The organism is Herbiconiux moechotypicola (genome assembly GCF_024979255.1).
GTDB lineage: Bacteria > Actinomycetota > Actinomycetes > Actinomycetales > Microbacteriaceae > Herbiconiux > Herbiconiux moechotypicola.
This window is the reverse complement of sequence record NZ_JANLCN010000001.1, coordinates 227,212-453,064: the sequence shown is the minus strand read 5'-3', so window position 1 is coordinate 453,064 and position 225,853 is coordinate 227,212. Positions and strand designations below refer to the sequence as shown.

The following is a 225,853-nucleotide window of genomic DNA, read 5'->3' as shown; positions in this document are numbered from 1 at the left end:
GACCTGGACGCCGCCTCGGGCGGCGAGCTGACCGAGATCGTCGAGGGCGCGGGGCTCGGTTCGTACCGGTACACGAAGAGACGCGGGGCCGGCTCGGCCACCGACGAGTCCGGTGCCGGACGGCGGGTGGCCGTGGTGTCCGGTCGGGTGGACGGCGAGACGGCCCGCGCGGTCTTCGACCGTGCGGTCGAGGCCGTGACCGCGGTGGAGAGCGTACGCGACCTCGTGAACCTGCCGGCGCTCGACCTCTCCCCCGAGGCGCTCGCCGACCAGGCCGTCGCGCTGGCGCAGGGACTCCCCCTCGCGGTCGAGGTGTGGGACGCGGAGAAGCTCGAGCAAGACGGCTTCGGCGGCATCCTCGGCGTGGGTCGAGGGTCGTCCAGGCCACCCCGGCTGGTGAAGCTCTCGTATCGGCCGGAGGGTGCCGCATCCCACCTCGCCCTCGTGGGCAAGGGCATCACCTTCGATTCCGGTGGCCTCTCGCTCAAGCCGCCACTGTCGATGGTGGGGATGAAGGACGACATGGCGGGAGCCGCCACCGTGCTCGCCACCGTGGTCGCGGCCGCCCGGCTCGCACTGCCGGTTCGGATCACCTCGTGGCTGTGCCTCGCCGAGAACATGCCGTCCGGCGACGCCATCCGGCCGGGCGACGTGCTCACCGCCCACGGCGGACGCACCATCGAGGTGCTCAACACCGACGCCGAGGGGCGGCTGGTGCTCGCCGACGGCCTGGTGGCCGCGTGCGCCGAGAACCCCGACGTCGTCGTCGATGTGGCGACCCTCACGGGTGCCGCCGTGGTGGCGCTCGGCACGCGGTACACCGCTGCGATGGGCGACGACGACCAGGTCGACCGGATGCGCGAGGCCGCCCGCGACGCCGGCGAACCGCTCTGGCCCATGCCGCTGCCCCACGAGATGCGGGCGCTGCTCGACTCCGACGTGGCCGATATCGCGAACGTGAAACCGGGCAACACCGCGGGCGGGATGCTCGTGGCCGGCGTGTTCCTGCGCGAGTTCGTCGGCGACCGGCCCGACGGCACGCCGGTGCCGTGGGTGCACCTGGACGTGGCCGGCCCCGCATACAACAAGGAGTCCGCCTACGGCTACACGCCGAAGGGCGGCACGGGCGCGATGGTGCGCACTCTGCTGCGATTTGCCGAGATGTATACACGGGCGTAGTAAGGTCGTATGGGCGAAAAAATCTCGCCGATACGCACGAGGGAGTTGCTTGGTGTCGGAACAGAATTTTGACATTGTGGTTCTCGGCGGCGGCAGTGGCGGCTACGCAGCCGCGTTGCGCGCCAGCCAGCTGGGATTCAGCGTCGCCATGATCGAGAAAGACAAGGTCGGCGGCACCTGTCTGCACCGGGGCTGCATCCCCACCAAGGCGCTCCTGCACTCGGCCGAGGTGGCCGACGTCTCGCGCGAGTCGGCGAAGTACGGTGTGAACACCAGCTTCGGCGGCATCGACATCGCCGCGGTCACCGCCTACCGCGAGGGCATCGTCTCGTCGAAGTACAAGGGCCTCGAGGGCCTCGTGAAGGCGCGCGGCATCACCACGATCCCCGGCGAGGGTCGTCTCACCTCCCCCACCACGGTGCAGGTCGGCGACGACGTCATCCGCGGGTCGAAGGTCATCCTCGCCACCGGTTCCTACTCCCGCACGCTGCCCGGCCTCGAGATCGGCGGCCGGGTCATCACCTCGGAGCAGGCTCTGAGCCTCGACTTCGTGCCCAACAAGGTCGTCATCCTGGGCGGCGGCGTCATCGGCGTCGAGTTCGCGAGCGTCTGGAAGTCGTTCGGCGCCGACGTCACCATCGTCGAGGCGCTCCCGCATCTCGTGCCGAACGAAGACGAGGCGATCTCGAAGCAGTTCGAGCGCGCCTTCCGCAAGCGCGGCATCGCCTTCAACCTCGGTGTGCGCTTCTCGGGCGTCACGCAGAACGAGCACGGCGTGGTGGTCACGCTCGAAGACGGCAAGACCTTCGACGGCGAGCTGCTGCTCGTCGCCGTCGGCCGCGGACCGGCCACGCAGGGCCTCGGCTTCGAGGAGGCCGGCGTCACCATCGACCGCGGTTTCGTCATCACCAACGACCGCCTCGAGACCAGCGTGCCCGGCGTCTACGCCGTCGGCGACATCGTCCCCGGTCTGCAGCTGGCGCACCGCGGGTTCCAGCAGGGCATCTTCGTGGCCGAGGAGATCGCGGGACTGAACCCGCAGGTCGTCGAGGACGTGAACATCCCGAAGGTCACCTACTCCGACCCCGAGGTCGCCTCCGTCGGCCTCACCGAGGCGAAGGCCGCCGAGAAGTACGGCGCCGACAAGATCTCGTCGTACGACTACAACCTCGCCGGCAACGGCAAGAGCCACATCATCGGCACGAGCGGCTCGGTGAAGGTCGTGCGCGTCGCCGACGGCCCGGTCGTGGGCGTGCACATGATCGGCGCCCGCGTCGGTGAGCTCATCGGCGAGGCCCAGCTGATCGTGAACTGGGAGGCCTACCCCGAAGACGTGGCGTCGCTCATCCACGCCCACCCCACCCAGAACGAAGCGCTCGGCGAGGCCCACCTCGCCCTCGCGGGCAAGCCGCTGCACGCGATCTGATCGCGGGCACGGCGGCGGCCGCCGAGCGCACGACACCACCGGCCACTAGGCTTGTAAACGAACGGTTCCATAAGGAGACAAAAGTCATGAGCGAATCCGTCAACCTCCCCGCACTCGGTGAGAGTGTCACGGAGGGCACGGTCACCCGGTGGCTCAAGAACGTCGGCGATCGTGTCGAGGTCGACGAGCCCCTTCTCGAGGTATCGACCGACAAGGTCGACACCGAGATCCCCTCGCCCGTCGCGGGCGTCATCGAGGCGATCCTGGTGCAGGAGGACGAGACCGTCGAGGTGGGCACCGCGCTGGTGACCATCGGCGACGGGTCTGCTGCTGCTGCTGCGCCGGCCGCTGAGCCCGAGCCCGAGCCGGCCGCAGCTCCCGAGCCGGCCGCAGCTCCTGAGCCCGCCGCAGCCCCTGAGCCTGCCCCGGCCCCTGAGCCCACCCCAGCCCCTGAGCCCGTGGCGGCTCCGGAGCCCGTCGCCGCAGCGCCGGCACCGGCTCGTGAAGCTCCGGCTCCCGCGCCTGCCGCTCCGGCTCCCGCACCCGCCGCCCCGGCACCTGCGGCCCCGGCCCCGTCTGCGGCTGCTGCCCCGGCTGCCTCAACGGCTCCCACTGCTCCGGCCGGTGCTAACGCGGGGTACGTCACCCCTCTGGTGCGCAAGCTCGCGCACGACCGCGGTGTCGACCTCGCGTCGGTCGTCGGTACGGGTGTGGGCGGACGCATCCGCAAGGAAGACGTGATCGCCGCCGCCGAGAAGCCCGCTGCGGCCGCTGCTCCGGTGGCCGCGAAGCGCGCACCGCTCGAGGTCTCGCCGCTGCGTGGAACCACCCAGCCCATGTCGCGTCTGCGCAAGGTCGTGGCCGAGCGGGCCGTGGCCTCGATGCAGGCTTCCGCACAGCTCACCACGGTCGTCGAGGTCGACGTCACCAAGGTCGCGCAGCTGCGCGACAAGGTGAAAGGCGTCTTCGTCGAGAAGACGGGCAACAAGCTCTCGTTCATGCCGTTCTTCGCCATCGCGGCGGCCGAGGCGCTGAAGGCCTACCCGGTCATCAACGCGACGGTCGACGGCGACTCGATCGTCTACCCCGACCACGAGAGCATCAGCATCGCGGTCGACACGGAGCGCGGCCTGCTCACCCCCGTGGTGAAGAACGCGGGCGAGCTCGACATCGCCGGCTTCGCCGCGCAGATCGCCGACCTCGCCGCCCGCACGCGCGACAACAAGCTCAAGCCCGACGAGCTGGCCGGCGGCACCTTCACGCTCACCAACACCGGTTCGCGTGGTGCGCTGTTCGACACGCCGCTGGTGTTCCTGCCGCAGGTCGCCATCCTCGGTACCGGCGCGGTCGTGAAGAAGCCCGCCGTGGTGACGGTCGACGGCGCAGACGCCATTGCCGTGCGCTCGATGGTGTACCTGGCTCTCAGCTACGACCACCGCATCGTCGACGGAGCGGACGCAGCGCGCTTCCTCACCGCGATCAAGAACCGCCTCGAGGACGGTGACTTCGAGGGCGACCTCGGCATCTAATCCCATCCCTCAGAAGTGCCCCGCACCCCACGGTGCGGGGCACTTCTGCGTTCGAGCCCGTTCCCGCAGCCCGGCACGGCGAAAGAAGCGAGCCCGACCCTTCGGCCTACGGCAGGATCACGCTCGCCACGACGACCACCAGCACAACCACGACCGCCGCGACGACGATTCGCTTGCGCCGAGGCGGGGTGAACCACCGCCTCCGGCGCCGCCCGAGGGCATCCCGCGCCCACTCGCCCACCACGCGCACGGCCTCAAGCGCCGGATCGATCGCCTCGCCGATTCTGGGCGCCACCACGACCGCCTCCCTCACCTCACGTTGTTCGAACTCGGCCCACTCGTCCCCCGCGTCTCCCTTCCATTCGGCGGAGGCCACCGAGATGCCGCGCGCTCCTGCCACCGCGGCATCGCCTTCACCCGAACGCGAGGCTTCGGCTTCCCCGATCGACACGGTCGCGACCTCACCTCTCGACGCGGCGTCTCCGTGCGGGAGACCGGCCAGGTAGTGCAGGTCGCGGAGCGACGCCCGCGCGAAACCCGGGTCGCCGCGGCACCGAGCCCTGGAGAACCCGATCAGCGACACGGAACCATCGTCGTCGATCAGCACACCGCTCTCGCCCAATCCGCCGTGCGCCCAGCCTGCGGCGTGCAGCTCCCCGACGACCTGTCGCAGGCGATCGGCCGCACGCCCGCCCGCGAGCGGAACGACCATGCCAGGGCACTCCGACATGACCAGATAATCCTGCCCCCGCGCGAAGCCCTTCGCCCACAGCCGGGGCATCGCGCCGATCGGATGCGCCTCCAGCGCTCGGGACTCCCGCGCCTCCCCCGCAACCGGCTCCGAGTGCGCCCGGTTGTCGCCCCGCGCCCGCAGCTTGACCACGACCCGTGCGCCGGCCGCGCCCCAGGCACCGGATCTCGTGCTGACACCCACGAACACGTTGGCCGTGGGCCCCACACTCAGCAGCTCCACCAGCCGCACACCGTCGATGATCGTCGTTCCGCGCATCCGCATGGCCCGATCCTGCACTCTGTCGTCTCGGCTTCGGGCTACGAGTTCCTAGGCCGTGGACAACCAGCTCCCGCCACGTGATTGTGCAGGAGAAGTGGCGCGAGACGGTCGACGCGACGAAGTATCCTGGTAGGCATGGCACGCTCGACCGACCGCACCCCCAAGGCCCCGAAAGAACCGGGCCGCATCAAGCAGATGTGGCAGGTCTTCAAGATGACCCGCCGCTACGACTCCCGCGCGGTCTGGCTGATGGCGCTCGGCTTCGTGCTCCCCGTCGCTGCCGGTGTCACGTTCGCGCTGATCTTCTCGCGCGAGAACGTGTTCGGTCTGGTCATGTGGATCCTCGCCGGCGTGCTGGCGGGCCTGCTCGCCGCCCTCATCATCCTCGGCCGCCGTGCCGAGCGCGCCGCGTACAAGCAGATCGAAGGACAGCCCGGCGCCGTGGGCGCGGTGCTCAAGAGCTCACTGCGCCGCAGCTGGACCGGCAGCGAGATGCCCGTCGCCGTCAATGGCCGCACCCAGGACGCCGTCTACCGTGCGGTCGGCCGCGGAGGTGTCGTTCTCATCGGCGAGGGCCCGAAGTCGCGCACCACGAAGATGCTCGAAGACGAGCGCCGCAAGGTGCTGCGCATCCTGCCCAACGTTCCGGTCACGTTCCTCTCGGTCGGCGCCGACGACGACTCCGTGCCGCTGCACCGCGTCGCCGCCAAGCTCGCGCGCATCAAGCCGAGCCTCACCAAGCCCGAGGTGCTCGCCGTGAGCAACCGCCTCACCTCGCTGTCGAACTCGCCGCTGCCGATCCCGAAGGGCATCGACCCTCTGCGCGTGCGCCCGCAGCGCGGCCGCTGATCCGCGGCGCGGCCCTGACCCGTCGCGCCGGCGTCACATGGGCGCAGCTCAGCGACGCACCAGCACGGTGCCCGAGAACACGTCGTGCAGCCCGCGCTGGTCCGAGTCCCAGATGACGGCGGGCACCACCAGCATGAGCAGCACGGTGCGCACGATGGGGCGCCACCACCCGGCGTACCCGCCGTTGATGCGCACCACGCGCATCCCGAGCAGCAGGTGACCGAGGCCTCCGCCCAGTGTCACCATGAGCACCACCTGCTCGACGAAGAAGATGATGCTCGACGCCCAGGGGTTCTGGAAGAAGAACGCGAAGTAGATCACGTAGCAGAACGCGAAGTCGATGAGGAGAGCGGCGATGCGGCGGCCGGGCCGGGCGACCGAGCCGTGCCCTTCGCGCCGGAGACCCAGTCGCTCCCCCGGCCATTCGCTGGGGGCGGCGCCGCGATTCGGCGAGGATCCGTCGGCGCTCTTCGTCACCTCACAAGCCTACGGCACGACCCTTCTGTAACATGCCGGAAACAATTGCGACACCGCCGAGTAATGGCCTGCCAATAGCATGACGAGTGGCTGCACCACGCAGTCTTCTCAGTTCCAAGCCATTGGAGATCTCTCACATGTTCAGTGATTCTTCCGAGGTGCTCAAGTTCATCAAGGACACGGACGTCAAGTTCCTCGACATCCGGTTCACCGACCTCCCCGGTGTCCAGCAGCACTTCAACATTCCCGCCTCCACCGTCGATGAGGACTTCTTCGCCGTGGGCCAGTTGTTCGACGGTTCGTCGATCCGCGGCTTCGCGTCGATCCACGAGTCGGACATGCAGCTCATCCCCGATGTCTCCACGGCTTACATCGACCCCTTCCGCGCCGAGCGCACCCTGATCGTCGTCTTCGACATCTACAACCCGCGCAACGGCGAGATCTACTCGCGCGACCCGCGTCAGGTGGCCAAGAAGGCCGAGAAGTACCTCGCCTCCACCGGCATCGCCGACACCGCGTTCTTCGCCCCCGAGGCCGAGTTCTACATCTTCGACGACGTGCGCTACGAAGTGAAGCAGAACAGCTCGTTCTACTCCGTCGACTCGTCCGAGGCCGCCTGGAACACCGGCCGTGTCGAAGAGGGCGGCAACCTCGCCAACAAGACCCCCTACAAGGGCGGCTACTTCCCCGTCTCCCCCGTCGACCAGCACGCAGACCTCCGCGACGACATCTCGCTGAAGCTCATCGACGCCGGCCTCATCCTCGAGCGCGCTCACCACGAGGTGGGCACCGCCGGCCAGGGCGAGATCAACTACCGCTTCGACACCATGGTGCACGCGGCCGACGACATCCTGAAGTTCAAGTACATCGTCAAGAACACCGCCAACCTGTGGGGCAAGACGGCCACCTTCATGCCGAAGCCGCTCTTCGGCGACAACGGATCGGGCATGCACACCCACCAGTCGCTGTGGAACGAGGGCTCGCCCCTGTTCTACGACGAGGCGGGCTACGGCGGCCTCTCCGACATCGCGCGCTGGTACATCGGCGGTCTGCTGAAGCACGCCCCCGCGGTGCTCGCCTTCACCAACCCCACCGTGAACTCGTACCACCGTCTGGTCCCCGGCTTCGAGGCTCCGGTCAACCTGGTCTACTCGGCGGGTAACCGCTCGGCGTCCATCCGCATCCCGATCACGGGCACCAACCCCAAGGCCAAGCGCATCGAGTTCCGCGCTCCGGATGCCTCGGGCAACCCGTACCTCGCCTTCGCGGCGCAGCTCATGGCGGGCCTCGACGGCATCCAGAACCGCATCGAGCCTCACGAGCCGGTCGACAAGGACCTCTACGAGCTGCCGCCCGAGGAGGCCAAGAACATCCCCCAGGTGCCGGCGTCGCTCGGCGAGGCGCTCGACGCGCTCGAGGCCGACCACGAGTTCCTCACCAAGGGCAACGTGTTCACCCCCGACCTGATCGAGACCTGGATCAACTACAAGCGCGAGAACGAGATCAAGCCGATCGCACAGCGCCCGCACCCCTTCGAGTACGAGCTCTACTACGGGGTCTGATCGCACCGCGCTCTGCGCACGCACGAAGGGCCGCATCCCCACGGGGGTGCGGCCCTTCCGCGTGTGTGGTCACGCAGTAGCGGACGTCAGCAGACACGCGCATTCACGGTCCTCGCGGATTAGAATAACGTTATGGACACGACTGCGCCGCAACTCGCCAAGGAGCTCGGATTGAGCCTTCCTGCGGTCCATCGCGCACTCGATGCAGAGGGAGTGGCGCGCACGGGCCGCGGTCATGCTCGCCGTGTGCCGGAGGGTGTTCTCGATCGGCTCCTTGCTGAGCGCGGCTCCACACCGACACAAGTCGCCCCGGGGTCGGAGCTCCGCGTGCTCGCCGCGCTCAGCCGGGCTCCTCTCGGATTGCCGAGCGCGCGAAGCGTCGCCACCCAGGCAGGATTGAGCCCGACCACGGCATCCAAGACGCTCCACACTCTTCGTGATCGTCGGTTGATCTCTCGGGTCTCTTCCGAATTCGCGCGCGGTCGGGCCAAGAAGGAATCGCGCTGGACGGCGGCGACACACTCCTGGCCGGAGCCGCTCCGCTCGGCGGTCCGCCGCACGCGGCTGCCTCGCGCACAGAACACCCGCACCGAGACCACGACACTGCCTCGTTCGCTCCACCATCTGTTCTGGAACGCCGACGTCAAAGAGCTCTCGCCCGAGACCGACGGAAGCTACATGGCGGGGCGTTTGCTCGAATCACCAGACATCCGCGCGTGGCGATGGGCACTCGACAACATCTCACTCACGGATATCGACAAGGCGATGTCGCGTCGAGGCGTGAATCCTCGCACCAGAGCGCTCGTCGCGAACTGGATGCATCGTGACTGACGACCTGAGCTCACTGGCGCACGTCCTCCCCGAAGGCACGTTAGCCGCATGGCGCGGGCTTGCTCCGGTGGTACCCGAAGTCGCATACCTGTCCGGCGGTACCGCACTCACCGCGCACCTCCGGCATCGCGTGAGCCGCGATCTCGATTTCTTCACCGAGGCCCCGTTCGACGTGCGGTCCTTGAACGAGGCATTGAGTTCCGTCGGAGCTTTCGCGCCGACACTCGCCGACGTGGGCACACTCAATGGAGTCTTCGAAGACACCAAAGTGCAGTTTCTCGACGCATCATCCCAGCGCCTCCTCGAGCCGACCACGCAGTTCGGAGGTGTCCGACTGGCGAGCCTGGGTGACGTGCTCGCCACGAAGCTCAAGGTCATTCAGGATCGCGGAGCGCTCCGCGACTACTTCGACCTCATGATCCTCGACGACCACATCTCTCTCGAAGAGGGCCTCACACTGCTTGTCGAGAAGTACCAGCCGATAGCTCCCGCCGGCCTCATCGCGAATGTCGTCCGCGGACTCGGTTACCTCGAGGATGTCGAGGACGACCCCTCGCTCCCCTTGCCCCGGAAGACCATCGAAGCCTTCTGGATGGGGCGGCAGCCCGAGATCGTGAGGAATCTGGCACTCTGAGGAGGACGACCGGAGCTGGCCGCGGCGGCCGATCATCCCGCTTGGATGGCTGGGCGGAGGCACGCTCAGCGGGTGCGGCGCAGGCGGAGCTGGGTGACGACGAGGGCGGCGCTGGAGGCGACGAGGAGCATGCCGGCGAAGATGGCCATGAAGACGAGCCAGAAACCGGGGGCGATGAAGGTCTGCTCCGAGACCGAGTCGGCGTCGACGGTGACCGGACCGCCGGACTCCCCCGCGCCGGAACCACCGTCGGCCCCCGACCCGGATGCCGCCCCGGTCGACGCGGGTGCCGGAGCCGCTATGGGAGCGGGCTGCGGCGCCACCGGCGGCGCAATCGCTCCTCCCGCGGAATCGGTCGCGGGAGATACCGACACGATGGCCGTGCCGCTCGTGGAAGCGGCGAACACCGCGTCGCCCGAGTAGACGGCCACGAGCGAGCGATCCCCCGCTCCTCCGAGCGTGATGTCGCTGAGCGCGTAGGCCCGTGCATCGCCGGGGACGCTGAAGACCGTCGCGGTGGAGACGAGCGCACCGTCGTAGTAGAACTCGACCGTTCCGGTGGCGTCGGCCATGCCGTCCAGCCCAGAGGATCCCGCCGAGCGGGTGACGATCGCGGTGGCCGAGATCGACCTGCCCGCCTGGAGCGACCGGTCGGAGGTGAACTCCACCGCGGTCGAGGTCGACCCCTGACGGATCGCGACGGTGGTCTCGGCCGACGACGGCGCGAACTCCGACTCGTCGGCGGGAAGGAACTCGGCGCGCACGGTCACGCCCGGCGCAGTCGGCAGGCCTCCACCCGAGGTGCGCAGCGCCGCGGGGTCGAGCACCGCCTGCCCGTCGACCACAATGACGGGATCGCCGAGAGCGCGCCCGCCGCTGTCGCTGAACTGTACGGTGCCCGACACGGGGGCGACCGGAGCGACCGTTGCTACAGGGTCTGCGGGATCGGCGGACGAGTCTGCGTCTTCGACGGCCGCCACGACACGCGCGCTGACCGCGATCGACGCGCCGTACGCCACCTCGCCGGGCGCGCTGAGCGACACTGCGGTCTCGAGACCCTGAGGCGCTTCAGGCGTCGCGGAAACAGAAGGATTCGGGGTCGGCGAGGGGGAGGGACCAGGCGTCGCCGTGCTCGAGCCGACCACGACGGCCGCATCACCGGCGCTGACCACAGCAGCAGCAGCAGCAGGACCAGCGGCACCGAGCAGCACGACAGACGCGACCGCACCGGCCGTCAGCGCTCCCGTCAGGGCCCCCGCGCGCATCCGCTTCGTCATCTCACCCCGCTCCGCTCTCATCGGTGCCTCGATCGCGGGCGAACCCACAGCGACGCAGCTCGTCTCCCGACAGTCTCCCCGACCGTCACCACGATGCTATCCCGCCGTGCCGCACGAGAGGCTGAGCACCTCATCACAGCTGGGTAACAGCGAGTCACTGCCCGTAGAACAGCCTCTCGAACACGGCGCGCGCCCGCCGAGTGACCCCGAGATAGTCCTCCTCGAGCCGCGTCGCCGAACCCGGTGGGTATTCGAGCAATCGCGCAACCCCCTCCAGCTGACGCCGGTCGGCCGGCAGCACATCCGAGGTCTTGTTGCTCCAGAGGGTCATCGCCGAGCGCGCCCGTGAGGCGAACAACCACGCGTCGCGCAGCTTCTGGGCATCCGGATGCGCGATGAGCCCGGCCGCCTCCTCGGCCGCCAGCGCCTCGAGAGTGGAGGTGGTGCGCAGCGCCGGCAGCGCGGCCGCGTGCTGCAGCTGCAGCAGCTGCACGTACCACTCCACGTCGCTCAGCGATCCGCGCCCGAGCTTGAGGTGCCGCGCCGGGTCGGCGGCCTGGGGCAGCCGCTCCTTCTCCACCCTCGCCTTGATGCGCTTCACCTCGCGCGCCTCGGTCTCCGACAGCGACGGCGGGTAGCGCACGGTGTCGGCCAGGGCGTGGAAGTCCTCGATGAGCGCCCGGTCGCCCGCGACGCCGTTGGCCCGCAGCAGCGCCTGCGCCTCCCAGGTGAGCGACCACCGCTCGTAGTAGGCCGCGTACGAGTCGAGCGACCGCACGGGCGGTCCGTTCTTGCCCTCGGGCCGCAGGTCGATGTCGAGGTCGAGCGGCAGGCGGTGGTCCTCGGTGAGCCGGTTGAGCTCGTTCACGATGAACTGGGCCACCGACTGGGCCGTCTGAGCGTCGACGCGCACGGCACGGTAGACGTAGAGCACGTCGGCGTCGGAGCCGAAGCCGAGCTCGCCTCCACCGTTGCGCCCCATGCCGATGATGGCGAACTCGATCCCGTCACCCGACGACGGCGCCGCCGACTGCCTGATGACCGCGAGGGTGCCCTGCAGGTGTACCGCGGTGATGTCGGTGAGCGCCACCCCGAGCTCCTCCACGGTCACCATGCCGAGGATCGACGCGATCGCCATGCGCAGCACCTCGCGCCGCCGCGCGGTGCGCAGGGCCATCGCCGCGGCATCCGGCGATTCGTGCCGCGCCACCGTGGCGCGCATCTCGTCGTCGAGCACCGCGAACGGGCGCGGGCGCAGCTCGGCGTCGTTCTCGAGCCAGGCCGCGGCCTCCGGGATACGCTCCAGCAGCTCGCCGACGAATCTCGAGCCGGAGAGCACCTGGGTGAGCCGCGCGGCGGCGCCCGAGGAGTCGCGCAGCATGCGCAGGAACCAGTAGGTCTCCCCCAGCGAATCGGAGAGACGCCGGAAGGCGAGCAGTCCATAGTCGGGGTCGGCCCCGTTCGCGAACCACTGCAGCATGACCGGCAGGAGGGTGCGCTGGATCGCCGCCCGCCGCGACACCCCGGCCGTCATCGCGGCGATGTGGGCGAGTGCGCCCGCCGGGTTGAGGAAGCCGATGGCGGCGAGCCGCGCCTCCGCCTGGGCGCTGGTGAGCGCGAGGTCGTCGGGCGAGAGGGCGGCCACGGCGGCCAGCAGGGGGCGGTAGAACAACCGCTCGTGCAGCGTGCGCACCCGCACCTTGATGCCGTTCCATCGCGCCACGAGCTCCGAGGCGCTCGCGGCGAGCCCGCTCCCCCGCGCCAGCACGCGCTGCTCGGCCTCGTCACGTGGCATCATGTGCGTTCGCCGGAGCCGTCGCAGCTGCAGCCGGTGCTCGAGCAGTCTCAGGATGCGGTAGTCGCGCGCGAACTCGACCGCCTCCACCCGGCCGATGTAGCCCGCCTCGGCGAGTGCGGCCAGGGCCGCCAGGGTCGACCGCTGCCGCACCCCGTCGTCGGTGGCCCCGTGCACGAGCTGCAGCAGCTGCACGGTGAACTCGATGTCGCGCAGGCCCCCCGGACCGAGCTTCAACTGATAGTCGACGTCGCCCGGCGCGATGTTCTCGGTGACGCGCTCGCGCATCCGCTGCACCGATTCGACGAAGTTCTCGCGCGACGCGCTCGACCACACCTTCGGCGCCACCAGACGCGTGTACTCGTCGCCGAGTTCGAGGTCACCGGCCAGCGGCCGCGCCTTGAGCAGCGCCTGGAACTCCCAGTTCTTCGCCCAGCGGTCGTAATAGGCGGCGTGCGACTCGAGTGAACGCACCAGCGCCCCCGCCTTGCCCTCGGGGCGGAGGTTCGGGTCGACCTCCCAGAGCGCCGGCTCCAGCCCGGCCTCGCCGATGCCGCGCATCGTCACCATGGCCAGGCGGGTGCCGATCTCGATGGCGGTGCTCGACGGGATGAGCGGCGAACCGTCGTCATCGACGGCGGGCTCCGCCACGAAGATGACATCGACGTCGCTGACGTAGTTGAGCTCGCCCGCGCCCGCTTTGCCCATGCCGATGATCGCCAGCCGCGTGGCCCGCACCTGTTCGGCGGGGAACTGCCAGAGGCCGTGCCCCTTTGTCGACACCTCCGACCGGGCCACCGCCAGCGCGGCCTCGAGCGCACCCGCGGCGAGGTCGGCGAGACTGCGCGCGACCGCGTCGATGCCGGTCACCGGGTCGGACTGCTCCAGGTCGAACGCCGTCACCCCCGCGAGCAGCACTCGGTACCGGATGCGCAGGGCCGTCCAGGCGTTCTCTCCCAGCACCCCCGCGAAACCGTTGTGAGCCTCGACGGCCGCGAGCAGCTCACGCGCCGCCGTCACCGCGTCGGGCAGCCGCAACCGCTCCTCCGAGCCGATCTCGCGCACCCGAGCGGGATGCCGGGTGAAGAAGTCGATGAACCCCTCCGACGCGCCGAACAGCCGCACCACCCGTGGCCCGAGAACCTCGTGGGCCAGCACCTCGGCCGCCACCGCCTCGGAGCGCTGCTGCAGCCGCAGCACGCCCTCCAGCGCGAGGTCGGGGTCGGCGGCCCCCTGGAACGCGGCGATCAGCGCATCCTGGGCCACGCCCGTCGACTCGGCGAGGGCGCGCAGCTGTTCGCCCGCCCAGCTCAGCCGGGAGAACCCGGCACGAGCGAGATCGGTGAGGGTGGCGGTGCGTGGCATGGCGGAGGTCGCCCCGGAGACCGGGGTCAGAGGATCTCGAGGTTGGACTTCAGCTCGTAGGGCGTGACCTGCGCGCGGTAGGCCTTCCAGTCTTGACGCTTGTTGAGCAGCACGTAGTTGAACACCTGCTCACCGAGGGTCTCCGCGACGAGCTCCGACTCCTCCATGAGGCTGATGGCGCGGTCGAGCGAGGCGGGCAGCGGGTCGTAGCCGAGCGCGCGACGCTCGGCGTCGGTGAGGCTCCAGACGTTGTCCTCCGCCTCGGGCGGCAGCTCGTAGTCGCCCTCGATGCCCTTGAGGCCGGCCGCGAGCAGCAGCGAGTAGGCCAGGTAGGGGTTGGCGGCGGAGTCGATGGCGCGGTATTCGATGCGCGAGGACTGACCCTTGTTGGGCTTGTAGAGCGGCACACGCACGAGCGCGGAACGGTTGTTGTGGCCCCAGCACACGAAGCTCGGGGCCTCGTCGCCGCCCCACAGGCGCTTGTAGGAGTTGACGAACTGGTTCGTCACCGCGGTGATCTCGGGGGCGTGGCGCAGCAGGCCCGCGATGAAGTTGCGGCCGATCTTCGACAGCTGGTACTCGGCACCGGCCTCGTAGAACGCGTTCGAGTCGCCCTCGAAGAGGGAGAGGTGGGTGTGCATGCCCGATCCCGGGTGGCCCGAGAGCGGCTTCGGCATGAAGGTGGCGTAGACGCCCTGCTCGATGGCGACCTCTTTGATGACCGTGCGGAAGGTCATGATGTTGTCGGCCGTGGTGAGCGCGTCGGCGTAGCGCAGGTCGATCTCGTTCTGGCCGGGGCCGGCCTCGTGGTGACTGAACTCCACCGAGATGCCGAGGTCTTCGAGCATGCGCACCGAGCGGCGGCGGAAGTCGTGGGCGGTGCCGCCGGGCACGTTGTCGAAGTAGCCCGCCGAGTCGACGGGCTCGGGGCCGTCGGGACCGTACTGCGACGACTTGAGCAGGTAGAACTCGATCTCGGGGTGCGTGTAGAAGGTGAAGCCGCGGTCGGCCGCCTTCGCCAGGGTGCGCTTCAGCACGTTGCGCGGGTCGGCCACGGCGGGCTGCCCGTCGGGCGTGGTGATGTCGCAGAACATGCGTGCCGTGGGGTCGATCTCGCCGCGCCAGGGCAGGATCTGGAAGGTGGTGGGGTCGGGATGCGCGAGCACGTCGGCCTCGAACGAGCGGGTGAGGCCCTCGATGGCCGAGCCGTCGAAACCGAGACCCTCGGCGAACGCGCCCTCCACCTCGGCAGGGGCGATGGCCACCGACTTGAGGGTGCCCACCACGTCGGTGAACCAGAGCCGAACGAACTTGATGCCCCGCTCTTCGATCGTACGAAGAACGAAGTCGCGCTGCTTATCCATCGGCGGAACAGACCCTCTCTCCGGCACAGTCTCATGCCCACTATTAGGCTAGTGGCTATGCCGAGACTTCGCTTAGCGCTGGCCCAGACCAACCCCGTTCTCGGCGATCTGGAGGGCAACTCGCGCTCGGTGGTGCGGCTGGTTCAGGATGCGGTCGCCGCCGGTGCAGACCTGGTCGCGTTCGGCGAGATGGTGGTCTCTGGCTACCCGATCGAAGACCTCGCGCAGCGCCCGAGCTTTCTCGCGGCGGCCCACGCCAGGGTGGAACGGCTCGCCCAGGAACTCGCCGAGGCCGGTCTCGGCGAGGTGCCGGTGATCGTCGGCCACCCCGACGGCCCGTTCGAACCGCGGCTGCTCGGCACGAGCAACGCGCCCACCGCCATCGCGCAGAACGCGGCGAGCGTGCTGCAGGGCGGACGTGTCGTGGCGCGCTACGCCAAGCACCACCTGCCCAACTACTCGGTGTTCGACGAGTACCGCATCTTCATCCCGGGCGACGAACTGCTCGTGCTCCGCCTCAACGGCGTCGACGTCGCGCTCATCATCTGCGAAGACCTCTGGCGTGACGGCGGGCCGGTGGGCCGCGTGCTGCACGCCGACGCCGGGCTCTTGGTGGTCATCAACGGCTCCCCGTACGAGCGCGACAAAGACGAGGTGCGCCTTCCGCTGGTCACCCGTCGCGCCATCGAGACCGACACGATCGTGGCCTACGTCAACCTCGTCGGCGGACAGGACGACCTCGTCTTCGACGGCGACAGCGTCGTCGTCGACCGCGACGGCGCCGTGCTCGCGCGCTCGCCCCAGTTCGTCGAAGACCTGTTGCTCGTCGACCTCGACCCCGAGCCGGCCACCGAAGCCGAGCTGCCCTCCGATGTGGCGCGAGTGGAACTCGATTCCGTCGCAGCATCCGCCCCGAAGCCTCCGCTCGACGCCCGGATCGCCGAGCTGCCCGACGACCGGGAGCAGATCTGGGGCGCACTGGTGCTCGCGCTCCGCGACTACGTGCAGAAGAACGGTTTCCCCTCGGTGGTGCTCGGGCTCTCCGGCGGCATCGACTCGGCGGTCTGCGCGGCCATCGCGGCCGACGCCATCGGCGCCGACCACGTGTTCGGCGTGTCGATGCCGTCGCGCTACTCCTCGGGTCACTCCCGCTCCGATGCCGACGACCTCGCCGAGCGCATCGGGCTGCACTACCGGGTCGAGCCGATCGCCGACCTCGTCATCCCGTTCGAGACCCAGCTCGGCCTCACCGACGTCGCGGCCGAGAACCTCCAGGCCCGGGCTCGCGGCGTCATCCTCATGGGGCTGTCGAACCAGGAGGGTCACCTGGTGCTCACCACGGGCAACAAGAGCGAGCTGGCCGTCGGGTACTCGACCATCTACGGGGATGCGGTCGGCGGCTTCGGTCCGCTGAAAGACGTGCCGAAGATGCTCGTCTGGGAGCTCGCGCGCTGGCGCAACGAGCACGCGGCCGTGCGGGGCGAGACCCCGCCCATCCCCGAGAACTCCATCTCGAAGCCGCCGTCGGCCGAGCTGCGCCCCGACCAGACCGACCAGGACTCCCTGCCCGAGTACGACGTGCTCGACGCCATTCTCGAGGCCTACGTCAACGGCGGCCTCTCCGCGACCGAGATCGTCGACCTCGGTTTCGAGGAGGCTGAGGTGGTGCGCATCACGAAGCTCGTCGACCGGGCGGAGTGGAAGCGCCGGCAGAGCGCGATCGGACCCAAGATCTCGCGCACCGCGTTCGGGCGCGACCGCCGGCTGCCGATCACCTACCGGCCCACCGGGGTCTGACGGGCCGCACCGAGTCAGGCGGGAACGCTCGGAGTCAGAGCACTGCCACCCACACGAACCAGACGATCGCCGCGAGCCACACCAGCGTGGCCGCCGCGGCCAGTGCCGAGGTCGCGCGACCCCCGAGGCGCCACACCGGGATGATGCCGAAGAAGCCCACTCCGAGCAGTGCCAGCCCGATCCACGGCGCCAGCGAGGGCAGGCCGATCATCGTGATCGCCGGGTAGACGACCTGGGCAGTCGACACCAGCACCCAGAGCGAGCCCAGGAAGAGCGCTCCCGTCACCGGGGCGATACCGCTCGCCAGAGTGAGCCCGAACCGCTCGCGGCGCACAGCCTGCACGATCACCGCCACCACCCAGCCGAGGAGCCAGAGCGCGGTGAACCCGCCGAAGATGAGCGGCACGGTGAGCTCGAACCAGTTGCGGTCGTCGACCGCCGCGGTGACCGACCCGAAGCGCGGGTTCGCGTGCACCGCGGAGGCGGGCAGCACCGGGTAGCGGTCGAGCTGGTCGGTGCACTCCGACTGGATCGTGGCGCCCGGCGACGCGAGCCAGACTGCGAGTTGCGAGAGCGCGCAGGGATCGGACGTCGCACCGGCCGCTCCGTTGCCGGCCAGGGAGAGCACCTGGTGGGTGGCGAACGCCGAGCTGCCCGAGTCGGTCGCGCCCCGCGAGACGATCGGGTCGCTCGAACCCGTGATGAGCAGGGTGGGCTGAGACACCCCCGACACCGTTCGGTCGTCGGCCGAGGCCGCGGGGAGCCCGATCGCCCCGCACACCTGATCGTTGGTGGTGAGGTAGGTGAGAACGGGCAGCGGGGTGGGCTCGGAGTCCTCCGCTCCCTCCTCGGCCGGAACGGTGGGATCGACCGACCAGAACGGCTGCTCGGTGCGGCAGCTCTGCAGCCAGGTGAGGGGCAGGTCGCTCTCGTCGAGGAACTGCAGCGCCTGGGCGAGGAACGGCTCGATGGCGCCGGTCTCCCCCGCCACCAGTCGCTGCAGCAGCTCGGGCACGACGGCGGCGGTCGCCGGGTCGGCGAGGGCGGCCTGCACGATGGTGACCACGTCGGAGCCCGTGAGCGAGAAGTACCGTTGGCGGCCGCTCACCGGATTGGTGACGAGGCCGTGCACGGGTTCGTCGCTGAACGCCGCTGCAGCCTCGGCCAGGTCGGCGTTGAGATCGGGGTACTCGCCGCCGGAGCGCGCGGAGAGCGCCGCGAGCGTGTCGGAGAGCGCGAGGTAGGCGTCGCCCTTCACGTCGCGATCGACGGGGCTGAAGCGGTCGAGCACCAGAGCGTCGACGCCTCCGGCGTCGCGGGTGGCGGCCAGTTGCATCGCCTTGCCCGACCAGCCCTCGCCGTAGAGGGTCCAGCTCGGGATCTGCAGTACTGTGCGCAGGTCGACAAGGTCACCCACCACGTCGGCCCGGGTGTACGACGACGGATTGCCGCCGTCCTCGGAGAACGCCGCCTCGCACTCCTGCATGGCGAGCGACACCTCGGTGGCCTCGGCAGCCGGCGAGACGTCGTCGGTGACGGTGTCGAAGTAGGCCGAGGCGGCGGCGGGGCACTCGAACGGGTCGCTCGACCCCGGACCGCCGCGTTCCGCCAGCACGATCACGTCACGGGAGCCGCCGATCCCGTCGTCGGCGGCGAGGGCCAGGGCGGTCGAGGCCTCGCCGAGATCGCGGGCCAGAACCGCCACCGGTGTCCCGGTCGCCGCGCCGGAGGAGGCGGGGATCACGGCGAAGTCGAGCCCGATGCCACGGGACCCTGGATCGGATCGCGTCTCCGGCACGGTGAGCACGCCGCACACCGTGCTCTGCGGGAACGACTCCTCGCAGCTGCGCTCCGAACTCGTCGCCGCGACCGCCGCGGAACCGCCGGAGACGGCGGGCACCACCACGGAGCTGGACACGGCGACCGCGAAGGCGGCCACCAGGAGCGGGGCGAAGGTTCGACGGCGCACGTCTCCCTCTCGATCGGGAACGAATCGGATCAACGCGTTCGGGTCACGTGCGAACCAACCTAACGCATCCAGCCCGACGCATCCGGCCGCCTCGCCCACCGAACTAGACTGGCGACATGCCAGAGCAGACACCGGCGTCGGACGAGGCCCCGCGCAAGCGCGTGAGAACCCGTCACTTTCAGAACGCCAAGGAGAACGGCATCGCCATCACCGGTCTGACGAGCTACGACATGCTCTCGGCCCGCATCTTCGACGAGGCCGGCATCGATTTCCTGCTGGTCGGCGACTCGGCCGGCAACAACGTGCTCGGCTACGACACCACCGTGCCCGTCACGGTCGACGAGCTGATACCGCTGGCGCGCGGGGTGGCGGGTGCCGTGAGCCGTGCATTCGTCGTGGGCGACATGCCGTTCGGCTCCTACGAGAACAGCGCCGAAGAGGCTCTGCACACCGCCGTGCGCTTCATGAAGGAGGCGCAGGTGCACGCCGTGAAGCTCGAGGGAGGCGTGCGCAGCGCCGACAAGATCCGCCGGATCGTCGACGCCGGCATCCCGGTGATGGGGCACGTCGGATTCACTCCCCAGAGCGAGCACGGCCTCGGCGGTCACATCATCCAGGGGCGCGGCGACGCCGAGGCCGCCCTCATCGCCGACGCGCTCGCGGTCGAGGCCGCCGGCGCCTTCTCGGTCGTGCTCGAGATGGTGCCCGCCGCCGCCGCCCAGAAGGTCACCGAGGCCCTGCGCATCCCGACCATCGGAGTCGGCGCAGGCCCCCACGTCGACGGGCAGCTGCTGGTGTGGACCGACTTCGCGGGGTTCACCACCGGCCGCGTACCGAAGTTCGTCAAGCAGTACGCCGATCTGCGGGGTGTGCTGACGGATGCGGTCACCCGCTTCCGCGGCGACGTCGCCGAGCGCCGCTATCCTGGCCCCGAGCACAGCTACGAGTAGAGACACCCGAAGGAGCATCATGAGCGAAGACCCGTCGACCCAGTACTGGTACAACATGAAGACCGGCGAGGTCGAGAAGGGCTACATCTCCTCGGTCGTCGACCGCGTGGGCCCGTTCGCCACCCACGAGGAGGCCGAGCACGCGCTCGAGACCCTTCGTGCCAACAGCGCGAAGTGGGCCGAGGACGACGCGGCCGAGAACCGCTGACGGGCGCGCGATGAGTGACAGCAGCACCGTCACCCCTGGCACCGTCGCCGTCGGGATCGACATCGGCGGCACCGGCATCAAGGGCGCCATCGTCGACGTGACCACCGGCACCCTGCTCACCGACCGCAAGAAGCTCCCCACCCCCGAGGGCGGAAAGCCCGACGCGATCGCCGAGACCGTCCGCGAGCTCGTCGACTCGCTTGGCGAGATCCCGGCCGGCGCCTCGGTGGGCGTGTGCTTCCCGGCCGTCGTGCGCCACGGCGTCACCATGTCGGCCGCCAACGTGTCGAAGAAGTGGATCGGCTTCGAGGCCGAGAAGCTGTTCGAGAAGACTCTCGGCCGCGACATCACCTTCGTCAACGACGCGGATGCGGCCGGTTTCGGCGAGGCGAAGTACGGCGAGGCCAGGGGCAAGGACGGCCTCATCATCGTCACCACCCTCGGCACCGGCATCGGCTCCGCGCTCATCTACGACGGGGTGCTGGTGCCCAACGCCGAGCTGGGACATCTCGAGATCGGCGGTGTCGACTACGAGACCAAGGCCGCCTACTCGGCGAAGGAGCGCGAGGACCTCAGCTGGAAGAAGTGGGCCGAGCGCCTGCAGGTGTACTACGAGACGCTCGAGAAGCTCTTCTCCCCCGACCTGTTCATCGTGGGCGGCGGCGTGTCGAAGAACCACGAGGAGTTCCTGCCGCTGCTGCACCTCGGCACGCCGATCGTGCCGGCCACCCTGCGCAACAACGCCGGCATCCTGGGCGCGGCCCTGCTCTCCACGCAGCGGAGCAACCCTCTCGAGTGAACCTCCGGCGCCGCGAGGGCGTATGCTGGCCTGCGGTGAACGGGCCGGCAGACGGTCGCGTCACCCGCTGCCGGTCTCGTGCCGGCATGCGGGTGCCGAGGAACGTCCGGGCTCCACAGAGCAGGGCGGTGGGTAACACCCACCCGGGGTGACCCGCGAGACAGTGCCACAGAGAACAGACCGCCACGGGCTCCGGCCCGCGGTAAGGGTGAAACGGTGGTGTAAGAGACCACCAGAGGCCGCGGTGACGCGGTCGGCTCGGTAAACCTCGCCCGGAGCAAGGTCAGACAGGAAGCGCCAAGGCTGCTCGCTCAGCTTCCGGGTAGACCGCTCGAGGGCTGCGGTGACGCAGCTCCTAGATAGATGGCCGTCAGGGATCCGTCCCTACAGAACCCGGCGTATCGCCGGCCCGTCCACCGCCCGGCTCAGCCGCGCATCCGCCTCGTCGTCAGAGCCCCGACTCCTCCGTGCGCACCAGGATGCAGCTGCTGTCGGGATCGAGCACCACGTCGTCGGACGCCGCCGCTCGGATGACCGCGAGGTCGGACTCGGTGAGCGCCACGTTGCTGCCGAGCGACACCCCGCGCTGCAGCAGTGCCGCGCCGATGCCGTATCGCGCCCGCTGCTTCTCGTACAGCGCCACCAGCTCCGCCGACTCGATCCCCCCGGCGACCGTCTCCCGATCGGTGCGCGCCGCAGCCAGCTGCTTGCCGATGCGCTCGCGCTGCTCGTCGCGGGCGGCCGCGAGCAGACGCTCCTCGGTGGCGATGTCGTCACGCCGAGCCGTGATGGCGGCCAGCCGCAGCTCGATCTCCTCCACCCGCTCCATCACCTCCAGCTCGGTGTCCTCCAGGTGCGAGCGGCGGGTGCGCAGCGACTCGAGCTCGTGCTCGAGCCCCTGGATGTCCTTCGTCGAGGTGCTCGCCTGCAGCCGCTCGTGGTCGCGCTTCTCGCGTGCCGCCACGGTGGCGATGTCGGCCTCCACCCGCGTGATCTCGGCCTGCGCGTCGTCGAGTTCCCCGTTCACCGCGGCGAACTCCGAGCGTGCGGCGGCGGAGTCGCGCTGCAGCTCGGCGAGCCGCGCCTCCTGCGGCAGGGTGCGCAGCGAGTGCTCGAGCTGCGCGATGCGGGTGTCGGCGCCCTGCAGGTCGAGGAGCTTCTTCTGGTCGGCGGCAGGAGCCTTCATCGCGGGCCTTTCGGTGGGGTCGGATCGTCGGGTCGCACGCTCACTGCGTGACCACGAAATCCCAGGGGTCGGTGTTGAGGTCGCTCACCGCGATCTCGAGTTCGGGCAGGGCCCGGCGCAGTTGGGCGGCCGCGGTGTCGAGCCAGAGCCACTCGCTCGCCCAGTGCGCGATGTCGATGAGGGCCGGGCCGCCGCCGTGCAGGCTCTGCTCGCGCGACTCCGACGCCGGATGATGGCGCAGGTCGGAGGTGATGTAGAGGTCGGATGCACGCACGGCCGGCTCGCCGAGGAGGGAGTCCCCGGCGCCGCCGCAGAGGGTCACGGTGCTCACCGGCTGATCGTAGGCCCCCGCTGCGCGCACGCCGCCCGCGGTCGCCGGCAGCAGGTCGCCGAGCGCCAGCGCCACGCGGCCGAGCGTCGAGGGCTCGGGCAGACGGCCGGAACGGCCGAGGCCCGTGCCGGGTCGCGCGCCCTGGATCAGGGGCTGCACGTCGATCAGCCCCAGGCGGGCGGCGATCACCGCCGAGGTGCCGTCGTCGACGATGTCGGCATTGGTGTGGGCTGCGATCAGAGCGCAGCGAGCCCGGATGAGCGTGGCGAGCAGAGAGCCCTTGTATCCGGTCTCGGCGACGCTGGTGACCCCGCGCAGCAGCAGCGGGTGGTGCACCAGCAGCACGTCGGCGTCGCCGGTGACCGCCTGGTCGACCGTGGCCGCCACTGTGTCGACCGCGAGCAGTACGCGCCGCACCTCGTCGCCGGGCGCACCGCTCAGGAGACCGGGCGCATCCCAGCCCTCCGCGAACTCGGTCGGCCAGAGCGACTCGACCACGGAGTTGAACTCGGAGACGGTGACTGCCACGCCCCCAGCCTAGCCAGTCGATCCCGCACTGGTCGGCCCGATGCCGCGTGCCCTAGCGTGGAGCCATGGACAGCCGGGCGCAGACGCGGGCACTGCTCGACGCCGCCCGGAGCGTGCACGAGTCGCTCGAGCTCTCCCGCACCCTGAGCACCATCGCCCGGGGCGCGGCCGTCGCGAGCGGCTTCACCGTCGCCGCCGTGAACCTGCGCCGCCCCGACGGATCGTTCGAGACCGTCGCGGTCGAAGGCGACGGCAGCGTCGGCGAGGCCCTGCTCGGCCAGATCGGCAGCGCCGAGCTCTGGCACGAACTGCTCACCGGAAGCCGGGCCTGGGGTGAGCTGCGGTTCGTGCACCACGACGACCCGCTCGCCTCGATCGACATGCCCTCGTGGCGGCCCGAGCTCGCCGAGTCTGACGATCCGCGGCGCTGGCACCCCGACGACATCCTGTTCGCCCCGCTGACAGACCGGGAGGGTGGCGTCATCGGCATCCTCAGCGTCGACGTGCCCGGCGACGGGCTGCTCCCCGGTGAGAGCCAGCGCGAGATGCTGGAGTTGTTCGCACACCACGCCGCCACCGCCATCGTGCACGCCACGCTCTTCGAGGCGCTCGCCGCCTCGACCGATGAACTCCGCCGTGCCGCCACGCACGATCGGCTGACCGGGCTCCGCAACCGCTCCGTGTTCGACGACGAGGTGCCGCGGCTGACCGGTGCGCACGGGTCGGAGGTGGCGATGCTGGTGGTCGACCTCGACCGGTTCAAAGAGGTGAACGACACCGACGGCCACCACGTCGGCGACCTGCTGCTGGTCGAGGTCGCCGCACGGATGCGGGCGTGCGTGCGGCACGACGAGCTGCTCGCCCGCACGGGCGGCGACGAGTTCATCGTGGTGCTCGCCGGCCCAGATGCACGACTCAGCGCCGACGGGCTGGCCGCGCGCATCCGCCTGACCATCGCGGAGCCCGTTCTGGTGGAGGGCAAGGCCTGGCAGATCGGGGCGAGCGTCGGCATCGCCGTTGCCCCCGGCCCCGTCGACCACGGTGAGCTGCTGGCAGCTGCCGACGCCGACATGTATCGGCAGAAGCGCTCGGCACGCGGCGTGCCGGCAGCCGACCGTCGCTAAGAACCCGGTTGCGCCGGGGCCGACGCGCACACGAGCGGTCCGGCGTCCGCCGGGGCCGTGGGCAGCTCGCACGCGGGCGTGGTGAGCGTCTGGGCGAGCACCGCCCACAGCACGCTCGCGGCGAGCACCACGGTCGCCACCACGATCGTCGCCCAGAGGGCAGCTCGCTCACGCCACATTTCACACCATCCCGAAGCGCTCGCTGTGCACGGCCGAAGGTCGCACACCACCGTCGACGAGCGCTCGCTCGACCTCGTCCATCATGCGGTCGGGGCCGCAGATGCAGAACGACGAGCCTGTCGGAACCGCACTCAGGTGTGCACGAACGAACTCCGCGTCGACGTGGCCTCGCGCGCCCGGCCAGTCTCCGGTCGGGCGCGACAGCACGTGCACGACGGTGAGGTCGAGCCGCCGCGTGAGCGTGTCGATGTCGTGGAGGCCGGGGATCGAGTCCTCGTCGCGGTTGCCCAGCCACAGCTGCACGGCGCGAGCGTCGCCGCGGTCGGCGAGTGTCTCGAGCATGCTCAGCAGCGGGGTCACGCCCACGCCGGCGCCCACGAGCACCAGCGGGCCGGTCTCGGGCAGCACGAAGGCGCCGAACGGGCCGTCGACATACATGGTGTCGCCCGGCTGCAGGTCGGCGACCTCGCGGCTGAAACGCTGTTTCGCCTTGATCGAGAAGCGGATGCGGTCGGTGTGCTCCGCGCTCGAGGAGATGGAGAACGGGTGGTAGCTGATCGCGAACGGAGAGCGGCGCGCCTGCAGCCAGGCGAACTGGCCCGGGTCGAAGTGGAACGGGGTCATTCCGGGAGCGTGCGGGTCGCGCATCCGGATCGTGATGGTGGTCACGTCTCCTGCGTCGTGCTCGATCGACTCCACCACCCAGGGACTGCGCCGCCGGAGCGCGGGCTTCACCAGACGCACCCAGATGCCGAGGCCGATGAACGCGGCGCTCAGCACGATCCAGAGCAACTGCTCCCACCACTCGCGCACGTAGTAGCCCACCATCAGCACGTGCAGCAGTGCCGTGAGCACAACCGCGACCGCCAGCACCGCGTGAGTGGCCTGCCAGGCCTCGTAGCTCATCCGGAGCCGTTGACGGAAGACGCTCAACACGATTACGGCGAGCAGCAGCACCCATGACGCCACCGCGAACTTGGCCCGCAGTGGCGAGGTGAACACGTCGAGCAGGCCGAGGAACTGCGAGTCGACGAGGAACAGGATGATCGGGTGGGCGAACACGAAGAAGGTCGCGAGGTAGGCCATCTGGCGATGGAATCCGAGCACGAGGTCCATGCCCACCGGATGCACGACCACGAACGAGCGGGCCGCCATCACGAACTGCAGGCCGAACATGGACAGGCCCACGAAGCCGAAGGCGACGGAGAGGTTGATCCAGAACCCGCGGCCCGGGTCGAGGCTGATCAGTGCGAGGGGCAGTGGCAGCACGACCAGGAGGGTGTAGAGCGCCACCCAGATCGCGAAGGCCCCCCGACTCCGCTTGCGCACGAGTCTCCGGATCGGGCTCGTCGTCATCCCGCCCAGCGTAGCGGCTCCCCCGGCGTCGCTGTGTGTCTGGGCCTACGCCCCGTCGGCTGACACCATGCGGACGAGGAGCGCGATCATGAGACTCTTCTCTCTCGGATCGCTCATCGCGACCATCAGTGTGATCGCGGCGAGAGTGTTGTTCGCGATGCGGGGCGTGGAGTCCGGAGCCGTCAGCAGGCCGTTCCGCGCGAGGAATGTCACGAAGAGCGCTGCTGCGCTGCGCTTGTTGCCGTCGGAGAGCGGGTGGTCTTTCACCACGAGGTACAAGAGATTCGCGGCTTTCTCCTCGACGGTCGGATAGAGCTCCTCACCGGCGAATCCCTGGTAGACCGCTCCGATCGTCGCCTCAAGTGAATCCGCACGTTCGCGCCCGAACAGGGTGTCGGTGGGGAATTCTGCAGCGACCTCGGCGATCACCGCGCGCGCCTCCGAGACGGTCAGTTCCCACCCGGGAACTGCCACGGGAGCGGTGGCGATGCGCGCCTCGTCATACTCGCGCAGAAGCGTCAGCCCAGGCAGGTAGTCGGCGACCAGGTCTGCCACGCCGGCGACCAGGTCATCATCGGATCGGGCGAGGATCTGCACGAGTTTGCCGAGCTCTTCGAGGCGGCGCTCATCGATCACATATCCGCGCACCATGAACTCGCGAAGTCTCGCTGTGGCCCAGATTCGGAACTGCGTCGCGATTCTGGTCTTCACCCGGTAGCCAACCGAGATGATCACATCGAGGTTGTAGAACGGAATCTCGCGCTCGACACGGCGCGCCCCTTCGTTGCGAACCTGTCGGAATTTCCGACAGGTTGCTTCTTCATCCAGTTCGCCCTCCGCGAAGACCCGGCCGATATGCTCCACGACATTCGTTCGACTTGTCTGGAACAGATCGGCGATCTGCTGCTGGCTGAGCCAGACGGTCTCGTCATCGAGTCGGACTTCGAGCGCAGGAGCGCCGTCGTCGCGCTGATAGAGAATGACCTCTCCGACGGGCTGATTCGTGATGGCCATCACTCCCTGCTGACGAAGACCGACATGAGCATGACTCATCATACGCCCGAAGGTCTCGAAACGAGGTGGGCCCTACCGGGATCGAACCGATGACATCCACGGTGTAAACGTGGCGCTCTACCAGCTGAGCTAAAGGCCCGCGTCGCGCGGGCGGGGCCCGGCGGTGCGGGGAAAGCCTACAGGCTTAGACTGCGATCGTGAGCGAGTTGGATGCGCCGTCGGCCGGGCAGGAGCGGGCTCAGGCCGAGCATCGGTGGCCCGCCGCGGTCGGGGTGCTCGTCATTCTCGTGAGCTACGCGCTGCTGCCGGCGCACCTGTTCGGCGCCGTACGGTACGGCGTGATCGTGCTGTGCGTGGCGATGCTGGTGCCGGTCATCGTCATCAATCCGCACCGGTTCACGAAGCAGACCACGTGGTCGCGCCGGCTCGGCGTGGCGCTCGCGCTCGTGATCGGACTCACGAACCAGGCGCTGCTGGTGGTGCTGGTGCAGTTGCTGGTGGCGAACACCGAAGACGGGCCGACGGTGCTGCTCGCTGCGCTGCAGCTCTGGCTCACCAACGTGATCGGTTTCGCTCTGCTCTACTGGGAGCTCGACCGCGGCGGCCCTGTGGTGCGCACCCAGCGAGGGCGGGCGAAGCTGCCACCGGCCGACTTCCGATTCCCTCAGGACGAGGACCACGACGCCTCCCCTGAGGTCGCCGCCCACTCCTCGAAGACGAGCAACTGGCGGCCCGGATTCGTCGACTACCTCTACTTCTCTCTCAGCGACGCGATGGCCTTCAGCCCCACGGATGTGATGCCGCTCACCCATCGCGCCAAGCTGCTGATGGGGCTCGAGGCGTTCGCGGGATTCGTGCTGCTGGCGCTCGTGATCGCGCGCGGCGTCAGCCTCCTGGGGTGAGCCTGCTGGGGTGAGCGCAGAGCGTCAGCCCTGGGCCGCCACCCAGAGCAGGGCTGCCGCCGCCAGCGCGATCGCCCAGCTCACGAGACTGCCCACGAGGAAGTACTCCGCCTTCGACCCACGGCCGCCGTCGATCGAGATCTCGGGAAACCGCACGATCCCCTTGGCCGCCAGGATGCCCGCCACGATCGGCAGAGCACCCGCGAGGGTGAGGGCGGTGATGAGCAGCCGCTCGAGCGGACCGATCAGGCGCCCGCCCTTGAGGTCGGTCACCGCGGGGGCGATCGGCACCACGGGCGGTCTCCGCCACCAGCGCAGCCGCGAAGACCCGGCCGCAGGGGCGGTCTTCGCCGTCGCACCCTCGGCCGACGCCGCCGCAGCGGCCACGTCGTCGGCCTCGAGCACGGCGGGCCGGAGCGCGGCCCGCACGACGATGTTCGCACTCTCCACCAGGAACAGCGCGACCCCGGCCCCCAGCACGATCGCCTCGAGCGGCACCGCGCGCACGATCCCGAGCGGCGCGGCGGCGTGGGCCGCCACCAGGAATCCGCCGGGCTCCGGCAGGAACGACGACAGCAGCATCGACGCCGGCACCGCCACGAGCACACCGACCCCCGGCAGGATGCCCGTGGCACGCCTCACATCCGCCTTCGCCGAGGTCGACCACACCCAGCCCACCGCGAGCACCAGCGGCACGAGCACCCACCACGCCGGCACCCCCAGCCCCAGCACGGTGATCACGAGCACGAGCAGCCACACGACGGCGATGGTCGCGGTCTCGAGGCCGCGTCGCGCATCCTGAGCCCTCGCGCCCCGGATGAGGTCTGCCGCGCCGATCAGGATGAGCAGCACCGCCCCGAGCATCACGGCAGCACCACCAGTTGCTCGATGCCCGTCACGAGACCGGCACCGCCCGAACGCCGCAGCGCCTGCGAGACGGCCGACTGCGTGATGCCCTCCTCGACGGCGAGCTCGCTCTGCAGCCTTCCGCACATGACGCCGTAGGTGAGCCGGCGCGCGCGCAGGTTCATCGCGCCCACCACCTGGTCGCGGGCGAGCAGGTAGGCGTTCACGAGTGCCTCCAGCCCGGCGTGCTCCGGTCCTCCGCGGAACCAGCTGCGCGACGACGGCACCCGCCGGTCTTCGCGGTCGTGCGCCATGACGATCGCCTCGCGGGCTCGCCACCAACCCGAACCGTCCTGGATCGCGCCGATCGGACCATCATCGACGTGCTCGACCTCGCCGAGGCCGAGTCCGAAGCGACAGTCCAGACCCTCGGGAAGGGCGAGGCGCGCCAGCAGGATAGCCTCGAGTGCGGGGCCGACGGCCGGATACACGGCTTGGAACTCGTCGCCGACCGTGGCGCGGAGCGGCAGCGACGGCCGGGTACGCGCATCCACCGCGGCGAACACATCGGCCAGTTCGAGCTGCGCGGCCCGCCGGTCGGCGAGGCGGCGCGACTCGACGATGTCCACGATGACGGCGACCTGATTCGCGACCATGGAATGAAGCCTACAGCTTATAAAGCTGAAATATAAGCCCCTGGCTACAGCGATTGAGGCTCAGACACACTCGGGGACGAGCTCTTCGAGAGCGGCGCGGTAGGCCGCGAGCGCACGTGCCTCACCGGGCGCGGTGATGAAGGAGGCGCGGATGATGCGGTTCTCGTCGATGAGGAAGGTCGCCCGGTTGGCGAAGCCCTTCTCCTCGAGGAACACCCCGTAGTCCTTCGCCACATCTCCATGCGGCCAGAAGTCGGCCACGAGGGTGAAGTCGTACCCCTCCTTCTCGGCCCAGGCGCGGAGCGTCGCCTTGGAGTCGACCGAGATGCCGATCAGTTCGACGTTCGCGTCTTTGAAGAGGGCGAGGTTGTCTTCGAGCACGCAGAGCTCGCTCGTGCACACCCCCGAGAAGGCAAGCGGGAAGAACACCAGCGCCACCGGCTTCTTGCCCTGGAACTGGCTGAGTCGCACCCGTTCGCCGTACTGGTTCGGCAGATCGAAGTCGGGTGCCAGGGTGTCGTTCTCCAAAGCCATCTCGGCTTTCCTTCCCTACCGGCTCGTCTCACCGGCAAAACCCGCCCGACTCTACTCCTGTCCCCCGATTCCTCCAAACACCCGGGCGTGTCCTAGGAGGATTCGGGAGGTCGGCCGACGGCGCTAGGCTGGTCGGTGGCGTTCCGGCCATCATCCCGGCGCGGGCGTCCGACACGAACACAGTCTGTCTACAACAGAGGAAGAGGTCGACGGTGACGGTCAACGACCAGGATCCATATTCGGCGGGACACATCGATTCCGATCCCGACGAGACGGCGGAGTGGAACGAGTCGCTCGACGCCCTGGTCGCCGCCCGCGGCCACGGTCGCGCCCGCGACATCATGCTCAGCCTGCTCAAGCGCTCGAAAGAACTGCATCTGGGCGTGCCGATGGTGCCGACCACCGACTACATCAACACCATCGCCCCCGAGAACGAGGCGGAGTTCCCCGGCGACGAGGCGCTCGAACGCAAGTACCGCGCGTGGATCCGCTGGAACGCCGCCATGACCGTGCACCGGGCACAGCGGCCCGGCATCGCGGTCGGCGGCCACATCTCCACCTACGCCTCGAGCGCCGCGCTCTACGAGGTGGGCTTCAACCACTTCTTCCGCGGGCAAGACCACCCCGGTGGCGGAGACCAGATCTTCGTGCAGGGCCACGCCTCCCCCGGCACCTACGCCCGCGCCTTCCTCGAGGGCCGGCTCTCCGCCGACCAGCTCGACGGCTTCCGCCAGGAGAAGTCGCACGCCGGCGGCGGCCTCAGCTCCTACCCGCACCCGCGGCTCATGCCCGAATTCTGGCAGTTCCCGACGGTGTCGATGGGTCTCGGCCCCATCAACGCCATCTACCAGGCGCAGCTCAACAAGTACCTCACCAACCGCGGCATCAAAGACGCCTCCGACCAGCAGGTCTGGGCCTTCCTCGGCGACGGCGAGATGGACGAGGTGGAGAGCCGCGGCCAGCTGCAGGTGGCCGCCAACGAGGGTCTCGACAACCTCAACTTCGTCATCAACTGCAACCTCCAGCGCCTCGACGGCCCGGTGCGCGGCAACGGCAAGATCATCCAGGAGCTCGAGAGCTTCTTCCGCGGCGCCGGCTGGAACGTCATCAAGGTCATCTGGGGCCGCGAGTGGGACGACCTGCTCGCCCGCGATACCGAGGGCGCCCTGCTGAACCTCATGAACACGGTTCCGGATGGCGACTTCCAGACCTACAAGGCCGAGTCTGGCGCCTACGTGCGCGAGAACTTCTTCGGTCGCGACCCGCGGGCGCTCGAGCTCGTGAAGGACTACACCGACGACGACATCTGGAACCTCAAGCGCGGCGGTCACGACTACCGCAAGGTCTACGCCGCCTTCAAGGCCGCGTCGGAGCACAAGGGCCAGCCCACCGTCATCCTGGCGCACACCATCAAGGGCTACGGTCTCGGGCCCGCCTTCGAGGGTCGCAACGCGACGCACCAGATGAAGAAGATGACCCTCGACAACCTCAAGACCTTCCGCGACCAGATGCACATCCCGGTCACGGATGCGCAGCTCGAGGAGAACCCCTACCTCCCGCCCTACTACCACCCGGGCGAGAACGACGAAGCCATCCAGTACCTGCACGAACGTCGCCGCGCGCTCGGCGGCTACGTGCCGGAGCGCCGCACGAAGCACACCGCCTTCACACTGCCCGACGACTCCTCCTACCAGACCCTCAAGAAGGGCTCGGGAACGCAGGAGATCGCCACGACCATGGCCTTCGTGCGCCTGCTGAAAGACCTCACCCGGGCGAAGGACTTCGGCAACCGCGTGGTGCCGATCATCCCCGACGAGGCGCGCACCTTCGGCATGGACGCGTTCTTCCCCTCGAACAAGATCTACAACCCCAAGGGGCAGCACTACACCTCGGTCGACCGCGAACTGCTGCTGGCCTACAAGGAGAGCCCCCAGGGCCAGATCATCCACGTGGGCATCAACGAGGCAGGCGCCCTCGCGGCGTTCACCGCGGTGGGCACCAGCTACTCCACCCAGGGCGAGCCGCTCATCCCGGTCTACGTCTTCTACTCGATGTTCGGGTTCCAGCGCACGGGCGACGCCCTGTGGGCGGCGGGAGACCAGATGGCACGCGGCTTCGTGATCGGCGCCACCGCCGGCCGCACCACGCTCACCGGTGAAGGCCTGCAGCACGCCGACGGGCACTCGCACCTGCTGGCCGCCACGAACCCCGCCGTGGTGTCATACGACCCGGCCTACGGCTACGAGCTCAACCACATCGTGCGCGCCGGCCTCGACCGCATGTACGGCGGCACCCACACCGACCCCAACGTCATGTACTACCTCACTGTGTACAACGAGCCGCACGTTCAGCCCGCCGAGCCCGAGGATCTCGACGTCGACGGCGTGGTGAAGGGTATCTACAAGCTCAAGCAGGGCTGGATCGAGGGCCCCAAGGCCCAGATCCTCTCCTCGGGCGTGGCGGTGCCGTGGGCTCTCGAGGCCCAGCAGCTGCTGGCCGACGACTGGGGCGTGTCGGCCGACGTGTGGTCGGTCACCTCGTGGACCGAGCTCCGCCGCGACGGCCTCCGCGCCGAGGAGCACAACTTCCTGCACCCGAACGAGGAGCGCCACGTGCCCTACCTCACGGCGAAGCTGCGCGACGAGCCGGGCCCCTTCGTGGCGGTGAGCGATTACATGCACGCCGTCACCGACCAGATCCGTCAGTTCGTGCCCGGCGAGTACGCCACACTCGGTGCCGACGACTTCGGCTTCTCCGACACCCGCCCCGCCGCCCGCCGGTTCTTCAAGATCGACGGACCATCCGTGGTGGTGCGCGTGCTGGAGCAGCTGGCCGAGCGCGGCGAGGTCGACCGCAACGCGCCGAGCTGGGCCATCGAGAAGTACCGGCTCTACGACGTGACGGCCGGCACCAGCGGCAGCGCGGGCGGCGAGAGCTGACCACCACGAACACGATGACGACGCGATCGATCGCGGTCGTGGGCGACGACGCCCCGGAGGCCTGATGGCGAAGACCAAGGAGCAGACGCTCGCGTGGCTGCGCACCATCTCCGGGGAGCTCTCGACCGCGACGATCAAGCGTCTCGACGCCACGCTGCCCTGGTACGGCGACATGCCGCCAGGGCGGCGCTCGGCGGTGGGCCTCGTGGCCCAGCAGGGCATCAAGTCGTTCATCCAGTGGTACGACGACCCCACCACCACCACCTGGATCGCGGCCGACGTGTTCGGTTCCGCACCCCGCGAGCTGCTTCGCTCGGTGAGCCTGCAGCAGACGCTGCAGCTCATCCGTGTGGTGGTCGAGGTGGTGGAAGACAGAGTCGCCAACGGCGATCAGACCCTCCGCGAGGCCATCCTGCTCTACTCGCGCGAGATCGCGTTCGCCGCCGCCGACGTGTACGCGCGCGCCGCCGAGGCCCGTGGTCTCTGGGACGCCAGGCTCGAGGCCCTCGTCGTCGACAGCATCCTGAGCGGCGAGTACGACGACGAGCTGCCCTCCCGCATCGCGGCCCTCGGCTGGCACGGGCACGGCGAGGTGAGCGTGCTCGTGGGCACGACACCCCGCCAGCTCGACGTCGACCAGCTGCGACGCACGGCACGTCATGTGAACGCCGACGTGCTCATCGGGGTGCAGGGCGGCAGGCTCGTGCTCGTGATCGGCCGTGCCCAGCCCTCGACCGGGGCGACCGTCGAGGGGGCGAACGGCACCGCGACCGCGCCTCTGCCGACGGGCGAGGTTCAGGATGCGGTGGGTTCGGCTTCAGCGCCGGCTCTCTCGTTCCTCGACATCGCCACGCAGCTCGAACCCGGCTTCGGCCCCGGTCACCTGGTGCTCGGCCACGAGGTTCCGAGCCTCGTCGAGGCCTCCCGGAGCGCGAAGGCCGCCCTGGCCGGCTTCGCGGTCGCCCGGGCCTGGCGCAATGCTCCACGGCCGATGCTCGCCGACGACCTGCTGCCCGAGCGCGCCCTCGCGGGCGATCCGCTCGCGCGCTCGACCCTCGTCAACCGGGTCTACCGGCCGCTGCAAGACCAATCCCCCGAGCTCATGACCACCCTGTGGTGCTACCTCGACAACGGCCGCTCCCTCGAGGCCACGGCCCGCGAGCTCTTCGTGCACCCGAACACCGTGCGCTACCGACTCAAACGCGTCACCCAGGTGATCGGGTGGGATGCCACCGGCGCCCGGGAGGCCCTCATCCTGCAGTCCGCGCTCATCCTGGGCTCGATGAACGACCACGACGGGCCCGGTTCGCGGCGCTGACGCGATCGTTTGTACGCCTTCGACAATGATTTTTCGAAAGTGTTGAGCGCGTTCTCCACACCCCACCCTCGAACTCTTGGGAGACTGAAGCCATGATCGTCGTCGTTTGCCCCGGCCAGGGGTCGCAGACCCCCGGATTCCTCGAGCCCTGGATCGCCGATCCGGCACGCCGCGAGCGTCTCGTCGAGCTGGGTGATGCCGCGGGAGTCGACCTCGTGACCCACGGCACGGCGAGCGACGCCGACACCATCCGCGACACCGCGATCGCCCAGCCGCTCATCGTGGCCGCCGGCATCCTCACACTCGACGCCCTGTTCGCCGAGGGGCGCCGTGAGCGCGTCGGCGGCATCGCGGGCCACTCGGTCGGCGAGATCACCGCCGCCGCGGGAGCCGGCATCCTCAGCGCGACCGACGCGATGCGCGTGGTGGGCGAGCGCGGCCGTGCGATGGCCGACGCCGCGGCCACCACGCAGACCGGCATGAGCGCCGTCGTCGGCGGCGACCAGGGCGAACTGCTCGCGCTGTTCGACCAGGTCGGTGTCATCCCCGCCAACTACAACGGCGGTGGCCAGATCGTGGTCGCGGGGGCTCCGGATGCTCTGGCCGCGCTCGCGGAGGCCGCGCCGCGCGGGGTGCGGGTCATCCCGCTCCAGGTCGCCGGCGCCTTCCACACCCACTACATGACACCCGCCGTGGAGCGCCTCGCCGCGGTGACCGCTGAGCTCTCCCCCGCCGATCCGACGCTGCCCATCTGGACCAACCACGACGGCTCGCTCGTCGCCGGCGGCTCGCGCTTCGTCGAGCTGCTCGTCGGTCAGGTCTCCTCGCCGGTGCGCTGGGACCTCGACATGGAGGCGTTCGCCGAGGCCGGCGTGACCGGCCTCATCGAGGTGGCTCCTGCGGGGGCCCTCACCGGTCTCGCGCGCCGCGGTCTGAAGGGTGTGCCGACGGTCGCCGTCAAGACGCCCGACGACCTCGCCGCCGCCTACGAGCTCATCGACCAGGCCGCCTGAGCGACCATCACCCGACAGATCCGAGGGAACCCCATGACCGCATCCCTGCAGCAGAAGACCGGACCGCAGTTCACCCGCATCCACGCCATCGGCGCGGCGCGCGGCGACCTCTCGGTGGTCAACGACGAACTCGTCGGCCCGATCGACTCCTCCGACGAGTGGATCCGCCAGCGCACGGGCATCATCGAGCGCAAGCGCGCCTCGCACGACGTGTTCGCGGTCGACCTGGCCGAGCGCGCCTCGCTCGAGGCGATCGAGGGTGCGAACATCGTGCCCTCGCAGATCGGCGCCATCATCGTCTCCACCATCAGCAACCCCGTCATCACGCCGTCGCTCGCGACGCACCTGGCCGAGCGGATCGGCGCGCCGTCGGCCGCGGCGTACGACATCAGCGCGGCCTGCGCCGGCTACGCCTACGGCATCGGTCAGGCCGACTCCCTCGTGCGGGCCGGCCTCGCCGACTACGTGCTCGTGGTGGGCGCCGAGAAGCTCTCCGAGTATGTCGACCCGGCCGACCGGTCGATCTCCTTCCTCCTCGGCGACGGCGCCGGCGCCGCCGTCGTGGGGCCGAGCGACACCGCGGGCATCGGCCCGACCGTGTGGGGCTCCGACGCGACCAAGCGCGAGGAGATCTACATGACGGGCACGAGCATCCAGTTCCGCGACCAGGAGGCCGAGTGGCCGACCCTGCGCCAGAACGGCCAGGCCGTGTTCCGCTGGGCGGTGTGGGAGATGGTGAAGGTCGCCAAGGAGGCGCTCGACGCCGCGGGAGTGACCGTCGACGACCTCGCCGCGTTCATCCCGCACCAGGCGAACATGCGCATCATCGACGAGTTCGCCAAGCAGCTCAAGCTGCCCGAGTCGGTGGCCATCGCCCGCGACATCGCGACCACCGGCAACACCTCGGCCGCGAGCATCCCGCTCGCCACCCATCGCCTGCTCGAGGAGAACCCCTCGCTCTCGGGCGGCCTGGCGCTGCAGATCGGCTTCGGTGCCGGCCTCGTGTTCGGCGCCCAGGTCGTCGTGCTGCCCTGACCGACTCGCCGCTCCGGCCCGGCTAAGCTAAGTCCCGGTCACTCAACCCCCTCAAGGAGAAAACAATGGCACTGTCCACCGAAGAAGTCCTCGCCGGACTGGCCGAGCTCATCAACGACGAGACCGGCATCGCGACCGACACTGTCGAGCTGGACAAGTCCTTCACCGACGACCTCGACATCGACTCGATCTCGATGATGACCATCGTCGTGAACGCCGAGGAGAAGTTCGACGTGAAGATCCCCGACGAAGAGGTCAAGAACCTCAAGACCGTCGGCGACGCCGTCACCTTCATCGTCGGCGCCCAGGGCTGAGACCCTCCCGCCGTCGCGGTACGGCGGGGCCGTGACTCCCGAGAGTCCGACCCCGCCGCCGCGCAGCGCCCATCGGGGATCGTCTCGGACTCCCCGCATCCTGTTTCCCTGGACTGACCACCCACAGAAAGTTTCACCATGAGCACGAAGAAGATCGTCGTCACCGGCATCGGCACCACCTCCCCGCTCGGCGGAACCGCCCCGGAGACCTGGGCCAACCTCCTCGCCGGCCAGTCGGGCGCCACCGCGCTCACCCAGGACTGGGTGGCCGAGCGTGAGCTGCCGGTCACCTTCGCTGCTCAGGCCCGGGTGCCCGCCAGCGAGGCACTCGAGCGCATCGAGACCAAGCGCCTCGATCCCGGAAGCCAGTTCGCCCTCATCGCCGCCCGCGAGGCCTGGGCCGACGCGGGTTCGCCCGACGTCGTGCCCGAGCGCTTCGGCGTGGACTGGGCCACCGGCATCGGCGGGGTGTGGACCCTGCTCGACGCCTGGGACACGCTGCGCGAGAAGGGTCCGCGCCGGGTGCTCCCGATGACGGTGCCGATGCTCATGCCGAACGGTCCCGCCGCCGCCATCGAGATGTCGCTCGGCGCGCGAGCCGGCGCACGCACCGTCGTGTCGGCCTGCGCCTCCAGCACCGAGTCGATCGTGAACGCCTACGACCACCTGCAGGCAGGCTACGCCGACATCATCATCGCCGGCGGCTCCGAGGCGGCCATCCACCCGCTGCCGATCGCGGCGTTCGCCTCGATGCAGGCGCTGTCCAAGCGCAACGACGACCCGGCCACCGCATCGCGGCCGTACGACCTCACCCGAGACGGCTTCGTGCTCGGCGAGGGTGGCGCCGCCCTGGTGCTCGAGACCGAGGAGCACGCGCTCGCCCGTGGTGCACGCATCTATGCCGAGCTGCTCGGTGGTGCCATCACGAGCGACGCCTACCACATCACCGCTCCCGACCCCGAGGGCTCGGCGGCCGCACGCGCCATGATCGCCGCGGTCGCGAACGCCGGGTTCTCGCTCGACGACGTCGCCCACATCAACGCGCACGCCACCTCCACCCCCGTCGGCGACATCGCCGAGTACAAGGCGCTGCTGCACGTGTTCGGAGACCGGCTCGCGAGCATCCCGGTGTCGGCCACCAAGGCGGCCACGGGCCACCTGCTCGGTGGAGCCGGGGGCATCGAAGCGATCTTCACGGTGCTCGCCCTGCACGAGCGCACCGCGCCGCCCACCATCAACCTCACCGAGCAAGACCCCGAGATCCCGCTCGACGTGGTGCGCACCCCCCGCGCGCTGCCCGAGGGTGACCTCGTCGCCATCTCGAACTCCTTCGGTTTCGGCGGCCACAACGCCGTCGTCGCGTTCAAGACTGTGTAGGTGCCGTGGAGCCCGTCGCTGCGCGGCGGGCTCCACGGGCGGCGCCGGTCCCTGGCCGGCGCCAGGCGACATGTGGAGGTCCGGTCGCTGGCGCGGCCGGGCCTCCACCTTTGCTCGGGTGAGAAGGGCCTGTTGCCTCCTTGGGGCCGGTGCGGAGTCCTTGAGGCGTCAGCCGACGCCGCGGTGGAGGTAGACGACCGGGGACATGTCGGAGGCGTAGCGGAAGGGCTCGAGCTCGTCGTCCCAGGCCTGGCCGAGGGCGAGGCGCAGTTCGCGGTGGAGTTCCAGGGCGTTGGTGCCGGCGGTCTCCATGGCGCTGCGGATGCGGTCTTCGGGGATGACGGTGTTTCCGGCGGCATCGACCTGGGCATAGAACACCCCGAGGTCGGGCGTGTGCATCCAGCGGCCTCCGTCGAAGCCCTCGCTGGCGTCTTCGGTGACCTCGTAGCGCAGGTGCTCCCAGCCGCGCAGCGCGGAGGCGATGACCGCACCGGTGCCGGGCGCGCCCTCCCAGAAGAAGTCGGCTCGCTGGGAGCCGCGCAGCACGGGCTGCTCGATCCAGTCGAAGTTCACCGCACGACCGATAGCGCGACCTGCGGCCCACTCGACGTGGGGGCAGAGCGCGCGAGGAGCGGAGTGGATGAACACCACTCCGCGTGCAACGGTTGCCGCCATTTCTCTCTCCATTCGCGAGGTACGTCTTCCCCAACGACCTCGAATGGATGAGCGCGGCTCTATGCGGTTGTGCTGCACCAGTATGCCCGACGGCGGGAGCGAATGACAACCGTGTCATCCGGGTGTCGCGAACTCCCAGAACTCTACTGAGGGAGTAATTTCTACAGTGCTGTCGGGAGAGAACGGAGGAGCGATGTCGGTGCGCTCGGGCTTGCTGCTGCTGCTCACCTCCGGCGACGCCTACGGCCTCCAACTGCACGGGGCGCTCGAGGCCCGCACCGACCGTGTGGGCGGCATCAACGTGGGTCAGGTCTACTCGACACTGGAGCGCCTGATGGGCGCCGGTCTGGTCGCGGCAGCGGGGAGCACCGACGACGGTCTCCCTCTCTACGCCCTCACCCCGGCCGGGCGCGACGAGGCCGAGCGCTGGCTCGACGAGGCCGAGGTGCACACCGGCGGCGCCTGGGCGGAGATGGTGTTCAAGGTCCTGCTCACCGCGAGCCTGCGTGGGTCGGGTGCGGCACCCGTGGTCGCCCGCTATCGCGACGCGTGGGCCGCCACCCTTTCCGCGCCCGGTTCGGATGCGCCGACCGCCGGCGAAGCGACCGCAATCGACGCCGTGTCGGCCGGGGCCCGCGAGCTGCTCGCCGGCGCAGCGCTGGACTGGCTCTCACAGCTGGCATCTGTTCCCGGCGGCCTGGCCGCCCTCGAGCGGCCTGCACCCCTCGAGCGACCGCGCCGAGGCCGGCGCCCCACCACGGCCGGCCACTCGGCAGGGTGACATCGTTCAGGATGCTGTCGGCCGCCCCCGCGTCGAGGCAAGGCTCTCCCGTGTCCTCCTCCAGAGCGACAGCGGCAGCAGCCTCGCCCGCGCGCGATCGCCAGCGCTCCCGACGGCGTGCACGGCGGCCAGGAGCGCCTGCAGGTCGGCTCGGAGAGCAGCCCGCGCATCCGTGTCGTCGAGCGCGGGCGGAGCGTACTGCTCGCGTTCGACCGCCGCCGCGAGTCTCTGCAGACTCTGCTCCGGCAGGGGCAGATCGGCGTCCAGACGCCGGCCGAGGGTGTGCACCGTCTCCCCCGCCGACCGTTCGATACGGTGGTCGTCGAGTTCGTCCTCCCACTCCAGCCAGGCGAGCGTCGCCGGCATCGGGTCGGTGGCGAGTCGTTGCAGGCGACGGCGCCGGATGCTCGAACGCACGAACCACGGTGCCAGCACGATCACCGCGACCCCACCGAGCACGGCGGCGAAGCCGCCCCAGCCGCGCAGCTGCGAGAGGGCGAGCTGCTCGGGCGTCTGCACGCCGGCGACCGACCCCGGGTCGACGTCGGCGCGGTCGGGAGCCGCGGTGGAGGTGCTCGACGGCGCGGGGGTCGTGATCCCCTGCCCGGTGCTCGACTGGGCGTAGTCGGGGAGGCTGTAGTCGGGCGGTGTGAAGTCGAGGCCCGGTGTGGGTTCGAACGGCAGCCAGCCCACGCCCTCGAAGTAGAGTTCGGGCCACGAGTGCAGCTGGTCGGTGTAGACCTCGTAGACCGCCCGGCCCTCGGTCGTGGAGTCGGCCGTGCGCCCGGGGGCGTAGCCGACGGCGATCCGGGAGGGGATGCCCAGGGTGCGCGCCATCACGGCCATGCTCGCGGCGTAGTGCACGCAGTAGCCCGACTTGGCCTGGAGGAAGGCCACGATCGCCTCGACGTTGTCACCGTCGAAGCCGCCGTCCACGGGCGCGGTGAGGGAGTACTCGAACTGGTCGGAGCGGAAGTACTCCTGGAGTGCGACGGCGCGGTCGTAGGGGGTCGCCGCTCCCGCCGTGACCGAGGCCGCGGTGCCGGCGATGACGGGATCGAGATCGGTGGGAAGCTCGAGCGAAGCGCGGACGGCATCGGGGACGGTGGCGCCGGCCTGCGCCAACTGATCGGCGGTGGGCTCCACGTCGAGCGCAGTGACCTCGTAGTTCGCGCCCCGGGTGTCGCCCCGGAGGTCGGAGACGGTGAAGGTCGACGGGGCGAGCAGCCAGCCGCCCTCGAGCCCGTCGACACGGCTCGTGGGGTAGGGCAGCGGCAGCCAGTCGCTGCGCAGCGCGGCGATGGAGACGGAGGTCTCGGTCTCGGTCACCGGCACATCCGTCGCCAGACCCGGTGGCGTGCCGAACTCGCCGCCGTCGTAGCCCCGGCCGGAGTACGGCTGCTCAGGCTCCCACGTACCGCCGGAGAAGTCGGCGAGGGTGACCATGCGCAGGTAGAGGCCCTCCTCCGACGTGGTGGAGTACGTGAGCGAGAGTACCGGGTCGCTCCGGCGGAGGTCTCGGCCGAGCTGGATGGTGGGGTCGACCCCGGTCGAGTACACCGAGGGGAACAGCGAGCCGTCCGAGTCGTCGGCGAGGTCATCGGCCATGAGCCCGGGCGTCACCTGCGGCACCACCAGCATGGCCCCGACGGATGCGGCACCGAGCCCGAGAGCCAGCACCCCGTTGCGGCCCCGTGCGAGTCTGCTCGCGCGCTCCCGCCGCGGCGGCACGGACGCGCGCACCGGCGCCGAGAGGTTCAGGCTGCCGACGGCAGGCCCCCGGCCGATGCGGGGCACCCACCACACCAGGAGCAGCATCGACGCGGCGACGATCACGTACACGACCACATCGGGCTCCGAACGCCGCACGATAGGCGCCACCAGCAGCACGGCGAGCGGGCCGGCCCCGCTCAGAACCGGTGCCCTGAGACCGGTGGCGAGAGCATCGCTGATGACCGCGATGAGACCCACCGCCATCACCATGAGCTGGGTGATGGGGCCGTCGGCCACCGCGGGCACCTCCTGCACCGCGATCGAGGTGCCTGCCGCTCCGAGATCGGAGAGGAGGTCGTTCACCGTCGCGAGAGTCGGCACCACCCCCCACAGGGTGCCGCCCGCATAGAGCACGATCACGGTCACGGCCCACACCGACGCCGAGGCACCGACCGCGAGGTTCTCGGGCGCACCGACGGCACGCAGCACCGACGAGACGCCGAGCAGCACGATGACCATCGCCATCACCTGGAACCACCAGTCGACGCCCTGCAGCAGCGGGGCGAGGCCGGCCAGGGCCGCCCCGATCGCCACGGCGACGAGCAAGGTCGAGAACCAGGATCCTCGTCTGTCTCGCCGTCGCCCGGCCGCCGCCGTCACTCGCGCGGAGAGCACGGTCGAGCGCGTGTCGGGGGCCGGCCCGCGCGTCCCCGCCGCCCTCTCGTCGAGCCGGGTCACCGGATCCCCCGCGACTGGCCGAGCGCCCGCCACACGGCCGTGAGGCTGTCGGCCGCGGTGCAGTCGACCGCGCTCCAGCCCGCGCGCCGGAGGGTCGTGGCCGTGGGCGAGACCCGGGCGACACCACCCACCGCTCCCGCAGCCGCCCCGTCGCCGTCGGAGACCACGAGCACCACGGGATGCGACGACAGGCCCGCGAGCTCCCGGATGCGATCGGCGGCACCCGCGGCGTCGGCCACCACGGCGAACAACGGAGGGGCGTCGGGCGAGGTGAGCGACGCCCGGTCGACCGCCTCGCGGAACTCCGCCGCATCGGCCAGGGCTTCCGGTGAGGTGCGGGCGAGGTCTCTCAGCAGCCGGGCGGTGCCGTGGGGTGCGGTCACGACCTCGTCGTCGATCATTGCGGAGTGTCCCACCGCACGCACCCCGTACCCCTCTGACACCAGGTGGAGCGCGATCGACGCCGTCGCCGAGACAGCCCACTCGAATCGGGCATCTGCGCCCTCGTCGCGCGCGCGGGCTCGCACATCGGGGCCGGCCGCGAACGAGGCCGCGTCGAGCAGCACCACAGCGTCCTGATCGTTGCGCTGATCGTCCTGCCGCACCATCAGCTCGCCGTGCTTGGCGGTGGCCGGCCAGTGCACCCGTCGGATGGAGTCTCCCGGCAGGTACTTGCGGGCGATCACGTCCTGCTCCCCCGAGCCCACCAGTCGCCGGGAGACCTGGTCGGATCCGTCTCCCGTGGAGAGCCTAACGTCGATGCGGGAGAGCTCGAACACCGTCGGAGTGACCAGCAGGGTATCGGGCGTGCCGATGCGGTACCGCCGCACCGCGCATCCGAACGGGTCGGTGACGGTGACGACGAGGGGGCCGATCGGATGCTCCCCCCGCACTCCGGTGTCGACCCGATAACGCAGCGCAACGGGCACTGGCTCGTCGAAACGGGAGGCGGTGAAGCCCGGGAGGGGCGGCAGCACCGCCGGGGCCGCCGACCGCAACGGAGGAGGCGCGCCGTCGCTCCACGCCGCGGCCGGTGTGCGCACGGGGCTCCAGTTCTGCACGAAGAGCGTGGTCACGGCCGGCCGGCCCAGCGACGCGGTCTCGGGCTCGAACCTCCGCGCGACCCCGAGGGGGAGACGGCGCAGCCACACCCACGCGAACGAGAGCGCGGGCACGGCCAGCAGCAGCACCGCGAGGTAGGCGAGCTCCTGCCGACGCAGCACCTGGGTGAGCACGAACGCGACCACGGCCGCCGCCACCAGGCCCCAGCCCCGCAGGGTGAGTCGGGGCAGACCCGCGCGGGCGAGAGTCGAGCCCCGGGAGGTTCCGGGCACGGTCACAACGTGCGGGAGCGGGCGAGCGGAACAGGGGTGGCCGCGACGATGCCGCGGAGAGCGGCGGCGATGGCCTGCAGACCGCCGCCGCCGGCCTCGCCCGCCGCGCGCCGGGTGGCGACGATCCGGTGCGCCAGGATGGGGACCACGAGCTGGTCGATGTCGTCGGGCACCACGAACTCCCGGCCGTTGAGCGCTGCGAGCACCTTGGCCGCGCGCACCAAGTGGAGGGTGCCGCGGGGGCTCGCGCCCAGCCGGAACTCGGGATGCGCGCGGGTCGCCTGCACGATGGACACGACGTACGACTCGACGGCGCGGCTGACGTAGATCGCGCGGGCGGTCTCGATCATCGCGGCGAGTCGGGGCTTGTCGACCACAGGCACGAGGCGGTCGAGCGGGCTGCCGGTCTCGCGGTGGTGGAGCATCGACAGTTCGGCCGCGGCGTCGGGGTAGCCCATCGAGATGCGGGCCATGAAGCGGTCGCGCTGGGCCTCGGGGAGGGCGTAGGTGCCCTCCATCTCGATGGGGTTCTGCGTCGCCACGACGATGAACGGGGGTTCGAGGTGGTGGGTGGCGCCGTCGATCGACACCTGGCCCTCCTCCATGCACTCCAGCAGCGCCGACTGCGTCTTCGGAGAGGCGCGGTTGATCTCGTCGGCGATGACGATGTTGGCGAAGACGGCGCCGCGTTTGAACTCGAAGGCGTGGTCGACCTGGTTGTAGATGGAGACGCCGGTGACGTCGGAGGGCAGCAGGTCGGGGGTGAACTGGATGCGGCTCACCGTGCACCCGACGCTGGTGGCCAGGGCCTTGGCGAGCGTGGTCTTGCCGACTCCCGGAACGTCTTCGACGAGCAGGTGGCCCTCGGCGATGAGCACGATCAGCGCCAGCGTGGCCGCCTCGGTCTTGCCGTCGATGACCTGTTCGAGGTTGCCGAGCACGGCCCCGGTGAGTTCGCCGAACTCCTCGAGGGTGAGCGGGGCGGCGGAGGGGTCGGGCCGGCCGTGGGCGCGCGCCGAGGTGGCAGCGGGGGTGGTCATGAGCGGCGCTCCCATCGGGTCGCGAGGAGGAAGACGGTGCCGATCGCGGTGGCGGCACCCAACGCGATGAGGAAGGGTGCCGACAGCGCCAGCATCATGAGCATCACGAAGTTCTGTGTGAGTTCACTGAACATCGAGAGCTCGCTCGACGCCGCCACGAGGCTGATACCCGTGCCGAGCAGGAGCGCCGAGATCACCCAGAGCGCGATCACGAAGCCGTCGACGAGACGGACCGGACCGGCCGTCGCACGGGTTCGCACCGCCATCCCGTCCCCGTCCTCGTCGGAGAAGGGTCTCGCCTGGTCGGGGGAACCGAAGCCCAAGGCGTCGGACAGCTCGTCGTACTCGGGTCGCTCGTCGAAGCCGGGCTGAAACGCGGCATCGAACCGGGAGTCGAGTGCGGCACGCCCCGGAGCACGATCGTGGCGGCCGGGCAGTTCGGTCGGTTCGCGCACGGTGGGCTCCTCGTCGTCGGCGGCGTCCTCCCACGATAGGCACTCCCGCCGACATCGGCCAGCGCGCTGCGGTCAGTCGCCGCTCAGTCCGAATCCGGCGATCTCCCGGGCGAGCTCGTCGTCGTCGACCCCGTCACTCGCCACGACCGCGGTCGGCACGCCATGGCCCACCACCAGGCTGAGCGGCGCCCTCTCCCGCGAACCGGCCACGACACCGTAGACCGTGTGCAGCGCCGTCCGGCGTCGCCGGCACAGCTCCGTGATCCGCGCCGCGAGCAGCGCCGCCTGGGTGGCGTCGACGGCGATCGTCAACTCGCCGTAGTGCACGAGGTGCCCGTGGACGACGCTCTCGGTGGTGGAATCGCGGGTGCGGGCGGATGAGGTGCTCTGCATCCCTCGACGGTAGCCTCACCGCCGGCGGCCCTCGATGGGGACAACTCCCCATGCAATCACCCCGCAATCCTGAACGGCACAATCGCCAGGCGAGCAGCGAGTGATCGGTAGGGCGGACGGGACTTGAACCCGTGACCGACGGATTATGAGTCCGCTGCTCTAACCAGCTGAGCTACCGCCCCACGGCGCACCGGGGCGCGACCGCTCCCCCACGATACCGTGCACGGGCGGGCGCACCGCGCATCCCGAACTCAGGCCTTGCGCGACGACGGCGGCATGACGGCCGGGTCGGTGACCGGCTCGCCGCGGTAGAGGTGCTCGAAGGTGGTGAGGGTGCGCTGGATGTCGTGCGCCGAGACGATGGAGAGCGACTCGCGCTTGAAGGCGTCGAGCTCGTTCTGCGGCAGCCGCAGCACCTTTTCGAGCTTCGCCGCGAGGTCGTGCTCGTCGCCAGGGCGGAAGAGGTAGCCGTTCTCGCCGTCGTGCACGAGGTGCGGCAGCGCCATGGCGTCGGCGGCCACGACGGGCAGCCCGCTGGCGAGGGCCTCCATCGTGGCGATGCTCTGCAGTTCGGCGATCGACGGCATGGCGAACACGGTCGAACGCGTGTAGGCCTTGCGCAACTCCTCCTCGGTGACGTAACCGGTGAAGGTGGCGCGGTCGCCGAGCCCGAGCTGCTCGGCCATGGCCTGCAGGTTCTTCAGCTGGTCGCCGCCGCCCACGATCTCGACCTTGGTGTCGAGGTCGGCGGGGAGCAGAGCGATCGCCTTGAGCAGCACGTCGATCTGCTTCTCGCCCGCCACCCGGCCCACGAAGAGCACCCGGTTCTCGGTGCGCGGCGTGAAGTCGGGCGTGTAGCTGTCGGCGTCGATGCCGCACGAGATGGCATAGATGTCGTGGATACCCGTGGCCTTCTCGAAGAAGTCGGCGGCCTTGCGGGTGGGGGCCGTGACCGCATCGGCGCGGATGAACGACCGGCGGGCCGCGGCCCAGGCCAGACCGATGGCCCAGTTCTGCAGGAACTTCGGGATGAAGCTGAACTGCAGCATGTTCTCGGGCATGACGTGGTTCGTGCCCACGATGCGGATGCCGCGCTTCTTCGCCTCGCCCGAGACACCCCGGCCGACGATGATGTGCGACTGGAAGTGCACCACGTCGGGCTTCACCTCGTCGATGATGCGGGAGCTGTTCTGCTGGATGCGCCACGGGATCGCGAAGCGCAGCCAGTCGTGGGGGTACCAGCGCCAGCTGTGCAGGCGGTGCGCGGTGATGACCTGGCCGTCGTACACCTCTTTCCAGGTGCCGTGCTTACGGCCGGCAGCGGGGGCGACCACGTGCACATCGTGTCCGCGCGAGGCGAGACCGGAGGCGAGGTGCTCGGAGAAGCGCGCAGACCCGTTGACGTCGGGCGCGAAGGTGTCGGCGCCGATCAGGATCCTCAGGGGCCGGGGGTCCGCACCGGGCGCGGTCTGCGCATCCGGAGCGGTGTTCGGTTCTGGGGAGTGGGTCAAGTCGTCGTCTTTCCTGCTCGATGGTGCCCGGTGGCGGGAGGGATTCGGAAGCCCCAGCCTAACGCTTGGCCTGCGGATGGAAGCGGGCCAGGCCGAACACGCCGAGGATCGCCACCAGACCGAACAGCACGTAGGCCACGAGCGCCCACGGCGGAGCCTGCGACGCCTCGCCCAGCACGGTGATGCCGATCGCGACCGCGACGAGCGGGTCGATGACCGTGAGCCCGGCGATGACGAGGTCGGGCGGGCCGGAGGCGTAGGCATTCTGGACGAAGTACCCACCGAGCGCCGCAGCGGCCAGCAGACCGGCCAGCGCGAGGATGGTGAGCCACCCGAAGTCCTCCTGGAAGAGGCGGCTGATGACCACCTTGGCGAGGGTCGCGACGAAGCCGTACAGCACGCCGGCGCCCACGATATAGGCGATGGCCTTGAACTTCTTGCGGAGGAACACGAAGGCGACCGCGAACAGCAGCAGCACCACGCTGAGGATGACCAGGATGACGATGAGGTCGCGGGTGGTGACGGGCTTGTCGCGCGCCGTGAACGCGGCCACCAGCACGAACAGGCCCACACCGCCGACGCAGAGCACGATGGAGATGACGGAGCTGCGGTTGAGCTTGACCTTGCTCACCCGGGAGTTCAGCACCGCCGTGATGACGAGAGCGACCGCGCCGAGCGGCTGCACCACGATGATGGGCGAGAAGCCGAGGCTCGTGAGCTGGAACACGATGGCGAGGCCCAGCATGAGGGTGCCGATGACCCACGACGGCCGGGCGAGCAGCGCGAGCAGCTGCTTCACGTTGAGGCCCTTGTCGGCCTCGCCGGTGTTCGCCTCCACCTTCGCCACACCGCGGTGCTGGAACTGCGCGCCGAGGCTGAGGAACACGGCACCCACGAGCGCGATCGGGATGCCGATGAACTGCTTCGGGTCGAGTGCGATCGGCGCGGTCAGTTCGAGGAGTCCGGAGGGCACCCGTCGACACTACCCCGGAAGGCGCGCCGCTAGGCTGAGCGAATGGCCGTTCTGCCGATCCTGATCTCCGGAGACCCCGTCCTCCACACTCCCGCCTCTCCCGTCGGCGACGTCGACGACACCGTACGCACCCTCGTGGCCGACATGTTCGAGACGATGGACGCTGCCCCGGGCGTCGGCCTCGCCGCACCCCAGGTGGGCGTGCCGCTGCGCCTGTTCGTCTACGGCTGGACCGACGACGCCGACGTGCTGCACCGCGGCGTGGCGGTCAACCCCGAGCTGTTCATCACCCCGACCACCACCGAGCCCGCAGACGACGACCACGACGTCGAAGGCTGCCTGTCGTTCCCGGGTGAGCGGTTCCCGCTCGTGCGCGGCACGTCGGCGATCCTGCGCGCGACCGACCTCGACGGCTCGCCGTTCGTCATCGAGGCGAGCGGGTGGCTGGCGCGCATCTTCCAGCACGAGTTCGACCACCTCGAGGGGCGGCTGTACGTCGACCGGCTCGAGCACGCCTACGCGAAGGTCGCGGCCAAGGTGGAGCGCAAGAGCGGCTGGGGTGTGCCCGGGCTCAGCTGGCTGCCGGGGCGCGACGACCTCGACGCGTGAGGGGTGACGGATGCGCGTCTGCCTCGGCGTGCATCCGATCGGTTCATTCTTCGGCCGGGCGCTGGGCGCTGGGCGTGCATCCGACCCTCAGGTCAGGGCGCGGATGAGGGCGGCGACGCCCGCCGCCACGATCACCACCACCACGAACGGCACCCGCAGGGCGTAGAGGCCGGCGGCGACGATGACGGCCGGCACCCGCGCATCCACCTGGATCGACTGCCCGGCGCCGAGTGTCTGCACCGCGATGAGGCCGGCCAGGAGTGCCACAGTGAGCAGGTTCGCGATGCGGGAGATGGTGGGATGCTCGAAGGCGCGCGGTGGGATGAGGTAGCCGACCGCTTTGAGGCCGACGCAGATGATCGACGCGAGGATGACCACGTTCCAGGTGCTCATGGGCGCCCCTCCCCCGGCTCGGCCGCGTCGCCGCCGCGCGCGCGTGCGAACAGGTTGAGGGCTCCGACGACGATCGCCACCACGGCCGCTACCAGCACCGGAAGCCCCGGCATGAGCACCGGCGTCAGCAGCGTGGCCACGACCGCGGCGCCGACCGCCACCGCCTGGGTCTGCCGCTCCTTGAGTCGTGGCCAGAGCAGGCCGAGAAAGGCGGCCGCAGCCGCCGCATCCAGCCCGTAGGCGCTCACGTCGCCGAGCAGGTCGCCGATCAGGGCGCCCACGAGGGTGGTGAGGTTCCAGCCGAGATAGATCGCGAGGCCGGTCACCCAGAAGCCGAGACGCTGCGCGGACGGGGTGCGCTGGGCGGTCGACACCGCCACCGATTCGTCGATGGTGAGCTGAGCCGCCGCGGCCCTCCTGAAGAAGCCCGGGCCGATGACGGGGGCCATCCTGATGGAGTAGAACACGTTGCGTGTGCCGAGCAGCGCGGCGCTCGTGATGGCCGAGGGGCCGGCCGCGAGTCCGCCCGAGGCGAGCACGCCGATCAGCGCGAACTGCGAGCCGCCGGTGAACATGACCAGGCTAAGGAAGCAGGTCTGCCACACGTCGAGCCCTGAGAGCACCGCGAGGGCACCGAACGACACTCCGTACACCGCCGTCGCGAGCCCCACTGCGAGGCCCGAGCGCACCGCCGCGCGCTCGTCGGGGGTGCGGGTGGTCATCGTTCGATGATGTCACGCGAGCGGCGAGACCCGCGGATGCGCGAGCGGGCCGGTCGAGGACGAGTGGCCTGTTGACGGCGCATGCGGCGCGCGGCGCGGTCGTCACCGGGAACACAAAAGGCCCCGCGGGTGGAGCCGCGAGGCCTTCGCTCCCCGACTTGGACTCGAACCAAGAACCTGCCGGTTAACAGCCGGCTGCTCTGCCAATTGAGCTATCGAGGAATGCTGCCGAAACAGCGTAGAAACTCTATCACTGATCGGCGCGCTGTTTTGACGACGGCGGCGTCAGTAGCCCGCCACCGGGTCGACGAGCCCCGCGAAGTCGCCCTTCCCGAGGAAGGCGGCCACGTTGTGCCGGATGCGCGCGGCCAGCAGCGGCGCGATCATCTCGGGCGTGTCTGCCGAGTGGGGCGTGACGATGGCCGTCGGCAGCGAGTACAGCGGGTGGCCGTCGGGCAGCGGTTCCGGATCGGTGACGTCGACGCCGGCCCCCGCGATCACGCCGCTCTCGAGCGCCTCGACCAGCGCATCCGTGTCGACCAGGCCACCACGGGCGATGTTCACCAGGACCGCCGACGGCTTCATGAGCGCGAAGGCGTCGGCATCGAAGAGCTTGCCGGTGCCCGCCGTGAGGGCGGCGGCGACCACCACCACGTCGGCGCCGGGCAGCACCTCGGCGAGCCGATCGCTGGTCACGGTGCGATCGGCGGCCGGCACGGGATCCGGCGACCGCCGCACGATCGTGGTGCGCACCCCGAACGGCTCGAGCAGCCGCAGCAGTTCGAGCGCGATGCCGCCGGCGCCCACGATCACCACGTCGAGCCCGTACAGCGACGACCCCGTCTTGGCTCCCCACGACGTGGTACGCAGCCGCACCGGGAGCTCACGCAGTAGAGCCAGCGTGAGGGTGAGGGCGTGCTCGGCCACCGGCTGGGCGTAGGCGCCCTTGGCGCTGGTCCAGACGAGGTCGGGCCGGCTCTGCTCGGCGATCGCGCCCGCGAAGGCGTCGACGCCCGCCCACGGCAGTTGCACCCATCCGACCGACGGATGCGCGGCGAGGGCCTCCGCGAAGGCGTCGCCTCCCGAGGAGTCGAGCCAGATCAGCCCGCGCGTCTCGGGCCCGAGCGGTGCGACCTGGCCGCCGGCCGCCTCGACCGCCGCCACGAACAGCTCCTCGGGCTCGGGCAGCACCGCGATCGGGCCGGCTTCGGGGCGCTGCGCCTCCGGCAGCACCTCCACGGGAACGGCGAGCACTTCGCGGTGGCGGCCTTCGTAGCCGGGTGCTGTCATCGGGTGGACCTTTCGTCGTTGGCGCCGTCGTCGGCGGGTGGATCGATCTCGTCGTAGGGGTCGGGATGCGCGGCCGCCTCGGCGAGGCCGGCGACGAACGGGTGATGGGGGTCGGCGAGCACCTCATCGATGGGCCCGAGGCCCACCACCACGCCCTCGTGGATGACGGCGACGCGGTCGACGGAGCGACGGAGCGCATCCAGGTCGTGGCTCACGATGAGCGCTGCGGCACCGCGGGCACGCTGGGCTGCGGCGATGACGTCGACGACCGTGCCCCGCACCGATACGTCGATGCCCGCGGTGGGCTCGTCGGCGATGAGCAGCGGTGGCTGCTGGATGAGTCCTCTGGCGACGGCCACACGCTGCCTCTGCCCGCTGGAGAGCTCGTGCGGCTGCTTCACCATCGTGCCCACCGGCAGCAGCAGGGCGTCGACGAGGGTGGCTGCCCGCAGGCCCGCCTCGTGGCGGTCGAAGCGCTTGTCGCGCAGCAACAGCGGCTCGGCCACGAGTTCGGCGACGGTCATGTTGGAGGTGAGGCGGGTTCCGGCGTCTTGGGGAACGTAGCCCACGCCCAGCGCGAGCTTCGCGGCCTTGGAGCGGCGCAGTCCTCGTAGCTCGACTCCCAGCACCTCGAGGCTGCCGCCGACGATACGGGGTGCGGGCTCGCGGCCCGACAGGAGCGCGGCCTGGCCCGAGATGATCTGCGCGAGAGTCGACTTGCCGGAGCCGCTGGAGCCCACGAGACCGACGATCTCGCCGGGTGCGACCGTGAGCGTGAACCCCTTCACGGCCGTGTGGGAGGCGCTCACGCTGTGGGCCGGGTACTCGATCGTGACATCGGAGGCCGCGATGACATTCGGTTCACTCATCGCATCGAGACTATGCCGCTCACCCTCACTCCGCCTGGAAGGCGCGGCGGTCGGACTCGAGTTGCACCAGCTGAACCTGCAGCTCGCGATACCCCGAAGGGTCGGCGACGGCGTCAGTGCGCTGCAGCCGGGCGATGAGCTCGTCTTTGCGCCGACGGAGGTGGCGCTGCACGAGGTCGCGCACGATGCTGCGCAGATAGGCCTCGATCTGGCGCTCCGGCCGCTCGGGGATCGGCGCGACGGCCAGCTCCTCGACCAGCGAGCGGCACTCCTCCGGCACATCGGCCTGCACCACGGCCACCCAGTCCTGCTGCGCGAGGGCGGAGACGTTGCGGCCGATCGAGTCGCGCACCGCGGCGAGCGGGGCCGAGCTGAAGCCGCACACCACCGCGTGCGCGATGAGCTCGGGGCCGACCACCTGGGGCGCCTGGAGGATCGCCATCAGGGCGTCGCGCTCAGTGCGCACGGCCGTCGTGGCGGGCAGATGGGTGAGCGAGATGCGCGGGCGCTGCTCGGGTGCGGGCGCGAGGTCGGTGAGCGAGGGCACTGCTCCCCCGCCGGTGGCCGGTACGGCGGTGACGACGCCGGACCCCGCCGAAGGGTCGACCCGCTGCGCGGGACCCTGGCGGCCCACACGCTGCAGGTCTCGCCCCTGGCCGCCCCGGTCGACCGAGCGCTGAGCGCCATCGGACGATCCACTCTGCCGCCCGCTCGAGTCAGCACCACGGCCGCGACGGGATGCGCGCTCGACCTCGGCCGTGACCTCGGGCAGGTCGACCGCGAGCATCTTGGCCAGCTCGCGGGTGTAGGCGGGGCGCAGGGCGGAGTCGCGGATGTCGGCCACGACCGGCGCCGCCTCCCGCAGGGCGGCCACTCGCCCTTCGACGCTGTCGAGATCGTAGGCGGACAGCCGCTGCTTGATGACGAACTCGAACATCGGCTTCTTGGACTTCACCATGCGCCGCACGGCGTCGTCGCCCTTCGCGAGACGGAGGTCGCAGGGGTCGAGCCCGTCGGGCGCGATGGCCACGTAGGTCTGCGCCGCGAAACGCTGCTCCTCGCTGAACGCGCGGAGCGCCGCCTTCTGGCCGGCCGCATCCGGGTCGAAAGTGAAGACCACCTCGCCGAGCCCCGAGGTGTCGTCGGAGAGCACCCGGCGCATGATCTTGATGTGGTCGACCCCGAACGAGGTGCCGCAGGTGGCGACGGCGGTGGTGACCCCGGCGAGATGGCAGGCCATCACATCGGTATAGCCCTCCACGACGACCACCTGCCGCGACCGGGCGATGTCGCGCTTGGCCAGGTCGAGCCCGTAGAGCACCTGGGCCTTGTGATAGATGGCGGTCTCGGGGGTGTTGAGGTATTTCGGCCCCTTGTCGTCGTCGTAGAGACGGCGCGCCCCGAAACCCACGGTCTGGCCGGTCTGGTCGCGGATGGGCCAGATGAGTCGGCCGCGGAACCGGTCGTAGCTGCCGCGGTCTCCGGCACTCAGCAGTCCGGCGGCGGTGAGCTCGGCCTCCGTGAAGCCGCGGCCGCGCAGGTGCTTGCCCAGGTTGTCCCAGCCCTGCGGCGCGTAGCCCACGCCGAACCGCGCAGCGGCCGCGGGGTCGAAACCACGTTCTCCGAGGAACGATCGCGCCGCCTCCGCACCCGGGGCGGTGAGCTGCTCGGCGAAGAACTCGCGGGCGGCGTCGTTGGCCGCGAGCAGGCGGGCCCGGTTGCCGTGGTCGGCGCCCGGGGCGCTGCCGTCTTCGTAGTGCAGTTCGAAGCCGATGCTCGCCGCCAGGCGCTCGACCGCCTCGCTGAAGGTGACGTGGTCCATCTTCTGCAGGAAGGTGAAGACGTCTCCGCCCTCACCGCAGCCGAAGCAGTGGTAGTAGCCCACCTGAGGGCGCACGTGGAAGCTGGGCGAGCGCTCGTCGTGGAAGGGGCAGAGGCCCTTCATCGAACCGACCCCGGCGCTCTTCAGCGTGACGAACTGCCCGACCACGTCGGCGATGTTGATGCGGGAGCGCACCTCGTCGATGTCTCCGCGACGGATGAGGCCGGCCACGATTCAGAGCGCGATCCTGGCCGCGAGGGCCTCGGCGGTGGTGGACTGCCGGCACAGCCGGGCGTGGAGGGCCACGGCGGTCTGGTCGGTGAGGCTGGCGACCTGATCGACCACCACGCGCCTCGCAGCCGTCTCGTCGTCTCCGGCACGACGCCAGTCGTCGCGGAACGCGGTGTCGAGAGCCGTTCCGCCCGACTCCCACAGGGCATCGGCCAGCTCGGCCAGCAGCATGCGCTGGTCGACGTAGAGCGGCTGGCGGGCGTCGCTCGACATGACGAACACCGACACGATGCCCTTCAGCGTGGCGATCTCGGCCGACACCTCCGCCGGCACGATGACGTCGGCGCCATAGCGCGTGATGCTCGGCGCGGGGAACGCCTCGCGGGTGGCCCTCGTGGCCGCGCCCGCGAATCGGCCGATCAGCTGACTGGTCAGATTCTTCAGCCGGGCGTGGTCGGCCCGCGAGTCGTCCCACTCCGAGATCCACACCCGGAGCGAGTCGAGACGGTCGAACGCGGCCGCGAGCTCGTCGAGCGAGAAGCCCCCGGCCCTGGCGTGGATGCGGCGCACCAGGGAGTCGTGGTCGACCCGGTCGCCGAGCACCGAGACGTCGATGTAGCCGTTGAGCACGGCGTCTTCGAAGTCGTGCACCGAGTAGGCGATGTCGTCGGACAGGTCCATCACCTGCGCCTCGACGCAGAGTCGACGCTCGGGAGCGCCGATGCGCACCCACTCGAACACCTCGACGTCGTCGTCGTAAACGCCGTACTTGAGCCGGCCGCTGGGGTCGGGAACCGGGTCGAGCGCCGTCCACGGGTACTTGCAGCTCGCGTCGAGACTGGCCCGCGTGAGGTTGAGCCCGAGGCTCCTCCCCGTGTCGTCGACCACCTTGGGCTCGAGCCGGCTGAGGATGCGGAGGCTCTGGGCGTTGCCCTCGAAACCTCCGATGCCCTGGGCCCACTCGTTGAGCGCTTTCTCGCCGTTGTGGCCGAAGGGCGGGTGACCGAGATCGTGGGCCAGGCAGGCGGTGTCGACTACGTCGGGGTCGAGGTCGAGGCTCGCGGCGAGCTCGCGGCCGACCTGCGCGACCTCGAGGGAGTGGGTGAGCCGGTTGCGCGCGAAGTCGGCGACCACCGCCGGACTGAGCACCTGCGTCTTCGCGGCCAGGCGCCGCAGCGACGACGAGTGCAGCACCCGCGCGCGGTCGCGGGCGAAGTCGCTGCGCCGGGTGTAGTGCTCTTCGGGCAGGAACCGCTCCGCGTCGGAGTCGTCGTACCCCTTCGTCGGGGCGTAGGTCGTGAGGTCGAGTGCCGGATCAGCCACCGCTGTGGTCCAGTTCGGCCTCGGCCAGGTCTGCCCGGCCCACTCCGCCGAGTTCGCGCGACTCGAGCCAGTTCTCGGGCAGCGCGGGCTTCTTCGGGCTGCCGGCGCGACCGCGGGGGCCTTCGGCGTCGGCTCCCGGGTAGGGCAGATCGCCGTCGAGGGTGGCGAGGATCTCGTCCATCGCGGCGAGCGACGTCACCGTGCTGAGCGCTGCACGCACCTCGTGACCGGCGGGGTAGCCCTTGAGATACCAGGCGACGTGCTTGCGGATGTCGCGGCACGCCCGCCCTTCGTCGCCGAAGAACTCCGTGAGCAGCTCGGCGTGCCGCCGGAGCGTGCGCGCCACGTCGCCCAGGCTGGGCGCGGCGCGCAACGCCGCCGCCTCCTCGGCGCCGAGCTCACCCGAGCGCACTCGGAACGCCGCGGCGAGGTCGCCGAAGAGCCAGGGCCGACCCAGGCAGCCGCGACCCACCACGACACCGTCGCACCCGGTCTGCTCCACCATCCGCACGGCGTCTTCACCCGACCAGATGTCTCCGTTGCCGAGCACCGGCACCCCGGTGATGGTCTCCTTGAGCGTGGCGATCGCATCCCAGTCGGCCGTGCCGCTGTAGAAGTCGGCCGCCGTGCGGGCGTGCAGCGCGATGGCCGCCACACCGGCGCCCTCGGCGGCCTTCGCCGCCTCGAGATAGGTGAGGTGGTCGCCGTCGATGCCCTTGCGCATCTTGACGGTCACCGGGATGTCGCCGGCCGCCTCCACCACCGACTCCACGATCTCGCGGAACAGGTCGAGCTTCCACGGCAGTGCCGCTCCCCCGCCCTTGCGCGTGACCTTGGGCACGGGACATCCGAAGTTCATGTCGATGTGGTCTGTGCGGTCTTCCTCCACCAGGATGCGTGCCGCCGCCGCCATGGTGGCCGGATCGACGCCGTAGAGCTGGATGGACCGCGGGGTCTCGCTCGGGTGGTGCGTGATGAGCCGCATGGTCTCGGGCGTGCGCTCGACCAGCGCACGGCTCGTGATCATCTCGCTGACGTAGAGCCCCGCGCCGAACTCGCGGCACAACCGGCGGAACGCGGTGTTCGTGATGCCCGCCATCGGAGCGAGCACGACGGGCACGTCGAGTTCGATCGGCCCGATGCTGAGCCGGTCGGCGAGGAGTGTGGTGGGAGTGGACATCGGGTCAATTCTTCCAGACGGATGCGATGAGCGTGTCGTTCACGGGAATCCTGTGGACGCGCATCCGGTTCTCTGCTTCTGTGGAGGACGAGATGGACGAGACGTTGACGGGGATCCAACGGGTGCGCGCCGACGCGTCGGCACGGGGACTGGACGTGGAGATCGTCGAGAGACCGGCGGCCGGATCGCTGGAGGCCGCGGCCGCCCTGCTCGGCCTCGAGCCCGCCGACATCATGAAGAGCCTCGTCGTGAAGCGGCACGACGGAGAATTCCTGTTCGCCCTCATCCCGGGCGACCGCCAGATCAGCTGGCCGAAACTGCGAGCCGTCGTGGGTGTGAACCGCCTCGCCATGCCGCACCAGGACGTCGCCCTCGACGCCACCGGATACGAACGGGGCACCATCACCCCGCTCGGCAGCACCACCGCCTGGCCCGTGTTCCAGGACGCGTCGTTCGCCGGCCGTCGGGTGGCGATGGGAGCGGGGGCCCACGGCCACAGCGCCTTCGTGCTGGCTGACGATCTCGCCGGCGCCCTGGGCGCGACGGTCGCCGACATCAGCGATCCGATCCCGCCTCGCCCCTGACACCGCGAGCACGGGTCGGGGGCGGGACGTGGATCAGAAGCTGCAGGTGTCGCCCTCGCAGGTCGCCGCGTTCGAGTCGCCGACCGCGATGAGCGGCCTCAACGGCACGACAGGCGCCGAGACCTCCGCCTGAGCCGTGGCCGCGGCATCCTGCCCGCTCACGCGCCGACCTCCGTGCGTTCCGCCGCCACCTGGGTGAGGACCTGCTCGAACACCGAGGCGTCCTGGGCGCCCGACACGCCGTAGCGGCCGTCGATCACGAAGAACGGCACGCCCTGGATGCCGTAGGCCACCGCCTGCTGCTGGTCGGCGTGCACGGCGGCGAGGAACTCGTCGGCCTCGAGCGAGCGCACCACGTCATCGCGGTCGAGGCCGATCTCGGCGGCGAGATCGGCCAGATCCTCCACCCGGCCCACGTGGCGCCCCTCGACGAAGTAGGCCTTCAGCAGGCGCTCCTTGGCCTCGAGCTGCTTGCCCTGCGCCTTCGCGTAGTGGATGAGCTGGTGCGCCTTGACCGTGTTGGTGTGCTTCACGGTGTCGAAGTCGTAGTCGAGGCCGACGTCGGAGGCGATACCGGTGACGCGATCGAGCATCTGCTCCACCTGCGCGACGGGCATGCCCTTGCGCTCCGCGAGGTAGGAGGTGGTGCTGCCTTCGAAGTCGACCGGGGTGTCGGGCGAGAGCTCGAAGGAGTGGTACTCGACCACGACCGGCGCGGCATCAGGGTCTTCGGAGTAGGCGGCTATGCCGTTCTCGAGCTTGCGCTTGCCGATGTAGCACCAGGGGCACGCGACGTCCGACCAGATGTCGATCTTGATGGGTTCTGAATCGCTCACGAGAAAGCCAACGCGGATGCGCGCCGACTATTCCACAGGACGCGGGGCGTCGGCCGGTTTGTCCACAGCTCCACCGAAGCGCCTGGTGCGACCCGAGTAATGCTCGATAGCCTCCCAGAGATCGGTCCTGGTGAAGTCGGGCCACAACCGGTCGAGAAAAACCATCTCCGCATAGGCGGACTGCCAGGGAAGGAAATTCGAGGTGCGCTGCTCACCAGAACTGCGAACGAACAGGTCCACATCGGGGAGCTCGGGCACGTACAGCCGACGCTGGATGAGCTTCTCCGAGACGGCGGAGGGCTTGAGGCGACCGGCCGCCACGTCGTCGGCGATGCTCTGCGCCGCGTCGACGATCTCGGTGCGGCCACCGTAGTTCACGCACATCGTGAGGGTGAGCGTCGAGTTCGACGCCGTCAGCTGCTCGGCGAACTGGAGTTCCTTGATCACCGACGCCCACAGCCGCGGCTTGCGGCCGGCCCAGCGGATGCGCACGCCCCACTCGTTCAGCTGGTCACGCCTGCGGTGCAGCACCTCGCGGTTGAAGCCCATGAGGAAGCGCACCTCGTCGGGCGAGCGCTTCCAGTTCTCGGTCGAGAACGCGTACACCGAGACGTGCTTGACGCCGATCTGGATGGCGCCCGCGACGACGTCGAGCAGCGCGGCCTCGCCGGCTCTGTGCCCCTCGATGCGGGTGAGGCCGCGCTGATTGGCCCAGCGCCCGTTTCCGTCCATCACGATGGCGACGTGCTGGGGCACCGCGGAGGCGGGGAGCGTCGGCGGGTGGATCCCCGTCCAGTCGAGGGGCCTGAACGGCTCGGCGAGCGGGGAGGTGGTGCGCACGGGGCTCACGGGCTGGTGACCTTCTTCGTCGTCTGCGACCGTTCGACGTGCTCGAGCGATCGGAGCCCGCGTTCCAGGTGCCATTGGGTGTACGCCGCCACGATACCGCTCGCCCGAGAGCGCACCGGTGTCTCCGAGGCGTCGGCCGTCTGCCAGTCCCCTGTGAGCAGGGCACCGAGGAGCCCGAGGGTCGCGGCGTCGAGCCTCGGAGTCCCCGGAGGGGCGACCTCGTCGCTCACCACGCCGCCGAGCTGCACCACGAACGCCGAGTGCGGGCCGGCCTCACCGGTCACGGCGCAGTCGTGGAAGCTCGGCGCCCAGCCGGCCATCGACAGGGCGCGGAGCAGATACGAGTCGAGCGTCAGCGCCGGCCCGTGCTCGCCGCGGGCGAGCGAGCGAAGCGCGCCCACGAGCAGGAGGTACTGCTGCAGGGAGGGTTCCGACTCGGTGAGCTTGTCGGCCGTCTCGACCATGGCGTTGGCGGCCGTGTAGCTGGCGTAGTCGGAGGTGATCTCGGCTCCGTATGAGCCGAGGGTGACCGCCTGGGTGATGGTGTCGAGGGTGCGGCCCTCGTAGAACTGCACGTCGGCCACCATGAAGGGCTCGAGACGGGCACCGAACTTCGACGCCGTGCGGCGGACTCCCCGGGCAACCGCCCTCACCTTGCCGTGCTGGCGGGTGAGCATCGTCACGATGCGGTCGGCTTCACCCAGCTTGTGGGTGCGCAGCACGACGACTTCATCACGATAGGTGGGCACCCACCGATTATCCCTCCGACCCGGCCCGACGGAGCCGAGGAACGCCGATCAGAACGCCTCGAACGCCCGTCCGAGTTGCAGGGCACCCAGGATGACGAAGAGCACGGCGAGGATCAGGTTGTTGTGCCTGATGAGAGTGGCCTTCGCGGAGTTGAGCGTGTCGATGATCGTGCGCGAGCCCACTCCACCGACGACCGTGATGGTGATCAGACCGAGACAGGAGACCAGAACGAACACCGCAGACACCACGAACACCAGCGACCACTCCAACTGGGCGTTGCCGATCGACGCTCCGGCGGCGATCGCGATCGGGACGTTCTTGACGTTGGCGATGCCGAGAACGATGCCGAGTCCAGCCGACTTGACGGGCCCGAACGAGTCGATCGCCGCGAGCCACTTCGGCTCCACCGGTTCGACTCCCTTCTTGGGACGCTTCTTCCAGCAGCGGTACGCCAGGAAGAAGAACAGCGCGGCGAACGCGAACCCGATCACGATGTGGATGACCTGGGCGAAGAACGAGTCGTTCTGGGTGGTGCCCTTCGAACCCGAAGCCAGACCCAGCACCAGAGCGAAGAACGACAGCGCGAAGGCGACCGTGAAGGCCAACGCGTTCACCCGCCCCTTGGGGCCCAGCATCAGCGAGATCACGGCGACGAGAGGCAGCGGGGAGACGATGACGGCGACCGAGAGAGGGAGGATGTCGCCGAGCACATGCCAGAACATGTGCTCACACTATCGGCACGCGGCAGCCGTTCGCGGGCGGTTTTCCGGGGCGCGCGTGACGCACGCCCCGGAACGCTCAGGCTCCGACGAGCTCGCGGTCGGCGTCGCGCACCCGGATCGCCCGGTTGACGGCGCTCACGACTGCCTTGAGCGACGCGGTCGAGATGTCGGCGTCGATTCCGACACCCCACAGTCGCGTTCCGTCGACCTGCAGCTCCACGTAGGCGGCCGCCAGGGCGTCGCCCGAGGCGCTGAGGGCGTGCTCGACGTAGTCGTACAGCTTGATCTCGATGCCCTGTTCACTCATCAGCTTGAGGAAGGCGTCGATCGGTCCGTTGCCCACGGCGCCCGTCTCGATCACCTCGTCGCCCACCCTCAGCTCCACGTCGAGCGACACCGAGCCACCCAGGTCGCTCGCGGTGCGGGTGCGGGTGAGCTCGAAGCGGCCCCACTTGTCCTCGGCACGGTGCGCGGGTGCCGGCAGGTACTCGTCGTTGAAGATGGCCCAGATCTCGTCGCTCGTGACCTCGCCGCCCTCCTCGTCGGTCTTCGCCTGCACGACACCGGAGAACTCGATCTGGAGCTTCCGCGGCAGGTCGAGCGCGTGATCGGTCTTCAGCAGGTAGGCGACGCCGCCCTTGCCCGACTGCGAGTTCACGCGGATCACCGCTTCGTACGAACGGCCGAGATCTTTCGGGTCGACCGGCAGGTAGGGCACCGCCCAGGTCAGCTCGTCGACAGACACACCCTGCTCGGCGGCATCGGCCGCCATCGCTTCGAAGCCCTTCTTGATCGCATCCTGGTGCGAGCCGCTGAAGGCCGTGTATACCAGGTCGCCGGCCCAGGGGCTGCGCTCGTGCACCTTCAGCTGGTTGCAGTACTCCGCCGTGCGGCGCACGTGGTCGAGGTCGCTGAAGTCGATCTGCGGGTCGATGCCCTGGGTGAACAGGTTGATGCCGAGCGCCACCAGGTCGACGTTGCCGGTGCGCTCGCCGTTGCCGAACAGGCAGCCCTCGATGCGGTCGGCTCCTGCCAGGTAACCGAGCTCGGCGGCGGCGACACCCGTGCCGCGGTCGTTGTGCGGGTGCAGCGAGATGATCACGTTCTCGCGGTGGTCGATGTGCCGCCCCATCCACTCGATCGAGTCGGCGTACACGTTGGGCGTCGCCATCTCGACGGTGGAGGGCAGGTTGATGATGACCTTACGCTCGGGCGTGGGCTCGAACACCTCGAGCACCTGGTTGCAGATGTCGACCGCGAACTCCAGCTCGGTGCCCGTGTAGCTCTCGGGCGAGTACTCGTAGTAGACCGTCGTCTCCGGCACGGTCTTCTCGAACTCCCGGCACAGCCGCGCTCCCTCGAGTGCGATGTCGACGACGCCCTGCTTGTCGGTGCGGAACACCACGTCGCGCTGGAGCACGCTCGTGGAGTTGTAGAGGTGCACGATCGCCTGCTTGGCACCCTTGATCGATTCGTAGGTGCGCTTGATGAGGTGCTCCCGCGCCTGAGTCAGCACCTGGATCGTCACGTCGTCGGGGATGGCGTTCTCCTCGATGAGCGACCGCACGAAGTCGAAGTCGGTCTGCGAGGCGCTCGGGAACCCGACCTCGATCTCCTTATAGCCCATCTGCACGAGCAGGTCGAACATGATGCGCTTGCGCTCGGGGCTCATCGGGTCGATGAGCGCCTGGTTGCCGTCACGCAGGTCGACCGCGCACCACCGGGGTGCCTCGGTGATGCGCTTGGACGGCCAGGTGCGGTCGGGCAGATCGACCGTGATCTGCTCGTGGTACGGGCGGTATTTGTGAACCGGCATGGCCGACGCGGCCTGATTGTTCTTCATGGTGTGCGATTTCCCTCTGCGAGATGTGTGGTCAGCCGACAGCGAACTCCGCGACGAGAGAGGCCTGAAAACTAGGACTCGTCGCGGCAGCTAAGAAGGAGCAGACCGAACAGCACGACACCAGCCTAGCAGGTGCCGCCTAAGGGGCCACCCGCCCGTTGGCGTCGAAAGCGGCGGCCGTGAGAGGCATCAGCTCGGCCCAGAAGCCCTCCATCTTCTCGGCGCACATCTCGATCTCGCGCTGCGGAAAGCTCGGGAAGGTGCTCCCCTCGTGCTTGGTGCGAAGAGACAGGAAGTTCATGAGCGACCGCGCGTTCATGGTGACGTACATCGACGAGTAGATGGTGAGCGGCAGCACGATGCGTGCGACCTCCCGGGCGATGCCCGCCTCGAGCATCCGCTCGTACGACTCGAACGCCGCCGTGCACACCGTGCGCACCTCGTCGGAGACGAGCTGCGACTGCTCGGCAGACCCGGGCAGGAACTCGTAGGCGCCGGGCTTGCCGACCTGCACGAGGTTGCGCTCCGGCGCGGGCACGTAGAACACGGGTCGGAGCTGCCGGTAGCGCCCCGACTCCTCGTTGTAACTCGCGATCCGGTGCCGCATGAACTCGCGGAACACGAAGATGGGCGCCTGCACGTAGAAGGTCATGGAGTTGTGCTCGAACGGCGAGCCGTGTCGGTCGCGCATGAGGTAGTTGATGAGGCCCCGATCGCGCTTCGGATTGGCCTCCGCGCCGGCCTCGGCGGCCTCGAGCGTCTGCTCGCCCTGAGTCGACACCCGGGCGGCGAAGAGCACGTCGGAGTCGTGCGCACTCGCCCGAACGAGCTCCACGGTCACGTCGGAACGGAATTCGATCTCGGCCACCCCCACACGATACCGGCCGGATGCGTCACAAACGTCACAATCCCTCGCCGGTAAGGCTCCCCCCGTTACTGTTCGAGCACCATGGACTGGATCATCCCCGCGGCCGTCATCGTCGGCCTGCTCGCCGTGAGCACCGCGCTCGGGCTGATCTGGCGAGCCCGCCAGGGAGCACCCGCCGTCGTGACACCCGGCAGTTCCGCCCCGCGGCGCGAGAACGACACCGTCGACCTCGACGAGCTCGGCGCCGGCGGCGCACCCCACGCCCCACATCAGGGAACCCGCGCCACCCTCGTGCAGTTCTCCACCGCCTACTGCTCCAGCTGCCCCGCCACCCGGCGGGTGCTGAGCGGCATCTCCGAAGGGAGCGCCGACGTCGCCTACCTCGACGTCGACGTCACCGAGCGCGGCGACCTCATCCGCCGCTTCCGCATCCTGCAGACCCCGACCGTGCTCGTGCTCGACCGGCACGGCGAGGTGCGCACCCGTTTCGGCGGCGCCGTCCGCCCCGCCGCCGTGCGGACCGCCCTGGAGGGAATCCGATGATCGACCCGCGCGCCCCGCGCTTCACCGCCGGCATCACCGCCGTGCTGCTGCTCGTCACGATCGCGCTGAGCTTCGCCGCGACGGTGGCGGCGTGGGTGCTGCTGCTCGCGCTCGCCCTGCTGTTCTTGTGGGGTGCGACAGCCGGTGTCAAGCGCCATCCCTTCGGGCTCTTGTTCCGCGCCGCCATCCGGCCGCGGCTCGCACCGCCGACCGAGCTCGAAGACCCGAAACCGCCGACCTTCGCCCAGCTCGTGGGCTTCATCGTCACGGGCGCCGGCGTGCTCCTCGCACTCCTCGGCGTTCCGTACGCGGTCACCGTGGCCGCCTCGCTCGCCTTCGTGGCCGCCTTCCTCAACTCCGTCTTCGGATACTGCATCGGCTGCCAGCTCTACCTGCTGCTCGCGCGGTTCCGTCGCAGTGCCGGCACGCCCGCCGCCGGCGCCTGATGCCGTGACCCTCCGGACGGCATAGTCTGGGTCCGTCGGACGGAGGACCCATGACCGCCACCAGCGAGGCCACCACGGTGTGGCGCGGCGACCTGCTGAGCGGGTCGGGCACCACCACCCTCGACTCCTCGGGCTCAGGGGTCTTCGCGGTCGACTGGCGCACCCGCACGCACGGCTCCACCGGCGCCACCACACCCGAAGAGCTGCTGGGTGCCGCGCACGCATCCTGCTTCTCGATGGCGTTCGCGCACGCCCTCGCTCAGTTCGGCACTCCCCCGGAGTCGCTGCAGACCACGGCCGCCGTCACCTTCGACCCCGCCGTGGGCATCACCGGCAGCCATCTGCTGGTGAGCGCGGTGGTCCCGGGCATCGACGAAGCCGACTTCGAGCGCCTCGCCGACGAGGCCAAGACCGGGTGCCCCGTGTCGCGTGCTCTCACGGGTATCCCGATCACCCTCGAGGCGAGCCTGGCATGAGCGAGCACGCCACGAGCAAGACGGTCGTCATCGCGGGGGCGTCGGGCTTCATCGGCTCCGAGCTCACCCGTCAGTTGCAGGATGCGGGCCACACGGCGATCGCGCTGGTGCGCCGCCCCGCACGCACACCCTCCGAGCGCACTTGGGACCCGGAGGCGCGCTGGCTGAAGCCCGGCCTCATCGACGGCGTCGACGCCGTGGTGAATCTCTCGGGCGCATCCATCTCGCGTCTGCCGTGGACCTTTTCGTACAAGAAGGAGATCCTGCAGTCGCGGATCGCCGCCACCTCCACTCTGGCCGAGGCGATCCTGCGCAGCGACGATCCACCGGCCGCCTTCGTCAGCGGGTCGGCGGTCGGGTTCTACGGCGACAGGCCGGGCGAGCTGCTCACCGAGGCCGCCCCCGTGGGCGCAGGGTTCCTCGCGCGGGTCGCCGACGCCTGGGAGCGAGCCGCCGCACCCGCGGCCGCCGCCACCCGCCTCGTCACGATCCGCACCGGCATCGTGATCGGCGACGGCGGCGGAGCCCTCAAACCCCTGCGCCTCATCGCGAAGGCGGGCCTCGCCGGTCCGCTCGGCAGCGGCCGCCAGATCTGGCCCTGGATCGGACTGCACGACGAAGCCGCCGCCATCCGTCACCTCGCCCTCGACTCCGAGCTCTCCGGGCCGGTGAACCTCGTCGGACCGCGTCCGGTCTCGGCCTCGGTCGTCGTGCGCCAGTTCGCCGAGGAGCTGCATCGGCCCTTCTGGCTACCCACCCCGGCCTGGGCGCTCAAGGCGGCTCTGGCCGACGCCGGCCGCGACCTCCTCCTCTCCGACCAGGACGTCTCGAGCCAACTCCTCGCCGCCGACGGCTTCACCTTCCGCGACGAGACCGTCACCGCCGCCCTCGCCGCCCTCTGACCACCGGCGCCGCTCGGCCAAACCGCTGCTCAGCCCGAGCGCCGGTCGGCCGTCACCGCGTCACGTGAACGGCGTCGCTGGTGCGGGGCGTGGGCCCGTAGCCGGATGCCGTTCCGGTGACCGTCACCGTCAGGTCGGCACCCACGTCAGCACTCACGACCCGGTAGCTCGGCTTCGTGGCCCCCGGGATGGCGACGCCGTCGCGAGCCCACCGATACGTGAGCGCCACCGGCTCGGGCGCCCATCGGCCCGCTGTCGCGGAGAGCACCGTTCCCGGCCGCGGTGTGCCGCTGACACTGGGCGTCGACGCCACCGGGAGCAGCCGCGTGAGGACGACGTTGCGACCCTTCACCGCGGCTCCGGAGGCGACACTGATCGGGATGGCGGTCGACAGCGAGTACCGGTTCGGATAGAACTCGTCGCGGTAGGCGGTCCCGCCGAGGAGAGTTCCGTCGTCGGTCGGGGTGTCCGTGAATCCGAGCGAGTACTCCCCCGCTTCCAGTCCGAGCACGTGATAGCTGCCATCCAGCCCCGTGCGCGTGCGCGTCACGGGAGCCGACGCGTTCCCGTCCGTCCCGCCCCTCCACACCAGCACCCAGATCCCGCTGAGCGGAGCACCTTCCGGATCGGTGATCCTGCCGCTGATCGCCCCGCCCGTGGCGACCACGACGTTCTTGCCGGTCGCTCGCTGCCCCGCCCTCACGGAGACGGGCCCCGAGGTGCCGGGAGCTCGTCCCGTGCCGGGGTCGAGCACCGTCGCACGTACACGGTAGGTGCCCGCTCGGAGCGAGTCGAACGCGTAGGCACCGCGCGACCCGACCGTCTGCGTCGCGACGACGGCTCCGGATGCGGACAGCACCTCCACGCGCGCCTGGTGGAAACCCGGGGCGGTCGCGGTCTTCACCGTGCCCGAGAGATGTGCTGCAGTGGGCAGAGTCAGATCGCGACCCGTCACCGTGCCGGCCGACGTGAGCCCGATGCGCGACGCGCCGGCCAGCGAGCCGGCGCCCCCCGAATAGACGGGCGCCCAGTCGGGGAGTGATGCGACGAACATCCCTCCGGTGCCTGCCACATTCGCGCCCACCCGATACGTGCCCGAGGCGAGCCTGTCGAGGCTGTAGGCTCCGCGGGCATCGGTTTTCGTCTGTGCCACGAGCGCCCCGGCAGAGTCCCACGCCGCCACCGGGACGCCCGCGAGCCCAGCACCGGCCCCGCGGACGGTGCCCTGGATGCGGGCGCCCGCACGCATGACGACCGTCTTCGCGGTGCTCACCTGATTCTCGCGCACCGTGATGCGGTTGGCTCGAGCGAGGTCGGGCTTTCCGCCGTACCACTGCGGCGCGTACGCGCCCTCTGCGGTGAAGCGGAGGGTGTAAACCCCCGGTTCGACGAAGTCCAATCTGTACGCGCCGTTCCACGCCGTGGTCGCACCCCGGAGCACCCCGGCCTCGTCGTACAACGACACCTCGGCGGCCAAGGGCTTGTGCGATGCACCCCAGGAGACGACCTCGCCCGAGACCGAACCGGTCGCGCGGGACGGGATCGTGAAACTCACGCCTTTCATCGTCTGGCCCGCTGTCAGGGCGAGTCCGCGCCGCTCGACCTCCATCAGGCCGTTGTCCGTCGTGACCGAGACGTCGTAGACGCCGGGCGCGAGTCCGGTCAGGTGGTAGACGCCCGTCTCGTCGGTGAAGACGCGATCGATCTGGGCACGTCCATCGCCCGAGAGCGCGATGGACACGGATGCCAGCCTCGTCGCCTCGCCGGTCGGCGACCGCACGACCCCCGACACCACGCCCCCGACGACCGCCGCCGCATCGATGCCCGCGCGCTTCTCCCCCGCACCGAGCGTGATCACTCCGCCCGTCTGCTCCCGCTCGGCGCGCGGCCACCACTGCGTCAGGTAGCCTCTCGAGACCTGCCACGAGTCACGCTCGAGCGAGAAGTGCACCTTGTAGCTCCCCGCAGCGAGCCCGCCCACGGTGTAGTGCCCACGCGCATCCGTGCTGGCCCATGCCACCTCGTCTCCCCGGGCGTCGATCACGGTGACGCCTACCTCGGCCAGAGCCTTCGAGCCCGCCTTCACCGTGCCCGACACGGATGCCGCGGGACTGAGCACGGCGTCGGGGCCCGCGATCGAACCCGTCGAGCTCCCGATCGACACCGAGGCGGCGCCTGCCAGCGACGGCCCCCCGCCCGAGTACCTCGCGACGTGCGCGGGGTGGCTGAAGCCGAAGCGATAGTCGCCCGGCGCCAGAGGCGAGACCGAGTAGCGGCCGTCGGACCCGGTGGTCGCCCACGTCACCAGCGAGTCCGTGTCGTCGTACACGGAGACCCTCGCTCCCGCCAGCGGTGCCGCAGCACGGCCGGCCACGGGTGCCGAGCGCACGACTCCGGTCACTGCCGCCCGCACCGGCAGAACCGCGTCCACCCCGGTGACCACGGTGGACGCACCCAGCACGAGCTTGGTCGCCCCGGCGCGATCGGCGGATCCGCGCCACCATTGCTCGACGTGACCGGCGTCCCAGACCGGGAACCGCACGCGGTACGTCCCGGGCGTGACCCCGGCGAGCGTGTACTGACCTTCACCGTGGGTCAGGACCGCATACGCCGCCGAGGCCTCCCCCTCGCGCCAGAGTTCGACCTCACTCGTCACGGGGCCGCCCGGTTCGGTGTCGGCGCGGCGCACCGTCCCCGACACGGAGGCGCCGCGGGAGAGCGTCACGTCTTTGCCGGTGAGAGCCGACCCCTCACCGACGGTGACGGGTGTGGCGGTGTCGAGCGATGCGGCGCCCTTGAACCACTGGGGCAGGTAGCCCGAACCGCTGAACGACAGGCGATACGAACCCGGCACCAACCCGGCCAGCGTGTAGCTGCCGGTCTCGTCGGTCGTGGTGTACCGTTCGCTGGCGACACCCGCGGAGTCGTAGGCCCTGACGGTCACCGATTCGGCAGGCGCTCCATCCTGCGATCGCACCCGCCCCGAGACCGAACCCGTCTTGACCAGGCGGACGTCTCGTGTGGTGACCGATGCTCCTGCCACCGTGACGGGCGAGGTGAGCGCGACGAAGGCGGGCGCCTCGTCCCAGCTCTCCCCGTACACCACCCGGTACTCCCCCGCCCGAAGACCCCCGACGGTGTATCGACCACGGGAGTCGGTGACCGCGTCGCCTGCCTGCTCACCGGCGAGGTCGACCACACGCACCGACACCTCCGCTGCGGCCCGCGCAGGAGATCCTCCGGTCACGACGCCGGCGAGCTGCGCGGCGCGTTCGAGCACGACGTCGGCCCCGGTGCGCTGCTCACCGGTGGAGAGCTCGACCGCATCGGTCAGACCCGCCGCGAAGTAGAGTCCCTCCGGTGATTCGAAGCCGACACCGTACTCGCCCTCGTAGAGCCCCGCGAAACCGTATCGGCCGGTGCTGTCGGTCGATGTCTGAGCGGTCACCCGACCGGCGACGGTGAGGCTGACCGAGATGCCGGCGAGCGGCCCGGGAGCGCCGGGGGTCGATCCGGCGCGCGCCGCGGGGGCACCCCGGACCACGCCCGAGACGGAAGCCTTCGGCTGCAGCACGACATCGAGCCCGGAGCGGGTGGATCCGGCCGCCAACGGGATGACGTCGGCGGTCTCACGGCTCGACCGGCCGCTCCACCACTGCGAGAGCAGGCCGAAGTCCTCCGACGCCTGGAAGAACAGCGTCACGGGTCCTGCCGGGAGCCCTGACAGAACGAAGCTGCCGTCGCCCTCTCCGTCGACACCGCCCACCTCGACGCCGCGCGCATCGAAGGCCTTCACCGACGGCGTGTCGACAGCAGCCAGCCCGTTGGGAGTGGTCTGCCGCACCGTCCCGGAGACGGTCGCGGTGCCCTTCGCCGCCGCGGCGGTCACGGAGGGGGTGGGCGCGCCGACTGCGGGAACGGCGACGGCCGGAACGCCCGAGCCGAACAGGAGGGCGACCACCACCCCGGCGATGGCGGCGATGACCGCGGGACTACGGCGCATGAACTTCCTCTGGGCACGTGTGACGACGGGACTCGTCGCCCAGATGTGAACTTTCTATGCGACAGATGACGATAACCTGCCCGAGGTCGTTTCGCCTACCCCTCGAAGGAGGGGCCCGCAGCGCAGGCTACGCGGCGGCGCGGCGCGCGGTGCGCTCGAGGCCGATGGCGGTGCGGAGGGCGGCGCGGGCGCGACGGCGGTCGCCCGAGGCGTCGTAGGCGAGGCCGAGCCGGAACCAGGCGCGCCAATCGGTGTCGTCGGCCTCGACCGCCTCGCGGTAGGTCTCGAAGTCGGCATCGGCGGCGGCGCGCTCGGGGCGGCCGCTCGGGCGCTTCGGCAGGTCGTCGACGGGCAGTTCGTCTTCGGACTCGAGCTGCCGCACCAGCTGCTGGGTCCGCACCCCGAACATCAGTTCCCGGATGAGCGCCCAGGCACCCACGATCGGCAGAGCGATGAGGAACACCCCGATGAGCACCGCGACGGGCTCGCCCGTGAGCACGAACATCACGGCACGCTGACCCATCAGCACGAGGTAGACGGTGAGCAGCACCGCCATGAGGATCGCGGCGGCGCGCCCTTTCACGACGTCACACTCGTGGCGGTGGCCGCCTGGCCGGAGACGTTCTCGGGCTCGGGTGCGCTCTGCGCCGCCGAGCCACTGCCGCCACCGGCACCAGCACCGCCTCCGGAGGCCCCCGTTCCGTCGAGGTCGAGCAGCGCATCCAGCCCCACCACCAGACCGCGCGCGGTGCGCGCCGCGGCCAGCGCCACCCGGATGCCCGCCGCGTACGCGGACGGCGAGATGGTCTCGTGCGTGATCGTGAGCACCTCCCCCGTGCCGCCGAACACCACGTCCTGCTTCGCCACGATGCCCGCCAGGCGCAGGCTGTGCACCGGGATGCTCGCCACCTGCTGCCCGCGCGCCCGCTGATCGCTGTGGGGCGCCGACACCGGGCCTCGGGCCGCCCGCGCGGCCTGCATGAGCTCGGCGGTGCGCACCGCAGTGCCCGACGGCGAGTCGACCTTCGTGGCCGCGTGCGCCTCGATCACCTCGATCGAGTCGTAGAAGCGGGCCGCCATCGCGGCGAACGAGGTGGCGAGCACCGACCCGAGGGAGAAGTTCGGGATCACCACGACACCCGACGACGGCGGGTCTCCGAGAGCGCGACGCAGCCCCGCCAGCCTGTCGGCCGACCAGCCCGAGGTGCCCACGAGCACCTGCTTGCCGTGCTGCACGGCGAACTCCACCACCGACTGCGTGACGCCGGGCACACTCACGTCGACCACCACGTCGGCACCGAGCATCTCGTCGAGCGCGCTCCGCGAATCGAGGCGGGACACCACCTCGTACTCCGCCGAGGCCTCCGCGATCTCGCCGAACAGCCGGCCCATCTTCCCTGTCGCGCCGACGATGGCGAGCGTGGTTGTCATGCCCTCCAATCTACCGGCAGCGTCGCACACGACCGACGTCGCGCATCCCGCTCGGCGTCGTCCGCGCATCGGCCTGCGCCTAGGCTCGAACCATGCGCACCCGCCGAGCCGACCCCTCCGAGCCCGCCGCCCACGCACTCCTGCGCGACTACTTCGAGTACCGCGCGAGCGCGTTTCCGGTCGCCGGCGGCTACACCGTCACCTATCCCGACCCCGCCGCCTTCGTGCCGCCCGCCGGCGTCTTCCTCCTCCTTGAAGACGACGAGGGCCGCGCCGTCGGCTGCGGAGGCATCCGGATGCTGCCCTCACCCGCCGAGGGCGCCGTGCGCTACGAGGTCAAGCACGTCTGGACCGACCCGGCCGCCCGCGGATCGGGTGGCGCGACGCTCCTGCTGACCGAGCTCGAGTCCGAAGCGCGCGCACTCGGCGCGACCGAACTGGTGCTCGACACCCACCACACCCTCGAGTCGGCCCGCCGTCTCTACGCGCGCCTGGGATACCTCCCCACCGAGCCCTACAACACCAACCCGAACGCCACCCGCTGGTACCGCAAGCCGATCTGACGCGCGTGAGTAGTCAACGAGCCTGTGCGAACTCGTGGGCCTTTCGACGCAGCCCCAGAGCCTGAATCACGTCGGCCTCCACATCGATCAGTGCGCCACGAGTGAACCTGATCTGCGTGAGACCCAGGATGTTCGATGGTTCGCTCACCCCGTTCTCGAGGAGCACGATGACGTTCTCAATACCGAGCACTCCCTGGCAGTAGCCAAGCTCATGGATCACGTTCTCACGAGCACGACGCGACCCATCAGGCATCTCGTCCTCCCCGGTGAGAACGACCACCGCGACAACACTCGAGCGGATCATCTTGTCGACCACGACAAGGGTGTGATATCCGGCCCTCTGATCAGACTCGAAGGCCTCTGCTCGCACGCCGTCCTGAGAATCCAGTGCGCGCACAAGATACTTCCACTGCGGGTCTGCACCGTGGCCCACGAACACTTTGAACGCTGAATCGGTAGCCACGAGAGCGGGGTCGATGTAACGCGTCAGCAACTCTGTCACCGCTTCGGTGAGCAAATCGATCTGCTCGGCAGGCGCGTCGATCTCGACCAGACAATCCGGCGCACCGATGCTGCTGGTGAATCGCACTGTGACGGGAATGGACCGGGTGAGGTCACCATTCCCACAATTGAGCACGAGCGAGTACGCATCGCAATCGGCGAGCTCGCGACGGTCAGGGTCACGCAATCGAGCGTCGAATTCCGTGGTGCGCTCGACACCATTTCGCTGACGAGTCCGCCATGTCGACCATCGGACGATTCGGCCCGAGTCGATCAAGTCGGCCCATGACTGCCGGTACCCGGCTGCAAGCGGATCGTCCTCAGGGGTGTTCGCGAGGGAGTCGTCGATCACCGATTGCGCCCACGCGACGGCGAACGGTCGAGCTGTGCTCTCAGCGTCAGCGACGAACCCCGGATTGAGGCGCACACCCTGCACACGGAACGAGATGATCGTCATGCGTCGACCCTACCTGCGCGCTGTCAGTAGGGCTGAGGGTCGTTGACGCCGGTGCGCAGCTCGACCGGCAGGTGGCCGAGGTCGTTGTGCGCCACGAGTTCGGGCAGGCGCCCGGCCTTGAAGCGGATGATGGTGAGCCCGCAGTGCGCCTGGTTGAGGCCCACCCAGCGCCACTCCGGCGCATCCATCGCCTCGCGCACGAACCAGGCGATGACCGAGTTGTGCGTGATGAGCAGCTCGTGGCTCGCCGAGCGGGCCGGCGTGAGGAACTCGGCCACCGCATCCGCCATCTGGGCGCGCCCCGCCTCGACCTCCTCCTCGGTGACCGAGTTGAAGAACGGCTCCATGGTATGCGGCATCTGCGGCGAGTAGCCGGTGGGCACGCAGTCGAACAGGAGCGCGCTCGGGCGCGGGTCGAGGGCGGGCAGGTGCGACGACATGATCTGCGCCGTCTGCTCGGCCCGCTGCAGCGGCGAATGCCAGACGGTGTCGAACGGCACGCCGCCGAGCCGGTCGGCGATGAGCCGGGCCTGGCGGTGGCCCCGCGGCGACAGCGGACCGTCGTCGACGCCGTGCTCGGCGTCGAGCTGCTCGCCGTGCCGCACGAGGTAGAGGGTGTGCGCCATCAGGCCGCGACCACCTCTCGGAACGCGTCGTCGGCGATCGGGCCCACCGCGGCGATGCTGACGGTGCCCGAGGAGATGGTGTCGGCGAGCTCGCGCACGTCGTCGGCGGTGACGCCGTTGAGGCGGCGCACACTCTCGTCGAGATCGACGAACTCGCCCAGGGTGAGCTCCGAGCGGCCGAGGCGCGACATGCGGGTGTCGCTGTCTTCGAGGGCGAGCGCGGCCGAGCCGGAGAGCTGGCCGTGCGCCCGGGCCAGCTCGTCGGCGGTGATGCCGTCCGAGGCGAGCCGGCGCAGTTCGTCGAGCATGAGCTCGGTGACGGCGCCCTCGCGGCCCGGCGTGCAGCCGGCGTACATGGTGAACAGACCCGCATCGGAGTAGCTCGGGGCGTAGGAGTACACCGAGTAGGCGAGGCCCCTGCGTTCGCGGATCTCCTGGAACAGCCGCGACGACATACCTCCACCGAGCACGGAGTTGAGCACCGCCATCGTGGTGCGGCGCTCGTCGGAGGCGACGATGCCGGGCAGGCCCACCATCACGCTCGCTTGCTCGGTGGGCTTCGACACCACACGGACGGCCTCTCCGGGGGCCAGCAGGGTCGGCGCCGACGAGCGACGAGGCGCCGGCGTCGCGGGCGTGGAGAGGTCCCACTCCGAGTGCGCGAGCGAGGCCGTGACCGCGGCCACGAGCTCGTCGTGGTCGACCGCTCCCGCTGCTGCCACGACGAGGTCGTTGGGCCGGTAGGCCGCCTTGAAGTGCCGCCACACTGCGTCGCGGGTGACCTCGCGGATCGCATCCGGGGTTCCCCCCACGGGGCGGCCGAGCGGATGCGCGCCGAGAACGGCCGCGAACAGCTGCTCCCCCACCACGTCGCCCGGGTCGTCCTCGGCCATCGCGAGCTCTTCGAGGATGACGCCGCGCTCGGTCTCGAACTCCTTGGGGTCGATCAGCGAGGAGGTGACCATGTCGGAGAGCACCGTGATCGCCATCGGCAGGTCGGCGTCGCGCACCTTGGCGTAGTAGCAGGTGTACTCCTTGCTGGTCACCGCGTTGTGCTCGCCGCCGACGGAGTCGAACGACACGGCGATGTCGAGCGCGGTGCGCGTGGGGGTGCCCTTGAACAGCAGGTGCTCGAGGAAGTGCGTCGAGCCGTGGCGCGAGGGCACGTCGCCCTCCCGGCCGGGCTCGTCACGCGACCCCGCCGCCACCCAGTACCCGATGGTGGCACTGCGACTGCCCGGGATGTGCTCGCTCAGGATGCGGAGCCCGCTGGGGAGCACGGAGCGCCTCACGATCCCTTCGGCGACGGTGCCGATCGAGAGTTCGGGAAGGTCAAGGGGCAATGACACGGCTCCGCTCATTGAATCAACAATAGCCGTGACCCAGGTGCCGGGCCGTCGAAAAGCCGTGAAACGACGGATGCCCGCCCCACCGAGGTGGAACGGGCATCCGATCAGAGCGACATCAGCCGCGGGCCTTTCAGCCTTCGGCGGGGGCCTCCGGGCCCTCGCTGTGGGCGGCGGAGCCCTCGGTGTCGGCCGGGTCGGCCTCGGCGAGAACCGGCGCGAGCGACAGCTTTCCGCGGTCGTCGATCTTGGTGATCTCGACCAGGATCTTCTGGCCGACGCCGAGCACGTCTTCGACGTTCTCGACTCGCTTGCCGCCGGCGAGCTTGCGCACCTCGGAGATGTGCAGCAGGCCGTCCTTGCCGGGGAGCAGCGACACGAAGGCGCCGAAGGTGGCGATCTTCACGACGGTGCCGAGGAACTGCTCGCCCACCTCGGGGTTCTGCGGGTTCGCGATGGCGTTCACCTGGGCGCGGGCCGCCTCGGCCGAGGGGCCGTCGACGGCGCCGATGTAGACGGTGCCGTCTTCCTCGATCGAGATGTCGGCGCCGGTCTCGTCCTGGATGGCGTTGATGGTCTTGCCCTTCGGGCCGATCAGCTCGCCGATCTTGTCGACGGGGATCTGCACCGAGATGACGCGAGGCGCGGTGGGCGCCATCTCGTCGGGGGCGTCGATCGCGGCGTTCAGCACGTTGAGGATCGCGTCGCGCGCGGCCTTGGCCTGCTTGAGCGCACCGTCGAGCACCGACGAGGGGATGCCGTCGAGCTTGGTGTCGAGCTGGATCGCGGTGACGAACTCCGAGGTGCCGGCGACCTTGAAGTCCATGTCGCCGAGCGCGTCTTCGGCGCCGAGGATGTCGGTGAGCGCCGCGTAGCGGGTCTCACCGTCGACGGTGTCGGAGACGAGACCCATCGCGATGCCAGCCACCGGCGCGCGCAGGGGCACACCGGCGTTGAGCAGCGACAGGGTGCTGGCGCACACCGAACCCATCGAGGTGGAGCCGTTCGACCCGAGGGCCTCGGACACCTGGCGGATGGCGTAGGGGAACTCCTCGCGCGAGGGCAGCACCGGCACGAGGGCGCGCTCGGCCAGGAAGCCGTGCCCGATCTCGCGACGCTTCGGCGACCCCACGCGGCCGGTCTCACCGGTCGAGTAGGGCGGGAAGTTGTAGTGGTGCAGGTAACGCTTGTGCGTCACCGGCGACAGCGAGTCGATCTGCTGCTCCATCTTCAGCATGTTGAGCGTGGTGACACCCAGGATCTGGGTCTCGCCGCGCTGGAAGATGGCGGAGCCGTGCACGCGCGGGATGACCGCGACCTCGGCGTCGAGCGGGCGGATGTCGGCCAGGCCGCGCCCGTCGATGCGGATGCCGTCGCGGAGGATGCGCCCGCGCACCACGAGCTTGGTGACCGACTTGTAGGCGGCCGAGACCATGCCCTGCACCTCGGGCTCGAGCGAGCCCTCCTCGATGCGGGCGGCGATCTTCGCCTTGACGCGCTCCTTGAGCTCGTCGTCGGCGTTCTGGCGCTCGATCTTGTCGGCGATCTGGTAGATGCCCACCAGCTCGTCGTAGGCGAACTCGGCGACCGCGTCGTAGGCGGCGGCGGTGTACGCGAGGAAGATCGGGTACTCCTGCACGGCCTTGGCGGCCTGGTCGGCGAGCGACTTCTGCGCCTCGACCAGCTGACGGATGAACGGCTTGGCCGCCTCGAGCCCCTCGGCCACGACGGCCTCGTTGGGCTTGACGGCGCCGCCCTTGATGAGGTTCCAGCTGCCCTCGGTGGCCTCGGCCTCGACCATCATGATGGCCACGTCGGACGAGCCGTCGGCGTTCTCGACCACGCGGCCGGCGACGACGAGGTCGAACACCGCGTCCTGCAGCTGCGAGTGCTTCGGGAACACGACCCACTGGTCGGGCTCGGTGCCGTAACCGGGCATGAGCGCGAGACGCACGCCGCCGATGGGGCCCGAGAACGGAACACCCGAGATCTGCGACGAGGCGGAGGCGGCGTTGATGGCGAGCGAGTCGTAGAACTCGTCGGGCGCGATGGAGAGGACGGTGATGACGACCTGGACCTCGTTGCGGAGTCCGTTGATGAACGACGGGCGCAGCGGGCGGTCGATGAGGCGGCAGACGAGGATGGCCTCGGTCGAGGGACGGCCCTCACGGCGGAAGAACGAGCCGGGGATCTTGCCCGCGGCGTAGGAACGCTCCTCCACGTCGATGGTCAGGGGGAAGAAGTCGAAGTTGTCTTTCGGGTGCTTCGACACGCTCGTCGCGGAGAGCAGCATGGTCTCCTCGTCGAGGTACGCGGCGACGGCTCCCTGAGCCTGCTGCGCGAGGCGCCCGGTCTCGAAGCGGACCGTGCGGGTGCCGTACTTGCCGTTGTCGAGAACGGCTTCGGCGAATTTGATCTCAGGACCTTCCAAGAGGTCTTTCTCCTTTGTTTAGCGTCGCGGCCCCGTGTGGGCGCGCGACTCCTCGCGTGGGAGCAGGCGGATCGGCAGGGAACTCAATCCCTGGACAAACGGTGTCGAGGGGCTTCGTGCTGGCCACCAGTAGAAGACCTCCGGATGCGCGCACCGCGCGGCCGGAAAACCACCACCGAGGACCAGCTCCCTGCCAGCCTGCTCTCAACGACCACCATCCTACCAGTGTTCCGGCCGGTAACCGAGGATGACTCGCGCCGCGTCAGGCGACGATCTCGACGGCGAACGGCCGCGAGCGCCCAGACAGCGAGACCGGCACCTCCGCGGCACGCCCCTCGGCGGCCAGCGGCGCCACCACCGCGTGGATCGAGGCGTCGACGTCGCGCGGCACGAAACCGGCCCGGTGGATCGCGCCGTCCTCCCCCACCAGGTCGACGGCCACCCGCAGCTCCCTGCCCAGCCAGCGGCTCGCATCCGGAGTCAGCACCGCCCGGAGCGTGGGCGAGGTGGCCTGCGCGGCGTCGATGGAGGTCTGGCGTCGCGCGGTCTCGTCGACACGCAGGCGCCGCGGCGCGACGGCCGACCCCGCCTCGGCGGCCACCCGCGCGTAGGGCACCAGCTCGACCCCGTCGAGCGACCGGCGACTCCCCTCGCTGTCGCGCCCGCCGCGGCGGAACAGCGGCACGATCAGGGCGGCCCCCACGGCCACTGCGGCGAGCAGCAGCACGATCGCGAGCACCGGGCCCACTACCGGCCAGCGGGCCGCGCTCACCCCGCTCGCGGCCATGGCCAGCACGAGCACCACCGCGAACAGGAACAGCTCCCAGCGCCAGAGCGGCTTGCGGCGAACGGGGTGCATGCCTCTAGTCTGCCCTGCTCCGAGGCTCAGACCAGACGCCCGTCGCGGGCCACCACCGCTCCGCCCTTCACCACGACGGTGCGCGCCGCCCTCGTGAGGATCGCCTCCGCGGGCGTGCCGGCATCGAGCAGCACCAGGTCGGCATCGCATCCCACCTCGACCCCGTGGCGCGTCAGCCCGGCGTTGCGGGCGGGGTTGCGGGTGATCATGTCGAACACGGTGACGAGCTGGTCGGGATGCGCGTACTGCAGCACATGGGCGCCGAGCAGCGCCTCCTCGAGCAGATCGGCGTTGCCGTAGGGCCGCCAGCCGTCACGGATGTTGTCGGAGCCGATCGCGGTGTTCACCCCCGCGGCGAGAAAGAGATCGAGGCGGGTCGCACCGCGTCGCCTGGGCGCGCCCTGCTTGCGCCCCATCAGGTACATGTTGCAGGACGGCAGCGAGATGACGTTGCTCTGCGCAGCCCGCGCCTTGGCCACGACCGTGGCCAGCGCATCCGGATCGACCCCCACCGAGTCGAGCGCGGTGAGGTGGCTGCAGCTGAGCCGCTGCCCCACCCCGGCGGCGAGGGCGCGGTCGAGGATGTAGTCGTACTCCGAGAAGTCGGGGTCGTCCTGCTCGTCGACGTGCAGGTCGACCGGGAGTCCCGAGGCTGCGGCGAACTCGAACAGCGCGTCGATCTCGGCGCGATCGGCGCCGTGCGAGTAGTACCCGCCGATGAAGTCGACCAGGCCCTCGGCGGCCAGGCGCGCGAACCCCTCCCGGGTGAGGCTCGTCGGCCCGTCGGGCGCGTCGGCGGCCGGCCACGGCACGATCGCGAGCAGGTCGATCCGGCCCGCGTACCGGCGCTTGAGCAGGGTGATCGCCTCGACACTCACCTCGCCCCAGGTCGTGTGCGACTTGATGGTGCCGGTGCCGTGCGCGATCGCCCACTCGATCACCGTCGACATGCGCGCGGTGAGCTCGGCGACGATCTCGTCGCGCGTAGCGCCCGAGGCGAGCAGGCGGGCCATGTGGGCGTCCTCGGCCGGCCAGGCGGTGGAGGGGCCGTAGTCGTCTCGGGAGGCGGAGGCGTACCAGGCCTCTTCGAAGGCGCGCACGTCGGCCCGGTACCGCTCGTCGTCCCACAGCAGCACCTTGTCGAGATGGGTGTGCGAGTCGACGAAGCTCGGCGCGAGCAGGCGGCCGGCCGCCTCGACGACCACCGCGGCCCGCCGTGCGTCCACCGCGCCGATCTCGACGATGCGGCCGCCGCGCACGGCCACGTCGGCGCGGCGGCCGAGACGGTGCACCGTCGCGTCGGCGATGAGCAGGTCGAGGTCGAGGTCGGGGGCGTCGGGATGCGCGGGAGAGGTCATGCCTCCAGTGTGCCCTGCGCGCCGGGCTCGCCCTCCTTCGCCGCGGCGCTGGCGGCGAAGGTGAGCAGGTTGCGGAACGGGGCCTGCGCCTCCACGTTCCACTCGCGCCGCGCGGCGACCCGGAGCTCGGCCTCGGTGTAACTGCGGCGGATGGAGGTGAGACCGTCCTCGCGCACGAACGAGCCGCGGAAGAGCACCAGCGTGGCCCACCAGTACTCGAGGTAGGCGAGGCGGCTGCGGCGGATGTCGCTGTGGATCGACAGGCCCCGGCACAGCAGCTCGCAGTCGACGAGGAGGTCGGTGAGCTGATCGGCGGTGAGGTGGTGCAGCACGTGGTTGGAGATGACGAAGTCGAAGCGCAGCGCGGCGTCGACGAGCGCGCTGCTGGCGAGGGTGTGGAAGCGCACCCCGTCGGGGTTGGGGGCCGAGTTCGCGGCCTGGATGGCCCGCGGGTCGGGGTCGATGCCGGTGACCTCGAGCAGCAGCCCGTCGTTCTTGGCCCACCGCGCCAGCGCCCGCGCGATGTCGCCCCCACCGCAGCCCACGTCGAGGAGCGTCGACAGCGTCTCGGCCGACAGCAGCGGGCGGATGCGCTCCCGGTACGTGCCCCGCCACCCCGCCACCAGGCGGTTGACCCCGGTGAACTGCTCGAAGGTGCGGGCCAGCAGCACGGGGTCGCAGTCCGGGTCGTCCATCCTCTCCCGGGTCGCCACGGCGCGCTTGCGCAGGTCGGGCAGCATCGGCATCAGCGCACCGCCGCCACCGCGCGGGAGGCGGAGGGGACCACAACCGGTACGAGGGTGAGCAGCGCCGACTCGATCGTGAGGCCCGGCCCGAACGCCATCGCGCACACGCGCTCGCCCTCGGCCGGCAGAGGCCTCGCCCCGGCCGACTCGAGGATGCGCGCCAGCACGAAGAGGACGGTGGCGCTCGACATGTTGCCGAACTCCCTCAGCACCTCACGCGACGGCCCGAGCTGGGCGTCGGAGAGGGCCAGGGTCGCCTGCACCCGGTCGAGGATGCTGCGTCCACCCGGGTGCACCGCCCACTGCGCGATCTCCGCCGCCGCCTCGCCGAGACCCGCCCCCAGACCCGCGCGGAGCAGGAGCGGAGCGATGGCACCCTCGACGTAGTCGTCGATGATGCGCGGCACGGCGGCGCTCAGCACCATGTCGAAGCCGTGGTCGCCGATGGTCCACGCCATCTCCTCCGACCCCACCGGGGCGATCTCGCTGGCGAAGTCGTCGAGCACGAGCGCGGGGGCGCTGAGCGGCGCGGGCGCGGCGGTCACGAGCGCGGCCGCCGCGCCGTCGGCGAACACCGACGAGGCGACGATCTGGTCGCTGTCGTTCGACGAGCGCACGTGCAGGGTGCACAATTCGACAGCCACCACCAGCACCACCGCATCCGGCCTCCCCTCGCAGAGCGACCGCGCAAGCCGCAGAGCGGGGAAGGCCGCGTAGCAGCCCATGAAGCCGATGTGGTATCGCTCGACCGTGGGGTGAAGGCCGAGCGCGCGCACGAGCTGCTGGTCGACACCCGGGGCGGAGAAGCCGGTGCACGAGACGGTCACGACGTGGGTGACGGCGGCCGGCGGGATGTCGGGGGCGGCGGCCAGCGCACGTCGGGCGGCCGAGACGGCCAGCCCGCCCGCCTCGGCGATGTAGAGCTCGTTGCGCTCGCGCGTGGTCGGGCTCAGGAACACGCCGGAGTCGTCGACGAAGGCGCGCGGCGCATCCGGAGCCCCCGGGGTCGACCGGTCGAGGTCGGTCACGACCGTATGCCGGCGCTCGATGCCCGAGGCGTCGAACGCCGCGCCGACGAGACGGCGGCCCAGCCGCGTGAGGTCGGGCTGGGCCGCGAAGAGATCGCGCACCCGGTGCTGCTCGAGGGCGACGCGGGGCACGGCGGTCTGGATGCTTCGCACGCGCACGGCCATACGCCCATGTAAGCACGAACGGCCGTGCGCGGGCCCCTACTGCGCTCCGAACCCGCCCACGGGGCTGAACGAGGAGTCGAGGGCGAACGGGTCCTTCACCTCGGTGGAGCGGGTCGAGGCCGCCACCGCGGTGGCCAGCTCTCCCGCCGAACGGTGGATGCGGTCGGGCAGCGTGGCGAAGCCGTCGCCCGCCGTGCCGCTCCCCCAGTCCTCCGCCGCCGCGAACACCGCGGTCGGCAGCACGGTCGCGCGCAGGTAGCTGAACAGCGGCCGCAGCGCGTGGTCGAGCGCGAGCGAGTGCCGCGGCGTACCGCCGGTCGCAGCTATCGCGACCGGCAACCCGGTGAGCGCGGTGTTGTCGATCACGTCGAAGAACGACTTGAACAGACCGGAGTAGCTCGCCGAGAAGATGGGCGTCACCGCGATGAGCCCGTCGGCACCCGTGACCGCGTCGATGGCCTTCTGGAGCGTGGTGCTCGCGAAGCCGGTGACGAGGTTGTTGGTGATGTCGTGGGCGAGGTCGCGCAGCTCGATCGTCTCGAGCTCCACCTCCACGCCCCGGGCCCGGAGGTCGGCCACGGTGGCCTCGGCCAGCCGGTCGGCGAGGAGCCTCGTCGACGAGGGCTGGCTGAGGCCGGCCGAGACCGCCACCAGCTTGCGGGCGGTCATGCCGACACCTCCTCGAGGGCGGTCGCGTCCGCATCCTGGACCTCGGCGGCCTGCGCCGCCTCGAGGGCACGCATCCGCTCGATCTGCGAGGCGTGGGTGGGGCCGTCGGGCACGTGGGCGGGGCGCTTGGCGTCGAGCTCCTTGCGGAGCACGGGCACCACGAGCTCGCCCAGCATGTCGAGCTGCTCGAGCACCGTCTTCAGCGGGAGGCCGGCGTGGTCCATCAGGAACAGCTGGCGCTGGTAGTCGCCGAAGCTCTCACGGAAGGTGAGGGTGCGGTCGATCACCTGCTGCGGGCTGCCCACGGTGAGCGGGGTCTGCTCGGTGAAGTCCTCGAGGCTCGGGCCGTGGCCGTAGACCGGCGCGTTGTCGAAGTAGGGGCGGAACTGGTTCACCGCATCCTGCGAGTTCTTCGCCATGAACACCTGGCCGCCGAGGCCCACGTAGGCCTGGTCGGCGCGTCCGTGCCCGTAGTGCTCGAAGCGCTGGCGGTAGAAGGCGATGAGGCGCTGGAAGTGCTCCTTGGGCCAGAAGATGTGGTTCGCGAAGAAGCCGTCGCCGTAGTAGGCCGCCTGCTCGGCGATCTCGGGGCTGCGGATGCTGCCGTGCCACACGAAGGGAGCCACGCCGTCGAGCGGGCGCGGGGTGCTCGTGAAGCCCTGGAGCGGGGTGCGGAACTGGCCCTCCCAGTCGACCGTGTGCTCGGTCCAGAGACGGTGCAGCAGGGCGTAGTTCTCGAGGGCGAGCGGGATGCCCTGCCGGATGTCCTTGCCGAACCAGGGGTAGACCGGGCCGGTGTTGCCGCGGCCCATCATGAGGTCGAGGCGGCCGTCGGCGATGTGCTGCAGCATCGCGTAGTCCTCGGCGATCTTCACCGGGTCGTTCGTGGTGATGAGCGTCGTGCTCGTCGAGAGCAGGATGTTCTCGGTCTTGGCCGCGACGTAGCCGAGCATGGTGGTAGGGCTCGACGGGATGAACGGCTCGTTGTGGTGCTCGCCGAGCGCGAAGACGTCGAGGCCCACCTCTTCGGCCTTCTGCGCGATCGTGAGGATCGCCTTGATGCGCTCGTTCTCGGTGGGGGTGACGCCTGTGGTGGGGTCGGTGGTGACGTCGCCCACCGTGAAGATTCCGAACTGCATGTCGACTCCTCGGTCGCTGCTCCCGCTCTCGCGGGTTTCAATGCGTTTGCATGAACATCCACTACAACGCGCCCCGCCGCGATCTATTCCCGGTCAGTCGACGGCTCAGCAGAAGGCTTCGAAGCGCTCCACCTGGGGTTCGACGGTGACCGGTCCTCCCACCACCACGATGTCGATCGGATTGAGGTCGACGATCGTCTCGGCGGCCTTCACGGGGACGCAATCGTGGCGGACGAGCAATGTGGGCGCATCGAGTGCCGCGGCGACCGGGCCCGCGGAGAGCGCATCCGGGAACACCTCTCCTGAGGCGACGAAAACGGTCTCCGAGGAGTCGAAGGCGGTCTTGGCCACGGCCGCGCCCACCTCGAAGCGATCGGCTCCCCCGATGCGGGTGACCGTCGGCACCAGTCGATTCAGCGAGGAGCGGTACGACTCGCCGACCGAGTTCGGCCCGCCCGCGATGTAACCCTGTTCCACCCCCAGCTCGCCCACCAGCGCTGCGGTCTCCGCGTCGACCGAGTCGGAGCGCCCGGGCACGAGGAGGATCGCGCCCTCTTTCTCGGCCGCCGCGGGGCCTGCCGTGAGTGCGTCGGGGAAGTTCTCACCCGTGGCGAAATAGACGGTCTGTGCTTCGCACGTTCCAGTCGCCTGACTGCAGAACGCCTGCTCGACGATCTTGCGGCTCACCTCGTAGCGGTCGGCTCCCCCGATGCGGGAGGTCGGCGCGATTTTCGCGAGACGCGCATACACCGCGGGGCCGACCGACGCGGGCCCGCCGACGACGACGATGCGGTCGGGCCGAAGTCGCTCGAGCTCCGCACGCGTGGAGTCCGGGAGCACGTCGCGCCCGACGAGGAGCAGGCCGGTGCCGTCGCGAGCCGCCGCCGGGCCGGCGCTCAGCGCATCCGGATAGTTCTCTCCGCTCGCCACGTAGACCACGGCCGGGCCCGGCTCGAAGGTGAGTGACGACAACCGGGCGGCGACGGAGTACCGGTCGGGGCCCGAGACGCGGAACACACCGAAGCTCACCGCTTCCAGCTGCGCATCGATGCCCGACGTCACTTCGCCGGCGGTCACGTGCACCAGGGTGGCCTCGGAGGCATAGGGGGTGTCGTCGTAGTACTCCGCCCGCAACGCGGTGGCGCTGGGGTTGTAGCTCTCCGAGAACCGCACCCGATAGTCGCCGGCGGGAAGTCCGTCGATGCTGTATCCGCTGTCGGAATCGGCTCCCCGGTAGTCGACCCAGGTTCCGGTCGCCTCGTCCCATCGGCTCGGGACCGTCGCGAACCAGGCGCCGTCGACCGCTTTCGACGAGACCGTGCCGGTGATCACCCCGCCCCGCTCGACCTCGCCGTCGACTCCGGCGAGCACCTGACCGTCCAGGAGCGTGAAGTCGGGACCGGGCGCACGAACCCAGCTCCCCTCCGCTCCCGGGCCGACCGGTGAGCTGCGGTAGGCCGTGTGGTAACTGCCGGCCGGGATGCGAGCCTCATAGTGACCCTGCTCGTCGGTCTCGACCGCGTAGCGCCCTTCCGAGCCGATGATCTCGGTGTCGATGTCCACGATCACGTGGGCGGCCGGCACCGGTTGCCCGGTCGCCGAGCGGGTCACGACGGTCCCCGACACCCGGGTCACCGCCCTCAACGAGAAGTCCACGCCGGTGCGGTTCTCGCCGGCCTGGAGCACGATTCCCTCCGCGGCGGACTCGGCGCTCACCGACGGCCACCACGTCGACTGCCAGTCGGGATCGAAGGGTCGCACCTGCACCGAGTTCTCATCGGGTGCCAGACCGCTCAGCGTGTAGTCGCCCGTTTCCGGGTCGTACCGGAAGACACCCCTGTTCTGCTGCGTCTCCCGGTCGTAGGCGACACCCGCCATCGATGCAGGCGGAAGCTCGCCGGCCACGATCCGGCCGGAGGGGCTCGCGCTCGGCACCACCGAGAGCGTCACCTCCTCCGTGGTCGCGGATCGGAGATCGAGATCCCGAGGCAGGTCTCGCACGAGGTCGGCCTCGCCGGAGTAGTCGGCCCAGATCTGGTAGCGATCGGGGTCGAGCTCGAAGTCGAACGACTGGTCGGGTGAGTACAGCGTCTGCTGCCCGGTGGTGAAGCCGTAGGTTCCGACGGTCACGTCGATGTAGCCGCCCGTCCAGACCACCCCCTCGGGCAGTGTCACGGTGCCGCTCACGTGGACGGTGCGCGGCTCCACGTCGGCGTGTGCCGCAACCGGAGCCAGCGCGATCGCCGATGACATGACGATCGCCGACACGACCGCCGCGATGCGGGTGACCGCGCGTCGTGGCCTTGCCATTACAGCCATCTTTCCCCCTTGCGGTCATTGTCACACAGGTGGGGAGGGAACGACGAAGGCCGCCACCCGGGTGGGTGGCGGCCTTCGGTGAGACGTGGGCGATCGAACCTAGCGGCGGAGGCCCAGGCGCTCGATCAGCGAGCGGTAGCGCGCGATGTCGATGTCCTGGAGGTAGCCGAGGAGGCGACGGCGCTGACCCACGAGGAGGAGCAGTCCACGACGCGAGTGGTGGTCGTGCTTGTGCTCCTTGAGGTGCTCGGTGAGGTCTTTGATCCGCTTGGTGAGGATCGCGACCTGGACCTCGGGGGATCCGGTGTCACCGGGGTGGGTAGCGTATTCGTCGATGATCGCCTTCTTGACGTCTGCGTCGAGTGCCATAGATGGGATCCCCTTTCTCTCGTTGCGCGGTGCCGTTCAGCCGGATGCTGTGGCTCTCTTGATCCGCGGCCGTTCTCACGGCAACCGGGATAGCTTAGCAGAAACATAGGCGTAACATTCGATTTCGCCGCCCTAGGATCGATGTATGAGCACTGCGACCCTCAGCACCGCTACCCTCCCCGTCCTCGACCTGTCGCGCCTCCGCGAAGGCGACGCCGAGGCCGAGGCCTTCCGCATCGACCTGCGCGAGGCCACCCACGACTACGGCTTCTTCTACCTCACCGGCCACGGCGTGCCGCAGGAGCTGATCGACCGCGTGGTCGCCGTGTCGCGGCGGTTCTTCGCCCTCCCCGAGGCCGACAAGCTCGCCATCGAGAACCTCAAGAGCCCCCACTTCCGCGGCTACACCCGCGTCGGCGGTGAACTCACCCAGGGCAAGGTCGACTGGCGCGAGCAGATCGACATCGGCACCGAACGCGAGCCCGTCACCGCCGAGGGCGCTCCCGACTACATGCGCCTCGAGGGCCCCAACCAGTGGCCGGATGCGCTGCCCGAGCTCCAGCAGACCATCGCCGAGTGGTACGACGAGCTCACCCGCGTGAGCATCACGCTGCTGCGCGCCTGGGCCGTGAGCCTCGGTGCCCCCGAGAACGTGTTCGACGCCGCCTTCGCGGAGAGCCCGTCCACCCTCATCAAGATCGTGCGCTACCCGGGCAAGAGCGACCCCGAGCCCAAGCAGGGCGTGGGTGCCCACAAAGACAGCGGTGTGCTCACCCTCCTCCTCGTCGAGCCCGGGAAGGGCGGCCTGCAGGTGGAGAAGGACGGCGAGTGGATCGACGCTCCCCCGATCGACGGCGCCTTCGTCGTGAACATCGGCGAGTTGCTCGAGGTGGCCACGAACGGCTACCTGAAGGCCACCGTGCACCGCGTGATCTCGCCGCGCATCGGTGACGACCGCGTCTCCATCCCGTTCTTTTACGCCCCGGCGCTCGACTCCACCATCCCGGTGCTGCCCCTGCCCGAGGCTCTCGCGGCCGAGGCCACCGGCATCACGGTCGACCCGACCAACCCCATCTTCAGCACCTACGGCGAGAACGCGTTCAAGAGCCGCCTCCGTGCCCACCCCGACGTGGCGGCCATCCACCACTCCGACCTGGTGGAGAAGATCGCGGCGGCAGCCGCGCAGAACAACCAGGCGTGAGCCACCCGGAGGGCGGGCCTGCCGAGGAGCCGGCCCGCCGCCGGAACCCGCTCGCCGACCTCACACCTCTGAGGGCCAGCCCTGCCTTCGCCCGGCTCTGGGCCGGTCAGGCCATCTCGGGCATCGGCAGCCAGATGACCATCGTGGCCGTGGGCCTCGACATCTACCGGCTCACCGAGTCGACCCTCGCCGTGTCGGGCGTGGCGCTGTTCGCGCTGCTGCCCATGATCGTGGCGGGGCTGTGGGGCGGGATGCTCGCCGACTTCTTCGACCGCCGCCGGGTCGCGCTCATCGCGGCGGTCGTGGCGTGGCTCTCGACGGCGACCCTCGCCGTGCTCGCCTGGACGAGCGCCGACAGCGTGCCCGCGCTCTACGCCCTCGCCACCCTCAACGCGGTCGCCGCCACGGTCATCCAGACCACCCGCGCGGCGATCTACCCGCGCATCCTGCCCCGCGAGCTGCTGCCGGCGGCCGCCGCCCTCAACGGCATCACCATCGGCATCATGGTGACGGTGGGGCCCGCCCTCGCCGGCGTGCTCGTGGCGACGGTCGGCTTCGGCTGGACGTACACCATCGACGTGGTGCTGTTCGTGTCGGCCTTCGTGGGCATCCTCGGTCTCCCGCGCATCCTGCCCGAGGGCGACGTGCGGCGGCCGGGGCTCGACTCGCTGCGACAGGGATTCTCGTTCCTTCGGCACGCCCCGAACATCCGCGCCTCGTTCCTCATCGACATCGGCGCGATGACTTTCGGGCAGCCGCGCGTGCTGTTCCCCGCGATCGGCGTGCTCGTGCTGGGCGGCGGTGCCATCACGGTGGGCCTGCTCACGGCGGCGTTCGCGGTGGGCGCCTTCCTCGCGAGCGTCTTCTCGGGCCGGCTCGGCGGCGTGCGCTGGCAGGGCCGGGCCATCGCCCGGGCCGTGCAGTCGTACGGCGTGTTCGTGGCGCTGTTCGGCCTCGTGGTGCTGATCGCGTCGTTCGCCGGTACGCCGCCGAGCGACCAGCTCTCCGACGCGAACGTGCCCGCCCTGGTGCTCGCGGCGCTGGCCATGACCGGCGCGGGCGCCTCCGACGAGGTGAGCGCCATCTTCCGCTCCACGATGCTGCAGACGGCGGTGCCCGACCACATGCGCGGCCGGCTTCAGGGTGTCTTCACCGTGGTGGTGGCGGGCGGTCCCCGCATCGGCGACCTCTACGTGGGGGCGCTCTCGGTGTTCGTCGCGCTCTGGTTCCCGCCGTTGTTCGGCGGTGTGGTGATCGTCGTGATCGCCGCGCTCATCGCGCGATTCGTCCGCAGCTTCCGCGCCTACGACTCGCTGAACCCGGTGCCCTGACGCGACACCGGGGGCAGGCCCGCCGGCCGCACTTCGCCGGGTGCGAGCGCGAGGGCGAGTCGCTGCGTGGGGCGGGTCATCGCGACGTAGAGGGCGGATGCGCCCCGCGGGCTCTCGGCGACCACGGCGGCGGGCGAGACGATCACGACGGAATCGAACTCGAGGCCCTTCGCTTCAGCGGGGGTGATGACGGCGATCGGCCGGGCCAGCCCCGCGGCACCCACGCCGGAGTCGGCGCCGAATCGCTCGCGCACGACGGCGGCCGCCCGGTCGAACAGCGCCTCCGGTGCGATGACCGCGGTGGTGCCGCCCTCACCGGCCATCTCGTCGACCAGGTCGATGAGCACCGCGGCGAGCTCCTCATCCGACTCGGTCTCGATGGCCTCGACCGGCCACTCGGTGGAGCGCACCGAGCGTGACGGGGTGATGCGGAGACCCGCCGCCTCGGCCACCCACTCGGCGGCCTCGACGATCTGGGTGGGGGTGCGGTAGTTGACGGTCAGCTCCTCAAGCCGCCAGCCCTCGCCGATGAGGGGCGTGAGGGTGGCGCCCCAGTCGGTGGTGGAGGCCGCCGACGACGCCTGCGCCACGTCGCCCACCACGGTGAACGACCGCAGCGGGCAGCGGCGCAGCAGCAGGCGCCACTGCATGGGCGAGAGCTCCTGAGCCTCGTCGACCACGATGTGACCGTAGGTCCAGGTGCGGTCGGAGGCGGCCCGCTCGGCCGTGGTGAGCGACACCGTGCTCTCGGCGAACCCGTCGACCACCGTCTCGGCCGAGACGAGACCCGCCACGCCCATGTTGCGGATAGCGTTCTTGGCGTTCTCGAGGTCGCGCTTGCGCTGGGCCTTCTCGGCGCGGCGCTTGGCCTGGTCGGCCGGGTCGGAGTCGCCGAGCAACTCGGCCGCCTCGTCGAGGAGGGGGATGTCGGAGATGGTCATCGCCGCACCACGCTCCCGGCGGAGCAGCTCGCGCTTGGCCTTCGACCACGACCCGGTGAGCCCCGCCAGCCACTGGGGCCGGGCGTAGAGGTCTTCGAGCAGCTTCTCGGGGGTGAGCGGGATCCACGCCGTGTTCAGCGCCACGCGCACGTCGTAGGCGGTACGGATGTCTTCGCGGAGGTAGGCGAGGTCGGCGTCGTCGACCGTGGTTCCCCGGCGCTTGAGCTGCTCGGCGAGCTGCTTCGTGAGCTGCCCCAGGAGCGTCTTGACGAACTGCACCCGGCCCTCGTTGTACGGCTTGCCCGACTCGCGGGCCCGGTGCATCGCATCCGCGACCGTCTGCGGTTCGAGTACGAGCGTCTCGCCGTTCACGTCGAGCGACTGCGGCTCGGAGGGCACGCGCTGGCGCGAGCGGACCGCGCGCCGGATGAGCCCCGCCATCTCGGCACCGCCCTTCACAGCGGCGACGGCGGGCTCGTCGTCGTGGGTGGCCTCGAGGGCGGGATACAGCCGCCCGAGGCTGGAGAGCACGACGCCGGTCTCGCCGAGGCTCGGCAGCACCGCGTTGATGTACTGGAGGAATGCCGGGCTGGGCCCCACCACGAGCACACCGCTGGAACCGAGACGCTCCCGGTGTGTGTAGAGCAGGTAGGCGGCGCGGTGAAGCGCCACGGCGGTCTTGCCCGTGCCCGGACCACCCTGCACCACGAGCACCCCGGAGAGGTCGGAGCGGATGATCCTGTCCTGCTCGGCCTGGATGGTGGAGACGATGTCGTGCATGCGGCCGGTGCGCTGCGCCGAGAGGGCGGCGAGCAGAGCGCCCTCGCCCTGGAGCCGCGTGCCCTCCTGCTCGAGCAGCCCGGCGTCGAACACCTCGTCTTCGATGCGCACCACCTCGCGACCTTTGGTGGTGAGGTGGCGTCGGGCGCGGGCGCCGAGCGGGGTGGCGGCGGTGGCCTGGTAGAAGGCGCGGGCCTGGGGCGCCCGCCAGTCGAGCAGCAGGGGCTCGAGGTTCTCGTCGCGGAGGCCGAGACGGCCGATGTAGCGCAGCGCCGAGCCGTTCTCGTCGGGCTCGACGAGTTCGAGGCGGCCGAAGGCCAGCCGCTCCCCCACGTCGCGCAGCTGACGGATGCGGTCTTCGTAGACCTGGGCGAAGGCGTCGCGCTCCGAGCGCGACTGATGGTTGCCGCCCACGCTCTCCCGCCGCACCGCGGCGAGCTCGCGCTCCGCCTCGGCCCGCAGCCCGTCGAGCCGCTCGTAGAGCGCCGAGACGTACTCGCGCTCACGCGCCAGTTCGGAATCCGCCACGCCAGGTACCTCCCGTTTGCCGGGAAGCAAGTTTACCGGGTCGGGCGGGCGCGCGTGCCCGACCCGGTGGGGCTCACAGGGTCAGGGGACCGCGATGAGGTCGATGACGAAGATGAGCGTCTTGCCGGCGAGGAAGTGCCCGCTGCCGGCGGGGCCGTAGGCCAGGTGCGGCGGGATGACGAGCTTGCGGCGACCGCCCGCCTTCATGCCGGGGATGCCCTCCTGCCAGCCGGCGATGAGGCCGTTGAGCGGGAACGAGATGGTCTCGCCGCGGTTCCACGAGGAGTCGAACTCCTCGCCGGTCTCGTACTCCACACCGAGGTAGTGCACCTCGACGGTGGCGCCGGGCGTGGCCTCGGCACCGGTGCCCTCGACGATGTCGACGATCTCGAGCGTGGTGGGCGCCGGTCCCTCGGGGAACTCGATCTCGGGCTTGGATCCTGTTGCGTCTGTCATGCCTCAATCCAAGCCCACCTGCACGGGCAGGTCAAAGGCGGGAACCGCTCGCGCGCGCCGCCGCCGCGGCGGCGATCGCGGTGTCGAGGGCCGAGCGTTCGGCCAGCAGCGCCTCCAGCAACTGCCCTTCGTCGCGCCTCGCCCCGATGGCGGAGCGGCCGGTGAGGATGCGCTGACGGGCGAAAGCGAGCCGCGTGGCGGTGCGCGTGAACGCCCTCATCGCGGTGGGGCCCGGCGGCGGCAGCGTGCGCGCCCAGCGCGCGGCCTGCCGGCGGCCGGCCCCGGTGGAGAGCATCTCGACCTCGGGTTCGCTGAACCAGCCCGCGGCCGCGTACTCGCCCAGCCGGGCGCGAGTGAGCTTCGCCTCGGACTTGCGCAGCAGCACCACGAACACGATGGCCAGGGCGAACAGCGGAACCTGCACCACGAAGTAGAGCAGGAAGAACCCGTCCAGACCCTCGACGAGGAAGGTCGAACCGTTCCAGAGGGCGTGCAGGCCGATGGCCAGCAGGAGGCCGAGCACGAAGATGCCCACCCCTGCCGCCCAGTTCTTGCGGCGCACCGCGAAGCCGAGGGCCACACCGGTGCAGGCCGTGAACATCACGTGCGCGAACGGCGACATGATGCCCCTCAGCACGAAGGTGAAACCGAGGCCGATCCCGCCCGACTCCAGCAGGGCCTGCCCGAAGTAGAGAATGTTCTCGGTGAAGGCGAACCCCGCCGCCACGGTGGCGCCGTACACCAGTCCGTCGACCGGCCCGTCGAACTGCTTGCGGAAGAACAGCAGCAGAATGAGGACTCCGGCGGCTTTGGCCCCCTCCTCCACCACGGGCGCCTGGATGACCGAGCTCCACAGCTCGCTCGTCGTGGCCATCCCGTCGCTCGCGGCGTAGACGAGCACCTGCACACCGACGTCGACGATGAGCGCGATGGCGACCGACGCGGCGGCGCCCCAGAGGAACGCGAACCACAGGGCCGGCCGCGGCTCCGGCTCCCACCGGTCGATGAGCGTGATGGCCGTGATGACGACGGCGAGGGGCACGAGGGCCACCACGGCGCAGATGACCGTGGCGACCGGCCCGAGACCGAGCACGAGGTAGGCGAGCACCGCCAGGAAGACGAAACCCAGCACGATGAGGCCGACCGTGGCGAGCACGATCGAACTGGTGGCCGGACCCCTGGCCGGCGCGGCGGCGGGCACGGGCAGGGCAGGAGCCGCGACCGCGGCGGCCGGTGCACTGGGCGCCGGCCCGGCGACGACGGTCTGGACCGGATCGAACACTCCCGGCGCGCTCAAGAGCATTCCTCAGCTACCCGCATGCTCCCAGCGTACTGCACAACGGGCCCGTGCACTCAGTAGACCTTGCCCGGGTTCATGATGCCCTGCGGGTCGAACGCCGCCTTGATGCGGCGCTGGAGCTCGAGACCCTCGCGCCCCAGTTCGTTCTCGATCCACCGCTTCTTGAGCAGTCCCACCCCGTGCTCGCCGGTGAGCGTGCCGCCGAGTTCGACGCTCGCCGCGAACATCTCGTCGGCCGCCTGCCACACCCGCTCGGGCACCACCAGCGGCGCCTCGGGAGACGCACCCTCCTGGCGGGGCAGCACGAAGTTGGGGTGCAGGTTGCCGTCGCCGGCGTGCGAGACGGTGGGGATCGGGATGCCGTATGCCTCCGAGATGCGCTCGATGGCGGCGAACATCTCGGCGAGCTTCGACCGCGGCACGCACACGTCTTCGATGAGCACCTCGCCCTCGAGCTCGAGCGCCGGGTGGAAGCTGCGCCGGAACGCCAGCTCGGCCTCGCCCGCGACCGGATCGTCGGTCGCGGTGAGCGACTGGGCCCCGGCCGACTCGAGCACTGCCACGACGGCGTCGGCCTCAGCTCGCGCGCCCGCGCCGTCGGTCTGCACCAGCACGTACGCGGCGCCGGGCGCCTTGGGGGCCGCACCGAGCATCCGGGCGACCGCCGCGACGGAGTGGGCGTCCATGAGCTCCATCACGGCCGGTCGCAGGCGGTTGGCCGTGACGGCGGCGCAGGCGGCTGCCGCATCGGCCACCGAGGAGAAGAAGGCGCCGATGGTCACCACGTCGCCGACCGCGACGGGACGGATGCGCACGGTCGCGTCGACCACCACGCCCAGCGTGCCCTCCGAGCCGGTGAACAGCGCCGTGAGGTCGTAGCCGGTGACCCCCTTCACCGTGCGCCGGCCGGTGGTGAGCAGCGAGCCGTCGGCGAGCACGACGGTGAGACCCAGCACGGCCTCGCGCGTCACACCGTACTTCGCGCAGAGCAGCCCGCCGGCGTTGGTGGCGATGTTGCCGCCGATGGTGGAGATCGCCTTGCTCGCGGGGTCGGGCGAGTACACGTAGCCGTGCGGCGCGAGCGCGTCGCCGAGCGCCTGGTTGATGACGCCGGCCTCCACCACGGCGAGCTCGTCGTCGAGCGAGACCTCGAGGATGCGGTCCATGCGCTCCAGGCTCAGCACGACGCTGCCCGCCGACGAGGTCGCTCCCCCGGCGAGACCACTGCCGGCGCCGCGCGGCACCACCGGGATGCCGTGCTCGTGCGCGAGACGCATCGTCGCCTGCACGTCGGCGACCGACTCGGCGAGCACCACGCAGATCGCCGCGTCGTCGGACCGCCACCCCGACTTGTCCGATCGCACCCGCTCGAGGAGCGCGGGGTCGGTGCTGACCCGGTCTCCCAGGTCGGCTCGGAGCAGCTGCAGCACCTCGTCGGAGGTGCGGGGATCATGCGTCATCGTCATGCTGCCATCGTATCCAGCGGCCGGATGCGCGCCGGCGTCGCGCGCATCCGTCGCCCCACGCGAGCCCTGGCCGGGCCCGCCTCAGATCGCCGGGTCGCCGTCGACCACGGGGATGGCCGCCGTGATCGCCTCGATGCCCGAGAGCCTGGCCGGGGAGATGAGCTTCATCACGCGCTCCCGCGACATGAGATCGGCCTCCACCACCAGGTCGGCGATGTTGCGATGCGTGAGAAGCGCCGTCTTGGCGAGCGCCGAGGCCGCCGCGTAGCCGATGTACGGCGTGAGCGCCGTGACCACGCCGACGGAGGTCGACACCATGGTGTCGAGCCGGTCGAGGTTCGCCGTGATGCCGTCGACGCAGTTGACCCGCAGGGTGCGGCAGCCGCCGGTCATCCACGCCAGACTCTGCAGCAGCGAGTGCGCGATCACGGGTTCGAAGGCGTTGAGCTGCAGCTGCCCGCCCTCGGCCGCCATGGTGACCGTGGTGTCGGCGCCGGCCACCGAGAAGGCGACCTGGTTGACCACCTCGGGGATGACCGGGTTGACCTTGCCGGGCATGATGCTCGACCCGGCCTGGCGGGCGGGCAGGGTGATCTCACCGAACCCGGCCTGCGGGCCGCTGGAGAGCAGGCGCAGGTCGTTGCAGATCTTGGAGAGCTTGATGGCCGAGCGCTTGAGAACCCCCGAGAGCGTCATGAAGACGCCGGCGTCGCTGGTGGCCTCCACGAGGTCGGCGGCGGTGACGTGGGCGTAGCCGGTGAGCTCGCGCAGGTGCCGGCACACCGTCGCGGCGTAGGCGGGGTCGGCGGTGATGCCGGTGCCGATGGCGGTTGCTCCGAGGTTGATCTCCCAGAGCAGCGGCGCGGTCTCGCGCAGCCGCGAGAGGTCTTCGGTGAGCGTGGTGGCGAAGCCGTGGAACTCCTGCCCCAGTGTCATCGGCACGGCGTCCTGTAGCTGGGTGCGCCCCACCTTGAGGATGTGGGCGAACTCGTGGCCCTTCTCGGCGAAGGAGTCACGCAGCTGCTCGTGCTCGGCCAGCAGCCGGTCGAGCGAGAAGCACAGGGCGAGCTTGACCGCGGTGGGGTACACGTCGTTGGTGCTCTGGCTGCGGTTGACGTCGTCGAGCGGATGCAGCACGGAGTAGTCACCCGGCGCGTGGCCGTTCGCGACGAGGGCCACGTTGGCGATGACCTCGTTCGCGTTCATGTTGGTGGAGGTGCCCGCCCCGCCCTGGATCACGCCCACCACGAACTGGTCGTGGAACTCCCCTGCCCGGATTCGTTCGCAGGCCGCCTCGATCCAGTCGGCCTTGCGGGCGTCGAGCACGCCGAGCTCGCGGTTGGCGCGCGCTGCGGCCTGCTTCACGATGGCGAGGGCGTTGACGAGGTCGGGGTAGACCGAGATGGGCCGGCGCGAGATCGGGAAGTTCTCGAGGGCGCGTGCGGTGTGGATGCCCCAGAGGGCGTCGCGCGGGATGTCGACCGAGCCGAGGCTGTCGGTCTCGGTGCGGGTGGGGGTGTCGGTGTCGGTGCCTGTGGGGGTGTCGGTGAGTGACGGTGATGATGTCACGGTGTGCTCCAGTGCAGATCGTGTCGTGTGCGGATGTGCCGCGGCTCGTGGCTGCGACGCCCCGACTCTAACGCAGGCGCCTCATCAGGCCGCGGATCAACCCGTCTTTCGCGGGGGTGAACGGCGGGTACACGAGCTTCAGCGTGTCGGGCGCCAGCCGTTTGGAGAGCACCGCCTTGCGATGGCTGAAGGTCTCGATGCTGAGCCGGCCGTGGTAGGCCCCCATCCCGCTCTCCCCCACTCCGCCGAACGGCAGCCCCGGCACGGTGAGGTGCGCCACGGGCACCCCGAACCCCACGGCACCCGAGGAGGTTTCGGTGAGGATGCGCTTCGCGGTGGTCTTCGACGAGGTGAAGGCGTACAGCGCGAGGGGCTTCTCGCCGGCGCGGATGAGCGCGATCGCGTCGTCGAGGTCGGCCACCCGCACGATGGGGAGGATCGGGCCGAAGATCTCCTGCTGCATGACGGCGGAGTCGCGCGCGACGTGGTCGAGCACGGTGGGTGCGAAGTAGCGGGTGCCCGGCTCGCGGGTGCCGCCCGCCACGACCAGCTCGCCGTCGAGGAGCCCGTCGAGCCGGCCGAACTGGCGGTCGTTCACGATGCGGCCGTAGCTCGAGCTCGAACGCGGGTCGCCCTCGTAGAGCTCGGCCACCGCGTCGGCGAGGTGCGGCACCAGGGCGTCGGCCACCTCGGCCGTGGCGAGCAGATAGTCGGGCGCCACGCAGGTCTGGCCGGCGTTCATGAACTTGCCCCAGGCGATGCGCCGGGCGGCCGCCGCGAGGTCGACGGTATCGTCGACGTAGACGGGCGACTTGCCGCCGAGCTCGAGGGTGACCGGGGTGAGGTGCTTCGCGGCGGCCGTCATGACGATGCGGCCCACGGTGCCGTTGCCGGTGTAGAAGATGTGGTCGAAGCGCTGCTCGAGCAGCTCGGTGGTCTCCTCCACACCGCCCTCCACCACGGCGACGGCACGGGGGTCGAGGTAGAGCGGAACGAGCTCGGCGAGCAGGGCCGAGGTGGCCGGGGCGAGCTCGCTGGGCTTCAGCACCACGGCGTTGCCGGCGGCGAGGGCCCCCGCCACCGGCGCGAGCAGCAGTTGCACGGGGTAGTTCCACGGGGCGATGACCAGCACGACCCCGAGCGGCTCGAGCAGGGTGGAGGCGGATGCGGGGGCGAGCGCGAGCGGCACCGCCACGCGGCGGGGTCGGAGCCACGAGCGGAGGTGGCCCAGGATGTGCTCGATCTCGGCCTCGACCACGCCGATCTCGGTGAGCTGCGACTCCGCGGGGTTCTTGCCGAGATCGCGGAACAGCGCGTCTTCGAGTTCGGCCGAGCGCTCCTCGAGCAGCTTCTTCAGCGCCCTCAGCTGGCGTTCGCGCCACGCCAGCGAGCGGGTCACGCCCCGGTCGAACGCCGAGCGTGCCACCTCCACCACGGTGGACGGTGCGACGGCGGAGAGGGCGCTCTGCGGTGTCATCTCCCCATCGTAGGAGTGCGGCGCAGCCCGCGGAAGGCCGCTGCCCGCCGGGGGCCGCGGTCAGGCGTGCAGGGCGGGCACGATGAGGTAGATGCCGAAGAGCACCGCGGCGGCGCTGAGGGCGAAGCAGAGGTACGAGAGCACCGTCGCGATGCGCGGGCGCACCGGCTCACCGGTCGCTCCGTCGGGTCGGGTGAGAAAGCGCAGGCGGAGCCCGAGAGAGTACAGGCTCACCACGACGGCCGTGGCGACGAGCGACGCCAGTGCCACCACGAGGAATGCGCCCCAGTCGATCATCGTGCCGCCTTCCGCTTGCGCCGTGTGGCCTTCGGGCTGCGCACGGCGATGGTCGCCGCATCCACCTCGCTGATGGCGTTGGAGGAGTCGACGCGGTTGCGGCGCGAGATCACGAAGATGCCGACGATGATCGCGAGCCCCACGATCGCGTCGATCACGAGACCCGCCGTGCCGATGCCGGCCACGAGGGCCGCCAGCGCGCCGACGAGGGCCGAGGCGGGAAGCGTGACCACCCAGCCGAGACCGATCCGCCCCGCCGTGCGCCAGCGCACCGAGGCGCCCTTCCGGCCGAGGCCGGAGCCGATCACCGATCCGGAGGCCACCTGCGTGGTGGAGAGGGCGAAGCCGAGGTGGCTCGAGGCCAGGATGGTCGCCGCCGTGCTCGTCTCGGCCGCGAAACCCTGGGCGGGCTTGACCTCGGTGAGGCCTGAGCCCAGGGTGCGGATGATGCGCCAGCCGCCCATGTAGGTGCCGAGGGCGATCGCGAGCGCGCAGGTGACGACGATCCAGAGCGACGGCCCGCTCCCGGTCGGCAGCAGGCCCGCCGAGATGAGGGTGAGGGTGATGACACCCATCGTCTTCTGGGCGTCGTTGGTGCCGTGGGCGAGGGCCACGAGCGACGACGAGAAGATCTGCCCGTAGCGGAACCGCCCGCGCACGCCCGACTGCGCACTCGAGGCGGGCATCCGGGTGATGGCGTAGGCGAGCCGGGTGGCGACGAAGGCCACCAGACCCGCCACGACCGGCGCCACGAGCGCGGGCAGCACCACCTTGCTGAGCAGCACGGAGTAATCGACGACGCCGAAGCCCGCACCCACGACGGCGGCGCCGATGAGACCGCCGAACAGGGCGTGCGACGAGCTGGAGGGCAGGCCGAACAGCCAGGTCACGAGGTTCCAGACGATGGCGCCGATGAGCCCCGCGAAGATCATCTCGGGCATGATCTGGATGCCGCCGTCGCCCTCCTTGATGAGGCCGCCGGAGATGGTCTTCGCCACCTCGGTGCTCAGGAAGGCGCCCACCAGGTTGAGCGCTGCGGCGAGCGCCACCGCGACCTTGGGCTTCAGGGCTCCCGTGGCGATGGGGGTGGCCATCGCGTTGGCCGTGTCGTGGAAGCCGTTGGTGAAGTCGAAGAAGAGTGCGAGGGCGATGACCAGCACCACCACGACGGTGAGTTCCACCAGAGCCGACTCCTGAATCTCGTCACCGAACATGCCCCGGGAGTTCACCCTACGTTCACCCCGGGGGTCGCGTCCACTTGGGCCGGTCTACGCTGGGGGCATGGCAGCAGTCCCTCCCCGTGCCCGCAGGAAGCCGTTCGAACGAGTGCACCACGGAGACGTCGTGATCGACGACTACGAATGGCTCCGTGACAAGGAGGATCCCGAGGTGATCGCCTACCTCGACGCCGAGAACGCCTACACCGACGAGGCGACTTCACACCTCGCGGGCCTGCGCGAGAGGCTCTTCGACGAGATCAGGTCGCGCACCCTCGAGACCGACCGCTCCGTGCCCGTGCGCGACGGCGGCCACTGGTACTTCACGCGCACGGCGGAGGGTTCGCAGTACGGCGTGCACTGCCGTGTCGCGGTCTCCTCCGCCGACGAGTGGACCCCTCCCGAGGTGGAGCCGGGCATGCCGCTCGCGGGCGAGGAGGTGGTGCTCGACGATAACGCCGAGGCCGAGGGTCACGAGTTCTACTCTCTGGGCTCGTTCGACGTCAGTCCCGACGGAACTCTCCTGGCCTACGCCGTCGACACCGTCGGCGACGAGCGCTTCACCCTGCGCATCCGCGACCTGCGCACGGGCGCCGACCTCCCCGACGAGGTGACGGGCACCTTCGCCGGGGCGGTGTTCTCGGGCGACGGGTCGAGCATCTACTACCCCACGGTCGACGACGCCTGGCGGCCCGACACCATCTGGCGGCACCGGGTGGGCACGAGCGCCGAGAGCGACGAGACCGTGTTCACCGAGCCCGACGAGCGCTACTGGGTGGGCGTGGGCCTCACCCGCAGCAAGCGCTACCTCGAGATCGCGCTCGGTTCCAAGATCACCAGCGAGGTGCACCTGCTCGACACCACAGATCCGGATGCGGAGCTCACGGTGGTGTGGCCCCGTCGTGAGGGCGTGGAGTACTCGGTGGAGCACGCGGTGGTGGGCGGCGAGGACCGTCTGCTGATCCTGCACAACGACGGTGCGCTCGACTTCGAGCTGATCTCGGTCGCCCCGGACGCCCCGGCCGACCGCGACCGCTGGCAGGTCGTGAAGGCCCACGACCCCGCGGTGCGGCTGGAGGACGTGGACGCCTTCGCCGGGCATCTCACCCTCGACTACCGTCGCGACGGGCTCACCCGTGTGGCCGTGCTGCGGCTCGACCCCTCGGCGACCACTCTCGACGGTGACGCCTTCGTGGAGCTGGAGTTCGACGAGCCGCTGTTCTCGGTGGGCACCTCGGGCAACCCCGAGTGGGGGCAGCCGACCGTGCGCTACGCCTTCGGCTCGTTCGTCACCCCGGCCTCGGTGTTCGACTACGACGTCACCACAGGCGGGTCCACCCTCCTCAAGCAGGCTCCGGTGCTCGGCGGCTACCAGGCAGCCGACTACGAGCAGCGGCGGGAGTGGGCCACCGCTGCCGACGGCACCCGCGTGCCGGTCTCCCTCGTCGCGCGCCGCGGCGTGCTCGGCTCGGGGCCCGCACCGCTGGTGCTCTACGGCTACGGCTCCTACGAGGCCTCGATGGACCCCTCGTTCTCGATCTCGCGGCTGTCGCTGCTCGATCGCGGTGCGGTGTTCGCGATAGCCCACGTGCGGGGTGGCGGCGAGCTCGGGCGCAGCTGGTACGAGCATGGCAAGACGCTCACCAAGAAGAACACCTTCACCGACTTCGTGGCCTGCGCCGAGCACCTCGTGGCGGCGGGGCTGACCTCGCCCGACCGCCTCGTCGCCCAGGGAGGCAGCGCGGGCGGCCTGCTGATGGGAGCCGTGGCGAACCTCGCCCCCGCGCTGTTCGCCGGGGTGCTGGCACAGGTGCCGTTCGTCGACGCCCTCACGAGCATCCTCGACCCCTCGCTGCCGCTCACCGTCATCGAGTGGGACGAGTGGGGCGACCCGCTGCACGACCCCGAGGTGTACGCCTACATGAAGGGCTACACGCCCTACGAGAACGTGTCGGAGCAGCCGTACCCGCGCATCCTGGCCGTCACGAGCCTCAACGACACCCGGGTGCTCTACGTGGAGCCCGCGAAGTGGACGGCGAGGCTCCGCGACGTGGGCGCCCCCGTGCTGCTGAAGACTGAGATGTCGGCCGGGCACGGCGGGGTCTCCGGCCGCTACGAGCGCTGGCGCGAGGTGTCGTACGAGAACGCCTGGATGCTCGACGTGCTCGGGCTCGCCGACGCGGGCGCGCCCACCGCCACTGACGCTACGGTGGACGCGTGATCATCGCCGTGTTCCGCCGCCGTCTCCGCGACGGCGCGACGTTCGAGGAGTTCATCGAGGCCTGGGAAGCCGACAAGGGGTTCGGGGTGCCGGCCCGCGTCTTCAACGCGATCTCGGTCGACGACCCGCGCGAGGTGCTCTCGGTCGGGTTCGTCGACATCCCGGCCGAGGCCCTCGGCGGCCAGTCCGCGCGGGTGAGCGAGCAGGAGGCAGTGCGGCACTCGCGCATCGACGAGGTGATCGAGAGCACGGTGCTTCACGCCTACTACGACCTCCGCACCGAACACGACTTCTCGTCGGTCCCCACGGGAATCCCCCTCGCCTCACCCGCGAGCCTGCTCGCGGGCCTCGGGAGCCTCGCGGACTGAGGCGCTAGCGCTCCAGGGCCGAGCGGAGCAGTGACACGAGGGCGTCGAGCTGCACGCTGTCGGAGGAGCCCGTGGCGTCGTCGGAGCCGTCGAGGGCGCGGGCGGCGAGGCCCTGCTTCGAATCGATGAGCTCGGCGATGCGCGTGTCGATGGTCTGAGCGGCCACGATGCGCCAGGCGGTGACCGGCTCCTCCTGACCGATGCGGTGCACGCGGTCGATCGCCTGCGTCTGCTCGGCGGCCGTCCACGAGAGCTCGGCGAGCACCACGTTCGACGCGGTCTGCAGGTTGAGTCCCACGCCCGCGGCGGTGAGCGAGCACACCGCGACCGACACCTCGGGGTCGTTGTTGAACGCGTCGATCTCGCGCTGCCGGAGCGCCGCTGACTGGTCGCCGCGGATCGACACCGTCTTGAGCTCGCGCTTCGCGAACAGCTCCTCCGCCGCATCCATCACGTCGATGTGCTTGGCGAAGAACACCACCTTGCCCACCGAACGGGCCAGCTGCGCCGCGTAGTCGGCGGCGAGGCCGGCCTTCGCGGTGCCGATGCGCCGCACCATGGTGAACACGTTCAGACCGTCTTCGGTGTCTTTGGTGTCTTCGAGTTCCTGACGGGCCACCAGGCGCATGAGGTCGTCGTCGGGCAGCTCGTCGGGCTCGTCGCCGCGCGAGGCCGCCCGCGCCGCGACCAGCCGGCGGTACCGCGTGACCAGGCGGGCACCGAGCTCGCGCTCGGCCTCGCGGATGGAGCGGCCGAAATCGTCGTCGAGTTCCACCGGCAGGTCGACGATGCGCTTGGAGGGCAGGTCGGCGGCCACGTCGATCTTGCGGCGGCGCACGATGCCCATGTCGATGACGGCCTCGCGAGCCTCGGCGAAGAAGCCGGTGTCGGCGGGGGTGAGACCGGTCTCCTCGAGCCGCTCCATGAGCGCCGGGGTGGGCTTCGCCCCGTCGATCCAGCCGAGGAACTGCCAGATCGCCCGGAAGTCGTCGACGTCGTTGATGAGCGGGGTGCCGGTCAGGGCGAGCATGAGCGGGTTGCCGCCGGGCGCGGTGCGACGGATGCGGTCGGCCAGCGCCAGCACGTTGCGCGAGCGCAGCGACGTCATGTTCTTGATGAAGTGCGCCTCGTCGACCACCATGCCGCGGAAGCCGAGGGTGCCGAGCCACGACAGGTGCCGGTCGAGCACCTCGTAGTTCACCACCACCACGTCGGCGAAGGCGTCGAGGTTCTGGCCGTCGCCATGCACCACGGTGGCCCGGCGGTGCGGGGTCCAGATCTCGACCTCGCGGGCCCAGTTCATCTTCACCACGTTGGGCACGACCGCCAGCAGCGGGTAGGCGTCGGCGACGGATGCGGCCAGCAGCGACTGCGCGGTCTTGCCGAGACCGGGCTCGTCGGCCAGCAGGAAGGTGCGGTGACCCGCCTGCACGCTCTGCAGGAACCGCGACTGGTGCACCATGAGCTCGTGCCCGGGAGGCGACAGGCGGTCGATGGTCGGCGCCTCGGGCAGCTCCATGCTCGCGGCCGTGCCGCCCGCGCCGTACTCGAAGGCGCGGTAGAGCGGGCCGAGCAGCTCCCAGTTGCTCAGGCGGCCGACGCCGTGCGGCCTCGCCGGCGTGAGGTCGGGGGCCATGAAGGGGTTGGCGAGCTGACGCGAGCGCACCGAGGTGGGCACGACCTGGCGTTCGGCCAGCTCGGGCGGCACCACGGTGGCGACCGGCGCCACGGGCTCCGGCTCCTCGTCGGGCACCTCGAGCCCCGCGTCTTCGAGGTATTCGCGCCGGAGCTTGCGGGCCGCCGGCGACAGCGCGGCGTCGTTCTCGAGCAGCGAGATGAGCGAGGTGTCGCGCGCGGCGGTGCGGGCGAGGATCGACGCGATGCCGTCGAGGCGCTTCAGCTGCTCCGACCGCTCGCCGTCGCTGAGCGCGGCATCGGCCTTGATGCTCGCGCGCTCCTCGCGCATGAGGAGCGCGACCACGAGGAACTTGGTGCGCCCCGAGGGCGCCACCTTGCCGCGCTGGGCAGCGGCTTCGACCTCGCGCACCTTGCGGGCGAGGATGGGGATCAGACCGGTGTTGTCTGTTGCACGTGCACGGCGGGTGCCGGACCTTGACATCGTTCTCCTGGGGAGTGAGGCGGTACGCACGGGGAGCCGCGGAGGCCGAGCAACATGGCAGGAGCCACGGTCGGCGCAGAGAGCGGGAGCCCGTGCAGCGCCTAGTCTACGCGATGCACCTTGATGAGCAGGCCACTCACCACGAACACGACGGCGGCGGCGACGTGGGCGGCCTGCCAGGCCACCAGCGGGAGGTCGATCGGGAACGCCGGGTTCCAGAGCACCGCGATCGCCACGAGCGGTGCGATCCACCACCACTGCTTCGCCTGCCCGGCGAACACGCACATGATGAGGGCCAGGATGCTCACCACGTAGCGCGCGATGGTGAACCACTCGGTGTCGACCACGGCGATGAACGCCATCACGGCGATGGCGCCGAGGAGTCCGGGGGCGAGTGCGGGTCGGGTGAATGCCGGCTGGGCCTGTCGCGAGCTCATGTCTCGCCAATCCTAAGGCTCGGTGGCTAGTCTGAACTCATGACATACTCCTCGCCGTCGCCGTCCCCTGTCTTCGCGGGTCCGGAGGGTCTCTGGACGGCCGATCCGGAGGAGCTGGCGGCACGCCTGTTCGTCACCGTCTTCGCCGGTCAGGGCGCCGTTCCGCTGCCCCAGAAAGACGTGTCCGAGGTCTACGCCACCCTCGCCGGACTCGGCGGCTACACCCTCCCCGACGTGCGCTCGGGCAACACCCAGCCGCTCGGTCTCACCGTGCAGCTGGCGCAGGAGAGCATCCTGCTCTGGGAGCGCGCCACCGTCGCGACCCGACTCTCCGCCGGCGCCGGCCCGGTGTCGCACACCATCACCATGCTGCGCTTCGGCCCGGGCATCCTGAGCGCCGGCGACCCGGTGGCCGCCCTGAAGTCCCGACTCCACTGAGCGGCGCCGCGGTGACGACCCCCGGCCCCGACCGGTCCGGCCCTGCCCTGCTCCCCTCCGACGAGGTCGCCGAGGCCCTGCGCGACGGCCGGCCTGTGGTGGCGCTCGAATCGACGATCATCTCGCACGGCCTCCCCCGCCCGCGCAACCACGAGGCCGCTCAGGAGTTCGAGGAGATCCTGCGATCGGCTGGCGTGACCCCGGCCACCATCGCGGTGCTCGACGGCATCCCCCGCATCGGGCTCGACGCCGAGGGGGTGAGGCGCATCGCCGACGACGACATGGTGAAGGCCAGCGTGCGCGACCTGCCGATCCTCGCCGCGAAGGGCGTCAGCGGCGGCACCACGGTCGCCGCCACCGCCTACCTGGCGGGCCGCGCCGGCGTACGGGTGTTCGCCACCGGCGGTCTCGGCGGCGTGCACCGCGGCGCCTCGGAGTCGTTCGACGAGTCGGCCGACCTCAGCACCCTGGCCCGCGCCGGGGTGACCGTGGTGTCGGCGGGGGTGAAGTCGGTGCTCGACATCCCGGCCACGCTCGAGCGCCTGGAGACCCTCAGCGTGCCGGTGCTCGGGTACCGCACCACCGACTTCCCGAGCTTCTGGCTCAGCCGCTCCGGCCACACCCTCGACTGGCGCGTCGACTCCGCGGCCGAGATCGCCCGGGTGATGCAGGCCCAGGATGCGCTCGGCCACGGCCAGGGCATCGTGGTGGCCAACCCGCTCCCCGACGAGCTGCAGTGGAACCCCGAGGAGCACGACCGGGTGCTCGCCACCGCGTTCGCCGCGGCGGCCGAGGCCGGGGTCACCGGCAAGGCGGTCACCCCCTTCCTGCTGGGCTTCATCGTGGAGGCCTCCGGCGGCCGCAGCCTCGAGGTGAACCTCGACATCGCGCGCAACAACGTGCGGCTGGCCGGCGCGATCGCCACGGAGTGGAGCGCGCTGTCGGCAGGGCCGGCCGGGCAGGGCGCCTGACCGCATGACGGGAACCCGCGTGGTGGTGGTCGGCGACGTCTTCGACGACCTGATCGTCACCCCGGCCGGCGAGATCCGTCCCGACACCGACACCTCGGCCCGCATCCAGCGGCGCGACGGCGGCTCGGCCGCCAACGCCGCCGCCTGGTTCGGGTCGCTCGGGCACGAGACGCACTTCTTCGGCCGGGTGGGGCGGGCCGATGCGGCACGCCATTCACTCTCGCTCGCCGCCCACGGCGTCGAACCCCACCTCGTCGCCGACGCCGAGCTCGTCACCGGCACGATCGTGGTGGTGCTCGAGGCCGACCGCACCCGCACGATGCTCACCGATCGAGGCGCCAACGCGCTCGCGTCACCCGACGACGTCGATCGCGGGCTGCTCGTCCCGGGTTCCCATCTCCACCTCACCGCTTACACCCTCTTTCCCGGCCCGGGCGTCGACGAGGAGCGCCGGGCCGCCGCGTTCGCCGCGGTCATCGCCGCGGCCCGCCAGTCCGGCGCGACGGTGTCGGTGAATCCGGGTTCGGCCGGCTTCATCGCCGACCACGGTGCCGCCGGGCTGCTCGCGGCGACCGCCGGGGCCACGATCGCGGTGCCGAACCTCGACGAGGGGCGGCTGCTCACCGGCCGCGACGAGCCCGGTGACGTGCTCGACGCCCTGCTCGAGCACTACGAGGTGGTGGCGCTCACCCTGGGCCGGGCCGGCGCGCTCGGCGGCACACGACGCGGGGCGCGCGCCCGCACCGACGCCGTGCCCGTCGACCCCGTCGACACCACCGGCGCGGGCGACGCGTTCGGAGCGGCGTTCACGAGCGCCCTCGTGCACGCCTCCGTCCCGGTGCCGGAGGCCGGCGAGCAGTCGCTCCACGCGGCGCTCACCGCCGGAGCCCGCACCGCCGCCGTCGCGATCACCCGGGTCGGCGCGAGGCCGCCGCTCGATACCACCACCACGAGGACCCCATGACGCAGCCCACCGAGCATCCCTCTCCCGCCGTCGCGGACGGCTCGCACGACGACGAGGCCTCCCTCGCGCGGTTCCGCGCGCTCCTGCGCATCCCCACGATCTCGCAGTTCGACCCCGCCGCGGTCGACGCCGCCGCCTACGACGACTTCGCCGACACTATCGAGCGGCTCTACCCCGCGGTGCACGCGCACCTCACCCGCGAGCTCGTGGGCGGCCGCACCCTGCTCTACCGCTGGGCGGGCCGGCAGACCGGCGGGCCCGCCTCGATCCTGCTCGCCCACTACGACGTGGTGGCCGCCACCGACGACGGCTGGGTGCATCCGCCGTTCTCGGCCACGGTCACCGGCAGCAGCACCGCCCGAGGCGACGACCGCGTGCTCTGGTCGCGCGGCACGCTCGACGACAAGGGGTCGGTGGTCGCCCTGCTCGAGGCCGCCGAACGCGCGCTCGCCGACGGCGTGGAGCCCGAGCACGATGTGTACCTGCTGTTCGGGCACGACGAGGAGTCGGAGGGCCGGGGTGCCGCTGCGGTCGCCGCGCTGCTCGCCGAGCGCGGCGTCGAGATCGGGCTGGTGCTCGACGAGGGCGGCGCGGTGGTGGAGGGCGTGATCCCCACCGTCGAGCGGCCCATCGCCGTGGTGGGGGTGAGCGAGAAGGGCACCACCACCTTCACCCTCACGGTCGAGCAGGCGGGTGGCCATGCGTCGACCCCGCCGCCGGTCACCGCGTCGGATCGGCTCGCGCGCGCGATCGTGCGCATCAACGCGCATCCCTTCCCCGGCCGCCTGAACCCGGCGACCGAGGCGATGATCACCACGGTGGGCGCCCACGCCCGCAACCCGCTGCGGTTCGTGTTCACCCGCGCCCGCTGGTTCCGGCCGCTGCTCGTGGCGGCGTTCGGGCGCATCGGGGTCGACACCGCCGCGATGGTGCGCACCACCACCGCGGTCACCCGGCTCTCCGGCGGGCTCGCCGTGAACGCGCTGCCCGAGCGGGTGCAGGCCGTGGTGAACGCCCGCATCGCCATCGGCTCCTCGGTGGCGCGCACGAAGGCGCGGCTCGAGCGGGTGATCGGCGATCCCGCGGTGCGGGTCGAGATCCTCAGCGCGAACGAGCCAGCCCGGGTGTCGCAGATGAGCGGGCCGAGGTGGGACCTGCTCGCCGAGACCATCGGTGAGAGCTACCCCACGGCGATCGTCACGCCCTACGTGCAGACCGGCGCCACCGACTCCCGGCGGTTCAGCCCGCGCAGCCGGTCGGTGTACCGCTTCAGCCCCTTCGCCATGTCGGGCGACGAGCGCGGCACCCTGCACGCGAAGAACGAGCGGATGCACGTGGCGACCTGGTTCACCGGCATCGCCTTCTACGAGCGGTTGTTCACCCGGCTCTGATCGTTCCCCACGCGGGGAACGACCCCGTGCGTGCGGCTCAGCCCTCTTCGCGCAACAGCGCGCCGAGCTCGGGCAGCCGGATCGGCCGGCTCGACGGCGGCAGGCCCTGCACCCGCTCGAGGGCGGGCACGAGTTCTGACAGCCAGGCCTCGTAGCCCGCGGCGTTGAGATGCAGCCTGTCCTCGGTGTAGGCCGGGTTGAGCTCGCCGTCGGCCTCGGCCATCACCGGCCAGAGGTCGAGGTAGTGCGCCTTCACGGTGGCCGCGAACTGCCACACGTGCCGGTTGATCTCCTTCACGAACTCCGCGTACTCCCGGCCCCTGGGCAGCACCGACTGCACCAGGATGCGCGCGTCGGGCAGATCGTGGCGGAGCGTGACGAGGATGGTCTCGATGCCGCGCACCACCTGCTCGACGGCGCGCCGGTTGGCCACGTCGTTGGTGCCGATGAGCAGCACCACCGTCTCGGGGTCGTACTCGGCGACCTGGTCGAGGCGCTCGATGAGCCCCTCGGTGGTGTCTCCGCCGACGCCGAGGTTGACAGCCTCGAGGTCGGGGAACCAGCTCTGCCAGTCGCCGCCCTCGGTGAGACTGTCCCCGATGAAGACGGTCGTGGATCGTTCGGTCATGATGGCCTCCCGTGGGTCTCGGCTTCCAGTGTATCGACGGGTGTCAGCGCCGCCTCGGTGATGCGGTTGGCCATGCCCGTGAAGATGACGCCGTGGAACGGCAGGATGGCCAGCCAGTAGAGCCGCCCGCCGAGGCCGCGGGGAAAGAACACGGCCCGCTGGTCGTAGACCGAGCCCCGCGCATCCGGAGTCGCCCGCATCTCGAGCCAGGCCCGGCCAGGCACCTTCATCTCGGCGCGAAGCCGCAGCATCCTGCCCCGCTCGATCTCTTCGACGCGCCAGAAGTCGAGGGCGTCGCCCACCTGCAGGCGGGTGGGGCTGCGGCGGCCACGGCGAAGGCCCACTCCCCCGACGAGCTTGTCCATCCAGCCGCGCACCGCCCAGGCGAGCGGGAAGGAGTACCACCCGTTCTCGCCCCCGATGCCCTCGATCACGGTCCACAGGCGCTCGGGTGACGCGGCCGTGCGGCGTTGCTTCACGTCGGTGTAGACGGTGTGCCCGGCCCAGTCGGGGTCGCTCGGCAGCGGGTCGCTCGCGGCGCCGGCGACCAGCGCATCCTGCCAGCTCGTCTCCACCTCGCCCTGGCGCATCTTCTCCAGCGCGAGCCGCACGGCCCGCCGGTAGGGGGTGAGGCCGCCCTCGGGGTCGGGGATGTGGTCGCGGATGTCGTGCTCGTGCGCCACGCAATCGAACTGCAGCGAGGCGATGATGGGAACGGCGAGGGTGCGCGGGATGGGCGTGACGAGGTTCACCCACTGGGCCGCGAGCCAGGGGGTGAGCACGGGCAGCGCGGCGATGGGCCGCTGACGCAGGCCCGCTTCGAGTGCGTAGCCGTTCATCATCTGGCCGTAGCGCAGCACGTCGGGGCCGCCGATGTCGAAGGTGCGGTTGACCTCGGGCGGCAGTGTGGCGGCGCCGATGAGGTAGTGCAGCACGTCGCGCACGGCGATCGGCTGGATGCGGTTGCGCACCCAGCGCGGCGCGGGCATGTAGGGAAGCACCTCGGTGAGGTGGCGGATCATCTCGAAGCTCGTGGATCCCGAACCGATCACTACCCCGGCCTGGAGCGCGGCGGTGGGCACGCCGGAGGCGAGCAGGATGCGGCCGACCTCGACGCGGGAGCGCAGGTGCGGTGAGAGTCCGGCGCTCTCCTCCGGGGTGGGGTGGAGCCCACCGAGATAGACGATGCGACCGACACCGGCATCGTGAGCCGCTGCGGCCACGTTGTGGGCCGACTCGCGTTCGATCGCCTCGAAGTCCTTGGCACCGCCCATGGAGTGCACGAGGTAGTACACGACGTCGACGCCTTCGAATGCCGAGCGCAGCGAGTCGCGGTCGCCGAGGTCGCCCTGCGCCACGTCGACCTCGGGTGCCCAGGGCACGTCGCGCAGCTTCTCGGGCGAGCGCACCAACACCCGTACCTCGTGCCCGGCCTTGAGAAGGCGGGGCACCAGACGGCCTCCGATGTAGCCGGTCGCGCCGGTGACGAGAGATCTCACCCCCTCCACGCTAGCCCGGCACGCCCGCTCCCGCCCGTGCCCGGGTCGCGCGGCCCACGCATGCCGAGGTCGGTCAGAGCAGCGACTTGGGGTGCCACACGGTCTTGGTCTCGGTGAGGGCGGTGATGCGCGAGAGCGACGGGGCGACCGCGTCGGCACCCGCGAGGGGGCGCAGCACGCGCTTGAGGGTCTGGGCCGCGGCGATCTCGAGGTCGATCCACTCCAGCTCGCCGGCCCCCGTGAGGTCGAGCGCGTTGACGTCGTCGTGCGAGGCGAGCCACGGCGCGATCTCGGCGGGCGACCCGGTGAGCACGTTGACGACGCCCTTGGGGAGGTCGCTCGTCGCGAGCACCTCGCCCAGGGTGATGGCCGAGAGCGGGTGCGCCTCGCTCGCCACCACCACCACCGTGTTACCGGCCACCAGCGCGGGCGCCACCGTGGCGACGAGCCCGAGCAGCGCCGACTGCTGCGGTGCGACGACCGCGACCACCCCCGTGGGCTCGGGCACCGAGATGTTGAAGTACGGCCCCGCCACCGGGTTGGCATTGCCCGCCACCTGGGCGAACTTGTCGGCCCAGCCCGCGTACCAGACCCAGAGGTCGATGGCCTCGTCGACCTGCGCTCGCGCGACGGCGCCCGACACGCCCTGCTGCGCGGCGATCTCCTCCTCGAACTGGGCGCGGCGCCCCTCGAGCACCTCGGCCACCCGGTAGAGCACCTGACCGCGATTGTAGGCCGTGGCACCGGCCCAGCCGGAGACGGCCGCACGGGCCGCGACCACCGCATCCCGGGCGTCTTTGCGCGACGCCTGCGCCGCGTTGGCCAGGAACCCGCCCTTCGGGGTGGTCACCTCGTAGACCCTCCCCGACTCGCTGCGCGGGAAGGCCCCGCCCACGAAGAGCTTGTAGGTCTTCGGCACCGACAGATGCGTGCTCATCGCACTCCTCCCTCGAGGTAGGCGGCGAGGCCGTGTCGACCGCCCTCGCGCCCGAAGCCCGACTCCTTGTAGCCGCCGAACGGCGACGCGGGGTCGAAGCGGTTGAAGGTGTTGGCCCACACCACGCCGGCCCGCAGCTTGTCGGCCACGGCCAGGATGCGCGAGCCCTTCTCGCTCCAGATGCCCGCCGAGAGGCCGTAAGGCGTGTTGTTCGCCTTCGCGATCGCCTCGGCCGGGGTGCGGAAGGTGAGCACCGAGAGCACGGGGCCGAAGATCTCCTCGCGCGCGATGCGGTGCGAGGTGGCGACGTTGGTGAAGATGGTGGGCGCGAACCAGAACCCGTTCTCGGGGAACTCGCACGCGGGGCTCCAGCGCTCGGCGCCCTCGGCCTCGCCGATCTCGGAGAGGGTGCGGATGCGCTCCAGCTGCTCCGCCGAGTTGATGGCCCCCACGTCGGTGTTCTTGTCGAGGGGATCGCCCACCCGGAGGGTCGACAGGCGCGCCTTGAGCCGGTCGACGACCTCGTCGTGGATCGACTCCTGCACGAGCAGCCGCGATCCGGCGCAGCACACATGGCCCTGGTTGAAGAAGATGCCGTTGACGATGCCCTCGATCGCCTGGTCGATGGGTGCGTCGTCGAACACGATGTTCGCCGCCTTGCCGCCGAGCTCGAGGGTGAGGCGCTTGCCCGTGCCGGCGACCGCGCGGGCGATCTCCCGCCCGACGGCGGTCGATCCGGTGAAGGCGACCTTGTTCACATCCGTGTGGTTCACCAGCGCGCGGCCGGTCTCCCCCGCCCCGGTCACGATGTTCACCACACCGGCGGGCAGGCCCGCCTGCTGCACGATCTCGGCGAACAGCAGCGCCGTGAGCGGAGTGGTCTCGGCGGGCTTCAGCACCACCGTGTTGCCGGCGGCCAGGGCGGGAGCGATCTTCCAGGCCAGCATGAGCAGCGGGAAGTTCCAGGGGATGACCTGGCCCGCCACCCCGAGGGCCCGGGGGTTCGCACCGAGCCCGGCGTGGTCCAGTTTGTCGGCCCAACCGGCGTAGTAGAAGAACCAGGCGGCCACGAGCGGCACGTCGACGTCGCGCGACTCCTTGATGGGCTTGCCGTTGTCGAGCGACTCGGCCACGGCGAGCTCGCGCGCGCGCTCCTGCACCAGTCGCGCGATGCGGAAGAGGTACTTGCCGCGGTCTCGCCCCGAGAGGGTCGACCACCGCTTCTCGTAGGCCTTGCGCGCCGCAGCGACGGCACGGTCGATGTCGGAGGCGTCGGCCGAGGCGACCCGGGCAATGGGCTTCTCGGTGGCGGGCGAGATCGTGGCGAACGACTCGCCGTGGCCGTCGGTGAACTCGCCGTCGATGAACAGCCCGTACTCGGGCCGGAGGTTCAGCAGCGCCGTCGACTCGGGAGCCGGAGCGTAGTCGAGGAAGGACATGGTGGATCTCGTCTCGTTCGTCTCAGTCGATGGTCACGTAGTCGGCGCCGGAGTAGTGCCCGGAGCGCAGCTTCTGCCTCTGCAGCAGCACGTCGTTGAGCAGGCTCGACGCACCGAACCGGAACAGGTGCGGCTGCAGCCACTCCTCGCCCACGGTCTCCGCCACGGTCACGAGGTACTTGATGGCGTCTTTCGACGAGCGGATGCCGCCGGCCGGCTTCACCCCGATCCGCTCGCCGGTGAGCCGGTGCCAGTCGCGCACCACCTCGAGCATGAGCAGCGTGACCGGCAGGGTGGCCGCGGGCGACACCTTGCCGGTGGACGTCTTGATGAAGTCGCCCCCGGCGAGGATGGAGAGCCAGGATGCGCGGCGCACGTTGTCGTAGGTGTTCAGCTCTCCGGTCTCGAGGATGACCTTGAGGTGGGCGTAGCTGCCGTCGGCGCGGCGGCAGGCCTCCTTCACCGCGACGATCTCGTCGAACACCGTGCCGTAGCGTCCGGCCAGGAACGCCCCGCGGTCGATGACCATGTCGATCTCGTCGGCGCCCGCGGCCACGGCGTCGGCGGTGTCGGCGAGTTTGACCGCGAGGGATGCCCGGCCCGAGGGGAACGCGGTCGCGACGGCGGCGACGTTGACGAGCCCGTCACCGGGTTCGGTGGCGCGCCCGGCGGCGTGGGCGGCGCCGAGCGCCTCGACGGCGAACGGAACCATGTCGCCGTAGACGCAGACGGCCGCGACCCGCGGGGTCGATCCGTCCGTCGCATCCGGCACCAGCGCCTTCGCGACGAGCGAGCGCACCTTGCCGGGGGTGTCGGCTCCCTCGAGGGTGGTGAGGTCGATCAGCTCGATGATGCGGTCGAGGGCCCAGGCCTTCGAGGCTGCCTTGATCGAGCGGGTGCCGAGGGCGGCCGCCCGCTGCTCGAGCCCCGTGGCGTCGACACCCGGGAGCCCTTCGAGATAGCGCTTCAGGGCGGACTCGGTGACGTCGTCACCGAGCACCGCCAGGGCTCGTTGTGCGGGGCTGACCGCGTTGTCGATGGTCACGACGTCTCCGTGCTTCTCTCGTCGTCGGGTGCGGCGTCGGGGATCACCCGTCGCGCGCATCCGTCAATTGTGCCACTGGTCTTCGAGCATGCGGGGTTTCGCGACGACGAATCCGGCGATCGCCAGCGCGACCGCGACCCCGAGCAGGAACAGCAGCGAGGCGGTCCAGCCGCCGGTCGCGTCGTGGAGCACTCCGAGCAGCAGGGGGCCGAGAGCGCCGACCGCGTAGCCGATGCCCTGCACAAACGAGCTCAGCGCCACCGTCCCCGGCTGCGTACGGGTGCGGAGGTTGATCAGCACGAGGCAGAGAGGGAACAGCAGCGGGCCGAGACCGATGAACACCACCCACAGCACGGTCGCCGCGGTCGGGGCCAGCAGCAGCCCGAGGTAGCCGACGCCGTAGCAGGCCACCCCGATGGCGAGCATCCAGCCGACCGCGTGTCGCCTGCTCGCGAGCAACGGCACGAGCAGTGAGGCCGGCAGCCCCATCACGGAGAACAGCGACAGCAGTGCGCCCGCCGTCGCGGCGTCGACGCCGGCCACGTCGCGGAGGATCTCGGGCAGCCAGGCGAACATGGCGTAGGCGTTGAGGGCGGTGAAGGCGAACACGAGCATGAGCGACCAGGCGAGGCTCGACCGCAGCACGTGCCCACGCCGTGCCGACGGGGCACCGTCGGGGGCGGAACCGGCCGCATCCTGCTCGCCTGCCGCGCGGCCGCGCACCGTGAGCGCCACCAGCGGTGCGAGCGCCAGCACGGTGAACACCGCCCACATGCCCACGGCGGTGCGCCATCCCGCGCCCTCGGCCACCGGCACCACGAGCAGCGGAGGCAGCGTGGCCCCCACAGCCATCACGGTGGCGTAGAGCGAGGTGACGAACCCGATGCGATCGGGGAAGTAGCGGCGCACCAGGGGCGGGATGAGGATGTTCGCCATGCCCATGCCGGCGAAGGTGAGCGTGCTGCCCGCCACGAGCACCGGGTAGTCGCCCGAGAACGCCCGCACGAGATGACCGGCGAGGGTGGCGGCCATGGCGGCCACCATCACCGTCTCCAGACCCAGCCGGCGCTGGAGAGCGGGAGCGGCGAGGCCGAACACGGCGAAGCAGACGGGCGGCAGCAGACCGAGCACGCCGACGCCCACGCTCCCGAGGGCGATGTCGTCGCCCACCTGGTCGAGGATGGGCGAGAGCACCGCGACCGCGGTGCGCAGATTGAGGCCGATCAGCAGGATGGCGGCGAAGGCGAGCAGCCGGCCACGCCACCGCGGTGCCGGCCCGGCGGGCTCCCGCGACGCCGGCTCGGCGTCAGCCGTCACCGAGAATGGCGCGCACGCCCTCCACGTCGGCGTTCATCTGCTCGATGAGCGGGTCGATGCCGGTGAACCGCACCATGCCCCGGATGCGCGCCACGAACGACACCTCGACGATGTGGTCGTAGAGGTCGAGGTCGCGGTCGAGCACGAACGCCTCCACCTGCTTGGGAGGCACCCCGTCGAAGGTGGGGTTGCTGCCCACCGAGATGGCGGCGGGGTACCGCTCGTCGCCGTCGGTGAGCCAGCCGGCGTAGACGCCGTCGGCGGGGATGAGGCCCTCCGACTGCGGCGAGAGGTTGGCGGTGGGGAACCCGAGCTCGCGCCCGCGCTTGGCGCCGTGCACCACCTCGCCGCGCACCGCGGGCGCCCGGCCGAGGAAGTCGGTGGCGCGCTCGACGTCGCCCTCGTTGAGGAGGTCGCGGATCCAGCTGGAGGAGATCTTGCGCTCGCCCTCGGGGCTGACCTCGGGGATGACGTCGACCTCGAAGCCGAACTCGGCGCCGAGTTCGCGCAGCGTGTCGATGGTGCCGGCACCCTCCGTGCCGAAACGGAAGTCGTGCCCCACCATCACCACGGCGGTGCCGCACACGTCGACCAGAACGGTCTTCACGAAGTCGCGTGGCGTCATCGACGCCAGCGCCTTGTCGAAGCGCAGGAACAGCGTGGTGTCGACACCCGACTCGGCGATGAGCTCGAGCTTCTGCTCGTTGCCCACCAGCACCTGGGGCCGCGACAGCGGGTCGAGCTGAGCCAGCGGATGCCGGTCGAAGGTGATGACGATCGAGCGGAGGCCACGCTGCTGCGACACCCCGATGAGTTCGGCGAGCACGGCCTGGTGCCCGAGGTGCACGCCGTCGAACTTGCCGATGGTGACCGCGGAGGGCCCGAGGGGTTCGGTGATCTCAGCGAGGTCGGTGTAGGTGATCATGCGGTGCGCCGCAGCCAGAGCATGCCGAGCACCGGGAGCACGAGCGGGATGAACAGGTAGCCCATGCCGTACCACGACCACACCGAGGCCTTGGCGAAGAGCTCGGGCAGGAAGAGGCTCAGGGTGCCCACCGTGAGCACGCCCACCAGCTCGAAGGTGATGGTGACCCAGGCCACCCGGTACCAGGCGCGGCCCGGCACGATGAGGGCGATCGTGGCCACGATGTACACCACCGCGGCGACCGCGGAGAGGGTGTAGGCGAACGGGGCCTGGTCGAACTTCGCGATGATCTCGTACACCGAGCGGCCGGTGGCGGCCAGCGCGAGGATGCCGTAGACGATGATGAGAACGCGCCCGATGCCCCGCGCGCGGGTGGAGACGGGGCGTGTGAGGGTGTCGTGGGACATGGCAGTACGAGTTTATGGCACGTCGAAGGCGCGGCCGGTCACGCGCCCTGCACGAACCAGATGACGTTCATGCGGTAGACCATCACGGCCACGGCCAGGCACACGGCGCCCAGCACCACCGTGCTCCAGCGCGAGCGTTCGATGAGGGCCCAGAATCCGCCCGCCACGGGCAGCAGCACCGCCGACACGAGGTAGATGTAGAACTCCAGAAGACTGCCCGTGGGCTCGTTGCCGAAGGCGGGAGAGGCGATCGCGATCACGAGCTGCGCGATGAGGAGCACCTCCACGAGCGCGGCCGCGCCCATGGTGAGGTCGCTGGGCTTCCGGCCGGCGAGCCCCAGCACGACGCAGAGCAGTCCGGCCGCCACCGCGACCGACACCTGCACGATGGTGAACCACTCGATCATGATGCGGCTCCGGTCTCGTCGGGCGGGAAGTTCACGATGCTCTTGGCACGGCCGTCGCGCGACTCGACGAGCCCGAGCAGGCGGCCGCCGGGCGTGATCGCGGCGATCGGGCCGTCCGTCTGGGGCGACCAGGGCACCGGGTTCGGCACATCGACCCGCTGACCGTGTCCGAGCGCCGTGGCGCTCGCGGGATCGAGGTTCCAGACCGGGAAGAGCCGGGCGGCCGTCTCGGCGGCGGGGCGCAGCGGCAGGGGGTCTCCGGCCTCGGCGAACCGGCCGAGCGCGTCGAGCTCGTGGGCGTCGCCGACGCCGAACGGTCCGATGCGGGTGCGGCGGAGGGCCGTGAGGTGCCCGCCGACGCCGAGCGCCCGGCCCACGTCGCGCGCGATGGCGCGGATGTAGGTGCCGGAGGAGCAGACGACCCGCACGTCGACGTCGAGAAAGTGCTGCGGCGCATCCGGCCCGCCCGGGTTCGACACCGGGCGCGGCGGGCCGAGCAGCTCGATCTCCGCGATCGTCACGACACGGGCGGCCAGGGCCACCTCCTCGCCCTCGCGCACGCGCGCGTAGGCCCGCTTGCCATCGACCTTGATGGCGCTCACCGAACTGGGAACCTGCTCGATGCGGCCCGTCTGCGCCGCGAAGGCGGCCTCCACGTCGGCGACAGCGAGGTCGGTGGGGTCGAGGGCTCCGGGTACCGGCTCGAGCAGCTCGCCCTCGGCGTCATCGGTGGTGGTGGCGGTGCCGAGCCGCACGGTGGCGAGGTACTCCTTGTCGAGGCCGACCACGTAGGTGAGCAGGCGGGTGGAGCTGTTGAGTCCGAGCACGAGCAGACCCGTCGCCATCGGGTCGAGCGTGCCGGCGTGGCCGACCTTGCGGGTGCCGGCCAGACGGCGGGTGCGCGCGACCACGTCGTGGCTGGTGAGACCCTGGGGCTTGTCGACGAGGAGAATGCCGCTCGCGCCGCTCGGGGATGTCACGACTGCCACTTTAACAGGCGTGATCGCTCTGCCGTGGTCGCCTCGTCGTGCTCAGCACGAGTCGGCGAAGGTGCGGCGCGGATGCGCGGGGTCGGTGACGTCGACGATGGCGGTGGCGCCGAATCGCGGCCCCGCCTCGGACTGGTACAGCGCGTCGGCGCCCCTCACCGCATCCGTCACCCCGTCGAGCCGTGACTCGAGGTAGGCCGTGAACACGAAGCTGCCCCGGAGCCCCGGTCGCTGCAGGAACGGGCCGTCGAGCACGAGCACCGCGTCGGCCGGCGCCGTGAACCAGCGCGACTCGAACGGCACGTCGCGCCCGGCGTCGAAGGCCTGGGTCTGGAACCCCGTGCTGCCCCCGAGCAGGAACGGCTCGAGGAGCACACGGCGGAGCGTGGAGTAGTCGAAGCGGTCGTGGTACCACGCGTCGGCGCTGTCGGCGCCGAGACGGTCGCGCTGGGCCCGGGGCTGCTGGAAATCGTCGAGGCTCGCACGCACCACCTCGGTGCCCGCCCGCTCGAACGCGGCGGAGAGCTCGTCGGCGACGGGGCCGGTGCGCTCCAGACCGTCGACCGCCACGATGCGGCGGCCGCGGGCGTAGTTGTGGGTGATCTCGCGCACGAGGGCGTCGGCGAAGTCGCTGGCGGGAGACGGGGGTGTGACCATGCGTCGATTCTAGGAGCGCTCACCGCCGGTGCTGTCGGACGAGACGCCTAAAGTGGAGGGATGCCCCCGATCGCCCCGGCGGTGAACGCGTGGTTCGCCGAGAACGCCCGCAACCTGCCGTGGCGCCGGCCGGGCTTTCCCGCCTGGGGCACGCTGGTGAGCGAGTTCATGCTGCAGCAGACCCCGGTGGCGCGGGTGGTCCCGCGCCTGGCGGAGTGGCTCGAGCGCTGGCCGACGCCGGCCGATCTCGCCGCCGACGCCCCCGGAGAGGCGGTGCGGGCGTGGCAGTCGCTCGGCTATCCGCGCCGCGCGTTGCGGCTGCACGCCTGCGCCGTGGCGATCGCGGAGCGGTTCGGCGGTGTGGTGCCGCACTCCGTCGACGCGTTGCTCTCGCTTCCCGGCGTGGGCGACTACACCGCGCGGGCGGTCGCCGTGTTCGCCTACGGGCACCGGCACCCGGTGGTCGACACGAACATCCGCCGGGTGATCGCGCGCGCGGTCGACGGGCTGCCGGATGCGCCGGCTCCGAACGCCACACGCGACCTGCCCGCGATGGAGGCGCTCCTCCCCCACGATCTCGCCGAGGCGGCGCGGTTCAACGCCGGCATGATGGAGCTCGGCGCGCTCGTGTGCACGGCGAGGTCGCCGCGCTGCGAGGCGTGCCCGCTCGCCTCCTCGTGCGCGTGGCTCGCGGCCGGCCGGCCGCAGCTCGAGGTGGCCCGCCGGCCGGTGCAGAAGAAATACGAGGGCTCCGACCGCCAGGCCCGCGGCGCGCTGCTGCGGGTGCTGCGCGACACCACCGGGCCCGTGCCTGCCGACCGCCTCGCGGAGGCGGTGCCCGACCCGGCCCGCTACGGCCGGGCCCTCACCGGCCTCCTCACCGACGGCCTCCTCGTGGCCCTCTCCGACGACCTCTTCGCCCTCCCCTGAGGCCCGGGCGGTTCGTCACCGAACGAACGTCAGTCCTCGTCGTCGGCGACGGTGCGCGGCTTGACGTAGGGGTCGGCGTCGCCGGCGTACTGCGCCGATTTCGCGAGGCCCTCCACGACGGCGTCGCGCGACTTCGCCTCGGCGAGCAGGTCTTCGAGCGCCTTGGCGCTCTCGGGCAGGGCGTCGGCGATGAACTCCAGCGACGGCGTCAGGCGTGCCGTGATGTTCTTGCCCACCTCGGAGCGCAGCATCCCCGTCGCCGACTTGAGCGCCGCGGCCGAATCGGCCCGCTCCTTCTCGTCGCCGTACACGGTGTAGAAGATCGACGCGTGCTGCAGATCACCGGTCACGCGCACATCCGTGATCGTCACGAACCCGAGCCGAGGATCCCTGATCCCCTTCTCCAGCCTCCGCGCCACGATCTCCTTGATCCGATCCGCCATCTTCGCAGCCCTCTGCGCATCCACCATGACCTACTCCTCCCTCTCTCTCCCCCACGTCGAACCGGTACCGAACCGCTACCGACTGTAAACCGAAAGGGGCCCGATGAGGGTTTCGCCTCCCCGCCGCCTTTGAGCTTGCTCAACCCTTAGGCGGGGAGGTGAAACCCTCATCGGGCCCCGACCCACAGGTCTACACCCGGGGCTTCTCCTTCATCTCGATCGTCTCGATCTCGTCCCCGACCTGGATGTCGTTGAACTTACCCAGCCCGATACCGGCTTCGAAGTCCGTCCGCACCTCGGTGACGTCGTCCTTGAACCGGCGCAGCGACTCGATCGACAGGTTGTCTCCCACCACGACGCCCTCGCGGATGACGCGGGCCTTGGCGTTGCGCGTGATCGTTCCCGACCGCACGATGACACCGGCGATGTTGCCGAACTTCGAGGAGCGGAAGATCTCGCGGATCTCGGCCACACCCGACTGCACCTCTTCGAACTCGGGCTTGAGCATGCCCTTGAGCGAGTTCTCGATGTCGTCGAGCGCGGTGTAGATGACCGAGTAGAAGCGGATGTCCACACCCTCGCGGGCGGCACGCTCGCGCGCCTTCGTGTCGGGTCGCACGTTGAACCCGATGATGATGGCGTTGTCGACCGTGGCCAGGTTGACGTCGGACTCGGTGACGGCACCCACACCGCGGTGGATGATGCGCAGCTGCACGCTGTCGTCGACCTCGATCTTGAGCAGCGATTCCTCGAGCGCCTCGACGGCACCGGAGACGTCACCCTTGATGATGAGGTTGAGCGCCTCGACCTTGCCCTCTTCGAGTGCACGGGTGAAGTCTTCGAGCGAGATGCGCTTGCGGGCCTTGGCCAGCGACGCGTTGCGCTCGGCGGCCTCGCGCTTCTCGGCGATCTGGCGGGCGGTGCGGTCTTCCTCGGTGACGAGGAAGGTGTCGCCTGCGCGGGGCACGGTCGACAGACCCTGCACCTGCACCGGACGCGACGGCGTGGCCGCTGTGACGGTCTCGCCGTTCTCGTCGACCATCGCCCGCACACGACCGTAGGCGGTGCCCGCCACGATCGCGTCGCCGACCTTGAGGGTTCCCGACTGGATGAGCACGGTCGCGACGGCGCCGCGGCCCTTGTCGAGCTTGGCCTCGATGGCCACACCACGAGCATCCTTGTTGGGGTTCGCCCGCAGGTCGAGACCGGCGTCGGCGGTGAGCAGCACCGCGTCGAGCAGGTCTTGGATGCCGATGTTGTTGCGCGCGGAGACGTCGACGAACATGACGTCGCCGCCGTACTCCTCGGCCACCAGGTTGTACTCGGTGAGCTGCTGGCGCACCTTGGCGGGGTTGGCGTCTTCTTTGTCGATCTTGTTGACCGCGACCACGATCGGCACGTTGGCCGCCTGGGCGTGGTTGAGCGCCTCGATCGTCTGCGGCATGATGCCGTCGTCGGCGGCGACCACGAGGATGGCGATGTCGGTCACCTGGGCACCACGGGCACGCATGGCGGTGAACGCCTCGTGACCCGGGGTGTCGATGAAGGTGATCGGGCGCTCGATGCCCTCGTGCTCGGTGACCACCTGGTAGGCACCGATGTGCTGGGTGATGCCGCCGGCCTCGCCCGCCACCACGTTGGCGTTGCGGATGGCGTCGAGCAGTCGCGTCTTACCGTGGTCGACGTGACCCATGACGGTGACGACCGGGGGACGGATCTCGAGGTCGTCGTCGGTCTCGTCTTCCAGCTCCTGGTCGAGGTCGATGTCGAAGCCCTCGAGCAGCTCGCGGTCCTCGTCCTCCGGCGACACCATCTGGATCTTGTAGCCGAGCTCCTCGCCGAGCACCTGGAAGGTGGCCTCGTCGAGCGACTCCGTGGCCGTCGCCATCTCACCGAGGTGGAACAGCACGGTCACCAGGTTACCCGGGCTCGCGTCGATCTTGTCGGCGAAATCGGTGATGGAGGCGCCACGGCGCAGACGGATGACGGTCGAGCCGTCGCCGCGGGGAACGCTCACGCCGCCCAGCGACGGGGCTTCCCTCAGCTCGAACTCGGCCCTCTTCGTGCGCTTCGACTTGCGCGCCTTGCTCTTGCCGCCACCGCGGCCGAAGGCACCCGCGGTGCCACCACCGGGGCCACGACCACGGCCGCCGCCGCCCGGGCGCGCGGCGAAGCCGCCGGCCGGGGCGCCACCGGGGCGGAAGCCGCCGGCACCGGGCGCGGGACGGGCACCGCCGCCCTGCGCGGCACCGGGACGGAAGCCGCCGGCACCGCCCGGGCGAGGAGCACCGGGACGCGGCGCACCGGGACGCGGGGCGCCCGGGCGGGGCGCACCCGGACGCGGAGCGCCGGGACGCGGGATGGCGCCGCCGGCGCCGCCGCCCGAGCCGGAGCGCTGCATGCCCTGCTGGCTCGCGAAGGGATTGTTGCCGGGACGCGGGCCGCCGGGGCGCTGCATGCCCTGCTGGCTCGCGAAGGGATTGTTGCCGGGGCGGGGGATGCCGGGACGCGGGGCGCCCGGACGGGGCGCGGCGGAGTCGCCGGCGCTCGGGGCCGCGGGACGGGGAGCGGCCGGGGTCGCGCCCGGCGCCGGAGCGGCGGGGGTGGATGCGGCGGGAGCCTGCGGCGCGGGCGCGGCGGACGGAGCCTGCGGAGCCGACGCGGCCGGGGCAGGAGCCTGAGCGGCACGCTGCGGCGCGGGAGCCGGAGTCGACGCCGCGGGGGCGGGTGCCGCCGGGGTGCGCGGCGCGGGGGCCGCGGGGCCGGGACGCGGGCCGGACGGCCGCGGAGCCTGGCCACCGGGGCGAGGTGCGGGCGACGAACCCGACGGAGCGGCCGAGCCGCTGCCGCCCTCGGCGGCGCCGGCCTTGATCAGCGCTTCGCGGAGACGCCGGGCCACCGGGGGCTCGATGCTCGACGACGGGCCCTTGACGAACTGGCCCATCTCTTTGAGGGTCGCGAGAGCGACCTTGCTGTCGACGCCGAGCTCGGCGGCGACTTCGTGTACGCGTGGTTTTGCAGCCACAATTCTCCTGTCTGGGCCTGCCCAGACAGGGCAGGCGTTAGTTGCGGACGGGTCTCATTTCGAGCCGCTCATCAGTTGTCACTCATGGGTTCACGGTGCCGTTCAGCCTGTTCTCTACTGTTGTCGTGTCGAGGGCCCCGTCGAGGCGGAGCGCACGCCCGAAGGCGCGACGCGTGACCGCTTTCTGAAAGCACTCGGGTGAGGGATGCAACCATGCGCCACGCCCGGGAAGAGTGGCCGTCTCATCGACGACCAGAACCTGTCCCTCTGGGACACGATCCCTGGCGACGACCCTCAGCAAGGAGGACCGTGTGGCGCGCGCACGACATCCGACGCACGTTCTAACGGGTTCCATGTTACTCCATATTCCGGGCCGGCCGGATCGGGGCACGATCCGGCACGCGCATCCGGATCAGTCCCCGTCGAGGATGGAATCGGGCTGGATGTCGATCTTCGCGCCCGTGAGCTTGGCCGCGAGGCGGGCGTTCTGCCCCTCCTTGCCGATGGCGAGCGAGAGCTGGTAGTCGGGCACGAGCGCGCGCACGGCCTTGGTGGCGGAGTCGATGACGAAGGCGCTCGACACCTTGGCGGGCGACAGTGCGTTGGCCACGAAGGTGGCCAGGTCGTCGGAGTAGTCGACGATGTCGATCTTCTCGTTGCCGAGTTCGGCGGTCACCGCGCGCACGCGCTGGCCGAGCTCGCCGATGCAGGCGCCCTTGGCATTGACGCCGGGCTCGGTGGCCCGCACCGCGATCTTGGTGCGGTGACCGGCCTCGCGGGCGAGTGAGACGATCTCCACCACGCCGGAGGCGATCTCGGGCACCTCGAGCGCGAACAGCTTGCGCACCAGCGACGGGTGCGTGCGCGACACGGTGATCGACGGACCCTTGGGCCCCTTCGCCACGCTCGTGACATACACCCGGATGCGCGTGCCGTGCGCGTAGTCCTCACCCGGCACCTGCTCCTCGGGCGGCAGGATCGCCTCGATCGACCCGAGGTCGACGTGGATCATGCGCGGGTTCGGCCCCTGCTGGATGACGCCGGCCACGATGTCGCCCTCGCGGCCGCGGAACTCGCCGAGCACCTTGTCGTCGCCGATGTCGCGCAGCCGCTGGTTGATGACCTGCTTGGCCGCGAAGGCCGCGATGCGGCCGAAGTCGCTCGGGTTCTCCTCGGCCTCGCCGATCACCACGCCGTCGTCGTCGTACTCCGGCACGAAGATGCTGATGTGCCCCGACTTGCGGTCGAGGTGCACCCGCGCGGAGGGCAGGCCCTCCTCGTCGGCGGCCGGGCGATCGGTGTGCTTGAGATACGCGGTGAGGATGGCCTGCTCGATGATGGCGACGAGCTCCTCGAAAGGGATCTCTCGTTCGCGTTCCAGAAGACGTAGGACGCTGAGGTCGATGTCCACTTCCGGCCTCCTCTGTTCAGATCTCGATGCCGAACTCTCCGGCAGTCAAACGCATAGACTACCCGAAGCTCGCCGCCACGGCATCCAGGGGCAGTGTGGTGCGCTCCCCCGTGGCCCGATCCCACAGTTCGACCACGCCCTCCGCGACCCCGCGGCCCACGATCACGATCTGAGGCACGCCGATGAGCTCGGCGTCGCCGAACTTCACCCCGGGCGACACCTTGGGCCGGTCGTCGTAGAGCACCTCGAGACCCTTGGCCTCGAGCTCGGCGGCCACGGCCTCGGCGGCCTGGAAGATCTCCTCGCCGCGGCCCGTGGCGATCACGTGCACGTCGAACGGCGCGACCGAGCGCGGCCAGATGAGCCCCTTCGCGTCGTTGTTGAGCTCGGCGATGATGGCCAGGATGCGCGTGACGCCGATGCCGTACGACCCCATGGTCACGGTGACCAGCTTGCCGTTCTCGTCGAGCACCCGGAGCCCGAGCGCCTCGGCGTACTTGCGCCCGAGCTGGAAGACGTGGCCGATCTCCATCCCCTTGGCCAGCTCGACCGGCCCCGACCCGTCGGGAGCGGGGTCGCCCGCGACCACCTCGGCCACCTGGGCGATGCCGTCCGAAGAGAAGTCGCGGCCCGCGACCAGACCGAACACGTGGCGGCCGTGCTCGTTGGCCCCGGTGATCCAGCCCGACCCTTCCGACACCCGGGGGTCGGTGAGGAAGCGGATGCCCGTGGCCGACTCCTCGCCGAGCACGGCACCCGAGGGCGACCACGGACCGATGTACCCCTTCACGAGACCGGGGTGCTTCGCGAAGTCCGCCTCTGTCGCGGGCTCCACCTCCGAGGGGGCGAAGGCCACCTCGGCGCGCTTCATGTCGACCTCGCGGTCGCCCGGGAGCCCCACGACCACGAGCTCGCGCGAGCCGTCGAGGTGGGTGAGGGCGAGCACGACGTTCTTCAGCGTGTCGGCCGCCGTCCAGGCGCGGCCGTCGGGCCGGGGGTGCACGTCGTTGGCCCGATCGACCAGGGTCTGGATGGTGGGCGTGTCCGGCGTGTCGAGCACCTCCGCGGGGGTGAGCCCTTCGAACGAGCGGGCGGGAGGTGCCGTGGTGGTGAAGGCCTCGACGTTCGCCGCGTAGCCGCCGGCCGAGCGCACGAAGGTGTCTTCGCCCACGGGCGTGGGGTGCAGGAACTCCTCGCTCTTCGAGCCGCCCATCGCTCCCGCATCCGCCTTCACGATGACGTACTCGAGCCCGAGCCGAGTGAAGATGCGCTCGTAGGCGTCGCGCTGCGCCTGGTAGGAGGCGTCGAGTCCGGCGTCGCTGGCGTCGAAGGAGTAGGCGTCCTTCATGGTGAACTCGCGGCCGCGCAGGAGTCCGGCCCGGGGCCTGGCCTCGTCGCGGTACTTGTCCTGGATCTGGTAGATCGTGAGGGGCAGGTCTTTGTAGCTCGAATAGAGGTCTTTCACGAGCAGCGTGAACACCTCCTCGTGCGTCGGCGCGAGCACGTAACCGGCCTCGCGGCGGTCGCTCAGCCGGAACATCCCGGGCCCGTACTCCTCGTACCGGCCGGTCTGCTCGTAGGGCTCCTTCGGCAGCAACGCAGGGAAGTGCACCTCGAAGGCGCCCGCTGCCGCCATCTCCTCGCGGATGATCGCCTCGATGCGCCCCTTCACCCGCAGCCCCAGCGGCAGCCACGCGAAGATGCCCGGCGCCTGACGGCGGATGTAGCCGGCCCGCACGAGCAGGCGGTGGCTGGTGACCTCGGCATCGGAGGGGTCTTCGCGGAGCGTACGGAGGAAGTAGGACGACAAGCGTGTAGGCACGACATCGATGTTAGTCGCCCGCACCGGCGAGCCACTTCTCCTGCACAGGCAAGCGGATGCGCCCCAACTGTCCACAGAACGCGTCGGGGAAGGCAGGGGGCCGGGACCGCGACCCTAGCGTCGAGGCATGGACACACTGATTCAGCTGCGCGCTGCATCGCCTTTCCTGCAACGCTGCGAGACACCGATCGGCCGGGTGGAGGTGTTGAGCGACGGAGAGGCGGTCACCTCGGTCGCACTGGAGCAACGGGGTTCGCTCCCCCACGACGGTCTCGCCTACGACTCCGACGCGGTGGCCGACGAGGCCGTCGCACAGCTGCTCGACTACTTCCAGGGGGTGCGCAGACGGTTCACCGTGCCCGTGGCGCACCACGGTACCCCGTTCCAGCACGCGGTCTGGGCGGTGCTCGCCGAGCTTCGCTGGGGTGAGCACACGAGCTACGGCGCGATCGCCCGTGCCGTCGGCCGGGCCGGTTCCGGCCGCGCGGTGGGCGGGGCGATCGCCATCAACCCCACGCCGCTCATCGTGGGTTGCCACCGGGTGCTCTCCGCCACCGGGAGGGTGACGGGCTGGAGCTGGGGCGACGGCGCCGCCACGAAGGCCAGGCTGCTCGCCCACGAGGGCATCCCGTTCATCCCGTGAGCGACAGGCTGCGGGTCACACCTCGAGCAGGAGCTCGCCGTCGGGGGCGAGCGAGAGCGCGAAGCCCGTCACCGCGCCCCAGGCGATGAGGTCGTCGACCGAGTCGAGGTCGTGCTCCGTCTGCACCAGCGCGCGGGCCAACTCGCCCTTGCCCTTCTTGTTGAAGTGGTTCAGCGCCCGCTGCACCCCGTCGTCTCCGGTGGTCACCACGCGCAGGAAGTGCGAGCGCACCGTCGGCGGAACCGGGCCCAGGCCGACGTAGCCCTCGGAGCGCAGGTCGAGCACGAGCTGGTCGCCCTGCGCCGCCAGTTCCTTCGACACGGGCGCCGCCCAGGTGGCGCGCAAGGTCTCCCCTTCGAGCCGGGAGTCGTGCGAGAGGCGGTACGCCGGGATCGGGTCGAAGCCACCGACGAGACCGAACAGAGCCGAATGGATACGGAGCCGCTCCCCGGCACGCTCCCGCGATGCACCGTCCAGCGTCGGAGCGTCGAGCGCCTCGTAGAGCACACCGGTGTAGCGATCCATGGCCGCCATGGTGGGCGAGCTCGTGACGGCGCGGTTGCGATCGACCTCGCCCGCGAGCTTCGGGCCCAGCTTGAGCCGGCGCATCATCTCGTCGGGAGTGCGGGCGAGCGCGCGGAGCCGTCGCACCACCCCACGACGGCGAGGATTGAGACGCGGGTGCGCGAGTGCGGCGTAGTCGAGCGGTGCGCCCTCACCACCGTCGCGCTTGGTCTCGGAGGGCGGGAGCAGGATGAGCACGGCCGGGGCCTTTCACGGGAAAGACCGCCGCACCCGGCCCGGAGGCGGGGTGCGGCGGTCTGCCAGGGGTGTTACTTGATCAGTTCGGCGTCGCGCGCGACGATCGTGACGGTGTCGTTCTCCACGGAGAGGAAGCCGTCGTCGGCGCGGGCGACGAGACGCTCGCCGCTCGTGGCGTTCACGCGCACCTCACCGGCAGAGAGGATCGCGAGCAGGGGCTCGTGACCGGCGAGGATGCCGATCTCGCCCTCGACCGTCTTGGCGACGACCATGCTCGCCTCGCCGGACCAGATCTGCTGGTCGGCCGAGACCACGCTCACCGTCAGGGGCTTCGCCATGATCAGCCGTTCTCCTTCTGGATCTGAGCCCACTTCTCCTCGACGTCGGAGATCGGGCCGACGTTGAAGAACGCCTGCTCGGCGACGTGGTCGAACTCGCCCTTGGCGATGGCGTCGAACGACTCGATGGTCTCCTTGAGCGGCACGGTCGAGCCTTCGACACCGGTGAACTTCTTCGCCATGTAGGTGTTCTGCGAGAGGAACTGCTGGATGCGCCGGGCCCGGGCCACGGTGATCTTGTCTTCCTCGGAGAGCTCGTCGACACCGAGGATGGCGATGATCTCCTGCAGCTCCTTGTTCTTCTGCAGGATCTGCTTCACCGTGGTGGCCACGCGGTAGTGGTCGGCGCCCAAGTAGCGCGGGTCCATGATGCGCGAGGTCGAGGTGAGCGGGTCGATCGCCGGGTAGAGACCCTTCGACGCGATCTCACGAGAGAGCTCGGTGGTGGCGTCGAGGTGGGCGAAGGTGGTGGCCGGCGCCGGGTCGGTGTAGTCGTCGGCGGGCACGTAGATCGCCTGCAGCGAGGTGATGGAGTGACCACGGGTGGAGGTGATGCGCTCCTGGAGCACACCCATCTCGTCGGCCAGGTTCGGCTGGTAGCCCACCGCGGAGGGCATGCGGCCGAGCAGGGTCGACACCTCGGAGCCCGCCTGGGTGAAGCGGAAGATGTTGTCGATGAACAGGAGAACGTCCTGGTTCTGCACATCGCGGAAGTACTCCGCCATGGTCAGGGCCGAGAGGGCCACGCGCAGACGCGTTCCCGGCGGCTCATCCATCTGGCCGAAGACGAGGGCGGTCTTGTCGAAGACGCCCGCCTCCTCCATCTCGTGGATGAGGTCGTTGCCCTCACGGGTGCGCTCACCGACACCGGCGAACACCGACACACCACCGTGGTCCTGCGCCACGCGCTGGATCATCTCCTGGATGAGCACGGTCTTGCCCACGCCCGCACCACCGAAGAGGCCGATCTTTCCACCCTGCACGTAGGGGGTGAGGAGGTCGATCGACTTGATGCCGGTCTCGAAGAGGTTGGTCTTCGACTCCAGCTGGTCGAACGCCGGGGGCTTGCGGTGGATGGGCCAGCGCTCGGTGATCTCGATGGTCTCGCCGGGCTCGGCGTTGAGGACCTCGCCGATCACGTTGAACACCTTGCCCTTGGTGACGTCGCCGACGGGCACCGAGATGGCGGCACCGGTGTCGCGCACCTCCTGGCCGCGCACGAGGCCGTCGGTGGGCTTCAGGGCGATGGCGCGCACGAGGTCGTCGCCGAGGTGCTGAGCCACCTCGAGGGTGATCTCGGTCTCGATACCGCCCACGGCGACCGTGGTCTTCAGGGCGTTGTAGACGTCGGGAATCGCGTCGTGCGGAAACTCGATGTCGACGACCGGGCCGGTGACGCGCGCAATGCGGCCGACGCCGCTCGGGGTCTCCGACGCCAGGACTGGCGCAGTGGCAGTGTCAGTCATTGTGCTTTCTCTTTTCTTCGTGTGCCTGGTGGGCGATGTCTACTTGGCGGACGCCAGCGCGTCGGCGCCGCCCACGATCTCGGAGATCTGCTGGGTGATCTCGGTCTGACGGGCGTTGTTGGCCAGTCTCGTGTAGTCGCGGATGAGGTTGTCGGCGTTGTCGCTGGCCGACTTCATCGCCTTCTGGCGAGCGGCGTGCTCGGCGGCGGCCGACTGGAGCATCGCGTTGAAGATGCGGCTCTCCACGTAGATCGGCAGCAGCTTGTCGAGCACCGTCTCGGCGTCGGGTTCGAACTCGTACAGCGGGTAGACCTCGTGCGACTCGGTCTCCGTGGCCTCGCCCTCCACGATCTCGAGCGGCAGAAGGCGCACGACCTCAGGGGTCTGGGTGACCATGCTGACGAAGCGGTTGTAGACGAGGTGGATCTCGTCGACGCCGCCCTCTTCATCGTCGAGGTTGTAGGCCTCGACGACCGCATCGGCGATCTCCTTGGCGGTCTCGAACACGGGCTGGTCGGTGCCACCCGTCCACGAGGCCACGCTGGCGCGCTTGCGGAAGCTGAAGTAGCCCACCGCCTTGCGCCCCAAGAGGTAGAAGACGACCTTCTTGCCCTCGCTGCGGAGGAGCTCGGCGAGCTGCTCGGCCTCCTTCAGGATGGAGGAGGAGAACGCGCCGGCCAGACCGCGGTCGGAGGTGAAGACCACGATCGCGGCCGTGTCGAGCTTCTCCCGCTCGCTGGTGAGCGGGTGGTCGACGTTGGAGTAGGTCGCCACCGCCGACACCGCACGGGTGATGGCCCGCGAGTACGGTGCCGAGGCGGCGACCCGCTGCTGGGCCTTCTGGATGCGCGAGGCGGAGATGAGCTCCATGGCCCTCGTGATCTTCTTGGTCGTCTGGGCAGACCTGATCTTCTGCCGGTAGACCCTGAGCTGAGCACCCATGGTTAGCGGCGGCCCTTGACGATCTTCTCCTGGCCCACGTTCTCGGGGTCGGTGGCCTCGAACTTCTCGCTGCCCACCGAGGCGAGCGGCTTGCCCTCGCCCGTCTGGAACTCGAGCTTGAATGCGGCGATCGCCTTCTCGAGCGCGGCGATCGTGTCGTCGTCGAGCTTGTTGGTGGCGGCCAGTGTGGTGAGGATGTCACCGGTGCGGCCCAGGTAGTCGAGGAACTCGGCCTCGAAGCGGAGGATGTCCTCCACCGGCACCTCGTCGAGGTGACCCTTGGTGCCGGCCCAGATCGACACGACCTGCTGCTCCACCGGGAACGGCGAGTACTGCGGCTGCTTGAGCAGCTCGGTCAGACGTGCACCGCGGGCGAGCTGACGACGCGACGCCGCGTCGAGGTCGGAGGCGAACATGGCGAACGCCTCGAGCGAGCGGTACTGGGCCAGCTCGAGCTTGAGCGTGCCCGACACCGACTTGATCGACTTGACCTGGGCGTCGCCACCGACTCGCGAGACCGAGATGCCCACGTCGACCGCGGGACGCTGGTTGGCGTTGAACAGGTCGGACTGGAGGAAGATCTGGCCATCGGTGATGGAGATGACGTTGGTGGGGATGTAGGCCGACACGTCGTTGGCCTTCGTCTCGATGATCGGAAGGCCGGTCATCGAACCGTGGCCGAGCTCGTCGGAGAGCTTGGCACAACGCTCGAGCAGACGCGAGTGCAGGTAGAACACGTCGCCGGGGTATGCCTCGCGTCCCGGCGGACGGCGCAGCAGGAGCGACACGGCGCGGTAGGCCTCGGCCTGCTTCGACAGGTCGTCGAAGATGATGAGCACGTGCTTGCCGCCGTACATCCAGTGCTGGCCGATGGCCGAGCCGGTGTAGGGGGCGAGGTACTTGAAGCCCGCGGGGTCGGAGGCCGGCGAAGCGACGATGGTGGTGTACTCCATCGCTCCGGCGTCTTCGAGGGCGCCCTTCACCGAGGCGATGGTCGAGCCCTTCTGGCCGATCGCGACGTAGATGCAGCGCACCTGCTTGTCGACGTCGCCCGACTCCCAGTTGGCCTTCTGGTTGATGATGGTGTCGATCGCGATGGCGGTCTTGCCGGTCTGACGGTCGCCGATGATGAGCTGACGCTGTCCACGGCCCACCGGGATCATGGCGTCGATCGCCTTGATACCCGTCTGCAGCGGCTCGTGCACCGACTTGCGCTGCATGACGCCGGGCGCCTGGAGCTCGAGCTCGCGGCGACCCTCCGAGGCGATCTCGCCGAGACCGTCGATGGGGTTGCCGAGCGGGTCGACCACGCGGCCGAGGTAGGCGTCGCCCACGGGCACGGAGAGCACCTCGCCCGTGCGGGTGACCTCCTGGCCCTCCTCGATGCCGGTGAACTCACCGAGCACCACGACACCGATCTCGTCTTCGTCGAGGTTCTGGGCCAGGCCCAGGGTGCCGTCGGCGAAGCGCACGAGCTCGTTGGCCATGACGCCGGGCAGGCCCTCGACGTGGGCGATGCCGTCCGCGGCGTCGATGACGTAGCCGACCTCGGTGGTGGCGGCCTTGCCGGGCTCGTAGGCGGCGACGAAGTCTTTGAGAGCGTCGCGGATCTCATCGGGGCGGATCGTAAGTTCAGCCATCGTTTTCCCTTTTCTGATGGGGTGTGCCCCCAGTGTTTCGTGTGCGCGCCGCTAGCCGGCGAGCTGAAGTCTCAAATCGTTCAGTCGCGTCGAGACGCTGCCGTCGATCACGTCGTCGCCGAGCTGGATGCGCACGCCGCCGACCACCGCGGGGTCGATGACCTGGTTGATCAGCACCGGCCGGCCGTACTGCGTCTGCAGCACGGCGCCGAGTCGCTTGCTCTGCGCCGCGGAGAGCGCGGAAGCACTGACCACTGTTGCGACGGAGGCACCGGCCTGGTCGGCCACGACCGACGAGGCGAACCGCAGCAGCTCCCCGATGCGGCGGCCGCGCGGCTGGGTGACCAGCGCGAGCACCACGGCGACGGTCTGCGCGGAGGCCTTGCCCCCGATCAGACGCTCCACCAGGGCACGCTTCTGGTCGACCGAACCGAGCTTCGAGCCGAGTGCGAGCTCGAGCTCCGCGTCGCTGGCGACAGCGCGGGAGAACTCGAACAGCTCGGCGTCGACGGAGGCCGACTTCGGGGCCGACGAGGCGACGGCACGGATGCCGATCTCCTCGATGCCCGCGAGCAGGTCGCTCTGGCTCGACCACCGGCTCGAGGCGATGCCCTCGAGCAGCCCCACGGCCGAAGACCCCAGCACGGGGCCGAACAGCTTGGAGACGAGCGCCGTCTTGGCGACGGGTTCGGCTCCGGGGTCGGAGAGTGCTCCGAGCAGGTGCGACGAATCACCGATGATCCGACCAGCGGCGAAGAGCTCTTCTCCCGTGGCCAGATCGGCCCCGGAGCCCAGGACCGCGAGGCGGTCCTTGGCTGCTCCGAGGGCTACTCTGGTCGCGCTTCCCATGGTGTTACTTCTTTCCCGAGGTGTCTGCGCCCGCGGAGCCGGAGGCTTCGAGGTCGGCGAGGAACCGGTCGACGAGCGCCGTGGCCTTCTTGTCGTCGGAGAGCGACTCGCCGATCACGCCGGAGGCGAGATCGATGGCGAGGGTGCCCACCTCGGAACGCAGCGACACGAGGGCGGCCTGACGGTCGGCCTCGATCGCGACCTGGGCGTTCGACTTGACGCGCTCGGCGTCGGCCTGAGCCTGGGCCTGGATCTCCGAACCGATGCGCTGGGCGTCGGTGCGGGCCTGCTCGCGGATCTTGGCCGCCTCGGCACGCGCGTCGGCGAGCTGGGCGGTGTACTCCTCGAGGGCCGCCTCGGCCTCTTTCTGAGCGGCGTCGGCCTTCTCGATGTTGCCCTCGATCGCAGCGGAACGCTCGTCGAGGAGCTTCTTCATGCGAGGCAGCACGAGCCGCCAGAAGAAGAAGAGGATGACGACGAAGCACACCAGCGACCAGATGATGTCGTAAGCCGCGGGCAGCAGCGGGTTCTGAGACTCGCCCTCGCCCGCCGCGACGATGATGGTCTGGAGCATGACGCCTCCTTCCTGACTGTGAAGGGGGATCAGAAGCCGAAGATGAAGCCGGTGGCGATACCGATGAACGCGAGCGCCTCGGTGAACGCGATACCGATGTACATGAGCACCTGGAGGCGACCGGCCAGCTCGGGCTGACGGGCGACGCCCTCGATCGTCTTGCCGACGACGATGCCCACGCCGATGGCCGGGCCGATGGCCGCGAGGCCGTAGCCGACGGTGGCGATGCTTCCGGTGACCTCGGCGAGGATGGCGGTGTCTGCCATTGTTGTTCCCTTTCGTGATGGTGGAGCAGGCGGGTGCCTGGCGCCGTTTAGTGTTCCTCAGCCAGCGCGAGCTGGATGTAGACGGTGGTGAGCAGTGCGAAGACGTAGGCCTGCAGCACGGCGACGAGCAGCTCGAAGAGCGTGAACACGAAGCCGAAGGCGAGCGTTCCCACACCGAACAGCGAGTAGAAGATGCTCGTCTGGCTCGCGGTGAAGAAGAAGAACTGCGTGGCGGCGAAGAACAGCACCAGCAGGAGGTGGCCGACGATCATGTTCATGAGCAGTCGGAGCGTCAGCGTGATGGGCCGCAGCACGAACGTGGAGACCAGCTCGATCGGCGTGACGATGATGTAGAGCGGCCACGGCACGCCCGGCGGGAACAGCGCGTTCTTGAAGAACGCGGCCGGGTGCTTGCGCAGCCCCGCGTAGATGAAGGCGATCCACGCCGCGACGGCCAGCACCAGCGGCATTCCGATGGTGGAGTTCGCCGAGATGTTCAGGAACGGGATGATGCCCGTGATGTTCATGAACAGCACCGCGAAGAAGATCGTGGTGATCAGCGGGAGGAACCGCCGGCCGTCCTTCTTGCCGAGGAGGTCTTCGGCGATGTTGACGCGGGTGAAGTCCAGACCCATCTCGACGACGCTCTGGAACCGCCCGGGCACGACGCGCATGCGCCGCGTGCCGAGCCAGAAGACGAGGATGATCGCGATCACCGCGAGGAAGCGGATGAGGACGATGCGGTTGATCTCGAAGTCTGTGCCGGCGAAGAAGATCGCGGGAGGGAAGAACTCGTCGATGGACGGACCGTGGAAACCGCCGTCATCGGAGGTTGCCATGGGGGCTAGCAGGTGCACAGCGTTAGCTATCAGCGCTATCTCCTGTTTCGGGGCGTGGAACTCGTCAGAGTTCTCGCGACGACGAACGGGTGGGATTGTGCAGGATCACAGCGCGCCGTGTGGTGCCGGCCGCGGAACGAGCACCTCAACCCTATCAAGGGAAAGCACTGTCTGACCAATCGGCGGCGACGCTCGACGCGGCTCACTCCGAACCGGGCAACCGCACGTCGGAGACGTACGGCAGGCGGGTGCGCGCGACCACGACGACGTCGACCACGAGGGTTCCGAGCACCGCCGCGACGATGCTGAGGAACAGCGCGAGGTCGTTGAGCCAGGGCTGCCCGCGCAGCAGCACGACCAGCACGATGAACAGCACGAACTTCACGATCCACGACCCCAGGACGATCACGAAGAAGAGCGTCGTGTAGAGCGGAGAGGCCGTGAACCGGTTGGCGATGAGGATGCTCGCCGCGGTCACCCCGGCGAACACCAGCACCATGGCGGTGCCGATGAGGGCGCTCACCGTGCCGGTCCAGCCGTCGGCCACGAAGCCGATCACTCCGCCCACGACGGCGATCGCCGCGGCGAGCAGGGCATCCCAGCGCAGGATGGTCGCGAACACGCGGTTCGACGAGGGGGTGGGGTAGTTTCCCTTGATGACGGGATCGGTCACGGTGCTATCGCTCCTCGGGTTCGTCGGCGGCCGCGTCGAGCGGATCGTCACCGGCGGTCAGGTCGGCTTCGAGGGTACCCGCATCCGCGGTCTGGGCCCTGATCTCGCGCCGTTTCAGCGGGCTCAACGGCGCCAGCGTGACGGCGGTGCAGACCAGGATGCCGACGCCCAGGAAGACGAAGGCGAGCCAGTAGGGGTCGAGCACGAAGAAGAGCAGGCAGCCGATCGAGATGACCGCCGTCCAGGCGTAGAAGATGAGCACGGCCTGCAGGTGGCTGTGACCCATGTCGAGGAGGCGGTGGTGCAGGTGCTTGCGATCGGCGCTGAACGGGCTCTTGCCGGCCCGCAGCCGCCGGATCACCGCGAGGCTGAAGTCGAGCAGCGGCACCACCAGGATGGCGAACGGGAGCAGGATCGGCAGGAAGGCCGGCAGCAGTTGCGACCGCCCGAGCTGAGCCGGGTCGACCTGACCCGTGACGGCGATGGCGCTCGTGGCCATGAGCAGGCCCACCAGCAGGGCGCCCGCGTCGCCCATGAAGAGCTTCGCCGGGTGGAAGTTGATGGGCAGGAAGCCCGCACAGGCACCGATGAGCACGGCCGTGATGAGCGAGGCGAGGTTGAAGTAGTCGGTGGGCGAGGTGTCCTGCGCGAGCAGATAGGAGTAGACGAAGAACACGCCGTTGGCGATGAGCGCGACCCCCGCCACGAGCCCGTCGAGCCCGTCTATGAAGTTGATGGCGTTCATCACCAGCACCACCGCGAGGATCGTGATGGCCAGCGACATGCCGCTCGAACCGATGGTGAGACCGCCGATGGGCAGCGACACGATCTGCACGCCCTGCCAGGCCAGGAGCCCTGCCGCGATGATCTGACCGGCGAGCTTGGTGAGCCAGTCGAGATCCCAGATGTCGTCGGCCACGCCGATCGCCACGATGATGAACGCGGCGCCCAGGATGGCCCACACCTTGCCCGGCTCGGCGAACACGAGCCGGAACCAGCTGATCTGCGAGGCGACCGCGATGGCGATCACGACACCCAGGAACATGGCGATGCCGCCGAGCCGCGGCGTCGGGCGGGTGTGCACGTCGCGCTCGCGGATCTTCGGGTAGAGCCGGAACCGGTGGCTCAGGCGGTAGATGACGAAGCTGAGGCCGAGGGTGACGACCCCCGAGATGACCGCGACGAGGAGATAGAACCGCATCGCTAGACGTCGGTTCCGGGCGCGAGAAGCTCGCCGACGACTCCGCGGATCGCCTCCTCGGAGACCGCTCCGTGCCGCACGATGCGCAGCAGGCCGTCGGCGCCGGTGGCGTCGACGATGGTGGAGGCGCCTGTGGCCGACCGCTCCCCCGCGTCGAGGTAGACGGCCACGCTGTCGCCGAGCATCTCCGCCGCCTCGGCCGCGGTCGTGGCGGCCGGCTGCCCGGTGAGATTGGCGCTCGAGACGGCGAGCGGGCCGGTGTCGGCGAGCAGCTCGAGGGCGAGCGGGTCGTTCGGCATGCGGAGGGCGACGGTGCCGTGGGTCTCCCCCAGGTCCCACACGAGAGACGGTGTAGCCCAGAGGATGAGGGTGAGACCGCCCGGCCAGAACTGCGCGACCAACTGACGCACCGCATCCGGGATCTCGGTGGCGAGCGCGTCGAGCGTGGCCAGGGCCGGGATGAGCACGGGTGGGGGCGACTGCCGGGTGCGGCCCTTGGCGTCGAGCAGACGCTGCACCGCGCGCGGGTCGAAGGCGTCGGCTGCGACACCGTAGACCGTGTCGGTGGGGATGACGACGAGCTCGCCCTTGGCCAGTGCCGCCCGGGCGAGTCGCGTTCCGGTCAGAAGTTCCGTCGGAACGGAGCAGTCGTACGTGGCAGCCATCTCGCCCACCATGATAGTCGTGACCGGATGGCGCATCCTGTGCGACTCCCCGCCGCGGCGCGAGCCGGCTCAGACGAGGTCAGCGGATGCCCGTGGTGGCGCGGTCGCGGCCGGTGAGATCGCGCTGGGTCGCCACCGAACGCCAGCCGTCGGCCTCCAGCAGCTCGCGCATGCCCAGACCCTGGAGGTCGCCGTGCTCGATCACGAGCGCACCGCCCGGCCGCAGCAACCGCCGCGCGGTGGCGGAGACCTGCCGCACCACGACGAGCCCGTCGTCGCCGCCGTAGAGCGCCTGCTCGGGGTCGTAGAGGCGCACCTCGGGATCGCGCGGGATGGCGCCGAGCGGAATGTACGGGGGGTTCGACACCACGACGTCGACCGTGCCGTCGAGTTCGGGCAGCGCCTCGGCGAGGTCGTGGAACACCAGCCGCAGGTTCTCCGCGCCGACACGGCGATGGTTCTCCCGGGCCCAGATGAAGGCGCGAGGCGAGTTCTCGACCGCGAACACCTCGGCGTGGGGCACCTCGACCGCCAGCGACAGTGCGATCGCACCGCTGCCCGTGCCGAGGTCGACCGCGCGCGGCGACCCCGCTGCGGGCACGACGGCGCGCAGGGCGTCAATGGCGAGCTGGGCCACCGACTCGGTCTCGGGGCGTGGCACGAACACGCCCGGACCCACCGAGAGCTCGAGCGAGCGGAACCAGGCCACGCCCGTGATGTGCTGCAGCGGCTCCCGCGCGGCACGGCGCTCGACCGCCTCCACGATGGCGAGCGTGTCTTCGGGGCCGACCGCCGCATCCGTCACCGTCATGGCCTGCACGCGACCGCGTGAGGCGCCGAGCACATGCCCGATGAGCAGCTCCGCGTCGACCTGGGGGTCGGCGATGCCGCTCGTGGCGAGGATCTCGACCGAGCGCTGGAACAGCGTGCGCACCGTGACCGGGCGCTCCGTGGTGTCGGCGATGGTCATGCGGCTCAGCCCTCGGCACCCACCGCCGCGAGCCGGGACTCCTCGTCGGCCGTGATGGCGGACTGGATGATGGGCTCGAGCGCGCCGTCCATCACCTGGTCGAGGTTGTAGGCCTTGAACCCGGTGCGGTGGTCGGCGATGCGGTTCTCGGGGAAGTTGTAGGTGCGGATGCGCTCCGAACGGTCGACCGAGCGGATCTGGCTCTTGCGCGCGGCGCTCGCCTCGGCCTCGGCCTCCTCCTGCTGCTTGGCCAGGATGCGGGCGCGCAGCACGCGCATGCCCGCCTCGCGGTTCTGCAGCTGGCTCTTCTCGTTCTGCATCGACACCACGATGCCCGTGGGCAGGTGCGTGATGCGCACGGCCGAATCGGTGGTGTTCACCGACTGGCCGCCGGGGCCGCTGGACCGGAAGACGTCGATCTTGAGGTCGTTCTGGTTGATCTCGACCTCTTCGGGCTCGTCGACCTCGGGGAAGACGAGCACGCCGGCGGCGGAGGTGTGGATGCGCCCCTGCGACTCGGTGGCCGGCACCCGCTGCACGCGGTGCACGCCTCCCTCGTACTTCAGGTGCGCCCAGACGCCCTCGGCGGGGTCGGTGGACCGGCCCTTCACCGCGATCTGCACGTCTTTGTAGCCGCCCAGGTCGCTCTCGGTGCGCTCGAGGAGCTCGGTCTTCCAGCCCTTCGACTCGGCGTAGTGCAGGTACATGCGCAGCAGGTCGGCCGCGAAGAGCATGCTCTCCGCACCGCCCTCGCCCGCCTTGATCTCCATGATCACGTCGCGTGCGTCATCCGGATCGCGCGGGATGAGCAGGCGCCGCAGTTTCTCGGCGTTCTCGTCGAGACTCGCCTCCAGGGCGGGGATCTCCTCGGCGAACGCCGGGTCTTCTGCGGCGAGTTCGCGCGCGGCCTCGAGGTCGTCGACGTTCTGCTGCCACGCCGCGTGCGCCGCGACGATCCGGCTCAGCTCGGCGTAGCGCCTGTTCACCCGCTTGGAGCGAGCCGGGTCGCCGTGCAGCTCGGGGTCGGAGAGCTGCCGCTGGAGGTCGTCGTGCTCGGCCCGCAGCGCGGCCACGGACTCGAACATCACTCCCCCTTGTGGTGCCCGTTGCCGCTCGCCGGGGTGGGCATCGACTTCTGCACCTGCATGAGGAACTCGACGTTCGACGAGGTCTCCTTGAGGCGGGAGAGCACGATCTCGAGCGCCTGCTGCTGGTCGACACCGGCGAGGGCGCGGCGCAGCTTCCAGGTGATCTTGGTCTCGTCGGCGCCCATGAGCAGCTCTTCGCGACGGGTCGACGAGGCGTTCACGTCGACCGCGGGGAAGATGCGCTTGTCGGCGAGCTGGCGCGAGAGACGCAGCTCCGAGTTGCCGGTTCCCTTGAACTCCTCGAAGATCACCTCGTCCATCTTCGAGCCGGTCTCCACCAGCGCGGTGGCGAGGATGGTGAGCGAGCCACCGTTCTCGATGTTGCGCGCGGCGCCGAAGAAGCGCTTGGGCGGGTAGAGCGCCGAGGCGTCGACACCACCCGAGAGGATGCGGCCAGAAGCGGGCGACGCCAGGTTGTAGGCGCGGCCGAGGCGGGTGATGGAGTCGAGCAGCACGACAACGTCGTGGCCGAGCTCCACCAGCCGCTTGGCGCGCTCGATGGCGAGCTCGGCGACCGTGGTGTGGTCTTCGGCGGGACGGTCGAAGGTGGAGGCGATGACCTCGCCGCGCACGGTGCGCTGCATGTCGGTGACCTCTTCGGGCCGCTCGTCGACCAGCACCACCATGAGGTGCACCTCGGGATTGTTGGTCGAGATGGCGTTCGCGATCTGCTGCAGCACGATCGTCTTGCCGGCCTTCGGCGGCGCCACGATGAGACCGCGCTGGCCCTTGCCGATGGGGGCGACCAGGTCGATGATGCGCTGCGTGAGCTTGGCGGGCTCGGTCTCGAGCCGCAGGCGCTCCTGGGGGTAGAGCGGGGTGAGCTTGCCGAACTCCACGCGGTTCTGCGCCTCGTCGACGGGCAGGCCGTTGATCGACTCGATGCGCACGATGGCGTTGTACTTCTGGCGGCCGTTCTGGTCGCCCTCGCGCGGCTGGCGGATGGAGCCGACCACCGCGTCGCCCTTGCGCAGGTTGTACTTCTTCACCTGACCGAGCGACACGTAGACGTCGCTGTTGCCGGGGAGGTAGCCGCTGGTGCGCACGAAGGCGTAGTTGTCGAGGATGTCGAGGATGCCCGCGACGGGGAGAAGCACGTCGTCTTCGGAGATCTCGGGCTCGACGTCGTCGCCGCTGCCCTGGCCACGGCGCTTGCGGTCGCGGTAGCGGCTGCGCGCGCCGCGCTCGGAGCGCTCGCCCTGCTCGGCCTGCGGACCGTTCTGAGACTGCTGGCCGTTCTGCGCCTGCTGGCCGCGGCCGGCGGCGGGCTGGCGGTCGTCCTGCTCGGCGTTCTGGGACTGCGGGGCGCCGTTGCCGTTGCCGTTCTGGCCCTTGCCCGCATCCGTTTTGCCCTGCTCCGACGAGCCGTCCTGCGCCTGGTCTTTGTTCGCACCACGGCCACGGCCGCGGCGGTTGCGGCTGCGGCCCTCGCGCTGACCCTCCTCGGCGGGCTGCTCGGCCGACGGCTCGGCAGCGGGCGTCGACTCGGCGGTCAGCTCGGCCGGCTGCTGCTCGGCGGCGGGGACGAGCGACTCGAGCGACCGGTCGTCGGTGTTGACGTGGCCGCCCGCGGAGACCCGGGCCGTGCCGGCCCGCTCGATGGCGTAGCCGCCGTCGACCGAGGTGACCCGGCGCGAGCCGCGGCGACGCGGGGTGACGGGGCCCTCGGGCAGCTCGATCACGATCTGCTCGCGAGGTGCGGCGGCGGGAGCGGTGGAGGCGCTGCGCAGCAGCTCGTCGGGCACGATCGGCCCGTCGGCGGGCGTCTCGAGCTCGAACGCCGCCTGCTCGGCGACCGGCGCGGCGGGGGCGGCCTCGGCCGGTGCGGCCTCGACGACCGGCGCCTCGTCGGCTACGGGTTCCGCCTCGGCGGGCGCCTCGATCACGATGGGGGTGTCGGCCGGGAGCTCCTGGCCGTCCTGAACGGCCTGGATGGCCTCGATGAGTGCTCCCTTGCGGAGCTTGGACGCGCCGGACATGCCGAGCGAGGCGGCGATCGCCTGGAGCTCGGAGACCTTGAGGCCGGTGAGATCGGCGCGGGTGTTGACGTCAGTCACGGGAGAGTGGTGTCCTTCCCCTGCCGGCTAGAGAGAGCCAGACAGAGAACCGGCTACGGGCGGTCTGTGCACGGATGCGCGACTTGCACGGATACGTGGTGTCACAGCTCTGCACGCGGCAGGAATGAGTTGAGGAAAATGCGACCGGGACGGGATTTCGCGAGCCTGAAGGCTACTCGACTTCGTCCGGGTGCAGCACCACTGTAGCACCTTTGAAGTCGACGGCCAGAACGAGCGACTGCCAGGGCGTGGCGGACCGCGAGGCCACGAGATCGACCGCCTCCAGGCGTTGACCCGGGTCGCTGCAGAGCACCAGGATGCTCGGGCCGGCACCCGACACCACGGCCGGGAAGCCCGCGGCGCGGAGCTCGCCGATGAGCCGGTCGGTCTCGGGCATCGCGCTCGCCCGGTAGCTCTGGTGCAGCTTGTCCTCCGTGGCGGCGAGCAGCAGCTCGGGGCTCTGGATGAGGGCGGCGATGAGCAGCGTGGAGCGCGAGACGTTGAAGATGGCGTCGGCGTGCGGCACCGATTCGGGCTGCAGGCTCCGCGCGAGCGCGGTCGACATGGTCTCCTGCGGCACGAGCACGAGGGGCGAGACCCCGCGATGCACGATGAGTTTCTTGAACTGCGGGCCCTCCGGCGTCACCCACGCGATGGTGAGACCGCCGAACAGCGCGGGGGCCACGTTGTCGGGGTGGCCCTCGAGCTCGGTCGCGCGGGCAAGCAGGCCCAGCGAGTCGATCTCGACGATGCCCTCGAGCAGCCCCTTGGCGGCCATGATGCCCGAGACGATCGCCGCGCCCGAGGAACCGAGGCCCCGGCCGTGCGGGATGACGTTGCGCGCCACGAGGTGCAGGCCCGGCAGCTCCTGCCCGTAGGCCGCGAAGGTGTGCGCGATGGAGCGCACGACGAGGTTCGACTCGTCGGTGGGCACCTCGCCGGCGCCCACGCCGTTCACGTCGACGAAGGCGCCCGGCTCGTCGCGCACCGAGACGGTGAGCTCGTCGTAGAGGGCCAGCGCGAGGCCGAGGGTGTCGAATCCTGGGCCGAGGTTCGCGGTGGTGGCGGGCACGCGCACGGTGACCGTGCGGCCGGCCAGCCGGGGGTCGAGCGCGCTCACGAGGTGGCCCGCACGAGGCCCAGCACGCCGGCGATCTCGGCCGAGTCGACGGGCACGACGGTGGGCTTGACCTCGGAGCCGTCCTCCGAACGGAGCGCCCACTGCGGGTCTTTCAGGCCGTGACCGGTGACCGTGATCACGACCGTGGCGCCGGCCGGGATGACCCCCGCCTCGCTGCGCTGCAGCAGACCGGCCACGCCGATGGCCGAGGCGGGCTCCACGAACACGCCGACCTCGGCGGAGAGGATGCGGTGGGCGGCGAGGATGTCGTCGTCGCTGATGGCGCCGAAGTAGCCGTCGGTGGCCTCGCGCGCGGCGAGGGCGAGCTCCCACGACGCGGGGTTGCCGATGCGGATGGCGCTGGCGACCGTCTCGGGGTGGGCGACCGGGTGGCCGAGCACGATCGGGGCGCTGCCCTCGGCCTGGAAGCCGAACATGCGGGGCAGCTTGGTGGTCACGCCGCGCTCGAGCTCTTCGGTGTAGCCCCGCGAGTACGCGGTGTAGTTGCCCGCGTTGCCCACCGGCAGCAGGTGGAAGTCGGGCGCATCCTGAAGCACCTCGACCACCTCGTAGGCGGCGGTCTTCTGGCCGGCGATGCGGTCGGGGTTGACCGAGTTCACCAGGTGCACCGGGTAGTTCTCCGCGAGGTCGCGCGCGAGGTCGAGGCAGTCGTCGAAGTTGCCCTGCACCTGGATGAGCTGGGCGTTGTGCGCGATGGCCTGGCTGAGCTTGCCCATCGCGATCTTGCCCTCGGGCACGAGCACGGCCGCGGTGATGCCCGCGTGGGTGGCGTAGGCCGCGGCCGAGGCCGAGGTGTTGCCGGTGGAGGCGCAGATGACGGCCTTCGCGCCGTGCTCGACGGCCTTGGAGATGGCCATGGTCATGCCGCGGTCTTTGAAGGAGCCCGTGGGGTTCATGCCCTCGAACTTCACGTACACCTTCGCACCCGTGCGGGCGGAGAGTGCGGGAGCCGGGATGAGCGGAGTGCCACCCTCGCCGAGCGTCACCACGGGGGTGGCCTCGGTGATGCCCAGGCGATCGGCGTACTCGGTGAGCACGCCGCGCCACTGGCGGGACGGGATGCGGGGGGTGGTGTCGGCCACTAGGGCGTGTCTCCTTCAACTCGTAGGACTGATTCGACTCTCACGACGGACTCGTTCGAGGCGACAGCCGCCACCGTGGCCGCCAGGGCGGCATCGGTGGCTTCGTGCGTGACAATGACAAGGGTAGCGGTGAGCGGTTCGCCCTCCGGTTCACCGGGGGTGGCGGCCGCCACGGTCTGCTGCACGGCCTCCACCGACACGCCGTGTTCGCTGAACAGCCCGGCGATCTGCGCGAGTACACCGGGCCGATCGGTGACGACGAGCGTGAGCTGGTACCGGGTGGTGACCGCGCCGATGCCGAGCACCGGCAGGTTGGCGTGGGTGGACTCGCCCACGCCCGGTCCACCCGCGACGTGCCGCCGGGCGGCCGAGACGAGGTCGCCGAGCACGGCGGAGGCGGTCTCGGTGCCGCCCGCGCCCGCGCCGTAGAACATGAGGTCGCCGGCCGCCTCGGCCTGCACGAACACCGCGTTCTTGGCGTCGTGCACCGCGGCCAGCGGATGGCGGCGGCTGATGAGGGCGGGATGCACGCGGGCGACGACGCCCTCCACCCCGGTGGCCGGGTCGACCAGCCGCTCGCAGATGGCCAGCAGCTTCACCACGAAGCCGGCCTTCGCGGCGGCCTCCACCTGCTTCGCCGTGACCGTCGTCATGCCCTCGCGATGCACCGCCTCCACGGGAACGGCCGTGTGGAAGGCGAGACTGGCGAGGATGGCGGCCTTCTGCGCGGCGTCGAAGCCCCCGACGTCGGCGGTGGGGTCTGCCTCCGCGTAGCCGAGACGGGTGGCGACGGCGAGGGCGTTCTCGAACGAGTCGCCCTCCACGTCCATCCGGTCGAGGATGAAGTTCGTGGTGCCGTTGACGATGCCCATCACCCGGTTCACCCGGTCGCCGGCGAGCGAGTCGCGCAGGGGCCGGATGATCGGGATGGCGCCACCGGCGGCGGCCTCGTAGTAGAGCTGGGCGCCGACCTGGTCGGCGAGCGCGAACAGTTCGGGGCCGTGGGTGGCCAGGAGCGCTTTGTTGCCGGTGACGACGTCGGCGCCGGAGTTGATGGCCAGCGTGATGTAGTCGCGCGCGGGCTGGATGCCGCCCATCAGCTCGATCACGATGTCGGCCGACTGGATGAGGGTGACGGCGTCGGTGGTGAGCAGGTGCTTCGGGATGGCGGTGTCGCGCGGGGCGTCGACGTCGCGCACGGCCACGCCGATCAGCTCGAGCCCGGCCCCCACGCGGGCGGCGAGCTCGTCGCCGTGCTCGAGCAGCAGGCGGGCCACCTGTGAGCCCACCGATCCCGCGCCGAGCAGGGCGATCCTGAGGTTGCGGTACTCGATCATCGGTCTCCTCCGAACGCGGCGTCGCGGGCGAGCAGGTCGGCCTCGGTCTCGCGGCGGATGAGCACGTGCGAGGTGCCCTCCCGCACGGCCACGACCGCCGGGCGGCCGACGTAGTTGTAGTTCGACGACAGCGACCAGCAGTAGGCGCCGGTCGCCGGCACCGCGAGCAGGTCTCCCGGGGTCACGTCGCCCGGCAGGTAGTCGGCGTACACGACGATGTCGCCGCTCTCGCAGTGCTTGCCCGCCACGCGCACGAGCGCGGGATCGGCCGCCGACGAGCGGCTCGCCAGGCGCACCGAATAGTCGGCGCCGTAGAGCGCGGGGCGCGCGTTGTCGCTCATCCCGCCGTCGACGCTCACGTAGCGCCGCACGAAGTCGACCGACCCCGACTCGGTGCCGTCCGCCCCTCCGGGAACGCCCACCAAGACGTCTTTCACGGTGCCCACCTCGTAGAGCGCGGTCCCCGACGGGCCGATGACGGCCCGCCCCGGTTCGAAGGCGAGCACGGGCACCGCGATGCCGAGCCGCTCGCACTCACGAGTCACCGTGCCGACGATCCGGGCGGCCAGCTCGGCGATCGGGGTGGGGTCGTCGGCGGCCGTGTAGGCGATGCCGAACCCGCCGCCGAGGTTGAGCTCGGGCACCTCTCCCCCGGCGAGCAGGGCGGAGTGCACCTCGAGCAGCCGGGCCGCCGACTCGGCGAAGCCGTCGGAGCCGAAGATCTGGGAGCCGATGTGGCAGTGCAGGCCGAGGAACCGCAGCGACGGATGCGAGCGGATCGCCGCTACGTACTCGGCCGCCTGGTCGAGCCGCACGCCGAACTTCTGGTCTTCGTGCGCCGTGGCGAGGAAGTCGTGGGTGTGCGCGTGCACGCCGCTGTTCACGCGCAGCCGCACCGCCTGCAGCCGATCGTGGCGGAGCGCCGCCGCCGCGACGCGCTCGATCTCGACGGCGCTGTCGATCACGATCACGCCCACGCCGGCCGACACCGCGCGGTCGATCTCGGAGAGCGACTTGTTGTTGCCGTGAAGGCCGATGTGCGACGGCTGCACCCCCGCAGCCAGCGCCACGGTCAGCTCACCGCCGGTGCAGGTGTCGATCGCGAGGCCCTCGGCCTCCATCCAGCGCGCCACCTCGACGCTCAAGAACGCCTTCCCCGCGTAGTACACCTTCGCACTGGTGCCGGCAGCGGCGGCCGCACCGTCGAACGCGGCGCGCACCTCCCGGGCGCGGCCCCGCGCATCCGCCTCGTCGACGACGTACAGGGGCGTGCCGTACTGCGCCACGAGCTCGGTGACGGAGACCCCTCCGATCTCCACCACGCCGTCGGCGGCGCGACGGGCGGTGCGCGACCAGACCGCCGAGGGCAGCTCGTCGGCGTCGGAGGGGTGGACGAGCCACTCGGGGGCGAGCGGGCTGGAGGTCATCGTGAAGCCTTCTGAAGAGTCGTCGGTGCGGACGCTGCACGGGCGAGCGGACCCGGCTTGGTCCCTGAAGCCTCAGCCGGGGTGTGGACACCCGGATGCACCGACCATGTTATCGGGTGGGTGCGGGTGGGTCTCCCACCTCGGCGTTCAGCAGCTGCCGAGCGTGCGGAGGCTGTCCTCCGACACCACGAAGTCGTCGGCCGTGAGCACCGCCGTGGCGCGGCCCGGGGTGATCTCGAGCGACTCCACCTCGGCACCGGCGGGCAGGTACTGCGCCACGCACACGCCGATCGGGTCGTCGGCGAGCGAGCCGAGCAACTGGTCGAGGTCGATGTCGAGGTTGCCGGCGCCCTGGGTGAGGGAGGCCGTCGTGGGCTCGATGGTGACGGAGTCGCCCTGGGCCGCCACGATCCCCGACACCTGGTAGCCGAGCGAGAACCCGAACAGCGAGATCGTGCCCTCGTAGGAGACCTCGCCGTCGCCGAGCACCAGCTCGGAGTCGCCCGGGATGTCGACGATGCCGTTCACCGCATCCTGATCGATCGAGGCGGTGGCCCGGATGCTCTGCACCGGTTTCGTGAGATCGGTCGGCACCCCGGTGGCCACCGCGTGCGCCGCGAGCGGCACGCCGTTCACCGAGAGCTCGGGCGCGTCGAGGGTGACCTCGGCGAACTCGCCCGTGATGAGCTGGAGGAGGAAGGAGCCGCCGCCGATCGACACCGACACCTCGCCCTCCACGGCCTCGGGCAGCTGCTGCTCGATCTGCGCCGCGGCCTCCGACTGCGCGTAGGAGCGGAACGCGACGTCGGCGATCACGGCGGCGACGGCCAGCACGACCACGCCGCCGATCACCCAGAGCCACCAGAACCGCCGCATGATCACATCCGATCCGGCGCGCTCACGCCGATGAGGTCGAGCCCGTTGCGGATGACCTGGCCCACGGCGTCGTTCAGCCAGAGCCGCGTGCCGTGCACCGCCGTGAGCGGCTCGTCTCCGAACGGCGTGACGCGGGTCGCGTCGTACCAGCGGTGGTAGTAGCCCGCCAGGTCTTCGAGGTAGCGGGCGATGCGGTGCGGCTCGCGCAGCTCGGCGGCGTGGCCGACCACCCGGGGGAACTCCTGCAGCGCCCCGAGCAGAGCGGTCTCGGTGGGGTGCACCAGCAGCTCGGGGGCGAAGTCGTCACGCGTCACCCCGGCCTCGGCGGCGTTGCGCGCCACCGATCGGGTGCGGGCGTGGGCGTACTGCACGTAGAAGACCGGGTTGTCGTTGGTGCGCGAGCGCAGCTTCTCGCCGTCGAGCGAGAGCGGCGAGTCGGCGGGGTAGCGAGCCAGCCAGTAGCGCAGGGCGTCGGCGCCGAGCCAGTCGAGCAGGTCGTCGAGCTCGATGATGTTGCCGGCGCGCTTGGAGAGCTTGGCCCCGTTGAGGTTCACCAGCTGCCCGATAAGCACCGAGAGACTCACCTCGGGGTCGTCGCCCGCGGCGGCGGCCAGCGCCTTCAGCCGGCCCACGTAGCCGTGGTGGTCGGCGCCGAGCAGGTAGATCTTCTCGGGGAAGCCGCGATCCTTCTTGCTGAGGTAGTACGCCGCATCGGCGGCGAAGTAGGTGACGATGCCGTTCCCGCGGGTGAGCACGCGGTCTTTGTCGTCGCCGAAGTCGGTGGTGCGCACCCACACGGCGTCGTCGGCCTCGTAGACGTGGCCCTGCGCCCGAAGGCGCTCCTCGGCCAGGTCGATGGCGGTCTTGCCCGTCTCGGCGTCGGGGGCGTGCAGCGTGCGCTCCGAGAAGAACACGTCGAAGTGCACGTGGAAGTTCGTGAGCGACTGCTTGATCTCGGCGAGCTGGTACTCGTAGGCGAGGTCGCGCGCCACGGCGACGGCCTCGTCGTGGGGCTTCTCGAGCAGGTCGGGCACGGCCGCCAGTACGCGCCCGGCCAGGGTCTGGATGTAGGCGCCCGGGTAGCCCTTCTCGGGGGTCGGCTCACCCTTCGCGGCGGCGAGCACCGAGAGTCCGAACACGTCCATCTGGCTGCCCGCGTCGTTGATGTAGTACTCGGCCGTGACCTCGGCACCGGATGCGCGGAGCACCCGCGCGACCGAGTCCCCGAGGGCGGCCCAGCGGGTGTGGCCGATGTGCAGCGGGCCGGTGGGGTTCGCCGAGACGAACTCCATGTTGATGACGTGGCCGGTGAGCGAGTCCCCGTGCCCGTAGCTCTCCCCCGCCTCCACGATGGTGCGCGCGATCTCGCCCGCGGCGGCGGCCTCGAGGGTGATGTTCACGAAGCCCGGCCCGGCTACCTCGACCGAGGAGACACCCGGGATGGCCTCGATCGCCGGCGCCAGCTCCACCGCGAGCGCGCGGGGGTTGGTGCCGAGGCGCTTGGCGAGCTTCATCGCCACGCTCGACGCCCAGTCGCCGTGCTCCCGGTTACGGGGGCGTTCCACCGCGACGTCGGCCGGGGAGACCGACCCGACCTCGCCGCCCGTGGCCGCCAGACGGGCGGTCACGATGTCGAACAGGGCTGCGGAGAGGGCTTCGGGAGTCACGGTGCTCGATTCTATCGGTCGGGCTGCGTCGGCACGGGGTCAGCCCAGTTGGACGAGCTCAGCGATGTCGTCTAGGGGGAGCTCGTCGACGATGGCCGTCACCTCGAGACGGTCGAGGGTGAGTAGACCGCCGTGGTTGGTGAGGAAGGCGGTGTCGGCCGCGTCGCGGCCGGTCGCGATGCGCAGGAGGCTCTGCCGCGGGGCCAGCAGGGTGGCGTCGACGACGTGCCAGGCATCCTCCACGTAGGCCTCGGCGACAGCGTGGAAGTCCATCGGCGAGAGCCCGGGCGCATAGACCGCCGCCAGCCGCGCGGGAACGTCGAGCGCTCTGAGCAGGGCGATCACGAGGTGCGCGTAGTCACGGCACACCCCCTGCCGCAGCAGCAGGGTCTGCACCGCGCCGTCGGTGGGGGCACTGGAGCCGGGAACGTAGCTCAGCTCCGAGCCCACCCACGAGCTCACCGCCTCGAGCAGGGCCCGCCCCTCGAGGCCCGAGAACTCCGCGACGGCGGTGGGCAGCAGGGTGTCCGACTCGCAGTAGCGACTCGGCCGCAGGTACCGGATGAGGTCGACCTGCTCGACGGGTGCGGGATCGCTGCGCCCCACGGTGACCGCTTCATACCGTGCCGTGAACCGGCCGGGCGGCACGTCGAAGCGGTGCAGCCGGGTGCCGTGCGCGTCGAGCACAAGCTCGGGAGCCACGGCGGCGCCGTCGATGCGGAACTCGGCGATCTCGTGTTCGAGCGCGGCGCCCTCCGCGACGGCGATCGAGAACACGACGGTGGTGCCCTTGTCGACGGTGGCGTCGAGCGAGGCGGTGACGGTGCGCTTCACGCAAGTCCCTTCGAATGAGGTCTGCCGCCCGAGGGTGTCGGGCGGGTGGCGCACATGCTGCTAACCTTGTCTGGCACCCCGGGCCCCCATAGCTCAGGGGATAGAGCGTCTGCCTCCGGAGCAGAAGGCCGTAGGTTCAAATCCTACTGGGGGCACCTCATCGAGAAGGTCCGCACGTCACAGCGCGAAGCGGCTGATCGCCATCCACACCACACCGGCCGTGACGCCCACGAGCAGCACCGCGAAGACGATCCGCACCGCCAGGTTGCCGCTGAACTTCTGCCAGGGCGTCGTGAGCTCGGGGCGATGGAACCTGCCCTTGCGCGAAACACGGGGTGCGGGGGCGCTGCGGCGGCTCCGGCGGGAGTCGCCCGACACGTGGGCGCGCGCCGAGACGGGTTCGGGGTCGATGTGCATGGATCTCCTGGTGCGATGGCGGCCGAGGGTGCGGCCGGTCGCTCGACTCTAGAGGAATCCGGAGCCCGCGTTTGGGTCAGACAGTCCCAACAGCGCCTAGACTACGAGCCACGCGGACCACCCATCCGCGTCGCCCTCACACCCTCGATGAAGAAGGACCCGAACACCATGGCCGCCGTGGAGACCTATCGGAGCCACAACATGTGGCACAACCGGATGGTCGGCGAAGACGCCGAGCTGTCGTCGCACGTCATCCGGAGTCAAGCGATCGCCGAAGGCCGCACCTGGGCCAAGACCCGGCAGTGCGATCACATCGTGAAACGCATCGACGGTTCGGTCGAGTCGATCACCTCGTACGCCTCGTCGTGACCGGTCGCGCCGCCGCGATCGATCAGACCAGCCGCACGAAGTAGTAGCTGCCCCACAGCCCCGTGGCGTGGGTGACGTAGCGTCCCCAGTCCGGCGAGTGGATCACGCCGCCGTGGCCGTCGTAGATGCCGATGTGCGCACCCGGCCACACCACCAGGTCGCCGGCCTGCGCATCCTGCGGCGAGACGCGCACGCCCATCGCTGCCTGGCGGCTCACCAGGCGCGGCAGCGAGATACCGAACTGCCCGTACACGTACTGGGTGAGGCCGTCGCAGCCGAAGCTGGTCGAGGGCGAGGCGCCGTAGCCGTAGGGCACCACGCCCACGAACTGCTCGGCGTAGTCGACGACCGCCTGACCGCTGTACGACTGCGCCGGGGGCGAGACGACGATACCGCCGCCCGACGACCCTCCCGACGACGAGCCCCCGCCCGACGACGACCCGCCGCCCGAACCCGCGGCGGCAGCCTCGGCGGCGGCGGCGGCCGCGGCGGCTGCCGCCGCAGCGGCCGCCTGCTCCTCGGCGATGCGGCGCTGTCGCTCGGCCTCCACGCCGGCCTGGTACTCGGCCTCGGTGCGGGAGGACGTCTCGTGCAGGGCCGCCAGTTGCACCGTGAGCTCGGCCTGGTGCGCCTCCTGTTCGAGCAGGGCGCCCTGCACGGCCTGCTGCGCGGCGACCGCGGCATCCAGGGTCGCCGCCGCGGCGGCCGCGAGCTCGGTGAGGGCGGCCTGGGCCACCTCGGCCTGGTCACTCAGCGCGTCGGCCGTGTTCGCATCCTGCTTCGCCCGCTCGAACACGCCCTGGCTGGTCTCGCTCAGCTTCGACATGGCGCCGAGCTGGTAGAGCAGGTCGTCGGTGCCCTCGCCCGACACCAGGAGGTGCGAGGTGAGGTCGTTGCCCGCGCTCCGGGCGAACTGGGCGGCGAGTGCCGCGGCGCGCTGGTCGGACTCGGCCGAGCGCTCGGCCGCCTCGGCGGCCGACGCGGCGAGCTCGTCGGCCTTGCGGGTGCCGGCGGCCAGTCTCTCCTGCGCCGCCTGGTCGGCGTCCCAGGCCACGGCGGCCGCGGCCTGAGCGGCGTCGACCTCGGCCTGGAGGCCGGAGATGAGGCCCTCGATCTCGGAGATCTGCGCGGCCTTGGCCGACTCGTTCGACTTGGCGGCCAGCACGTCGTCCCACGAGGGGTAGTCGACAGCGGCCGCGGGGGTGGCCACGAACAGGGTCGCCACCAGGGCGGCCGAGGCCACCAGCACACCGCCCGAGCGGACGCGGCGCCCCAGGAGCCCGCGACCGGTCTGGTCGGCAACGGTAGGTCGGCGCACGAGGATCCCCTGCTCGTTCGGGTGGAGACTCGTCACTCGAGTCACACACGTCACAAAGACAACGTGCATCACATTAGCAACTCGCCGCGCACAATCCCAACGATCGGCCTCGGACGCACTACGGCGCGAGATGCGGTCAGGCGGCGAGGCGGGCGACCGCGGGGGCGCCGAGGAGGCCGAGCACGGCGGCGAGCTGGCCGCGGGGCGAGGCCGGGTCTTCGGGGTGCCACTGCACGCCGATGATGGGGACCTCGGTGTGCTCGAGCGCCTCGATCACGCCGTCGGGCGCACGACCGGCCACCCGGAGACCGGCTCCCACTCGCGCCACGGCCTGGTGGTGTGCGCTGCGGGTGACGACGCTGCGCCCGAGCGCGGCCCCGAGCCGCGACGACGGGTGCAGCACCACCTCGTGATCGGCCATCACCTGGGCGATCGGCACCTCGTCGTGACGGTGACCGGAGCCTTCACCGAGGTCTTGCACCAGCGTTCCACCGAAGGCCACGTCGATGATCTGCAGACCACGGCACACGCCGAGCAGCGGCGTGCCCCGGTCGTGCGCCCGGCGCACCAGGGCGATCTGCGCCTCGTCGGCGCGTTCGGCGTGGCGGCCTTCCCCGCGATAGCCGCGCGCGCCGCCGTAGAACTCCGGGGCGATGTCCTCGCCCCCGAGCAGCACGAGCGCGTCGGCGCGGTCGGCGGCGGCCAGTGTTCCCGCCACACCGGTGTCCTCGGCCGCGACGACCTCGACCTGCCAGCCCAGATCGCCGGCGGCCGCGGCCGCGCGCGAGGCGAGCATGGTGGAATAGGCGTGGTACTCGGCCGCGTGCTCGCGCCGGCCCGTCACGGTGACGAGGGCGAGCGTGGGGGTCGAGGGCACGCGTCCATCCTGCCCGCCCCGGCGCCCGCGGTCGACGAGGGCCGTAATGCTGCGCAACATGCCGTTCACCGGAACCCCGCACAGCGCACCCACCGTATTCATAGACGGCGTCGAGGCGGCTCTCCTAGACTCGGCGGGGATGAGACATCCGCACCGCACTCGCCGCGCGGCGAGCATCCGGGCCGCCTGCGCCCTTCTCCTCGCTCTGGCCGCTGCCGCCGTGCTGCCCGCCACCGCCGCCTGGGCCGGAGACCCGGTCTCGCTCGACGGGCGTTACGTGGTCGACGACGCCGGGGTGCTCGACGCCTCCGGCGAGGCCGAGATCCAGGATGCGCTCGACCGGCTCTCCGTCGAGCAGGGTGTGAATCTGTTCGTGGTGTACACCGACGTGTTCGAGAACCCCGCCGACCGTGCTGAGTGGTCCGACGAGGTCGCCCGCCTCAACCAGCTCGGCACCGACGACGTGCTGCTCGCCGTGGCGGTCGACGACCGGCTCTACCAGCTCTCCGTCGACGCCGGGTCGGAGCTCACCGCGGACCAGCTCGACACCATCGACGACGACTACGTGGTGCCGGCCCTCCGGGAGGACGACTGGGTGGGTGCGGCGGTAGGTGCCGCCGACGGCATCGCGGTGCAGCTGGGCGGTCAGCCGGTCTCCGGCTCGGAGACGGATGCGGGTACGGGCACCGGCGACGACGCCCACGACGGGCGGGGCTCGGCCTGGCCCGTGGTGGCCTGGACCATCGCGATCGTGGTGATCGTGCTCGCCGCGGCGGCCGTCGTGCTCGTGGTCGTGCTCCGGCGCCGCGGCGTCGACCGCGCCGTGACCGCCCGCGCCGCCCAGGCGGGACCCACGCAGAAGGAGCTCGACCAGCGCGTGGGGGCGGTGCTCATCGACCTCGACGACGCGGTCACCTCGAGCGAGGAGGAGCTGGGCTTCGCCGTGGCGCAGTTCGGCGTGGAGGCCACGCGCCCCTTCAGCGCCGTGCTCGACGAGGTGAAGGCGACCCTCAGCTCCGCGTTCGAGCTCAAGCAGAAGCTCGACGACGCCGTGCCCGATACCGCGGAGGAGCGGAGGGCCTGGTCGGAGCAGATCATCGGGCTCTGCAACCAGGCCTCCGACCGCCTCGACGCCGAGCTCGAAGCGTTCACGGCGCTGCGCGACCTCGAACGCGACCCCACCCCCGCGCTGACCGCCGCCCGCGCCGCCCTCGTCGACGCCGACGCCCGGCGCGCCGACGCCTCCACCCGCTTCCAGGCGCTGGTGCAACGATTTGACGCGAAGGCCGTCGGCACCGTGCAGGGCAACCTCGGCCAGTCGGAGTCCCTCAGCCGCTTCGCCGGCGAGCGGCTCACCGCGGCCGACACCGCACTGGCCGCCGGCGACACGGCCCAGGCGGCCCTCCGCATCCGCGAGGCCCAGCAGGCGTCGACCCAGGCGGTGACCCTGCTCGACTCCGTGGGCACGCTGGAGCGCGATCTCGCCCAAGCTGCGGAGGGCCTCGCCGCCGCGGTCGCCGAGGCCCGGGCCGACCTCGACGAGGCCGCCACGGTGACGGCGGGCTCCCCCGGCGCGCCCGCCGATCTGCCCCGGCTGACCGCTGCACTCGCCACCGAGCTCGAACACGCCGCGCGCATCGGCGAGCGGGACCCGCTCACCGCCAGGCTGGCGGTCGAGAAGGCGAACGTTCCGCTCGACGCCGCGCTCGCCACGGTGCGCGGCGAGCGCGATCGTCAGGCCCGGCTCGTGGCACAGCGCGACCGCGCCATCGCCTCCGCCCAGGCGGAGATCGCGTCGGCACAGAGCTACCTGCAGACCCGGCGCGGCGTGGTCGGGGCGGACGCACGCACCCGCCTCTCCGAGGCGCAGCGCCACCTCGACCAAGCGCTCGCCCTGGCCACCACCGATCCCGAGGGCTCGCTGCGCGAGGCCACCAGCGCCTCGCAGCTCGCCACCCTGGCCGCCTCCAGCGCCCAGCAGGACGTCTCCTGGGCGGGATCGGGCGGAGCCGCCTGGCCGAGCGGCGGCAGCGGGTCGGGCGGCTCGGGCGGCGGCGACTTCGCCGGAGCACTGCTCGGCGGCATCGTCGGCGGACTGCTCGGCGGAGGCGGCGGCGGACGCAGTTCAGGCTGGAGCGGCGGCTGGGGCGGCGGAAGCCGCGGAGGCGGACGCAGCAGCGGATTCTCGGGCGGGGGTCGGAGCTCTCGCGGCGGATCGTTCGGGGGCGGACGCAGCAGCGGCGGAGGACGCCGCGGCGGAGGAGGCCGATTCTGACCGGCCCGACCGCCACCCGCCACGACCTCAGGGCGAGCCACCGCCGCCCGCATCCCGGCTCGACCATCCATCGCACACCCAGAAGGAGAACCCCATGACCAGCAAGCAATCGATCTTCGGGCGCATCGCCCAGCTCGCCAAGGCCAACATCAACGCCCTGATCGATCAGGCCGAAGACCCGCAGCTGATGCTCGACCAGCTGGTGCGCGACTACACCTCGAACATCGCCGACGCCGAGAGCGCCATCGCCCAGACCATCGGCAACCTGCGCCTGCTCGACGACGACCACCGCGAAGACGTACAGGCGGCCGCCGACTGGGGCCGCAAGGCCCTCGCCGCGAGCACGAAGGCCGACGAGCTGCGCAGCGCGGGCAACACCGGTGACGCCGACAAGTTCGACGCCCTCGCGAAGGTGGCGCTCACCCGCCAGCTGCAGGCCGAGAACGAGGCGAAGGCGGCCGAGCCCTCGATCGCCTCGCAGACCGAGTCGGTCGAGAAGCTCAAGTCGGGCCTGGCCTCGATGAAGGAGAAGCTCAACCAGCTGAAGTCCAAGCGCGACAGCCTGGTGGCCCGGGCCAAGACGGCCGAGGCCCAGTCGAAGGTGCAGGATGCGCTGAAGAACATCGACGTGCTCGACCCGACCAGCGACCTCGGCCGCTTCGAGGACAAGATCCGGCGCGAGGAGGCCCGTGTGCGCGGCCAGGAGGAGCTGATGGCCTCCAGCCTCGACGCGCAGTTCGAGAGCCTCGAAGACCTCGGCGAGCTGACCGAGGTGGAGGCGCGACTGGCCGCCCTCAAGGCCGGCACCCCCGCCAAGGCCGTCACGAGCGGCGAGTAACGAACCGTGGCCGCGACCTTCGTCGTGGTACCCCAGTGGCAGGGCTCGGGCTCGACCCGCGCCATGCGGCTGATCGACGGCGCCGAGGCGGTGCGGGGAGACCTGCCCGCCTCGGCCACCCGCGTGGTGGAGGTGCCCGCCGGTGCCGGGGAGGCGCTCGACACCGGGGTGCACCGCTACAGCTCGATCACCGCGGTCGCCGAGGCGCTCGACGCCGAGCTCGCCTCGATCGACGGCGTGCCGGTCGTGATCGGCGGCGATTGCGGCGTGGAGTTCGCGGCGGTGCGGCACGCCGTGCGCCGCACGCCCGGCCCCGTGGCCCTGGTGTGGTTCGATGCGCATCCCGATCTCAACACCCCGGAGAGCTCGCCGTCGGGGGCGTTCCACGGGATGGTGGCGCGCGCCCTGCTCGGCGACGGCCCCGCCGGTCTCGTCGAGGCACCCGCGCTGTCAGCCGGGTCGCTCGTGCTGGCAGGCACCCGCGCGCTCGACGACGCCGAGGCCGAGTTCATCTCCGAGAACGGCGTCGCCCTCGTTCCGCCGGGCGATCTCACCCCGGAGGCGCTCGCGGAGGCGGTGCGCGCCACCGGCGCCCGCAGCGTCTACCTCCACGTCGACCTCGACGTGCTCGATCCCGCCGAGATCGAGGGCGTCGCCTTCCCCGAGCCGTTCGGGGTCGGCGTGGCGACGCTGGTCGAGTCGATCCGGGCACTCCGCGCGGAGTTCGACCTCGTGGGAGCGGGCATCACCGAGTTCGCGCCCTCCGCGCCCGACGCCGCCGTCGCCGACCTCCCCGCGATTCTGAGGATCATCTCCGCTCTGGTGCGCTGAGGGTGAGAATGGGAGGGCGGCCGGCCTGACGGAGAGGACACCCCATGCCCACGACGGAATACGACGTGATCGTGATCGGAGCGGGCGCGGTGGGCGAGAACGTCGCCGACCGCGCCGTGCAGGGCGGGATGCGCGTGGCGCTCGTCGAGGCCGAGTTGGTGGGCGGGGAGTGCTCGTACTGGGCCTGCATGCCCTCCAAGGCGCTGCTGCGAGCCGGTGACGTGGTGCGCGCGGCCCGGCACGTCGACGGCGCCTCCCAGGCGGTGACAGGTGAGATCGACGTGGCGAAGGTGCTCGCCCGGCGGGACTCCTTCACGAGCGACTGGGACGACAGCGGTCAGGTGGAATGGGTGCGCGGCGCCGGAATCGACCTCGTCCGCGGGCACGCCCGCTTCACCGCCCCGAAGACCCTCGAGCTCACGGCTCCTGACGGGGCGGTCTCCACCCTCACCGCCCGGCACGCGGTGGTCGTGTCCACCGGCTCGGTGGCGCTGCTGCCCGACATCCCCGGCCTCGCCGGGGCGACGCCATGGACCAGCAGGGAGGCCACCAGCGCACACGCCGTGCCGGCCCGGTTCACCGTCCTGGGCGGTGGGGTCGTGGCCTGCGAGCTGGCCACCGCCTACGCCTCGCTCGGATCGGCCGTCACCCTGGTGTCGCGGGGCGAGCTGCTGGCCAACCAGGAGCCGTTCGCGGGTGAGGCCGTGGCCGCCTCCCTCCGCGACCTCGGCGTCACGCTCCACCTGGGCGTGTCTCCCACCCGCGTCGAGCGGCGCGACGACGGATCCGTGCTGACGACACTCCCCGACGGCACCGCCGTCGAGTCCGACGAGATCCTGGTGGCCACCGGGCGGCTCCCGCGCACCGGCGACCTCGGCCTCGAGGCGCTCGGGCTCACCCCGGGCGACTGGCTCGAGACCGACGACACCCTCCGCGTGCTCGGCGCCGACGGCTCACCACACGACGGCGGCTGGCTCTACGCCACCGGCGACGTGAACCACCGCGCCCTACTCACCCACCAGGGCAAGTACCAGGCGCGGGCCGCCGGCGACGTGATCGCCGCCCGGGCGGCAGGAGCGCCCGTCGTCGACCGGCCGTGGGGGCGTCATGCGGCGACGGCCGACCATCGCGCGGTGCCCCAGGTGACGTTCACCGATCCGCAGGTCGCCTCGATCGGGCTCACCGCCGCGGCCGCGGAGAAGGCCGGGGTGCGCATCCGGGTGGTCGACTACGAGATCGGCTCGGTCGCCGGCGCGAGCGTGCACACCGACGGCTACGCCGGCACGGCCCGGATGGTGGTCGACGAGGATCGCGGTGTGGTGGTGGGCGCGACCTTCGTCGGCGCCGACGTGCAGGAGCTGCTGCACTCGGCCACGGTGGCCGTGGTCGGCGAGGTGCCGCTCGAGCGGCTCTGGCACGCCGTGCCGTCCTACCCCACCATCAGCGAGGTGTGGCTGCGCCTGCTGGAGACCTACGGGCGGGACCTCAGCGCGTGAGCGGGCAGCCTTCCGGCACCGAACCCGGCGCCACCGACCCTCTGGCACGCGTGCGGGCGGTGCTCTACGCACCCCCCGTCGCGCGGGCGGGCTACCTCTACGCCACCGGGGTCGCCCTCGTGGTCGGCTCCGTGCTGGGCACCGGCCGCATCCGTAGGGTGGACGGACTGTTCGTGTGCACCGGGCTGCCGGCGTGGGCGTTCAAGCGCGGTGGCACCTGTGTCGGCGGGGTCTACCTCACCGACGACAACGACTCCCCCGCTGTGCTGCGGCACGAGGCGGTGCACCGACAGCAGTGGAAGCGGTACGGCATGATGTTCCCGCTGCTCTACGCGCTCGCGGGCAGCGATCCGCTGCACAACCACTTCGAGATCGAGGCGGGGCTCGAAGACGGCAACTACGTCAGGAGACGGGCGACCAGATCTCAGACCGCGCGGTCGAGGTAGGCGGCCGGAACACTCCGCCCGACCCAGGCGCAGAGCCCGTCGCCGTCGAACACGTCTTCGCCGGTGGACATCTCGCCCACCCACGCCGAGACGGCCCGGCCGAGCGCCTGGCCGGGGGCGCACGCCAGTCCGCTCCCCATCTCGCCGGTGCGCACGTCGCGCGCGAGCCAGGTGACGGTCACGCGCTCGGGTGTGGCGATCGGGTCGATGTCGGCCGCCGACGGCACCTCGACGAACACCTGTCCGCGCGCCCGGTCGCCGAGGGTGGCGATGATGGCCCGCATCTCGTCGAGATCGTTCTCGGTTCCGGCGAGGAGCACACGACCGGTGGCCTGCGCGAGGGCGGCGGATTCTGAGGCGATGACGTACATTTCACCATCAGTATAGGCACACCTAACTAAGGGTTGCCATACCTGTTTTCATCTCCGGCCCGATTCACCACTGGGGCGGATGCACCCGTTCCCAGCGCAGTCGCCGCTCGAGCTGACGCCCCAGCGCCAGCAGCGTCGACTCTCCCCCGGGCCGGCCGATGAGCTGCGCGCCCATCGGCAAGCCCTCGGCCGTCATCGACACCGGAAGCGTGATCGCCGGCAGCCCCGAGGCGTTCACGAAGGAGGTGAACGGCGTGTACTGCACCTGCTGCGCGAAGTTGTGCTCGCCGTCGTGCGCGTCATACCAGCCGATCGGCCGGGGGGTCATCGCGAGGGTCGGTGTGAGCACCGCGTCGTAGGGGGCGAACTGACGGATGAGCGACCGCTCGAACGCGGAGAGAGTCGCCAGCGCGCGCACCAGCGCCGACGCGGGCAGCGCACGCCCGCGGTGCAGCAGCCACCGGGTGAGGGGTTCGAGCAGGTGCTCGGTCGTATCGTCGGCGGGGATCTGCGAGGCGCCGGCCTGCCACACCGCTCGGAACGCCTCGGGGTACTCGGGCGCAGGGTCGAGCTCGAGCTCCTCCATGCCGTGACCGAGCGCCACCAGCGCGTCGCGGGCCGCGTCGAGCGCGGCCGCGGCCTCGGGAGCGATCTCGATCTCGTAGGCGGTCGCCCAGGGCGAGCTCGTGCTCACCGCGATCTGGAACCGGCCCTCGCCCCGCACGGCCGCACCGAGGAACAGTCCGTCGTCGTCGACCGGTGGCCGCAGGGTGTGGGTGTGGCGGATGCGGTCGCCGGCTCGCGCGATCATGCCGTCGAGCAGCAGCGCCGCATCCGTCACCGTGCGCGCGATCGGGCCCGCCACCGCGAGCCCCGCCAGAGAGTCCAGCCCCGAACCCGCCGGAACGAGCCCGCGGGAGGGCTTCAGCCCCACCAGACCGCAGGCCGCGGCGGGGATGCGGATCGATCCGCCGCCGTCGGAGCCCGGTGCGAACGGCAGCAACCCCGCCGCCACCGCCACGGCCGCCCCGCCGCTGGAACCGCCCGCGCCGCGCGAGGTGTCGTAGGGGTCGCGCGCCGGCGGCGCCACGAGGCTCTCGGTGTAGCTCGGCAGCCCGAACTCCGGGGCCGAGGTCTTGCCGAGGCTCACGGCCCCCGCGGCGTCGAGCTGCAGCGGCAGCTCGTCGCTGGTCTCGGGAACGTGGTCGGCGAACAGCCGGGAGCCGAAGGTGGTGCGCACGCCGGCCCGCCGGCTGAGGTCTTTGTCGGCCAGCGGGAGCCCCCAGAGCGGCGCCGTGCGGTCATCAGACCCGTCGAGTTCCCTCGCCCGCCGCCGCGCGGCCTCCGCGGTGACCGTGTGGAACGCACCCAGACCGCCGTCGAGCCGCTCGATGCGCTCCAGGTAGTGGTCGACCACCTCGAGCACCGAGAGCTCACGACGCTGCAGAAAGCCGTACTGCTCCAGAGCGGTGAGCTCGTGGATCTCGACCGGCCCGGTCACTTCAGCGACTTCTGCAGCAGCACCGTGCCGAGCCAGTGGCCGAACTTGAAGCCCACCCGCCCCAGCCGCCCGGCCTCGGTGAACCCGAACGACTCGTGCAGCCTGATCGAGGCCTCCGCGCCCTGGTCGGCGATGACCGCGAGGATCTCCTTGATTCCGGCGGCGCGGCAGCGCTCGATGAGTTCGCCCAGCAGCACCTTGCCGAGGCCCTTCCCCGTGGCGGCCGGGCCGAGATAGATCGAGTCCTCGACCGTACGGCGATAGGCAGCCTTCTGCTTCCAGGCCGACACGTAGGCGAAGCCGAGCAGGGTGCCGGTGGGCGACAGCGCCACCAGGAACGGGTACCCCGCCTTCGTGACGGCCGCGAACTTGTGCCGCCACTCCTTGAGCGTCATCGCGTCCTCGTCGAAGGTGACGACGGTGTTGGCCACGTAGTGGTTGTAGATCTCGCGGATGTACGGCAGGTCGGCCGCCACCGCGTCGCGCAGTTCGTACTCGAACGCGGTCTCCAGCGGCGGACGCTCGGTGGTGGCAGGCCTCAGCTCACGCGGGAGGCTGCGTCGCGGTTGGTACTCCTCTTCCAGCACCGTCCCAGCCTAACCAGCCCGCGCGCTCAGAGCACCCGCCAGTCGACCGGTGCGGCACCCTGCTGCTCGAGCAGCGCATTGGCCCGGCTGAACGGACGCGAGCCGAAGAAGCCGCGGCTGGCCGACAGGGGGCTCGGATGCGCGGACGCGATCGCGGGGCGGCCCGCCAGCAGCGGCTGCGCACCCGCCGCATCCCGACCCCAGAGGATCGAGACCAGCGGCCGGTCGCGCTCGGCGAGCACGCGGATGGCGTGCGCCGTGACCTCCTCCCACCCCGCACCCCGATGCGAGGCGGGGGCACCCGGTCGCACGGTCAGCACGCGGTTGAGCAGCATCACGCCGTTGTCGCTCCAGGAGCTGAGGTCGCCGTGCGGCGCGGGCGGGATGCCGAGGTCGTCGTTCAGTTCGCGGTAGATGTTCGAGAGGCTGCGCGGCAAGGGGCGCACATGCCGTTCGACGGCGAAGGAGAGACCGATCGGGTGGCCGGGGGTGGGATAGGGATCCTGGCCCACGATGAGCACCTTCACCTCGTCGAGGGGGCGGCGGAACACGCGCAGCACCGCGTCGCCCGCCGGAAGCGAGGGACGGCCCGCCGCGTGCTCGGCTCGGAGGAACTCGCCCATCGCGGCGATCCGGCCGGCGACCGGTTCGAGCGCCCGCGCCCACCCCCCGTCGAGCAGGCCGTCGGCGGCGAGCTCGGTCAACGAGCGCGCGGCCACGTCAGCCGGCCGCCGGCACGGGGTCGGCTCCGGCGGTCGACACCCGCACGCTTCCTGTGTCGGGGGTGACCTTCCACACGCTGCCGCGTCCCACGACCCGCAGCGGGCCCTCGCCCACGATGAGCGCCGTGTGCTCGTCGATCGCCACTCCACCGTCGACCGCACCGGATTCGGTCGCGGCGATGAGCCGCGACACCGAGCCCCACTGGGCGGCATGCACGTCGACCGCGAGGTCGATCAGGCCGATGCCCGCACCCACGGTGAGCTGCTCGAGGTCTTCGGCCGCGTGCTCGGAACCGATCTCGACGGTGTCGATCTTCCAGCCGCCCACGATGGCCTTCTCCGCCGCGATCGCGGCGCCGGCTGAGAACCCGAGGTAGGGCACGCCCGAGGCCACCAGCCGCCGCAGCTCGCCGAACGCGGGCTCGAGCGACTGCCGGTAGGCGGGCGTGAGGCCGCCCCACACCACCACCCCGTCGACCTCGGCGAACGCCGTGGGTGCGATGGGCGCGTTCTCGGGCGCCAGCACCGGCACCGGGTCGATCTTGCCGAGCTGCTCGAAGGCGGCGACCACCTCGGCGTACTTCTCGGGGGCGTCTCCGTCGCGCACCAGCACGATGGCCAGCCGCGCCCCTTCGAGCTTGCCGGCAGCCTCGGCGTGCGCGGCGATCTCGTCGAAGAAGGCGCGGTACACCGCACCGTCGTCCTCGACGGGCCAGCCGCCCCCGACGAGGTGGATGCTCATACCGCGCTCACGGGGGGCTGCGCCGACCAGGGGAAGACGATCCAGCGGTCGGTCGTCTTCCAGTAGAAGTCGGGGGCGATCACCGAGCGGGGCTTGATGTAGAGGGTGGCCGACTTCACGGTGATGTCGACCTTCTCGAGCAGCTCCACCACGAGGGCCAGGGTGCGGCCCGAGTCGGCCACGTCGTCGACCAGCAGCACGTTCTTGCCGATGAGCGGCTCGTTGTCGAGCAGCGGAGGCAGGATGATGGGCTCGGGGAGGGTCTCCTCGATGTCGGAGTAGAACTCCACGTTGAGGCTGCCGCAGCTCTTCACGCCGAGCGCGTAGGCGAGGGCGCCGCCGGGGATGAGCCCGCCGCGCGCGATCGCGATCACGAAGTCGGGCACGAAACCGGACTCCACGATCTCCTGGGCGAGCACCCGCGAGGCCTCTCCGAACTGCTCCCAGCCGAGCACCTCGCGTTCCGGAGCCGCGGTCTGTTCGGTGGTCGTGAGCTCAGAATTCATAACGGCGATTCTATGGCCTAGCATCCGGACATGAGATTGTCGTTGCGGGGTTCTGCGGTGGGCGTCACCGCGTCACTGATCGGGTTCCTGGCCCTGGTCGAGGTCACGAGCGGCATCCTGCAGGGCTTCTACGTGCCGCTCATCCCCGACCTCGTGCAGCACCTCGGCATCCACGACGCCGACTTCAACTGGTTCGAGGCGGCCCAGCTGCTGCTCTCCGCCATCGTCGTGCCGGTGCTCGCCAAGATCGGCGACATGGTGGGCCACAAGCGGATGCTGCTCGTGGCGACCGTGGTGACCGCCGGCGCGAGCTGGTGGCTGGTGGCCGCGGGTGACTTCACGTCGTTCCTCCTCGCCTGGGCGCTGCAGGGTTTCTACGTGGTGTGGCTGCCCTTGGAGGTGGCGCTCATCTTCGACCGCGGGCGACGCACCGGGCGGGGCGCCTCGCAGACCAGGCGCGCCGCGGGGCTGCTGGTGGTGGCGCTCGAAGCCGGCGCCATCATCGGAGCGCTCTCCAGCGGCCGCGTGTTCGAGGCCGTCGGACAGAATGTCACGGTCACCCTCATGATCCCGGCGATCGCCGTGACCCTGGTGTTCTTCGTGATCCTCTTGGGCGTACCCGAGTCGACCCCCTCCCCCGGCCGCAAGCTCGACCTGGTGGGGTTCACCCTCCTCACCCTCGCGCTGCTGCTCATCACGAGTGGCCTGACGTTCGTGCGTATCAACGGACCCGAGACCTGGTGGGTCTGGCTGCTCGTGGCGGCCGGCGTCGCCGCCTTCGTGCCGTTCGGGCTGTGGGAACTGCGGTCCCCCGACCCCGCCATCGACCTCAGGATGCTGCGCAAGCCCGCCATGTGGCCTGTGCAGCTCACCGCGGGTCTGGTGGGCATCAGCCTCCTCGGCGCGCAGGCGCCGCTCAGCACCTTCGCGGGCACCGATCCGGCCAACGGCTACGGACTCGGGCTCGACGCCTCGTCGATCTCGAACCTCATCGGGCTCTACCTGGTGTCGATGATCGTCGGCGCCCTGCTGTTCCCCCTGCTCTCGAGCCTCACCACGCCGCGCGTCACCCTCATCGGGGCGGCGGCGCTCGTGGGCGTGGGCTACGGGCTCTTCCTGCCCTTCCACCAGGAGGTGTGGCAGGTGTTCGTGAACATGGCGATCGCCGGCCTCGGCTCCGGGGCCCTGGTCGGCGCGATGCCGGCGGCCGCGGCCGCGGCCGCACCGATCGGCCAGACCGGAATCGCCTCGGCGCTCACGAACACGACCAAGACGATCGGTGGATCGTTCGCCTCGGCCGTGTTCGCGGTGGTGCTCATCCAGGGCGCCTCGTCGGCGGTCACCGCCACGGCGTCGAGCCTCTCGGGCTACCTGGTGGTGTGGGCCATCTGCGCCGGCGGAGCGTTCGTGGCCGCCGTGCTGCTCGTGTTCGTGCCCAAGCTCGCCTTCGGCGACCCGGAGCCGGTCAGCTCGTCTTGACGGTGAGCGGGCCGCGAGCCACTTTGTACACCGAGGACTGCGCAACGGGCTTGAGGATCACGAGGTCGAGGCTCACGTGCGGCGGCATGGTGAGCATGGCCACGATCGTGGCCGCCACGTCGTCGGCCACCAGGGGCTCCGGCACGTTGGCATACACGGCATCGGCCTTCTCCTGGTCGCCACCGAAGCGGTTGAGCGAGAACTCCTCCGTCTTCACCATGCCGGGCGCCACCTCGAGCACGCGGATCGGTTCGCCCGACACCTCCAGGCGCAGCACGTCGACCAGCGCGTGCACGCCGAACTTCGCGGCGTTGTAGCCACCGCCGCCCTCGTAGGAGAAGTGCGCCGCGGTCGACGACACGGTGAGGATGTCGGCAGAGCCGCCCGGCTCGACCGAGGCCCGCAGCAGCGGCAGCAGGGCGGCGGTCACCCGCTTGACCGCGAGCACGTTCACGTCGAACATCCACTGCCAGTCGGCATCGCTGCCGTGCTCGATGGTGTCGAGACCGGCCGCACCGCCCGCGTTGTTGATCAGCACGTTCACGCCGCCGGTGGCCGCGAGGTGGTCGCGCAGTGCGTCGACGTCGGCCTGCACCGTGAGGTCGGCGGTGAACACCTCCGCGCCCGTCTCCTCGGCGAGCGCCGCGAGCCGGTCGGCGCGGCGGGCGACGCCCACGACCTCCCACCCGAGGCCTCGCAGGGCGCGCACCGTGGCCGCCCCGATCCCTGAACTCGCACCCGTCACGACCGCACGCTTCATCAGCGTCCTCTCACACACGACCGGGACCTCCCCGGTCCCTTCCGTACCCTCAACGGTAGTCTGTTCTCGTGTCGGTCCCGATCGCGTCGCAGGGTGGGGCACCGCCCGCGAAGGTGCGGGTGCCCCTCTGGGACAACGCGCGCTTCGTGGCGATCACCCTCGTGGTGGCCGGCCACGCCATCCTGAAGCTCATCGCCGAGTCGGATGCGGCCTACGGCGTGTACCTGTTCATCTACTCCTTCCACGTGCCGGTCTTCGTGGCCGTCGCGGGGTACTTCGCCAAGGCGACCCCGCCGGGGGCGAAGCAGCTGAAGCGGATCGTGACCGATCTCGTGCTGCCCTACCTCGTCTTCGAGCTCATCTGGACGGGGGTGCACTGGCTCTCGCGGGGGTCGGCGACCCTCGACCTGGCGTCGCCGTCGTGGACGCTGTGGTTCCTGCTCGCGCTCATCGTGTGGCGGGTGGCGCTGCCCTACCTGGCGCTCCTGCGCTTCCCCCTCCTCATCTCGGTGGCCGTCTCCATCGGGGCGGGGTACTTGCCCGCCATCGACGGCACCTTCGCGGCCGACCGCACCCTCGCGCTCCTGCCCTTCTTCGTGCTCGGCTGGCGTCTGCGCCAGCTGCCCGTCACATCGTGGTGGCTCGCGGCGAGTGCGCGGCGGGTGCTGCTCGTGCGCGGATGCGCGGTGGGGCTGTTCGCCGCGCTGGCCGTCGTCATCGGGGCGGGCATGCCGCTCTGGCGCGAACTGCTGGTGCGACGGGTGCTGCTGTTCGAGCAGGCGTACCCCGACTTCGGCTACGACCAGTGGTGGGCGGGGGCGCTCCGGCTCGGCGCGATCGCGCTGGCGACGGTGCTGCTGTTCGCGTTCCTGGCCCTCATGCCGCGGCGCGAGACGCCGGTGGCGAAGCTGGGGCAGGCGACCATGTACGTGTACCTGCTGCACTCCTTCGTGCTCTACCCGTTCCGCGAGTTCGGCTGGCTCGACGGGCCGCAGCCGTGGTGGGTGCTGCCGGCGATGCTCGTGTTCAGCGTGCTGGTCGCCCTCGCGCTCGCGAGCGCCCCGGTGCGCCGGGTGTTCAGGCCTCTGGTGGAACCCCGGGCCCGATGGCTGTTCACCCCCGAGAAACACGTTACGCCGCGAGTCCGCGCCGATTGACCGGCCGCGGGCGCACTCGTACGCTTCTGGTCGAACCACCCGATCCATCCCCGACGTCGAGGAAGAAGCCGATGAGCGAGAACGCCGCGAACTGGAAGTTCGAGACCAAGCAGATCCACACCGGGGCGCAGCCCGACCCCGTCACCAATGCCAGGGCCACCCCGATCTACCAGACCACCTCCTACGTGTTCAACAGCGCCGACCACGCCAAGAACCTGTTCGCGCTGGCCGAGTTCGGCAACATCTACACGCGCATCCAGAACCCCACCCAAGACGTGGTGGAGCAGCGCGTCGCCGCCCTCGAGGGAGGCACAGCAGCGCTGCTGGTCGCCTCCGGCCAGGCCGCGGAGACCTTCGCCGTGCTCAACATCGCCCAGGCCGGCGACCACATCGTGTCGTCGTCGTCGATCTACGGCGGCACCTACAACCTGTTCAAGTACACCCTCGCGAAGCTCGGCATCGAGACCACCTTCGTCGAGAACCAGGACGACGCCGACGAGTGGCGCCGCGCCGTGCGCCCCAACACGAAGCTGTTCTTCGCCGAGACCATCGGCAACCCGAAGATCAACATCCTCGACATCGAGCTGGTGTCGGGCGTGGCGCACGAGAACGGTGTGCCGCTCATCGTCGACAACACGATCGCCACCCCCTACCTCATCCGCCCGATCGAGCACGGAGCCGACATCGTCGTGCACTCGGCCACGAAGTTCCTGGGCGGCCACGGCACCGTCATCGGCGGCATCATCGTCGACGGCGGAAAGTTCGAGTGGTCGAAGAACGTCGAGAAGTTCCCCGGCCTCACCGAGCCCGACCCGAGCTACCACGGCGCCAGCTACACCGGCGTGCTGGGCGACGGCATCGCCTACATCATCAAGGCCCGCGTGCAGCTGCTGCGCGACCTAGGCTCGTCCATCGCACCGGCCAGCGCCTGGCAGCTCATCCAGGGCATCGAGACCCTCTCACTCCGCGTCGAGCGCCACGTGCAGAACGCGCAGGAGATCGCCGAGTGGCTCGACTCGCACGACGACATCGCCACCGTGTACTACGCCGGGCTGCCCTCGAGCCCGTGGTACGCCGCCGCCAACAAGTACGCCCCCAAGGGCGTCGGCGCGGTGCTCTCGTTCGAGCTCAAGGGCGGCGTCGACGCCGGCCGCACCTTCGTCGACAGCCTCAGCCTGTTCAGCCACCTCGCCAACATCGGCGACGTGCGCTCGCTGGTCATCCACCCCGCCTCCACCACCCACTCCCAGCTCACCCCCGAGCAGCAGCTCACCACCGGCGTCACCCCCGGCCTGGTGCGCCTGTCCGTGGGCCTGGAGAACATCGACGACCTCAAGGCCGACCTCGAGCAGGGGCTCGCGGCGGCGCGGGAGACCGTGAAGGCCAACGCGGTCTAACAGTTTTCTCGAGGGGACGCGGGCTGTGCTGGCTGCTGAGGGGGTCGTGCTGCGCGCGACCCCCTCAGGTTTCGCTGGTCCTCGCCCGGCGAAACGCGACATGTGAAGGTCCGGTCGCTTCGCGGCCGGGCCTTCACCCTGGGTACAACAGGAGCGGCCTGATACGAATGACCTCCGCGCTCGCAGTTCGCCGGCGGGGTGGGGCGTCGTAACAATTGCGAGGAGTGGGGGGATTTCTTCCAGAATGGGGAGTGCGGTGTTGACCGCGAGAGGCCCCACCTTGACGACCCAAGGCGCCCGCGTGGCCGACCGGTGCGACCGTAGGCCGCGCCGGTCGACCGCACGGGCGCATGTCGCGCTGCGCCGCAGAAGCGGCGGCGCAGCAGAAAGCACAGCATGGACTGGCAGACCAACGAAGACACCGTTCCGAGCGGGTTCATCACCGAGGCGCAGGTGCGGTCGGTGCTGGGGAAGCCGCCGGCGTCGGGGGCGTGGCGGGAGGGTGATCCTGTCGGGAGGCGGCTGTTCGCCCCGATCGGCGATTTCGGGTTCGAGGCGGGTGGGGTGGTGCCGAACGCGCATCTGGCCTACCAGACGTACGGCACGCTGAACGCGGCGCGCGACAACGCCGTGCTGGTGCTGCACGCACTCACCGGAGACGCGAACCTCATCCACCCTGCGGAGCCGGGGCACCCGACCGACGGCTGGTGGCCGGGCCTGGTCGGTCCTGGCCTCCCCATCGACACCGACCGCTGGTTCGTGGTGGCCCCGAACATGCTGGGCGGCTGTCAGGGCAGCACCGGCCCCTCCTCGATCGCCCCCGACGGCACGGAATGGGGCGCCCGCTTCCCGTACACCACGATCGCCGATCAGACCCGGGCGCAGCGCCTGCTCGCCGAGCGCCTCGGCATCGATCGCTGGTTCGCGGTGATCGGCGGCTCGATGGGCGGGATGCACGTGCTCGAATGGGCGGTGCAGGCACCCGGGCAGGTGGAGCGCATCGCGGTGATCGCCGCGCCGGCGTCGAGCTCGGCCGACCAGGTCGCGCTCAACTCGGTGCAGATCCAGGCCATCCGGGCCGACCCGGCCTTCCAGGGCGGCGACTACTACGACGCCGCCGACGGCGAGGGCCCGCACCAGGGTCTGGCCCTGGCCCGCCGCATGGCGCTGCTGAACTACCGCAGCCCCGACGAGCTCAACCAGCGGTTCGGGCGCAGCTGGCAGAGCGGCATCAGCCCGCTCGGCCAGGGCGGCCGCTTCGCCGTGGAGTCCTACCTCGACTTCCACGGAAACAAGTTCACCCGCCGTTTCGACGCCAACACCTACATCACGCTCGTCGAGGCCATGAACTCGCACGACCTCGGGCGGGGTCGCGGCGGGGTCGCCGCCGCGCTCGCGAGCGTGCAGGCGCTGGCCCTGGTGATCGGCATCGACAGCGACCGGTTGTTCCCCGTGGCCGATCAGCAGCTGATCGCCCGGCACCTTCCGCACACCCTCGACGGCGACGAGCCCGTCGTCATCGAGTCGGGCTTCGGCCACGACGGATTCCTCATCGAATTCGACGTCGTAGGGCGGGAGATCAGCAGGCTTCTCGCGACCGGCTGATCGGGTCGCAGCCGGCCGGCCCGGGGCGCCCGAGGCGGGTCTCAGAAGGAAATGGGGCCGGGGAGCCGCCTTGCCTGCGACTCCCCGGCCAATTCCCCCCGGGTCGCACTCGACGTTACCGACATGTGTCGAGATACTCTCGCCCCAATTCAGGGGACACGATGCATCCGTCGCACCCACCTCAGGCGTCACAGCCGAGGCGATATCATGCGAGAGTGCCGAGGACCGAGCGGGAACGACGCAAGCTGCTCACGCGCACGTCGCGCAGCCTCGGAATGCTCTTCACCGGAGCATCCGTCGCCGCTCTCGTGATGGCCAACCTCGACGATCCGGTGCGGGTGCTCCCCGGCCTCACCCTCATGGTGCTCACCGGCGTCTCCTACTACGTGCTCGGCGACTCGCGCTCCCCCGTGTGGCCGGTCACCACCTTCGTGATCGCGCTGGCGGCCCTCGCCGCGTTCCTGCTCCCGTCACCGCCGATCACCGATGTGCCCACCACCTCCGCCGTCACCTTCTTCGCCTCGACGGCGATCCCCTCCCTCATCCCCACCCTCGCGGCGACCCCGCGCCTGCTGTGGCTGGTGCTGCCGGGCTACGTGCCGGTCGTCGCCCTCGCCACCGCCGCCACCTGGTGGTCAGACCGGTCGGCGTTCGTGATCGCCTCCGTCGTCGTGGGCTGGCTGGCGCTCGTGGTGTGCTCGGTGTGGCTGTCGGGCAGTGTGCGGCGCGCCTTCACCGGCATGGCCCGCCTGGGCCGGGCGCACGCCGCCGAGCGGCTCTCCAGCGAGGTGGAGGCACAGCGCCGGCACGGCGCCCGGCTGCTGCACGACACCGTGCTGGCCACGCTCACCCTGCTCGCCCACTCCGGCATCGGGGTGAACCCGGATGCGCTGCGCAACCAGGCGGAGGAGGACGCCAGGCTGCTGCGCCAGCTGCGGCTGGGCGGCACACCGATGCCGCGTTCCTCGGGCGGCTACACGCTTGAACCCGTCGAGGCGGGCGACCTCGGCCACACGCTGGAATCGGTGAAGCAGCGCTTCGGGCGGATGGGGCTCCAGGTGGCCTGGCACGGCAGCGGCCAGATCCTCCTGCCCAGCCACGTGCTCGACGCCTTCCTGCTCTCGCTCTCGGAGTGTCTTGAGAACGTGAGGCGTCACGCCCAGGTGGGCACCGCCGACGTCACCATCTCGGAGGACGACGTGTCGGTGCGGGCGATGGTGACCGACACGGGGGTGGGATTCGATCTCGAGAACGTCGACATCGGCCGGCTGGGCCTGGCGGAGTCGGTGATCGCGCGCATCCGCGACGTGGGGGGCAAAGTGCGCCTGTTCTCCTCGCCGGGCGCCGGAACCACGGTGGTGCTGGAGGTTCCGAAGTGAGCCGGGGCGACACGTCGTCTCCCGGGCGGGTGCCGCCCGACGGGGCGCTCACCGAGCTCGTGCGCGCCCGGCGCCTGGGGTCGGGTGCGGCCGACGCCCTGCGCGACGACCTCGCCCGCACCTCCCGGCTGGGGATCGGCTACCTCGGCGTGGGGTCGGTGATCGTCGGCGTCATCCTGCTCGGCCGCGGGCTGATCTCGCTGGGCTGGAGCTCGAGCGAGGCCGGCGGGGTGCAGCCGCTGGCGGTCGCGGCCTGGGCGATCGTGCTGCTGGCCTTCTGCATCCTCGTCGTGGCTGCCCGGCGGGCCCGCGGCACGCTCTCGACCTGGCTCTTCGCCGCGGTGCTGACCGCCGACGTCCTCGCCCTCGCCGCCGATGCGATGGCCCTGGCGATCTCGGGCAGCGGGTACCTGAGCGCCTGCATCGGGGTGGGCGCCACCCTGGTGGCGGCGGTCACGTTCCGCCCGGTCACCGAGGTGTTCACGGTCACGGTCGTGCTCACGGCGGTGGGCGTGCTCGGCGTCGGCGCGCTCGCCCTCACCCTCCCCTCCGAGGTGGCGACGACCGTGAGCCAGCTCATGCTCACGGTCGTGCCTCCGTTCGCCGCCGTGATCGTGGTGCGCTCGTTCGGGTCGATGGTGCAGCGCGAGCTCGACCGCACCATCGCCGAGGGCGCGCTCGCGGCACCGCGCTACAGCCTCGGACTGCTGGCCTCCGCCGAACTCGCCCGGCTCGACCTGGCCGCCGAGGAGCTGCTGCAGGACGTCGCGACCGGGCGCATCCCCCTCCCGCTCGACCGGGAGTCCTCCGCGCTCGCCGGCCGACTCGCCACCGACCTGCGCAGGATGCTCGTGGCCGGCCGTGCGGAGAGCTGGCTGCAGCACGCCCTCCGCGAGTCGGAGATCCTCGGAGCCGTGGTCACGCTGGTCGACGAGGAGGGGCTCGCGGGCTACCTCTCCCCGTCGCAGCGTGACGGACTGCTCTCGGCGGTGTGGCTGGTGGTCGACGACTCCGTGCGCACCACTCCCACCATCGACCTCGAGATCGGACGGCCTGCCGCGAAGACCGGCGTGGCGCCCGACGATAGGATGGTGCTCCCGATGGTCGTCTCGATCGGCGGCGTCTCACGCCGGCGCATCGAACCGGCCGTGTGGTCGGCCCTCTCTCGGGTCGGCCAGTACTCGGTGGAGTCCCGTTCGGGCTCCGTTCGGGTGCGGGTCGACGCCCACGTCGTAGTGCCGGATCCGTCGAGATGATCCGCACGGAAGGAGACCAGGTGCCCAGCACGCGCGAGCCGATTCGTCTGGCGATCGTCGATGACCACCGGATGCTGCTCGGGGCCCTCACCGAGTGGATCCGCGGGGCCGCCGACGACATCTCGATGGTCGCCGCCGTCACCACCTGGCCCGACCTGCTGACCCACGGCGAGTTCCCGGTCGACGTCGTGCTGCTCGACCTCGACCTCAAAGACAACCTGCCCGTGTCGGTGAAGCTCAAGGCGCTCAAGTCGGCCGGCGTGAAGACGGTGCTCATGAGCACGTACTCCGAGCCCGCAGTGGTGCGCGAGGCCATCGCCGCCGGCGCGCTGGGCTACCTCGTGAAGAGCGAGGAGGCCGACATGATCGTGGAGGCCATCCGGGCGGCGAGCGTGGGCGACAGCTTCATCTCCACCGAGCTCGACCTGGCCCTCGCGGCCGACGACCTCGATTCCTCGCCGCGGCTGAGCGCTCAGGAGCGCCGGGTGATGGCGCTCTACGGCGGTGGGGAGCCCGTGAAGCAGGTGGCCAAGGCGCTCGACATCTCCGAAGAGACCGCGAAGTCGTACCTCAAGCGCATCCGCGAGAAGTACCGCATGGTGGGCATCGACGTGGGCACCAAGGTGGCGCTCCGCAAGCGCGCCATCCAGGACGGCCTGCTCCCCCGCGACGACTACCTCGGCGGGCAGACCGCCGACGACTTCGACGACGCGCCGCTGCCCGACTGACGTATAGCGGCAGGCCGGGATCAGTCGAGTTCGGAGATGGCCGTCTCGAGGCGGTCGAGCTTGCCGGTGATCTCGCCCGAGTAGCCGGGGCGGATGTCGGCCTTCAGCACCAGCGAGACGCGGGGCCCGAAGGCGCCCACGGCGTCGGTCGCGCGCTTGATGACATCGAACACCTCGTCCCACTCCCCCTCGAGGGTCGTGAACATCGAGTCGGTGCGGTGCGGCAGCCCGCTCTCGCGCACGATCTTCACGGCGGCGGCGACCGCGTCGTGCACGCCCCCGTCGGGGGCGGCGCCGCCGGAGGGCGCCACGGAGAATGCGACCAGCATGATTCAGCTCCTCGTCTCGGATGATGTGATGTCTGTCGTGAGCTCTCCCGATCGGGCCGCCGACGCGAGCCGGTGCGTCGGCCCGCCCGGACGGCGTGCCCGCCACAGCAGCACGACCGCGAGCGCGAGCATGGCGACGCTCAGCAGGTTGCGCAGCGTCAGCACGGAGAGCATGAACGGGTCGAGCCCGAGCACCCAGTCGTACCCGATCGGGTAGATGATCTGGGTGAGGCCCGCCATCACGAAGGCCAGCACGGCGGGCACGAAGAACCGGCGCCCCTGTGTGACCACGCCGAGGATGACGGGAGCGGTCAGCCACACCATGAACTGCGGCGAACCGACCTTGTTGAACACGATGAGCGCCATCACGAGGGCGAGCACGAGAGGCGGCAGCACGCTGCTCGCGGCGGCACCCGAGCGCACGACGACGAAGGCGAGCACGAGCACCGCCGCGACCGCCACCACCAGCAGCGGCGTCATGAGCCCGGCGGCCGCATCGCTACCGGGGCCCGTGACCTGGAATGTGAGAATGTCGAAGTCGTAGTAGACGCGGGAGCCGTTGCCGGCCAGGGCCGCCCAGAGCCAGAACGTCGACACCGGCGCCTCGACCTGCAGGCCGCGGCCGGTCTGCTCGGTGATGAAGCTGAACGCGTTGAGCCCCGAACCGAACGCCAGAGCACCTGCCGCCACGCCCACCAGGGTGACGAGCGCGGCGACCGCCACGCGCATCCGCCGCCGTACGGCGAGCACGACCGCCGCGATGACGGCCGCCGGCCACACCTTCACCCAGGTCGCCAGCGCGAGGAGCACGCCGGCCAGCGCGGGCCGGGAGGCGGTCAGAAGCAGCCCGCCGATGACCAGATCGACGGTGAAGATGTCGATGCGGCCGACCGCGACCGGGCCGAGCAGCAGCAGGAAGACGAGCCACCACCACGCGGCAGCCACCCGGGTGACCCGCCCGGCGGCACCGGTGCGCGGATGCGTGACCAGGTAGAAGAACACCGCCGCGTCGGCGATCGTGACCATGATCATCCAGCCGATGCCGTAGAGCCCGGGACCGAGAACCAGGGAGGCCAGCATCGGCACGAAGGCGAGCACCGGGTAGACCCACGGCCCGTCGATGCCGAGCCGGTAGCCGTCGAGCGACTGCTCGACCCAGGGGAGGTAGACGTTGGTGACGTCGCCGAACGGGAGGTTCGGATGCGTCAGACCGTCGTAGCCGAGCCAGAGGTGCACCACGACGAACGCGGTCCACAGCGCGGGCTGTCCGGCCGCGATGCGGCGAAGGCGGGAGGGCACGACCGTCAGCCTAGCGGGGGTGGTGCGGCGTGTCCTCGGCCGCTTCCCAGGCTGCGACCACCTTCGCTTGATGTACTGGGACGACCGACCCGATCCGGAAGCCGCCTGTGAACAGACCTGCCAAATACACCGTCGCCCTCATCGCCGGGGTGGCGGCTGTCGGCGTGGTCGCGGTGGTGGCGGTGCCCATCGTGTCGCGGGGTGCGGAGGTCGACATGACCGCCACCCTGCAGCAGGTGGTGCCCACGGTGTTCGACTCCCCCGAGAACGCCTCGGGCGACGTGGAGACGAGTTCGTGGAGCATCGACTCCGACTCCGTCGTGGGCTACCGCATGACCACGGGCGACGACCTGGAGATCAGCGGCAGCACCGACCGCATCTCGGGGCGCATCTCGGTGACCGGCGACGAGGTCTCCGACGCCGAGTTCATGGTCGACCTGTCGACCCTGGTGGGCGACGACCCGGCCCGTGCCGCCCTGTTCGACACGCTGATCGCGGCGACCGGCGGCAACTCGATGGCGTCGTTCGTGCTCACGAGCCCCGTCACCCTGCCCGACGACGGCTCCACCGACGAAGCGGTGCCGATCGTGGGCGTGCTCACCCTGCGCGGCATCAGCAACGAGGTCTCCGGCGAGGCCGAGCTCGACTTCGACGACGAGACGGGCACCATCTCGGGCAGCATCCCGATCGACCTCGGCTCCTACGGCATCCCCACCAGCCTCGGCCCCGTCGAGCTCGACGACACGGCCCACATCGACGTGGAGCTCGTCACCGTCCCCGCGAGCTAGCAGCACAGGGCCGTTCCCGCGAGCTGAGAGCGGGTCAAGCCGGACGCACTCCGGTCACCAGTCGCGCGACGACGGCGGGCACCGCCCGGGCGATGTCGAGCGCGGCCAGAGGCCCGCCCGCCGAGGCCCGCTCCGCCGCCCAGGCGTGCACGTAGGCCCCGGTGGCGGCAAGACCCACGAGCTCCCGGGGGTCGGCGAGCACCTCGTCGGCCCGCGCCGCCACCAGGGCGCCCACGATGCCGCCGAGCACGTCGCCCGAGCCCGCGGTCGCCGCCCAGCTCGACGGCGCCGTCACGCGCACCGCGAGCCGCGCGGTCTCGTCCTCCCCCGCACCGAGCGGGGCGCACACGTGGGTGACCCGCCCCTTCAGCAGCACCGTGCATCCGGTGCCGTCGGCGGCCCGGGCCGCCCAGTGCTGCGGATGAGCGGTGACGCCGGCGCGGTCGACCGCCTCGCCCAGACTCGTCAGGAGGGTCGCCAGCTCACCGGCGTGCGGGGTCAGCACCGCAGGACCGACGGTGTGGCCGGCCAGATCGAGCGCGCCCGCATCGAGCACGACGGGCCGGCCGCTCACGCGCGCCTCGTCGAGCTGGGCGGTGGTGGCTGGCTCGCGGGTGGCCGGGTCCTGCCCCGAGCCCGCGAGCCACGCCTGCACACGGCCCGCGCGGGTGACGACCTCCGGGCGGGCGTGCAGCACCAGGTCTCCGGCGCGGTGCGGGCCGAGATAGCGCACCATGCCGATGCCGGTGTGCACGGCCGCCTCCACCCCGAGCACCGCGGCGCCCGGGTAGTCCTCCGAACCGGTGATCACCCCGAGCACGCCGCGGCTGTACTTGTCGTCGTGCTCGCCGGGCACCCGGATGCGGGAGGCCGCGTCGAACTCGGCGAACTCGCGCCAGGCGCCGGCGCCCTCCTCCGGCTGTCCCGCGTCAACATCCATACGGTCGATGATAGGCGGCCGGGAATATTCGGCCCCGGTCACCCGCTGCCCTCAAGACGACGAAAGGTGTTCCGTGACCGCATCCGCCCTGTTCTCCCCGCTCACCGTCCGTGAGGCGGCCTTCCGCAACCGACTGTGGGTGGCGCCGATGTGCCAGTACTCCGTCGACCGCCGTGACGGCGTCGCCACCGACTGGCACCTGGTGCACCTCGGCGCCTTCGCGGCGGGTGGTGCCGGTCTGGTGATCGTCGAGGCGACCGGGGTCTCGCCCGAGGGCCGCATCTCGCCCGAAGACCTGGGGCTCTGGAACGACGAGCAGCGCGATGCCTTCGCACGCATCGTGTCGTTCATCACCGGGCAGGGGGCGGTGGCGGGCATCCAGCTGGCGCACGCGGGCCGCAAGGCCTCCACCCGGCGCCCATGGGACGGCCGCGGGAGCGTTCCGCTCGACGAGGGCGGCTGGCAGACGGTCGCGCCCTCGGCCGAGGCCTTCACAGGCTACGCCGCCCCGCGCGCCCTGACCCTCGACGAGATCGGCGGGGTCGTCGACGACTTCCGCACCGCCGCCCGCCGGGCGATCGACGCCGGGTTCGGGGTGATCGAGCTGCACGCGGCCCACGGCTACCTGCTCCACCAGTTCCTGTCTCCGCTGTCGAACCACCGCGACGACCTGTACGGCGGGTCGCTCGAGAACCGGGCCCGCCTGCTGCTCGAGGTGGTGCGGGCGGTGCGCGCCGAGATCGGCGAGGGGGTGCCGCTGTTCGTGCGCTTCTCGGGCACCGACTGGGTGGAGGGCGGCTGGACCCAGGAGGAGACGGCCACCGTGGCCGGGTGGGCGGCCGCCGAGGGCGCCGACGTGATGGACATCTCGACCGGCGGACTCGTGGCCGAGGCGCGCGTGCCCGTGGGCCCGCTCTACCAGGTGCCGGTGGCGCACTTCGTGAAGGAGCGCATCGACGCCCCGGTGACGGCCGTCGGGCTCATCACCACCCCTCAGGAGGCCGAGGAGGTCGTGGCAACAGGCCGGGCCGACGCGGTGCTCATGGGCCGGGAGTGGCTGCGCGACCCGCACGCGGGACTGCGCTTCGCCCACGAGCTCGGGGCCGAGGTCGGATACTGGCCGCGCCAGTACGAGCGCGCGCCGTACGCCTCGTAGCGGCCGGGGCGGCTGCCGCCTGGCCGGCTACCGCCGTGTGGCGTCCTGCACCTCGCCCACCAGCTCCTCGATGATGTCTTCGAGGAAGAGCACGCCCGTGGTCTGACCCGTGGCGGTGAACGAACGGGCGAGGTGCGCCCCCGAGCGCCGCATCGCCGCCAGCGCGTCTTCGAGTTCGGTCTTCTCGAACAGCGACTGCAGCTGCCGCACCCGCTTGGCCGGGATCGGCAGATCGAACTCGTCGTCGTCGAGGTCGATCACGTCTTTGAGGTGCACGTAGCCGGTGGGCAGGCCCTCCGCGTCGACCAGCACGTAGCGCGAGAAGCCGTGCCGGGCCACGGCGCGCTCGACGTCGGCCGGGGTGGCCGTCTCGGGCAGGCTCACGATCGAGCCCAGCGGCACCGCCACATCCGTCACCGTCTTCGAGGTGAACTCGAACGCGGCGCTGAGGGTGCCCGCGCGGTCGGAGAGCACGCCCTCCTTCGTCGACTGCTCCACGATGGTCGACACCTCGTCGAGGGTGAACGCGCTCGCGGCCTCGCTCTTGGGCTCGACCCTGAACAGCCGCAGCACGCCGTTGGCGGAGGCGTTGAGGGCACCGATCACCACCCGGAACACCCGCGCGATGCCGACCAGAGGGGTGGCCAGCAGCAGCACCGCCCGGTCGGGCATCGAGAACGAGATGTTCTTCGGCACCATCTCGCCGAGCACCACGTGCAGGAACGACACCAGCACGAGCGTGATGATGAACGCCACCGTGCCGATCATCTCCTCGGGCAGCCCGGTGAGGTGCAGCGGCCCCTCGAGCAGGTGATGGATGGCGGGCTCGGACACGTTGAGGATGAGCAGCGAGCACACCGTGATGCCGAGCTGCGTGGTCGCGAGCATCAGGGTGGCGTGCTCCATCGCGAAGATGGCCGTCTTGGCGCTGGCCTTGCCCTGCTCGGCCAGCGGCTCGATCTGCGAGCGCCGGGCCGAGATCACGGCGAACTCCGCCGCCACGAAGAAGGCGTTGCCGGCCAGCAGCACCACGAGCCACACGATCCCCAGCCAGTCAGCCATGCCGCACCTCCCCGCGCGCGGTGTCGCCGTCCTCCTGGTCGGACTCGGGGGCGGGGATGTAGCGCAGTCTGTCGATCCGCCGGCCGTCCAGCCGTTCCACCCGCAGTTCGCCGCCGGGCAGCCCGACGGTGTCGCCGACGATGGGCAACCGGCCGAGTTCGCTCATCACGAACCCCGCCACGGTCTCGTAGGGGCCCTCCTCGGGCACCCGGATGCCGGCCTGCTCGGCCAGCTCGTCGGGGCGGAGCATGCCGGGGAAGGTGATCTCGTCCCGCGAGCGCACCACTCCGGCCCGGGTTCGGTCGTGCTCGTCGACCAGCTCGCCCACGAGCTCCTCGACGAGGTCTTCGAGCGTCACCACCCCGGCGGTGCCGCCGTACTCGTCGAGCACCACCGCCATCTGGTAGCCGCGACCGCGCAGCTCGCCGAGCAGCACGTCGACCTGCATGGTCTCGGGCACCCGGAGGGGCTCCGTGAGGATCGCCGCGACCGGCACCTCGGCGCGGCGCTCGCGCGGGATGGCGACCGCCTGCTTGAGATGCACCAGGCCGACGACGTCGTCGATGCCGTCGTCGATCACCGGGAAGCGCGAGTGCCCCGTGCTCCTGGCCAGCGCGAGCACGGTCGAGGCCGGGTCGTCGCGCTTCACGCTCACCACCCGGGGCCGGGGCGTCATCACCTCGGAGGCGTCGTGCGAGGCGAACAGCAGCGTGCGGTTGAGCAGGGTCGCGGTGTCGACGTCGAGGCTGCCCTCGCTCGCGGAGCGCCGCACCAGCGACGACAGCTCCTCGGCCGTGCGGGCCCCGGAGAGCTCCTCCTTGGGCTCGATGCCGATGAGACGGAGCAGGGCGTTCGCGCTGCCGTTGAGCACCGCCACCGCCGGCCGGAACACCATGGTGAAACCGAGCTGGAAGGGCACCACGATGCGGGCCGTGCGCAGCGGGAGCGCGAGCGCGAAGTTCTTCGGCACGAGCTCGCCGATGATCATCGAGAGCAGCGTGGCCACCACGATGCCCGTCACGGCGCTGATCGCCGGCACGACCGACTCCGGGATGCCCACCCCGACCAGCGGCTCGCGCAACAGGCTCGAGATGGCCGGCTCCATGGTGTACCCGGTGAGGAGCGTGGTGAGCGTGATGCCCAGCTGGGCGCTCGAGAGGTGTGTGGAGGTGTGCCTCAGCGCCGTGATGGTGGGCTGCAGACCCTTCTCGCCGCGGGCGGATCGCCCCTCGAGGTCGGACCGGTCGAGGTTCACCAGCGAGAACTCGCTCGCCACGAAGAAGCCCGTGCCGATCGTGAGCACGAGACCTATGCCCAGCATCACCCATTCAAAGCCCATGCCGGCCCCTGCTCAGATGATCACCGGGATGGGCAGAGGGAGGGTCGTCCATGGTGCGTCCGACTATACCGCCCTCACCAGCTCACCGGCAGCGCCTTGCCCTCCTCGTAGCCGGCGGCGGACTGGATGCCCACCAGCGCGCGCTCGTGGAACTCGGCGAGGGTCGCGGCACCGGCATAGGTGAACGAGCTGCGCACGCCCGAGGTGATCATGTCGAGCAGGTCTTCGAGCGAGGGGCGGAGCGGATCGAGGTAGATGCGGCTCGACGAGATGCCCTCGGCGAAGAGCGTCTTGCGGGCGAGCTCGTAGGCGTCGAGCCGGCCGAAGCGCTCCTTGACCGCCTTGGTCGAGGCCATTCCCCAGCTCTCCTTGTAGAGCCGTCCCTCCGCATCCGTCTGCAGCATGCCCGGCGCCTCGATGGTGCCGGCGAACCAGGAGCCGATCATGACCGACGAGGCGCCGGCCGCCAGGGCGAGCGCCACGTCGCGGGGGTAGCGCACGCCGCCGTCGGCCCACACGTGGGCGCCGAGGGCCCTGGCGGCCTCCGCGGTCTCGAGCACGGCCGAGAACTGCGGACGGCCCACCGCGGTCATCATGCGGGTGGTGCACATTGCACCGGGGCCCACGCCCACCTTGAGGATGTCGGCCCCGGCGTCGACGAGGTCGTTCACCGCGGCGGGGGTGACCACGTTGCCCGCCACGATCGGCACGCCGAGGGCCGCCTCGCGCAGCGCACGGAGCGCCCGGAGCATGCCCTCCTGGTGACCGTGGGCGGTGTCGACGACGAGCACGTCGACGCCCGCCTGCACCAGCGCCTTCGCCTTCTCGACCACGTCTCCGTTGATGCCGACCGCCGCGGCCACCCGCAGTCGGCCGTCGGCGTCGACCGCGGGCTCGTAGATGGTGGCGCGCAGGGCGCTGGTGCGGCTGAGGGTACCCACGACCGCCCCGTGCTGCAGCACCGGGGCGAACTCGAGGTCGGCCGCGACCATCGCGTCGAAGGCGTCGCGGGGGCCGTCGATGTCGTCGGCCGAGATCGAGGTGATCGCGCCGTGGAGGAGGTCGCCGAGTTTGGCGTCGGGGAGTGCGGTGGCGAGCCGGGTCGCGGCGATGGCGCCGAGGTACTCACGGTCGGCATCGTGCAGCACGATGCCCTGGCCGGGAGCGGCCGGAACATGCAACCTGGCCTCTTCGACGGTGGTCTCGGGCGCGAAGTCGTAGGGGGTGTCGAAGATCACCGGCTGGTTCTTGACCCAGCGGATCGCCTCGGCGAGCTCCTGCAGCGGCATGTCCTGCGGCAGCACACCGAGCCCGCCGCGGCGGGCGAGCGACGCCGCCAGGCGGGGGCCCGTGACCGAGTTCATGTTCGCCGAGACGATCGGGATGGTCGCACCGGTGCCGTCGCCCGGGGCGAGCGACACGTCGAGCCGCGAGGTCACCGCCGACCGCGACGGGATGAGGAAGACGTCGGAATAGGTCAGATCGTCGCGCGAGGCGCCACCGTAGAACTCCATGAGAACAACGGTAACCGCCTGGGAGGTGCCGGAGGCGCTCCGCGGAAGGTCTAGGCTTGAACGTGCACGTGTCCACGCGTGAACAAGCAGCGCAGCAGAAGACACCGGCACGTGCCATGCAGAGGCAACGGAGAGTGGGCGATCGGCTTTGACCAGCCAGTTGACGGGTACGGGTACCGACGAAGCGAACTCGGGAGAGTTCGGCGCGAACGAATGGCTGGTCGACGAGCTCTATGAGCAGTACGTCGCCGACAAGGACTCGGTGGACAGGTCGTGGTGGCCTGTGCTCGAGAGCTATCGCTCGCACCTGGCGCGCACGGGCGGCACACCGGCCGCTCCGGTGGAGACGCCGGTCGAGGCCGCACCGGTCGCTCCCCCGGTGACCCCGCCCACCGCATCCGCCGCCCCGGTGGCCACCGACGCCCGGCCCGCCACCCAGCCCGTCGCGAAGACCACCAGCCTCCAGGCCAAGCCGCAGCCCATCCCGGCCGAGGCCCCGTCGACCAAGACCCTCAGCGCCGAGGAGACCGCGGGCGATGCCGATCACGACGTCGTGACCCCGCTGCGCGGCATGTCGAAGACGCTCGCCACGAACATGGACGCGAGCCTCACGGTGCCCACCGCCACGAGCGTGCGCTCCATTCCCGCCAAGCTGATGATCGACAACCGCATCGTCATCAACAACCACCTGCGCCGCGCCCGCGGCGGCAAGGTGTCGTTCACCCACCTCATCGGCTGGGCTCTCGTGCAGGCGCTCAAGGAGTTCCCGAGCCAGAACGTCTACTACGACGAGGTCGACGGCAAGCCCTCGGTGGTGGCGCCCGCCCACATCGGGCTCGGCATCGCCATCGACATCCCGAAGCCCGACGGCACCCGCGCGCTGCTCGTGCCTGGCATCAAGCGCGCCGACACCATGGGCTTCAACGAGTACCTCGCCGCCTATGAAGATCTGGTGCAGCGTGCCCGGGCGAACAAGCTCACCGCCGCCGACTTCCAGGGCACCACCATCTCGCTCACCAACCCGGGCGGTATCGGCACGGTGCACTCCGTGCCGCGCCTCATGAAGGGCCAGGGCGCCATCATCGGAGCCGGGGCGCTGGAGTACCCGGCCGAGTTCCAGGGCGCCTCGGCGAAGGTGCTCTCCGACCTCGGCATCGGCAAGGTCATCACCCTCACCTCCACCTACGACCACCGCGTCATCCAGGGCGCCGGCTCGGGCGAGTTCCTCAAGAAGGTGCACGAGCTGCTGCTCGGGCAGCGCGACTTCTACGAGAACATCTTCGCCGAGCTGCGCATCCCCTACGAGCCCATCCACTGGGCCGCCGACATCTCGGTCGACGAGGCCAGCGCCATCGACAAGACGGCGCGCGTGCAGGAGCTCATCAACGCGTTCCGCGTGCGCGGCCACCTCATGGCCGACATCGACCCGCTGGAGTACCGCCAGCGCACGCACCCCGACCTCGACATCGCCTCGCACGGCCTCACCTTCTGGGACCTCGACCGCGAGTTCGTGACGGGAGAGTTCGGTCTCACCCGGCAGGCGTACCTGCGCGACATCCTGGGCGTCCTCCGCGACTCGTACTGCCGCAAGATCGGCATCGAGTACATGCACATCCAAGACCCGGCGCAGCGTCGCTGGATCCAGGAGAAGGTGGAGCGGCCCTACGCCAAGCCGGGCCACGACGAGCAGATGCGCATCCTGGCCAAGCTCAACGAGGCCGAGGCGTTCGAGACGTTCCTGCAGACCAAGTACGTGGGCCAGAAGCGCTTCTCGCTGGAGGGCGGGGAGTCGACGATCGCCCTGCTCGACGCGATCATCCAGGGCGCGGCCGACGAGCAGCTCGACGAGGTGGCCATCGGCATGGCCCACCGCGGGCGCCTCAACGTGCTCACGAACATCGCGGGCAAGACCTACGGACAGATCTTCCGCGAGTTCGAGGGCACGCAAGACCCGCGCACCGTGCAGGGTTCGGGCGACGTGAAGTACCACCTCGGAACCGAGGGCACCTTCACCTCGGCCGACGGCAAGGAGATCCCGGTCTACCTGGCCGCGAACCCCTCGCACCTCGAGGCGGCCGACGGCGTGCTCGAGGGCATCGCGCGGGCGAAGCAGGACCGCAAGCCCATCGGCACCTTCTCGACCCTGCCCATCCTCATCCACGGCGACGCGGCACTCGCGGGCCAGGGCGTGGTGGTGGAGACGCTGCAGATGTCGCAGCTGCGCGGCTACCGCACGGGCGGCACCATCCACATCAACATCAACAACCAGGTGGGCTTCACCACGCCGCCGAGCGAGTCGCGCACCTCGGTGTACTCCACCGACGTGGCGAAGACCATCCAGGCCCCCATCTTCCACGTGAACGGCGACGACCCGGAGTCGGTGGTGCGGGTGGCGCAGCTGGCGTTCGAGTACCGCCAGAAGTTCCACCGCGACGTGTTCATCGACCTCATCTGCTACCGCCGCCGCGGCCACAACGAGGGCGACGACCCCTCGATGACGCAGCCGCTCATGTACAACCTCATCGAGGCCAAGCGTTCGGTGCGCAAGCTCTACACCGAGGCCCTGGTGGGCCGCGGCGACATCACCGAGGAGGAGTACGAGGCCGCACACCGCGACTTCCAAGACCGCCTCGAGCGCGCCTTCGCCGAGACGCACGCCGCACAGACGGCGTCGATCCCCATCATCACCGCCGACACCCAGGCGGTGGCCGACCTCGAGCGCCCCGAGTCGCAGCGCGACGACAGCCGCACCACCCCGTTCGAGACCGCGGTGACCGAGTCGACCATCCACCTCATCGGCGACGCCTTCGACAACAAGCCGGCCGGGTTCACGGTGCACCCGAAGCTGCAGCAGCTGCTCACCAAGCGCGTCGACATGAGCCGTACGGGCAACATCGACTGGGCCTTCGGCGAGTTGCTCGCCCTGGGCTCCCTCCTGGTGGAGGGCACCCCGGTGCGCCTGGCGGGTCAGGATGCGCGCCGCGGCACCTTCGTGCAGCGTCACGCCGTGCTGCACGACCGCGAGAACGGCCAGGAGTGGCTGCCGCTGGCGAACCTCGCCGAGAACCAGGCACGGTTCTGGATCTACGACTCGCTGCTCAGCGAGTACGCGGCGATGGGCTTCGAGTACGGCTACTCGGTCGAGCGGCCCGACGCCCTGGTGCTCTGGGAGGCGCAGTTCGGCGACTTCGCCAACGGGGCGCAGACCATCATCGACGAGTTCATCTCCTCGGCCGAGCAGAAGTGGGGCCAGCGCTCGTCGCTCGTGCTCCTCCTCCCTCACGGCTACGAGGGACAGGGGCCCGACCACAGCTCGGCGCGCATCGAGCGCTATCTGCAGCTGTGCGCCGAAGACAACATGACGGTCGCGCGGCCCTCGACACCGGCCTCGTACTTCCACCTGCTCCGTCGCCAGGCCTACGCCCGGCCGCGCAAGCCGCTGATCGTGTTCACCCCCAAAGCCATGCTGCGCTTGCGTGGGGCGACCAGCACGGTCGACGAGCTCACGAGCGGCCGCTTCCAGACCGTCATCGACGATGCGCGCATCACCGACAAGGGCGCCGTGCGCAAGGTGCTGCTGCACTCGGGCAAGATCCACTACGACCTCGCCAGCGAGCTCCAGAAGACGCCCGACGACAGCGTGGCCCTGGTGCGCGTGGAGCAGTTCTACCCGCTGCCCGTCGAGGAGATCAACGCTGTGGCGGCCGGCTACCCGAACGCCGAGCTGGTGTGGGTGCAGGACGAGCCGCAGAACCAGGGTGCCTGGCCGTTCATGTGCACCGAACTCGCCTCGCGCCTCGAGGGGCGCACGCTCTCGGTGGTGTCGCGGCCGGCGGCGGCCTCACCGGCCGCCGGCTCGGCGAAGCGCCACGCCGTCGAGCAGTCCGAGCTGCTGGCCCGCGCTCTGGCCTGACAAGGTGCGCGCCCGGGCCCGGTGAATCCGGCCCGGGTGCGCCGGGGCACCCGGCCCTCAGCTGCACGCTTCGAGCCGGGCCACCCCGTCGCCGAGCGACGCCGGGCCGCCGAGCAGCACCACCCGGTCAGGACGGTTCGTGGTGATCGTCGCCAGCACCGGTGCAGGAACGCAGTCACGCGGCACGATGTACATCGGGCGATGGCGTGTGCCGGCGAGCACCCCTCCTGCGAGGGCGTCGGGGAAGTTCTCGCCCGTCACGAGGTAGACGGTCTCGAAGCTGGCCGGGATGGTCGTGTTGATGTTCTGGGAGACCGTGTAGCGGTCTGGGCCGTCGATGCGACGCACCGAGTGGGTGAGACCGAGCGAGAACTCCGCCGTGGCGGAGACCGAGCTCGTCCCGCCCACCAGCGTGATTCGCGAGGTGCGAAGCTGGTCGAGAGAGCGCACGGTGGGGATGTCGACACCAGGCAGCGCGCCGTCGACGAGTACCACGGGAGAGTCGAGCAGACCGGCGGCGGCGCCCACGGTCAGCGCGTCGGGGAAGTTGCGGCCCGTCGCGACGAAGGTCTCGGCAAGGCCCGGCGCGAACGCGGTGGTGGCGACCGTGCGGCTCACTTCATAGCGATCAGCGCCGGAGATGCGGGTCACCGACGCGGCAGGCGCAAGCCTCTGCAACTCGGTCAGCACCGCGGGTGACACCGAGGCCGGCCCTCCCACGACTACGATGCGCGGCGGCCGGAGGGTCGCGAGAGCCGACACAGCGGCGGTCGGCACGGCATCGGCGCGCACGAGCAGGAGCGCGCCCCGGCCGTGCACGGCCGCCGGGCCGGCACTCAGCGCATCAGGATAGCTCTCGCCCGACGCCACGTACACGATGTCGGCGCCCGCCGGGCGACTCTGCACGGCCAGCGTCGCGGCCAGTTCGTAGCGATCGGCACCCGACACCCGGCTCACGACCGGTGGCGCGAGTTCGTCGGCGCCGGCCGCCGCCGACCCCAGACCGAACGGCACCGCCGCCGCGACCGTCATGGTGACCGCCAGTGCGGCGCGCAGAGCTCTACCCATGAACCCACTCCCCATCTCTCGCGATGCGCACCCCTGCGCATCCGGGGCTCACAGTAGCCCGGCGGGAGAGAATTAAGTGAGGGCTACTTAATGACGGGAGGTGTGCTAGCGAGACTCGAGCGTACGCAGCGTCAGCAGCAGCTGGTCGCGGAGCTCCTCGGGTGCCACCTCTTTGCACGCACGCTGCACGGTCTGGGTGAGCACGATGCCGACGTGCAGCTCCGACTGGCAGCCCTCGCAGGTCTCCAGATGGGAGCGGATGTCTTCGGCGTTCGTTCGGCAGAACTCGTTGCGCAGATACTCCTCGAGCTCAGCTCGTGCTTTGTCGCAACCGCAGTCGTTGTTCACTTTCCGCTCCTGGTGCTGCTCGGCGCGGCGGCGAGCCCGCGCTCTTTCGCATAGTCGGCGAGGAGACCCCTGAGCAGTCGTCTGCCTCGGTGCAGACGGCTCATCACCGTGCCGACGGGGGTCTTCATGATGTCGGCGATCTCCTGGTAGGAGAACCCTTCCACGTCGGCCAGGTAGACGGCCAGCCGGAAGTCTTCGGGAATCGACTGCAGCGCCTCTTTGACGTCGCTGTCGGGGAGGTGGTCGATGGCCTCCGCCTCGGCCGAGCGGCTGGAGGTGGCCGTGGCCGACTCCGCACCGCCGAGCTGCCACTCCTCCATCTCGCTCGTCGAACCCTGGTAGGGGTCGCGCTGCTTCTTGCGGTAGGTGTTGATGAAGGTGTTGGTGAGGATGCGGTAGAGCCACGCCTTGAGGTTGGTGCCCTGCTCGAACTGGCCGAACGCGGCGTACGCCTTGACGAAGGTCTCCTGCACGAGGTCTTGCGCGTCGGCGGGATTGCGCGTCATGCGCAGCGCGGCGCCGTAGAGCTGATCGAGGAAGGGGATCGCCTGCTCCTCGAAGAGCGCGCGCGGGTCGGGGGTGGGAGTGCTCATCACCGGCAAGTCTACGACCGGGGGCGCCGTCAGAACGGCTGTGGCCATCACGCTGCTGATCCTCCTGGGTGGTGTTCCTCGGACTATTGTGAGAACCGATGCCTGTCTCGAGATATTCCACCCCGCGGTTCAACCCCTACGGCGACGACGCGCCGCTCGGTTCTGCGGGCGACTGGGAGGCCCCGAGGGCGCAGGGCCCGCTCGACGCGACGGTGTCGCTCCCCGGCTCGAAGTCGCTCACCAACCGCGAGCTCGTGCTCTCGGCTCTCGCCGACGGCCCCTCGGTGCTCCGGGCCCCGCTGCACTCCCGCGACAGCGACCTCATGATCGAGGCGCTACGCTCCCTCGGCACCGGCATCGACGAGGTTCCGGGCACCGGTGCCTTCGGCGCCGACCTCGTGGTGACGCCGGCGACCGAGCTGCTCGGGTCGACCACGATCGACTGCGGGCTCGCCGGCACGGTCATGCGCTTCCTCCCCCCGGTCGCCGCTCTGGCTCTCGGCCCCACCACCTTCGACGGCGACGCCGGCGCGCGGCGACGCCCGATGGCCACCACCATCTCCTCGCTGCGCGAACTCGGCGTCGACATCGGCGACGACGGCCGGCGGGCCCTGCCCTTCACCGTGCACGGCTCCGGTCGCGTGCGCGGCGGCGAGCTCACCATCGACGCCTCCTCGTCGAGCCAGTTCGTGAGCGGTCTGCTGCTGTCGGCCGCGCGCTTCGAGAGCGGCCTGCGCTTGCGCCACAGCGGCGAGCGGCTGCCCAGTCAGCCGCACATCGAGATGACGCTGGCCTCGCTCACCGCCAGAGGGGTCGCCGCCGAGGTGGACGCCGCGGCGGGCGGGGCCGGCTGGAGCGTGACTCCCGGCCCGATCTCGGCGGCCGAGGTGGCCATCGAACCCGACCTGTCGAACGCCGCACCGTTCCTCGCGGCCGCGCTCGTGGCCGGGGGCCGGGTGACCATCACGGGCTGGCCGGCCGTCACCACCCAGGTCGGAGCCGACCTGATGTCGCTGCTGCCCCTGTTCGGAGCCTCGGTCGAGCTCGACGGCGACCGGCTCACGGTCACGGGGGGCGACGTCATCCGAGGCATGGAGATCGATCTCTCCACGGGTGGCGAGCTCGCTCCCCCTCTGGTGGCCCTCGCGGCTCTCGCCGAGTCCCCGAGCGAGATCACAGGCATCGGCCACATCCGCCATCACGAGACCGATCGTCTGGCCGCCCTCGCGGCCGAGATCAACGGCCTGGGGGGCGAGGTGGAAGAACTGCCCGACGGGTTGCGCATCACCCCGCGACCGCTGCACGGCGGCGTCTGGCACAGCTACGAAGACCACCGCATGGCCACCGCGGGCGCCCTCGTCGGCCTCGCGGTCGACGGCGTGCTCGTCGACGACATCGGCACCACCTCGAAGACCCTCCCCCAGTTCCCCGAACTGTGGCGCGCGATGCTCGCGGGCGGCGCATGAGCTGGTGGGCAGACGACGCCGACGAGGACGACGACGAGGAGTTCGACGAGTCCTCGGTGCGCATCCGCCCGAACCCGAAGGGCAACCGTCCCCGCACCAAGACCAGGCCCAAGCACGACGACGCGGTGCCCGGCCGCGTGATGACGGTCGACCGCGGCCGGTTCCAGGTGCTCGTCGACGAAGACCTGCCCGGCGAGCACGAGATCACCGCCTCCCGGGCGCGCGAGCTCGGCCGCACCCCCATCGTCACGGGTGACCGCGTCGATCTCGTCGGCGACGTCAGCGGCGACCAGGGCACGCTCGCCCGGGTGGTGCGCGTGCATGAGCGCACCACCCTCCTGCGGCGGAGCGCCGACGACTCCGACGCCGTGGAGCGGGTGATCGTCGCGAACGCCGACCAGATGCTCATCGTGGTGGCCGCGGCCAACCCCGAACCGCGCGCGCGGCTCATCGACCGCTACCTCGTGGCCGCCTTCGATGCCGGGATCGACCCGGTCCTCTGCGTCACCAAGACCGATCTGGCCGACCCCGCACCCCTGCTGGCGGAGTTCGACTGCCTCGACATCCGCGTCGTCACGCTGTCCCGCGACGCCGTGCCCGTCGCCGAGCTCACCGAGCTGCTCGTGGGTCGCACGACCGTGGCCGTCGGTCACTCGGGCGTCGGCAAGTCCACCCTCGTCAACGCCCTCGTCCCCGACGCCGGCCGCGCCACCGGCGTGGTCAACACGGTGACGGGGCGCGGCCGGCACACCTCCTCGTCGACCGTCTGCCTCAGGATGCACGCCGCCGACGGCCGCACCGGCTGGATCATCGACACGCCCGGGGTGCGCTCCTTCGGCCTCGGCCACGTCGAGCCCGCCAACATCCTGCGTTCCTTCGCGGCGACCGCGAGGGTGCCCGAGGGCGAGCCGCCGGGCGGTGTGCCGCTCGCCGAGGCGCACGACTGGGAGATCGTCGACCGCGTCGAGGCCGGCGAGCTCGGCGACAGCGGCCTCGCGCGCATCGAGTCGCTGCGCAAGCTCCTCGACACCACGGGGAGCCCGGTCGAGACGGGCTAGCCTGAGACGGTGACCACCGACCCGGCCCCCTCCCCCTCGCTCACCGACGACCTGACACTGGCCCTGCGGCTGGCCGACGCGGCAGACGTCATCTCCCGCGACCGCTTCCGCGCGGTCGACCTGCACGTCACCACGAAGCCCGATCGCACCCCCGTCACCGATGCCGACCGCGCCGTCGAGCGCGCCATCCGCGCCCTCCTCGAGACCGAGCGGCCGGGCGACGCGGTGCTCGGCGAGGAGTACGGGGGCGCCTCGGGCGCGCATCCGGCCCGCCAGTGGATCATCGACCCGATCGACGGCACCGCGAACTTCCTCCGCGGCATCCCGGTCTGGGCGAGCCTCATCGCGCTGGCGCTCGACGGGGTGCCCGTGGTCGGCGTGGTGAGCGCGCCCGCCCTGGGCCGGCGCTGGTGGGCGGCGAGAGGAGCGGGCGCCTTCACGACCGATCTCCTCGACGGCGGAGCCGACTCGCCCGAACGCCTGCGCGCATCCGGCGTCACCCGCCTCGACGACGCCTCTCTCAGCTACAACAGCTTCAAGGGCTGGGACGACGAGGGGCGTCTCCCCCAGCTCACGGCCCTCGCCCGTGCGGTCGAACGCACGAGGGCCTACGGCGAGATGTGGTCGTACATGATGGTGGCCGAGGGGCGACTGGAGATCGCGGCGGAGTTCGACCTCCAGCCCTACGACATGGCCGCCCTGGTGCCGATCGTCGAAGAGGCCGGCGGACGTTTCACCTCGGCCGACGGCGCTCCGGGACCATGGGGAGGCAGCGCGCTGGCCACCAACGGGCCGCTCCACGACGAGGTGCTCCGGATGATCGCCGCCGGGTGATCACCCGTCCCCCGTTGTGGGGGTCTGGGCCATAATGAAGGTCATGACGACTTCTGCGATCACCCGAATCGGAGTGGCGGCCACGACCGCGACGCTCGCCCTCCTCCTCGGCGGCTGCACCGCCCTCTTCCCGAGCTCGGCCCCGCCGGCCACCGACTCCCAGACGGGCGAGGAGATCACCCAGACCGACACCGACGTGTTCACCCTCTCGGTGGGCCAGTGCCTCAACGACACCTCGGGCACCGAGGTGAGCGAGGTGCCGATCGTCGACTGCACCGATGAGCACGACTTCGAGGTCTACGAGGACTTCGAGCTCACCGGCGACGAGTTCCCCGGCGACGACCAGGTCGACTCGGAGGCCGATGCGGGCTGCCTCGCCGCCTTCGACACCTTCACCGGTATCTCGTACGACAGCTCCGTCTACGGGTACACCTACTTCACGCCGACCGAGGGCTCGTGGACCGACGGGGGCGACCGCCTGGTCTCGTGCCTCATCGGCGACCCGAACGGCAAGACGGTGGGAAGCCTCGCCGGAGTGGCGAAGTAGCGCTCACTGCCTCGTGAGCGTTCCGATCTCGGTGCCCTCGGCACCGACGACGAGCGCCTCGTCTCCGTCGTAGCTGAAGGAGGTCGCCTGCGAGAGCCAGGTGTCCACGCCCTCGCAGGCCATGAGGGTCGAGGCGAGGCCGCTGAAGATGACCACGTTGTCGGCCTCCGTCCAGCTCCCGGTGAGGCGGTTGCAGCCGTCGCTGCCGGAGACGGCGCCGTCGGGATCGAGCACGAGCGAGGCGCCCGGCACCTCTGAGACCCAGGTTCCGGCCGCCTCGCCCCGAGTGCCGCCATCGCCCTCGGTCATGTCGGCCGGTGCGTCGACGAGGGCGAGGATGGTGCCGCCGTCGGCATCCCGCAGTTCGAGGTCTCCGTCGATCACGAAGACGCTCGCAGCCTCGGTGACCGCGAGCGGGATGGCCGCGCCGTCGCACGCGATCAGCGTGCTCACCCCGGCGGTCGCCTCGAAGTCGCCGGTGGACCTCATCTCCCACTCGCCCTGGGCGCCGTTGCATCCGTCGGAGCCGATCCAGGTTCCGTCGTCGGAGAAGCGCACGAACGGCACCTCGGGGCTGTCGTACTCCTCCCCCGTCACCCAGGTGCCGATGATGCTGCCCTTCGACACGGTGCCGCCGGAGTCGCCCGAGCAGGCGGTGACGGCGAGTGCGACGGCGGCGAGCGCGGTGCCGGCGAGAAGGGTGCGGGTGCGGGACCGGAAGACCATGCAGTCACACTAGCGGTCGGCGACCGCCGGGGGCCGTAGGCTGAACGGGATGCGACTCCTCCTGATCAGACACGGCCAGACCATCGACAACGCGAACGGGGCCCTCGGCACGGTCGTGCCCGGCCCGGGCCTCACCGAGCTGGGCCGCACCCAAGCAGCGGCGATCCCGGCCGCGCTCGTGGCGGAGAGCATCGACGCGATCGCGATGTCGACCATGCGCCGCACGCACGAGACCGCGGCTCCGCTCGTGGAGGCCCTGGGCCTCGCGCCGATCGAGTTCGACGGTCTCCGCGAGATCACCGCGGGCGACATCGAGGGCCGCTCCGACAGCGAGGCGATCCGGCTCTACCTCGGCACCCTCTTCGGGTGGTGGACCGACTTCTCCGCGCGCATCCCGGGCGGAGAAGACGGCCACGAGTTCCACGCCCGCTACGACGGGGCGATCCGGGAGCTGGCCGCCGCGCATCCGGAGGGCACGGTCGCGGTGTTCAGCCACGGCGCCGCCATCCGCACCTGGGCCTCGTGGTCGTCGGGCAATATCGACGCCGAGTTCAGCCGGACGCACGGACTCGAGAACACGGGCATCGTCATCCTGGAGGGCTCGCCCGAGGCGGGCTGGGAGGCTGTGTCGTGGCAGAACGCCCCGTTGGGCGGCAGTGCCCTCGAAGACGGCGGCGCCCCCGACCCGACCGGTGAGGCGACGCTCGCCTGATCCGGCCCGGGCTCATCCGCCCGCTCCCGGCACCGACTCCGTGAAGAACACCGGGGTGCCGCTGACCGGATCGGTGCCGACCCGACAGCGCACGCCGAACGCCTCCTCCACCACCTGTGCCGTCAGCACCTCGGCGGGCCGGCCGGCGGCGACCACGCGACCCCCGGCGACGACCAGCACGTCGCTGGCATACCGTGCCGCCTGATTGAGGTCGTGGAGCACCGCGACGATGGTGCGACCCTCGGCGTGCAACCGGCCGAGCAACTCGAGCAGCTCGTGCTGGTGCGCGATGTCGAGATAGGTGGTCGGCTCGTCGAGCAGCATGATCTCGCTGCGCTGGGCCAGCAGCATCGCGAGCCAGGCCCGTTGCCGCTGCCCGCCGGAGAGCCGGTCGACCGCCTCGTCGGCGACCGCCGTGAGCCCCGTCGCCGCCAATGCCTCGTCGACCGCCGAGTCGTCGGCCCGCGACCACCGCTGGAGCGCGGAGCGGTACGGGTGCCGGCCTCGTGCGACGAGGTCGCGCACGAGGATGCCCTCGGGCGCCACGTTGCTCTGGGGCAGCAGTCCCACCCTCCGCGCGAGCTCCCGGCGACCCCACGCGCGACGGGGCCGGCCCTCCACCGTCACCGTGCCCGCGGCGACCGGAACGGTGCCGGCGACGGCCTTGAGCAGGGTCGACTTGCCGCATCCGTTGGCGCCCACGAGCACGGTGAACGATCCGGCGGCGACCGAGAGCGAGATATCGTCGCACACCACCCTGCGGTGATAGGCGATGGTGACGTGCTGCAGGTCGATCGCGGCACCGTTCGCCCCGGATGCGTGCGGAGGCTGGGTGGTCATCGGCGTTCCCGTCGTGCGTTGAGGGCCAGGACGACGGCGAGGTAGACGCCGCCGAGAACGCCCGTGGCCGCCCCCACCGGCAGTTGTTGCGGTGCCAGGACACGCTGAGCAAGCAGATCCGAGGCGAGCAGCAGCACCGCTCCGAGGAGGGCGGAGGTGAGCACCAGGGGTCGTGCGGCACGGGCGGCACGCCTGGCCAGCTGCGGTGCCGCGAGCGCCACGAACGCGATCGGCCCGGCCGCGGCCACCGCGGCGGCGGTGAGGCCGATCGCCACCACCACGACCACGACTCGCATCCTCGCGGGTGCGATGCCGAGGGAGTCCGCCTTGTCGTCGCCGAGCTCCATCACGGCGAGACTCCGTGAGAGCAGGGCCGCCGGCACCAGGAGCACGGCGACGGCGATCGCGGTCATCGGCAAGTAGGCGGTGCGGCCGTTGAGGCTGCCGACCAGCCACACCGCCGCGCTCTGCGCCTCGGTCACGTCGGCACGGGTGAGCAGGTAGGCGTTCACCGAGGTCAGCAGGGCGGCCAGGCCGATGCCGACCAGCACCAGGCGGTGGCCCGTGCCGCCGAGGGCGAGCGCGACCGCGGCGACCGCCAGACCGCCGACCACGGCGCCTGCGCCCGCCGGGACCGCCGTGGGCAGGAGCAGCAGCGCGGCCAGCGCACCGGTGGCGGCACCCGTCGTGAAACCCACCAGGTCGGGACTGCCCAACGGGTTGCGGGTCATGCTCTGGAACAGGGCACCGGCCGCCGCCAGGGCGCCGCCGACCACGAGCGCGAGGGCGAGCCGTGGCAGTCGCAGCTCGAACAGCACCAGGCGGGAGCGTTCGTCGCCCTCGCCGAGGAGCGTGCTCACGACCTCGCCCCAGGAGATGGCCGCCGTACCGGTCGACACCGCGACCACGATCAGCCCGGCCGCCGTGGCGCAGAGCCCTGCGACCAGCACGACACCGCGCAGCCTCACAGTGCCGGCACCGATCGCGTGCGCACCAGGGCGATGAAGACGGGGGCGCCGACCGCGCCCATCACGATGGCGACCTCGATCTCCCCGGGGCGCGCCACGAGCCGGCCGATGATGTCGGCGCCGAGCAGAAGAACAGGGCCCAGCACCAGGCTGAAGGCCACGATCCAGCCCGACCGCGGCCCGCAGATCAGGCGCGCCGCGTGCGGCACGGCGAGCCCGAGAAAGGTGATCGGCCCGACGACGGCCGTCGCCGCGCCGCACAGCAGCACGACGGCGAGCAGCCCGAGCACGCGGGTGCGCGCGGGATGGACGCCGAGCGCAGAGCTCCCGTCGTCGCCGAGGGCGAGGACGTCGAGCCGGCTCACCAGCGTGAGACCGAGTACGAGGCCCGCGGCCAGGGCGGGCGCCGGCACGAGGAGCGACGACAGCGGCTGATCGGCGAGGCTGCCGACGGCCCAGAAGCGGTACTGGTCGAAGGCCTCCTGGTCGAGCAGGGTGATTCCCGCGACCACACCCGCGAGGCTCGCGCTCACGGCGGCGCCGGCGAGCACGAGCCGCCCCTGGCCGCCGGCCCCACCCGCACTGCCGAGACCGATCACGATCGCCGCGGCGACGCCGGCGCCGAGCAGCGCGAGCCCGAGACGCAGCGCGGGGTCCTGCGGCGCACCGAGCACCACCGCGAGCACGACGGCGGCGGCTGCTCCCGCGTTGACCCCGAGCAGGCCGGGGTCGGCGAGGGGATTGCGCGTGACCGCCTGCATGAGCGCGCCGGCCAGCGCCAGTGCCGCGCCCACGACCAGGCCGAGCGCGGTGCGCGGCACCCGGACGGTCCAGACGATGTGGGAGACGTCGTCTCCCACCGGATCGACCAGGGCCCCGAGAACGGCGGCGGGTGAGAGCTCGCGGGCACCCACCGCGAGACTCAGCACGACGACGGCCGCCAGCAGCACGAGCGCGGCCGAGAACGCGAGGGCGAGACGGCGCCGCGATGCGGTGCGTCTCATGCGGGCGCGGTCATCTGGGAGGGATCCTCGGGAGGGGACTGGACAATGCTGGAACGTTCCACCATTCTTACATGAGGTAAGCCTAGCCTTCCTCCCACGTCACCCTCCACCGAAAGACAGCACACGCATGACCACGACCTCTCGCACGATCATCACGCGACGCCTGGCCGCCTCCGCGCTGCTCGCCGCGGCCGCCGTCGCCCTGAGCGCCTGCGGGGCCGGCGCCTCCGCCGAACCCGACGCGACCACGGCCTCCGACGGCGCCTACCCGGTGACCATCCCTCACGCGTTCGGCGAGACCGAGATCACGGAGCACCCCGAGCGCATCGTGGTGGTCGGCTACAAGGAGCAGGACTACTACCTGGCGCTCGGCGAGGTGCCGGTGGCGATCCGCGACTGGTACGGCGACATGCCCTCGGCCACCTGGCCGTGGGCCCAGGAGTACCTCGACGGCGAGGAGCCGGTGGTGCTGCCGCGGGCCGAGCTCGACTTCGAGCAGATCGTCGAACTCGACCCCGATGTCATCGTCGGCATGTCGGCGGGCCTGACCGAGGAGGAGTACGACACGCTCTCCGCGATCGCACCGACCGTGGCCCAGCCCTCCGCCGACGACGGCTGGGCGGTGACCTGGCAGGACATGACGCTGAAGGCCGGGGCCATCCTCGGCAAGACCGCCGAGGCGGAAGCACTCGTCGACGAGCTCGAGGCCGAGATCACCGCCGTCGCCGCGACGTATCCCGAGCTCGACGGCGCCTCGACGGTCTTCGCCTCCGGATGGGAGGGGCAGTACTACGTGTACAGCCCGGCGACGACGGCCTCCCAGCTCCTCCTGGAACTCGGTCTGGTGATGTCCGACGAGGTCGCCGAGCTCACCGACAACGAGAACCAGTACGTCACCCTCAGCCAGGAGCGCTTCGACCTGCTCGACGTCGACGTCGCCGTGTGGTCGGAGGCCGCCGACGACGAGATCATGGTGTCGCTGCTGCAGAACCCGCTCTACGCCGATCTCCCGGTGCACACCGAGGGCCGGGACGTCTTCCTCGGCAAGGACGCCAACGGCGCCTTCGTGTTCTCGTCGGTGCTGAGCCTGCCGTACGTGATCGACACCATCGTGCCGGCCCTTGCCACGGCGGTCGACGGCGACCCGGCCACCACGAGCGCGTTCTCCGCCCCGGAGGACTGAGTCGATGACGATCGGCAGCTGGACGGCCGAGACGGTCGCGGTGCACCGGCTCGGCCCGCATCTCGTGCGGGTCGAGCTCGGCGGAGCCGGCCTCGGCGACTACGTCACGAACGCCGTGCCCGACGAGTCGGTCACGCTCTACTTCCCCCGCCAGGGCGAGACCGCACCGCCCGCGATGACGCTGCGCGACGGCGAGTGGGGTTTCCACGACCTCGACGAGCCCCCTGTCGGGCGCAACTACACCATCCGCTCCGCCGATCCGGAGGCCGGCACCGTCGCGATCGACTTCGTCCTCCACGGCGACGGAGTCGCCTCGCAGTGGGCGGCGCGCGCGACCCCCGGGGACGGCCTCGTGCTGTGGCGGCAGCGCGGCTGGTACCGGCCTCCGGCGGCCACCGACTGGGTGGTGCTCGCGGCCGACCTCACCGGGTTGCCCGCGGTGCTGCGCATCCTGGAGGGGCTGCCCGACGGTGTCGCCGCGACCGTGCTCGTCGACGCGCTCGACGACACCGATCTCGCCGAGCTGCGCGTGGTGGCTCCCCGCTCGGCCCGGATCGACGCCCGGCTCGGTGCCGGGAACGGGGTCGCGCGCGACACCCTGATCGCCCGTATCGAAGCCTTCGACCCGCCCGCCAGCGGCGACGGTTACGCGTGGTTCGCCGGTGAGGCCGGCGACGCACGACGCGCGCGTGCGGTGTGGCGCGAACGGCACGGGCTGGCGCGGGACCGCGTCGCCAGCGTCGGCTACTGGCGAGCCGACGCCACCGAGTGGCAGCGCCGCTACGCCACCGTGCAGGCGGAGATGGAGCAGCTCTACGCCGACGCTGTCGCGGCCGGTGCCACCCTCACCGAGGCGGGGGAACGGGTCGAGGACGCACTCGCCCTCCGTGGACTGTGAACGTGCCGCTCCCCCGCGTCGACGAGCGCAGCCGGAGGGTGATCGGATGCTCGACCTCGCCGCGCTCGGCCCCCTCGAGCACCGCGTCGAGCAGTTCCGCACAGCGCGATCCCGCGGTCAGCGGGTCGAGATCGATGGAGGTGATGGGCGGCTGGACCAGTGCCGCCGTCGCCGACTCGGTTCCCGTGGCCAGGAGGAAGTCCTCGCCGACCCGGCGGCCCTCCGCCGCCAGCACGGCGAGGGTGGCGGGTGCCGTGTCGACGGGAGCGCAGAAGAGGCCGTCGACACCGGGGTGCTGCCGCAACAACACGGCGGTCGCACTCTCGATCTCCGCCGGTGACGGGATCCAGCTGATCGGCACCACGACGGGCTCGACCCGGTTCTCGCGGCACCACGAGCGGTAGGCGGCGCCCAGCTGAACCGCCCAGTCGCCGGTCTCCGGCGGCAGCATCATCGCGGGCCATCGCGAACCCTCGTGGCGCAGGTGGTCGAGCACCCACCTCAGCGCCCGGTCGTGGTCGCACCGCACCACCACGTCGGGCCGGGGCATCGCCGCACCGTAGGGCCGCTCGAAGCTCACGCTCGGCACGTCTGAAGCGAGCAAGGCCACCGCCGTGGGGTCGTCGGCGTGCGGATCGGCGACGACGACACCGTCGACCGCGGGGAAGGCGGCCCGCTCGTGGCCTCCGAGGATGGCCGTGTCGCGCCCGCGCGACGAGAGGTACTCCATCGCACCGAACACGAAGCGCATGTAGAACTCCGACGTTGACGGCACCCCGGGCACGTGCACACCCACCACGCCCGTGCGGCCACCGCGCAGCCGGCGGGCGGCCCGATTGGGCTGGTATCCGAGCCGGGCGGCCGCCTCGAGCACCTCGCGGCGCGTCTCGTCGGAGAACCGCCCCGTGCCCGAGAGCACATTGGAGACGGTGGACTTGCCCACGCCCGCGGCACGTGCCACGTCGAGCAGCGTGACGGGGCGGGAGTCGGGCATGACCACAGTCTAGGAACGACGGTGAGCGCCGGGGAACTCGACAACGTGCGACAGCGGCCGGTGGTGGAGATGGGGGGAATTGAACCCCCGTCCATCGCTGTGATCCCACGCCTTCTACGGGCGTATCCTGTGGAGCGTTCTGCTCGGCCCCGACCTTTGCCACAGGCAGCCAGGTCGACGGGCCCAGTCACAGAAGAAGTCCCGCGTGACCCTGAGACACGATCACGCAGCGAGCTCTCTAGCTGATGCCGGAACCCGGGTAGAGAGCATTCCCGGACCGACAGTTCCTAGTGGCTAGGGAAGGGGACCTTACGCCGCGAGGGCGAAGGCGGCCTTCTTGGCCGGAACAGTGCTGTTGGAATTGGCACTTATAGTTTGCGAGGGGCGTTAACGAGATAACCCCGCATCCTCGACCCGCTTCTCGTCGTTTCGCAGGCGATGTCGAAACCGATCATCCCCGTGGTGGGTCGCTGTCGCACGCTGTGGAGTTGTCAATCGGCTCACACCTGATGGTGGGCACCGAGCCGCCGCGCGAGCCGCCCGAACGGGCGACTGCGCGAAGCAGCCCTCCAGCATACGACAGACTGTGACCGGCTGTCCAGCGAGCACCACTATCGTGGGAGCCATGTCCGATCCCTCCACCACCGTCATCACCGTCGCCGGCACCCACCGCGTGCACCGCCATCCCGAACGCGCGGTCGTGCGCATCGCCGTGGGCTACGACGGCGACACCCGCGACAGCGTACTCGCCGCCACCAGGGCGGCCCACGAGTCGTTGACGGGGTCGCTGGAGAGCCTTTCGGCCGGAGACGGCGAGGGCCCGGTGCGACGATGGCACTCCGAAGACATCCGCGTGTGGGGGCAACGCCCCTGGGCACCCGACGGAACCCGTCTGCCGGTCGAGTTCCACAGCGCGGTCGCGGTCGACGCCGAGTTCGACGACTTCGGCGCGCTGTCGGAGTGGATCGACGTGGTGGCGGCGCGCGACGGCGTCACGGTCGAGGGCGTCGACTGGTCTCTCACCCCCGACTCCGACGCCGCGCTACGGCAGGAGGCGCGCAAGGGTGCGGTGGCGGATGCGGTGGCCAAGGCGGGTGAGTACGCCGACGCGCTGGGGCTCCGGCAGCCCGTGGCGACCGCCCTCGCCGACGCCGGGCTGCTCGACGCGGCCGGTGCGGGCGGCGACGGCGCCCCACGCCTGATGTCCGCGATGGCGAAGCACGGCGGCAGCCCGGGCGGCGTCGAGCTTCGGCCGGCTGAGGTCGTGGTCGAGGCCGCCGTGCACGCCCGCTTCACCGCGACCGCCGAGCGCTCGTGAGCCGGCGCGTCTCGGTCTCGCCGGTGGGTGACCTCTCAGACCAGGTGCACGTCGTCACAGGCGGCACGGGCGGGCTCGGCTACTGGGCAGCCGAACAGCTCGCGGCCGCGGGTGCCACCGTCGTCATCGCCGCACGCTCCGACCAGAAGGGAGAGGCTGCGCTCCGCTCCGTACGATCGCACGTTCCGGGCGCGTCGGCGCGCTTCCTCCACCTCGACCTCACCGACCCGATCTCGATCGCCCGCGCCGCCGACGCTCTCTCCCGGCTGCCGCGCATCGACTCCCTGCTCGCGAACGCCGGCATCCTCTCCACCGGCGGCCGCACCGTCACCCCGTCGGGTGTCGAGACCATGATCGGCACCAACCTCCTCGGCCATGCCGCGCTCATCGCGGGGCTGCTGCCTGCGCTCTCGGAGCATCCCGCGGCACGGATCGTGCACCTCGGCAGCATCAGCCACGAGTTCTTCCGTCTCGACCTCGGCGACCTGCAGAGCGAGAGCGGGCGCTTCCGCGAGTTCCGCAGCTATGGCCGGTCGAAGCTCGCGGTCATGACCTACGCCTTCGAACTCGACCGTCGACTCCGGGCCTCGGGCTCGCGCGTGTCGAGCCTCGTCGCGCATCCCGGCTGGGCCGTCGACGAGCTCGCTCCCGCGCGCAGCATCCTGCCCCGCCCGAAGACCGGCAACGCGCTCACCCGCTCGGTGCTGAGCCTGATCGGCCAGGGCAAGGACCACGGCGCGTGGCCCCTGGTCGCGGCAGCCGCGCATCCGGATGCCGCGGGCGGCCAGTACTGGGGGCCTGACGGCTGGCGGCAGCTGAAGGGCCGGCCGGCGGTGGTGGCGGCGAAGCCCTACACGCGCGACCGCGAGACGGCGTTGGCCCTGTGGCAGGAGGTCGAGCGACTCACGGGCGTGGAGCACGGGCTCCCGGCCTGACCACGCCGACCGCGAACGCCGGCCGGGGCGCGCAGCTCACTCGCCGAGGTGCCTACGGCTCGACATGGCGCGGTCGGCCTCGCGCTTGTCCTGACGCTCCCGGAGCGCCTGGCGCTTGTCGTACTCGCGCTTGCCCTTGGCCACGGCGAGCTCCACCTTCGCGCGACCGTCGCTGAAGTAGAGCGAGAGGGGCACCAGCGTGTAGCCGCCCTCCTTGGTCTTGTTGTGGATCTTGAGGATCTGCTCCTTGTGCAGCAGCAGCTTGCGCTTGCGGCGCGGCGGGTGGTTGTTCCAGGTGCCCTGGTTGTACTCGGGGATGTGCACGGCGTCGAGCCAGGCCTCTCCCCCGTCGATGAAGGCGTAGCCGTCGACGAGCGAGGCACGGCCGGCGCGCAGCGACTTCACCTCGGTGCCGGTCAGCACGAGACCGGCCTCGTAGGTGTCTTCGATCGAGTAGTCGTGACGTGCCTTGCGGTTGGTCGCGACGACGTTCTGTCCGCGTTCGCGTGGCATGACTGCTCCCTGACTGGTCGAGACGATCCGGGCGGTCGCCCCGAACCGGATGCGCCGCCTCCGAGGCAGGCGCAGCCGTTCAGTCTAGACCTTCAGATAGCGGGTGATGGCGAACTTCGCCGAGAACGCCGCCAGGACGGCACCGACCACGATGAGGATCGGCACCACGATGAGCGCGTCGTCGAAGGTGACGAAGGAGGTGAACTGGAGCCTGACGGCGAGCCAGTCGCGCACGACGAACTGCACCAGGGCCAGGATGGCCGCCGAGGCCAGCACCGCGCCGATCACCGCGGCCAGGATGCCTTCCAGCACGAACGGGGTCTGAATGAAACGGTTCGAGGCCCCCACGAGTCTCATGATGCCGATCTCGCGCCGGCGCGAGAAGGCGGAGAGCCGGATGGTGGTGGCGATGAGCAGCACCGCCGCCACGAGCATCACCGCCGCGATGCCGATGGCGGTGTAGCTCGCGATGTTGAGGATGGTGAAGATCTGCTCGAGGTAGGAGCGCTGGTCGGTGACGCTCTCCACGCCGGCCATGCCCGAGAGGCTCTCCACGAGCACGTCGGACTGGTTCGGGTCGACGAGGTTCACCCAGAACGTCTGGTTCAGCAGCTCGGGGGTGATGTAGTCGGCCACGGCGTTGCCGGCGAACTGCTCCTGGAAGTTCTCATAGGCCTGCTCGTGGTTCTCGAAGTACGACTCCTGGATGAACGGGGCCAGCGTGGGCGAGTCGAGCTGCGCCTGCACGGCGTCGATCTGCTCCTGCGTGGCGTCTCCGCCCTCGCAGGTCGCCCCGAGCGAGGTGGCGGTGCACATGTACACGGCCACCTGGGCCTTGTCGTACCAGAAGTTCTTCATCTGCCCGATCTGCATCTGCAGCAGGATCGCGGCGCCCACGAAGGTGAGCGAGATGAAGGTCACGAGCACGACGGAGACCACCATCGACACGTTGCGGCGGAGGCCGGTGCCAACCTCGCCCAGGATCAGTGCGAATCTCACGTCGTCGGCCCCACATTCTGGTCGTCGCCCTGCTGACCGGCGGCACCCGGTGCCCGCAGCCCCAGCTTCTCGGCCAGGGTGAGCGATTCTGTCGCGGGGTCGAGGGGGTCGGGATGCGCGGGGGTGACGGGCATGGGCGGCACGGCACCGGCGGGTGCCGCGGCCGCCGACGCGGGCACGGCCCCTGTGGCGGTCTGGGCGGCGGGCGCGGGCGGCACGAGCACCGGCTCGGGCCTCGGCGGGCGCAGGCCCTCCGACAGCGCGATCTCGGCGGTGAGCCCGGAGTCCTGCAGCGCGATCTCGGCGGTCATGCCGTAGCCGCCCTGGCTCTCGTCGCGCACGATCTGGCCCGTCACGAGCTCGATCACGCGGCGCTTCATGTGGTCGACGATCGCGTTGTCGTGCGTGGCCATGACCACGGTGGTGCCCCCGGCGTTGATGCGCTCGAGCACCGTCATGATCCCCGCGCTGGTGGAGGGGTCGAGGTTTCCGGTCGGCTCGTCGGCGAGTAGGATGGCCGGCTTGTTCACCACCGCGCGGGCGATCGCCACACGCTGCTGCTCACCGCCGGAGAGCTCGTGCGGGAGGCGGTTCGCCTTCTCGGCGAGCCCCACCATCTGCAGCACGTCGGGAACGGCCTCCTGGATGAAGCCGCGGGACTTGCCGATCACCTGCAGGGTGAACGCGACGTTGTCGAACACGTTCTTGCCGGGCAGCAGCCGGAAGTCCTGGAAGACGACGCCGAGGTTGCGGCGGAAGTAGGGCACCTTGCGGTTGGAGATCGCTCCGAGGTCTTGCCCCAGCACGTGGATGCTGCCGCTGGTGGGCCTGTCCTCCTTGAGGATGAGGCGGAGGAAGCTGGACTTTCCGGAGCCGGAGGCCCCCACCAGGAAGACGAACTCCCCGCGCAGGATCTCGAGGTCGATCGCGTTCAGCGCGGGCCTCTTCGTTCCCCGGTAGGTCTTGGTTACTCGATCAAAGCGAATCATCTCGCGAGAACTCTAAGCAGGCGCATCCCGAATCCCGGCCACGACTCACCGGGGCCCCGGATTCATAGGATTCACATGATTCAGTCGTCGTGCTTGGTCTTGCGCCAGCGGATTCCAGCCGCGATGAAGCCGTCGAGATCGCCGTCGAACACGGCGGAGGGGTTGTTCACCTCGTGCTCGGTGCGCAGGTCTTTCACCATCTGGTACGGAGCGAGCACGTAGCTGCGCATCTGGTCGCCCCAGCTGGCCGTGATGGTGCCGGCGAGCTCCTTCTTCTGGGCCGCCTCCTGCTCGCGCTGGATGAGGAGCAGACGCGACTGCAGCACGCGCATGGCGGCGGCGCGGTTCTGGATCTGCGACTTCTCGTTCTGCATCGACACCACGGTGCCGGTGGGGAGGTGCGTGATGCGCACGGCGGAGTCGGTGGTATTGACCGACTGGCCACCGGGGCCCGAGGATCGGAAGACGTCGACGCGGATGTCGGACTCGGGGATCTCGATGGCCTCGGTCTCCTCCATGAGCGGGATGACCTCGACGGCGGCGAAGCTGGTCTGCCGCTTGCCCGCGGCGCCGAAGGGGCTCATGCGCACGAGCCTGTGGGTGCCGGCCTCGACGCTCAGCGTGCCGAAGGCGTAGGGGGCGTCGACCTCGAAGGTGGCCGACTTGATGCCGGCCTCCTCGGCGTAACTGGTGTCCATCACCGTCGAGGCGTAGCCGTGCTTCTCGGCCCAGCGCAGGTACATGCGCAACAGCATCTCGGCGAAGTCGGCCGCATCGACACCGCCCGCGCCCGCGCGGATCGTGATGACGGCAGGGCGGGGATCGAACTCCCCGTTGAGCAGCGTCTGCACCTCGAGGTCGCCGAGCACCTTCTGGATGCTCGCCAGCTCGGCCCTGGCCTCTTCGGCGGAGTCTTCGTCACCGGCCTCGTTGGCGAGCTCCACGAGCACCTCGAGGTCGTCGAGCCGGGTCTGGATGCCCGTGATGCGTGCCAGCTCGCCCTGACGGTGACTGAGGGCGCTCGTGACCTTCTGCGCCTTCGCCGTGTCGTCCCAGAGATCGGGGGCGCCCGCCTCCTCACTGAGCCGGGCGATCTCCGCGGTGAGGGCGTCGACGTCGACGACGGTGCGGATGTCGTCGAAGGTGGTGCGGAGAGCGGAGATCTGGTCGCTGAGGTCTAGTTCGAGCATCGTGAGGAACAGTCTAGTTGAGCCGGGCGCGCGGCACCGGGCGACGGTCGCGCGTCACAATCGTTAACAGAGGTAAAGTTATTCACGATGACCACGGCAGCAGACGACGGATTCCGGTTCAGGGCGATCGCCCTCCCCGCCCTGTTGCCGACCCTGTTGTTCGGCATCGGAGAGGGAGCCGTCATCCCGGTCGTTCCCGCGATCGCTGCCTCCCTCGGCGCCGACCTCGCCGGCGCGGCCCTCATCGCGGCGATGATCGTGGTCGGTCAGCTGGCCGGCGACATCCCGAGCGGCTGGCTGGTGTCGCGCATCGGCGAGCGGCGCTCGATGATCGGCGCCGCACTGCTGTCGATGGCCGCGGTCACCACGGCGATGGTCGCCGTGAGCGCGGCCATGTTCGGGGTGGCGGTGTTCCTGCTCGGCCTCTCGGCCGCCACCTTCGCCCTGGCCCGCCAGGCGTTCATGACCACCTTCGTGCCGTTGCGCATCCGGGCCCGCGCCCTCTCGACGCTGGGCGGTTCCTTCCGCGCGGGCTGGTTCATCGGCCCCTTCCTCGGGGCCGGTCTCATCGCTCTGACCGGCACCGTGGAGTCGGCGTTCTGGATCCACCTCGCGTGCGCGACCACGGTGCTCGTCGTGCTTCTGGTGATCCGCGACCCGACCGAGCGGCTCCCCCGCCCCGACGCGGGCGAGTTGCTCGTGCGCGAGGAGTCGTCGGGCCTGTTCCGCACCATCTGGCACCACCGCGGGGTGCTGCTGCGGATGGGGACCGGAGCCGGGGTCGTGTCGGCGCTGCGGGCGAGCCGGGTGGCCATTCTCCCCCTGTGGGCGGTGAGCATCGGGTTGCCGGAGCAGACCACGGCGCTCGTCATCGGCATCGGCGCCGCGGCCGACTTCGCCCTGTTCTATACCAGCGGCTGGATCATGGACCGCTTCGGACGCCTGTGGAGCGTGGTGCCCTCGATGCTCGGCATGAGCGCGGCCCTCGTGACGCTCTCGTTCACCCACGACCTCGCGGCCGCGGCGCAGTGGTTCGTGGTGATCGCGGTGGCGATGGGGGTGGCCAACGGGGTGGGGAGCGGCATCATCATGACCCTCTCGGCCGACCTCGCCCCGCGGCCCGACCCCGCGCCCTTCCTCGGCGCCTTCCGCTTCACCGCCGACGCGGGGGCCGCGCTGGCCCCACTCGGCGTCGCCGCGATCGTGGCCGTCGCCTCACTCCCGATCGCCACCGCGGCGGTGGGCGTCGTCGGGGCGCTCGGAGCGGGAATCCTCTGGCGCAACATCCCGCGCTATCTGCCCCACCGCCCCCGCGGCTGAGGATTCGCCGCGCAGCCTGCCCCTACACTGGAGAGCACCTGGGCGGGAGTGGTGAAATTGGCAGACACGCAGGATTTAGGTTCCTGTGCTTTCGAGCGTGAGGGTTCAAGTCCCTTCTCCCGCACCTTCTGATCGACTGGAGACTAGACGTGATCGCCGCCGCAGCCCCCGCCGCACTCATCCCCTGGCTCGACCCCAACACCCTGCTGAGCGGGGTCTTCGGGCCCGTGGCGCTCCTCGTGGTCTGCGCGATCGTGTTCGCCGAGACCGGGCTGCTGGTCGGCTTCCTCCTGCCGGGCGACACGCTGCTGTTCTTCACCGGCGTGCTCGCCGTGGGCGGCAAGTTCGGCATCGACATCTGGTGGGTGTGCCTGGCCATCTCGCTGGCCGCCTTCCTCGGCGGTGAGGTGGGCTATCTCATCGGGCACAAGGTCGGCCCGCGCATCTTCGAGCGCAAGGAGTCGGGGCTGTTCAGCGTGCACAACGTCGAGCGCACCAACGCGTTCTTCGAGCGCTTCGGCGCCCTCGCCGTCATCCTGGCCCGCTTCGTACCGATCGTGCGCACCTTCGCCCCGATCGCCGCGGGCGTCGGGCACATGAACTACCGGCGCTACTCGCTCTACAACGCCATCGGCGCCCTCATCTGGGGATCGGGCATCACGCTGCTCGGCTACGGCCTCGGCCAGATCCCGATCGTGAAGGAGTTCGCCGAGAAGTACCTCGACGTCGTGCTCATCGCCGTGGTCGTGCTCACGGTCATCCCGACCGTCTTCCACTACCTGCGCGAGCGCAGCAAGGCCAAGAAGAACGCCGCAGCGGCCGTCGCCGAAGAGATCGAGATCACCGGCGCCGCCGAGAAGCTCACTCTCGAGCCCGAGGTGTTCGGCAACGACCTCGACACGAACCCCAAGTTCTAGGCCTCGGCGCGCATCCGTCGACCCGGCCGCGCCGCGCTCAGTCGTGCGCGTCGGCCTCGTGCCTGGCGTGCTCGGCGGGCTCGATCTGGAACGTGGAGTGCTCCACGTCGAAGTGCTCCGAGAGGCATGCGCCCAGCGCATCGAGCAGCGGCCCCGTCTCGCCCCGCTCGAACACGGCGGGCTCCACCACCACGTGCGCCGAGAACACATAGCGCCCCGAGGTGATGGCCCACACGTGCACGTCGTGCACGGCCACGACGCCCGGCTCGGCGAGCATGTGGTGACGGATGCCCTCCACGTCGAGCGAGGCGGGCGTCGTCTGACCCAGCACGGCCGCCACGTCGCGCAGCAGTGACACGGCGCGCGGCACGATCATCGCGGCGATGGCGAGCGAGGCCACCGCGTCGGCCTTCTCGAAGCCGGTGAGCAGGATGACCGCGGCCGCCGCGATGACGGCGACCGACCCGAGCAGGTCGCCGAGCACCTCGAGATAGGCGCCGCGCATGTTGAGCGAGCTCTTCGCCCCGCCGCGCAGGATGAGCAGCGAGACGAAGTTGGCCACCAGGCCGATGACGGCCACGCCCAGCATGAGGGGAGCCTCCACCTCCGCCGCCTCGGAGCTGAACAGCCGGCCGACGGCCTCGATCGTGACGAACGCGGCCACGCCCACGAGGATGATGCCGTTGGCCAGCGCCCCGAAAACCTCGGCGCGCTGGTAGCCGTAGCTGTGGCGGGCGTTGGCGGGCCGGGCGGCGACCACGGTGGCGACCAGGGCGATGATGAGCCCGATGAGGTCGGAGAGCATGTGACCCGCGTCGGCGAACAACGAGAGCGAACCCGAGACGAACGCACCCACCGTCTCGACCACCAGCACGGTGGCCACGATGGCGATGGCGATGGCGAGGCGGGTGCGGTTCGCGCCCGCGCCGTGATCGTGGCCGGAGTGCCCGTGCCCGGTCGTCGCCTCGGCGGATGCCGGCGCGGGGGTGCCGGGATGCGCGGGGCTGCCGGGATGCGCGGACGCGCGCGCCGGACCGCAGCCGCGGGCGTCGTGCTCGTGGCCGTGGGGATCGTCGTGCTCGGTCATCACCACCACGGTAACCGCCCCGCGGAGCGCGCCGCCACCGTTCGCGCTAGTCGGGAATGAGGTTCGTTCTCAACACCGGGATGGCCTCGCGGAAGGCCCTGGCGCGATGGCTGATCGCGTTCTTCTCCGCCGCCGTCAGCTCGGCGGCGGTCACCTCGAGGCCCTCGGGCACGAAGATCGGGTCGTAGCCGAACCCTCCCCCGCCGTGGGCCCGTGCCGCCAGGCGTCCCGGCCACTCGCCGCCCACCACGCGCTCGACACCGGTGGCGGGCACCACCAGGGCGATGCGGCAGGTGAAGTGGGCGCGGCGGTGCGGATCGGCGATGTCGGCGAGCTGGTCGAGCAGCAGCTCGAGGTTCGCCTCGCCGCCGCGGCCGTGTCCGGCCCAGCGGGCCGAGAAGATGCCGGGAGCCCCGCCCAGCACGTCGACGCAGATGCCCGAGTCGTCGGCGAGCGCGGGCAGGCCGGTGTGGGCGGCGGCGGCCCTGGCCTTGATGAGCGCGTTCTCGTCGAAGCTCGTGCCGTCTTCGACCGGCTCGGGGCCGTCGTAGGCGACGATCTCGAGCTCGGGCAGCTCGGCGCCGAGGATGCCCTGGAACTCCTCGACCTTGTGGGCGTTGTGGGTCGCGAGAACGACGCGCACGTCAGGCGCCCGCGACCGCGTCGAGCGCCGACCGCTGCAGCGCGGCCAGCTCGGCGGCGCCTCCCACCGCGAGGTCGAGCAGCGAGTCGAGTTCGCGGCGGTCGAACGGGGCGCCCTCGGCCGTGCCCTGCACCTCGACGAAGAGGCCGCGGCCGGTCACCACGACGTTCATGTCGGTCTCGGCCCGCACGTCCTCGACGTAGGCGAGGTCGAGCATCGGCTCGCCGTCGATGATGCCCACCGACACGGCCGAGACGGAGTCGATGAGCGGCTGCGACTTCTGGCCGATGAACTTCTTGCCGCGGGCCCACTCGAGCGCGTCGGCGAGCGCGACGTAGGCTCCCGTGATGGCCGCGGTGCGGGTGCCGCCGTCGGCCTGCAGCACGTCGCAGTCGATCACGATCGTGTTCTCGCCGAGGGCTTTCATGTCGACCACAGCCCGGAGCGAACGACCGATCAGGCGCGAGATCTCGTGCGTGCGGCCGCCGATGCGGCCCTTGACCGACTCGCGGTCCATCCGGTCGTTGGTGGAACGCGGCAGCATGGCGTACTCGGCGGTCACCCAGCCCTTGCCGCTGCCGGTCTTCCAGCGCGGCACGCCGTTCGTGAACGACGCGGTGCAGAGCACCCGGGTCTTGCCGAACGAGATGAGGGCCGAGCCCTCCGCCTGGTCGCTCCAGCCGCGCTCGATCGTCACGGGCCGCAGCTGGTCGACGGCGCGGCCGTCTTTGCGCACGATCGCGGGGGTGGTGGCATCGGTCATGACGTCTCCTGGGTGGTGGTGTCACCGGCGGCGCCGGTGCGGGTGGCGGTGTGGCCGGTGGGCCGGATGCGCGGAACTCGGCCGGGCAGAGTGATCGCGCCGGTCTCCACCAGCTCGACCGCGGTGACCTCGGGGCCCAGCAGCTGGTCGGCGAGCCGGATGAACTCCTCCGCGCTCTGACCCGTGGCCTCGTAGCGGTAGCTCGGGCGACCGGGAGAGGTGCGCTGGATGCCGGCGCTCACCAGGGTGCGGTACACGTCGTTGGCGGTCTCGGTGTCGCTGGAGACCAGCCGCACCCCGTCGCCGACCACGTACGAGATGGCGCCCTTCAGAAAGGGGTAGTGGGTGCATCCGAGCACCAGGGTGTCGATGCCCTGCTCGACCAGCGGCCGCAGATAGCGCTCGGCCGTCGAGACGAGGTCGTCGCTCGTGGTGTCGCCCGCCTCCACGAAGCTCACGAACTCGGGGCAGGCCTGGGTGAACAGCTCGAGGTGGGGAGCGGCGGCGAACGCGTCGTCGTAGGCACGGGAGGTGATGGTGGCCGTGGTGCCGATCACACCGACGCGGTTGTTGCGGGTGACCGAGACCGCCGTGCGCACGGCCGGCTGGATGACCTCGACCACCGGCACGCTGTAACGCTCACGCGCATCCCGCAGCATCGCCGCCGAGGCCGTGTTGCAGGCGATGACGAGGAGCTTCACGTCCTGCTCCACGAGGTCGTCGAGCACCTGGAGGGCGTAGCGGCGCACGTCGGCGAGGGGCTTGGGGCCGTAGGGCGAGTGCGCGGTGTCTCCCACGTAGAGGATCGACTCGCGGGGCAGCTGATCGCGCACCGACCGGGCCACGGAGAGACCGCCCACACCGGAGTCGAAGATACCGATCGGTGCGTCACTCACAACACGACAGCCTAGCCCGACTCGTAAGCTCTCACTGTGGACGCATCGACGGCATTGCTCACCGACCGCTACGAGCTCACCATGGTCGACGCGGCCCTGCGCTCGGGCACCGCCGGGCGCGCGAGCGTGTTCGAGGTGTTCGCCCGTTCCCTGCCCGCGGGTCGCCGCTACGGAGTGGTGGCCGGAACCGGTCGCCTGCTGGAGCTGGTCTCGCGGTTCCGGTTCGGAGACGCCGAACTCGCCTGGCTCGCCGAGAACGCCGTGGTGTCGTCGCGCACCCTCGACTGGCTCGCCGACTACCGCTTCACGGGCACCATCCGGGGCTACCACGAGGGCGAGCTGTACTTCCCCGACTCCCCCATCCTCACCGTGGAGAGCGGCTTCGCCGAGGGCGTGCTGCTGGAGACCCTCGTGCTGAGCGTGCTCAACTACGACTCGGCGGTCGCGGGGGCGGCGAGCCGCATGGTGTCCGCGGCCCGTGGAAGGCCGCTGGCCGAGATGGGGTCGCGGCGCACGGGCGAGCGCTCCGCAGTCGCGGCGGCCCGGGCGGCCTACATCGTGGGCTTCGGTGCGACCTCGAACCTCGAGGCCGGCCGCAGCTGGGGCGTGCCCACGATGGGCACGGCCGCGCACGCCTTCACGATGCTGCACGACTCCGAGGAGGAGGCCTTCCGCGCCCAGGTCGAGGCCCTCGGCGCGAGCACCACGCTGCTGGTCGACACCTACGACGTCGCTCGCGGCGTCGAGACGGCGGTGCGGGTGGCCGGGCCCGGCCTGGGGGCGGTGCGGCTGGATTCCGGCGACCTGCTCACCCTCGTCGCCTCCGTGCGCCGCCGGCTCGACGAGCTCGGCAACAGCGGCACCCGCATCACCGTCACCAACGACCTCGACGAGTACGCGATCGCCGCTCTCGCCGCGGCACCGGTGGACTCGTACGGGGTGGGCACCTCGCTCGTCACCGGGTCGGGGCATCCGGCATCGGGGATGGTCTACAAGCTGGTGTCGCGCGAGGGACCCGACGGCAGCATGGTGCCGGTAGCGAAGCGGTCGGCATCGAAGGCCACCCACGGCGGCCGCAAGCATCCGGTGCGCCTGTTCGGAGCCGACGGGCGAGCCGCACTGGAGGCGGTGTATGTGGGTGGATCCGACGACGCATCCGGCGCGGCGGCCCCGGCGGCAGGCGGGCGCGATCTCGTCGTACCGCTCATGGTCGACGGCGAGGCCGAGCAGCGGATGCTCGGTGTCGCGGGTGTGCAAGCGGCCAGACGACACCACACCCAGGTGCTGGCCGAGCTGCCCGATCAGGCGTTCCGGCTGGCCGCCGGCGACCCGGCGGTGCGCACCGAGCTCCGGCAGCTCTGAACGCGGCCGCCCCGCCCGGCGCTACTCGTCGAGCAGGCGCTCGTAGATCTCTTTGCAGGTGGGGCAGATCGGGAACTTCTCCGGGTCGCGCCCCGGAGTCCACTTCTTGCCACAGAGCGCCTTCACCGGCTTGCCCGTGAGCGCCGACTCGAGGATCTTGTCCTTCTCGACGTAGTGCGAGAAGCGCTCGTGGTCGCCCGGGTCGATGTTCTCGGTGTTGAGCAGCTCTTCGAGCTCGCGATCGAGCGTGGTGGTGCCTCCGCCGCCGTCGGGCAGACCGCCGGGCTCGGAGACGCGGGAGAACGCGGAGTGGACCATGCGACGATTCTAGATCGTCAGGAGCGCAGGGTCGTCAGGAGCGCTGCGTCGTCAGGAACGCTGGGCGGCCGCGAGCAGCTCAGGTCCTCGTCGGTCGAAGATGCGCGCGCCCCAGACGATGCCGACCATGGCCACCACGACCCCCACGCCTACACCGGTCCAGAGCGAGACCCAGGCGTACTCGGGGTCGGCGAACACGCCCAGCACGCCGAACACGATCGAGGGCGTCGAGAGCAGCACGGTGCCGAGCAGCGAGAAACCGGGAGCCAGCGCCCAGGTCGCCCCCGGCGACTGCGGCTGGGTGAACGCGCCATCGCCCGGGCGGGTGGCGGCGTAGGGGAACCGTGCCGAGAACACGCTGCCGATGCCGATGCCCGTGAGCACGAGACAGGTGCTCGCCCCCAGCACCGCGGGCAGGGCCGACAGTTGGTCGGCGAAGAGCACACTGAGGAAGGAGCCGATGCCGATGAGCGGTATGGCGATGAGCACGACCGGCACGGTACGGCCGATGCGGTCGGCGAGGCCGAGCCGGCCGGAGGCGACGTGGAGCCAGATGGCGGTGTTGTCGAAGGCGACGTCGTTGTGCACGACCCAGCCCAGGAACACGCACATCACGGGCACGGGGAGCAGCGCCGTGTACTCGACCGGGATGCCCACGAACAGGAAGACGAGGATGGCGATCACGGGCACGACGGGCACGATCACCAGCTGGGCGTAGTAGCGGGGATCGCGCGCCCAGTACGTGAGCACTCGGGCGGCGACCGCACCGGTGGGGGTCGAGGGGGTGCGCGCGAACCAGCCGAGACCGGAGTGCTCGCGCACGGACTCCTCCTGCGAGGGCGTGACGGCCATGAGCGCCACGAGCCCCTTCCAGCCGAGCCAGAGCAGCGCCAGGGTGGCGCCCGCGATGAGCAGCTTCAGCACGGCGAGCACCCACTGCCCGTTCGCCGCGTCGGCCGCCACGGCCCAGGCCGCCCCGAGAGGTGTCCAGCCGAGCACTGACTCGAGGGCGCCGAGCGCCCCTCCGGCCTCCGTTCCGCCGCCGAGCACGAGGAGCACCAGGCCGGGCACGAGCACCACGAGCGCCAGCACGCCCACCACCACGCCGGCCTCGCGCGCGCGGCGGGTGGCGAGGGCGAACGCCGAGATCGACAGCGAGACCCTGCCCGCCAGCACGCAGGTGACCACACCGATCGCCGCGCCGACGACGGCCAGCAGCGCCGTGCCCACCGTGGCCGACCAGGTCACGACCGTGGCCAGTCCGACGATTGTCACGGCGATCGCCGGGACGCTGAGGAAGGATGCGGCCAGCAGACCGCGCGCGACGGTCTCGGGGGTGAAGCCGAACAGCGAGAACGCGCGGGGATCCATCCGGTCGCTCACGGGGAACAGCAGCGGCACCACGAAGAAGCCGAGCAGAACCACCGAGCCGCCCAGCACCACCGCGGTGCGGGCCGTGTCGGGCTGCGCATCGCGCAAGCCGATCAGCACCAGCACGAGGAGCACCGTCATCGCGGCGGCGTAGACCACGCCGATGATGACCCGCACAAGCTGTGGTGTGCCGAGCTGCCCGGCGTTCGCGAACTGCCTGAGTCTCAGTCGGAGGAACTCAGAAGCCATTCCAGCCCCTCCGCGTTCCGGTGCTCGCCCGTGAGCGAGAGGAATCGCTGCTCCAGCGTGCCGCCCTCGCGCACCTCGTCGACGGTACCCTGGGCGGGCACGGCGCCCTCGACGATGATGGCCACGCGATCGCAGACCCGCTGGATCATGTCCATGCTGTGGCTGGAGAGCACCACGGTGCCGCCGGCCGCGACGTAGCGCTCGAGGATCTCGACCACGTTCTGCGCCGACACGGGATCGACCGACTCGAAGGGCTCGTCGAGCACCAGCAGCCGTGGCGAGTGGATCATCGCGCTGGCCAGGGCGATCTTCTTGGTCATGCCCGCCGAGTAGTCGGAGACGAGGCGCCCCAGGGCGTCGCCGAGGCCGAAGGCCGCCGCGAGGTCGTCGCTGCGCTGGGCGACCGCCGTGGCGTCGAGGCCGCGGAGGGTGCCCGCGTAGTGCAGCAGCTGCCGGCCGGTGAGGCGGTCGAACAGGCGGAGCCTGTCGGGCAGCACTCCGATGAGCCGCTTGGCGCCGGCGGGATCGCGCCAGACGTCGTGGCCGAGCACCGAGATGCTCCCGCCGTCGGGCCGGAGAAGCCCCGTGGCCATCGAGAGCGTGGTCGTCTTGCCCGCGCCGTTCGGGCCCACGATGCCGTAGAAGGAGCCGCGGGGCACCCGCAGGTCGATGCCGGCGACCGCGGTGGTGCTGCCGAAGCGCTTGAGCAGGCCCGAGATCTCGAGCACGATGTCGTCGGGATCGAGGTCGCGCACCACCGACGGGGGCGGTGCGGGAGCCGTGCGGGGGCGCGCCGGCGTGCGGGGGGTGCGCGGCGTGCGGGGTGCGGCCGGTTCCTTCGCCTCCTTCGCCGCGGCGGTGCGGGGAGCGGAGGGTCGCTGGGCGGGCTTGCGCGGGCTGGCGGGACGCTTGGGTGCAGGAGTGCGCGCGGGCGTCGGCTCGCCGTCGGGGGACTCGATCGAGGCGGCGGCGGATGCTGCGGAGGCGGCAGGGCGTGCGGCCGACTTCGCCGCGGTCTTCGCGGGTGCCCGGCGAGGCGTGCGCGGAGCACCAGACCGAGCTCCCCCGGCGTCTGGAGTGTCTGGCTCTGAGCTCACCGCACCAACCTATCAATCCCTCAGGTGCACCGCATCGGCCACCCGCCCGGCCGTGGACCCGCCCCCTGACGCATCACGAAAGAGAAACGATACACGCCACCTCCCTTGCCGGAAAATCCGCTCCGGATACACTGTTCATCGACTGTTCACTCGCGTGAACGAATTGTTTAAGGAGCTCATCGTGACCACCCAGGTCGTCATCCTCGCCGCGGGCATGGGCAGCCGCCTCGGCCGATCGCTGCCGAAGCCGCTCACCCCGCTCTCCGACGGCCGCACCATCATGGGTCAGCAGTTCGACAACATCCGTCACACCTTCGGCGGCGACGCGAAGGTCACCATCGTCGTGGGCTACAAGCTCGAGCACATCATCGAGGCGTTCCCCGAGTCGTCCTTCGTCTACAACGAGGAGTACGACCAGACGAACACCTCGAAGAGCCTCCTGCGAGCCCTCCAGGCGTCCACCGCGGGTGGCGTGCTCTGGATGAACGGCGACGTCGTCTTCGACCCCGCCGTGCTCGATCGCGCGCTCCCCTTCATCGCGCGCGACCAGTCCTTCGTCACCGTCAACACCGCCAAGGTGAGCGATGAAGAGGTGAAGTACACCACCACCGCCGAGGGCTACATCGACGAGCTCTCCAAGACCGTGGTGGGCGGCCTCGGTGAGGCCGTGGGCATCAACTACATCTCCTCGCGCGACAAGGCGGCCTTCGTGCGCCACCTGCAGCGGGTCGACGACCAGGACTACTTCGAGCGCGGCCTCGAGCTCGCCATCGCCCGCGACGGCGTGCTCGTCGAGCCGGTCGACATCTCCGACCTCTACGCCGTCGAGGTCGACTTCGCCGAAGACCTCGAGCGCGCCAACCTGTTCGTCTGAACACATCCGGTTAGACTCGGCCTCGACCCGAGGGCACGAGGCAGGTAACAGGTGAGCGCAGCAACCGAGACGTCGCGGCTGCGGCGGAACGGGTGGGCTCGATATCGCCATTCCCTCTGGCTGCTCACCCAGCGAGACCTCCGGGTGCGGTACTCCACCTCGGCCCTCGGCTACGTGTGGTCGATCCTCGACCCGCTGGTCATGGCCGGCATCTACTGGTTCGTGTTCACCCAGGTCTTCCACCGCCCGGTCGGCACGGAGCCCTACATCGTGTTCCTCCTCTCGGCGCTGCTGCCGTGGATGTGGTTCAACGGTGCCGTCTCCGACTCCACGCGCGCCTTCCTGCGCGAGGCCAAGCTCATCCGCTCCACCAAGATCCCGCGCACGATCTGGGTCAATCGCCTCGTGCTCTCGAAGGGCATCGAGTTCCTCGCGAGCATCCCGGTTCTGGGGGTGTTCGCGATCGTCGCCGGCGCCGCCGTCAATCCCGACCTCGTGTTCTTCCCGCTGGCGGTGCTGCTGCAGGCCGTGCTCACCGCGGGGGTCGCCCTGATCGTGGCCCCGCTGGTGGTGTTCTTCAGAGACCTCGAGCGCGCCGTGAAGCTCGCGCTGCGCTTCCTCTTCTACGCCTCGCCCATCATCTACGGCACCCACGACCTTCCCGACGCGCTCGAGCCGTGGGCGGCGTTCAACCCCCTCAGCGGCATCTTCGCGCTCTACCGGGCCGGATTCTTCCCCGACCAGCTCGACTGGTACCAGGTGGCCGTCGGGGCGGCCATGTCCTTCGCCCTGCTCGCCGTGGGGCTGGTCGTGTTCCGGGCGTCGGAGCGCTCGGTGCTGAAGGAGATCTGATGGGCGAGTCGGTGATCGAGGTCGACGGCGTCGGCATCCGGTTCAAGCGCAACCGCCGTGCCCGCCGCAGTTTCAAGGACCTGTTCGCCGGCGCACGGCGCAGGTCGCGCCCGGGCGAGTTCTGGGCGCTGCGCGACGTGAGCTTCCGGGTGCAGGCCGGCGAGGCGATCGGGGTGATCGGCCGCAACGGGCAGGGCAAGTCCACCCTGCTCAAGCTCGTGGCCGAGGTGGTGCTGCCCGACGAGGGTCGCGTGGGGGTGCACCGCGGCGTCGCGCCGCTCATCGAGATCACCGGCGGATTCGTCGACGACCTGTCGGTGCGCGAGAACGTCTACCTCACGGCGGGGCTGCACGGCATGACCAAGCGCGAGGTGGATGCGCGCTTCGGCGACATCATCGACTTCGCCGAGATCGGCGACTTCCTCGACACCCCGTACAAGCACCTCTCGAGCGGGATGCGCGTGAGGATCGCCTTCTCGGTGATCGCGCAGCTCGAGGAGCCCATCATCCTCGTCGACGAGGTGCTCGCCGTGGGCGACAAGGGATTCCGTGAGAAGTGCTACGCCCGCATCGAGGAGCTGCTCGCCGGCGGGCGCACCCTCTTCTTCGTCTCGCACAACGAGCGCGACCTCCGGCGGTTCTGCAGCCGGGGCCTGTATCTGGAGGGAGGGAGGCTCGTCTTCGATGGCCCGATCGACGAAGCGCTCGAGCTCTACTCCTCCGCCACAGCCGGCTGATCCCGACACGTTCTCCACAGCTTTTCCCCGGCAGCCGAATTCAGGCCCCCACCGTCGGTGGTCCCGTCTGCAATACCCCCATGGCACTCACCACACCGCTCCCCATCGTCTCCCGCCCTCTGGCCTACCGCGTCCCCTTCCGGTTCGACCGCACCGATGCACCGCGCAGCTACGCCCTCGTCAACACCGGCGACGAGGTGGTACGCGGCCTCTCCTTCAGCCTGCTCGGCGCGGGCGTCATGCGGGCGACCCCGCCCCTCCTCCTGGCACCCGGCCAGCTCGTTCGGCTCCGCATCCGCGCCGAGAACCTGCCGGTGTCGACGGTGCTCGTCGTGCGCTGGTTCAGGCCCGACGACGACGAGTTCCTCTGGCGGGTGAGCTTCTGACGCCGCGGGCGGCGTGCTCAGGCGCGGTCGGGGTCGACCGTGCCCTGTTCCCGCGCGCGGATGAGGTCGGCCACGGTGACCTTGTGGGGGCGATCGGGCAGCATGTCGGCCGTCATGCCGTCGAGCAGAGTGGCCGGGTTCATGTTGAGCGCCCCCGCGATCCGGAGGATCGTGTGCAGCGAGGGATTGGCCTGGCCGCGCTCGATCTTGCCGAGGTTGGTGAAGTGCAGGCCCGCGAGTTCGGCGAGCTCCATCTGATTGATCGCCACCCGCTGACGCTCGTCACGGATGCGGGATCCCAGCAGGCGCGCGGCGTCGGACGGGGTGGAACTCACCCTTCATGCCTACCTGCCCCATGCCATGGCAACCAGAGCGCTTCACACGCATGCTTTTGCACCTAATGTGTCGGAACCAGAGGTCAGAGGGCGGCGCGGCGGACGAGGGGGACGGCGATGTGGTGGACGACGGCGGCGAGGAGGCGCCAGGCGAGTCGGCGGGGCCAGGCGAGGTGAGCGGTGTAGACGGCGGTGTACTCGAACTCCTGCTCGGCGCCGCGGTGGCGCTTGAAGTCGGCGACGCCGCTCGAGGCGTGCAGGTCGACGCCCCAGTCGGCCGCCGTGCGCAGCATGAGCAGGCTCAGCATGCGGTAGAGACCGAGCTCCTGCGGCAGCGAGGTGTCGTAGCCCACCACCGGCGCCGCGAGATGGCCGTGTGCCACGGTGTAGCCGAGCACGCCGTCGACCCGACCATCCCGCTCCAGCAGCACGAAGCGCAGCAGGCCGCTGCGTTGCGCCAGGGCGACGAACTCCTCGGTGTACCGCGGATTGAGGCGGGAGTAGCGGTCGACGTAGAGCAGCGAGTACAGCTCCGCGATCCGCCGCCGGAGCTCCGGCGGCGAACATCCGGTGGCCGCGTCGAGCGGTGCATCGATCACCCGGTACCCGGAGCCGGCCAGCAGGGCGCTGTCGCGCCTCACATCGCGCAGGGTGGTCCAGTCGCTCTCCCGCGTGACGGTGAACAGCACGCTGCGGGCGGGGATGAGCGCGTAACCCGCCCGACGCAGAGTCGCCGGCAGGCCGGAGCCCCGACCGTGCACGCTGCGCCACACCACCGCACGCTCGGGATGCTCGGCGACCAACCGGGCCGTGAGCGCCCGCACCTCGCCCTCCGCGGGGTCGGGCAGGAGGTTCGTGGAGAGCAGGGCGTTGCCGACGAGAACCACCTCGTCGACCCGGCCGCCGCGCAGAACCCGGTCGAGACCGTCGATCACGAGGCCCGCGGCACCGCGGGCCAGTGGCGATCGCAGCTCGCCGAGCTCCTCGCGGGCGTAGTGCACGTAATGGCTGATCGGCGACACCACGTAGCTCTGCGGCCCGCCGCCCGGGGCGGGCCGCTCGCACGCGCTCACGACCAGCGGCACCCTCTCACCGGACAGGGTCACGACGCCCACCGTGGCCCGCACGTTCTCCACCGCTCGCTCGACCGGCGCGATCGTCGCGAACACGTCACCCCACTCCGGCTCGCGCGACGATGCCGATGCGCCGGGCGAGAGCGTCTGCCCGTTCCACTCGAGATCGGCCGTCGTCGCCGCTAGCACCGGCACCCCTTCGCGCCGGGCCGTGGCGAGCTGGTGCAGCAGCGCGCGTGTCAGCCCCGCGACCGGCACCCGGTCACCCGGCTCGGCCAGCGCGTCGGGCGCCGCGAGCTGCCGCGCGAAGCGCACGAGGTCGCGACCCGAGCGCACGCCGGCCGGAGCACAGAGCAGGTGCGGCAGCCCGAGCCGCGCGCTCCGGCGCGTCGCGACGACCGCAGACCGCGCCCGCGCATCCCGCGCCGAGACTTCACGCACCGCGAACGCCTCCGCCAGGCCATCGCCCGGCCCGAACAGGTGCACCCCGCTCGTGGCCCGCGGGTTGCACTCCAGGATGCTCACTCCGGTCGGGGTGTCGATGGCGTCGAGACCGAACTGCCCCGTGATGCCGAGGGCACCAGCGAGGCGCTCACTCGCGTCTCGCAGGGCCCGGGCCGCCGGAGCGGTGCGGTCGAGGCGCTCGAAGGCGACCCCCGCACCCCGCCCGGCCCGCCACACCGGTCGATAGACCACGAACGCGGTGAGCTCTCCCCCGACGGCGACGGCGTAGCTGCAGAGCTCCTCCCCCTCGACCCGGTGCTGCACGAGCCAGCGCTCCTCGGGGGTCACCCGGCCGATGCCCGCCGAGCCGGGCTCGGGCAACGGCCCACCGGCCTCGACGAACCGGATGCGCGTGCCGAACCGCGAGAACGCGGGCTTCAGCACCACCGCGGGCTCGCCACCCCGCCGCCGCGCCAGCCGCCGCCAGGCGATCGGCGACGAGAGCACGGTGGTGACCGGATGCGCGAGGCCGAGCTCGTCGAGCAGACACAGGAACTCGGCCTTGTCGTGCAGTCGGCGCAGCGCATCCGGACCCGGCGCGACGAGCAGCTCACGCAACGACTCCGCCGGCCCCGAAGCCCCTGAGTCGTGCGCCACCGACGACAGCCAGAACACCTCCTCGCAGGTCGGCACCACCAGCTCGGCGGCGTGACGCCGGGCGATCCCCGCGACGGCCGCCCCGAACTCTCGCGGCCGATGCCGAGGCGGAGGCACCCGGTAGGCCGCGTGCACCGCCCGCGACCGCGCACCGAGCATCGGCGCGCTGTCGGCGAGAACCACCCTCCACCCGTCCTCGTGGAACCGTCGCGCGAGGTCGAGGGCGACGGGGGCGCGGCCGCCGGTCACCACGACCGCCCGATCGCTCACTCCTGCTCCGCGACCCTGGCGCACTCCGCCAGGCCGGCGCGCATGTACGAGCGCCACAGCGGCCCGACGATCCGCTCGACCACGAAGCGGCGACGCGGGAGCGGCCGGTAGCCGTAGCTCCAGCGGATGAGCGAACCGCGGGCCAGCGGCCTGAACTCCCAGCGGGCGATACCCTCGTCGACAAGGTGCGCGAGCTTTCCGGTGTAGTGGGTGACGCGGTAGTCGAAATGACCGACGCGCTCCGGCCCCTCGGGGTCGTAGCGCAGGAGGGTCTCGCGGAAGGTGCCGCCGTCGTCGAGCCTCACGGTGCGCTGTCGCCCGGGCGCATCCCATTCCCCCGTCGCGTCTCTCACCCCGGCGACCCCGGGCAGACCCAGGTGGCGCCGGAACAGCGTCGCGTCGTCGCGCGGCACCACTCGGCCGAACGCGGTCGGAGCCGCCACCGAGGTCTCCACCGCGGCGGTGAACCAGACGTGCTCCATGCCGACCACCGTACTGCCCCATCCGCCCCGTACGCTGGGCAGATGAGTTCGTATCGCGTCACCATGATCGTCGGCCCGCTCGAGCTCGGCGTCGAGCCCGAGAGCGTCCTGCCCACCCTCACGCAGGCGATCGCCGACTACACCGTGGTCGAGGGCTCCGACATCGCCGTGGTGGCCGGAACGCCCAGGGTCACCGTGCGCTTCACGGCCGACGGCGACGAGGCGGCCTTCCTCATCGCGGAGCAGGGCATCGACGGTAGCCGCGTGTCGGCGCAGCCGATCGCGTGGCGTCTCACCCGTCTCGTGAAGGGCCGCTGGGAGCCGCTCGACTGAGCCTGAGGAACCCCGACAGCGCCGCGAGCTGCTCGGCGGTGTGCGGCAGGTGGCCGGCGAGTGCCGGGGAGTGCACGAGGAACGCCGCCCATCGCGCCCGCGAGATGGCCACGTTGAGCCGGTTCTTCATGAGCAGGAACTCGATCCCCCTCGGCACCTCGACGGCCGACGAGGCCGCGAGGGTGACGATCGACACCACGGCCTCACGGCCCTGGAACAGGTCGACCGTGCCGACCGGCACCTCGGCGAGGCCCGCTTCGTCGAGCCGCGCCCGCACGAGGTCGACCTGGGCGTTGTAGGGCGCCACCACGATGAGGTCGGTCTGCCCGAGCGGCCGTCTCACCCCCCGGTCGTCCCATTCCCGCCCGATCAGCGTTGCGGCGATCTCCACCACCCGCCGCGCCTCGGCCTCCGACGAGGTGGAGTCGCCGTCGTGCTCGAGCGGAACGGGATGCAGTCCCGGAGCGACCCCGTCGAGCCGGCGCTCCAGGGTGGCGGGAGCGGCCGAGTGCAGCTCGCCCTCGTAGGAGAGCTCGCTCACCGCCTCGCAGAGAGCGGGATGGAGGCGCCAGCTGCGATCGAGGAACACCCCGAACCGTTCGGGCAGCACCTCGTGCCCCGCCGACAACCACCCCAGTGCCGAGAGGTCGACCGGCTCAGGATGCACGCCCTGGCTCACCTGAGGGAGCTGCTGCGGATCGCCGATCAGCAGCAGTCGACGGGCCGCGACGCTCACCGCGATGGTGTTCGCCAGCGAGTACTGGCCGGCCTCGTCGACGACGAGCAGATCGAGCCGGCGCCGCGGCACCCGGGAGGTGTTCGTGAAGTCCCAGGCGGTGCCGCCGACCACCACTCCCCTGCCGTCGCGCGCCGCGTCGGAGAGGAAGGAGCCGAGACCGGTCGACGGCTTGAGCGCGGTGAACGGGGGCTCGGCCGCGCCCGTGGCCTTCCCCACCCGCGCGGGGTCGAGCCCCGCCTCCACCACCGCCGTGAGCATGTTCTCGACCACCGCGTGCGACTGGGCCACCACCCCCACCGTCCAGCCGTGGCGCCGCACCAGCTCGGCGATCACGTGCGCGCCGGTGTAGGTCTTGCCCGTGCCGGGCGGGCCCTGCACGGCCAGGTAGGAGTCGTCGAGCGCGAGCAGGGTGTCGAGGATGCGGCGGGCCGGGTCGAGCGGCTCACCCGACCCCGGATCGCGCGCGGGGAGCACGCCGGCGATCGGCGCATCCTGTCGCAGTCGCGGCGGGCGGCGCCTGAGGAGGTCGACGGCCGGATCGGAGGGAAACCGGGGCAGGCTCTCGACGAGCGAGCGGCCCCACCCCGCGATCGCCGACTGGATGCCCGTGGTGCGCGGCGGCGCGGCCGGCACGAGAGCGATCGGCAGAGCCGTGTAGGGCTCGGCGTCGACCGTGGCGCCCTCGGAGAGGTGGAACAGGCTCGCGCCGTCGGCGGCGTGCGTGACGGCCGTCACCTCGGTGCGGTCGTGGGCCACGCGATCGCTCGGCCGCGAGCGGGGGGCGATCCACGGATGTGGCGGGTCGTAGACGAGGAACCGCCTGGTGGCCCCACGGTCGAGCCGGCTCCCCGGCCCGAGCTCACCGCGCAGCACGAGCTGCCGGCGCGGCGCCCGCCGCCCCGGCTCCACCTCCCAGTCACGCTCCACCCGGGCCTCCGACACGACGAGCACGTCGCGCCCCTCGGCCCACTCGTGCACGGGTGCGTCGAGCCGGTTGTAGTGCTCCCACCAGAACGACTTCTCCTCGCGCCGGTGGTAGTCGATCGCGGCGGCCGCCAGCGCGAGCGCCTGCTGGTCGGCCGAGACACCGCCGCCGGGCGCCGCAGGAAGCAGTGAGCGGCCCGCGAGCAGTCGCTCGTGCAGTCCGCTCGGCTCGAACGGGGCCACGGCCTCACCCCGGGTGGGCGGGCCCTCCTGCTCGTCGGCCGGGTCACGCAGGGCGAGTGGCGGATCGGGCTGCACGCCGTTCTCGGCGGCCCGCGCGTGGAGCCAGTCGCGCAGTCTCAGCGTCGACAGGCAGTCGTACTCGTTGTAGTCGGCGATCTCCTGCAGCTGGGCGCGCGCGGCCTCCGCCGCGACCGGGTCTTCCCGGCCGGCACGCCGCAGCTCCGTGTAGTCGACGTAGGCGGTGATCGAGTCGGCCCCGGTGGTGACCTGGCTCTCGCGCAGCAGATCGCCCATGTAGAGCGGCTCGAGCTTCTTCAGGCCGTAGGAGCGCCCGCTGACCCGGATGCTGCGGCGCACGAGCGGATACAGGTCGACGAGCACACCGCGCCTGAGCAGCTCGTCGAGCTGCTCCTCTCCCACCCCGTGCCGTGCGCAGAGCGCCTGCAGGTGGGCGCGCTCGTAGTCGGCGTAGTGGTAAACGTGCATGCCCGGGTGACGGCGCAACCGCTCGGTGACGTGGTCGAGGAAGCCCCTGAGCGCCTCCTTCTCCTCGGCGTGGTCATGCGCCCAGAACGGCCTGAACACTGTCTCTCCGGGCCTGTCCGGGTCGTGCTCGACCAGCCCGAACAGGTAGTCGAGCCCCCACTCCCGACCGTCGCCCTCGGTGTGCAGGGGGTCGCCCTCGAAATCGAAGAACACGTCTCCCTCGTCGGCGGCAGGCAGGGCCGCGAGCGGCGCGGCGTCGTACACCCGGTAGCGGAGAGACTGCCCCTCGCCGCCGACCTGCATGCGCGCCTGATCGCGGAGGGCCTCCAGCGCGGCCGACCCGATGCCCTCGACGGGGCCCGACGACGCGGCCAGCGCGTCGATCGTCGCGAGCCCGGCCCGCCGCAACCGATCTCGCTGAGCGAGCCGCAGCCCGGCCACGAGCAACAGGTCACGGTGGGCCTCCACCTCGGGAGCACACACCTCGCACCGCCCGCAGACCGCGTAGCCGGGATCGCCCCACTCCACGGCCGGGGCCTCGAGCCGGGAGTCGAGCAGGGTCTGGAGCCGGGCCCGGCGATCGAGGTAGACCGGCAGCAGGTCGCGCAGACGATGGGTCGACGTGGAGCCGTCGCCCAGCAGCAGGTGCACCTCGTCGGAGACCGGCACGCCCTCCCGGGCGAGCTGGTCGGCGTAGGCGGCCACCTGCAGCAGGGCGGTGACCTTCGCCCGGCGGGCGAGCTTGGTGTCGACCACGGCGTAGCGCGGCCTGCCCTCGGCGTCGTCGCCCTCGCGCACGAGGAAGTCGGCGTAGCCGAGGAACCGCCCGTCGAAGAACGCCGCCTGGAACACCACGTCGGCGCCGGCACGCAGCGCGGCGACCGACTCGGCGGCCGCCGCCGAGAGCAGCTCGGGTGAGGCGCTCGGCGGCCGCCCGATCTCGGCCACCCCCTTGCCCGCAGCGGCGTCGTGGGGGCCGAAGCGCGCGCGGTACTCCTCGAGCACCCGCAGCTCGTGGGCGTCGCCGAGCCTCGCCGCCCGCTCGAGCATGGGGTCGTCGGGGTCGGGCGGGGTCTCGCAGCGGCCGAGCTTGGCATCGAGCCGTCGCACCAGCGCGAACTCGCAGGTGGCGGCCGCGGTGAGATCGGTCGCACTGTAGAGCACCGTGAGATCGCCCGCGGCGGCCCCGTCGTGAGGAGCCGGTGTGACGATCATGGTGCCAGGTTAGCCGTCGCCTCCGACAATGCCCGCCGCGGGCAGGATGACGCCGTCGATGAGCGAGACGAGGAACTCACGGTCGATGGGCTTGCGCAGGATGAGCGTGCGGTACGCCGCCATCGACGGACTGATGAGGGCGATGGTCTCCACGTCGCAGTCGGCCCTGGCCTCGCCGCGCGCGATCGACCGGCGCAGCAGCGTGCGGTTCACCTCGGCGCGCGGTTCGACGATCGCCTGCTCGATCACGCCGCTGAGCTCGGGCGAGCGGGACAGCACCGAGGCGAGGCCGGCCATGATCTGCGCTTTGCGCTCGGCGTCCTCCACGGCGTGGGGTTTGATCATGGCGATGAGGTCGCCTCGCAGCGTGCCGGTGTCGGGCAGCGGCGACTGGGTGAGGTGGTCGCGTTTCATGCACGCCACCGCGTCGATCACCAACTCCGCCTTGGAGGGCCAGCGCCGGTAGAGGGTCGCCTTTCCCGCCCGCGCTCGGGAGGCGACCATGTCGATCGTCATGCCCTCGTAGCCCTCTTCGGCCAGCACGTCGAGCGCGGCGGCGAGGATCTCGGGGTCACGGCTGTGGTCGCGCCGCCGACCGAGTTTCACGGGGGCGTCGGTCTGCGTCATCGCGGGCCTTCTCCTCTGGTTCGCCGAACATTACTGAACCGAGTGTATCCGAAACTGATCAGTTCCGTATATAGTTCCCTGCATGGCATCCACTCCCGCCCCCGCGTCGCGCCGCTGGCTCACCCTCGCCACGGTCGCCCTCGCCCAGCTCATGGTCGTGCTCGATGCGACCGTCGTCAACATCGCCCTCCCCTCCGCCCAGGCCGACCTCGGCTTCTCCGACGGCGACCGCCAGTGGGTCGTCACCGCCTACTCCCTCGCCTTCGGCTCGCTGCTGCTGTTCGGCGGTCGCCTCTCCGACCTCATCGGCCGCAAGCGCGCCTTCATCATCGGCCTCGTCGGGTTCGCCGCCGCCTCCGCCCTGGGCGGGGCGGCCGACAGCTTCGGCACCCTCGTCGCGGCACGTGCCCTGCAGGGCGTGTTCGGCGCCCTGCTCGCCCCCACAGCGCTCGCGGTGCTCACCACCACCTTCACCATCCCGAAGGAGCGCGCCCGCGCCTTCGGCGTATTCGGCGCGATCGCCGGGGCCGGCGGCGCGATCGGCCTGCTGCTCGGCGGCGTGCTCACCCAGAGCTTCGACTGGCGCTGGAACCTCTACATCAACGTGGTGATCGCCGTCGTCGCGGTGATCGGCGCCCTCGTGTTCGTGCCCGCCCTGCACCGCACCGGCCCCCGCCCCAAGCTCGACGTGCCCGGCACCCTGCTGGTCTCCGCGGCGCTGTTCTCCCTCGTCTACGGCTTCTCCCACGCCGAGACCGACGGCTGGGACGCCCCGCTGACCTGGGGGATGCTCGCGGCGAGCGTCGTGCTGCTGGTGGTATTCGTGCTCTGGCAGCGCCGCGCCGCGCATCCGCTGCTGCCGCTGTCGATCGTGCTCGACCGCAACCGGGGCGCCGCCTACAGCTCGGTGCTCATCGCGGGGATCGGCATGTTCGCGATCTTCCTCTTCGTCACCTACTACCTGCAGACCACGCTGCACTACACGCCCATCCAGACCGGCCTGTCGTTCCTGCCCATGATCGGCATGCTCGTGCTCGCCGCCCAGCTCTCGACCAACATCTTCGTGCCCCGCTTCGGGCCCAAGGTGATGGTGCCGATCGGCATGACCCTCGCGACCGCCGGCATGATCTACCTCACCCACCTCGGCGCCGACAGCGTCTACGCCGCCGACCTGCTCGCGCCGCTCATGATCCTCGGTACCGCGATGGGCACCATCATGCCCGCCTCGATCCAGACCGCCACGCTCGGCGTCGACCGGCAGTTCGCCGGTGTGGCCTCGGCCATGGTGAACACGAGCCAGCAGGTGGGCGGCTCGATCGGAACCGCGCTGCTCAACACGCTCGCCGCGACCGCGCTGGCCGACTACCTGGCCGACCACCAGCCGGTCACCGACGCCATCGCCGCCGACGCCGCGGTGCACAGCTACGCCACCGCGTACTGGTGGGCGGCCGGCTTCTTCGCCGCAGGAGCGGTGCTGTCGGCCCTGCTGTTCCGGCGCCGCACGGGTGCCGCGGCACCGGCCGCCGCGGCCGCACCGTCGGACGAGGCGCCGGTGGCGATGCACTGAGCCCGGATGCGCGGCACATCCGGCACACGCATCCCGGCACGCGCATCCCGGCACGCGCATCCCGGTGCCGCCCGACCCGGTCAGGCCAGCACGAGCCTGACCGGGTCGGCCGCGCGCGTGCGGCCTCCCACCTCGATCGAGCCGTCTCCGAGGTGACGGGTGAGCAGGCGCGATCCGGCCCCCTGGTCGATGAGCAGATCCCGCTGCAGCAGGGTGGTGAGCCGCACGGCCGCCGCCCCCGTCGCCTCGTCCTCGGCGATGCCCAGGGCCGGGGCGAACATCCGCGACCTCACGTGTCCGGCCTGCTCGTCTATCCAGGCCCAGCTGTAGTGCCGTCCATCCGTCACGTCGGCCGGGTCGAGAGCCTCGACCTCGGCCGCCGAGGCCAGCTGGTGGAACTCGAACTCGGGCGCCCACTCGGCGCGCCCGGTGATCCAGGTGAGGTCTCCCGCGTAGCGCACGAGCACCTCGCCCGCCGGCACCCGCAGCGCCCGAACCGGGGTGCCGTGCCGATCGAGCCACCACGAGCATCCCACCGAGGGATGCCCGGCGAACGGCAGCTCCGTACCGGGGGTGAAGATGCGCATCACGGCCTCCCGGTGCGCTCCGTGCTCGATCAGCTCCTCGACGAACACGGTCTCGCTGAAGCCGAGCAGCGCGGCGATCTCCTGCTCGCGACCCTCGCTGAGGGCCGAGGCGCGCACGAGGCCGAGGGCGTTGCCGTGACCACCCGCCTCATCGGTGAACACGGAGACGACGTCGACGAGCAGTGAGGATTCCATGCTCCGATGCTCCCGGAGGTCGACCGCGCGGGCAAGACGCCACCGGGGTGCCGGTGGCTGCACGCGGACTCAGCTGCGCATCGCGAGGCTCGGCGTGAGCACGGTCCAGCCCGCGCCGGGGGTCATGTACTCGGTGTGCAGCCACACGTGCCGGTCGGGGTCGGTGAGTTCGAGCGTCGCGCCCGCCCGGCCGAACCGCTCGGCGCCGACGCACTCCACGTGGGTGGCGACGGGCTCCCCCGCCGGTTCGGTGACCACGGCGGTGACCTCGGCGATGAAGCACACCCGGTCGTCGGTCGTGACTCCGACCCAGTACTCGGTGCCCTGGTCGGTGTCGAGCAGGCGGAGCGAGGAGTCGAGCAGGTCGGAGTCGATGCCCTCCACCACGGGTGGGTCGAGCTCGTCAGAGGGATGCGCGCCGGCGTCGAGGTGGGCGAGTCGCGAGAGGGCGTCGCTCGGCACCGGTGCACAGCCCGCCAGGACCGTCAGGGCTGCAGCCCCGAGCACGAGCGCGAGCGCAGCGCCACGACACCCGCGCCGCCGACGCCGTGCGCCCATCGAGCACCTCATCCTTCCGAGCACCGACCGCTCCGAGCCGAACTCTACGACACCGAGGTGACCACCGCCTGACCACACCCGAGGCGGACTCTGCTTGGATGAGGGGATGGCCGACCCCCACGACCCGCGCACCTCCCACCTCGACGACCTCGCCGCCTTCGTGCAGGCCTCCCCCTCGTCCTACCATGCGGCGCACGAGGTGGCCAGGCGTCTCGGCGAGGCGGGCTCGGTCGCCCTCGACGAGGGCGCGCCGTGGCCGTCGACGCCCGGGCGCTACCACGTGGTGCGCGACGGCGCCGTGATCGGCTGGACCCTCCCGGGCGACGCGGGGCCCGAGACCCCGTTCCGGATCGTGGGCA

212 protein-coding genes, 5 tRNA genes and 2 other RNA genes (2 of these 219 running past the window's edge) are annotated in these 225,853 nt (G+C 70.7%); 75 read left to right on the top strand and 144 right to left on the bottom strand.

Annotation, left to right across the window (positions count from 1 at the left end; all coding sequences use genetic code 11):
• The 3 genes from N1031_RS02150 to sucB all read left to right on the top strand — a co-directional run.
• On the top strand, positions 1-1,179 hold the 3' portion of the coding sequence (locus tag N1031_RS02150) for a leucyl aminopeptidase (RefSeq protein ID WP_259477933.1). 333 nt of this gene lie to the left of the window's left edge; the window shows 1,179 of its 1,512 coding nt (coding positions 334-1,512); the start codon falls outside the window, past its left edge; the stop codon is at positions 1,177-1,179.
• 52 nt (positions 1,180-1,231) lie between these two features.
• Complete coding sequence (lpdA, locus tag N1031_RS02145; RefSeq protein WP_259477932.1) at positions 1,232-2,605, top strand: dihydrolipoyl dehydrogenase; 1,374 nt, start codon at positions 1,232-1,234, stop codon at positions 2,603-2,605.
• Between the two features lie 86 nt (positions 2,606-2,691).
• Positions 2,692-4,134: a 2-oxoglutarate dehydrogenase, E2 component, dihydrolipoamide succinyltransferase gene (gene sucB / locus N1031_RS02140; RefSeq protein ID WP_259477931.1), complete on the top strand. Its 1,443-nt coding sequence runs from the start codon at positions 2,692-2,694 to the stop codon at positions 4,132-4,134.
• A 106-nt stretch (positions 4,135-4,240) separates the two neighbouring features.
• On the opposite strand, the gene N1031_RS02135 is transcribed toward sucB, so the two are convergent.
• A complete protein-coding gene (locus N1031_RS02135) occupies positions 4,241-5,149 on the bottom strand; it encodes a BUD32 family EKC/KEOPS complex subunit (RefSeq protein ID WP_259477930.1) in 909 nt (302 codons plus the stop codon).
• A gap of 132 nt (positions 5,150-5,281) precedes the next feature.
• Between N1031_RS02135 and N1031_RS02130 the strand changes: the two genes are divergently transcribed.
• On the top strand, positions 5,282-5,995 hold the full coding sequence (locus tag N1031_RS02130) for a DUF4191 domain-containing protein (RefSeq protein ID WP_259477929.1): 714 nt from the start codon (positions 5,282-5,284) through the stop codon (positions 5,993-5,995).
• A gap of 48 nt (positions 5,996-6,043) precedes the next feature.
• Here the strand turns inward: N1031_RS02130 and N1031_RS02125 are convergent, their stop codons facing one another.
• Positions 6,044-6,472 carry an RDD family protein gene (locus N1031_RS02125; RefSeq protein ID WP_259477928.1) on the bottom strand — a complete coding sequence of 143 codons (429 nt, stop codon included), beginning with the start codon at positions 6,470-6,472 and terminating at the stop codon, positions 6,044-6,046.
• 137 nt (positions 6,473-6,609) lie between these two features.
• Here N1031_RS02125 and glnA point away from each other — a divergent pair, with 137 nt between their 5' ends.
• From glnA to N1031_RS02110, 3 genes are all read left to right on the top strand, one after another.
• Complete coding sequence (glnA, locus tag N1031_RS02120) at positions 6,610-8,034, top strand: type I glutamate--ammonia ligase (RefSeq protein WP_259477927.1); 1,425 nt, start codon at positions 6,610-6,612, stop codon at positions 8,032-8,034.
• A 132-nt stretch (positions 8,035-8,166) separates the two neighbouring features.
• On the top strand, positions 8,167-8,865 hold the full coding sequence (locus tag N1031_RS02115) for a helix-turn-helix domain-containing protein (protein ID WP_259477926.1): 699 nt from the start codon (positions 8,167-8,169) through the stop codon (positions 8,863-8,865).
• The gene (locus tag N1031_RS02110; RefSeq protein ID WP_259477925.1) at positions 8,858-9,499 is read left to right on the top strand and encodes a nucleotidyl transferase AbiEii/AbiGii toxin family protein; all 642 of its coding nucleotides are present in this window, start codon (positions 8,858-8,860) and stop codon (positions 9,497-9,499) included. Before N1031_RS02115 ends, N1031_RS02110 begins: the two co-directional genes overlap by 8 nt.
• 65 nt (positions 9,500-9,564) lie before the next feature.
• Here N1031_RS02110 and N1031_RS02105 read toward each other — a convergent pair whose 3' ends face one another.
• From N1031_RS02105 to N1031_RS02095, 3 genes are all read right to left on the bottom strand, one after another.
• On the bottom strand, positions 9,565-10,776 hold the full coding sequence (locus tag N1031_RS02105) for an Ig-like domain-containing protein (protein WP_259477924.1): 1,212 nt from the start codon (positions 10,774-10,776) through the stop codon (positions 9,565-9,567).
• 154 nt (positions 10,777-10,930) lie between these two features.
• Complete coding sequence (locus N1031_RS02100; RefSeq protein ID WP_259477923.1) at positions 10,931-13,936, bottom strand: bifunctional [glutamine synthetase] adenylyltransferase/[glutamine synthetase]-adenylyl-L-tyrosine phosphorylase; 3,006 nt, start codon at positions 13,934-13,936, stop codon at positions 10,931-10,933.
• Between the two features lie 26 nt (positions 13,937-13,962).
• On the bottom strand, positions 13,963-15,300 hold the full coding sequence (locus tag N1031_RS02095; RefSeq protein ID WP_259477922.1) for a glutamine synthetase family protein: 1,338 nt from the start codon (positions 15,298-15,300) through the stop codon (positions 13,963-13,965).
• Positions 15,301-15,357: 57 nt separating this feature from the next.
• On the opposite strand from N1031_RS02095, the gene N1031_RS02090 reads away from it, so the two are divergent.
• Positions 15,358-17,097 carry an NAD+ synthase gene (locus N1031_RS02090; RefSeq protein WP_259477921.1) on the top strand — a complete coding sequence of 580 codons (1,740 nt, stop codon included), beginning with the start codon at positions 15,358-15,360 and terminating at the stop codon, positions 17,095-17,097.
• Positions 17,098-17,131: 34 nt separating this feature from the next.
• Here N1031_RS02090 and N1031_RS02085 read toward each other — a convergent pair whose 3' ends face one another.
• Entirely contained in the window at positions 17,132-19,066 is a 1,935-nt protein-coding gene (locus N1031_RS02085; protein WP_259477920.1) for a hypothetical protein, read from the bottom strand.
• Between the two features lie 116 nt (positions 19,067-19,182).
• Here N1031_RS02085 and panB point away from each other — a divergent pair, with 116 nt between their 5' ends.
• The 4 genes from panB to rnpB all read left to right on the top strand — a co-directional run bounded on the left by panB (position 19,183) and on the right by rnpB (position 21,440).
• Complete coding sequence (gene panB, locus N1031_RS02080) at positions 19,183-20,016, top strand: 3-methyl-2-oxobutanoate hydroxymethyltransferase (protein WP_259477919.1); 834 nt, start codon at positions 19,183-19,185, stop codon at positions 20,014-20,016.
• A gap of 19 nt (positions 20,017-20,035) precedes the next feature.
• Positions 20,036-20,224: an SPOR domain-containing protein gene (locus tag N1031_RS02075; RefSeq protein ID WP_259477918.1), complete on the top strand. Its 189-nt coding sequence runs from the start codon at positions 20,036-20,038 to the stop codon at positions 20,222-20,224.
• 10 nt (positions 20,225-20,234) lie between these two features.
• Positions 20,235-21,023 (top strand): polyphosphate--glucose phosphotransferase, encoded by a 789-nt coding sequence (gene ppgK / locus N1031_RS02070; protein ID WP_259477917.1) that lies wholly within the window; start codon positions 20,235-20,237, stop codon positions 21,021-21,023.
• Positions 21,024-21,062: 39 nt separating this feature from the next.
• An RNA gene (gene rnpB / locus N1031_RS02065) (RNase P RNA component class A) lies at positions 21,063-21,440 on the top strand.
• A gap of 31 nt (positions 21,441-21,471) precedes the next feature.
• Here rnpB and N1031_RS02060 read toward each other — a convergent pair.
• Both N1031_RS02060 and N1031_RS02055 read right to left on the bottom strand, forming a co-directional pair.
• Positions 21,472-22,209 (bottom strand): zinc ribbon domain-containing protein, encoded by a 738-nt coding sequence (locus N1031_RS02060; protein ID WP_259477916.1) that lies wholly within the window; start codon positions 22,207-22,209, stop codon positions 21,472-21,474.
• A gap of 40 nt (positions 22,210-22,249) precedes the next feature.
• Positions 22,250-23,068: a Nif3-like dinuclear metal center hexameric protein gene (locus N1031_RS02055; RefSeq protein WP_259477915.1), complete on the bottom strand. Its 819-nt coding sequence runs from the start codon at positions 23,066-23,068 to the stop codon at positions 22,250-22,252.
• A gap of 65 nt (positions 23,069-23,133) precedes the next feature.
• Here N1031_RS02055 and N1031_RS02050 point away from each other — a divergent pair, with 65 nt between their 5' ends.
• The gene (locus N1031_RS02050) at positions 23,134-24,192 is read left to right on the top strand and encodes a GGDEF domain-containing protein (protein ID WP_259477914.1); all 1,059 of its coding nucleotides are present in this window, start codon (positions 23,134-23,136) and stop codon (positions 24,190-24,192) included.
• Here the strand turns inward: N1031_RS02050 and N1031_RS02045 are convergent.
• From N1031_RS02045 to N1031_RS02030, 4 genes are all read right to left on the bottom strand, one after another.
• Positions 24,189-24,371, bottom strand: coding sequence for a hypothetical protein (locus N1031_RS02045; RefSeq protein ID WP_259477913.1), 183 nt, complete (start codon positions 24,369-24,371; stop codon positions 24,189-24,191). The genes N1031_RS02050 and N1031_RS02045 overlap by 4 nt on opposite strands.
• A 1-nt stretch (position 24,372) precedes the next feature.
• Positions 24,373-25,728, bottom strand: a complete 1,356-nt coding sequence (locus N1031_RS02040) for a ferredoxin reductase family protein (protein WP_259477912.1) — start codon at positions 25,726-25,728, stop codon at positions 24,373-24,375.
• 45 nt (positions 25,729-25,773) lie between these two features.
• The gene (locus N1031_RS02035) at positions 25,774-26,742 is read right to left on the bottom strand and encodes a virulence RhuM family protein/type II toxin-antitoxin system death-on-curing family toxin (RefSeq protein WP_259477911.1); all 969 of its coding nucleotides are present in this window, start codon (positions 26,740-26,742) and stop codon (positions 25,774-25,776) included.
• A gap of 66 nt (positions 26,743-26,808) precedes the next feature.
• Positions 26,809-26,881: transfer RNA gene (locus N1031_RS02030), tRNA-Val, on the bottom strand.
• A 58-nt stretch (positions 26,882-26,939) separates the two neighbouring features.
• Between N1031_RS02030 and N1031_RS02025 the strand changes: the two genes are divergently transcribed.
• Positions 26,940-27,644, top strand: coding sequence for a hypothetical protein (locus N1031_RS02025; RefSeq protein ID WP_259477910.1), 705 nt, complete (start codon positions 26,940-26,942; stop codon positions 27,642-27,644).
• A gap of 24 nt (positions 27,645-27,668) precedes the next feature.
• Here N1031_RS02025 and N1031_RS02020 read toward each other — a convergent pair whose 3' ends face one another.
• From N1031_RS02020 to N1031_RS02010, 3 genes are read right to left on the bottom strand one after another with little or no spacing between them, the layout of a single operon-like run.
• On the bottom strand, positions 27,669-28,511 hold the full coding sequence (locus N1031_RS02020; protein WP_375163600.1) for a hypothetical protein: 843 nt from the start codon (positions 28,509-28,511) through the stop codon (positions 27,669-27,671).
• Positions 28,508-29,146: a SatD family protein gene (locus tag N1031_RS02015; protein ID WP_259477909.1), complete on the bottom strand. Its 639-nt coding sequence runs from the start codon at positions 29,144-29,146 to the stop codon at positions 28,508-28,510. The genes N1031_RS02020 and N1031_RS02015 overlap by 4 nt, the downstream gene beginning before the upstream one ends.
• A 60-nt stretch (positions 29,147-29,206) precedes the next feature.
• Entirely contained in the window at positions 29,207-29,680 is a 474-nt protein-coding gene (locus N1031_RS02010) for a peroxiredoxin (protein ID WP_259477908.1), read from the bottom strand.
• 212 nt (positions 29,681-29,892) lie between these two features.
• Here N1031_RS02010 and aceE point away from each other — a divergent pair, with 212 nt between their 5' ends.
• The 6 genes from aceE to N1031_RS01980 all read left to right on the top strand — a co-directional run bounded on the left by aceE (position 29,893) and on the right by N1031_RS01980 (position 37,676).
• Positions 29,893-32,619, top strand: a complete 2,727-nt coding sequence (gene aceE / locus N1031_RS02005) for a pyruvate dehydrogenase (acetyl-transferring), homodimeric type (protein ID WP_259477907.1) — start codon at positions 29,893-29,895, stop codon at positions 32,617-32,619.
• Between the two features lie 64 nt (positions 32,620-32,683).
• Positions 32,684-33,937: a PucR family transcriptional regulator gene (locus N1031_RS02000; protein WP_259477906.1), complete on the top strand. Its 1,254-nt coding sequence runs from the start codon at positions 32,684-32,686 to the stop codon at positions 33,935-33,937.
• Positions 33,938-34,029: 92 nt separating this feature from the next.
• Complete coding sequence (locus N1031_RS01995; RefSeq protein WP_259477905.1) at positions 34,030-34,950, top strand: ACP S-malonyltransferase; 921 nt, start codon at positions 34,030-34,032, stop codon at positions 34,948-34,950.
• 33 nt (positions 34,951-34,983) lie between these two features.
• The gene (locus tag N1031_RS01990) at positions 34,984-35,985 is read left to right on the top strand and encodes a beta-ketoacyl-ACP synthase III (RefSeq protein WP_259477904.1); all 1,002 of its coding nucleotides are present in this window, start codon (positions 34,984-34,986) and stop codon (positions 35,983-35,985) included.
• Positions 35,986-36,050: 65 nt separating this feature from the next.
• Positions 36,051-36,299: an acyl carrier protein gene (locus N1031_RS01985; RefSeq protein ID WP_259477903.1), complete on the top strand. Its 249-nt coding sequence runs from the start codon at positions 36,051-36,053 to the stop codon at positions 36,297-36,299.
• A gap of 138 nt (positions 36,300-36,437) precedes the next feature.
• Positions 36,438-37,676 carry a beta-ketoacyl-[acyl-carrier-protein] synthase family protein gene (locus tag N1031_RS01980; RefSeq protein WP_259477902.1) on the top strand — a complete coding sequence of 413 codons (1,239 nt, stop codon included), beginning with the start codon at positions 36,438-36,440 and terminating at the stop codon, positions 37,674-37,676.
• Positions 37,677-37,844: 168 nt separating this feature from the next.
• Here N1031_RS01980 and N1031_RS01975 read toward each other — a convergent pair whose 3' ends face one another.
• Complete coding sequence (locus N1031_RS01975) at positions 37,845-38,351, bottom strand: DUF3145 domain-containing protein (protein WP_259477901.1); 507 nt, start codon at positions 38,349-38,351, stop codon at positions 37,845-37,847.
• 193 nt (positions 38,352-38,544) lie between these two features.
• Here N1031_RS01975 and N1031_RS01970 point away from each other — a divergent pair, with 193 nt between their 5' ends.
• Entirely contained in the window at positions 38,545-39,132 is a 588-nt protein-coding gene (locus N1031_RS01970) for a PadR family transcriptional regulator (protein WP_259477900.1), read from the top strand.
• Positions 39,133-39,138: 6 nt separating this feature from the next.
• Here the strand turns inward: N1031_RS01970 and N1031_RS01965 are convergent, their stop codons facing one another.
• From N1031_RS01965 to N1031_RS01930, 8 genes are all read right to left on the bottom strand, one after another.
• A complete protein-coding gene (locus N1031_RS01965) occupies positions 39,139-41,583 on the bottom strand; it encodes a transglutaminase TgpA family protein (RefSeq protein ID WP_259477899.1) in 2,445 nt (814 codons plus the stop codon).
• Positions 41,580-42,917 carry a DUF58 domain-containing protein gene (locus N1031_RS01960; RefSeq protein ID WP_259477898.1) on the bottom strand — a complete coding sequence of 446 codons (1,338 nt, stop codon included), beginning with the start codon at positions 42,915-42,917 and terminating at the stop codon, positions 41,580-41,582. The genes N1031_RS01965 and N1031_RS01960 overlap by 4 nt, the downstream gene beginning before the upstream one ends.
• Positions 42,918-42,919: 2 nt before the next feature.
• Positions 42,920-43,957 (bottom strand): AAA family ATPase, encoded by a 1,038-nt coding sequence (locus tag N1031_RS01955; RefSeq protein ID WP_259477897.1) that lies wholly within the window; start codon positions 43,955-43,957, stop codon positions 42,920-42,922.
• Positions 43,954-44,412: a hypothetical protein gene (locus N1031_RS01950; protein WP_259477896.1), complete on the bottom strand. Its 459-nt coding sequence runs from the start codon at positions 44,410-44,412 to the stop codon at positions 43,954-43,956. Before N1031_RS01950 ends, N1031_RS01955 begins: the two co-directional genes overlap by 4 nt.
• A 72-nt stretch (positions 44,413-44,484) precedes the next feature.
• Positions 44,485-44,805, bottom strand: coding sequence for a hypothetical protein (locus N1031_RS01945; protein WP_259477895.1), 321 nt, complete (start codon positions 44,803-44,805; stop codon positions 44,485-44,487).
• Positions 44,806-44,913: 108 nt separating this feature from the next.
• Positions 44,914-44,987 (bottom strand) — tRNA-Ile (locus tag N1031_RS01940).
• A gap of 69 nt (positions 44,988-45,056) precedes the next feature.
• On the bottom strand, positions 45,057-46,316 hold the full coding sequence (locus N1031_RS01935) for a glycosyltransferase (protein ID WP_375163599.1): 1,260 nt from the start codon (positions 46,314-46,316) through the stop codon (positions 45,057-45,059).
• A 58-nt stretch (positions 46,317-46,374) separates the two neighbouring features.
• Entirely contained in the window at positions 46,375-47,289 is a 915-nt protein-coding gene (locus N1031_RS01930) for a DMT family transporter (RefSeq protein WP_259477894.1), read from the bottom strand.
• A gap of 42 nt (positions 47,290-47,331) precedes the next feature.
• On the opposite strand from N1031_RS01930, the gene def reads away from it, so the two are divergent.
• Complete coding sequence (gene def, locus N1031_RS01925; protein WP_259477893.1) at positions 47,332-47,898, top strand: peptide deformylase; 567 nt, start codon at positions 47,332-47,334, stop codon at positions 47,896-47,898.
• A gap of 87 nt (positions 47,899-47,985) precedes the next feature.
• Here the strand turns inward: def and N1031_RS01920 are convergent, their stop codons facing one another.
• From N1031_RS01920 to dusB, 8 genes are all read right to left on the bottom strand, one after another.
• Positions 47,986-48,291 carry an AzlD domain-containing protein gene (locus tag N1031_RS01920; RefSeq protein ID WP_259477892.1) on the bottom strand — a complete coding sequence of 102 codons (306 nt, stop codon included), beginning with the start codon at positions 48,289-48,291 and terminating at the stop codon, positions 47,986-47,988.
• On the bottom strand, positions 48,288-49,013 hold the full coding sequence (locus N1031_RS01915) for an AzlC family ABC transporter permease (protein WP_259477891.1): 726 nt from the start codon (positions 49,011-49,013) through the stop codon (positions 48,288-48,290). The genes N1031_RS01920 and N1031_RS01915 overlap by 4 nt, the downstream gene beginning before the upstream one ends.
• A gap of 149 nt (positions 49,014-49,162) precedes the next feature.
• Positions 49,163-49,235 (bottom strand) — tRNA-Asn (locus tag N1031_RS01910).
• A 63-nt stretch (positions 49,236-49,298) separates the two neighbouring features.
• Positions 49,299-50,303 (bottom strand): D-isomer specific 2-hydroxyacid dehydrogenase family protein, encoded by a 1,005-nt coding sequence (locus N1031_RS01905; RefSeq protein ID WP_259477890.1) that lies wholly within the window; start codon positions 50,301-50,303, stop codon positions 49,299-49,301.
• The gene (locus N1031_RS01900) at positions 50,300-51,172 is read right to left on the bottom strand and encodes an ATP-binding cassette domain-containing protein (RefSeq protein WP_259477889.1); all 873 of its coding nucleotides are present in this window, start codon (positions 51,170-51,172) and stop codon (positions 50,300-50,302) included. The genes N1031_RS01905 and N1031_RS01900 overlap by 4 nt, the downstream gene beginning before the upstream one ends.
• A gap of 25 nt (positions 51,173-51,197) precedes the next feature.
• Positions 51,198-53,225 carry a DNA primase gene (dnaG, locus tag N1031_RS01895; protein WP_259477888.1) on the bottom strand — a complete coding sequence of 676 codons (2,028 nt, stop codon included), beginning with the start codon at positions 53,223-53,225 and terminating at the stop codon, positions 51,198-51,200.
• 3 nt (positions 53,226-53,228) lie between these two features.
• Positions 53,229-54,548: a deoxyguanosinetriphosphate triphosphohydrolase gene (locus N1031_RS01890; protein WP_259477887.1), complete on the bottom strand. Its 1,320-nt coding sequence runs from the start codon at positions 54,546-54,548 to the stop codon at positions 53,229-53,231.
• Positions 54,541-55,728, bottom strand: coding sequence for a tRNA dihydrouridine synthase DusB (dusB, locus tag N1031_RS01885; RefSeq protein WP_259477886.1), 1,188 nt, complete (start codon positions 55,726-55,728; stop codon positions 54,541-54,543). Before dusB ends, N1031_RS01890 begins: the two co-directional genes overlap by 8 nt.
• A 92-nt stretch (positions 55,729-55,820) precedes the next feature.
• On the opposite strand from dusB, the gene N1031_RS01880 reads away from it, so the two are divergent.
• Positions 55,821-56,312 (top strand): aminoacyl-tRNA deacylase, encoded by a 492-nt coding sequence (locus N1031_RS01880; protein ID WP_259478055.1) that lies wholly within the window; start codon positions 55,821-55,823, stop codon positions 56,310-56,312.
• A gap of 158 nt (positions 56,313-56,470) precedes the next feature.
• Here N1031_RS01880 and N1031_RS01875 read toward each other — a convergent pair whose 3' ends face one another.
• The 6 genes from N1031_RS01875 to thyX form a co-directional block, all read right to left on the bottom strand.
• Complete coding sequence (locus N1031_RS01875) at positions 56,471-57,148, bottom strand: DsbA family oxidoreductase (RefSeq protein WP_259477885.1); 678 nt, start codon at positions 57,146-57,148, stop codon at positions 56,471-56,473.
• 27 nt (positions 57,149-57,175) lie between these two features.
• Positions 57,176-57,997 carry an isoprenyl transferase gene (locus tag N1031_RS01870; protein WP_259477884.1) on the bottom strand — a complete coding sequence of 274 codons (822 nt, stop codon included), beginning with the start codon at positions 57,995-57,997 and terminating at the stop codon, positions 57,176-57,178.
• Complete coding sequence (gene recO / locus N1031_RS01865; RefSeq protein WP_259477883.1) at positions 57,994-58,746, bottom strand: DNA repair protein RecO; 753 nt, start codon at positions 58,744-58,746, stop codon at positions 57,994-57,996. The genes N1031_RS01870 and recO overlap by 4 nt, the downstream gene beginning before the upstream one ends.
• A 48-nt stretch (positions 58,747-58,794) precedes the next feature.
• Positions 58,795-59,469, bottom strand: coding sequence for a GAP family protein (locus N1031_RS01860; RefSeq protein WP_259477882.1), 675 nt, complete (start codon positions 59,467-59,469; stop codon positions 58,795-58,797).
• Positions 59,470-59,545: 76 nt separating this feature from the next.
• Complete coding sequence (gene leuA / locus N1031_RS01855; protein WP_259477881.1) at positions 59,546-61,312, bottom strand: 2-isopropylmalate synthase; 1,767 nt, start codon at positions 61,310-61,312, stop codon at positions 59,546-59,548.
• Positions 61,313-61,451: 139 nt separating this feature from the next.
• Entirely contained in the window at positions 61,452-62,180 is a 729-nt protein-coding gene (thyX, locus tag N1031_RS01850) for an FAD-dependent thymidylate synthase (RefSeq protein ID WP_259477880.1), read from the bottom strand.
• Between the two features lie 81 nt (positions 62,181-62,261).
• On the opposite strand from thyX, the gene N1031_RS01845 reads away from it, so the two are divergent.
• The 4 genes from N1031_RS01845 to N1031_RS01830 are packed head-to-tail and all read left to right on the top strand — an operon-like array spanning position 62,262 to position 64,547.
• Positions 62,262-62,723, top strand: a complete 462-nt coding sequence (locus N1031_RS01845) for a thioredoxin family protein (RefSeq protein WP_259477879.1) — start codon at positions 62,262-62,264, stop codon at positions 62,721-62,723.
• On the top strand, positions 62,720-63,169 hold the full coding sequence (locus N1031_RS01840; RefSeq protein WP_259477878.1) for a DUF4395 domain-containing protein: 450 nt from the start codon (positions 62,720-62,722) through the stop codon (positions 63,167-63,169). The genes N1031_RS01845 and N1031_RS01840 overlap by 4 nt, the downstream gene beginning before the upstream one ends.
• A 50-nt stretch (positions 63,170-63,219) precedes the next feature.
• Positions 63,220-63,645 carry an OsmC family peroxiredoxin gene (locus N1031_RS01835; protein WP_259477877.1) on the top strand — a complete coding sequence of 142 codons (426 nt, stop codon included), beginning with the start codon at positions 63,220-63,222 and terminating at the stop codon, positions 63,643-63,645.
• Positions 63,642-64,547 carry a TIGR01777 family oxidoreductase gene (locus N1031_RS01830; RefSeq protein ID WP_259477876.1) on the top strand — a complete coding sequence of 302 codons (906 nt, stop codon included), beginning with the start codon at positions 63,642-63,644 and terminating at the stop codon, positions 64,545-64,547. The genes N1031_RS01835 and N1031_RS01830 overlap by 4 nt, the downstream gene beginning before the upstream one ends.
• A 52-nt stretch (positions 64,548-64,599) precedes the next feature.
• Here the strand turns inward: N1031_RS01830 and N1031_RS01825 are convergent, their stop codons facing one another.
• The 3 genes from N1031_RS01825 to dapB all read right to left on the bottom strand — a co-directional run bounded on the left by N1031_RS01825 (position 64,600) and on the right by dapB (position 70,050).
• Positions 64,600-68,550: an MSCRAMM family protein gene (locus N1031_RS01825; protein ID WP_259477875.1), complete on the bottom strand. Its 3,951-nt coding sequence runs from the start codon at positions 68,548-68,550 to the stop codon at positions 64,600-64,602.
• Between the two features lie 127 nt (positions 68,551-68,677).
• Positions 68,678-69,133, bottom strand: a complete 456-nt coding sequence (locus N1031_RS01820; RefSeq protein ID WP_375163598.1) for a hypothetical protein — start codon at positions 69,131-69,133, stop codon at positions 68,678-68,680.
• The gene (dapB, locus tag N1031_RS01815; protein WP_259477874.1) at positions 69,130-70,050 is read right to left on the bottom strand and encodes a 4-hydroxy-tetrahydrodipicolinate reductase; all 921 of its coding nucleotides are present in this window, start codon (positions 70,048-70,050) and stop codon (positions 69,130-69,132) included. The genes N1031_RS01820 and dapB overlap by 4 nt, the downstream gene beginning before the upstream one ends.
• 23 nt (positions 70,051-70,073) lie before the next feature.
• On the opposite strand from dapB, the gene N1031_RS01810 reads away from it, so the two are divergent.
• The gene (locus N1031_RS01810; RefSeq protein WP_259477873.1) at positions 70,074-70,544 is read left to right on the top strand and encodes a GNAT family N-acetyltransferase; all 471 of its coding nucleotides are present in this window, start codon (positions 70,074-70,076) and stop codon (positions 70,542-70,544) included.
• A 13-nt stretch (positions 70,545-70,557) separates the two neighbouring features.
• Here N1031_RS01810 and N1031_RS01805 read toward each other — a convergent pair whose 3' ends face one another.
• The 12 genes from N1031_RS01805 to rpsO form a co-directional block, all read right to left on the bottom strand.
• Complete coding sequence (locus N1031_RS01805; protein WP_259477872.1) at positions 70,558-71,502, bottom strand: TIR domain-containing protein; 945 nt, start codon at positions 71,500-71,502, stop codon at positions 70,558-70,560.
• Between the two features lie 23 nt (positions 71,503-71,525).
• Positions 71,526-72,128 (bottom strand): histidine phosphatase family protein, encoded by a 603-nt coding sequence (locus N1031_RS01800; RefSeq protein ID WP_259477871.1) that lies wholly within the window; start codon positions 72,126-72,128, stop codon positions 71,526-71,528.
• On the bottom strand, positions 72,128-73,489 hold the full coding sequence (locus tag N1031_RS01795) for a M16 family metallopeptidase (protein ID WP_259477870.1): 1,362 nt from the start codon (positions 73,487-73,489) through the stop codon (positions 72,128-72,130). The genes N1031_RS01800 and N1031_RS01795 overlap by 1 nt, the downstream gene beginning before the upstream one ends.
• A gap of 118 nt (positions 73,490-73,607) precedes the next feature.
• The gene (locus tag N1031_RS01790) at positions 73,608-75,905 is read right to left on the bottom strand and encodes a polyribonucleotide nucleotidyltransferase (RefSeq protein WP_259477869.1); all 2,298 of its coding nucleotides are present in this window, start codon (positions 75,903-75,905) and stop codon (positions 73,608-73,610) included.
• Between the two features lie 262 nt (positions 75,906-76,167).
• Positions 76,168-76,764, bottom strand: coding sequence for a hypothetical protein (locus N1031_RS01785; RefSeq protein ID WP_259477868.1), 597 nt, complete (start codon positions 76,762-76,764; stop codon positions 76,168-76,170).
• A 26-nt stretch (positions 76,765-76,790) separates the two neighbouring features.
• The gene (locus N1031_RS01780; protein ID WP_259477867.1) at positions 76,791-78,122 is read right to left on the bottom strand and encodes an amidohydrolase family protein; all 1,332 of its coding nucleotides are present in this window, start codon (positions 78,120-78,122) and stop codon (positions 76,791-76,793) included.
• A complete protein-coding gene (locus N1031_RS01775; protein ID WP_259477866.1) occupies positions 78,119-78,868 on the bottom strand; it encodes a class I SAM-dependent methyltransferase in 750 nt (249 codons plus the stop codon). Before N1031_RS01775 ends, N1031_RS01780 begins: the two co-directional genes overlap by 4 nt.
• On the bottom strand, positions 78,868-80,061 hold the full coding sequence (locus tag N1031_RS01770; protein WP_259477865.1) for a type III polyketide synthase: 1,194 nt from the start codon (positions 80,059-80,061) through the stop codon (positions 78,868-78,870). The genes N1031_RS01775 and N1031_RS01770 overlap by 1 nt, the downstream gene beginning before the upstream one ends.
• A gap of 36 nt (positions 80,062-80,097) precedes the next feature.
• Entirely contained in the window at positions 80,098-80,730 is a 633-nt protein-coding gene (locus tag N1031_RS01765; RefSeq protein WP_259477864.1) for an FMN reductase, read from the bottom strand.
• A complete protein-coding gene (locus N1031_RS01760; protein WP_259477863.1) occupies positions 80,727-81,869 on the bottom strand; it encodes an LLM class flavin-dependent oxidoreductase in 1,143 nt (380 codons plus the stop codon). Before N1031_RS01760 ends, N1031_RS01765 begins: the two co-directional genes overlap by 4 nt.
• 105 nt (positions 81,870-81,974) lie before the next feature.
• On the bottom strand, positions 81,975-84,179 hold the full coding sequence (locus N1031_RS01755; protein ID WP_259477862.1) for a cell wall-binding repeat-containing protein: 2,205 nt from the start codon (positions 84,177-84,179) through the stop codon (positions 81,975-81,977).
• 108 nt (positions 84,180-84,287) lie between these two features.
• Positions 84,288-84,557 (bottom strand): 30S ribosomal protein S15, encoded by a 270-nt coding sequence (gene rpsO, locus N1031_RS01750; protein ID WP_259477861.1) that lies wholly within the window; start codon positions 84,555-84,557, stop codon positions 84,288-84,290.
• Positions 84,558-84,702: 145 nt separating this feature from the next.
• Here rpsO and N1031_RS01745 point away from each other — a divergent pair, with 145 nt between their 5' ends.
• The gene (locus N1031_RS01745; RefSeq protein ID WP_259477860.1) at positions 84,703-85,758 is read left to right on the top strand and encodes an isopenicillin N synthase family dioxygenase; all 1,056 of its coding nucleotides are present in this window, start codon (positions 84,703-84,705) and stop codon (positions 85,756-85,758) included.
• Positions 85,755-87,089 (top strand): MFS transporter, encoded by a 1,335-nt coding sequence (locus N1031_RS01740; RefSeq protein ID WP_259477859.1) that lies wholly within the window; start codon positions 85,755-85,757, stop codon positions 87,087-87,089. Before N1031_RS01745 ends, N1031_RS01740 begins: the two co-directional genes overlap by 4 nt.
• Here N1031_RS01740 and N1031_RS01735 read toward each other — a convergent pair.
• The 8 genes from N1031_RS01735 to N1031_RS01700 all read right to left on the bottom strand — a co-directional run bounded on the left by N1031_RS01735 (position 87,062) and on the right by N1031_RS01700 (position 97,084).
• Positions 87,062-89,338 carry a HelD family protein gene (locus tag N1031_RS01735; RefSeq protein ID WP_259477858.1) on the bottom strand — a complete coding sequence of 759 codons (2,277 nt, stop codon included), beginning with the start codon at positions 89,336-89,338 and terminating at the stop codon, positions 87,062-87,064. The two genes, N1031_RS01740 and N1031_RS01735, sit on opposite strands and share 28 nt — an antisense overlap.
• Before the next feature lie 81 nt (positions 89,339-89,419).
• Positions 89,420-89,794: an FKBP-type peptidyl-prolyl cis-trans isomerase gene (locus tag N1031_RS01730; protein ID WP_259477857.1), complete on the bottom strand. Its 375-nt coding sequence runs from the start codon at positions 89,792-89,794 to the stop codon at positions 89,420-89,422.
• A gap of 31 nt (positions 89,795-89,825) precedes the next feature.
• Positions 89,826-91,097 carry a PrsW family intramembrane metalloprotease gene (locus tag N1031_RS01725; RefSeq protein WP_375163597.1) on the bottom strand — a complete coding sequence of 424 codons (1,272 nt, stop codon included), beginning with the start codon at positions 91,095-91,097 and terminating at the stop codon, positions 89,826-89,828.
• Between the two features lie 50 nt (positions 91,098-91,147).
• Positions 91,148-92,560, bottom strand: coding sequence for an FAD-binding oxidoreductase (locus tag N1031_RS01720; protein ID WP_259477855.1), 1,413 nt, complete (start codon positions 92,558-92,560; stop codon positions 91,148-91,150).
• 81 nt (positions 92,561-92,641) lie between these two features.
• On the bottom strand, positions 92,642-94,129 hold the full coding sequence (locus N1031_RS01715) for an aspartate ammonia-lyase (RefSeq protein WP_259477854.1): 1,488 nt from the start codon (positions 94,127-94,129) through the stop codon (positions 92,642-92,644).
• A 67-nt stretch (positions 94,130-94,196) separates the two neighbouring features.
• The gene (locus tag N1031_RS01710) at positions 94,197-95,606 is read right to left on the bottom strand and encodes an aldehyde dehydrogenase family protein (protein ID WP_259477853.1); all 1,410 of its coding nucleotides are present in this window, start codon (positions 95,604-95,606) and stop codon (positions 94,197-94,199) included.
• Between the two features lie 60 nt (positions 95,607-95,666).
• Positions 95,667-95,903 (bottom strand): hypothetical protein, encoded by a 237-nt coding sequence (locus tag N1031_RS01705; RefSeq protein WP_259477852.1) that lies wholly within the window; start codon positions 95,901-95,903, stop codon positions 95,667-95,669.
• Positions 95,900-97,084 (bottom strand): inorganic phosphate transporter, encoded by a 1,185-nt coding sequence (locus N1031_RS01700; protein WP_310795661.1) that lies wholly within the window; start codon positions 97,082-97,084, stop codon positions 95,900-95,902. Before N1031_RS01700 ends, N1031_RS01705 begins: the two co-directional genes overlap by 4 nt.
• Positions 97,085-97,184: 100 nt before the next feature.
• Here N1031_RS01700 and N1031_RS01695 point away from each other — a divergent pair, with 100 nt between their 5' ends.
• The gene (locus N1031_RS01695; protein WP_259477851.1) at positions 97,185-99,341 is read left to right on the top strand and encodes a S9 family peptidase; all 2,157 of its coding nucleotides are present in this window, start codon (positions 97,185-97,187) and stop codon (positions 99,339-99,341) included.
• The gene (locus N1031_RS01690; protein ID WP_259477850.1) at positions 99,338-99,709 is read left to right on the top strand and encodes a hypothetical protein; all 372 of its coding nucleotides are present in this window, start codon (positions 99,338-99,340) and stop codon (positions 99,707-99,709) included. The genes N1031_RS01695 and N1031_RS01690 overlap by 4 nt, the downstream gene beginning before the upstream one ends.
• A gap of 4 nt (positions 99,710-99,713) precedes the next feature.
• Here the strand turns inward: N1031_RS01690 and N1031_RS01685 are convergent, their stop codons facing one another.
• Positions 99,714-101,828, bottom strand: coding sequence for a DEAD/DEAH box helicase (locus tag N1031_RS01685; protein WP_259477849.1), 2,115 nt, complete (start codon positions 101,826-101,828; stop codon positions 99,714-99,716).
• A 101-nt stretch (positions 101,829-101,929) separates the two neighbouring features.
• Entirely contained in the window at positions 101,930-102,265 is a 336-nt protein-coding gene (locus tag N1031_RS01680) for a DUF6804 family protein (protein WP_259477848.1), read from the bottom strand.
• A 39-nt stretch (positions 102,266-102,304) separates the two neighbouring features.
• Between N1031_RS01680 and N1031_RS01675 the strand changes: the two genes are divergently transcribed.
• From N1031_RS01675 to N1031_RS01660, 4 genes are read left to right on the top strand one after another with little or no spacing between them, the layout of a single operon-like run.
• Positions 102,305-102,703 carry a hypothetical protein gene (locus N1031_RS01675; RefSeq protein WP_259477847.1) on the top strand — a complete coding sequence of 133 codons (399 nt, stop codon included), beginning with the start codon at positions 102,305-102,307 and terminating at the stop codon, positions 102,701-102,703.
• An 11-nt stretch (positions 102,704-102,714) separates the two neighbouring features.
• The gene (locus N1031_RS01670) at positions 102,715-103,674 is read left to right on the top strand and encodes a pseudouridine-5'-phosphate glycosidase (RefSeq protein ID WP_259477846.1); all 960 of its coding nucleotides are present in this window, start codon (positions 102,715-102,717) and stop codon (positions 103,672-103,674) included.
• Positions 103,675-103,678: 4 nt separating this feature from the next.
• Entirely contained in the window at positions 103,679-104,638 is a 960-nt protein-coding gene (locus N1031_RS01665; protein WP_259477845.1) for a carbohydrate kinase family protein, read from the top strand.
• Entirely contained in the window at positions 104,635-106,029 is a 1,395-nt protein-coding gene (locus N1031_RS01660) for a M20/M25/M40 family metallo-hydrolase (protein ID WP_259477844.1), read from the top strand. The genes N1031_RS01665 and N1031_RS01660 overlap by 4 nt, the downstream gene beginning before the upstream one ends.
• A 37-nt stretch (positions 106,030-106,066) precedes the next feature.
• Here N1031_RS01660 and N1031_RS01655 read toward each other — a convergent pair whose 3' ends face one another.
• The 11 genes from N1031_RS01655 to N1031_RS01605 form a co-directional block, all read right to left on the bottom strand.
• Positions 106,067-106,657: a GDSL-type esterase/lipase family protein gene (locus tag N1031_RS01655; protein ID WP_259477843.1), complete on the bottom strand. Its 591-nt coding sequence runs from the start codon at positions 106,655-106,657 to the stop codon at positions 106,067-106,069.
• Complete coding sequence (locus tag N1031_RS01650) at positions 106,654-108,165, bottom strand: SDR family oxidoreductase (RefSeq protein ID WP_259477842.1); 1,512 nt, start codon at positions 108,163-108,165, stop codon at positions 106,654-106,656. The genes N1031_RS01655 and N1031_RS01650 overlap by 4 nt, the downstream gene beginning before the upstream one ends.
• Before the next feature lie 64 nt (positions 108,166-108,229).
• Positions 108,230-109,093, bottom strand: a complete 864-nt coding sequence (locus N1031_RS01645; protein ID WP_259477841.1) for an aldehyde dehydrogenase family protein — start codon at positions 109,091-109,093, stop codon at positions 108,230-108,232.
• Positions 109,090-110,532: an aldehyde dehydrogenase family protein gene (locus N1031_RS01640; protein WP_259477840.1), complete on the bottom strand. Its 1,443-nt coding sequence runs from the start codon at positions 110,530-110,532 to the stop codon at positions 109,090-109,092. The genes N1031_RS01645 and N1031_RS01640 overlap by 4 nt, the downstream gene beginning before the upstream one ends.
• Positions 110,533-110,554: 22 nt before the next feature.
• Complete coding sequence (gene deoC, locus N1031_RS01635) at positions 110,555-111,577, bottom strand: deoxyribose-phosphate aldolase (RefSeq protein ID WP_259478052.1); 1,023 nt, start codon at positions 111,575-111,577, stop codon at positions 110,555-110,557.
• A 63-nt stretch (positions 111,578-111,640) separates the two neighbouring features.
• Positions 111,641-112,894: a CynX/NimT family MFS transporter gene (locus tag N1031_RS01630; RefSeq protein WP_259477839.1), complete on the bottom strand. Its 1,254-nt coding sequence runs from the start codon at positions 112,892-112,894 to the stop codon at positions 111,641-111,643.
• Positions 112,884-113,819 carry a bifunctional riboflavin kinase/FAD synthetase gene (locus N1031_RS01625; protein WP_259477838.1) on the bottom strand — a complete coding sequence of 312 codons (936 nt, stop codon included), beginning with the start codon at positions 113,817-113,819 and terminating at the stop codon, positions 112,884-112,886. Before N1031_RS01625 ends, N1031_RS01630 begins: the two co-directional genes overlap by 11 nt.
• A complete protein-coding gene (locus N1031_RS01620; protein ID WP_259477837.1) occupies positions 113,816-114,226 on the bottom strand; it encodes a hypothetical protein in 411 nt (136 codons plus the stop codon). The genes N1031_RS01625 and N1031_RS01620 overlap by 4 nt, the downstream gene beginning before the upstream one ends.
• A gap of 38 nt (positions 114,227-114,264) precedes the next feature.
• The gene (locus N1031_RS01615) at positions 114,265-114,633 is read right to left on the bottom strand and encodes a hypothetical protein (RefSeq protein WP_259477836.1); all 369 of its coding nucleotides are present in this window, start codon (positions 114,631-114,633) and stop codon (positions 114,265-114,267) included.
• Positions 114,630-115,613 (bottom strand): tRNA pseudouridine(55) synthase TruB, encoded by a 984-nt coding sequence (truB, locus tag N1031_RS01610; protein ID WP_259477835.1) that lies wholly within the window; start codon positions 115,611-115,613, stop codon positions 114,630-114,632. The genes N1031_RS01615 and truB overlap by 4 nt, the downstream gene beginning before the upstream one ends.
• A 51-nt stretch (positions 115,614-115,664) precedes the next feature.
• Positions 115,665-116,279, bottom strand: a complete 615-nt coding sequence (locus N1031_RS01605) for a nucleoside/nucleotide kinase family protein (protein ID WP_259477834.1) — start codon at positions 116,277-116,279, stop codon at positions 115,665-115,667.
• 60 nt (positions 116,280-116,339) lie between these two features.
• Between N1031_RS01605 and N1031_RS01600 the strand changes: the two genes are divergently transcribed.
• Positions 116,340-117,209: an iron-sulfur binding domain-containing protein gene (locus N1031_RS01600; RefSeq protein WP_259477833.1), complete on the top strand. Its 870-nt coding sequence runs from the start codon at positions 116,340-116,342 to the stop codon at positions 117,207-117,209.
• 29 nt (positions 117,210-117,238) lie between these two features.
• Here the strand turns inward: N1031_RS01600 and rbfA are convergent, their stop codons facing one another.
• The 5 genes from rbfA to N1031_RS01575 all read right to left on the bottom strand — a co-directional run bounded on the left by rbfA (position 117,239) and on the right by N1031_RS01575 (position 123,910).
• On the bottom strand, positions 117,239-117,679 hold the full coding sequence (gene rbfA / locus N1031_RS01595) for a 30S ribosome-binding factor RbfA (RefSeq protein WP_259477832.1): 441 nt from the start codon (positions 117,677-117,679) through the stop codon (positions 117,239-117,241).
• 163 nt (positions 117,680-117,842) lie between these two features.
• Positions 117,843-120,677, bottom strand: a complete 2,835-nt coding sequence (infB, locus tag N1031_RS01590; protein ID WP_259477831.1) for a translation initiation factor IF-2 — start codon at positions 120,675-120,677, stop codon at positions 117,843-117,845.
• Between the two features lie 82 nt (positions 120,678-120,759).
• On the bottom strand, positions 120,760-121,032 hold the full coding sequence (locus tag N1031_RS01585; RefSeq protein WP_259477830.1) for a YlxR family protein: 273 nt from the start codon (positions 121,030-121,032) through the stop codon (positions 120,760-120,762).
• Positions 121,033-121,089: 57 nt separating this feature from the next.
• On the bottom strand, positions 121,090-122,088 hold the full coding sequence (gene nusA / locus N1031_RS01580) for a transcription termination factor NusA (RefSeq protein ID WP_259477829.1): 999 nt from the start codon (positions 122,086-122,088) through the stop codon (positions 121,090-121,092).
• Between the two features lie 58 nt (positions 122,089-122,146).
• Entirely contained in the window at positions 122,147-123,910 is a 1,764-nt protein-coding gene (locus N1031_RS01575) for a proline--tRNA ligase (protein ID WP_259477828.1), read from the bottom strand.
• Positions 123,911-124,037: 127 nt separating this feature from the next.
• Between N1031_RS01575 and N1031_RS01570 the strand changes: the two genes are divergently transcribed.
• Complete coding sequence (locus tag N1031_RS01570) at positions 124,038-124,553, top strand: methylated-DNA--[protein]-cysteine S-methyltransferase (RefSeq protein WP_259477827.1); 516 nt, start codon at positions 124,038-124,040, stop codon at positions 124,551-124,553.
• A gap of 15 nt (positions 124,554-124,568) precedes the next feature.
• On the opposite strand, the gene N1031_RS01565 is transcribed toward N1031_RS01570, so the two are convergent.
• The 22 genes from N1031_RS01565 to N1031_RS01460 form a co-directional block, all read right to left on the bottom strand.
• Positions 124,569-125,315: a YaaA family protein gene (locus N1031_RS01565; protein WP_259477826.1), complete on the bottom strand. Its 747-nt coding sequence runs from the start codon at positions 125,313-125,315 to the stop codon at positions 124,569-124,571.
• Positions 125,316-125,386: 71 nt separating this feature from the next.
• Positions 125,387-125,653, bottom strand: a complete 267-nt coding sequence (locus tag N1031_RS01560; RefSeq protein WP_259477825.1) for a F0F1 ATP synthase subunit epsilon — start codon at positions 125,651-125,653, stop codon at positions 125,387-125,389.
• A 2-nt stretch (positions 125,654-125,655) separates the two neighbouring features.
• Positions 125,656-127,119: a F0F1 ATP synthase subunit beta gene (atpD, locus tag N1031_RS01555; RefSeq protein WP_259477824.1), complete on the bottom strand. Its 1,464-nt coding sequence runs from the start codon at positions 127,117-127,119 to the stop codon at positions 125,656-125,658.
• 39 nt (positions 127,120-127,158) lie between these two features.
• Positions 127,159-128,061 (bottom strand): F0F1 ATP synthase subunit gamma, encoded by a 903-nt coding sequence (locus N1031_RS01550; protein ID WP_259477823.1) that lies wholly within the window; start codon positions 128,059-128,061, stop codon positions 127,159-127,161.
• A gap of 2 nt (positions 128,062-128,063) precedes the next feature.
• Positions 128,064-129,701 (bottom strand): F0F1 ATP synthase subunit alpha, encoded by a 1,638-nt coding sequence (atpA, locus tag N1031_RS01545; RefSeq protein WP_259477822.1) that lies wholly within the window; start codon positions 129,699-129,701, stop codon positions 128,064-128,066.
• 51 nt (positions 129,702-129,752) lie between these two features.
• On the bottom strand, positions 129,753-130,550 hold the full coding sequence (locus tag N1031_RS01540; protein ID WP_259477821.1) for a F0F1 ATP synthase subunit delta: 798 nt from the start codon (positions 130,548-130,550) through the stop codon (positions 129,753-129,755).
• A 4-nt stretch (positions 130,551-130,554) separates the two neighbouring features.
• Positions 130,555-131,124, bottom strand: a complete 570-nt coding sequence (locus N1031_RS01535) for a F0F1 ATP synthase subunit B (RefSeq protein ID WP_259477820.1) — start codon at positions 131,122-131,124, stop codon at positions 130,555-130,557.
• A 29-nt stretch (positions 131,125-131,153) separates the two neighbouring features.
• Positions 131,154-131,390: an ATP synthase F0 subunit C gene (gene atpE, locus N1031_RS01530; protein ID WP_066040131.1), complete on the bottom strand. Its 237-nt coding sequence runs from the start codon at positions 131,388-131,390 to the stop codon at positions 131,154-131,156.
• Positions 131,391-131,437: 47 nt separating this feature from the next.
• A complete protein-coding gene (atpB, locus tag N1031_RS01525) occupies positions 131,438-132,229 on the bottom strand; it encodes a F0F1 ATP synthase subunit A (protein WP_259477819.1) in 792 nt (263 codons plus the stop codon).
• Positions 132,230-132,431: 202 nt separating this feature from the next.
• The gene (locus N1031_RS01520; RefSeq protein ID WP_259477818.1) at positions 132,432-132,902 is read right to left on the bottom strand and encodes a Cg1360 family ATP-synthase-associated protein; all 471 of its coding nucleotides are present in this window, start codon (positions 132,900-132,902) and stop codon (positions 132,432-132,434) included.
• Positions 132,903-132,906: 4 nt separating this feature from the next.
• The gene (locus N1031_RS01515) at positions 132,907-134,103 is read right to left on the bottom strand and encodes an MraY family glycosyltransferase (protein WP_259477817.1); all 1,197 of its coding nucleotides are present in this window, start codon (positions 134,101-134,103) and stop codon (positions 132,907-132,909) included.
• Between the two features lie 2 nt (positions 134,104-134,105).
• Positions 134,106-134,768 (bottom strand): L-threonylcarbamoyladenylate synthase, encoded by a 663-nt coding sequence (locus N1031_RS01510; RefSeq protein WP_259477816.1) that lies wholly within the window; start codon positions 134,766-134,768, stop codon positions 134,106-134,108.
• A gap of 79 nt (positions 134,769-134,847) precedes the next feature.
• Entirely contained in the window at positions 134,848-135,738 is an 891-nt protein-coding gene (gene prmC / locus N1031_RS01505; protein ID WP_259477815.1) for a peptide chain release factor N(5)-glutamine methyltransferase, read from the bottom strand.
• A gap of 5 nt (positions 135,739-135,743) precedes the next feature.
• On the bottom strand, positions 135,744-136,823 hold the full coding sequence (gene prfA / locus N1031_RS01500) for a peptide chain release factor 1 (protein ID WP_259477814.1): 1,080 nt from the start codon (positions 136,821-136,823) through the stop codon (positions 135,744-135,746).
• Positions 136,823-138,943: a transcription termination factor Rho gene (gene rho / locus N1031_RS01495; RefSeq protein WP_259477813.1), complete on the bottom strand. Its 2,121-nt coding sequence runs from the start codon at positions 138,941-138,943 to the stop codon at positions 136,823-136,825. Before rho ends, prfA begins: the two co-directional genes overlap by 1 nt.
• A gap of 172 nt (positions 138,944-139,115) precedes the next feature.
• Entirely contained in the window at positions 139,116-140,063 is a 948-nt protein-coding gene (thrB, locus tag N1031_RS01490; RefSeq protein WP_259477812.1) for a homoserine kinase, read from the bottom strand.
• Entirely contained in the window at positions 140,060-141,166 is a 1,107-nt protein-coding gene (thrC, locus tag N1031_RS01485; protein ID WP_259477811.1) for a threonine synthase, read from the bottom strand. Before thrC ends, thrB begins: the two co-directional genes overlap by 4 nt.
• Complete coding sequence (locus tag N1031_RS01480; protein ID WP_259477810.1) at positions 141,166-142,503, bottom strand: homoserine dehydrogenase; 1,338 nt, start codon at positions 142,501-142,503, stop codon at positions 141,166-141,168. The genes thrC and N1031_RS01480 overlap by 1 nt, the downstream gene beginning before the upstream one ends.
• Complete coding sequence (lysA, locus tag N1031_RS01475) at positions 142,500-143,930, bottom strand: diaminopimelate decarboxylase (protein WP_259477809.1); 1,431 nt, start codon at positions 143,928-143,930, stop codon at positions 142,500-142,502. The genes N1031_RS01480 and lysA overlap by 4 nt, the downstream gene beginning before the upstream one ends.
• A gap of 147 nt (positions 143,931-144,077) precedes the next feature.
• A complete protein-coding gene (locus tag N1031_RS01470) occupies positions 144,078-144,806 on the bottom strand; it encodes an LmeA family phospholipid-binding protein (protein ID WP_259477808.1) in 729 nt (242 codons plus the stop codon).
• Between the two features lie 2 nt (positions 144,807-144,808).
• The gene (gene argS, locus N1031_RS01465) at positions 144,809-146,473 is read right to left on the bottom strand and encodes an arginine--tRNA ligase (protein WP_259477807.1); all 1,665 of its coding nucleotides are present in this window, start codon (positions 146,471-146,473) and stop codon (positions 144,809-144,811) included.
• A gap of 39 nt (positions 146,474-146,512) precedes the next feature.
• Positions 146,513-147,307 (bottom strand): transglutaminase-like domain-containing protein, encoded by a 795-nt coding sequence (locus N1031_RS01460; protein ID WP_259477806.1) that lies wholly within the window; start codon positions 147,305-147,307, stop codon positions 146,513-146,515.
• 82 nt (positions 147,308-147,389) lie between these two features.
• On the opposite strand from N1031_RS01460, the gene N1031_RS01455 reads away from it, so the two are divergent.
• A tRNA-Arg gene (locus N1031_RS01455) sits at positions 147,390-147,462 on the top strand.
• Between the two features lie 22 nt (positions 147,463-147,484).
• On the opposite strand, the gene N1031_RS01450 is transcribed toward N1031_RS01455, so the two are convergent.
• A complete protein-coding gene (locus N1031_RS01450) occupies positions 147,485-147,724 on the bottom strand; it encodes a hypothetical protein (RefSeq protein ID WP_259477805.1) in 240 nt (79 codons plus the stop codon).
• A 147-nt stretch (positions 147,725-147,871) separates the two neighbouring features.
• Here N1031_RS01450 and N1031_RS01445 point away from each other — a divergent pair, with 147 nt between their 5' ends.
• Entirely contained in the window at positions 147,872-148,093 is a 222-nt protein-coding gene (locus tag N1031_RS01445; protein WP_259477804.1) for a hypothetical protein, read from the top strand.
• Between the two features lie 22 nt (positions 148,094-148,115).
• Here N1031_RS01445 and N1031_RS01440 read toward each other — a convergent pair whose 3' ends face one another.
• On the bottom strand, positions 148,116-149,411 hold the full coding sequence (locus N1031_RS01440) for a C40 family peptidase (RefSeq protein WP_259477803.1): 1,296 nt from the start codon (positions 149,409-149,411) through the stop codon (positions 148,116-148,118).
• A gap of 136 nt (positions 149,412-149,547) precedes the next feature.
• Entirely contained in the window at positions 149,548-150,288 is a 741-nt protein-coding gene (locus N1031_RS01435) for a gamma-glutamyl-gamma-aminobutyrate hydrolase family protein (RefSeq protein ID WP_259477802.1), read from the bottom strand.
• Positions 150,289-150,427: 139 nt separating this feature from the next.
• Between N1031_RS01435 and N1031_RS01430 the strand changes: the two genes are divergently transcribed.
• The 5 genes from N1031_RS01430 (at position 150,428) to N1031_RS01410 (ending at position 156,174) form a co-directional block, all read left to right on the top strand.
• A complete protein-coding gene (locus N1031_RS01430; RefSeq protein WP_259477801.1) occupies positions 150,428-152,563 on the top strand; it encodes a TPM domain-containing protein in 2,136 nt (711 codons plus the stop codon).
• 94 nt (positions 152,564-152,657) lie between these two features.
• On the top strand, positions 152,658-153,401 hold the full coding sequence (locus tag N1031_RS01425; protein WP_259477800.1) for a PspA/IM30 family protein: 744 nt from the start codon (positions 152,658-152,660) through the stop codon (positions 153,399-153,401).
• A gap of 6 nt (positions 153,402-153,407) precedes the next feature.
• Positions 153,408-154,232, top strand: a complete 825-nt coding sequence (locus N1031_RS01420) for an arginase family protein (RefSeq protein ID WP_259477799.1) — start codon at positions 153,408-153,410, stop codon at positions 154,230-154,232.
• Between the two features lie 44 nt (positions 154,233-154,276).
• Positions 154,277-155,728: a dihydrolipoyl dehydrogenase family protein gene (locus tag N1031_RS01415; RefSeq protein WP_259477798.1), complete on the top strand. Its 1,452-nt coding sequence runs from the start codon at positions 154,277-154,279 to the stop codon at positions 155,726-155,728.
• Positions 155,725-156,174 carry a Fe-S oxidoreductase gene (locus tag N1031_RS01410; protein ID WP_375163596.1) on the top strand — a complete coding sequence of 150 codons (450 nt, stop codon included), beginning with the start codon at positions 155,725-155,727 and terminating at the stop codon, positions 156,172-156,174. The genes N1031_RS01415 and N1031_RS01410 overlap by 4 nt, the downstream gene beginning before the upstream one ends.
• On the opposite strand, the gene N1031_RS01405 is transcribed toward N1031_RS01410, so the two are convergent.
• From N1031_RS01405 to N1031_RS01380, 6 genes are all read right to left on the bottom strand, one after another.
• The gene (locus tag N1031_RS01405) at positions 156,153-156,545 is read right to left on the bottom strand and encodes an SIP domain-containing protein (RefSeq protein ID WP_259477797.1); all 393 of its coding nucleotides are present in this window, start codon (positions 156,543-156,545) and stop codon (positions 156,153-156,155) included. The genes N1031_RS01410 and N1031_RS01405 overlap by 22 nt on opposite strands.
• A 64-nt stretch (positions 156,546-156,609) precedes the next feature.
• Positions 156,610-158,046, bottom strand: a complete 1,437-nt coding sequence (locus N1031_RS01400; RefSeq protein ID WP_259477796.1) for an amidase — start codon at positions 158,044-158,046, stop codon at positions 156,610-156,612.
• Complete coding sequence (locus tag N1031_RS01395; protein WP_259477795.1) at positions 158,043-158,633, bottom strand: GNAT family N-acetyltransferase; 591 nt, start codon at positions 158,631-158,633, stop codon at positions 158,043-158,045. The genes N1031_RS01400 and N1031_RS01395 overlap by 4 nt, the downstream gene beginning before the upstream one ends.
• Positions 158,634-158,659: 26 nt before the next feature.
• Positions 158,660-159,352: a uracil-DNA glycosylase gene (locus tag N1031_RS01390; protein ID WP_259477794.1), complete on the bottom strand. Its 693-nt coding sequence runs from the start codon at positions 159,350-159,352 to the stop codon at positions 158,660-158,662.
• Position 159,353: 1 nt separating this feature from the next.
• Positions 159,354-160,097, bottom strand: coding sequence for a Type 1 glutamine amidotransferase-like domain-containing protein (locus N1031_RS01385; protein ID WP_259477793.1), 744 nt, complete (start codon positions 160,095-160,097; stop codon positions 159,354-159,356).
• On the bottom strand, positions 160,094-160,603 hold the full coding sequence (locus N1031_RS01380; RefSeq protein ID WP_259477792.1) for a phosphoribosyltransferase: 510 nt from the start codon (positions 160,601-160,603) through the stop codon (positions 160,094-160,096). The genes N1031_RS01385 and N1031_RS01380 overlap by 4 nt, the downstream gene beginning before the upstream one ends.
• Before the next feature lie 30 nt (positions 160,604-160,633).
• Here N1031_RS01380 and N1031_RS01375 point away from each other — a divergent pair, with 30 nt between their 5' ends.
• Positions 160,634-162,082 carry an MFS transporter gene (locus tag N1031_RS01375; protein ID WP_259477791.1) on the top strand — a complete coding sequence of 483 codons (1,449 nt, stop codon included), beginning with the start codon at positions 160,634-160,636 and terminating at the stop codon, positions 162,080-162,082.
• Here N1031_RS01375 and N1031_RS01370 read toward each other — a convergent pair.
• Positions 162,069-162,842 (bottom strand): SDR family oxidoreductase, encoded by a 774-nt coding sequence (locus tag N1031_RS01370; protein ID WP_259477790.1) that lies wholly within the window; start codon positions 162,840-162,842, stop codon positions 162,069-162,071. The two genes, N1031_RS01375 and N1031_RS01370, sit on opposite strands and share 14 nt — an antisense overlap.
• Before the next feature lie 68 nt (positions 162,843-162,910).
• Here N1031_RS01370 and N1031_RS01365 point away from each other — a divergent pair, with 68 nt between their 5' ends.
• From N1031_RS01365 to N1031_RS01340, 6 genes are all read left to right on the top strand, one after another.
• Entirely contained in the window at positions 162,911-163,999 is a 1,089-nt protein-coding gene (locus tag N1031_RS01365) for an acyltransferase family protein (RefSeq protein ID WP_259477789.1), read from the top strand.
• A 71-nt stretch (positions 164,000-164,070) separates the two neighbouring features.
• A complete protein-coding gene (locus N1031_RS01360) occupies positions 164,071-165,396 on the top strand; it encodes a bifunctional o-acetylhomoserine/o-acetylserine sulfhydrylase (protein ID WP_259477788.1) in 1,326 nt (441 codons plus the stop codon).
• A gap of 396 nt (positions 165,397-165,792) precedes the next feature.
• Complete coding sequence (gene metX, locus N1031_RS01355) at positions 165,793-167,001, top strand: homoserine O-acetyltransferase MetX (protein ID WP_259477787.1); 1,209 nt, start codon at positions 165,793-165,795, stop codon at positions 166,999-167,001.
• A 215-nt stretch (positions 167,002-167,216) separates the two neighbouring features.
• The gene (locus tag N1031_RS01350; protein ID WP_259477786.1) at positions 167,217-168,380 is read left to right on the top strand and encodes a sensor histidine kinase; all 1,164 of its coding nucleotides are present in this window, start codon (positions 167,217-167,219) and stop codon (positions 168,378-168,380) included.
• The gene (locus N1031_RS01345) at positions 168,377-169,636 is read left to right on the top strand and encodes a hypothetical protein (protein ID WP_259477785.1); all 1,260 of its coding nucleotides are present in this window, start codon (positions 168,377-168,379) and stop codon (positions 169,634-169,636) included. The genes N1031_RS01350 and N1031_RS01345 overlap by 4 nt, the downstream gene beginning before the upstream one ends.
• Before the next feature lie 20 nt (positions 169,637-169,656).
• Positions 169,657-170,364: a response regulator gene (locus tag N1031_RS01340; RefSeq protein ID WP_259477784.1), complete on the top strand. Its 708-nt coding sequence runs from the start codon at positions 169,657-169,659 to the stop codon at positions 170,362-170,364.
• Between the two features lie 20 nt (positions 170,365-170,384).
• Here N1031_RS01340 and N1031_RS01335 read toward each other — a convergent pair whose 3' ends face one another.
• Both N1031_RS01335 and N1031_RS01330 read right to left on the bottom strand, forming a co-directional pair.
• Positions 170,385-170,693 (bottom strand): thiamine-binding protein, encoded by a 309-nt coding sequence (locus tag N1031_RS01335; protein WP_259477783.1) that lies wholly within the window; start codon positions 170,691-170,693, stop codon positions 170,385-170,387.
• A gap of 3 nt (positions 170,694-170,696) precedes the next feature.
• Positions 170,697-171,992: a glycosyltransferase 87 family protein gene (locus N1031_RS01330; RefSeq protein WP_259477782.1), complete on the bottom strand. Its 1,296-nt coding sequence runs from the start codon at positions 171,990-171,992 to the stop codon at positions 170,697-170,699.
• Positions 171,993-172,099: 107 nt separating this feature from the next.
• On the opposite strand from N1031_RS01330, the gene N1031_RS01325 reads away from it, so the two are divergent.
• Positions 172,100-172,780, top strand: a complete 681-nt coding sequence (locus N1031_RS01325; RefSeq protein WP_259477781.1) for a YceI family protein — start codon at positions 172,100-172,102, stop codon at positions 172,778-172,780.
• A gap of 34 nt (positions 172,781-172,814) precedes the next feature.
• Here N1031_RS01325 and N1031_RS01320 read toward each other — a convergent pair whose 3' ends face one another.
• The gene (locus N1031_RS01320) at positions 172,815-173,720 is read right to left on the bottom strand and encodes an ADP-dependent NAD(P)H-hydrate dehydratase (RefSeq protein WP_259477780.1); all 906 of its coding nucleotides are present in this window, start codon (positions 173,718-173,720) and stop codon (positions 172,815-172,817) included.
• Between the two features lie 73 nt (positions 173,721-173,793).
• Between N1031_RS01320 and N1031_RS01315 the strand changes: the two genes are divergently transcribed.
• Positions 173,794-174,876: an NADH:flavin oxidoreductase/NADH oxidase gene (locus N1031_RS01315; RefSeq protein WP_259477779.1), complete on the top strand. Its 1,083-nt coding sequence runs from the start codon at positions 173,794-173,796 to the stop codon at positions 174,874-174,876.
• 27 nt (positions 174,877-174,903) lie between these two features.
• Here the strand turns inward: N1031_RS01315 and N1031_RS01310 are convergent, their stop codons facing one another.
• The 3 genes from N1031_RS01310 to guaB1 form a co-directional block, all read right to left on the bottom strand.
• Positions 174,904-175,938 carry a hemolysin family protein gene (locus tag N1031_RS01310; protein WP_259477778.1) on the bottom strand — a complete coding sequence of 345 codons (1,035 nt, stop codon included), beginning with the start codon at positions 175,936-175,938 and terminating at the stop codon, positions 174,904-174,906.
• Entirely contained in the window at positions 175,931-177,259 is a 1,329-nt protein-coding gene (locus N1031_RS01305; protein ID WP_259477777.1) for a hemolysin family protein, read from the bottom strand. The genes N1031_RS01310 and N1031_RS01305 overlap by 8 nt, the downstream gene beginning before the upstream one ends.
• Before the next feature lie 92 nt (positions 177,260-177,351).
• A complete protein-coding gene (gene guaB1, locus N1031_RS01300; RefSeq protein WP_259477776.1) occupies positions 177,352-178,791 on the bottom strand; it encodes a GMP reductase in 1,440 nt (479 codons plus the stop codon).
• 148 nt (positions 178,792-178,939) lie between these two features.
• On the opposite strand from guaB1, the gene N1031_RS01295 reads away from it, so the two are divergent.
• Positions 178,940-182,704, top strand: coding sequence for a multifunctional oxoglutarate decarboxylase/oxoglutarate dehydrogenase thiamine pyrophosphate-binding subunit/dihydrolipoyllysine-residue succinyltransferase subunit (locus N1031_RS01295; protein WP_259477775.1), 3,765 nt, complete (start codon positions 178,940-178,942; stop codon positions 182,702-182,704).
• Positions 182,705-182,761: 57 nt separating this feature from the next.
• On the opposite strand, the gene N1031_RS01290 is transcribed toward N1031_RS01295, so the two are convergent.
• The 3 genes from N1031_RS01290 to N1031_RS01280 form a co-directional block, all read right to left on the bottom strand.
• A complete protein-coding gene (locus N1031_RS01290) occupies positions 182,762-183,772 on the bottom strand; it encodes a cell wall-binding repeat-containing protein (RefSeq protein WP_259477774.1) in 1,011 nt (336 codons plus the stop codon).
• A gap of 105 nt (positions 183,773-183,877) precedes the next feature.
• Complete coding sequence (locus N1031_RS01285) at positions 183,878-184,120, bottom strand: zf-HC2 domain-containing protein (protein ID WP_259477773.1); 243 nt, start codon at positions 184,118-184,120, stop codon at positions 183,878-183,880.
• A complete protein-coding gene (locus N1031_RS01280) occupies positions 184,117-184,713 on the bottom strand; it encodes a sigma-70 family RNA polymerase sigma factor (RefSeq protein ID WP_259477772.1) in 597 nt (198 codons plus the stop codon). Before N1031_RS01280 ends, N1031_RS01285 begins: the two co-directional genes overlap by 4 nt.
• A 98-nt stretch (positions 184,714-184,811) precedes the next feature.
• Between N1031_RS01280 and aroA the strand changes: the two genes are divergently transcribed.
• The 4 genes from aroA to N1031_RS01260 are packed head-to-tail and all read left to right on the top strand — an operon-like array spanning position 184,812 to position 188,618.
• Positions 184,812-186,179, top strand: coding sequence for a 3-phosphoshikimate 1-carboxyvinyltransferase (aroA, locus tag N1031_RS01275; protein ID WP_259477771.1), 1,368 nt, complete (start codon positions 184,812-184,814; stop codon positions 186,177-186,179).
• Positions 186,176-187,237, top strand: coding sequence for a ribosome small subunit-dependent GTPase A (gene rsgA, locus N1031_RS01270; RefSeq protein WP_259477770.1), 1,062 nt, complete (start codon positions 186,176-186,178; stop codon positions 187,235-187,237). Before aroA ends, rsgA begins: the two co-directional genes overlap by 4 nt.
• A 9-nt stretch (positions 187,238-187,246) precedes the next feature.
• Positions 187,247-188,071, top strand: coding sequence for an inositol monophosphatase family protein (locus N1031_RS01265; RefSeq protein ID WP_259477769.1), 825 nt, complete (start codon positions 187,247-187,249; stop codon positions 188,069-188,071).
• A 43-nt stretch (positions 188,072-188,114) separates the two neighbouring features.
• Positions 188,115-188,618 (top strand): septum formation family protein, encoded by a 504-nt coding sequence (locus N1031_RS01260; RefSeq protein WP_259477768.1) that lies wholly within the window; start codon positions 188,115-188,117, stop codon positions 188,616-188,618.
• A gap of 3 nt (positions 188,619-188,621) precedes the next feature.
• Here the strand turns inward: N1031_RS01260 and N1031_RS01255 are convergent, their stop codons facing one another.
• Entirely contained in the window at positions 188,622-189,344 is a 723-nt protein-coding gene (locus N1031_RS01255; protein WP_259477767.1) for an META domain-containing protein, read from the bottom strand.
• A gap of 49 nt (positions 189,345-189,393) precedes the next feature.
• On the opposite strand from N1031_RS01255, the gene N1031_RS01250 reads away from it, so the two are divergent.
• Entirely contained in the window at positions 189,394-190,056 is a 663-nt protein-coding gene (locus tag N1031_RS01250) for a histidine phosphatase family protein (RefSeq protein WP_259477766.1), read from the top strand.
• 12 nt (positions 190,057-190,068) lie between these two features.
• Here N1031_RS01250 and N1031_RS01245 read toward each other — a convergent pair whose 3' ends face one another.
• The 3 genes from N1031_RS01245 to N1031_RS01235 are packed head-to-tail and all read right to left on the bottom strand — an operon-like array spanning position 190,069 to position 192,868.
• Positions 190,069-190,896, bottom strand: coding sequence for an ABC transporter ATP-binding protein (locus N1031_RS01245; protein WP_259477765.1), 828 nt, complete (start codon positions 190,894-190,896; stop codon positions 190,069-190,071).
• Positions 190,893-191,846: a FecCD family ABC transporter permease gene (locus N1031_RS01240; protein WP_259477764.1), complete on the bottom strand. Its 954-nt coding sequence runs from the start codon at positions 191,844-191,846 to the stop codon at positions 190,893-190,895. The genes N1031_RS01245 and N1031_RS01240 overlap by 4 nt, the downstream gene beginning before the upstream one ends.
• 14 nt (positions 191,847-191,860) lie before the next feature.
• Positions 191,861-192,868 carry a FecCD family ABC transporter permease gene (locus N1031_RS01235; protein ID WP_259477763.1) on the bottom strand — a complete coding sequence of 336 codons (1,008 nt, stop codon included), beginning with the start codon at positions 192,866-192,868 and terminating at the stop codon, positions 191,861-191,863.
• A 127-nt stretch (positions 192,869-192,995) separates the two neighbouring features.
• On the opposite strand from N1031_RS01235, the gene N1031_RS01230 reads away from it, so the two are divergent.
• Complete coding sequence (locus N1031_RS01230) at positions 192,996-194,051, top strand: iron-siderophore ABC transporter substrate-binding protein (RefSeq protein ID WP_259477762.1); 1,056 nt, start codon at positions 192,996-192,998, stop codon at positions 194,049-194,051.
• A 4-nt stretch (positions 194,052-194,055) separates the two neighbouring features.
• Positions 194,056-194,949, top strand: coding sequence for a siderophore-interacting protein (locus N1031_RS01225; protein ID WP_259477761.1), 894 nt, complete (start codon positions 194,056-194,058; stop codon positions 194,947-194,949).
• Here the strand turns inward: N1031_RS01225 and N1031_RS01220 are convergent.
• Positions 194,897-195,943 (bottom strand): LacI family DNA-binding transcriptional regulator, encoded by a 1,047-nt coding sequence (locus tag N1031_RS01220; RefSeq protein WP_259477760.1) that lies wholly within the window; start codon positions 195,941-195,943, stop codon positions 194,897-194,899. The genes N1031_RS01225 and N1031_RS01220 overlap by 53 nt on opposite strands.
• Before the next feature lie 61 nt (positions 195,944-196,004).
• Positions 196,005-196,402, bottom strand: a transfer-messenger RNA (tmRNA) gene (gene ssrA, locus N1031_RS01215).
• A gap of 166 nt (positions 196,403-196,568) precedes the next feature.
• On the opposite strand from ssrA, the gene N1031_RS01210 reads away from it, so the two are divergent.
• On the top strand, positions 196,569-197,261 hold the full coding sequence (locus N1031_RS01210) for an SIMPL domain-containing protein (RefSeq protein ID WP_259477759.1): 693 nt from the start codon (positions 196,569-196,571) through the stop codon (positions 197,259-197,261).
• Positions 197,258-198,196, top strand: coding sequence for an SDR family NAD(P)-dependent oxidoreductase (locus N1031_RS01205; protein ID WP_259477758.1), 939 nt, complete (start codon positions 197,258-197,260; stop codon positions 198,194-198,196). The genes N1031_RS01210 and N1031_RS01205 overlap by 4 nt, the downstream gene beginning before the upstream one ends.
• A 36-nt stretch (positions 198,197-198,232) precedes the next feature.
• On the opposite strand, the gene smpB is transcribed toward N1031_RS01205, so the two are convergent.
• The 4 genes from smpB to prfB form a co-directional block, all read right to left on the bottom strand.
• On the bottom strand, positions 198,233-198,709 hold the full coding sequence (gene smpB / locus N1031_RS01200) for an SsrA-binding protein SmpB (RefSeq protein WP_259477757.1): 477 nt from the start codon (positions 198,707-198,709) through the stop codon (positions 198,233-198,235).
• Between the two features lie 84 nt (positions 198,710-198,793).
• Positions 198,794-199,708: a permease-like cell division protein FtsX gene (gene ftsX / locus N1031_RS01195; RefSeq protein ID WP_259477756.1), complete on the bottom strand. Its 915-nt coding sequence runs from the start codon at positions 199,706-199,708 to the stop codon at positions 198,794-198,796.
• The gene (gene ftsE / locus N1031_RS01190) at positions 199,705-200,697 is read right to left on the bottom strand and encodes a cell division ATP-binding protein FtsE (protein WP_259477755.1); all 993 of its coding nucleotides are present in this window, start codon (positions 200,695-200,697) and stop codon (positions 199,705-199,707) included. The genes ftsX and ftsE overlap by 4 nt, the downstream gene beginning before the upstream one ends.
• A gap of 80 nt (positions 200,698-200,777) precedes the next feature.
• Complete coding sequence (gene prfB / locus N1031_RS01185; RefSeq protein ID WP_259477754.1) at positions 200,778-201,887, bottom strand: peptide chain release factor 2; 1,110 nt, start codon at positions 201,885-201,887, stop codon at positions 200,778-200,780.
• Between the two features lie 87 nt (positions 201,888-201,974).
• On the opposite strand from prfB, the gene N1031_RS01180 reads away from it, so the two are divergent.
• From N1031_RS01180 to N1031_RS01170, 3 genes are all read left to right on the top strand, one after another.
• Positions 201,975-203,207 (top strand): MFS transporter, encoded by a 1,233-nt coding sequence (locus N1031_RS01180; protein WP_259477753.1) that lies wholly within the window; start codon positions 201,975-201,977, stop codon positions 203,205-203,207.
• A gap of 42 nt (positions 203,208-203,249) precedes the next feature.
• Positions 203,250-203,331 (top strand) — tRNA-Leu (locus N1031_RS01175).
• A gap of 25 nt (positions 203,332-203,356) precedes the next feature.
• Entirely contained in the window at positions 203,357-204,124 is a 768-nt protein-coding gene (locus N1031_RS01170) for a DedA family protein (RefSeq protein ID WP_259477752.1), read from the top strand.
• 37 nt (positions 204,125-204,161) lie between these two features.
• Here N1031_RS01170 and N1031_RS01165 read toward each other — a convergent pair whose 3' ends face one another.
• Genes N1031_RS01165 through murI form a run of 4 tightly spaced genes read right to left on the bottom strand, consistent with a single transcriptional unit; the run spans position 204,162 to position 207,513 of the window.
• Complete coding sequence (locus N1031_RS01165) at positions 204,162-205,211, bottom strand: cation diffusion facilitator family transporter (protein ID WP_259477751.1); 1,050 nt, start codon at positions 205,209-205,211, stop codon at positions 204,162-204,164.
• 46 nt (positions 205,212-205,257) lie between these two features.
• Positions 205,258-205,854 (bottom strand): RdgB/HAM1 family non-canonical purine NTP pyrophosphatase, encoded by a 597-nt coding sequence (gene rdgB / locus N1031_RS01160; RefSeq protein WP_259477750.1) that lies wholly within the window; start codon positions 205,852-205,854, stop codon positions 205,258-205,260.
• Between the two features lies 1 nt (position 205,855).
• Positions 205,856-206,617, bottom strand: coding sequence for a ribonuclease PH (gene rph / locus N1031_RS01155; RefSeq protein WP_259477749.1), 762 nt, complete (start codon positions 206,615-206,617; stop codon positions 205,856-205,858).
• A complete protein-coding gene (murI, locus tag N1031_RS01150) occupies positions 206,614-207,513 on the bottom strand; it encodes a glutamate racemase (protein ID WP_259477748.1) in 900 nt (299 codons plus the stop codon). The genes rph and murI overlap by 4 nt, the downstream gene beginning before the upstream one ends.
• A gap of 36 nt (positions 207,514-207,549) precedes the next feature.
• Here murI and N1031_RS01145 point away from each other — a divergent pair, with 36 nt between their 5' ends.
• Positions 207,550-208,875 carry a nicotinate phosphoribosyltransferase gene (locus tag N1031_RS01145; protein ID WP_259477747.1) on the top strand — a complete coding sequence of 442 codons (1,326 nt, stop codon included), beginning with the start codon at positions 207,550-207,552 and terminating at the stop codon, positions 208,873-208,875.
• A gap of 21 nt (positions 208,876-208,896) precedes the next feature.
• Here the strand turns inward: N1031_RS01145 and N1031_RS01140 are convergent, their stop codons facing one another.
• Genes N1031_RS01140 through N1031_RS01130 form a run of 3 tightly spaced genes read right to left on the bottom strand, consistent with a single transcriptional unit; the run spans position 208,897 to position 211,910 of the window.
• The gene (locus N1031_RS01140; RefSeq protein WP_259477746.1) at positions 208,897-209,193 is read right to left on the bottom strand and encodes a DUF3039 domain-containing protein; all 297 of its coding nucleotides are present in this window, start codon (positions 209,191-209,193) and stop codon (positions 208,897-208,899) included.
• Between the two features lie 51 nt (positions 209,194-209,244).
• A complete protein-coding gene (locus tag N1031_RS01135; protein WP_259477745.1) occupies positions 209,245-210,813 on the bottom strand; it encodes a hypothetical protein in 1,569 nt (522 codons plus the stop codon).
• On the bottom strand, positions 210,789-211,910 hold the full coding sequence (locus N1031_RS01130; protein ID WP_310795659.1) for an ABC transporter ATP-binding protein: 1,122 nt from the start codon (positions 211,908-211,910) through the stop codon (positions 210,789-210,791). The genes N1031_RS01135 and N1031_RS01130 overlap by 25 nt, the downstream gene beginning before the upstream one ends.
• A 181-nt stretch (positions 211,911-212,091) precedes the next feature.
• Between N1031_RS01130 and N1031_RS01125 the strand changes: the two genes are divergently transcribed.
• From N1031_RS01125 to N1031_RS01110, 4 genes are all read left to right on the top strand, one after another.
• Positions 212,092-212,784, top strand: coding sequence for a phosphocholine cytidylyltransferase family protein (locus tag N1031_RS01125; RefSeq protein ID WP_259477744.1), 693 nt, complete (start codon positions 212,092-212,094; stop codon positions 212,782-212,784).
• Positions 212,785-212,835: 51 nt separating this feature from the next.
• The gene (locus N1031_RS01120; RefSeq protein ID WP_259477743.1) at positions 212,836-213,636 is read left to right on the top strand and encodes an ABC transporter permease; all 801 of its coding nucleotides are present in this window, start codon (positions 212,836-212,838) and stop codon (positions 213,634-213,636) included.
• A complete protein-coding gene (locus tag N1031_RS01115; protein ID WP_259477742.1) occupies positions 213,636-214,373 on the top strand; it encodes an ABC transporter ATP-binding protein in 738 nt (245 codons plus the stop codon). The genes N1031_RS01120 and N1031_RS01115 overlap by 1 nt, the downstream gene beginning before the upstream one ends.
• A gap of 80 nt (positions 214,374-214,453) precedes the next feature.
• Complete coding sequence (locus N1031_RS01110) at positions 214,454-214,759, top strand: PilZ domain-containing protein (protein ID WP_259477741.1); 306 nt, start codon at positions 214,454-214,456, stop codon at positions 214,757-214,759.
• A gap of 17 nt (positions 214,760-214,776) precedes the next feature.
• Here N1031_RS01110 and N1031_RS01105 read toward each other — a convergent pair whose 3' ends face one another.
• The 3 genes from N1031_RS01105 to N1031_RS01095 all read right to left on the bottom strand — a co-directional run bounded on the left by N1031_RS01105 (position 214,777) and on the right by N1031_RS01095 (position 218,020).
• Complete coding sequence (locus tag N1031_RS01105; protein ID WP_259477740.1) at positions 214,777-215,094, bottom strand: helix-turn-helix domain-containing protein; 318 nt, start codon at positions 215,092-215,094, stop codon at positions 214,777-214,779.
• A gap of 83 nt (positions 215,095-215,177) precedes the next feature.
• Positions 215,178-217,538 carry a GNAT family N-acetyltransferase gene (locus N1031_RS01100; protein ID WP_259477739.1) on the bottom strand — a complete coding sequence of 787 codons (2,361 nt, stop codon included), beginning with the start codon at positions 217,536-217,538 and terminating at the stop codon, positions 215,178-215,180.
• Positions 217,535-218,020 (bottom strand): SRPBCC family protein, encoded by a 486-nt coding sequence (locus tag N1031_RS01095; protein ID WP_259477738.1) that lies wholly within the window; start codon positions 218,018-218,020, stop codon positions 217,535-217,537. The genes N1031_RS01100 and N1031_RS01095 overlap by 4 nt, the downstream gene beginning before the upstream one ends.
• Before the next feature lie 42 nt (positions 218,021-218,062).
• Between N1031_RS01095 and N1031_RS01090 the strand changes: the two genes are divergently transcribed.
• Positions 218,063-218,353 carry a hypothetical protein gene (locus N1031_RS01090; RefSeq protein ID WP_259477737.1) on the top strand — a complete coding sequence of 97 codons (291 nt, stop codon included), beginning with the start codon at positions 218,063-218,065 and terminating at the stop codon, positions 218,351-218,353.
• Here N1031_RS01090 and N1031_RS01085 read toward each other — a convergent pair.
• Positions 218,313-221,960 (bottom strand): TM0106 family RecB-like putative nuclease, encoded by a 3,648-nt coding sequence (locus N1031_RS01085; protein WP_259477736.1) that lies wholly within the window; start codon positions 221,958-221,960, stop codon positions 218,313-218,315. The two genes, N1031_RS01090 and N1031_RS01085, sit on opposite strands and share 41 nt — an antisense overlap.
• A 9-nt stretch (positions 221,961-221,969) precedes the next feature.
• Positions 221,970-222,587, bottom strand: coding sequence for a TetR/AcrR family transcriptional regulator (locus N1031_RS01080; RefSeq protein WP_259477735.1), 618 nt, complete (start codon positions 222,585-222,587; stop codon positions 221,970-221,972).
• An 82-nt stretch (positions 222,588-222,669) separates the two neighbouring features.
• Here N1031_RS01080 and N1031_RS01075 point away from each other — a divergent pair, with 82 nt between their 5' ends.
• Positions 222,670-224,154, top strand: coding sequence for an MFS transporter (locus N1031_RS01075; protein ID WP_259477734.1), 1,485 nt, complete (start codon positions 222,670-222,672; stop codon positions 224,152-224,154).
• An 80-nt stretch (positions 224,155-224,234) separates the two neighbouring features.
• Here N1031_RS01075 and N1031_RS01070 read toward each other — a convergent pair whose 3' ends face one another.
• Positions 224,235-224,936, bottom strand: a complete 702-nt coding sequence (locus N1031_RS01070; protein WP_259477733.1) for a PhzF family protein — start codon at positions 224,934-224,936, stop codon at positions 224,235-224,237.
• 69 nt (positions 224,937-225,005) lie between these two features.
• Positions 225,006-225,494 carry a hypothetical protein gene (locus N1031_RS01065; protein WP_259477732.1) on the bottom strand — a complete coding sequence of 163 codons (489 nt, stop codon included), beginning with the start codon at positions 225,492-225,494 and terminating at the stop codon, positions 225,006-225,008.
• Between the two features lie 106 nt (positions 225,495-225,600).
• On the opposite strand from N1031_RS01065, the gene N1031_RS01060 reads away from it, so the two are divergent.
• Positions 225,601-225,853 carry the 5' end (the start) of a M18 family aminopeptidase gene (locus N1031_RS01060; RefSeq protein ID WP_259477731.1) on the top strand. 1,034 nt of this gene lie beyond the right edge of the window, so only the first 253 of its 1,287 coding nucleotides appear in the window; the start codon lies at positions 225,601-225,603; its stop codon lies off the right edge, out of view.

What these genes read in the sequence shown, in the direction of transcription:
- sucB (WP_259477931.1), top strand. Translation starts at nt 2,692, where the DNA reads ATGAGCGAATCCGTCAACCTCCCCGCACTCGGTGAGAGTGTCACGGAG.
- N1031_RS02135 (WP_259477930.1), bottom strand. Translation starts at nt 5,149, where the DNA reads ATGCGGATGCGCGGAACGACGATCATCGACGGTGTGCGGCTGGTGGAG.
- N1031_RS02130 (WP_259477929.1), top strand. Translation starts at nt 5,282, where the DNA reads ATGGCACGCTCGACCGACCGCACCCCCAAGGCCCCGAAAGAACCGGGC.
- glnA (WP_259477927.1), top strand. Translation starts at nt 6,610, where the DNA reads ATGTTCAGTGATTCTTCCGAGGTGCTCAAGTTCATCAAGGACACGGAC.
- N1031_RS02115 (WP_259477926.1), top strand. Translation starts at nt 8,167, where the DNA reads ATGGACACGACTGCGCCGCAACTCGCCAAGGAGCTCGGATTGAGCCTT.
- N1031_RS02105 (WP_259477924.1), bottom strand. Translation starts at nt 10,776, where the DNA reads ATGACGAAGCGGATGCGCGCGGGGGCCCTGACGGGAGCGCTGACGGCC.
- N1031_RS02100 (WP_259477923.1), bottom strand. Translation starts at nt 13,936, where the DNA reads ATGCCACGCACCGCCACCCTCACCGATCTCGCTCGTGCCGGGTTCTCC.
- N1031_RS02095 (WP_259477922.1), bottom strand. Translation starts at nt 15,300, where the DNA reads ATGGATAAGCAGCGCGACTTCGTTCTTCGTACGATCGAAGAGCGGGGC.
- N1031_RS02090 (WP_259477921.1), top strand. Translation starts at nt 15,358, where the DNA reads ATGCCGAGACTTCGCTTAGCGCTGGCCCAGACCAACCCCGTTCTCGGC.
- panB (WP_259477919.1), top strand. Translation starts at nt 19,183, where the DNA reads ATGCCAGAGCAGACACCGGCGTCGGACGAGGCCCCGCGCAAGCGCGTG.
- N1031_RS02075 (WP_259477918.1), top strand. Translation starts at nt 20,036, where the DNA reads ATGAGCGAAGACCCGTCGACCCAGTACTGGTACAACATGAAGACCGGC.
- ppgK (WP_259477917.1), top strand. Translation starts at nt 20,235, where the DNA reads ATGAGTGACAGCAGCACCGTCACCCCTGGCACCGTCGCCGTCGGGATC.
- N1031_RS02060 (WP_259477916.1), bottom strand. Translation starts at nt 22,209, where the DNA reads ATGAAGGCTCCTGCCGCCGACCAGAAGAAGCTCCTCGACCTGCAGGGC.
- N1031_RS02050 (WP_259477914.1), top strand. Translation starts at nt 23,134, where the DNA reads ATGGACAGCCGGGCGCAGACGCGGGCACTGCTCGACGCCGCCCGGAGC.
- N1031_RS02045 (WP_259477913.1), bottom strand. Translation starts at nt 24,371, where the DNA reads ATGTGGCGTGAGCGAGCTGCCCTCTGGGCGACGATCGTGGTGGCGACC.
- N1031_RS02040 (WP_259477912.1), bottom strand. Translation starts at nt 25,728, where the DNA reads ATGACGACGAGCCCGATCCGGAGACTCGTGCGCAAGCGGAGTCGGGGG.
- N1031_RS02035 (WP_259477911.1), bottom strand. Translation starts at nt 26,742, where the DNA reads ATGGCCATCACGAATCAGCCCGTCGGAGAGGTCATTCTCTATCAGCGC.
- N1031_RS02015 (WP_259477909.1), bottom strand. Translation starts at nt 29,146, where the DNA reads ATGGTCGCGAATCAGGTCGCCGTCATCGTGGACATCGTCGAGTCGCGC.
- N1031_RS02010 (WP_259477908.1), bottom strand. Translation starts at nt 29,680, where the DNA reads ATGGCTTTGGAGAACGACACCCTGGCACCCGACTTCGATCTGCCGAAC.
- N1031_RS02000 (WP_259477906.1), top strand. Translation starts at nt 32,684, where the DNA reads ATGGCGAAGACCAAGGAGCAGACGCTCGCGTGGCTGCGCACCATCTCC.
- N1031_RS01995 (WP_259477905.1), top strand. Translation starts at nt 34,030, where the DNA reads ATGATCGTCGTCGTTTGCCCCGGCCAGGGGTCGCAGACCCCCGGATTC.
- N1031_RS01990 (WP_259477904.1), top strand. Translation starts at nt 34,984, where the DNA reads ATGACCGCATCCCTGCAGCAGAAGACCGGACCGCAGTTCACCCGCATC.
- N1031_RS01985 (WP_259477903.1), top strand. Translation starts at nt 36,051, where the DNA reads ATGGCACTGTCCACCGAAGAAGTCCTCGCCGGACTGGCCGAGCTCATC.
- N1031_RS01980 (WP_259477902.1), top strand. Translation starts at nt 36,438, where the DNA reads ATGAGCACGAAGAAGATCGTCGTCACCGGCATCGGCACCACCTCCCCG.
- N1031_RS01975 (WP_259477901.1), bottom strand. Translation starts at nt 38,351, where the DNA reads ATGGCGGCAACCGTTGCACGCGGAGTGGTGTTCATCCACTCCGCTCCT.
- N1031_RS01970 (WP_259477900.1), top strand. Translation starts at nt 38,545, where the DNA reads ATGTCGGTGCGCTCGGGCTTGCTGCTGCTGCTCACCTCCGGCGACGCC.
- N1031_RS01955 (WP_259477897.1), bottom strand. Translation starts at nt 43,957, where the DNA reads ATGACCACCCCCGCTGCCACCTCGGCGCGCGCCCACGGCCGGCCCGAC.
- N1031_RS01945 (WP_259477895.1), bottom strand. Translation starts at nt 44,805, where the DNA reads ATGCAGAGCACCTCATCCGCCCGCACCCGCGATTCCACCACCGAGAGC.
- def (WP_259477893.1), top strand. Translation starts at nt 47,332, where the DNA reads ATGGCCGTTCTGCCGATCCTGATCTCCGGAGACCCCGTCCTCCACACT.
- N1031_RS01920 (WP_259477892.1), bottom strand. Translation starts at nt 48,291, where the DNA reads ATGAGCACCTGGAACGTGGTCATCCTCGCGTCGATCATCTGCGTCGGC.
- N1031_RS01915 (WP_259477891.1), bottom strand. Translation starts at nt 49,013, where the DNA reads ATGACCACCCGCACCCCCGACGAGCGCGCGGCGGTGCGCTCGGGCCTC.
- N1031_RS01905 (WP_259477890.1), bottom strand. Translation starts at nt 50,303, where the DNA reads ATGACAGCACCCGGCTACGAAGGCCGCCACCGCGAAGTGCTCGCCGTT.
- N1031_RS01900 (WP_259477889.1), bottom strand. Translation starts at nt 51,172, where the DNA reads ATGAGTGAACCGAATGTCATCGCGGCCTCCGATGTCACGATCGAGTAC.
- dusB (WP_259477886.1), bottom strand. Translation starts at nt 55,728, where the DNA reads ATGTCCACTCCCACCACACTCCTCGCCGACCGGCTCAGCATCGGGCCG.
- N1031_RS01880 (WP_259478055.1), top strand. Translation starts at nt 55,821, where the DNA reads ATGGACGAGACGTTGACGGGGATCCAACGGGTGCGCGCCGACGCGTCG.
- N1031_RS01860 (WP_259477882.1), bottom strand. Translation starts at nt 59,469, where the DNA reads ATGTTCTGGCATGTGCTCGGCGACATCCTCCCTCTCTCGGTCGCCGTC.
- leuA (WP_259477881.1), bottom strand. Translation starts at nt 61,312, where the DNA reads ATGAAGAACAATCAGGCCGCGTCGGCCATGCCGGTTCACAAATACCGC.
- N1031_RS01845 (WP_259477879.1), top strand. Translation starts at nt 62,262, where the DNA reads ATGGACTGGATCATCCCCGCGGCCGTCATCGTCGGCCTGCTCGCCGTG.
- N1031_RS01840 (WP_259477878.1), top strand. Translation starts at nt 62,720, where the DNA reads ATGATCGACCCGCGCGCCCCGCGCTTCACCGCCGGCATCACCGCCGTG.
- N1031_RS01835 (WP_259477877.1), top strand. Translation starts at nt 63,220, where the DNA reads ATGACCGCCACCAGCGAGGCCACCACGGTGTGGCGCGGCGACCTGCTG.
- N1031_RS01830 (WP_259477876.1), top strand. Translation starts at nt 63,642, where the DNA reads ATGAGCGAGCACGCCACGAGCAAGACGGTCGTCATCGCGGGGGCGTCG.
- N1031_RS01825 (WP_259477875.1), bottom strand. Translation starts at nt 68,550, where the DNA reads ATGCGCCGTAGTCCCGCGGTCATCGCCGCCATCGCCGGGGTGGTGGTC.
- dapB (WP_259477874.1), bottom strand. Translation starts at nt 70,050, where the DNA reads ATGCGCGGACGACGCCGAGCGGGATGCGCGACGTCGGTCGTGTGCGAC.
- N1031_RS01810 (WP_259477873.1), top strand. Translation starts at nt 70,074, where the DNA reads ATGCGCACCCGCCGAGCCGACCCCTCCGAGCCCGCCGCCCACGCACTC.
- N1031_RS01805 (WP_259477872.1), bottom strand. Translation starts at nt 71,502, where the DNA reads ATGACGATCATCTCGTTCCGTGTGCAGGGTGTGCGCCTCAATCCGGGG.
- N1031_RS01800 (WP_259477871.1), bottom strand. Translation starts at nt 72,128, where the DNA reads ATGGCGCACACCCTCTACCTCGTGCGGCACGGCGAGCAGCTCGACGCC.
- N1031_RS01795 (WP_259477870.1), bottom strand. Translation starts at nt 73,489, where the DNA reads ATGAGCGGAGCCGTGTCATTGCCCCTTGACCTTCCCGAACTCTCGATC.
- N1031_RS01785 (WP_259477868.1), bottom strand. Translation starts at nt 76,764, where the DNA reads ATGCACCCCGTTCGCCGCAAGCCGCTCTGGCGCTGGGAGCTGTTCCTG.
- N1031_RS01780 (WP_259477867.1), bottom strand. Translation starts at nt 78,122, where the DNA reads ATGACCTCTCCCGCGCATCCCGACGCCCCCGACCTCGACCTCGACCTG.
- N1031_RS01775 (WP_259477866.1), bottom strand. Translation starts at nt 78,868, where the DNA reads ATGCCGATGCTGCCCGACCTGCGCAAGCGCGCCGTGGCGACCCGGGAG.
- N1031_RS01770 (WP_259477865.1), bottom strand. Translation starts at nt 80,061, where the DNA reads ATGGCCGTGCGCGTGCGAAGCATCCAGACCGCCGTGCCCCGCGTCGCC.
- N1031_RS01765 (WP_259477864.1), bottom strand. Translation starts at nt 80,730, where the DNA reads ATGACCGCCCGCAAGCTGGTGGCGGTCTCGGCCGGCCTCAGCCAGCCC.
- N1031_RS01760 (WP_259477863.1), bottom strand. Translation starts at nt 81,869, where the DNA reads ATGCAGTTCGGAATCTTCACGGTGGGCGACGTCACCACCGACCCCACC.
- N1031_RS01755 (WP_259477862.1), bottom strand. Translation starts at nt 84,179, where the DNA reads ATGGCAAGGCCACGACGCGCGGTCACCCGCATCGCGGCGGTCGTGTCG.
- rpsO (WP_259477861.1), bottom strand. Translation starts at nt 84,557, where the DNA reads ATGGCACTCGACGCAGACGTCAAGAAGGCGATCATCGACGAATACGCT.
- N1031_RS01745 (WP_259477860.1), top strand. Translation starts at nt 84,703, where the DNA reads ATGAGCACTGCGACCCTCAGCACCGCTACCCTCCCCGTCCTCGACCTG.
- N1031_RS01730 (WP_259477857.1), bottom strand. Translation starts at nt 89,794, where the DNA reads ATGACAGACGCAACAGGATCCAAGCCCGAGATCGAGTTCCCCGAGGGA.
- N1031_RS01725 (WP_375163597.1), bottom strand. Translation starts at nt 91,097, where the DNA reads ATGCTCTTGAGCGCGCCGGGAGTGTTCGATCCGGTCCAGACCGTCGTC.
- N1031_RS01720 (WP_259477855.1), bottom strand. Translation starts at nt 92,560, where the DNA reads ATGACGATGACGCATGATCCCCGCACCTCCGACGAGGTGCTGCAGCTG.
- N1031_RS01710 (WP_259477853.1), bottom strand. Translation starts at nt 95,606, where the DNA reads ATGACACCGCAGAGCGCCCTCTCCGCCGTCGCACCGTCCACCGTGGTG.
- N1031_RS01705 (WP_259477852.1), bottom strand. Translation starts at nt 95,903, where the DNA reads ATGATCGACTGGGGCGCATTCCTCGTGGTGGCACTGGCGTCGCTCGTC.
- N1031_RS01695 (WP_259477851.1), top strand. Translation starts at nt 97,185, where the DNA reads ATGGCAGCAGTCCCTCCCCGTGCCCGCAGGAAGCCGTTCGAACGAGTG.
- N1031_RS01685 (WP_259477849.1), bottom strand. Translation starts at nt 101,828, where the DNA reads ATGTCAAGGTCCGGCACCCGCCGTGCACGTGCAACAGACAACACCGGT.
- N1031_RS01680 (WP_259477848.1), bottom strand. Translation starts at nt 102,265, where the DNA reads ATGAGCTCGCGACAGGCCCAGCCGGCATTCACCCGACCCGCACTCGCC.
- N1031_RS01675 (WP_259477847.1), top strand. Translation starts at nt 102,305, where the DNA reads ATGACATACTCCTCGCCGTCGCCGTCCCCTGTCTTCGCGGGTCCGGAG.
- N1031_RS01665 (WP_259477845.1), top strand. Translation starts at nt 103,679, where the DNA reads ATGACGGGAACCCGCGTGGTGGTGGTCGGCGACGTCTTCGACGACCTG.
- N1031_RS01660 (WP_259477844.1), top strand. Translation starts at nt 104,635, where the DNA reads ATGACGCAGCCCACCGAGCATCCCTCTCCCGCCGTCGCGGACGGCTCG.
- N1031_RS01655 (WP_259477843.1), bottom strand. Translation starts at nt 106,657, where the DNA reads ATGACCGAACGATCCACGACCGTCTTCATCGGGGACAGTCTCACCGAG.
- N1031_RS01645 (WP_259477841.1), bottom strand. Translation starts at nt 109,093, where the DNA reads ATGAGCACGCATCTGTCGGTGCCGAAGACCTACAAGCTCTTCGTGGGC.
- N1031_RS01640 (WP_259477840.1), bottom strand. Translation starts at nt 110,532, where the DNA reads ATGTCCTTCCTCGACTACGCTCCGGCTCCCGAGTCGACGGCGCTGCTG.
- N1031_RS01625 (WP_259477838.1), bottom strand. Translation starts at nt 113,819, where the DNA reads ATGATCACCTACACCGACCTCGCTGAGATCACCGAACCCCTCGGGCCC.
- N1031_RS01620 (WP_259477837.1), bottom strand. Translation starts at nt 114,226, where the DNA reads ATGTCCCACGACACCCTCACACGCCCCGTCTCCACCCGCGCGCGGGGC.
- N1031_RS01615 (WP_259477836.1), bottom strand. Translation starts at nt 114,633, where the DNA reads ATGATCGAGTGGTTCACCATCGTGCAGGTGTCGGTCGCGGTGGCGGCC.
- N1031_RS01605 (WP_259477834.1), bottom strand. Translation starts at nt 116,279, where the DNA reads ATGGTCACACCCCCGTCTCCCGCCAGCGACTTCGCCGACGCCCTCGTG.
- N1031_RS01600 (WP_259477833.1), top strand. Translation starts at nt 116,340, where the DNA reads ATGCCCCCGATCGCCCCGGCGGTGAACGCGTGGTTCGCCGAGAACGCC.
- rbfA (WP_259477832.1), bottom strand. Translation starts at nt 117,679, where the DNA reads ATGGTGGATGCGCAGAGGGCTGCGAAGATGGCGGATCGGATCAAGGAG.
- N1031_RS01585 (WP_259477830.1), bottom strand. Translation starts at nt 121,032, where the DNA reads ATGGAACCCGTTAGAACGTGCGTCGGATGTCGTGCGCGCGCCACACGG.
- N1031_RS01570 (WP_259477827.1), top strand. Translation starts at nt 124,038, where the DNA reads ATGGACACACTGATTCAGCTGCGCGCTGCATCGCCTTTCCTGCAACGC.
- N1031_RS01560 (WP_259477825.1), bottom strand. Translation starts at nt 125,653, where the DNA reads ATGGCGAAGCCCCTGACGGTGAGCGTGGTCTCGGCCGACCAGCAGATC.
- atpD (WP_259477824.1), bottom strand. Translation starts at nt 127,119, where the DNA reads ATGACTGACACTGCCACTGCGCCAGTCCTGGCGTCGGAGACCCCGAGC.
- N1031_RS01550 (WP_259477823.1), bottom strand. Translation starts at nt 128,061, where the DNA reads ATGGGTGCTCAGCTCAGGGTCTACCGGCAGAAGATCAGGTCTGCCCAG.
- atpA (WP_259477822.1), bottom strand. Translation starts at nt 129,701, where the DNA reads ATGGCTGAACTTACGATCCGCCCCGATGAGATCCGCGACGCTCTCAAA.
- N1031_RS01540 (WP_259477821.1), bottom strand. Translation starts at nt 130,550, where the DNA reads ATGGGAAGCGCGACCAGAGTAGCCCTCGGAGCAGCCAAGGACCGCCTC.
- N1031_RS01535 (WP_259477820.1), bottom strand. Translation starts at nt 131,124, where the DNA reads ATGCTCCAGACCATCATCGTCGCGGCGGGCGAGGGCGAGTCTCAGAAC.
- atpE (WP_066040131.1), bottom strand. Translation starts at nt 131,390, where the DNA reads ATGGCAGACACCGCCATCCTCGCCGAGGTCACCGGAAGCATCGCCACC.
- atpB (WP_259477819.1), bottom strand. Translation starts at nt 132,229, where the DNA reads ATGGCAACCTCCGATGACGGCGGTTTCCACGGTCCGTCCATCGACGAG.
- N1031_RS01515 (WP_259477817.1), bottom strand. Translation starts at nt 134,103, where the DNA reads ATGCGGTTCTATCTCCTCGTCGCGGTCATCTCGGGGGTCGTCACCCTC.
- N1031_RS01510 (WP_259477816.1), bottom strand. Translation starts at nt 134,768, where the DNA reads ATGGCTGCCACGTACGACTGCTCCGTTCCGACGGAACTTCTGACCGGA.
- prmC (WP_259477815.1), bottom strand. Translation starts at nt 135,738, where the DNA reads ATGACCATCGCCGACACCACGGAGCGCCCGGTCACGGTGCGCACGCTG.
- prfA (WP_259477814.1), bottom strand. Translation starts at nt 136,823, where the DNA reads ATGTTCGAGTCCGTGGCCGCGCTGCGGGCCGAGCACGACGACCTCCAG.
- N1031_RS01480 (WP_259477810.1), bottom strand. Translation starts at nt 142,503, where the DNA reads ATGATCGAGTACCGCAACCTCAGGATCGCCCTGCTCGGCGCGGGATCG.
- lysA (WP_259477809.1), bottom strand. Translation starts at nt 143,930, where the DNA reads ATGACCTCCAGCCCGCTCGCCCCCGAGTGGCTCGTCCACCCCTCCGAC.
- N1031_RS01470 (WP_259477808.1), bottom strand. Translation starts at nt 144,806, where the DNA reads ATGCGGCGGTTCTGGTGGCTCTGGGTGATCGGCGGCGTGGTCGTGCTG.
- N1031_RS01450 (WP_259477805.1), bottom strand. Translation starts at nt 147,724, where the DNA reads ATGCACATCGACCCCGAACCCGTCTCGGCGCGCGCCCACGTGTCGGGC.
- N1031_RS01445 (WP_259477804.1), top strand. Translation starts at nt 147,872, where the DNA reads ATGAAGAAGGACCCGAACACCATGGCCGCCGTGGAGACCTATCGGAGC.
- N1031_RS01430 (WP_259477801.1), top strand. Translation starts at nt 150,428, where the DNA reads ATGAGACATCCGCACCGCACTCGCCGCGCGGCGAGCATCCGGGCCGCC.
- N1031_RS01425 (WP_259477800.1), top strand. Translation starts at nt 152,658, where the DNA reads ATGACCAGCAAGCAATCGATCTTCGGGCGCATCGCCCAGCTCGCCAAG.
- N1031_RS01415 (WP_259477798.1), top strand. Translation starts at nt 154,277, where the DNA reads ATGCCCACGACGGAATACGACGTGATCGTGATCGGAGCGGGCGCGGTG.
- N1031_RS01405 (WP_259477797.1), bottom strand. Translation starts at nt 156,545, where the DNA reads ATGTACGTCATCGCCTCAGAATCCGCCGCCCTCGCGCAGGCCACCGGT.
- N1031_RS01385 (WP_259477793.1), bottom strand. Translation starts at nt 160,097, where the DNA reads ATGAGCATCCACCTCGTCGGGGGCGGCTGGCCCGTCGAGGACGACGGT.
- N1031_RS01380 (WP_259477792.1), bottom strand. Translation starts at nt 160,603, where the DNA reads ATGAATTCTGAGCTCACGACCACCGAACAGACCGCGGCTCCGGAACGC.
- N1031_RS01375 (WP_259477791.1), top strand. Translation starts at nt 160,634, where the DNA reads ATGAGATTGTCGTTGCGGGGTTCTGCGGTGGGCGTCACCGCGTCACTG.
- N1031_RS01370 (WP_259477790.1), bottom strand. Translation starts at nt 162,842, where the DNA reads ATGAAGCGTGCGGTCGTGACGGGTGCGAGTTCAGGGATCGGGGCGGCC.
- N1031_RS01360 (WP_259477788.1), top strand. Translation starts at nt 164,071, where the DNA reads ATGAGCGAGAACGCCGCGAACTGGAAGTTCGAGACCAAGCAGATCCAC.
- metX (WP_259477787.1), top strand. Translation starts at nt 165,793, where the DNA reads ATGGACTGGCAGACCAACGAAGACACCGTTCCGAGCGGGTTCATCACC.
- N1031_RS01335 (WP_259477783.1), bottom strand. Translation starts at nt 170,693, where the DNA reads ATGCTGGTCGCATTCTCCGTGGCGCCCTCCGGCGGCGCCGCCCCCGAC.
- N1031_RS01320 (WP_259477780.1), bottom strand. Translation starts at nt 173,720, where the DNA reads ATGGATGTTGACGCGGGACAGCCGGAGGAGGGCGCCGGCGCCTGGCGC.
- N1031_RS01310 (WP_259477778.1), bottom strand. Translation starts at nt 175,938, where the DNA reads ATGGCTGACTGGCTGGGGATCGTGTGGCTCGTGGTGCTGCTGGCCGGC.
- N1031_RS01305 (WP_259477777.1), bottom strand. Translation starts at nt 177,259, where the DNA reads ATGCTGGGCATAGGTCTCGTGCTCACGATCGGCACGGGCTTCTTCGTG.
- guaB1 (WP_259477776.1), bottom strand. Translation starts at nt 178,791, where the DNA reads ATGGAGTTCTACGGTGGCGCCTCGCGCGACGATCTGACCTATTCCGAC.
- N1031_RS01290 (WP_259477774.1), bottom strand. Translation starts at nt 183,772, where the DNA reads ATGGGTAGAGCTCTGCGCGCCGCACTGGCGGTCACCATGACGGTCGCG.
- N1031_RS01280 (WP_259477772.1), bottom strand. Translation starts at nt 184,713, where the DNA reads ATGAGCACTCCCACCCCCGACCCGCGCGCGCTCTTCGAGGAGCAGGCG.
- aroA (WP_259477771.1), top strand. Translation starts at nt 184,812, where the DNA reads ATGCCTGTCTCGAGATATTCCACCCCGCGGTTCAACCCCTACGGCGAC.
- rsgA (WP_259477770.1), top strand. Translation starts at nt 186,176, where the DNA reads ATGAGCTGGTGGGCAGACGACGCCGACGAGGACGACGACGAGGAGTTC.
- N1031_RS01260 (WP_259477768.1), top strand. Translation starts at nt 188,115, where the DNA reads ATGACGACTTCTGCGATCACCCGAATCGGAGTGGCGGCCACGACCGCG.
- N1031_RS01255 (WP_259477767.1), bottom strand. Translation starts at nt 189,344, where the DNA reads ATGGTCTTCCGGTCCCGCACCCGCACCCTTCTCGCCGGCACCGCGCTC.
- N1031_RS01250 (WP_259477766.1), top strand. Translation starts at nt 189,394, where the DNA reads ATGCGACTCCTCCTGATCAGACACGGCCAGACCATCGACAACGCGAAC.
- N1031_RS01245 (WP_259477765.1), bottom strand. Translation starts at nt 190,896, where the DNA reads ATGACCACCCAGCCTCCGCACGCATCCGGGGCGAACGGTGCCGCGATC.
- N1031_RS01235 (WP_259477763.1), bottom strand. Translation starts at nt 192,868, where the DNA reads ATGAGACGCACCGCATCGCGGCGCCGTCTCGCCCTCGCGTTCTCGGCC.
- N1031_RS01230 (WP_259477762.1), top strand. Translation starts at nt 192,996, where the DNA reads ATGACCACGACCTCTCGCACGATCATCACGCGACGCCTGGCCGCCTCC.
- N1031_RS01225 (WP_259477761.1), top strand. Translation starts at nt 194,056, where the DNA reads ATGACGATCGGCAGCTGGACGGCCGAGACGGTCGCGGTGCACCGGCTC.
- N1031_RS01220 (WP_259477760.1), bottom strand. Translation starts at nt 195,943, where the DNA reads ATGCCCGACTCCCGCCCCGTCACGCTGCTCGACGTGGCACGTGCCGCG.
- N1031_RS01210 (WP_259477759.1), top strand. Translation starts at nt 196,569, where the DNA reads ATGTCCGATCCCTCCACCACCGTCATCACCGTCGCCGGCACCCACCGC.
- smpB (WP_259477757.1), bottom strand. Translation starts at nt 198,709, where the DNA reads ATGCCACGCGAACGCGGACAGAACGTCGTCGCGACCAACCGCAAGGCA.
- ftsE (WP_259477755.1), bottom strand. Translation starts at nt 200,697, where the DNA reads ATGATTCGCTTTGATCGAGTAACCAAGACCTACCGGGGAACGAAGAGG.
- prfB (WP_259477754.1), bottom strand. Translation starts at nt 201,887, where the DNA reads ATGCTCGAACTAGACCTCAGCGACCAGATCTCCGCTCTCCGCACCACC.
- N1031_RS01180 (WP_259477753.1), top strand. Translation starts at nt 201,975, where the DNA reads ATGACCACGGCAGCAGACGACGGATTCCGGTTCAGGGCGATCGCCCTC.
- N1031_RS01165 (WP_259477751.1), bottom strand. Translation starts at nt 205,211, where the DNA reads ATGACCGAGCACGACGATCCCCACGGCCACGAGCACGACGCCCGCGGC.
- rph (WP_259477749.1), bottom strand. Translation starts at nt 206,617, where the DNA reads ATGACCGATGCCACCACCCCCGCGATCGTGCGCAAAGACGGCCGCGCC.
- N1031_RS01140 (WP_259477746.1), bottom strand. Translation starts at nt 209,193, where the DNA reads ATGGTCCACTCCGCGTTCTCCCGCGTCTCCGAGCCCGGCGGTCTGCCC.
- N1031_RS01135 (WP_259477745.1), bottom strand. Translation starts at nt 210,813, where the DNA reads ATGGCTTCTGAGTTCCTCCGACTGAGACTCAGGCAGTTCGCGAACGCC.
- N1031_RS01115 (WP_259477742.1), top strand. Translation starts at nt 213,636, where the DNA reads ATGGGCGAGTCGGTGATCGAGGTCGACGGCGTCGGCATCCGGTTCAAG.
- N1031_RS01110 (WP_259477741.1), top strand. Translation starts at nt 214,454, where the DNA reads ATGGCACTCACCACACCGCTCCCCATCGTCTCCCGCCCTCTGGCCTAC.
- N1031_RS01095 (WP_259477738.1), bottom strand. Translation starts at nt 218,020, where the DNA reads ATGGAGCACGTCTGGTTCACCGCCGCGGTGGAGACCTCGGTGGCGGCT.
- N1031_RS01090 (WP_259477737.1), top strand. Translation starts at nt 218,063, where the DNA reads ATGAGTTCGTATCGCGTCACCATGATCGTCGGCCCGCTCGAGCTCGGC.
- N1031_RS01085 (WP_259477736.1), bottom strand. Translation starts at nt 221,960, where the DNA reads ATGATCGTCACACCGGCTCCTCACGACGGGGCCGCCGCGGGCGATCTC.
- N1031_RS01080 (WP_259477735.1), bottom strand. Translation starts at nt 222,587, where the DNA reads ATGACGCAGACCGACGCCCCCGTGAAACTCGGTCGGCGGCGCGACCAC.
- N1031_RS01075 (WP_259477734.1), top strand. Translation starts at nt 222,670, where the DNA reads ATGGCATCCACTCCCGCCCCCGCGTCGCGCCGCTGGCTCACCCTCGCC.
- N1031_RS01070 (WP_259477733.1), bottom strand. Translation starts at nt 224,936, where the DNA reads ATGGAATCCTCACTGCTCGTCGACGTCGTCTCCGTGTTCACCGATGAG.
- N1031_RS01065 (WP_259477732.1), bottom strand. Translation starts at nt 225,494, where the DNA reads ATGGGCGCACGGCGTCGGCGGCGCGGGTGTCGTGGCGCTGCGCTCGCG.